General features: G+C 68.2%; 210 protein-coding genes, 4 tRNA genes, 1 other RNA gene, 3 pseudogenes and 1 riboswitch (1 of these 219 cut by a window edge). Of the genes and pseudogenes, 96 read left to right on the top strand and 122 right to left on the bottom strand.

The features are described 5' to 3' along the window. The 11 genes from AC4HOU_RS12790 to ftsH all read right to left on the bottom strand — a co-directional run. Window positions 1-47, bottom strand: the 5' portion of a protein-coding gene (locus tag AC4HOU_RS12790; protein WP_194990197.1) for a type III pantothenate kinase. Its footprint begins 748 nt before the window's first position; 47 of the gene's 795 nt are visible here — the first part of the coding sequence; it begins with the start codon at window positions 45-47; the stop codon falls past the left edge of the window. 28 nt (window positions 48-75) lie between these two features. Further along, complete coding sequence (gene panD / locus AC4HOU_RS12785) at window positions 76-495, bottom strand: aspartate 1-decarboxylase (RefSeq protein WP_195020508.1); 420 nt, start codon at window positions 493-495, stop codon at window positions 76-78. A 13-nt stretch (window positions 496-508) separates the two neighbouring features. Continuing rightward, the gene (panC, locus tag AC4HOU_RS12780) at window positions 509-1,438 is read right to left on the bottom strand and encodes a pantoate--beta-alanine ligase (RefSeq protein ID WP_163813641.1); all 930 of its coding nucleotides are present in this window, start codon (window positions 1,436-1,438) and stop codon (window positions 509-511) included. Continuing rightward, a complete protein-coding gene (locus AC4HOU_RS12775; protein WP_194990196.1) occupies window positions 1,435-2,367 on the bottom strand; it encodes a Rossmann-like and DUF2520 domain-containing protein in 933 nt (310 codons plus the stop codon). Before AC4HOU_RS12775 ends, panC begins: the two co-directional genes overlap by 4 nt. 131 nt (window positions 2,368-2,498) lie before the next feature. Beyond that, entirely contained in the window at window positions 2,499-3,713 is a 1,215-nt protein-coding gene (locus AC4HOU_RS12770) for a DUF6779 domain-containing protein (protein ID WP_195020507.1), read from the bottom strand. A gap of 70 nt (window positions 3,714-3,783) precedes the next feature. Next, complete coding sequence (locus AC4HOU_RS12765) at window positions 3,784-4,254, bottom strand: DUF3180 domain-containing protein (protein WP_163813710.1); 471 nt, start codon at window positions 4,252-4,254, stop codon at window positions 3,784-3,786. Next, window positions 4,251-4,790, bottom strand: a complete 540-nt coding sequence (folK, locus tag AC4HOU_RS12760) for a 2-amino-4-hydroxy-6-hydroxymethyldihydropteridine diphosphokinase (protein ID WP_195020506.1) — start codon at window positions 4,788-4,790, stop codon at window positions 4,251-4,253. Before folK ends, AC4HOU_RS12765 begins: the two co-directional genes overlap by 4 nt. Continuing rightward, entirely contained in the window at window positions 4,787-5,194 is a 408-nt protein-coding gene (folB, locus tag AC4HOU_RS12755; protein WP_195020505.1) for a dihydroneopterin aldolase, read from the bottom strand. The genes folK and folB overlap by 4 nt, the downstream gene beginning before the upstream one ends. Further along, a complete protein-coding gene (gene folP, locus AC4HOU_RS12750) occupies window positions 5,191-6,012 on the bottom strand; it encodes a dihydropteroate synthase (RefSeq protein WP_194992575.1) in 822 nt (273 codons plus the stop codon). Before folP ends, folB begins: the two co-directional genes overlap by 4 nt. Window positions 6,013-6,065: 53 nt before the next feature. Next, window positions 6,066-6,710 (bottom strand): GTP cyclohydrolase I FolE, encoded by a 645-nt coding sequence (gene folE, locus AC4HOU_RS12745; protein WP_280210473.1) that lies wholly within the window; start codon window positions 6,708-6,710, stop codon window positions 6,066-6,068. 111 nt (window positions 6,711-6,821) lie between these two features. Further along, on the bottom strand, window positions 6,822-9,206 hold the full coding sequence (gene ftsH, locus AC4HOU_RS12740) for an ATP-dependent zinc metalloprotease FtsH (RefSeq protein WP_195020504.1): 2,385 nt from the start codon (window positions 9,204-9,206) through the stop codon (window positions 6,822-6,824). A 290-nt stretch (window positions 9,207-9,496) separates the two neighbouring features. On the opposite strand from ftsH, the gene AC4HOU_RS12735 reads away from it, so the two are divergent. Then, window positions 9,497-10,441: a hypothetical protein gene (locus tag AC4HOU_RS12735; protein ID WP_163813647.1), complete on the top strand. Its 945-nt coding sequence runs from the start codon at window positions 9,497-9,499 to the stop codon at window positions 10,439-10,441. 49 nt (window positions 10,442-10,490) lie between these two features. Here AC4HOU_RS12735 and AC4HOU_RS12730 read toward each other — a convergent pair whose 3' ends face one another. Then, window positions 10,491-11,306 (bottom strand): DUF1266 domain-containing protein, encoded by an 816-nt coding sequence (locus tag AC4HOU_RS12730; protein WP_163813648.1) that lies wholly within the window; start codon window positions 11,304-11,306, stop codon window positions 10,491-10,493. 120 nt (window positions 11,307-11,426) lie between these two features. Between AC4HOU_RS12730 and AC4HOU_RS12725 the strand changes: the two genes are divergently transcribed. Next, window positions 11,427-11,687 (top strand): DUF2277 domain-containing protein, encoded by a 261-nt coding sequence (locus tag AC4HOU_RS12725; RefSeq protein ID WP_163813649.1) that lies wholly within the window; start codon window positions 11,427-11,429, stop codon window positions 11,685-11,687. 18 nt (window positions 11,688-11,705) lie between these two features. On the opposite strand, the gene AC4HOU_RS12720 is transcribed toward AC4HOU_RS12725, so the two are convergent. Then, window positions 11,706-13,031 (bottom strand): PucR family transcriptional regulator, encoded by a 1,326-nt coding sequence (locus tag AC4HOU_RS12720; protein ID WP_195006914.1) that lies wholly within the window; start codon window positions 13,029-13,031, stop codon window positions 11,706-11,708. Window positions 13,032-13,195: 164 nt separating this feature from the next. On the opposite strand from AC4HOU_RS12720, the gene AC4HOU_RS12715 reads away from it, so the two are divergent. The 3 genes from AC4HOU_RS12715 to AC4HOU_RS12705 all read left to right on the top strand — a co-directional run bounded on the left by AC4HOU_RS12715 (window position 13,196) and on the right by AC4HOU_RS12705 (window position 16,944). Beyond that, window positions 13,196-14,800 carry an aldehyde dehydrogenase family protein gene (locus tag AC4HOU_RS12715; RefSeq protein ID WP_490724519.1) on the top strand — a complete coding sequence of 535 codons (1,605 nt, stop codon included), beginning with the start codon at window positions 13,196-13,198 and terminating at the stop codon, window positions 14,798-14,800. Further along, window positions 14,801-15,634 carry an SDR family oxidoreductase gene (locus tag AC4HOU_RS12710; RefSeq protein ID WP_490724518.1) on the top strand — a complete coding sequence of 278 codons (834 nt, stop codon included), beginning with the start codon at window positions 14,801-14,803 and terminating at the stop codon, window positions 15,632-15,634. 425 nt (window positions 15,635-16,059) lie between these two features. Then, entirely contained in the window at window positions 16,060-16,944 is an 885-nt protein-coding gene (locus tag AC4HOU_RS12705) for a LysR family transcriptional regulator (protein WP_163813653.1), read from the top strand. Between the two features lie 15 nt (window positions 16,945-16,959). Here AC4HOU_RS12705 and AC4HOU_RS12700 read toward each other — a convergent pair whose 3' ends face one another. Continuing rightward, window positions 16,960-18,363, bottom strand: a complete 1,404-nt coding sequence (locus AC4HOU_RS12700; RefSeq protein ID WP_228806993.1) for an amidase — start codon at window positions 18,361-18,363, stop codon at window positions 16,960-16,962. 226 nt (window positions 18,364-18,589) lie between these two features. On the opposite strand from AC4HOU_RS12700, the gene AC4HOU_RS12695 reads away from it, so the two are divergent. Next, complete coding sequence (locus AC4HOU_RS12695; RefSeq protein ID WP_194992263.1) at window positions 18,590-20,638, top strand: serine/threonine-protein kinase; 2,049 nt, start codon at window positions 18,590-18,592, stop codon at window positions 20,636-20,638. 1 nt (window position 20,639) lies between these two features. On the opposite strand, the gene hpt is transcribed toward AC4HOU_RS12695, so the two are convergent. The 4 genes from hpt to AC4HOU_RS12675 form a co-directional block, all read right to left on the bottom strand. Continuing rightward, entirely contained in the window at window positions 20,640-21,200 is a 561-nt protein-coding gene (gene hpt / locus AC4HOU_RS12690; protein ID WP_194992262.1) for a hypoxanthine phosphoribosyltransferase, read from the bottom strand. Window positions 21,201-21,303: 103 nt separating this feature from the next. Beyond that, window positions 21,304-22,320 (bottom strand): tRNA lysidine(34) synthetase TilS, encoded by a 1,017-nt coding sequence (gene tilS / locus AC4HOU_RS12685; RefSeq protein WP_324197410.1) that lies wholly within the window; start codon window positions 22,318-22,320, stop codon window positions 21,304-21,306. Between the two features lie 134 nt (window positions 22,321-22,454). After that, complete coding sequence (locus AC4HOU_RS12680) at window positions 22,455-23,579, bottom strand: zinc-dependent metalloprotease (RefSeq protein ID WP_228815228.1); 1,125 nt, start codon at window positions 23,577-23,579, stop codon at window positions 22,455-22,457. 14 nt (window positions 23,580-23,593) lie between these two features. Then, window positions 23,594-25,057 (bottom strand): D-alanyl-D-alanine carboxypeptidase/D-alanyl-D-alanine-endopeptidase, encoded by a 1,464-nt coding sequence (locus AC4HOU_RS12675; RefSeq protein WP_228815933.1) that lies wholly within the window; start codon window positions 25,055-25,057, stop codon window positions 23,594-23,596. A 199-nt stretch (window positions 25,058-25,256) separates the two neighbouring features. On the opposite strand from AC4HOU_RS12675, the gene AC4HOU_RS12670 reads away from it, so the two are divergent. Further along, a complete protein-coding gene (locus tag AC4HOU_RS12670; protein ID WP_014348688.1) occupies window positions 25,257-25,748 on the top strand; it encodes an inorganic diphosphatase in 492 nt (163 codons plus the stop codon). A 149-nt stretch (window positions 25,749-25,897) separates the two neighbouring features. Here AC4HOU_RS12670 and AC4HOU_RS12665 read toward each other — a convergent pair whose 3' ends face one another. After that, on the bottom strand, window positions 25,898-26,719 hold the full coding sequence (locus tag AC4HOU_RS12665) for a crotonase/enoyl-CoA hydratase family protein (RefSeq protein ID WP_195020502.1): 822 nt from the start codon (window positions 26,717-26,719) through the stop codon (window positions 25,898-25,900). A gap of 102 nt (window positions 26,720-26,821) precedes the next feature. Between AC4HOU_RS12665 and AC4HOU_RS12660 the strand changes: the two genes are divergently transcribed. Together AC4HOU_RS12660 and AC4HOU_RS12655 are read left to right on the top strand one after the other, a co-directional pair. Next, complete coding sequence (locus tag AC4HOU_RS12660) at window positions 26,822-27,295, top strand: YbaK/EbsC family protein (RefSeq protein WP_163813658.1); 474 nt, start codon at window positions 26,822-26,824, stop codon at window positions 27,293-27,295. Between the two features lie 126 nt (window positions 27,296-27,421). Beyond that, window positions 27,422-27,892, top strand: coding sequence for a flavin reductase family protein (locus AC4HOU_RS12655; protein ID WP_228807083.1), 471 nt, complete (start codon window positions 27,422-27,424; stop codon window positions 27,890-27,892). A 188-nt stretch (window positions 27,893-28,080) separates the two neighbouring features. Here AC4HOU_RS12655 and AC4HOU_RS12650 read toward each other — a convergent pair whose 3' ends face one another. Further along, window positions 28,081-29,400 carry an aminotransferase class V-fold PLP-dependent enzyme gene (locus tag AC4HOU_RS12650; protein WP_195020501.1) on the bottom strand — a complete coding sequence of 440 codons (1,320 nt, stop codon included), beginning with the start codon at window positions 29,398-29,400 and terminating at the stop codon, window positions 28,081-28,083. A gap of 45 nt (window positions 29,401-29,445) precedes the next feature. Beyond that, a riboswitch (SAM riboswitch) is annotated at window positions 29,446-29,559 on the bottom strand. Window positions 29,560-29,762: 203 nt separating this feature from the next. Here AC4HOU_RS12650 and AC4HOU_RS12645 point away from each other — a divergent pair. Further along, the gene (locus AC4HOU_RS12645; RefSeq protein WP_195020500.1) at window positions 29,763-33,689 is read left to right on the top strand and encodes a Pls/PosA family non-ribosomal peptide synthetase; all 3,927 of its coding nucleotides are present in this window, start codon (window positions 29,763-29,765) and stop codon (window positions 33,687-33,689) included. Next, a complete protein-coding gene (locus tag AC4HOU_RS12640) occupies window positions 33,686-35,035 on the top strand; it encodes a M1 family metallopeptidase (protein ID WP_195020499.1) in 1,350 nt (449 codons plus the stop codon). Before AC4HOU_RS12645 ends, AC4HOU_RS12640 begins: the two co-directional genes overlap by 4 nt. Before the next feature lie 7 nt (window positions 35,036-35,042). On the opposite strand, the gene AC4HOU_RS12635 is transcribed toward AC4HOU_RS12640, so the two are convergent. The 3 genes from AC4HOU_RS12635 to AC4HOU_RS12625 all read right to left on the bottom strand — a co-directional run bounded on the left by AC4HOU_RS12635 (window position 35,043) and on the right by AC4HOU_RS12625 (window position 35,947). Next, the gene (locus AC4HOU_RS12635; RefSeq protein ID WP_195020498.1) at window positions 35,043-35,231 is read right to left on the bottom strand and encodes a hypothetical protein; all 189 of its coding nucleotides are present in this window, start codon (window positions 35,229-35,231) and stop codon (window positions 35,043-35,045) included. Between the two features lie 76 nt (window positions 35,232-35,307). After that, window positions 35,308-35,751: a DUF2752 domain-containing protein gene (locus AC4HOU_RS12630; protein ID WP_163813663.1), complete on the bottom strand. Its 444-nt coding sequence runs from the start codon at window positions 35,749-35,751 to the stop codon at window positions 35,308-35,310. A gap of 34 nt (window positions 35,752-35,785) precedes the next feature. Further along, the gene (locus AC4HOU_RS12625; RefSeq protein WP_228806764.1) at window positions 35,786-35,947 is read right to left on the bottom strand and encodes a glyoxalase superfamily protein; all 162 of its coding nucleotides are present in this window, start codon (window positions 35,945-35,947) and stop codon (window positions 35,786-35,788) included. Window positions 35,948-36,296: 349 nt separating this feature from the next. Between AC4HOU_RS12625 and AC4HOU_RS12620 the strand changes: the two genes are divergently transcribed. Both AC4HOU_RS12620 and AC4HOU_RS12615 read left to right on the top strand, forming a co-directional pair. Next, complete coding sequence (locus AC4HOU_RS12620) at window positions 36,297-37,349, top strand: alpha/beta fold hydrolase (RefSeq protein ID WP_163813664.1); 1,053 nt, start codon at window positions 36,297-36,299, stop codon at window positions 37,347-37,349. A gap of 157 nt (window positions 37,350-37,506) precedes the next feature. Next, complete coding sequence (locus tag AC4HOU_RS12615) at window positions 37,507-38,427, top strand: NADP-dependent oxidoreductase (protein ID WP_195020497.1); 921 nt, start codon at window positions 37,507-37,509, stop codon at window positions 38,425-38,427. A 413-nt stretch (window positions 38,428-38,840) separates the two neighbouring features. Here the strand turns inward: AC4HOU_RS12615 and AC4HOU_RS12610 are convergent, their stop codons facing one another. Then, the gene (locus AC4HOU_RS12610; RefSeq protein WP_195020496.1) at window positions 38,841-39,197 is read right to left on the bottom strand and encodes an Rv2640c family ArsR-like transcriptional regulator; all 357 of its coding nucleotides are present in this window, start codon (window positions 39,195-39,197) and stop codon (window positions 38,841-38,843) included. Window positions 39,198-39,296: 99 nt separating this feature from the next. On the opposite strand from AC4HOU_RS12610, the gene AC4HOU_RS12605 reads away from it, so the two are divergent. Further along, window positions 39,297-39,770: an ArsI/CadI family heavy metal resistance metalloenzyme gene (locus AC4HOU_RS12605; RefSeq protein ID WP_195020495.1), complete on the top strand. Its 474-nt coding sequence runs from the start codon at window positions 39,297-39,299 to the stop codon at window positions 39,768-39,770. Between the two features lie 14 nt (window positions 39,771-39,784). Here the strand turns inward: AC4HOU_RS12605 and AC4HOU_RS12600 are convergent, their stop codons facing one another. Continuing rightward, complete coding sequence (locus AC4HOU_RS12600; protein WP_194991578.1) at window positions 39,785-40,312, bottom strand: GNAT family N-acetyltransferase; 528 nt, start codon at window positions 40,310-40,312, stop codon at window positions 39,785-39,787. Between the two features lie 11 nt (window positions 40,313-40,323). After that, window positions 40,324-41,061 (bottom strand): helix-turn-helix domain-containing protein, encoded by a 738-nt coding sequence (locus AC4HOU_RS12595; RefSeq protein WP_228806765.1) that lies wholly within the window; start codon window positions 41,059-41,061, stop codon window positions 40,324-40,326. A 208-nt stretch (window positions 41,062-41,269) separates the two neighbouring features. On the opposite strand from AC4HOU_RS12595, the gene AC4HOU_RS12590 reads away from it, so the two are divergent. After that, a complete protein-coding gene (locus tag AC4HOU_RS12590; RefSeq protein ID WP_195020494.1) occupies window positions 41,270-41,581 on the top strand; it encodes a hypothetical protein in 312 nt (103 codons plus the stop codon). Here AC4HOU_RS12590 and AC4HOU_RS12585 read toward each other — a convergent pair. From AC4HOU_RS12585 to AC4HOU_RS12575, 3 genes are all read right to left on the bottom strand, one after another. Next, window positions 41,565-42,572: an asparagine synthase-related protein gene (locus AC4HOU_RS12585; protein WP_490724517.1), complete on the bottom strand. Its 1,008-nt coding sequence runs from the start codon at window positions 42,570-42,572 to the stop codon at window positions 41,565-41,567. The genes AC4HOU_RS12590 and AC4HOU_RS12585 overlap by 17 nt on opposite strands. A gap of 117 nt (window positions 42,573-42,689) precedes the next feature. Beyond that, a tRNA-Thr gene (locus AC4HOU_RS12580) sits at window positions 42,690-42,765 on the bottom strand. Between the two features lie 142 nt (window positions 42,766-42,907). Beyond that, window positions 42,908-43,300: a winged helix-turn-helix transcriptional regulator gene (locus AC4HOU_RS12575; protein WP_195020492.1), complete on the bottom strand. Its 393-nt coding sequence runs from the start codon at window positions 43,298-43,300 to the stop codon at window positions 42,908-42,910. 100 nt (window positions 43,301-43,400) lie between these two features. Here AC4HOU_RS12575 and AC4HOU_RS12570 point away from each other — a divergent pair, with 100 nt between their 5' ends. Further along, a complete protein-coding gene (locus AC4HOU_RS12570) occupies window positions 43,401-44,300 on the top strand; it encodes an NAD(P)-dependent oxidoreductase (RefSeq protein WP_195020491.1) in 900 nt (299 codons plus the stop codon). Window positions 44,301-44,304: 4 nt separating this feature from the next. On the opposite strand, the gene AC4HOU_RS12565 is transcribed toward AC4HOU_RS12570, so the two are convergent. The 3 genes from AC4HOU_RS12565 to AC4HOU_RS12555 all read right to left on the bottom strand — a co-directional run bounded on the left by AC4HOU_RS12565 (window position 44,305) and on the right by AC4HOU_RS12555 (window position 49,136). Beyond that, window positions 44,305-45,537: a DNA polymerase III subunit delta' gene (locus AC4HOU_RS12565; RefSeq protein ID WP_163813672.1), complete on the bottom strand. Its 1,233-nt coding sequence runs from the start codon at window positions 45,535-45,537 to the stop codon at window positions 44,305-44,307. A gap of 214 nt (window positions 45,538-45,751) precedes the next feature. Beyond that, window positions 45,752-48,634 (bottom strand): type I DNA topoisomerase, encoded by a 2,883-nt coding sequence (gene topA, locus AC4HOU_RS12560; RefSeq protein ID WP_195020490.1) that lies wholly within the window; start codon window positions 48,632-48,634, stop codon window positions 45,752-45,754. Between the two features lie 295 nt (window positions 48,635-48,929). Continuing rightward, window positions 48,930-49,136: a cold-shock protein gene (locus AC4HOU_RS12555; protein ID WP_011206895.1), complete on the bottom strand. Its 207-nt coding sequence runs from the start codon at window positions 49,134-49,136 to the stop codon at window positions 48,930-48,932. A gap of 500 nt (window positions 49,137-49,636) precedes the next feature. Here AC4HOU_RS12555 and AC4HOU_RS12550 point away from each other — a divergent pair, with 500 nt between their 5' ends. Further along, on the top strand, window positions 49,637-51,946 hold the full coding sequence (locus tag AC4HOU_RS12550) for a DEAD/DEAH box helicase (protein WP_195020489.1): 2,310 nt from the start codon (window positions 49,637-49,639) through the stop codon (window positions 51,944-51,946). Window positions 51,947-52,245: 299 nt separating this feature from the next. Here the strand turns inward: AC4HOU_RS12550 and AC4HOU_RS12545 are convergent, their stop codons facing one another. The 7 genes from AC4HOU_RS12545 to ssd form a co-directional block, all read right to left on the bottom strand. Further along, window positions 52,246-52,599 (bottom strand): Rv3654c family TadE-like protein, encoded by a 354-nt coding sequence (locus tag AC4HOU_RS12545; RefSeq protein WP_163813675.1) that lies wholly within the window; start codon window positions 52,597-52,599, stop codon window positions 52,246-52,248. A gap of 293 nt (window positions 52,600-52,892) precedes the next feature. After that, window positions 52,893-53,225 carry a TadE family type IV pilus minor pilin gene (locus tag AC4HOU_RS12540; RefSeq protein WP_163813676.1) on the bottom strand — a complete coding sequence of 111 codons (333 nt, stop codon included), beginning with the start codon at window positions 53,223-53,225 and terminating at the stop codon, window positions 52,893-52,895. A 35-nt stretch (window positions 53,226-53,260) separates the two neighbouring features. After that, window positions 53,261-53,461 carry a DUF4244 domain-containing protein gene (locus AC4HOU_RS12535; protein WP_195020914.1) on the bottom strand — a complete coding sequence of 67 codons (201 nt, stop codon included), beginning with the start codon at window positions 53,459-53,461 and terminating at the stop codon, window positions 53,261-53,263. Between the two features lie 138 nt (window positions 53,462-53,599). Beyond that, a complete protein-coding gene (locus AC4HOU_RS12530; RefSeq protein ID WP_195020488.1) occupies window positions 53,600-54,211 on the bottom strand; it encodes a type II secretion system F family protein in 612 nt (203 codons plus the stop codon). Window positions 54,212-54,247: 36 nt separating this feature from the next. Beyond that, on the bottom strand, window positions 54,248-55,039 hold the full coding sequence (locus tag AC4HOU_RS12525; protein WP_195020487.1) for a hypothetical protein: 792 nt from the start codon (window positions 55,037-55,039) through the stop codon (window positions 54,248-54,250). Next, window positions 55,036-56,223 (bottom strand): TadA family conjugal transfer-associated ATPase, encoded by a 1,188-nt coding sequence (locus tag AC4HOU_RS12520; RefSeq protein ID WP_194990792.1) that lies wholly within the window; start codon window positions 56,221-56,223, stop codon window positions 55,036-55,038. The genes AC4HOU_RS12525 and AC4HOU_RS12520 overlap by 4 nt, the downstream gene beginning before the upstream one ends. Before the next feature lie 85 nt (window positions 56,224-56,308). Beyond that, complete coding sequence (gene ssd / locus AC4HOU_RS12515) at window positions 56,309-57,409, bottom strand: septum site-determining protein Ssd (protein WP_195020486.1); 1,101 nt, start codon at window positions 57,407-57,409, stop codon at window positions 56,309-56,311. A gap of 357 nt (window positions 57,410-57,766) precedes the next feature. Between ssd and AC4HOU_RS12510 the strand changes: the two genes are divergently transcribed. Next, window positions 57,767-58,606: an HAD-IB family hydrolase gene (locus tag AC4HOU_RS12510; protein WP_138447688.1), complete on the top strand. Its 840-nt coding sequence runs from the start codon at window positions 57,767-57,769 to the stop codon at window positions 58,604-58,606. Between the two features lie 528 nt (window positions 58,607-59,134). Here AC4HOU_RS12510 and AC4HOU_RS12505 read toward each other — a convergent pair. From AC4HOU_RS12505 to AC4HOU_RS12485, 5 genes are read right to left on the bottom strand one after another with little or no spacing between them, the layout of a single operon-like run. Beyond that, window positions 59,135-59,881, bottom strand: coding sequence for a Fic family protein (locus AC4HOU_RS12505; protein WP_163813680.1), 747 nt, complete (start codon window positions 59,879-59,881; stop codon window positions 59,135-59,137). A 29-nt stretch (window positions 59,882-59,910) separates the two neighbouring features. Next, entirely contained in the window at window positions 59,911-61,620 is a 1,710-nt protein-coding gene (locus tag AC4HOU_RS12500; RefSeq protein ID WP_194992232.1) for an ABC transporter ATP-binding protein, read from the bottom strand. Continuing rightward, window positions 61,617-62,576 carry an ABC transporter permease gene (locus AC4HOU_RS12495; protein WP_195020485.1) on the bottom strand — a complete coding sequence of 320 codons (960 nt, stop codon included), beginning with the start codon at window positions 62,574-62,576 and terminating at the stop codon, window positions 61,617-61,619. The genes AC4HOU_RS12500 and AC4HOU_RS12495 overlap by 4 nt, the downstream gene beginning before the upstream one ends. 15 nt (window positions 62,577-62,591) lie before the next feature. Beyond that, the gene (locus AC4HOU_RS12490) at window positions 62,592-63,518 is read right to left on the bottom strand and encodes an ABC transporter permease (RefSeq protein ID WP_163813683.1); all 927 of its coding nucleotides are present in this window, start codon (window positions 63,516-63,518) and stop codon (window positions 62,592-62,594) included. 24 nt (window positions 63,519-63,542) lie between these two features. Continuing rightward, on the bottom strand, window positions 63,543-65,147 hold the full coding sequence (locus AC4HOU_RS12485; RefSeq protein ID WP_490724663.1) for a peptide ABC transporter substrate-binding protein: 1,605 nt from the start codon (window positions 65,145-65,147) through the stop codon (window positions 63,543-63,545). Between the two features lie 262 nt (window positions 65,148-65,409). Between AC4HOU_RS12485 and acs the strand changes: the two genes are divergently transcribed. The 4 genes from acs to AC4HOU_RS12465 all read left to right on the top strand — a co-directional run bounded on the left by acs (window position 65,410) and on the right by AC4HOU_RS12465 (window position 70,307). After that, window positions 65,410-67,368, top strand: a complete 1,959-nt coding sequence (acs, locus tag AC4HOU_RS12480; protein WP_490724516.1) for an acetate--CoA ligase — start codon at window positions 65,410-65,412, stop codon at window positions 67,366-67,368. 187 nt (window positions 67,369-67,555) lie between these two features. Continuing rightward, window positions 67,556-68,767, top strand: a complete 1,212-nt coding sequence (nhaA, locus tag AC4HOU_RS12475; protein ID WP_163813685.1) for a Na+/H+ antiporter NhaA — start codon at window positions 67,556-67,558, stop codon at window positions 68,765-68,767. A gap of 28 nt (window positions 68,768-68,795) precedes the next feature. Then, on the top strand, window positions 68,796-69,335 hold the full coding sequence (locus AC4HOU_RS12470; RefSeq protein WP_036532255.1) for a phage holin family protein: 540 nt from the start codon (window positions 68,796-68,798) through the stop codon (window positions 69,333-69,335). A gap of 36 nt (window positions 69,336-69,371) precedes the next feature. After that, entirely contained in the window at window positions 69,372-70,307 is a 936-nt protein-coding gene (locus AC4HOU_RS12465) for an alpha/beta fold hydrolase (protein WP_163813686.1), read from the top strand. A gap of 46 nt (window positions 70,308-70,353) precedes the next feature. On the opposite strand, the gene AC4HOU_RS12460 is transcribed toward AC4HOU_RS12465, so the two are convergent. The 4 genes from AC4HOU_RS12460 to nth are packed head-to-tail and all read right to left on the bottom strand — an operon-like array spanning window position 70,354 to window position 73,734. Beyond that, entirely contained in the window at window positions 70,354-71,547 is a 1,194-nt protein-coding gene (locus AC4HOU_RS12460; RefSeq protein WP_163813687.1) for a MarP family serine protease, read from the bottom strand. Then, the gene (locus AC4HOU_RS12455; protein WP_195020483.1) at window positions 71,544-72,245 is read right to left on the bottom strand and encodes an NUDIX hydrolase; all 702 of its coding nucleotides are present in this window, start codon (window positions 72,243-72,245) and stop codon (window positions 71,544-71,546) included. Before AC4HOU_RS12455 ends, AC4HOU_RS12460 begins: the two co-directional genes overlap by 4 nt. After that, on the bottom strand, window positions 72,242-72,904 hold the full coding sequence (locus tag AC4HOU_RS12450) for a TlpA family protein disulfide reductase (RefSeq protein ID WP_324197379.1): 663 nt from the start codon (window positions 72,902-72,904) through the stop codon (window positions 72,242-72,244). The genes AC4HOU_RS12455 and AC4HOU_RS12450 overlap by 4 nt, the downstream gene beginning before the upstream one ends. After that, the gene (gene nth, locus AC4HOU_RS12445; protein ID WP_194990099.1) at window positions 72,901-73,734 is read right to left on the bottom strand and encodes an endonuclease III; all 834 of its coding nucleotides are present in this window, start codon (window positions 73,732-73,734) and stop codon (window positions 72,901-72,903) included. Before nth ends, AC4HOU_RS12450 begins: the two co-directional genes overlap by 4 nt. A 91-nt stretch (window positions 73,735-73,825) precedes the next feature. On the opposite strand from nth, the gene AC4HOU_RS12440 reads away from it, so the two are divergent. After that, a complete protein-coding gene (locus AC4HOU_RS12440) occupies window positions 73,826-74,068 on the top strand; it encodes a hypothetical protein (RefSeq protein ID WP_036532224.1) in 243 nt (80 codons plus the stop codon). Between the two features lie 144 nt (window positions 74,069-74,212). Then, window positions 74,213-74,887, top strand: coding sequence for a Crp/Fnr family transcriptional regulator (locus tag AC4HOU_RS12435; RefSeq protein WP_014348619.1), 675 nt, complete (start codon window positions 74,213-74,215; stop codon window positions 74,885-74,887). A gap of 82 nt (window positions 74,888-74,969) precedes the next feature. Here the strand turns inward: AC4HOU_RS12435 and AC4HOU_RS12430 are convergent, their stop codons facing one another. From AC4HOU_RS12430 to sp36, 3 genes are read right to left on the bottom strand one after another with little or no spacing between them, the layout of a single operon-like run. Continuing rightward, window positions 74,970-75,761, bottom strand: a complete 792-nt coding sequence (locus AC4HOU_RS12430; protein WP_195020482.1) for an MBL fold metallo-hydrolase — start codon at window positions 75,759-75,761, stop codon at window positions 74,970-74,972. A 14-nt stretch (window positions 75,762-75,775) separates the two neighbouring features. Next, window positions 75,776-76,264 (bottom strand): RidA family protein, encoded by a 489-nt coding sequence (locus tag AC4HOU_RS12425; protein WP_138447699.1) that lies wholly within the window; start codon window positions 76,262-76,264, stop codon window positions 75,776-75,778. Window positions 76,265-76,275: 11 nt separating this feature from the next. Then, window positions 76,276-76,440 (bottom strand): Sp36 family protein, encoded by a 165-nt coding sequence (gene sp36, locus AC4HOU_RS12420; protein WP_014348616.1) that lies wholly within the window; start codon window positions 76,438-76,440, stop codon window positions 76,276-76,278. A gap of 170 nt (window positions 76,441-76,610) precedes the next feature. Between sp36 and bagA the strand changes: the two genes are divergently transcribed. Together bagA and bagB are read left to right on the top strand one after the other, a co-directional pair. After that, window positions 76,611-77,630: an ATPase BagA gene (gene bagA / locus AC4HOU_RS12415; RefSeq protein WP_195020911.1), complete on the top strand. Its 1,020-nt coding sequence runs from the start codon at window positions 76,611-76,613 to the stop codon at window positions 77,628-77,630. Further along, window positions 77,627-78,775 carry an ATPase BagB gene (bagB, locus tag AC4HOU_RS12410; protein WP_163813690.1) on the top strand — a complete coding sequence of 383 codons (1,149 nt, stop codon included), beginning with the start codon at window positions 77,627-77,629 and terminating at the stop codon, window positions 78,773-78,775. The genes bagA and bagB overlap by 4 nt, the downstream gene beginning before the upstream one ends. Here the strand turns inward: bagB and AC4HOU_RS12405 are convergent. Next, window positions 78,768-79,091, bottom strand: a complete 324-nt coding sequence (locus AC4HOU_RS12405) for a WhiB family transcriptional regulator (protein ID WP_011206869.1) — start codon at window positions 79,089-79,091, stop codon at window positions 78,768-78,770. The two genes, bagB and AC4HOU_RS12405, sit on opposite strands and share 8 nt — an antisense overlap. A 439-nt stretch (window positions 79,092-79,530) precedes the next feature. On the opposite strand from AC4HOU_RS12405, the gene AC4HOU_RS12400 reads away from it, so the two are divergent. Further along, window positions 79,531-81,879: a penicillin-binding protein gene (locus AC4HOU_RS12400; protein ID WP_163813725.1), complete on the top strand. Its 2,349-nt coding sequence runs from the start codon at window positions 79,531-79,533 to the stop codon at window positions 81,877-81,879. Window positions 81,880-81,937: 58 nt separating this feature from the next. On the opposite strand, the gene AC4HOU_RS12395 is transcribed toward AC4HOU_RS12400, so the two are convergent. Further along, a complete protein-coding gene (locus AC4HOU_RS12395) occupies window positions 81,938-82,402 on the bottom strand; it encodes a GatB/YqeY domain-containing protein (RefSeq protein WP_163813691.1) in 465 nt (154 codons plus the stop codon). Between the two features lie 115 nt (window positions 82,403-82,517). Here AC4HOU_RS12395 and AC4HOU_RS12390 point away from each other — a divergent pair, with 115 nt between their 5' ends. The 3 genes from AC4HOU_RS12390 (at window position 82,518) to AC4HOU_RS12380 (ending at window position 85,176) form a co-directional block, all read left to right on the top strand. Continuing rightward, entirely contained in the window at window positions 82,518-83,480 is a 963-nt protein-coding gene (locus AC4HOU_RS12390) for a metallophosphoesterase (RefSeq protein ID WP_163813692.1), read from the top strand. Between the two features lie 38 nt (window positions 83,481-83,518). Further along, a complete protein-coding gene (locus tag AC4HOU_RS12385) occupies window positions 83,519-85,042 on the top strand; it encodes a DUF8017 domain-containing protein (protein WP_195020481.1) in 1,524 nt (507 codons plus the stop codon). Between the two features lie 60 nt (window positions 85,043-85,102). After that, window positions 85,103-85,176, top strand: a tRNA-Pro gene (locus AC4HOU_RS12380). A gap of 72 nt (window positions 85,177-85,248) precedes the next feature. On the opposite strand, the gene AC4HOU_RS12375 is transcribed toward AC4HOU_RS12380, so the two are convergent. Further along, entirely contained in the window at window positions 85,249-85,836 is a 588-nt protein-coding gene (locus tag AC4HOU_RS12375) for a TetR/AcrR family transcriptional regulator (RefSeq protein ID WP_195020480.1), read from the bottom strand. A 12-nt stretch (window positions 85,837-85,848) separates the two neighbouring features. After that, complete coding sequence (locus tag AC4HOU_RS12370; protein WP_195020479.1) at window positions 85,849-87,072, bottom strand: cytochrome P450; 1,224 nt, start codon at window positions 87,070-87,072, stop codon at window positions 85,849-85,851. A gap of 171 nt (window positions 87,073-87,243) precedes the next feature. Between AC4HOU_RS12370 and AC4HOU_RS12365 the strand changes: the two genes are divergently transcribed. The 3 genes from AC4HOU_RS12365 (at window position 87,244) to atzF (ending at window position 93,314) form a co-directional block, all read left to right on the top strand. Then, window positions 87,244-87,951, top strand: coding sequence for a GntR family transcriptional regulator (locus AC4HOU_RS12365; protein WP_194991149.1), 708 nt, complete (start codon window positions 87,244-87,246; stop codon window positions 87,949-87,951). An 86-nt stretch (window positions 87,952-88,037) separates the two neighbouring features. Next, on the top strand, window positions 88,038-91,580 hold the full coding sequence (gene uca, locus AC4HOU_RS12360; protein WP_490724662.1) for an urea carboxylase: 3,543 nt from the start codon (window positions 88,038-88,040) through the stop codon (window positions 91,578-91,580). Continuing rightward, window positions 91,581-93,314: an allophanate hydrolase gene (gene atzF, locus AC4HOU_RS12355; protein WP_195020477.1), complete on the top strand. Its 1,734-nt coding sequence runs from the start codon at window positions 91,581-91,583 to the stop codon at window positions 93,312-93,314. A gap of 79 nt (window positions 93,315-93,393) precedes the next feature. Here the strand turns inward: atzF and AC4HOU_RS12350 are convergent, their stop codons facing one another. Then, window positions 93,394-93,972 carry a TetR/AcrR family transcriptional regulator gene (locus tag AC4HOU_RS12350; protein WP_163813698.1) on the bottom strand — a complete coding sequence of 193 codons (579 nt, stop codon included), beginning with the start codon at window positions 93,970-93,972 and terminating at the stop codon, window positions 93,394-93,396. 101 nt (window positions 93,973-94,073) lie between these two features. On the opposite strand from AC4HOU_RS12350, the gene AC4HOU_RS12345 reads away from it, so the two are divergent. Continuing rightward, window positions 94,074-95,330 carry an FAD-dependent monooxygenase gene (locus tag AC4HOU_RS12345; protein WP_195020476.1) on the top strand — a complete coding sequence of 419 codons (1,257 nt, stop codon included), beginning with the start codon at window positions 94,074-94,076 and terminating at the stop codon, window positions 95,328-95,330. A 102-nt stretch (window positions 95,331-95,432) separates the two neighbouring features. Continuing rightward, window positions 95,433-96,452: a tellurite resistance/C4-dicarboxylate transporter family protein gene (locus AC4HOU_RS12340; protein ID WP_228815919.1), complete on the top strand. Its 1,020-nt coding sequence runs from the start codon at window positions 95,433-95,435 to the stop codon at window positions 96,450-96,452. 608 nt (window positions 96,453-97,060) lie between these two features. Here the strand turns inward: AC4HOU_RS12340 and AC4HOU_RS12335 are convergent. The 3 genes and pseudogenes from AC4HOU_RS12335 to AC4HOU_RS12325 all read right to left on the bottom strand — a co-directional run bounded on the left by AC4HOU_RS12335 (window position 97,061) and on the right by AC4HOU_RS12325 (window position 99,881). Then, entirely contained in the window at window positions 97,061-97,555 is a 495-nt protein-coding gene (locus AC4HOU_RS12335) for a hypothetical protein (RefSeq protein WP_036532181.1), read from the bottom strand. 364 nt (window positions 97,556-97,919) lie between these two features. Then, window positions 97,920-99,389 carry a catalase gene (locus tag AC4HOU_RS12330; protein WP_195020474.1) on the bottom strand — a complete coding sequence of 490 codons (1,470 nt, stop codon included), beginning with the start codon at window positions 99,387-99,389 and terminating at the stop codon, window positions 97,920-97,922. 50 nt (window positions 99,390-99,439) lie between these two features. Beyond that, window positions 99,440-99,881, bottom strand: a pseudogene (locus tag AC4HOU_RS12325) (Fur family transcriptional regulator). A 339-nt stretch (window positions 99,882-100,220) separates the two neighbouring features. Here AC4HOU_RS12325 and AC4HOU_RS12320 point away from each other — a divergent pair. Then, the gene (locus tag AC4HOU_RS12320) at window positions 100,221-101,573 is read left to right on the top strand and encodes a serine hydrolase domain-containing protein (RefSeq protein ID WP_163816857.1); all 1,353 of its coding nucleotides are present in this window, start codon (window positions 100,221-100,223) and stop codon (window positions 101,571-101,573) included. Between the two features lie 61 nt (window positions 101,574-101,634). Here the strand turns inward: AC4HOU_RS12320 and AC4HOU_RS12315 are convergent, their stop codons facing one another. From AC4HOU_RS12315 to AC4HOU_RS12300, 4 genes are all read right to left on the bottom strand, one after another. Continuing rightward, a complete protein-coding gene (locus AC4HOU_RS12315) occupies window positions 101,635-102,669 on the bottom strand; it encodes an aspartate-semialdehyde dehydrogenase (RefSeq protein ID WP_195020473.1) in 1,035 nt (344 codons plus the stop codon). Window positions 102,670-102,672: 3 nt separating this feature from the next. Next, a complete protein-coding gene (locus tag AC4HOU_RS12310; protein ID WP_163816853.1) occupies window positions 102,673-103,938 on the bottom strand; it encodes an aspartate kinase in 1,266 nt (421 codons plus the stop codon). A gap of 180 nt (window positions 103,939-104,118) precedes the next feature. After that, window positions 104,119-104,694 (bottom strand): dihydrofolate reductase family protein, encoded by a 576-nt coding sequence (locus tag AC4HOU_RS12305; protein ID WP_195006906.1) that lies wholly within the window; start codon window positions 104,692-104,694, stop codon window positions 104,119-104,121. 31 nt (window positions 104,695-104,725) lie between these two features. Beyond that, window positions 104,726-105,289, bottom strand: a complete 564-nt coding sequence (locus AC4HOU_RS12300) for a dihydrofolate reductase family protein (RefSeq protein WP_194992786.1) — start codon at window positions 105,287-105,289, stop codon at window positions 104,726-104,728. A 72-nt stretch (window positions 105,290-105,361) separates the two neighbouring features. Here AC4HOU_RS12300 and AC4HOU_RS12295 point away from each other — a divergent pair, with 72 nt between their 5' ends. The 4 genes from AC4HOU_RS12295 (at window position 105,362) to AC4HOU_RS12280 (ending at window position 108,038) form a co-directional block, all read left to right on the top strand. Then, on the top strand, window positions 105,362-105,943 hold the full coding sequence (locus tag AC4HOU_RS12295) for a TetR/AcrR family transcriptional regulator (protein WP_195020472.1): 582 nt from the start codon (window positions 105,362-105,364) through the stop codon (window positions 105,941-105,943). A 30-nt stretch (window positions 105,944-105,973) separates the two neighbouring features. After that, on the top strand, window positions 105,974-106,165 hold the full coding sequence (locus AC4HOU_RS12290) for a DUF1918 domain-containing protein (RefSeq protein ID WP_175586006.1): 192 nt from the start codon (window positions 105,974-105,976) through the stop codon (window positions 106,163-106,165). A gap of 147 nt (window positions 106,166-106,312) precedes the next feature. Beyond that, complete coding sequence (locus tag AC4HOU_RS12285; protein ID WP_163816845.1) at window positions 106,313-106,771, top strand: SRPBCC family protein; 459 nt, start codon at window positions 106,313-106,315, stop codon at window positions 106,769-106,771. A 58-nt stretch (window positions 106,772-106,829) separates the two neighbouring features. After that, window positions 106,830-108,038: a low temperature requirement protein A gene (locus AC4HOU_RS12280; protein ID WP_163816843.1), complete on the top strand. Its 1,209-nt coding sequence runs from the start codon at window positions 106,830-106,832 to the stop codon at window positions 108,036-108,038. A gap of 21 nt (window positions 108,039-108,059) precedes the next feature. On the opposite strand, the gene AC4HOU_RS12275 is transcribed toward AC4HOU_RS12280, so the two are convergent. The 3 genes from AC4HOU_RS12275 to AC4HOU_RS12265 form a co-directional block, all read right to left on the bottom strand. After that, on the bottom strand, window positions 108,060-108,896 hold the full coding sequence (locus tag AC4HOU_RS12275) for an ion transporter (protein WP_163816841.1): 837 nt from the start codon (window positions 108,894-108,896) through the stop codon (window positions 108,060-108,062). Between the two features lie 88 nt (window positions 108,897-108,984). Further along, window positions 108,985-110,604, bottom strand: a complete 1,620-nt coding sequence (locus AC4HOU_RS12270) for a GMC oxidoreductase (RefSeq protein ID WP_195020471.1) — start codon at window positions 110,602-110,604, stop codon at window positions 108,985-108,987. 151 nt (window positions 110,605-110,755) lie between these two features. Next, on the bottom strand, window positions 110,756-111,517 hold the full coding sequence (locus tag AC4HOU_RS12265) for a sulfite exporter TauE/SafE family protein (RefSeq protein WP_163816837.1): 762 nt from the start codon (window positions 111,515-111,517) through the stop codon (window positions 110,756-110,758). 241 nt (window positions 111,518-111,758) lie between these two features. On the opposite strand from AC4HOU_RS12265, the gene leuA reads away from it, so the two are divergent. Continuing rightward, window positions 111,759-113,552 carry a 2-isopropylmalate synthase gene (gene leuA, locus AC4HOU_RS12260; RefSeq protein WP_195020470.1) on the top strand — a complete coding sequence of 598 codons (1,794 nt, stop codon included), beginning with the start codon at window positions 111,759-111,761 and terminating at the stop codon, window positions 113,550-113,552. Between the two features lie 166 nt (window positions 113,553-113,718). Beyond that, on the top strand, window positions 113,719-115,896 hold the full coding sequence (locus tag AC4HOU_RS12255; protein WP_324197378.1) for a nucleotide-binding protein: 2,178 nt from the start codon (window positions 113,719-113,721) through the stop codon (window positions 115,894-115,896). 156 nt (window positions 115,897-116,052) lie between these two features. Here AC4HOU_RS12255 and AC4HOU_RS12250 read toward each other — a convergent pair whose 3' ends face one another. After that, window positions 116,053-116,628, bottom strand: a complete 576-nt coding sequence (locus AC4HOU_RS12250) for an LppA family lipoprotein (RefSeq protein WP_490724515.1) — start codon at window positions 116,626-116,628, stop codon at window positions 116,053-116,055. Between the two features lies 1 nt (window position 116,629). After that, complete coding sequence (locus AC4HOU_RS12245; protein ID WP_490724514.1) at window positions 116,630-118,096, bottom strand: alpha/beta hydrolase; 1,467 nt, start codon at window positions 118,094-118,096, stop codon at window positions 116,630-116,632. Between AC4HOU_RS12245 and AC4HOU_RS12240 the strand changes: the two genes are divergently transcribed. The 6 genes from AC4HOU_RS12240 to AC4HOU_RS12215 all read left to right on the top strand — a co-directional run bounded on the left by AC4HOU_RS12240 (window position 118,064) and on the right by AC4HOU_RS12215 (window position 123,451). After that, on the top strand, window positions 118,064-118,315 hold the full coding sequence (locus tag AC4HOU_RS12240; RefSeq protein ID WP_280498886.1) for a hypothetical protein: 252 nt from the start codon (window positions 118,064-118,066) through the stop codon (window positions 118,313-118,315). The genes AC4HOU_RS12245 and AC4HOU_RS12240 overlap by 33 nt on opposite strands. A gap of 97 nt (window positions 118,316-118,412) precedes the next feature. Then, window positions 118,413-118,757: a WXG100 family type VII secretion target gene (locus AC4HOU_RS12235; RefSeq protein WP_194990684.1), complete on the top strand. Its 345-nt coding sequence runs from the start codon at window positions 118,413-118,415 to the stop codon at window positions 118,755-118,757. 338 nt (window positions 118,758-119,095) lie between these two features. Further along, window positions 119,096-120,739: a hydroxysqualene dehydroxylase gene (locus AC4HOU_RS12230; protein WP_490724661.1), complete on the top strand. Its 1,644-nt coding sequence runs from the start codon at window positions 119,096-119,098 to the stop codon at window positions 120,737-120,739. Between the two features lie 75 nt (window positions 120,740-120,814). Next, the gene (locus AC4HOU_RS12225; protein WP_163816827.1) at window positions 120,815-121,459 is read left to right on the top strand and encodes a pyridoxamine 5'-phosphate oxidase family protein; all 645 of its coding nucleotides are present in this window, start codon (window positions 120,815-120,817) and stop codon (window positions 121,457-121,459) included. A 37-nt stretch (window positions 121,460-121,496) separates the two neighbouring features. Then, window positions 121,497-122,729 carry a MurT ligase domain-containing protein gene (locus AC4HOU_RS12220; protein WP_163816826.1) on the top strand — a complete coding sequence of 411 codons (1,233 nt, stop codon included), beginning with the start codon at window positions 121,497-121,499 and terminating at the stop codon, window positions 122,727-122,729. Between the two features lie 11 nt (window positions 122,730-122,740). Next, entirely contained in the window at window positions 122,741-123,451 is a 711-nt protein-coding gene (locus tag AC4HOU_RS12215) for a type 1 glutamine amidotransferase (protein ID WP_490724513.1), read from the top strand. A 1-nt stretch (window position 123,452) separates the two neighbouring features. Here the strand turns inward: AC4HOU_RS12215 and AC4HOU_RS12210 are convergent, their stop codons facing one another. The 3 genes from AC4HOU_RS12210 to AC4HOU_RS12200 form a co-directional block, all read right to left on the bottom strand. Then, a complete protein-coding gene (locus AC4HOU_RS12210) occupies window positions 123,453-123,827 on the bottom strand; it encodes a type II toxin-antitoxin system VapC family toxin (RefSeq protein ID WP_194990681.1) in 375 nt (124 codons plus the stop codon). Next, window positions 123,824-124,081, bottom strand: coding sequence for a type II toxin-antitoxin system Phd/YefM family antitoxin (locus AC4HOU_RS12205; RefSeq protein ID WP_163816819.1), 258 nt, complete (start codon window positions 124,079-124,081; stop codon window positions 123,824-123,826). Before AC4HOU_RS12205 ends, AC4HOU_RS12210 begins: the two co-directional genes overlap by 4 nt. 64 nt (window positions 124,082-124,145) lie before the next feature. Beyond that, complete coding sequence (locus AC4HOU_RS12200; RefSeq protein ID WP_490724512.1) at window positions 124,146-125,090, bottom strand: EamA family transporter; 945 nt, start codon at window positions 125,088-125,090, stop codon at window positions 124,146-124,148. A 94-nt stretch (window positions 125,091-125,184) separates the two neighbouring features. Between AC4HOU_RS12200 and AC4HOU_RS12195 the strand changes: the two genes are divergently transcribed. From AC4HOU_RS12195 to AC4HOU_RS12185, 3 genes are all read left to right on the top strand, one after another. Continuing rightward, window positions 125,185-126,078, top strand: coding sequence for a LysR family transcriptional regulator (locus AC4HOU_RS12195; RefSeq protein WP_280498893.1), 894 nt, complete (start codon window positions 125,185-125,187; stop codon window positions 126,076-126,078). Between the two features lie 128 nt (window positions 126,079-126,206). Continuing rightward, window positions 126,207-126,422, top strand: a complete 216-nt coding sequence (locus tag AC4HOU_RS12190; RefSeq protein ID WP_194990679.1) for a hypothetical protein — start codon at window positions 126,207-126,209, stop codon at window positions 126,420-126,422. Then, entirely contained in the window at window positions 126,419-127,060 is a 642-nt protein-coding gene (locus AC4HOU_RS12185) for a hypothetical protein (RefSeq protein ID WP_194990678.1), read from the top strand. The genes AC4HOU_RS12190 and AC4HOU_RS12185 overlap by 4 nt, the downstream gene beginning before the upstream one ends. Window positions 127,061-127,081: 21 nt before the next feature. Here AC4HOU_RS12185 and recR read toward each other — a convergent pair whose 3' ends face one another. Both recR and AC4HOU_RS12175 read right to left on the bottom strand, forming a co-directional pair. Further along, entirely contained in the window at window positions 127,082-127,690 is a 609-nt protein-coding gene (gene recR / locus AC4HOU_RS12180; protein WP_014348574.1) for a recombination mediator RecR, read from the bottom strand. A gap of 19 nt (window positions 127,691-127,709) precedes the next feature. Continuing rightward, window positions 127,710-128,045: a YbaB/EbfC family nucleoid-associated protein gene (locus AC4HOU_RS12175; protein WP_036532087.1), complete on the bottom strand. Its 336-nt coding sequence runs from the start codon at window positions 128,043-128,045 to the stop codon at window positions 127,710-127,712. Window positions 128,046-128,377: 332 nt separating this feature from the next. Between AC4HOU_RS12175 and AC4HOU_RS12170 the strand changes: the two genes are divergently transcribed. From AC4HOU_RS12170 to AC4HOU_RS12160, 3 genes are all read left to right on the top strand, one after another. After that, entirely contained in the window at window positions 128,378-128,977 is a 600-nt protein-coding gene (locus AC4HOU_RS12170) for a hypothetical protein (protein ID WP_163816811.1), read from the top strand. Between the two features lie 33 nt (window positions 128,978-129,010). Further along, the gene (locus tag AC4HOU_RS12165) at window positions 129,011-129,823 is read left to right on the top strand and encodes a MerR family transcriptional regulator (RefSeq protein WP_195006903.1); all 813 of its coding nucleotides are present in this window, start codon (window positions 129,011-129,013) and stop codon (window positions 129,821-129,823) included. Between the two features lie 61 nt (window positions 129,824-129,884). Then, the gene (locus AC4HOU_RS12160; protein ID WP_163816806.1) at window positions 129,885-130,238 is read left to right on the top strand and encodes a VOC family protein; all 354 of its coding nucleotides are present in this window, start codon (window positions 129,885-129,887) and stop codon (window positions 130,236-130,238) included. 42 nt (window positions 130,239-130,280) lie between these two features. Here AC4HOU_RS12160 and AC4HOU_RS12155 read toward each other — a convergent pair whose 3' ends face one another. Beyond that, window positions 130,281-130,715, bottom strand: coding sequence for an SRPBCC family protein (locus AC4HOU_RS12155; protein WP_163816804.1), 435 nt, complete (start codon window positions 130,713-130,715; stop codon window positions 130,281-130,283). Window positions 130,716-130,931: 216 nt separating this feature from the next. Here AC4HOU_RS12155 and AC4HOU_RS12150 point away from each other — a divergent pair, with 216 nt between their 5' ends. Both AC4HOU_RS12150 and AC4HOU_RS12145 read left to right on the top strand, forming a co-directional pair. Continuing rightward, window positions 130,932-132,362, top strand: coding sequence for an FAD-binding oxidoreductase (locus AC4HOU_RS12150; RefSeq protein ID WP_375139426.1), 1,431 nt, complete (start codon window positions 130,932-130,934; stop codon window positions 132,360-132,362). Next, window positions 132,359-133,675 carry a class I SAM-dependent methyltransferase gene (locus AC4HOU_RS12145; RefSeq protein WP_194991192.1) on the top strand — a complete coding sequence of 439 codons (1,317 nt, stop codon included), beginning with the start codon at window positions 132,359-132,361 and terminating at the stop codon, window positions 133,673-133,675. The genes AC4HOU_RS12150 and AC4HOU_RS12145 overlap by 4 nt, the downstream gene beginning before the upstream one ends. A 12-nt stretch (window positions 133,676-133,687) precedes the next feature. Here AC4HOU_RS12145 and AC4HOU_RS12140 read toward each other — a convergent pair whose 3' ends face one another. The 5 genes from AC4HOU_RS12140 to AC4HOU_RS12120 form a co-directional block, all read right to left on the bottom strand. Then, window positions 133,688-137,410: a protein kinase domain-containing protein gene (locus AC4HOU_RS12140; protein ID WP_490724511.1), complete on the bottom strand. Its 3,723-nt coding sequence runs from the start codon at window positions 137,408-137,410 to the stop codon at window positions 133,688-133,690. 204 nt (window positions 137,411-137,614) lie between these two features. Next, complete coding sequence (locus AC4HOU_RS12135) at window positions 137,615-138,367, bottom strand: maleylpyruvate isomerase family mycothiol-dependent enzyme (RefSeq protein WP_490724510.1); 753 nt, start codon at window positions 138,365-138,367, stop codon at window positions 137,615-137,617. A 163-nt stretch (window positions 138,368-138,530) separates the two neighbouring features. Then, entirely contained in the window at window positions 138,531-140,681 is a 2,151-nt protein-coding gene (locus tag AC4HOU_RS12130) for a 3-hydroxyacyl-CoA dehydrogenase NAD-binding domain-containing protein (RefSeq protein WP_163817893.1), read from the bottom strand. 34 nt (window positions 140,682-140,715) lie between these two features. After that, window positions 140,716-141,927, bottom strand: a complete 1,212-nt coding sequence (locus AC4HOU_RS12125; RefSeq protein WP_138447751.1) for an acetyl-CoA C-acetyltransferase — start codon at window positions 141,925-141,927, stop codon at window positions 140,716-140,718. A gap of 415 nt (window positions 141,928-142,342) precedes the next feature. Then, the gene (locus tag AC4HOU_RS12120) at window positions 142,343-144,799 is read right to left on the bottom strand and encodes a DNA polymerase III subunit gamma and tau (protein ID WP_490724509.1); all 2,457 of its coding nucleotides are present in this window, start codon (window positions 144,797-144,799) and stop codon (window positions 142,343-142,345) included. A 276-nt stretch (window positions 144,800-145,075) separates the two neighbouring features. On the opposite strand from AC4HOU_RS12120, the gene AC4HOU_RS12115 reads away from it, so the two are divergent. The 3 genes from AC4HOU_RS12115 (at window position 145,076) to AC4HOU_RS12105 (ending at window position 148,916) form a co-directional block, all read left to right on the top strand. Beyond that, entirely contained in the window at window positions 145,076-145,882 is an 807-nt protein-coding gene (locus tag AC4HOU_RS12115) for a hypothetical protein (protein ID WP_490724508.1), read from the top strand. Window positions 145,883-145,974: 92 nt separating this feature from the next. Continuing rightward, complete coding sequence (locus AC4HOU_RS12110) at window positions 145,975-148,227, top strand: MMPL family transporter (RefSeq protein ID WP_490724507.1); 2,253 nt, start codon at window positions 145,975-145,977, stop codon at window positions 148,225-148,227. Continuing rightward, window positions 148,224-148,916, top strand: a complete 693-nt coding sequence (locus AC4HOU_RS12105; protein WP_490724506.1) for a TetR/AcrR family transcriptional regulator — start codon at window positions 148,224-148,226, stop codon at window positions 148,914-148,916. Before AC4HOU_RS12110 ends, AC4HOU_RS12105 begins: the two co-directional genes overlap by 4 nt. A 30-nt stretch (window positions 148,917-148,946) precedes the next feature. Here AC4HOU_RS12105 and AC4HOU_RS12100 read toward each other — a convergent pair whose 3' ends face one another. Both AC4HOU_RS12100 and AC4HOU_RS12095 read right to left on the bottom strand, forming a co-directional pair. Continuing rightward, entirely contained in the window at window positions 148,947-149,936 is a 990-nt protein-coding gene (locus AC4HOU_RS12100; RefSeq protein ID WP_490724505.1) for a neutral zinc metallopeptidase, read from the bottom strand. Between the two features lie 508 nt (window positions 149,937-150,444). Continuing rightward, complete coding sequence (locus tag AC4HOU_RS12095) at window positions 150,445-151,359, bottom strand: neutral zinc metallopeptidase (protein ID WP_163817825.1); 915 nt, start codon at window positions 151,357-151,359, stop codon at window positions 150,445-150,447. Window positions 151,360-151,713: 354 nt separating this feature from the next. Between AC4HOU_RS12095 and AC4HOU_RS12090 the strand changes: the two genes are divergently transcribed. Further along, window positions 151,714-153,342, top strand: coding sequence for a DUF2207 family protein (locus AC4HOU_RS12090; protein ID WP_194990179.1), 1,629 nt, complete (start codon window positions 151,714-151,716; stop codon window positions 153,340-153,342). Between the two features lie 79 nt (window positions 153,343-153,421). On the opposite strand, the gene AC4HOU_RS12085 is transcribed toward AC4HOU_RS12090, so the two are convergent. The 4 genes from AC4HOU_RS12085 to AC4HOU_RS12070 form a co-directional block, all read right to left on the bottom strand. Next, complete coding sequence (locus AC4HOU_RS12085; protein ID WP_163813465.1) at window positions 153,422-154,690, bottom strand: ROK family transcriptional regulator; 1,269 nt, start codon at window positions 154,688-154,690, stop codon at window positions 153,422-153,424. Window positions 154,691-155,137: 447 nt separating this feature from the next. Then, entirely contained in the window at window positions 155,138-155,851 is a 714-nt protein-coding gene (locus tag AC4HOU_RS12080; protein ID WP_195006901.1) for a DUF8020 domain-containing protein, read from the bottom strand. 171 nt (window positions 155,852-156,022) lie between these two features. After that, window positions 156,023-156,163: a hypothetical protein gene (locus AC4HOU_RS12075; protein ID WP_194992073.1), complete on the bottom strand. Its 141-nt coding sequence runs from the start codon at window positions 156,161-156,163 to the stop codon at window positions 156,023-156,025. A 114-nt stretch (window positions 156,164-156,277) separates the two neighbouring features. Next, a complete protein-coding gene (locus AC4HOU_RS12070) occupies window positions 156,278-156,850 on the bottom strand; it encodes an HhH-GPD-type base excision DNA repair protein (RefSeq protein WP_194992072.1) in 573 nt (190 codons plus the stop codon). 276 nt (window positions 156,851-157,126) lie between these two features. Between AC4HOU_RS12070 and AC4HOU_RS12065 the strand changes: the two genes are divergently transcribed. After that, window positions 157,127-157,933, top strand: a complete 807-nt coding sequence (locus AC4HOU_RS12065) for a methyltransferase domain-containing protein (protein WP_163813470.1) — start codon at window positions 157,127-157,129, stop codon at window positions 157,931-157,933. Window positions 157,934-158,016: 83 nt separating this feature from the next. Here AC4HOU_RS12065 and AC4HOU_RS12060 read toward each other — a convergent pair whose 3' ends face one another. Both AC4HOU_RS12060 and ffs read right to left on the bottom strand, forming a co-directional pair. Next, a complete protein-coding gene (locus tag AC4HOU_RS12060) occupies window positions 158,017-159,306 on the bottom strand; it encodes an aspartate aminotransferase type Ic (protein ID WP_163813471.1) in 1,290 nt (429 codons plus the stop codon). Window positions 159,307-159,412: 106 nt separating this feature from the next. Further along, window positions 159,413-159,507: signal recognition particle sRNA small type (ffs, locus tag AC4HOU_RS12055), an RNA gene on the bottom strand. Window positions 159,508-159,627: 120 nt separating this feature from the next. Between ffs and AC4HOU_RS12050 the strand changes: the two genes are divergently transcribed. Continuing rightward, window positions 159,628-160,599: a hypothetical protein gene (locus AC4HOU_RS12050; RefSeq protein WP_194992070.1), complete on the top strand. Its 972-nt coding sequence runs from the start codon at window positions 159,628-159,630 to the stop codon at window positions 160,597-160,599. Between the two features lie 87 nt (window positions 160,600-160,686). Then, window positions 160,687-160,771: transfer RNA gene (locus AC4HOU_RS12045), tRNA-Ser, on the top strand. A gap of 49 nt (window positions 160,772-160,820) precedes the next feature. On the opposite strand, the gene AC4HOU_RS12040 is transcribed toward AC4HOU_RS12045, so the two are convergent. Both AC4HOU_RS12040 and AC4HOU_RS12035 read right to left on the bottom strand, forming a co-directional pair. Next, the gene (locus tag AC4HOU_RS12040) at window positions 160,821-161,228 is read right to left on the bottom strand and encodes a winged helix-turn-helix transcriptional regulator (protein WP_490724504.1); all 408 of its coding nucleotides are present in this window, start codon (window positions 161,226-161,228) and stop codon (window positions 160,821-160,823) included. A gap of 22 nt (window positions 161,229-161,250) precedes the next feature. Next, window positions 161,251-161,685, bottom strand: a complete 435-nt coding sequence (locus AC4HOU_RS12035) for a carboxymuconolactone decarboxylase family protein (RefSeq protein ID WP_280498802.1) — start codon at window positions 161,683-161,685, stop codon at window positions 161,251-161,253. Here AC4HOU_RS12035 and AC4HOU_RS12030 point away from each other — a divergent pair. Then, a pseudogene (locus tag AC4HOU_RS12030) lies at window positions 161,573-162,458 on the top strand (LysR family transcriptional regulator). The gene AC4HOU_RS12035 and the pseudogene AC4HOU_RS12030 sit on opposite strands and share 113 nt — an antisense overlap. 57 nt (window positions 162,459-162,515) lie before the next feature. Then, on the top strand, window positions 162,516-163,424 hold the full coding sequence (locus tag AC4HOU_RS12025; RefSeq protein WP_195020454.1) for a SecDF P1 head subdomain-containing protein: 909 nt from the start codon (window positions 162,516-162,518) through the stop codon (window positions 163,422-163,424). On the opposite strand, the gene AC4HOU_RS12020 is transcribed toward AC4HOU_RS12025, so the two are convergent. Next, on the bottom strand, window positions 163,421-164,203 hold the full coding sequence (locus tag AC4HOU_RS12020; RefSeq protein ID WP_195020453.1) for a Mut7-C RNAse domain-containing protein: 783 nt from the start codon (window positions 164,201-164,203) through the stop codon (window positions 163,421-163,423). The two genes, AC4HOU_RS12025 and AC4HOU_RS12020, sit on opposite strands and share 4 nt — an antisense overlap. A gap of 54 nt (window positions 164,204-164,257) precedes the next feature. Continuing rightward, a complete protein-coding gene (locus AC4HOU_RS12015; protein WP_195020452.1) occupies window positions 164,258-164,974 on the bottom strand; it encodes an oxygen-binding di-iron domain-containing protein in 717 nt (238 codons plus the stop codon). Window positions 164,975-165,220: 246 nt separating this feature from the next. Between AC4HOU_RS12015 and AC4HOU_RS12010 the strand changes: the two genes are divergently transcribed. After that, entirely contained in the window at window positions 165,221-165,925 is a 705-nt protein-coding gene (locus AC4HOU_RS12010; protein ID WP_195020451.1) for a DUF8020 domain-containing protein, read from the top strand. Window positions 165,926-165,934: 9 nt separating this feature from the next. Here the strand turns inward: AC4HOU_RS12010 and AC4HOU_RS12005 are convergent, their stop codons facing one another. Then, complete coding sequence (locus tag AC4HOU_RS12005) at window positions 165,935-166,927, bottom strand: phosphatase PAP2 family protein (protein ID WP_195020450.1); 993 nt, start codon at window positions 166,925-166,927, stop codon at window positions 165,935-165,937. A gap of 13 nt (window positions 166,928-166,940) precedes the next feature. Between AC4HOU_RS12005 and AC4HOU_RS12000 the strand changes: the two genes are divergently transcribed. Further along, window positions 166,941-167,462: a DUF6968 family protein gene (locus AC4HOU_RS12000; RefSeq protein ID WP_228815219.1), complete on the top strand. Its 522-nt coding sequence runs from the start codon at window positions 166,941-166,943 to the stop codon at window positions 167,460-167,462. A 7-nt stretch (window positions 167,463-167,469) separates the two neighbouring features. On the opposite strand, the gene AC4HOU_RS11995 is transcribed toward AC4HOU_RS12000, so the two are convergent. Further along, window positions 167,470-168,228 (bottom strand): SDR family oxidoreductase, encoded by a 759-nt coding sequence (locus AC4HOU_RS11995; protein ID WP_490724503.1) that lies wholly within the window; start codon window positions 168,226-168,228, stop codon window positions 167,470-167,472. Window positions 168,229-168,413: 185 nt separating this feature from the next. Here AC4HOU_RS11995 and AC4HOU_RS11990 point away from each other — a divergent pair, with 185 nt between their 5' ends. After that, complete coding sequence (locus AC4HOU_RS11990) at window positions 168,414-168,707, top strand: hypothetical protein (protein ID WP_195020448.1); 294 nt, start codon at window positions 168,414-168,416, stop codon at window positions 168,705-168,707. Here the strand turns inward: AC4HOU_RS11990 and AC4HOU_RS11985 are convergent, their stop codons facing one another. After that, window positions 168,708-170,633 (bottom strand): WS/DGAT domain-containing protein, encoded by a 1,926-nt coding sequence (locus tag AC4HOU_RS11985; protein WP_195020447.1) that lies wholly within the window; start codon window positions 170,631-170,633, stop codon window positions 168,708-168,710. Between the two features lie 127 nt (window positions 170,634-170,760). On the opposite strand from AC4HOU_RS11985, the gene qcrB reads away from it, so the two are divergent. Then, on the top strand, window positions 170,761-172,377 hold the full coding sequence (gene qcrB, locus AC4HOU_RS11980) for a cytochrome bc1 complex cytochrome b subunit (protein ID WP_163813482.1): 1,617 nt from the start codon (window positions 170,761-170,763) through the stop codon (window positions 172,375-172,377). A 69-nt stretch (window positions 172,378-172,446) separates the two neighbouring features. Here the strand turns inward: qcrB and AC4HOU_RS11975 are convergent, their stop codons facing one another. After that, window positions 172,447-172,659, bottom strand: coding sequence for a DUF397 domain-containing protein (locus AC4HOU_RS11975; RefSeq protein ID WP_163813483.1), 213 nt, complete (start codon window positions 172,657-172,659; stop codon window positions 172,447-172,449). A 439-nt stretch (window positions 172,660-173,098) separates the two neighbouring features. Between AC4HOU_RS11975 and AC4HOU_RS11970 the strand changes: the two genes are divergently transcribed. Genes AC4HOU_RS11970 through AC4HOU_RS11960 form a run of 3 tightly spaced genes read left to right on the top strand, consistent with a single transcriptional unit; the run spans window position 173,099 to window position 175,380 of the window. Further along, complete coding sequence (locus AC4HOU_RS11970) at window positions 173,099-173,641, top strand: DUF309 domain-containing protein (protein WP_163813484.1); 543 nt, start codon at window positions 173,099-173,101, stop codon at window positions 173,639-173,641. 25 nt (window positions 173,642-173,666) lie between these two features. Next, window positions 173,667-174,590 carry a tRNA glutamyl-Q(34) synthetase GluQRS gene (gene gluQRS, locus AC4HOU_RS11965; RefSeq protein ID WP_490724502.1) on the top strand — a complete coding sequence of 308 codons (924 nt, stop codon included), beginning with the start codon at window positions 173,667-173,669 and terminating at the stop codon, window positions 174,588-174,590. 40 nt (window positions 174,591-174,630) lie between these two features. Continuing rightward, window positions 174,631-175,380 carry an RDD family protein gene (locus AC4HOU_RS11960; RefSeq protein ID WP_194990496.1) on the top strand — a complete coding sequence of 250 codons (750 nt, stop codon included), beginning with the start codon at window positions 174,631-174,633 and terminating at the stop codon, window positions 175,378-175,380. Between the two features lie 123 nt (window positions 175,381-175,503). On the opposite strand, the gene AC4HOU_RS11955 is transcribed toward AC4HOU_RS11960, so the two are convergent. Next, window positions 175,504-176,094 carry a DUF4190 domain-containing protein gene (locus tag AC4HOU_RS11955; RefSeq protein ID WP_163813487.1) on the bottom strand — a complete coding sequence of 197 codons (591 nt, stop codon included), beginning with the start codon at window positions 176,092-176,094 and terminating at the stop codon, window positions 175,504-175,506. Window positions 176,095-176,122: 28 nt separating this feature from the next. Between AC4HOU_RS11955 and AC4HOU_RS11950 the strand changes: the two genes are divergently transcribed. Together AC4HOU_RS11950 and AC4HOU_RS11945 are read left to right on the top strand one after the other, a co-directional pair. Then, the gene (locus AC4HOU_RS11950; RefSeq protein ID WP_490724501.1) at window positions 176,123-176,905 is read left to right on the top strand and encodes a queuosine precursor transporter; all 783 of its coding nucleotides are present in this window, start codon (window positions 176,123-176,125) and stop codon (window positions 176,903-176,905) included. 63 nt (window positions 176,906-176,968) lie between these two features. Next, a complete protein-coding gene (locus AC4HOU_RS11945) occupies window positions 176,969-177,274 on the top strand; it encodes a chorismate mutase (protein WP_194990497.1) in 306 nt (101 codons plus the stop codon). Here the strand turns inward: AC4HOU_RS11945 and tgt are convergent. The 5 genes from tgt to AC4HOU_RS11920 form a co-directional block, all read right to left on the bottom strand. Beyond that, window positions 177,261-178,514, bottom strand: coding sequence for a tRNA guanosine(34) transglycosylase Tgt (gene tgt / locus AC4HOU_RS11940; protein ID WP_194990498.1), 1,254 nt, complete (start codon window positions 178,512-178,514; stop codon window positions 177,261-177,263). The genes AC4HOU_RS11945 and tgt overlap by 14 nt on opposite strands. Before the next feature lie 67 nt (window positions 178,515-178,581). Beyond that, window positions 178,582-180,492 (bottom strand): ABC transporter ATP-binding protein, encoded by a 1,911-nt coding sequence (locus tag AC4HOU_RS11935; RefSeq protein ID WP_194990499.1) that lies wholly within the window; start codon window positions 180,490-180,492, stop codon window positions 178,582-178,584. Continuing rightward, a complete protein-coding gene (locus AC4HOU_RS11930) occupies window positions 180,489-182,222 on the bottom strand; it encodes an ABC transporter ATP-binding protein (RefSeq protein WP_490724500.1) in 1,734 nt (577 codons plus the stop codon). The genes AC4HOU_RS11935 and AC4HOU_RS11930 overlap by 4 nt, the downstream gene beginning before the upstream one ends. Window positions 182,223-182,315: 93 nt before the next feature. Then, window positions 182,316-182,813, bottom strand: coding sequence for an RrF2 family transcriptional regulator (locus AC4HOU_RS11925; RefSeq protein ID WP_195020442.1), 498 nt, complete (start codon window positions 182,811-182,813; stop codon window positions 182,316-182,318). Between the two features lie 36 nt (window positions 182,814-182,849). After that, on the bottom strand, window positions 182,850-183,443 hold the full coding sequence (locus AC4HOU_RS11920) for a TetR/AcrR family transcriptional regulator (protein ID WP_163813494.1): 594 nt from the start codon (window positions 183,441-183,443) through the stop codon (window positions 182,850-182,852). Window positions 183,444-183,662: 219 nt separating this feature from the next. Between AC4HOU_RS11920 and AC4HOU_RS11915 the strand changes: the two genes are divergently transcribed. Continuing rightward, complete coding sequence (locus AC4HOU_RS11915) at window positions 183,663-186,065, top strand: MMPL family transporter (RefSeq protein ID WP_194990502.1); 2,403 nt, start codon at window positions 183,663-183,665, stop codon at window positions 186,063-186,065. 187 nt (window positions 186,066-186,252) lie between these two features. Here AC4HOU_RS11915 and AC4HOU_RS11910 read toward each other — a convergent pair whose 3' ends face one another. Further along, window positions 186,253-186,417 carry a hypothetical protein gene (locus AC4HOU_RS11910; protein ID WP_306306367.1) on the bottom strand — a complete coding sequence of 55 codons (165 nt, stop codon included), beginning with the start codon at window positions 186,415-186,417 and terminating at the stop codon, window positions 186,253-186,255. A gap of 401 nt (window positions 186,418-186,818) precedes the next feature. Here AC4HOU_RS11910 and AC4HOU_RS11905 point away from each other — a divergent pair, with 401 nt between their 5' ends. Beyond that, window positions 186,819-187,193, top strand: a complete 375-nt coding sequence (locus tag AC4HOU_RS11905; RefSeq protein ID WP_490724499.1) for a VOC family protein — start codon at window positions 186,819-186,821, stop codon at window positions 187,191-187,193. A 59-nt stretch (window positions 187,194-187,252) separates the two neighbouring features. On the opposite strand, the gene AC4HOU_RS11900 is transcribed toward AC4HOU_RS11905, so the two are convergent. Next, window positions 187,253-188,092, bottom strand: a complete 840-nt coding sequence (locus AC4HOU_RS11900) for an oxidoreductase (protein ID WP_195006899.1) — start codon at window positions 188,090-188,092, stop codon at window positions 187,253-187,255. 61 nt (window positions 188,093-188,153) lie between these two features. Here AC4HOU_RS11900 and AC4HOU_RS11895 point away from each other — a divergent pair, with 61 nt between their 5' ends. Continuing rightward, entirely contained in the window at window positions 188,154-189,053 is a 900-nt protein-coding gene (locus AC4HOU_RS11895; RefSeq protein WP_195006898.1) for a LysR family transcriptional regulator, read from the top strand. A gap of 7 nt (window positions 189,054-189,060) precedes the next feature. Here the strand turns inward: AC4HOU_RS11895 and AC4HOU_RS11890 are convergent, their stop codons facing one another. Then, a complete protein-coding gene (locus tag AC4HOU_RS11890; RefSeq protein ID WP_490724498.1) occupies window positions 189,061-189,654 on the bottom strand; it encodes a TetR/AcrR family transcriptional regulator in 594 nt (197 codons plus the stop codon). Window positions 189,655-189,746: 92 nt separating this feature from the next. On the opposite strand from AC4HOU_RS11890, the gene AC4HOU_RS11885 reads away from it, so the two are divergent. The 4 genes from AC4HOU_RS11885 to AC4HOU_RS11870 all read left to right on the top strand — a co-directional run bounded on the left by AC4HOU_RS11885 (window position 189,747) and on the right by AC4HOU_RS11870 (window position 194,117). Continuing rightward, window positions 189,747-190,892, top strand: coding sequence for an FAD-dependent monooxygenase (locus AC4HOU_RS11885; RefSeq protein ID WP_490724497.1), 1,146 nt, complete (start codon window positions 189,747-189,749; stop codon window positions 190,890-190,892). 224 nt (window positions 190,893-191,116) lie between these two features. Further along, the gene (locus AC4HOU_RS11880) at window positions 191,117-191,647 is read left to right on the top strand and encodes a CAP family protein (RefSeq protein WP_163813501.1); all 531 of its coding nucleotides are present in this window, start codon (window positions 191,117-191,119) and stop codon (window positions 191,645-191,647) included. A gap of 173 nt (window positions 191,648-191,820) precedes the next feature. Further along, entirely contained in the window at window positions 191,821-193,026 is a 1,206-nt protein-coding gene (locus tag AC4HOU_RS11875; RefSeq protein ID WP_163813502.1) for a cytochrome P450 family protein, read from the top strand. Window positions 193,027-193,124: 98 nt separating this feature from the next. Continuing rightward, the gene (locus tag AC4HOU_RS11870) at window positions 193,125-194,117 is read left to right on the top strand and encodes an AraC family transcriptional regulator (protein ID WP_163813503.1); all 993 of its coding nucleotides are present in this window, start codon (window positions 193,125-193,127) and stop codon (window positions 194,115-194,117) included. Here the strand turns inward: AC4HOU_RS11870 and AC4HOU_RS11865 are convergent. From AC4HOU_RS11865 to AC4HOU_RS11855, 3 genes are all read right to left on the bottom strand, one after another. After that, window positions 194,096-194,186, bottom strand: a tRNA-Ser gene (locus AC4HOU_RS11865). The two genes, AC4HOU_RS11870 and AC4HOU_RS11865, sit on opposite strands and share 22 nt — an antisense overlap. Before the next feature lie 54 nt (window positions 194,187-194,240). Then, window positions 194,241-194,705, bottom strand: a complete 465-nt coding sequence (locus tag AC4HOU_RS11860; RefSeq protein ID WP_163813504.1) for a nucleoside deaminase — start codon at window positions 194,703-194,705, stop codon at window positions 194,241-194,243. A 1-nt stretch (window position 194,706) separates the two neighbouring features. Then, window positions 194,707-195,246: a tRNA adenosine deaminase-associated protein gene (locus AC4HOU_RS11855; RefSeq protein WP_163813505.1), complete on the bottom strand. Its 540-nt coding sequence runs from the start codon at window positions 195,244-195,246 to the stop codon at window positions 194,707-194,709. Between the two features lie 58 nt (window positions 195,247-195,304). On the opposite strand from AC4HOU_RS11855, the gene AC4HOU_RS11850 reads away from it, so the two are divergent. After that, window positions 195,305-196,255: a prephenate dehydrogenase gene (locus AC4HOU_RS11850; protein ID WP_490724496.1), complete on the top strand. Its 951-nt coding sequence runs from the start codon at window positions 195,305-195,307 to the stop codon at window positions 196,253-196,255. A 45-nt stretch (window positions 196,256-196,300) separates the two neighbouring features. Here AC4HOU_RS11850 and AC4HOU_RS11845 read toward each other — a convergent pair whose 3' ends face one another. The 3 genes from AC4HOU_RS11845 to AC4HOU_RS11835 are packed head-to-tail and all read right to left on the bottom strand — an operon-like array spanning window position 196,301 to window position 200,733. Next, window positions 196,301-196,912 carry a putative glycolipid-binding domain-containing protein gene (locus AC4HOU_RS11845; protein ID WP_081597107.1) on the bottom strand — a complete coding sequence of 204 codons (612 nt, stop codon included), beginning with the start codon at window positions 196,910-196,912 and terminating at the stop codon, window positions 196,301-196,303. Window positions 196,913-196,948: 36 nt separating this feature from the next. Further along, entirely contained in the window at window positions 196,949-198,919 is a 1,971-nt protein-coding gene (locus AC4HOU_RS11840) for an ABC transporter ATP-binding protein (RefSeq protein ID WP_490724495.1), read from the bottom strand. Then, a complete protein-coding gene (locus AC4HOU_RS11835) occupies window positions 198,916-200,733 on the bottom strand; it encodes an ABC transporter ATP-binding protein (protein ID WP_490724494.1) in 1,818 nt (605 codons plus the stop codon). Before AC4HOU_RS11835 ends, AC4HOU_RS11840 begins: the two co-directional genes overlap by 4 nt. A gap of 179 nt (window positions 200,734-200,912) precedes the next feature. On the opposite strand from AC4HOU_RS11835, the gene AC4HOU_RS11830 reads away from it, so the two are divergent. The 3 genes from AC4HOU_RS11830 (at window position 200,913) to AC4HOU_RS11820 (ending at window position 203,188) form a co-directional block, all read left to right on the top strand. Beyond that, entirely contained in the window at window positions 200,913-201,191 is a 279-nt protein-coding gene (locus AC4HOU_RS11830; RefSeq protein ID WP_163813509.1) for a putative quinol monooxygenase, read from the top strand. Window positions 201,192-201,480: 289 nt separating this feature from the next. Beyond that, complete coding sequence (locus tag AC4HOU_RS11825) at window positions 201,481-202,614, top strand: DNA cytosine methyltransferase (RefSeq protein WP_490724493.1); 1,134 nt, start codon at window positions 201,481-201,483, stop codon at window positions 202,612-202,614. 202 nt (window positions 202,615-202,816) lie between these two features. Then, complete coding sequence (locus tag AC4HOU_RS11820) at window positions 202,817-203,188, top strand: very short patch repair endonuclease (protein WP_163813571.1); 372 nt, start codon at window positions 202,817-202,819, stop codon at window positions 203,186-203,188. 161 nt (window positions 203,189-203,349) lie between these two features. On the opposite strand, the gene hutC is transcribed toward AC4HOU_RS11820, so the two are convergent. Together hutC and AC4HOU_RS11810 are read right to left on the bottom strand one after the other, a co-directional pair. Next, window positions 203,350-204,120, bottom strand: coding sequence for a histidine utilization transcriptional repressor HutC (gene hutC, locus AC4HOU_RS11815; protein ID WP_163813572.1), 771 nt, complete (start codon window positions 204,118-204,120; stop codon window positions 203,350-203,352). Window positions 204,121-204,161: 41 nt separating this feature from the next. Next, window positions 204,162-207,524 (bottom strand): NAD-glutamate dehydrogenase domain-containing protein, encoded by a 3,363-nt coding sequence (locus AC4HOU_RS11810; RefSeq protein ID WP_490724492.1) that lies wholly within the window; start codon window positions 207,522-207,524, stop codon window positions 204,162-204,164. 171 nt (window positions 207,525-207,695) lie between these two features. Here AC4HOU_RS11810 and hutU point away from each other — a divergent pair, with 171 nt between their 5' ends. Next, window positions 207,696-209,375, top strand: coding sequence for a urocanate hydratase (gene hutU, locus AC4HOU_RS11805; protein ID WP_490724491.1), 1,680 nt, complete (start codon window positions 207,696-207,698; stop codon window positions 209,373-209,375). 309 nt (window positions 209,376-209,684) lie between these two features. Here hutU and AC4HOU_RS11800 read toward each other — a convergent pair whose 3' ends face one another. Both AC4HOU_RS11800 and AC4HOU_RS11795 read right to left on the bottom strand, forming a co-directional pair. Further along, a complete protein-coding gene (locus tag AC4HOU_RS11800) occupies window positions 209,685-210,812 on the bottom strand; it encodes a toll/interleukin-1 receptor domain-containing protein (RefSeq protein ID WP_280212534.1) in 1,128 nt (375 codons plus the stop codon). A 410-nt stretch (window positions 210,813-211,222) separates the two neighbouring features. After that, window positions 211,223-211,714 (bottom strand): hypothetical protein, encoded by a 492-nt coding sequence (locus AC4HOU_RS11795; protein WP_490724490.1) that lies wholly within the window; start codon window positions 211,712-211,714, stop codon window positions 211,223-211,225. Between the two features lie 71 nt (window positions 211,715-211,785). On the opposite strand from AC4HOU_RS11795, the gene AC4HOU_RS11790 reads away from it, so the two are divergent. Further along, window positions 211,786-212,313 (top strand): NUDIX domain-containing protein, encoded by a 528-nt coding sequence (locus AC4HOU_RS11790; protein WP_490724489.1) that lies wholly within the window; start codon window positions 211,786-211,788, stop codon window positions 212,311-212,313. A 156-nt stretch (window positions 212,314-212,469) separates the two neighbouring features. Here the strand turns inward: AC4HOU_RS11790 and AC4HOU_RS11785 are convergent, their stop codons facing one another. The 4 genes from AC4HOU_RS11785 to AC4HOU_RS11770 all read right to left on the bottom strand — a co-directional run bounded on the left by AC4HOU_RS11785 (window position 212,470) and on the right by AC4HOU_RS11770 (window position 214,780). Beyond that, a complete protein-coding gene (locus tag AC4HOU_RS11785; protein ID WP_490724488.1) occupies window positions 212,470-213,006 on the bottom strand; it encodes a DUF6879 family protein in 537 nt (178 codons plus the stop codon). 206 nt (window positions 213,007-213,212) lie between these two features. Next, window positions 213,213-214,073, bottom strand: coding sequence for a helix-turn-helix domain-containing protein (locus AC4HOU_RS11780; RefSeq protein ID WP_490724487.1), 861 nt, complete (start codon window positions 214,071-214,073; stop codon window positions 213,213-213,215). Then, window positions 214,054-214,572, bottom strand: coding sequence for a DUF6879 family protein (locus AC4HOU_RS11775; protein WP_195020431.1), 519 nt, complete (start codon window positions 214,570-214,572; stop codon window positions 214,054-214,056). Before AC4HOU_RS11775 ends, AC4HOU_RS11780 begins: the two co-directional genes overlap by 20 nt. Then, a complete protein-coding gene (locus AC4HOU_RS11770) occupies window positions 214,556-214,780 on the bottom strand; it encodes a hypothetical protein (RefSeq protein ID WP_490724486.1) in 225 nt (74 codons plus the stop codon). The genes AC4HOU_RS11775 and AC4HOU_RS11770 overlap by 17 nt, the downstream gene beginning before the upstream one ends. Before the next feature lie 225 nt (window positions 214,781-215,005). Here AC4HOU_RS11770 and AC4HOU_RS11765 point away from each other — a divergent pair, with 225 nt between their 5' ends. Continuing rightward, window positions 215,006-215,278: a hypothetical protein gene (locus AC4HOU_RS11765; RefSeq protein ID WP_490724485.1), complete on the top strand. Its 273-nt coding sequence runs from the start codon at window positions 215,006-215,008 to the stop codon at window positions 215,276-215,278. After that, window positions 215,275-215,418 (top strand): hypothetical protein, encoded by a 144-nt coding sequence (locus tag AC4HOU_RS11760; protein ID WP_194991316.1) that lies wholly within the window; start codon window positions 215,275-215,277, stop codon window positions 215,416-215,418. The genes AC4HOU_RS11765 and AC4HOU_RS11760 overlap by 4 nt, the downstream gene beginning before the upstream one ends. Window positions 215,419-215,543: 125 nt before the next feature. Here AC4HOU_RS11760 and hutH read toward each other — a convergent pair whose 3' ends face one another. After that, entirely contained in the window at window positions 215,544-217,124 is a 1,581-nt protein-coding gene (hutH, locus tag AC4HOU_RS11755) for a histidine ammonia-lyase (RefSeq protein WP_195020906.1), read from the bottom strand. A gap of 327 nt (window positions 217,125-217,451) precedes the next feature. Then, window positions 217,452-218,801 (bottom strand): annotated as a pseudogene (locus AC4HOU_RS11750) (amino acid permease); the annotation flags it as partial. 249 nt (window positions 218,802-219,050) lie between these two features. On the opposite strand from AC4HOU_RS11750, the gene AC4HOU_RS11745 reads away from it, so the two are divergent. The 7 genes from AC4HOU_RS11745 to AC4HOU_RS11715 all read left to right on the top strand — a co-directional run bounded on the left by AC4HOU_RS11745 (window position 219,051) and on the right by AC4HOU_RS11715 (window position 226,843). Further along, window positions 219,051-220,214, top strand: a complete 1,164-nt coding sequence (locus tag AC4HOU_RS11745) for an acyl-CoA dehydrogenase family protein (protein ID WP_490724484.1) — start codon at window positions 219,051-219,053, stop codon at window positions 220,212-220,214. Between the two features lie 9 nt (window positions 220,215-220,223). Next, on the top strand, window positions 220,224-221,369 hold the full coding sequence (locus AC4HOU_RS11740) for a CaiB/BaiF CoA transferase family protein (RefSeq protein WP_490724483.1): 1,146 nt from the start codon (window positions 220,224-220,226) through the stop codon (window positions 221,367-221,369). A 30-nt stretch (window positions 221,370-221,399) separates the two neighbouring features. After that, entirely contained in the window at window positions 221,400-222,068 is a 669-nt protein-coding gene (locus tag AC4HOU_RS11735; protein ID WP_163813516.1) for an IclR family transcriptional regulator, read from the top strand. A 171-nt stretch (window positions 222,069-222,239) separates the two neighbouring features. After that, window positions 222,240-223,676, top strand: coding sequence for a purine-cytosine permease family protein (locus AC4HOU_RS11730; protein ID WP_163813517.1), 1,437 nt, complete (start codon window positions 222,240-222,242; stop codon window positions 223,674-223,676). Between the two features lie 9 nt (window positions 223,677-223,685). Continuing rightward, window positions 223,686-224,861: an imidazolonepropionase gene (gene hutI, locus AC4HOU_RS11725; RefSeq protein ID WP_490724482.1), complete on the top strand. Its 1,176-nt coding sequence runs from the start codon at window positions 223,686-223,688 to the stop codon at window positions 224,859-224,861. A 9-nt stretch (window positions 224,862-224,870) separates the two neighbouring features. Next, a complete protein-coding gene (gene hutG / locus AC4HOU_RS11720; protein ID WP_490724481.1) occupies window positions 224,871-225,800 on the top strand; it encodes a formimidoylglutamase in 930 nt (309 codons plus the stop codon). 332 nt (window positions 225,801-226,132) lie between these two features. Then, window positions 226,133-226,843 (top strand): maleylpyruvate isomerase family mycothiol-dependent enzyme, encoded by a 711-nt coding sequence (locus AC4HOU_RS11715; RefSeq protein WP_490724480.1) that lies wholly within the window; start codon window positions 226,133-226,135, stop codon window positions 226,841-226,843. A gap of 61 nt (window positions 226,844-226,904) precedes the next feature. Here AC4HOU_RS11715 and AC4HOU_RS11710 read toward each other — a convergent pair whose 3' ends face one another. Together AC4HOU_RS11710 and AC4HOU_RS11705 are read right to left on the bottom strand one after the other, a co-directional pair. Beyond that, complete coding sequence (locus tag AC4HOU_RS11710; protein WP_163813521.1) at window positions 226,905-227,228, bottom strand: hypothetical protein; 324 nt, start codon at window positions 227,226-227,228, stop codon at window positions 226,905-226,907. 678 nt (window positions 227,229-227,906) lie between these two features. Further along, window positions 227,907-228,068: a hypothetical protein gene (locus AC4HOU_RS11705; protein WP_194989007.1), complete on the bottom strand. Its 162-nt coding sequence runs from the start codon at window positions 228,066-228,068 to the stop codon at window positions 227,907-227,909. Between the last annotated feature and the right edge of the window lie 747 nt (window positions 228,069-228,815).

Below are 228,815 nucleotides of genomic sequence, written 5' to 3'. Positions count from 1 at the left end.
AGCCCGAGTTCGATGCTGGTGGTGCGGACGTCGATGGTCAGCAGCATGTGCCGATCCTCTGCTCCCCCGCGCCCGTCAGACGAACGACAGGTCGCGCGGGGTGAGCAGGCCCGAGCCCTCGGGGGCGTGCGCCGGGTCGGAACCGAGATCGACCGGGCGGTTGCGGTCGTCGACGAAGACCACCTTCGGCGAGTACTCCTTCAGCTCCTGCTCGTCCATCATCCCGTAGGCGATCAGGATGACCAGATCGCCGGGGTGCACGAGATGGGCTGCGGCGCCGTTGATTCCGATGACACCCGAACCGCGCTCACCGGCGATCACATAGGTCTCGAGGCGGGCGCCGTTGTCGATGTCGACGATGCAGACCTGCTCGCCTTCGAGCAGATCGGCGGCGTCGAGCAGATCCTGGTCCACCGTCACCGAGCCGACGTAGTGCAGATCGGCGTGGGTCACCGTGGCGCGGTGGATCTTCGACTTCATCATGCTGCGCAACATCGTCGTCGCCTTCCTATACCGATACCTGGGCGGGCGGGGTGCTTGGATTGGGGTGGCCGTCGATCGTCGCGCCGAGAACCACCGGCATGTTGTCGATGAGCCGGGTGGCGCCGACCTTGGCCGCGATCAGCAACCGGGCATTCCCGGAGGCGGGGGCGACATCGAGGTTCGACGAACGAAGTTCGAGATAGTCCAGGTCGAGGCCGGGCACGGCGTCGAGGACGGCGCGGGCCGCGGCGAGCACCGATTCGGGACCGGCCCCGCCGGCGCGGGCGCCCGCCACCAGGGCAGCCGACAGCGCCGTCGCGGTGTCGCGCTGCTGCGGATCGAGGTAGCGGTTGCGCGAGGACAGCGCCAATCCGTCCGCCTCGCGCACGGTCGGCACGGCGACGATGGAGACATCGAAATTCAGGTCGCGCACCATCTGGCGGATCAGCGTGAGCTGCTGATAATCCTTCTCGCCGAAGAACGCCTCGTTCGGCTTGGCGATCTGCAGCAGCTTGGCCACCACGGTCAGCATGCCGGCGAAATGCGTGGGACGGGTGCCGCCCTCGAGTTCGGCGCCGAGCGGACCGGGATGAACGGTGGTGCGCGGGCCGTCCGGATACATCTCCGCCACACTCGGCGCGAAGACGATGTCGACGCCCTCGGCTCGCAGCAATTCCACGTCGGCGTCGAGGGTGCGCGGGTATTTGTCCAGATCCTCGCCCGCACCGAATTGCAGCGGGTTGACGAAGATCGAGACGATCACGACCGTGTTGGTCCGCTTGGCGCGACGCACCAGCTCGAGATGCCCTTCGTGCAGCGCGCCCATCGTCGGCACGAGACCGACCGTGCGGCCGACGCCACGCAGCGCCTTCGACACCGCCGCGACCACCGACGGGTCGTGCAGCACATTCACTTCGCCGGGCCGATAAGCGTCACGAAGTTTCGGATCCATCATCGACGCTCCTCCAGCAGTTCGATCAGGGCGGCATCGGAATCGACCCGCTCGGCGGTGCGCAACGACAGCGCACGGTAGCTCGCGGCCAGCCGCGGATCGAGCGCGTCGAGCGCTCGCAGGTGCGCGCCGACCGCGTCGGCGTCGCCCCTGGCCACCGGGCCGGTCAGCGCGGACTGGCCGCGGCGCAGGGCATTGTCGAGGGCGGCCGAGGCCAGCGGGGCGAGCAGCCGTTCGGCCAGGCCGCCGGGCGCGTCGTCGACCACCTGCTGGCCGAGCAGACCGGGGCCGTCCAGCGCGGCGCGCAACGCGGCGACCGCGTCGACGATGACCGTGACCAGGTGATTGCTGCCGTGCGCGAGCGCGGCGTGATAGAGCGTGCGGTGTTCCTCGGCGACCCGCACCGGCTCCCCGCCCATCTCGATCACCAATGACTGCGCGATGGCATAACCGATCTCGTCCGCGGCGGTGATGCCGAAACACGCATTGGCCAGCCGGGCCAGATCCTCGTCGTGGCCGGTGAAGGTCATGGCCGGATGAATGGCCAGCGGACGAGCGCCGAGTTCGGTCAGCGGAGCGAGCACGCCGACGCCGTTCGCGCCGGAGGTGTGCGCCACGAGCGTGCCGGGACGCACCACGCCGGCGGAAGCGAGTCCGCGGATCAGGCCGGCGAGTTCGCTGTCGGGCACGGCGAGGATCAGCAGCTCGCTGCTGGCGGCGACCTCTTCCACCGGCAGAATCCTGGATTCGGGCAGCCGGGTGCGCGCACGATGCACCGAGGCGTCGGAGATCGCGGACACACCGAACACCACATGTCCGGCGCGTTCCAACGCGACGCCGAAGGCCGAACCCACGCGTCCCGCCGAGACGATTCCTACCGTCAGTCGTGCGGGCGCGGGATCGGGTCCCGACGCGGCGTTGCCAGAATTCACGCTTGGCGAGGTCAACAGTGTCCTCTCGGATGTCGTTCCAGTCCCGCTCGGCGGGTACCAGACGTTACGTCACGAGAATATGGGCAAGCCCCGCCATGCGCCATGGCCGGTCCCCGTGATCTACACCGCAGTCAGCTCGACCGGTTGCTCTGCTCGGATTGCAGATTCGCCATGATCTCGGCCACCGACAGCCGCTTGGACGACGCGTCGCCCGACTCCGATTCGGCCCGCCTGCGCCGCCGTGAACTGGCCGAACCGAAGGTCGGGCCGGATTGCGCGGTGCGCGTGGGCGCTGCTGCCGGGGTGGCCGAGCCGTTGGTCGGCGCCGGATCGTCCTTCGATGCGGACGTGGCGGCCGTGGAGCTCTCCGCGGCACCGGCGCCCGCGGCCCGCGTGGCGGGATCGGCCGTTTCCGGCTCCGGCGATGTGTCCGATGATGCCGACCATGCCGGAAGCCGCTGGGCGGACGAACCCGAGGTGTCCGGTGCGGGCGGTCCGACGATGTCCTGACCGTGGAACTCGGCGGGAGCGGGCGGTCCCACCAATGTCGACTCGCCGGATGCCTGCGCGGCCGTCCACGGCGCGGCGCTGTCGTCGGGCTCGGCCGGGGTCTCGGCGAACGCATCGGCCCAGCCGGTTGTCGCGCCGAACGGGTCGGCAGCGGTGCCGTTCGCCGTGGTAGCGGGGCCGTCCTCGTGGTCGAGGGTGATGATCGAGGTCTCGGCGGTCACCGGATCGTCGAAAGGGCTGGCGAAGACCGGCGGCTGCGGATGATCGGTGTCGTAGACGGGGGTCACCGAATCGCGGGGCAGCTGCGGCCCGGCCCAGCCGTCGGCATTCGACGAGTTAACGTTCGCCGAACCGGCCGGTCGGCCGGTGAGTTCTTGGACGCGCACGGCGTCGGCGTGCAGCGCGGGGCGATCCATCGGGAGATCACCGTCGAACAGCCGCTGCAGACTCTGCCGCAGCACCGTCAGCTCGGCCCGCAGCGCGGCCATCTCGGCGGCGTCGGCACCCACTTCCTGGCGCACCCGCGCCTCCACGCCGAGCTCGTATTCGCGCCGCGCCGAGATCTCGCGATCGAGCTGCAGTTCATAGACCTTCTGCAGGTCACGGACCTTCGCCTTGTCGACGGTCGACTCCTTGCGGTACTTGGTCGCCGCGAGGGCGCCGAGCACCGCCGCCCAGAGCGCCGCGACCAAGCCGATCCGAATAAATTGCACGCTATCGCTGAAAATCAGGAAAATACTGGCAACCAGGCCGAGCAGAATCAGTGCACCGATGAACAATTTTCCCGCATAGTCCCGCCGTCGGGGGGAGCTGCTGGTACGGGAGGGTGAAACCATGCCCGCCAGGGTAGCTCGGATGACCGCGGCGGCCCAGGTTCCGGGGTGGTGATTCACCCGACCATGTTAGCTAGGTGGTAGCTGGATCGTCGGTCGGATCGTCGGGCGCGCGGCAGCAATATTCGAGCCACAGCGCCGCCGCCACCAACGCCGCCGCCGCACCGAGCCCGATCAACGCCCCCGGCACATCGGCGTCGGCCGCGCGCAGATCGCCGCGCTGCGGAAACACCCAGACGAGGAAGCCCAGCCACACCCCGGCCGCCAGCGAACCCACCTGCGCCGAAGCCTTGGCCAGCGCCACCGCCCGTGCCGCGGTGATCGGATGCAGTTGATGCGGCCCGTCACCGATGCGATGCTCGTTGACCCTGGCGCGGATGATGAACCCGAGCGCCACTTCGATCGCGGCCACCGGATACAACGAGGCTCCGGCGAAGCTGGAGATCGGCGGGAAGCTGCCGTAGGCGATGCGGGTGGCCGCCCAGGCCAGCGCCGCGGCGATCAGCAGGTTCGCGGTGAGATCAAGGGCGCGCGTGGGTTTCAGCTGCTGCACTGGCCTGCTCCCCCGCGCGTCAAGGTCAGGTCGGTGCGGTGCACGCCGTCACGTTCGGCGGCCTCGAGCCCGGCCAGCAGATCGCGCACCCGGCACATCCGGCCGTCCACGTCGAGTTCGGCGTCCGGCTCCACCGCGAGCCACGGCACCAGCACGAACGCCCGGCGGTGAGCCTGCGGATGCGGCAGCGTGAGCTCGGGATCGTCGCTGCGACAGGGGCGCCCGGCTTCGGCGCACCACACCACGTCGACGTCCAGCGTCCGCGCACCCCACCGGATTTCGCGCACGCGATCGGCCGCCTGCTCCAATTCCTGCCCGCGGCGCAACCAATCGACGCAGCCGAAGGCCGGATCCTCCACCACCACAACGGCATTGAGGTAATCGTCTTGTTCGACCCCGCCCCACGGCGCGGTCGAATACACCGGTGACACCGCGACCACCCGGGGACCGAGCCCGTCGATCACGCTGCGCAGATAGCCGAGCCGGTCACCGAGATTGGAACCGATGGACAGAACCGCGCGACTCATCCGGCCGCCCTTTCCCGGCTGGTGACCACCCGGACGTCGGCGAAGGCGTGCGGGATCGGCGCGGACGGTTTGTGCACGACCACTTCGACCGCGTCGATCCGCGGATCGCCCGCCATCACCGCATCGGCGATCTCGGCGACCACGGTCTCGATCAGATCGCGTGGCGGGCCGGCGACGATGCTCACCGCCAGATCGGCCAGCGCGCCGTAGTCGACGGTGTCGACCAGATCATCGGAGGCCGCGGCGGCGGTGAAATCGACCCATACCGTCAGGTCGACCACGAACTCCTGGCCGTCGCGTTTCTCATGGTCGAACACGCCGTGATGGCCGAAGACGCGCAGCCCGCGCAGCTCGATGCGATCACGCGCACGCCGCGACGGCGCCCCGCCTGCGGGCTCGTTCACCGCACCACTCCCGTCGCGGCCGCCGCGCGCTGCCAGGCATCGGTGACCGCGATGGCGTCGAGGGAGGCGCGCACATCGTGCACCCGCACACCCCAGGCGCCGTGCAGGGCGGCCAGCGCCGAGATGGTGGCCGTCGCGGTCTCGCGGCCGTCGGGCGGGCGCGGGCCGGACTCGTCGGCGAGCAGCGAGCCCAGAAAACGCTTACGCGAGGCGCCGATCAGCACGGGGAATCCATCGGCCACGAACTGCGGCAGCGCACCGAGCAGGGCCCAATTGTGTGCGGCGTTCTTGGCGAAACCGAGGCCGGGATCCAGGATCAGCCGGGCGGGATCCACCCCGGCGGCAACGGCGCGGCGCACCTGGGTGTCCAGTTCGGCGCGCACCTCGGCGACCACGTCGTCGTAGTGGTCGGCGGGACCGGTGTGCCGGTAGTCGGCGTCGGCCCGCCAATGCATGAGGATCCACGGAACATCCGCACCCGCCACGACCTTCACCATGTCGGCGTCGGCGCGGCCACCGGAGACATCGTTGACCACCGAGGCCCCCGCCGCGATGGCCGCCTCGGCGACCCGGGCACGCATGGTGTCGACGCTGACCGGCACACCGGCGGCGACGAGGCCGCGGATCACCGGGACCACCCGCCCCGATTCCGTTTCGGCGTCGACCCGGATCGCACCCGGCCTGGTCGACTCGCCACCGACGTCGATGATGTCGGCGCCGGCTTCGAACAGTTCGATACCGTGCCGCACGGCCAGTTCGGGATCGAGGTAGCGGCCGCCGTCGGAGAACGAATCGGCGGTCACGTTCACCACGCCCATCACCACGCAGGAACGTCCGGCGCGCGGCCGGACCCCTGGCTGCGGTGCGTGGCTCACTTGCGCAGAATCAGATCGAGCGCCTCGGCGCGCGAGGCGGCGTTGGTCTGCAACAGCCCGCGCACCGCCGACGTGGTGGTGCTCGCGCCCGGTTTGCGGATGCCGCGCATGGCCATGCACAGATGCTCGGCCTCCACCACCACGATCGCACCGCGCGGATCCAGCTTGCGCATGACGGCGTCGGCGATCTGGCTGGTCAGCCGCTCCTGCACCTGCGGACGCTTGGCGTACAGGTCGACCAGCCGGGCCAGCTTGGACAGGCCGGTCACCCGTCCGTGCGTGCCGGGGATGTAGCCGACGTGCGCCACACCGTGGAACGACACCAGGTGGTGTTCGCAGGTGGAGTACAGCGGAATATCGCGCACCAGCACCAGCTCCTGGTGCTCCTCGTCGAAGGTCGTATTGAGCACGGCGTCCGGCTCGAGGTAGAGCCCGGCGAACATCTCCCGGTACGCCCTGGCCACGCGGGCCGGGGTGTCGATCAGGCCGGGCCGGTCCGGGTCCTCGCCGACGGCGATCAGCAGCTCCCGGATCGCGGCCTCGGCGCGCGGCTGATCGAAGGGCTTGCCCGTGTGCAGCGCGATGAGCTCGGAATCGCTCAATTCCGGGCCCGGGTCATCGAGCACCGGCCGAGCGGACACGGTGGGAGCTTGGCCGTTGCTGTGATCGTTGGCCGACAATCGAGGACACCTCCAAATCTCAGGGTGCGGGCGCAGCGCCCGGCCCCGAGGATCGAGCGTAATCGGCGCTGGTCAACCCCTGCCGTTCGGTCCGTCCCAGTCCCGATTGCCGCCCTCGGGACCGGGGTTGTCGGGGTACGCGCCCCGATCGTCGTAACCGCCGCGGTCGTCGTAACCGCGTTCGGGCTGGTAGCCGTGCCTGGGCCGGCCCTCGCCGGGCTCGGGCCAGGCACCGAAACCAGGGTCGCCGGACTGCTCCTGCGGCTCGTCACGCGGTGGCCAGCCGGGCGCCGACCAGCCGGCGGGAGCGCCGTAATCGGGACGCGAACCATGCGTGGGGCCGGGGCGCTGATAGCCGGGGTGCTGCGGCATCGGATAGCCGGCCGGCGGCTGGGCCGGGCGGCCGTGCTGCGGTTGCGGCTGGTAGCCGCCCGCGGGCGGGTACCCGTTGGCCGGCGCGGGCTCGCGGGCAGCGGTCGCCGCGGCGGGCAGCGACGGCGCCACCGGCTCCGGCGGCCACGGCTCGCCGCGCTCGGCGGCCAGCTCGCCCGGGGTCTTGACCGGCGGCTTGTCCGAGGGCACGCGATCGCCGAAATCGTTGAACGCGGTGATCCGCGGCCGCTTCTCGACCGCGGCGAGGATCTGCTCGAGATCCTTGCGGTGCAGCGTCTCGCGTTCGAGCAGCGCGGTGGCCAGATCGTCGAGGACATCGCGGTAATCGTTGAGGATCGACCACGCCTCGGTGTGCGCGGCCTCGATCAGGTTGCGCACCTCCTCGTCGATGGCGCCCGCGACCTCGTGCGAGTAATCCGAGGCCTGGCCCATCGAGCGGCCGAGGAACGGATCGCCCGCCTCCTGGCCGTAGCGCACCGCGCCGAGGCGCGCGCTCATGCCGTATTCGGTGACCATCGCGCGGGCGATCTTGGTGGCCTGATCGATATCGGAGGACGCGCCCGTGGTCGGCTCGTGGAACACCAGCTCCTCGGCCGCACGGCCGCCCATCGCCATCACCAGGCGGGCGATCATCTCCGAGCGGGTCATCAGGCCCTTGTCGTCCTCCGGCACCGTCATCGCGTGACCGCCGGTGCGGCCGCGGGCCAGGATGGTGACCTTGTAGACCGGCTCGATATCGGGCATCGCCCAGGCCGCGAGGGTATGGCCGCCCTCGTGGTAGGCGGTGATCTTCTTCTCGTGCTCGCTGATGATGCGGCTCTTGCGGCGCGGACCGCCGATCACCCGGTCGACCGATTCCTCGAGCGATTCACCGGTGATCATCGAGCCGTTCTCGCGGGCGGTGAGCAGCGCAGCCTCGTTGATGACGTTGGCCAGATCGGCGCCGGACATACCGACGGTGCGCTTGGCCAGCCCGTCCAGATCGGCGTCCGGGGAGATCGGCTTGCCCTGCGAATGCACCCGCAGGATGGCGCGACGGCCGGCCAGGTCGGGGTTGCCGACCGGGATCTGGCGGTCGAAGCGGCCCGGGCGCAGCAGCGCCGGGTCGAGGATGTCGGGCCGGTTGGTGGCCGCGATCAGGATGATGCCGGTGCGATCGCCGAAGCCGTCCATCTCGACCAGCAGCTGGTTGAGGGTCTGCTCGCGTTCGTCGTGGCCACCGCCGAGGCCCGCGCCGCGCTGACGGCCGACCGCGTCGATCTCGTCGACGAAGATGATGCACGGGCTGTTCTGCTTGGCCTGTTCGAACAGGTCACGCACGCGGGAGGCGCCGACACCGACGAACATCTCGACGAAGTCGGAACCGGAGATGGTGAAGAACGGCACCCCGGCCTCGCCCGCGACCGCGCGCGCCAGCAGCGTCTTACCGGTGCCGGGCGGGCCGTAGAGCAGCACGCCCTTGGGGATCTTCGCGCCGAGCGCCTGGTAGCGCACCGGGTTCTGCAGGAAGTCTTTGATCTCGTAGAGCTCTTCGACGGCCTCGTCGGCGCCGGCCACATCGGCGAAGGTGGTCTTCGGCATGTCCTTGGACAGCTGTTTGGCCTTCGATTTCCCGAAGCCCATCATGCCGCCGCGACCACCGCCCTGCATCCGCGACATCACGAAGATGAACAGGCCGAGCAGGATGATCATCGGCAGCACGAACAGCAGGATCTGGGTGAGCCAGCTGTCCTGTTTGACCACCGTGTTGTACGGGGCGCCGGACTTCTGCACCGCGTCGAAGATCTGCGCGGCGGTCTGGCTGCCACCCGGGTACTTGGCGATGATCTTGGTCTCGCCGCTGGTGGCCTCGTTGCCGTTGTTCAGCTCGATCCGCAGCTGCTGCTCACGGTCGTCGATCTGAACGTTCTTGACGTTGCCCTGTTCCTGGAGCTGGCTCAACGCCACCGAGGTGTCGACGTTCTTCCAGCCGCGCGTGTCGTTGCCGAAATAGCTGAACAGATAGATCACGAGCAGAATGCCCGAGACTATCGCCAGGGTGCGAAACACAGTCTTGCGGTTCATAGAGCGTCGGCCGGGCGGCCAGTCCTTTCCGGTGTCTCCGGTTTTTGCCTAGCGATGCGAACGGATGCGGACATGCCACGTTACCGCGTACGGTCTATCCGATACATCGCGCAGTTCGGCCGGTGATGGGAGTTCAACAGGTAAACGGCCGGACAACGCCCGTGGTTCCCGATCTCTCCGGCCTGGTTTGTGCCGAGTGGTCACAATCATGGCATGTTCGGCCTATCGTGAGCGACGGCACAGTGCGGTGCCCCGCCGAGAGCACCCCAACCACATTGAGCGCAGGGGGTATGGACATAGTCGAGCTACGGACACCCACAGCGATAGTGCGCCACGGCCGGGGGCGGCTGATCGTCCTACGACCCGGCACCGACGGCGAGCGCGTGCTCGACGTCCCGGTGACCGACCTGCTCAAGGTCCGCCTGAACCGGCGCGCCGACGACGCGGTCGTCATCGAGATCTACCTCCGATATCCCACCCCCGTCCTCACCGGTGTGCCCGCGGACCGCACGCCGCTGCCGGTGTTGATCGCCGAGCACGACGTGCCCGCCGCGGTCGAGATCGTCGACCGGATCAACGATCAGATCCTGGATTTCCAGCGCATCGATGTCGCGGCGCCGGATCTGACCCCGCCGGCTCCGGAATGGAATTCCGGCGGCCCCGTCCGCGCCGATGTGGAGCGCGCGGTGCGCCGGATGGCGCCGCGCAAGGAAGCGAAATCCGCGATCAACGCCCTGCACCGGCTGGCCTCGGCCGATGAATACGTGCTGGAAACGGCGCTGGCCGTCGCCCATCCCCCGGCCGGGCACGGTCAGGGGCTACTGGCCGCCACCACCCAGCGATTGCTGTTCATCTCCCTCGGCAACGGCGAGCGGTACGCCCACGAACTGGCCATCGCCGCCATCATGTGGGCGCGCAGCACCGACGGCACGGCGAGCGCGCCGGGCGAGATCGGTACCCTGCGCACCGATACCGGCATCGACGTGCACGACGGCAATCAGACGCTGCATTTCACCGGGCTCGATCGGGCCGACACCCAACGCGTCACCTGCGCGGTGAACTTCGCGATCCGGCTGGAATCGGCCGACGGCGTGGCCGGGCCCGCCGATCCCGGCACCGCCCAGCTGTACGCGGAGTGGGAGCTGCTGGTGGAGCGGCATTCGCTCGGCATGGTCGACGACACGCAATTCCAGCGGTACGGGCGCGGCATCCTGCGGTCGCTGCCCGGGGTGTAGCCAGCCGATCGCACGCGGGCCCGAATGCGATCGGGCCCGCGGCGATGCCTCAGTTCAGGCCGATGCGCCGCCACGGGCTAGTCGGCCGGGTCCACAGGCGCAGCAGCTCCATCCTGCGGTCGACGCCGCCGTCCTTGAGCACGGCCAGATCCTCGGTGGCCTGCCAGTAGGTCCAGCCGGTCAGGTAGGCGTCGCCGAATTGCCGCCAGTTGCGGTAGCGCCGCCGCGCCAGCGGCAGCGCCCGCGCCAGGTAGCTCCAGGCGATATCGGCGTCCAGATAGCCCGCGGTGAACGCCATCCGCGCGACCGCGACCACCCGCGCCAGATCCCAGGCGTAGATATCGCCGGGCAGCGGGCGCGAAAGATGCTCGGTGAAACCGATCTTGATGGCCTGGGACCAGATGTCGTAATCGCGGACCAGCGCCTCCGGATTGTCCATCCCCCGAAACGATCCGACCTGACGCAGGAAAGCGCGGTGCCGGTCGGCGCGCTCCCCGAAACGGTCGCGTTCACTGGCATTGATGGATGCCATCACCAGTGGATGCACCAGCGCGTACAGCGGCGCGTGCATGCCGTCGAGCAGCTGTTCCATCGATGCGCGCGCCTCGGTGCCGTCGGTGATGCCCCAGGCGCCGGTGAGGGTGTCGATGGCCAGTTCGCGGCGATCGCCGAGTGGGTGCTCGCGCTCGGGGCCGAGCAGCAGCTCGTCGTGGAAGGCGTCCCAGCGGGCGGAATAGAACGCACCGAGGGCCAGCGCGCGCAATTGATCGTCGGTGATCTGCGCACCGGACCAGTGGTCGTCCTCGCGCTGATCGAGCTCCTCGTACGGGAATGTTGTCAACGTAGGTAGACCGCGGGCAGGCATAGGGCGAGTCTAGGTGCCCGGGACCTCTCGGTGGCCGGTTCACCGAGCGCGTTCAAAGGTTTTTCACATCTTCGAATTCTTGGCCTGCCGAGCGCGGCGCCGGAGGGCTAATGTGCATTCATGTGTAGAAACATCACCGTCTTGCGTGGTCTGGAGCCTGCCGCTACCGAGCAGGAAATCTATGCCGCCGCATTGCAATACGTGCGCAAGGTCGGTGGCTTGACCGGCCTGAGCTCCACCACCAAACCGGCGGTCGACAAGGCCGTCGCCGCGATCGCCGCCGCGACCACCCAATTACTCGCCGAACTACCCGACCGCCGGGTGCCGCCGAGCACCGAACCGCCGCTGCGCCGCATCGCCGCCCGCGAAGCCCAGGCGTAGTGGTTCAGGCGTAGTGGCTCAGGCGTTGTCGCCGGGTAGTACGTCCTGACCGTAGGCGGCGACGCAGGCGAGGGCGGTCTGCAACGGCAGCGCGCGCTCGTCGATGCGATGGCCGAGTAGTTCCTCGATCCGCTGGATCCGATAGCGGACGGTGTTCTTGTGTACACCGAGTAGTTTCGCCGCGGCCTCCGGGCTGTGCTGGCTGCGCAGGTACGCGCGCAGCGTCTCGCGCAGCCGGGCCGAGCCCGCGTCGCGGCGGGCCAGTGCCCGCAACTCGCGCGCGATCAGCGCGCGCATGGCCGTCTCGTCGACGCCGGCCAGATACGCGATCTCCACCTCGCGGTAGGCCGTGATCCTCGGCCCGTTCGCCGGGCCGCGTTCGGCGACGTGGCGGGCCGCCATCGCCTCTTCATGGCTGCGCCGGAAACCGGCCACTCGCTCGCCCGGGACCCCGAGCGCGATCCGCACCGGCGCCTCGACCAGGTGCGCGAGCCCGTCCACTTCCGTGATCCGGTCCGGCGCACCGTCCAGCCCGATCCAGGCCCACATCCCGCTCGCGCCCGAGGCGACAGTGAGCACGCGGTTGCTGCCGAGCTCGGCGGCCAGCCTGGCACAGACCCGATCGAGCACACCGCTCATCTCGCTGTCGGCGCCGGCTTCGGCGGGCTCGTCGGCCCACAGCACCACACCGAGATGCTGCTGGTTGAGCCGGTAGCCGAGCCGGGTCGAGGCCTGCTCGAGATCGACGTCGTCGCCGGCCAGCAGGGCCCGCACGGTTTCGGTGCGGCGATTGAGGGCAGCGCGCAGGACGCGTTCGCGCTCCTCGAGATAGGTCTCGGTCAGCGTCTCCACCGATGCGCCCACCCATTGCGTGGCCCGCTCGAACATCCGCATCATCACCACGCGTTCGATCGGATAGGGCGTGCGCCGCTGGTCCAGCGCCTCGGTGAAGTAATCGAGCACCGCGGCCAGTCCCGCGTGGTAGGTGCGCAGCAGCATCTTCAGCTCGAATCCGCGGCGGGCGAGCGTTTTGGCGAAGGCGTGCGCCTCGTGCGGCAGCACCGGCTCGATCGTGTCGCTGGTGAGCCCGCTCAGCACCACCCTGGCATGGGCGCGGGTGCTGGCCGCGAGATCGCGGCGCATATCCCGGTCGGCGAGTTCGGGGATGCGGGCGACGATGGCGTTGTCGAGCCGGGCGACCACCTGATCCAGGGTTTCGCTGCGCAACGTCTCGTAGACGAATTCGGCCAGCCAGTACCGGACCTGCTCATTGGTCGGAGCCGGACCACCGGCGGCGGGCTGTTCGAGCGGGACCGGGCCAGCGGGCGGAACCGGGTTCGTCATCGGCCACCTCATGAACTTCGAGTTGTATCGAGAGCACAAAACCCTCTCGCCTCGCTTGACAAACGAAGCCAAGAATGTCGGCGTCGATTGTGCCACGATCATAGTTCGTGAGCTGCTTCACAGCAGCTGAGCACAGCCAGAGCCACGACGTAGTGGGAGAGACCGTGACCGACACCGAATCCGCCCGACCGACGAAACGAACGACGACGCGCAAGAAACCGGCCGCGCCCGGCGTGATCGAGGCGCGCAATCCGGCCACCGGCGAGGTCGTCGGCACAGTGCCCGAGGTCTCGGCCGACGATGTCGCCGCCAAGGTCCGTGAGCTGCGCCTGTACCAGCCGGAGTGGGAGGCCATCGGCCCCGAGGGCCGCAAGGAATGGTTGCTGAAGCTGCAGGACTGGCTCATCGACAACACCGAGCACCTGGCCGACGTACTGCAATCGGAGACCGGCAAGCCGCGGGTGGACGCGCTCATCGACCCCGCCTTCTCGGTCGATCTGACCGGCTACTACGCCCGGCGCGCGGCGAAGTTCCTCGCCGATGAGAACCCGTCACCGCACAGCCCGTTGGCGCGCACCAAGAAACTGACGGTCGCGTTCAAGCCTTATCCGGTGGTCGGCGTGATCACGCCGTGGAACTTCCCGCTGGCCATGCCGGTGGTCGATGTCATCCCCGCGCTCGCCGCCGGCGCCGCGGTGATCCTCAAGCCCTCCGAGGTGACCCCGCTTTCGGCGGTCGAGCTGGCACGCGGCTGGGCCGAGATCGGCGCGCCGCCGGTCTTCGCGGTGGTGACCGGTGCCGGTGCGACCGGTGCCGCGGTGGTGGACAACGCCGACTACATCCAGTTCACCGGTTCCACGGCCACCGGCCGCAAGATCGCCGCGGCCTGCGTCGAGCGGCTGATCCCCTACAGCCTCGAACTCGGCGGGAAGGATCCGGCCATCGTGCTGGCCGACGCCGATATCGATCGGGCCGCGCACGGCATCGCCTTCGGCGGCATGTTCAACGCGGGCCAGGTGTGCATCTCGGTGGAGCGGGTCTACGTCGAGGCGCCGGTCTACGACGAATTCGTCGCCAAACTCACCGCCAATGTCGCCGCGCTGCGCCAGGGCATCGATGGCCGCACGCCGAATCACGACGTGGGCGCGCTGGCCAACGAGAACCAGGTGAACATCGTGCAGCGGCATGTCGACGAGGCCGTCGCGGCCGGCGCGAAGGTGACCACGGGCGGCAAGCGCACCGGGGTCGGCACCTTCTTCGAGCCCACGGTGCTCGTCGACGTCGACCACTCGATGTCGTGCGTCGCCGAGGAGACCTTCGGCCCGACGCTGCCAGTCATGAAGGTGGCCGACGAAGCCGAAGCGATCCGGCTGGCCAACGACTCCATCTACGGCCTGTCCGCCTCGGTGTGGACCGGCGACAAAGATCGTGGTGAGCGGGTGGCGCGGCAGCTGTCGGCAGGCGCAGTGAACATCAACGACGTCTTCTCCAACATGTTCAGCTTCGCGCTGCCGATGGGCGGCTGGGAGAAGTCGGGCGTCGGCGCACGCTGGGGCGGGCCGAACGGTGTGCGCAAATACTGCCGCGCACAGGCGATCACCAAACCGATCCTGCCCACGCAGGAAAAGGAACTGATCTGGTTCCCGTATCAGGTACCCAAGATCCTGTTCGCGCTCGGCGCGATGCGGGCGGCGGGTGCGCGCGGTCTGCGCCGGCTCGATGTGCCGGCGCTGCTGCGACTCAAGGGCGATTCGAAGGGTGCGGAGTAAATGGCAGACGCGATGAAGATTCGCGGCAAGGTCGTCGTCATCACCGGCGGCGCGCGCGGCATCGGGCTGGCGACAGCGACGGCGTTGCAGGCCCTCGGGGCCAAGATCGCCATCGGCGACATCGATGAGGTGACGGTCAAGGAGTCGGGCAGCAGCCGCGACTTCGAGGTGTACGGCCGCTTGGACGTCACCGATCCGGCCTCGTTCGAGGCCTTCCTCGACGAGGTGGAGCGCACCCTCGGCCCGATCGATGTGCTGATCAACAACGCCGGCATCATGCCCACCGGCAAGTTCGCCGAGGAGCCGGATCAGGTGACCCGCCGCATCCTCGACATCAACGTCTACGGCGTGATCCTCGGTTCGAAGCTGGCGCTGGCGCGGATGCTGCCGCGGCGCAGCGGGCACATCATCAATATCGCCTCGCTGGCCGGTGAGACCCACATTCCGGGTCTGGCCACCTACAACGCCAGCAAGCACGCGGTGCTCGGATTCACCGATACGCTGCGCGAGGAGTACCGGGGCACGGGTGTCAGCTTCTCCTCGGTGCTGCCGACGTTGACCAAGACCGAACTCGGCTCCGGGGTCAGCACGCCGAAGATTCTGCGCCCGGCGGAGCCGGAGGAGATCGCCGATGCCATCGCGGAGCTGATCGCTGCGCCGAAGTCGAAGGTCAGGGTGACCGCCGTGGCCGGTGCGATCGCCCAGGTGGTCAATCTGCTGCCGGAATCCTGGGGCGATGGGCTGGCGCGGGCGCTGGGTTCCAACCGCGCCTTCCTCGATGACGTCGATACCGCGCAGCGCAAGGCCTACGAGGAACGCGCGCGCAACGTCTGAGCCGATTGTGGCGCGCGCTACGGCGCCGTGACCGTCCTCGTGACGGGCGCGGCGCCGTAGCGCGTTCTCAGCTGTGGGCGGATTTCGGCGCCCGGCAAACCTGATTGTGAGCAACATCACTGCATGTGCCCTGAGCGCCTCTCCTCGCCACGGGTCGCCGGAGCCGGAGACCCGATCAGGAACACTCGCGTACATGAAACAAGCTCTGACCTCGGCCACATCCGCCCTGGTCATCAGCCCAGGAAGACGACGCTCCAGCGTCCCGGGCCATGCATCCCGGATACTCGCCGAATCCGGTAGTGCGCAACACCATCACAGGCCATATGCTGTGACTAACAAACCTGTTGACCGTTTCGGGCCGAGATTCCGAACTTCCCGGTTTGATTAGGCTGGAAATCCGGCACCAATTCTGATAGCAATAGGCTATGGACCCGCATTTGCGCGACCTGCGGTATTTCGTCGCTGTCGCTGAGGAACTGCATTTCACCAACGCCGCACAGCGGCTGCACATCGCACAACCCACCCTCTCGCGCCAGATCCGCCAGCTGGAACGCCAGCTCGATGTGGTCCTGTTCGATCGCAATCAGCGCAGTGTGGCACTCACCGTCGCGGGCAAGGAACTGCTCGACGGCGCCCGCAAGATCCTCGAGCTCTGGGAAGTCACCAACTCCTCCCTGCAAGAGGCCGGCGAGGTGCTGCGCGTCGGCATCCAATCCACCCTCGGTCGCGGGCTGCTCAACGACCTGGAAAGCGCCAGCGGGCACCGGCTCGCCCTGCACGCCGCCTCCTGGACCGACCCGTCCAGCGGCTTGGCCGGCCGGCAGGCCGATCTGGCGCTGGTCTGGCTACCGCTACCGGATCCGAACCGGTACCGCTGGGAGGTGCTGCGCACCGAGGACCGCTGGGTGCTACTGCCGGAGAACCACCGGCTGGCCGATCAGGACACCATCGACTTCGCCGACCTGATGGACGAGCCGTTCGTGGCGCTGCCGCCCGAGGCGGGCGCGGTCCGCGATTTCTGGCTCGGCAACGACGGTCGCGGCGGGCGTCAGCCCAAGATCGGCGCCGAGGCCGCGACGCCCGAGGACAAGCTGGAGGCCGTCAGCCTCGGCCTCGGCGTATGCCTGCTCGCCGAGAACAACGTGCCGATGTACCGGTGGCCCGGTCTGACCGCCCGCCCCGTCACCGGGCTCGCCCCGTGCGAGCTGGCGGTGGCCTGGCGCGCCGACGACAACCGGCCGACCATCCTGGAATTCGCCGGCCGGGCCGCGCAGGGCGGGTTCGCCGGCAAACCCGCCCTTGCGGTCTGAACCACCGGGACCGAACTAGTCCTGCCCGGACGGCCGATCCGCGGCCGTCCGGGGCCACGGATGCTGCTGCTCCAGCTGAGCCGCCAGCCGCAGCAACGTCGACTCGCTGCCCGGCGGGCCCGCCAGCTGCGCCGCCACCGGCGTCCCGGACTCCGGATGCAGCCCCATCGGCACCGTCATCGCCGGCCACCCGACGAGATTCCACATCGGGGTGAACGGTGAATAGCGCGGGCTGTTGAGGAAATTGGTCAGCCAGCCCTTGGCATGCCAGGCCTTTGCCTGCGGCGGCGGCAGTGCCAGCGCCGGGGTGATCACCACGTCGAAGTTCTCGAAGAACTCGACCAACCTCGCCTCCACCCGTTCGACCTGCGCGGGCCGCACCAGGTTCAGCCGGACGATCAAGCGGCCGAGCGCCAGATGACGACGGGTGCGTTTCTGCAACAGCTGCGGCTGCGGCAGCTCGTCGGCCTCCGGGATCGCCAGCATCGGCCAGCGCAGCATCACCGCGGTCACCGCGTCGCCGTAGGGCAGTTTCACCGAGTCGACCGCGTGCCCGGCCGCGGCCGCCGCCGATCCGGCCGTGCGCGCGGCGGCGGTCCAATGCCGGTCCACCTTGATCAGCGGACTCGGCGCGTTGACGGCGAGCGCGACGCGCAACGGTGCCGCGGCGTCGACGTCGGCCAATTCCGGCCGCCCCGCCATCACCGACAGGGTGAGCGCCGCGTCGGCGACAGTCGTTGCCAGCACACCGTTTTCGGTCATCCCGGCCCACGAGTCCGGCCCGACCTCGGCCGGAACCACCCCGCGCCCCGGCTTGATCCCGACGACGCCGCAGCAGGCCGCCGGAATGCGCACCGAACCAAGACCGTCGTTGCCGTGCGCGACCGGAACCAGCCCGGCCGCCACCGCCGCCGCGGCCCCACCCGAGGATCCGCCGCAGGTGCGCTCGGGATTCCACGGGTTGCGGGTGATGCCGTCGGGACCGTCGGTCATGCCCCACAGGCTCAGTTCCGGCACCGTGGTCAGCCCGACGACCACCGCGCCCGCCTCCCGCAGCCGGGAGACCACGGGATGGTCGGCGGTGGCCGGAGCCGGATCGGTGGCAAGCGATCCGTCCAGCACGGTCTCGCCCGTCACCGCGACATTGTGTTTGATCGCCACCGGCACACCGGCCAGCGGCAGCGCGTCCAGATCACGCTGCTCCAGTTCGGCCGCCTCCGCGCGCGCCCGCTCCGCACGCACCACGTCGAAGGCGTATACCTCGGCATTGCCCTCGTCGATCCGGGTCAGCGCGGCGTCCACCTCCGCTGTCGGCGTCGTCGATCCCTCCCGCACCCGGGCCGCGGTCGTGACGACCGGGCCGGGTGGAGTGATCGTGTCATTGCCCGCATGCGAATTCGCGGGCTCGTGTGCCCCCATCGGTGCCCTCCTGCCGTGGCCTGCCCGTCGTCGGGCCCGGCCGCGCTCATCCAGCTCGTAGCCCGACGCGACGTTGCCGAAACCGGGTGAGACACCGTTCCGGTGGACGTATCATTTCCGATTACCGGTCGCCGTCGATGGCGTCGGGTGTGGCGGAGTTTATCGGCAACCCCGTCGGCCGACCAGTGCATGTTTTACGGCATCCACCCAGCAACCCCTCGGGATCATGAGCGCCGAACCGGAAACCACCCCCGACTCCCCTCCCCCAGCGGAATCCTTTGCGGGAGCAGCCTCGCCGGACGTCGACGGCGAGGCGACGACCCAGGCCGATCAGCCGACCCGCACCACGGCCGCGCCCTTCGACATGGCCACCCAGCTCGACGCCGGGCCCGGCAGTGGTTCGGGCACCGGCCCCGGCACCGACGAGGCGCTGGACCGGATCGAGGTCGGCACCAGCATCGGCGATTTCGATCTGCTCACCGGACTCGGCAGCGGCGCCTTCGCCCGCGTCTTCCTGGCCAGACAGCGTTCGCTGCAAAGGCTGGTGGCGGTGAAGGTCTCCGCCGACCACGGCACCGAACCGCAGACGCTGGCCCAGCTCGACCACGACTACATCGTGCGGGTATTCGACCAGCAACTGCTCGAATCCGGCCGGGCACGCGGCTCCCGTCGGCTGCGGTTTCTCTACATGCAGTTCCTGCCCGGCGGCACGCTGCTCGGGGCGCTGCGCTGGGTGCGCGCCACCCCGCCCGAGGAACGCAACGGCAGGCTGCTGCTGGACGCGGTGGACACCGCGATGGAGGAAAAAGGCGAGATCCGGCCCACCGATTCCAGCGTGCGTGCCGAGATCGCCACCCTGAGCTGGCCGGAAACCGTGGCCTGGCTGGGTAGGCGGCTGGCCGAGGCGCTGGACTACGCCGCCTCGCACGGGGTGCTGCACCGCGACGTCAAACCGGCCAATGTCCTGCTCACCGCCGAGGGCGTGCCCAAGCTCGCCGATTTCAACATCAGCTTCAGCCGCAATGTGGAGGGCACCAGCCCGGTGTCGTACTTCGGCGGCTCCCTGACATACATGTCGCCGGAGCAGCTGGAGGCCTGCCATCCCGGCCGCGTACGCGGTGCGGGCGACCTCGACACCCGCGCCGACATCTACTCCCTCGGCGTGCTGCTGTGGGAGCTGCTGACCGGCGCGAAACCCTTCGACGACACCACCGCGGGCGCGGACGACCAAGGCGACGACACCACCCTCGAAGCCATGCTGGAGCGGCGCAGCACCGGCGTCGACGAGTCCGCCCTGGAGCGGCTGCCACCGGATTGCCCCGCCGCGCTGCGCCGAGTCCTGCTCACCTGCCTCGATCCGGACCGGGACCGGCGCTGGCCCAATGGCGCGACGCTGGCCAGACAGTTCGACACCTGCCTCGATCCGAGGGCCCGCGAACTCGTCGACCCGGCCCCGGACAGCTGGCGGCTGCGGCTGCGGCCGTGGATGGTTCCGGTGCTGCTGCTCGCGCTCGGCGTGCCCAACGCGCTGGCCTCGCTGTACAACATCGAGCACAATCACCAGCTCATCGTCAGCAGGCTCTCGGAAGAGGCGCAGCGCAATTTCGTCATCATCACCGGCATCGTCAATTCGATACTTTTTCCGATGGGCATCGCGGTCGTGCTGTACCTGGCGCGGTATGTGCTGCGGGTGACGCGCGGGCTGCGCAAGGGCAAGCGCTACGACTCGGACACTCTGCGGCGCGCCAGACGCGACACGCTACGACTGGGCGATCAGGCCGTCGCCGTCGCGTTCACGCTGTGGGTGGTCGCCGGGTTCACCTTCCCCATCGCGTTGCGGCTGACCACCGACGATCTGCCCGCGCGCGGGGTGTGGCATTTCCTCGCCTCACAGGCGGTCTGCGGCGCCATCGCGGTCGCCTACCCGTTCTTCCTTGCCACCTTCTACCTGGTGCGTTGCGTCTATCCGATCTTCCTCCGGCACGGCGACGTCAGTTCCGAGGACGCGGGCTGGCTGCGCAACCTGGACAAACGCTGCAACGGCTACCTCGCGGTGGCCGCGTCGGTGCCGTTGCTCGCGGTGGCGGGGGTGACGTTCCTGCCGCCCACCGATATCGCGGAGGTGATCGTCGCGGTCCGGGTGCTGTGCGTGGGCGGCATCATCGCCTTCGTCGGCACCTACGTGGTGTTCCGCGCACTCGAAGCCGATCTGCGCGCCTTGGAGCGCGTGGTGTCACCGGGCGATCCGGTGACCAAACGCCTGGCGGCGGCCTAGCTCAGGATTCGCCGCCGTAGACCCTCGGATGCAGGGTGCCGATGTAGGGCAGGTCGCGGTAGCGCTCGGCGTAGTCGAGGCCGTAGCCGACGACGAATTCGTTCGGGATGTCGAAACCGACGTGTGCGACCTCGACCTGGGTGCGCAGCGCGTCGGGCTTGCGCAGCAGGGTGACCACCTCGAGTGAGGCCGGATTGCGGGTGGACAGGTTGCGCATCAGCCACGACAGGGTGAGACCGGAGTCGATGATGTCCTCGACGATCAGCACATTGCGCCCGGCGATGTCCTTGTCCAGGTCCTTCATGATGCGCACCACGCCGGAGGACGAGGTGGACGAACCGTAGGAGGACACGGCCATGAATTCCAGCTGGGTGGGGATCGGCAGCGCCTTGGCCAGATCGGTCATGAAGAAGATCGCGCCCTTGAGCACGCCGATCAGCAGCAGATCACCCTCGGGGGCGTCGGGCGGATAGCGCTTGGCGATCAGTTCGGCCAGTTCCCTGGTCTTGTCGGCAATCTGTTCCTCGGTGATCAGCACCGACGCGATGTCGTCCCCGTACACGTCCGCTGGTTCCCTTCCCTGCGTTGATCCGCGGTGCTCTTGCGGGCCGTCCGTGGTCACGCCGCACTTTCCGGCCGATCGACCGCTGTCGCCGCGGGGCCCGTCACTCGCGCTCGCCCGGGCGAACCCGATCGGTATGCGCGAGTGTCAGCCTGCCACGTTCACGCCCAGCAACCAACCTCGTGCCCGGTTCGCCGCCGCCGACCGCGACTGCGCCCTGTCCACGCCAGGCGGTGACCAGTTGATCGACCGCGTGTAAATGTTTGCCGGTCAGGGCTTTCGCGCCGCCGTCGAGCAGCCAGAACCGGATGGCTCTGCGGCGCAGGGCCGCGGGGGCAGTGGCGAGCGTCTCGCAGGACAAACTCACGTCATGAATGCCGGCCGGTTGCTCCCCCGCGTGGCTCGCCACCCGCAGCAGGTCGCGGGCCAGCTCGTCGAGCACCGCGTTGTCTTCGCGCAGCTGCTCGGCGGTGCGGCCCAGCGCCTCGGCGACGCCGCCGCCGAGTACCTCCTCCAGCAGCGGCAGCACCTCGCTACGCAGCCGGACCCGGGTGAATTCCGGCGAATCGTTGTGCGGGTCCGCATGCGGGGTGAGCCCGAGGTCGGCACAGCACTGGCGAGTGGAGGCGCGCCGCACACCGAGCAGGGGCCTGCCCCACGGCGGGGCGTACGGCGCCATCCCCTGGATGGACCGTGGGCCCGAACCGCGAGCCAGCCCGAGCAGCACGGTTTCGGCCTGATCGTCGAGGGTATGGCCGAGCAGCACCGGCAGGCCCTCGCGGGCGGCGTCCAGCGCCGCATAACGCGCCCGCCTGGCCGCCGCCTCCATTCCGCCCTCGCGGCCCACCTCGACCGGCAGGACGTGCGCGGATCGGCAGCCCAGCTGCAGCGCGGTGGCCGCGGCCGTGGCGGCGACCGCGGCCGATCCCGGTTGGAGCCGGTGGTCGACGATCAATGCGTCGACGGCGTCGGCCTCGGCCACCAGCGCCGCCGTCAGCGCGAGCGAATCCGGGCCGCCGGACAGCCCCACCGCGACCTCGCGGCCGACGTCGTATCGGGTCAGCCAGCCGCGCACCGCATGCCGGAGTTCGAGCACCGCGGACGTCTCGGGTAGGCGCACCGCACCGGCCCGCTCGTCGGATGCCGCTCGGCCCGGCTGCCGTGCCGCGACTCCGTCCGGCCGATCAGATACCGACTCGCCGGATCGAGCGCGCGACCCGCCGCCCGCACCGGCCCGCACGGGCTCGAACGCGCTCATCCCAGGACGCGGCTGATCCACCGTTGCGGGTCTTCGATCTCGTCCGGACGCGGCAGGGTCTCGGCGTCGGTCCAGACAGCATTGAAGCGTTGCATGCCGACGGCGTCGACGACGTGGTCGACGAAGGCCTTGCCACGCACGTACTGGGCCACCTTCGCGTCGACGCCGAGCAGCGCGCGCAGCAGCCGCTGCACCGGGTTGGTCGGGCGTTTGCGGCGCTGGTCGAAGGCGGCGCGGATCTGTTCGACGGTCGGGATGACCGAGGGGCCGACGGCGTCCATCACATGGTCGGCGTGGCCCTCGAGCAGGGTGCCGAGCATCAGCAGCCGGTCCAGTGCCTCGCGTTGCGGTGCGGGCTGGGTGGCGCGCAGCAGGCCGACCACACCGCGGGCGGCGGGATCCTCGGGTGTGCCGTTGCGGCGGCGGTCGCGCACCTCGGACAGCAGACGGGCGAGCATATCGGCCATCGGTTCGTCGCCGACGTCACCGAGGACGTCGACGTTGGCGCGCATGTAGTCGGCCAGCCAGGGCGCCGAGGAGAACTGCACCCGGTGGGTCACCTCGTGCAGGCACACCCAGAAGCGGAAATCGCTCGGCTGCACCCCGAGGGCGCGCTCCACCGACATGATGTTCGGCGCCACCAGCAGCAGGGTGCCGTCGCGGCCGGTGAACGGATCATATTGACCGAGGATCGCGGTGGACAGGAAGGCCAGCATGGCCCCGGCCTGCACGCCCGCCGGTTTCCCGGTGAATGCCCCGCGGCCCTCGCCGACCCCGGTGCCGGTGAGCTGGGCCATCGAATCGGCCGCCGCGCCGATCCAGCCCGGCCGGTCGACGATGCGCGCCTGCGGGACCGGTTCGTCGTCGAGCAGACCGGTCACCTGACGGACCGGTGCTTCGGCGCGCACCGAGGCGTCGGCGAGTTCGCTGACCACCTGTTCGGCGGAGTACCTGCTGGTCCGCGGCCCGGAAGGGACGAGCGCGGCGCCGGTGCGGGCCGCGATCCGCCAGTCGACGGCACCGGACAACCGGGTGCGCCCGCCGGCCTTGCCCGCCGTGTCGACGGCACCACCGCCCGATTCGACGGCACCGGAATCGCCGGGGCGTTGTTCGGTCGTCATAGGTCACCCACCCGTCAGGAGCATCCGCAATTACGCAGTGTGGCCGCGATGGCATCCAATGCGGGTCTGCTCACCTCCGGCGGCCGATCGCTCGACATCAACGCGAAGGTGAGGACTCGCCCATCACTGTCCAGCACATACCCGACCAACGTGCTGGCCACCGACAGAGTTCCGGTCTTGGCCCGGACCCAGCCCGCGCCATCCCGGTCCCGTACCACATAACGGCTGGTCAGCGAGCCGGTAGCGCCCGCAACGGGTAGATCATCGAGCAGCGGTGCGAGCTGCGCCGAGAGCGAGGGTTCGGTGCCGGAATCCCGGCCGGGGGACGCACCGGGACGCACCAGGCCGCCGGGCCGCAGGCCCGGGTTCGTGCTGGCCGGGGTGTTCGCCTGCTCGGTGATCTCGTCGTCGCGCGCGGCCGTCGCCAGGATCCGGTCCAGCACCTGCGCCGGGATGCGGTCGTCCACCGACAGGCCGCTGGTGTCGTGCATGCTGACGCCGGTCAGATCGAAGCCCGCCTGCTCGAGCGTCTCCTGGACCGCGGCGGCCGCACCGTCGAACGAGGCGGGCCGTCCGGTGGCCGTGGCGATTTCGCGGCCGATGGTTTCAGCGAGCACATTGTCCGAATGCACCATCATCGCGTGCAGCCGCTGCCCCAGCGGCGCCGAGGAGACGCTCGCGATCTGCTTCGAACCCGCGGGTGCGGTGCCGGGACGGACCCGTTCGGCGCTCACACCGAGTTCGGCCGCGAGCCGACGGCCGACATCGAGGCCGGGCGAATCGGAACGGGGCGCGTATTCGACCAGCGGGTCGAGCCGGCCGCCGTCGAGCATCAGCGGCTCGATCGGCGCGATGGAACCGCCCGGGATATCGATCGGATCCCAGCCGCGCGCCATCGCAGGCCCCGAGTACAGCAAGGTGTCGACCACGATGGAGTCGACCGGAATCTGTGCGGCCCGAATCTGGTCGACCAGGTCCGACAGCTTCGGCCCGCCCGGGTAGTAGCCCTTGCCGTCGGGCTGCGCGGTGAGCGTCGGATCACCGCCGCCGACCAGCACGATCTCCCCCGGCGCCGAGCCGGCGACCACGGTGGTGTGTACCCGCTGATCCTCGGGCAAGGTGAGCAACGCGGCCGCGGTGGTCAGGATCTTGGCGGTCGAGGACGGCACCATGGGCTTGGCCGCCTCGGCGCTCCACAGCACCGTGCCGGTGTCGGCATCGGTCACCGAACCGGCGAAACCGCCCAGATCCGGATTCGACACCACCGGGGCCAGCGCCGCGGCCAGGCCCGCCGCACTCGGCGCGGGCGCGTCGTCGGGGGCGGGCGCGACCGCGGGGAACGGCCGCACCGGCACCGGAGGCTCGGCGATGGTGAGCCCACCGTGCCGGAACTCCTCGCTCCACGGCTGCACGGTCACCGCGACGCCGGTGCCCACCGCGAGCAACACCACCAGCGTGGTGATCAGACCGATCCACATCCGGCGCCGTCGCCGCGAGGCAAGCCCGCCGATGTTCTTACCCACCACGTTGTCCGCCGTCTCCTCACGCCCGCCACATCCGCTTGGCCCACACTATCCTCGTTCGGCTACCGTTCCCCCGAACGACCTGGCGCGTCGGCGGCCCGTCGGCCCGCTGAACAGCCGCAGTACACCAGAGGCACCGGAAGAAGGAGTTGGCGTGGAGTTCGACGTCACCATCGAGATCCCCAAGGGTTCGCGCAACAAGTACGAGGTGGACCACGAGACCGGACGGGTCCGGCTCGATCGTTTCCTCTACACCTCCATGGTGTACCCCGCCGACTACGGCTACATCGAGAACACCCTCGGCGAGGACGGCGACCCGCTGGACGCGCTGGTCCTGCTGCCCGATTCGGTGTTCCCCGGCGTCATCGTCGAGGCCCGCCCGGTCGCCATGTACAAGATGACCGACGAGGCAGGCGGCGACGACAAGGTGCTGTGCGTGCCCGCCGGTGACCCGCGCTGGGACCACATCCAGGACCTGAAGGACGTCCCGGAGTTCGAGCTGGCCGCGATCAAGCACTTCTTCGAGCGCTACAAGGACCTCGAGCCCGGCAAGTACGTCAAGGGATCGGAGTGGGTCGGCCGCGCCGAGGCCGAAGCCGAGGTCGAGGCGTCCATCCAGCGCCTGAAGGACCAGGGCGGACACTGAGCGTCGCCGGGGCGGCCCGCTGAGACGTCGAGCGGTCGCACCATAGATCGACAGCGGCACATCACCGAGATAGCGCCCGACCAGGCGTCTCGGTGGTGTGCCGCTCGGCGTTCGGCAATGGAGACGGTCCCCTCACCCGGACTGCTCGCTCAGCGGCCCTTGAACTGCGGGGCGCGCTTCTCGAAGACGGCCTGAATCGCCTCGGTCAGATCCTCCGACGGCAGGAACGCCGCGTTCCACGCCGACACATAGCGCAGCCCTTCGGCCACCTCGGAGGCATTGCGCTGATACAGCACGTCCTTGGCGCCCTGCACCACCAGCGGCGGGTTGGCGGCGATCTCCCGCGCGGTGGCGTGCGCGGCCTCCAGGGTGGCCTGCTGATCGTCGAAGACGTCGTTGACCAGGCCGATCTTCTCCGCCCGCGCGGCGTCGATGTCCTTGCCGGTGTAGGCCAGTTCGCGCAGGTGACCTTCGCCGATGATGGCGGGCAGCCGGTGCAGCGAGCCGATATCGGCGACGATGGCGACCTTGGCCTCACGCAGGCTGAACTTGGCCTCGGCGCTGGCGTAGCGGATGTCGACGGCGGCGATCAGGTCCAGGCCACCGCCGATGCACCAGCCCGAGACCGCGGCGATGACGGGCTTGCGGCAGTCGGCCACCGCCGTCACCGCGGCCTGCATGCGGCGGATCTCGTGCAGGAAGTCGGTGCGCGGGGCGGCCAGCGCCTTGTCGGCGAGCAGCGGGCCGAAGGTGCCGCTCATCGCGGGCAGGTCCAGACCGTAGGAGAAGTGCTTGCCCGAACCGGTCAGCACGATCGCGCGGACCTCGGGGTCGGCGTCGAGGGCGGTGAAGATCTCGGGGAGCTCGCGCCAGAAGTCGGGGCCCATCGCATTGCCCTTACCGGGGCCGGTCAGGGTGACCTGCGCGACGTGGTCGCTGGTTTCGACGGTGAAAGCCTGCCAATCAGTCATCTGTACAGCGTATACACGGCGGTAACGGCGGCGATACCGTGTGGGATGGAACCCGTTATCGCGAACCCGGCAGCCGGAAGCGGTTAGCTCTACCCTGGATTCATGCGCAGGTCACTTCCTCCGGTCGCCTGCCGGGTCGCGGACACCCTGATCGCCCGGGGCCACCACGGCGTCATCGTCACCCACCCGGATCGGCCCACCGCCGCGGCCGACGCCGCCCGCGCCCTCGGCGTCGACATCGGCGCCATCACCCTGGCCCGGCTGTACCTGCTCGACGATGATCCGGTGCTGCTGCTGGTCTCCGGCGGCCACGACGTGGATCTCGCCCACACCGGCGAACGGCTGGAAGGCACCCTCACGCCCGCCCCCGACGAGCTCGTCCTCGAAGTGACCGGCCATCCCGTGGATGCCGTCGCCCCCGTCGGCCATCCGACCAACATTCCCACCTGGGTCGACACCGCCCTGTCCCACCACCGCGAACTGTGGGCGGCCGGCGGTCATCCGGATGCGGTGTTCCGCACGACCTTTCGGGAACTGGTACGCATCACCGCGGGCCTGCCGATCGACGTGGACTGAAACCCGTGTAGCGGCAGGCAGTAGTTTCGTCATGTGACCGACGCGCATGAACCGACCGCCGCGGAAGCCCGGCTGCGGGTGCCCGACGACCTGAGCGGCATCACCGCCGAGCAGTACCGCGCCTCGATGCGGCACTATCCGTCCGGGGTGACGGTGGTGACATTGTCGTCGCCGAACGGCCCGGTCGGGTTCACGGCGACCTCGTTCGCGTCGCTGTCGCTGGAACCGCCGCTGGTGTCGTTCAATATCGCGCACACCTCGTCGAGCCTGGCGGCGATGAGCGAGGCGGATTCGGTGGTGATCCATTTCCTCGGCGAACATCAGCGCCATATCGCGCAGCGGTTCGCGCGCAGCGCCGAGGAACGCTTCACCGACCGGTCGCTGTGGACCACGCTGGACACCGGCGAACCGGTCCTGCACGGTACGCCGATCTGGCTGCGCACCACCGTCGAGCAGCGCATTCCCATCGGCGATCACACCTTCATCGTCGGCCGGGTGACCCGCGTGCACGACGCCACCGAGGAGAAGCCGGCGGCCGCGCCGCTGCTGTATCACAACGGGCGCTACCACCGCCCCACCCCGCTGGACGAGGACTGATTCGGCGCGGTCACCTGCCCGGCCTGCTCTGACCGGCTGCTGGACCACGCACCGGCACCCAGCCGCTCCGCGCAGAGGGTGCCACGGAGTGACGGCAAGCGGCTGCGCCCCGGGGCCGATGCGATGGCGGCAGTGCTCGCACCGGGTCGTCCAGAATCCCGCAACACCTCGGTGGCCGGTGCCGGCGGTCAGCCGATGAGGCAGGGCGCCGCACCCGCATCCTCGGCGCCGGTGAACGACCTGGTTTCCGGGCTCGGATTCCACAGCCCGCTGGTGCAGGTGTAATCCCATGCGGGGCCGTCCTGCACGAGCGCGGCGACCGCCGAGACCAGCCGGTCCACGTCGGCGGAATCGGTGCCGAGGCCGATGCTCGCGCGCAGCGCGCCATCGAGCCCCAGCCTGGCCAGCAGCGGATGCGCGCAGAACCGGCCGTCGCGCACACCGATGCCGTGTTCGGCCGACAGATACGCAGCCACCTGGCCGGGTGCGAAACCGTCGAGTGTGAAGGCGACGATGCCGACGGTGTCGGGGCTGTCGGACCACAGGCGCAGCAGCCGCACACCCGGGATCGCGCACAAGCCCGCGCGCAGCCGCTCGGCGAGCCGCCGTTCGTGCGCGATCACCCGCTCGGCGTCGATCTCGGACAGTGCGTCGCAGGCAGCGGCCAGGGCCGCGACACCGAGCACATTCGGCGAACCGGCCTCGTGCCGTTGCGGCGCGGGTGCCCACTCGGTGCCGTCGACGCGCACCTCACGCACCGCACCACCGCCGGCCAGGTACGGCGGCGCCGCATCGAGCCAATCCCGCTTACCCACCAGCACCCCCGCGCCGAACGGCGCGTACAGCTTGTGACCGGAGAAAGCGAGATAATCGATGCCGCACTCGCGCAGGCTGATTCGCCGATGCGGTGCCAGCTGCGCGGCGTCGACCAGGATGCGGGCGCCGCACTGGTGGGCGATCTCGGCCAGCCGGGCCAGCGGCAGCACTTCCCCGGTCACATTGGAGGCACCGGTAACCGCCAGCAGCGCAGCCGGTTTCGCGCACAACTCGGCGACGAGCCGGCGAATCGTCTCCTCGACGGTATCGGCCGCGGCCACCACGCGCCGCCCACGCCGTTGCCAGGGCAGGAAATTGGCGTGGTGTTCGACATCGAGCACCACCGTGTCGCCGGGCACGCAGGCGGCGAGCAGGTTCAGCGAGTCGGTGGTGTTGCGGGTGAAGACCACCACCTGGTCGTCTGCCGCATCCAGGAACCGGGCCACCGAACCGCGGGCGGCCTCATAGCATTCGGTGGAGATCCGCGAGGCGTAGCCGGCGCCGCGGTGCACGCTGGCGTAGAGCGGCAGCAGCCGCTGCACCCGGTCGGCGACCTGAGCCAGCGCGGGCGCGCTCGCGGCATAGTCGAAATTGGCGTAAGTGCAGGTCCCGCCCTGTACGAGGGGTACCTGGAGGTCGTCTCCGGAGACCCTGGCGAGGGCGGCACAGGTCTGATCGAACACAGCGGTCATCACGTCATCCCATCGGCTTAGGGACCCGCGAAAGAGGATTCGTCGAGTCCGCGCTTGCCGCGCCCGGTCGGGCGTCGGCCCGGTCGTCACCCGGAGCACCCCACCGCGGAGGAGGGTTGCCGGCCAGCAAGCCGGGGCTTGACGCTGGCACTCATGACCTGTGGCGAGATTGGCAGACCGGCCGCGCCGCTGTCAACCCGTCCCGCGCTGCGGGTACCGTTGACTACTGGTCACCGGGGTGTTTTCCGTTTGCCCATTGGTAACCCTCGTATGAAACAACCGTCTTCGAGAATTAGTTGGTGAGGCCGTACCGCCGAACATGGTTACTGCCGGACAGTGCTGAGGAAGGTGGGCCGGACGTGATGCTCCAGCCGCAGATCGACACCGATGGTTCGGTCCAGGAGCTCGATCCGCTGCTACGTTCGACCCTCGCCCCACCTGCGCGAACGCTGGTCGACATCCTCGCCGAGACGGCACGTGCCCATCCGGACGCCCCCGCCATCGACGACGGCGATACCGCCCTCACCTACACCGAGCTCCTCGCCGAGATCGCCGCGACGGTCGAGCGCCTCGGCGCGGCGGGGGTGCGGCGCGGCGACCGCGTCGGGGTGCGGATGCCGTCCGGTACCCGTGAGCTCTACGTCACGATTCTCGCGGTACTGCACGCGGGCGCGGCCTACGTACCCGTGGACGCCGACGATCCCGACGAACGCGCCCGCCTGGTCTTCGGCGAGGCGCGGGTCACCGCGATCGTCACCGCCGCCGGGATCGAAGCGACCGAGCACGCCAGCACGGCAAACGATGGGCAACCCGACGGGCCGCAGCAGCCCTCCCCCGCCGACGACGCCTGGATCATCTTCACCTCCGGCTCCACCGGCACGCCGAAAGGTGTTGCGGTAACCCATCGCAACGCTGCCGCCCTGGTCGACGCCGAGGCCCGGTTGTTCCTCCGCGATGCCCCGATCGGCCCCGGCGACCGGGTGCTGGCCGGACTGTCGGTGGCCTTCGACGCCTCCTGTGAGGAGATGTGGCTGGCCTGGCGGCACGGCGGCTGTCTGGTCCCCGCACCTCGCGCGCTGGTGCGCACCGGCGCCGATCTCGGTCCGTGGCTGGTGCGGCACGAGATCAGCGTCGTCTCCACCGTGCCGACGCTGGCGGCGACCTGGCCCGCCGAAGCGCTGGAACCGGTGCGGCTGCTCATCTTCGGCGGCGAGGCCGTGCCGCCGGAGCTGGCCGAACGTCTGGCGGGCGACCCGGAATCCGAACGCGAGGTGTGGAACACCTACGGCCCCACCGAAACCACCGTCGTCGCGTGCGCGGCGCTGCTGGACGGGAACTGGCCGGTGCGCATCGGTTTGCCGCTGGACGGCTGGGATCTGGCCGTCGTCGACGCCGCCGGTAATCCGGTGGGCGAGGGCGAATCCGGCGAACTGGTGATCGGCGGCGTCGGCCTGGCCCGCTATCTGGATCCGGCCAAGGACGCCGAGAAGTACGCGCCGCTGGCCTCCCTCGGCTGGGAACGCGCCTACCGCAGCGGCGATCTGGTGCGCAACGACAAGGCCGGACTGGTCTTCATCGGCCGCGCCGACGATCAGGTGAAGGTGGGCGGGCGCCGCATCGAACTCGGCGAACTCGACAACGCGCTGCAACATCTGCCCGGGGTGAGCGGTGCGGCCGCCGCCGTCCGCACCACCGCCGCAGGCAATCAGATCCTGGTCGGCTACCTCACCGGTATCCCACCCGATTACGACATCAAGGCCGCCCGCGCGCTGCTCGCCGAGCAATTGCCCGCCCCGCTGGTGCCGCGGCTGGTGGTGGTGCCGGAACTACCCACCCGCACCTCGGGCAAAGTCGACCGCGACGCCCTGCCCTGGCCGGTGGGCGGCAGCGACGAGACCGTCGACCACGGGCTCACCGGCACCGCCGCCTGGGTGGCCGAGCTGTGGAGTTCGATCCTCGGCGCCGAGATCACCGGCGCGGACGCTGATTTCTTCGATCTCGGCGGCGGCTCGCTCTCGGCGGCACAGCTGGTGACCGCACTGCGGCAACGGTATCCGCGCATCGCGGTCGCCGACCTGTACGACCATCCGCGGCTGGGCGCGCTGGCCGAATTCCTCGACGAGACCGCGCCGTCGGACGCCGTCGTCGAACGGACCGTCCGCCCGACGCCGCTGTCCGCACAGTGCGCCCAAGTCCTCGCCACCCTTCCGTTGACCACGCTCACCGGCCTGCAATGGCTCACCTGGTTGGCCATCGCGGGCAATATCGCGAGCTGGGCGGGCGCGCTGCCCTGGCTGCCGCAGCTGTCGTGGTGGTGGACGCTGCTGCTGTTCGTCGTCTTCATCACCCCGCTGGGCCGGATGAGCATCTGTGTCGCAGGCGCCCGGCTGCTGTTGCGCGGGGTCGCACCCGGCAGCTATCCGCGCGGTGGTTCGGTGCATCTGCGGCTGTGGGCGGCGGTGCGGCTCTCGGAGGCCAGTGGTGCCGAGAACCTGTCCGGCGCACCGTGGATGGTGCCGTTCGCGCGGGCATTGGGCGCGAAGATCGGCAAGGGCGTCGACCTGCACACGCTGCCGCCGGTGACCGGAATGCTCGAACTCGGCGACGGATGCAGCGTCGAGCCCGAAGTGGACCTGTCCGGTTACTGGATCGACGGCGACGTCGTGCATATCGGGCCCATCGTGGTCGGCCGCGGCGCGGTGATCGGCGCGCGCTCGATCCTGCTGCCCGGCACCAAGATCGGCCGTGACGCCGAGATCGCGGCCGGTTCGGCGGTCTCCGGGAAGGTCAAGCCGGATCAGGAGTGGGCGGGCTCGCCCGCGGTGAAGGTCGGCAAGGCCAGGCACCGCTGGCCCGCCGAGACGCCGAAACGCGCGATTCACTGGGTGCTCGCGTTCGCCATCAGCTCGATGGGCCTGGCCGCGATGCCCATTCTCGGGCTGGCCGCCGGTGGCGCGCTGATCGTCTGGTGGATCCGCGACACCACCACCATCGCGGGCGCACTCGGACGTGGCCTGCTCATGCTGCCGGTGGCCACCCTGGTGAGCCTGCTCGTCTACGCCGTGGCCACGGTGCTCGCGGTGCGGGTGCTCAGCCTCGGCCTCACCGAGGGCTACCACCCGGTTCGCAGCCGCGTCGGCTGGCAGGTGTGGGCCACCGAACGGCTGCTCGACGGCGCCCGCAACTTCCTGTTCCCGCTCTACGCCAGCCTGCTCACCCCCATCTGGTTGCGGCTGCTCGGCGCCAAGATCGGTAAGCGGGTGGAAGCTTCGACGGTATTGCTGCTGCCGAAGTTCACCACCGTCGCCGATGGCGCGTTCCTGGCCGACGACACCATGATCGCCAGTTACGAACTCGGCGGCGGCTGGCTGCGCATCGGCGAGGCGAAGGTCGGCAAACGCGCCTTCCTCGGCAACTCCGGGATGACCGCGCCCGGGCGCCGGGTGCCGAAGAACGGGCTGGTCGCCGTGCTCTCGGCCGCCCCGAGCAAGGCCAAGGCGGGCTCGTCCTGGCTCGGCAGCCCGCCCGTGCGGCTGCGCCGCGCCGCCGAAACCGCCGATACCGAGCGCACCTTCGATCCGCCGCTGCGGCTGCGAGTCTTCCGCGGCGTGGTGGAAACCTGCCGCCTGCTGCCGGTGCTCGTCACCTTCGCGATCGGCGTCGGCGTGCTGTTCACGCTGGCCTGGCTGGCGCAGAACATCGGCTACCCGGGCGCCGCGCTGCTCTCGGGTGTGGTGCTCATGGTCGCGGGCGCGCTGGCCTGCGCGAGCGCGATCACCGCCAAATGGCTGCTGATCGGCCGGATCCGCGCCGAAGAACATCCGCTGTGGAGTTCGTTCGTATGGCGTAACGAGGTGTCCGACAGCTTCGTGGAAACGGTGGCGGCACCGTGGTTCGCGCGCGCCGCGACGGGTACTCCGGTGCTGAATCTGTGGCTGCGTGGTCTGGGTGCCCGTATCGGTCGCGGTGTGTGGTGCGAGTCCTATTGGCTACCGGAGGCGGATTTGGTGACCCTCGGCGACGGCGCGACCGTGGAACGCGGTTGTGTGGTGCAGACCCATCTGTTCCACGATCGGATCATGTCGATGGACACCGTCACCCTCGGACCGGGCGCCACCCTCGGCCCGCACTGCGTCGCCCTGCCCGCCGCGACCATCGGCGCGGGCGCGACCATCGGCCCGGCCTCGCTGGTCATGCGCGGCGACACGGTGCCGCCGTCGACGCGGTGGTGGGGCAATCCGATCGCGCCATGGGCTGCGGCCGCCGATCCAGGGGCCGCCGGCCGATGAGAGGCAAGTTCTACGACGCCCCCATCGACGAGTACCTGCCGCAGAACGGAAACCGGGGCTATCGGGTCTCACGGTACGAACTCGACCTCACCTACAAGGTCGCCAGCAACCGGCTCGCCGGCCGTGCCGACATCACCGCGGTCACCACCGAGGTCCGCCCGCGCTTCGCCCTCGACCTGTCGCAATCGCTGTCGGTGTCGAAGGTCCTGGTCAACGGCAGCAAGGTCGCGAAGTACACCCATCAGCACGGCAAACTCGTCATCACCCCGCAGCAGCGGATCCCGGCCGGTGGGCTCCTCGCGGTCACGGTGCAGTACGCGGGCACCCCGCGCCCGGTGCGCGGCCCGTGGGGTGAGGTGGGCTGGGAGGAACTCACCGACGGGGCCTTGGTCGCCAGCCAGCCCAATGGCGCCGCGTCCTGGTTCCCCTGCGACGATCATCCGAGTTCCAAGGCCAGCTACCGCATTTCGATCACCACCGACACCCCCTACCACGCCCTCGCCAATGGCACCCTGCTGCGCAAGCAGACCAAGGCCAGCCAGACCACCTGGGTCTACGAGCAGTCCGAACCGATGTCGAGCTATCTGGCGACCATCCAGATCGGCCAGTACCGCAAACACCGGATCGGCCCCGCGCACGGTCCGGTCCCCATGCACGCCCTGGTACCCGCCCGCCTGCGCGCGAACTTCGACCACGATTTCGCCCGGCAGCCGCAGATGCTCGCGGTGTTCATCGACAAGTTCGGGCCGTATCCGTTCGAGGCGTACACGGTGGTCGTCACCGATGACGAGCTGGAGATCCCGATCGAGGCACAGGGCATCTCGATCTTCGGCGCCAACCACTGCGACGGCCGCCGTGGCGCGGAACGACTCGTCGCGCACGAACTCGCCCACCAGTGGTTCGGCAACAGCCTCACCATCCGGCAGTGGCGCGATATCTGGCTGCACGAGGGCTTCGCCTGCTACGCGGAATGGATCTGGTCCGAGGCCTCCGGCGGGCCGAGCGCCGACCAGCAGGCCAGGGCGGCGCGGCACAATCTGGCGCGGCAACCGCAGGACATCGTCGTCGGCGATCCTGGGCCCGCGCACATGTTCGACGATCGGGTCTACAAGCGTGGCGCGCTGTGCCTGCATTCGCTGCGGCTCGAGCTCGGCGATACCGCGTTCTTCGACATGCTGCGGGAATGGACCTCGCGCTATCGGCACGCCTCGGTGACCACCGAGGAGTTCACCGATCTGGCGGGGCACTACAGCTTGGTGCCGCTGCGCCCACTGTGGGACAGCTGGCTGCTGGCCGAGGCATTGCCACAGCTACCGCCCTCGGGTGGGATGTCGACCGGCGCCTGAGCGTTGCTCAGAAGACCAGATAGCGGGTGGCGAGTTCCTCGACAAGCGGATCGTCCTCGGCCACGCTGTCGAGGGCGTCGAGATCGGTCTCCACCGAGATCAGCCGGGGATCGTCCTGCTCGGAGTCCGTCGGTCCGTCCTCGACGAGCTGACGCAGCAGCTTGGCACGTACCCGTGCCTTGAGTGAATCGATCATGCGCTGTGTCCTTTCCGGCCGCTGCCCTATCTCCAGCTTGCCCCGTTTCGCCGGGGAGCGGGGGCGTTCGGGCTGCTCAGACCGGCGTCAACCAGCTACCCCACGGCGTATTGCGTAGCACTGTGTACACCGCGAGGAAGCCGAAGATCGACCACATGGTGAGGGCATTGATGCCGAAGTGCCGCATGGGTTTACCGCGCCACGCCCGGATCGCCCAGTCGCCCACCCATACCGCGAACAGCATCAGCAGCGGCAACGCGATGAGGTTGCTGTGCAGCGAATCGAGCACCTGCCCCTCGGTGAGGTTGTGTACTGCCCGCATACCACCACATCCCGGGCAGTACACCCCCGTCAGCGCATACACCGGGCAGATCCCCCACGATCCCTCCACATGCGGATCCCGCAGATGCACAGCCAGCACCGCGAGCACCCCGGCCCCGGCCACCGCCGCCGGCACCGCCAGGGCGCGCCACCTGGTCTGCGGCCGCCGGGCCACCGGTTCCGACTGCGTGATGTCCACGAATCTCACCGTAGCCGGGGCCGACGTGCCGCCGCTATCGAGACTGCGGCTGCGCGAATCGCAGCGAGTTGCCCGCGGGATCGACCAGGTCGAAGCCCGGCCCGCCGGGGCCGTCGTGCGGACATCCCGGGTCGGCGTACCGGTATTCCTTGGCCGCCAGCTCGGCATGCCAGGCGTGAATATCATCCACAGCCATCCACAACACGCTGCCGGGAGTGCCGTCACCGTGGTGCTCGCTAGGTCTTCGCCACATCGAACATGCGCAGCACGGGTATCGGCGGTGCAAGCCGATCGGATCGGTCGCCATCGCCCCATGATCGCACCGGGCACCGACACCGTTCGGTTCGGTAACGACACGCACACATCAGCAAACAGGAGGCATATTTCGGCCCCATTTCGGGCATTTTCCCGGTAACGGCATTACACACCGGACCGACACCCGGTGTAGCGGACCGTCGCGGTAAGAGTTTCCGGCAAGCGGCGCTTGCACTTGCAAGCACCCCAGCTTGCATTTACCGTGACGGTAGACACAAAGGAGTGCTCTGATGCTGGTGAAGTCGATGAAGACGCTGGCGCAGGTCCGCCACGGCGCCCTGACCGCCCCCTTTCGCGCCGGACTGCGGTCGCGCACATTCCAGACGGCGTCGCTCAACGCGCCCACCGCACCGCACGAGGTCATCCCGGTAACCACCATCGACGGCGCGCGCCTGCGGGTGCACGCCTACGGCCCGGCCGACGGCGATCCGATCGTGCTGGTCCACGGCTGGAGTTGCAGCATCGAGTACTGGAACCCGCAGATCAACGCCTTCGCCGATACGCACCGGGTCATCTGCTACGACCAGCGCGGCCACGGCGAAAGCCAAGCCGGAACGCTGTTCCCCAGCGCCGACACCATGGCCGACGATCTCGCCGCCGTCCTCGACGCCACCCTGCGCCCCGGGCAGCGCGCGGTACTCGTCGGCCACAGCATGGGCGGTATCACCCTGCAAGCATGGGCCGCCCGGCACCCCGACCAGGTCCGCCGCCGCGCAAAGGCCGCCGTCCTGGTGAACACCACCTCGGGCAATATCCGCTACGACACCGACCTGTTGCCGCTGCTCAACAAGCCGCTGATGGTCGCCGAACGTCCGATCACGGTCTTCGGGGCCGGTGTTCGGATGCCCATCATCTTCGCCGAGACGCTGCTCACCGCGCCGGTCCCGTTCCCCGGCGGATGGGCGGCCCGCGCCGTGCTCAAGTCCCGCATCATGTCACCGACCGCCACCCCCGACCAGGTCGAATTCGCTCTCGGTATCGTCCGCTCCTGCCGCCCGCTCGCCCGCGGCAGGCACGCGGCCGCCCTCGCCGACCTCGAACTCGGTGACGCCGCCAGCAACCTCGCCGTCCCGACGACGGTGATCGCGGGCGAGCACGACCGCCTGCTGCCGGAACGGATGTCGCGCATCATCGCCGACGCCCTCGACCGTGCCGGCCACCTCGCCGACTACCACGTCTGGCCCACCGGACACCTCACCAATATCGAAGCGGCCGACCGGTTCAACGCAGAACTGGCTCGGATCATCCGCCGCACCGGCCTGCGCGCGGCAGCCGCGGGCTGAGCGGAGGTTCACCGAGATCCGGTCAACGGTGCCCGGTCTCGGTGAGCTCTGGGTTCCTCCGGCGCCGGCATGTACCGGCGCGGAATCCGCTCGGAATATCGGTGCGGTGCCTCTGTTGCACTCGGAGACCACGGAACCGATATCGAGAGGATGCTTCATGCGCGCCGCAACCTACGACCGGTACAGCTCCGATGTCGCCGACATTCGGGTGCAAGAGCTGCCGAAACCGAAGGTTTTTCCGGGAACGGCGCTGGTCGAGGTGCGAGCCGCGGGGGTGAATCCGGTCGATTGGAAGTTGATGACCGGCGGGCTCGACGGGTTGATCGACGCGATCTTCCCCGTCATCCCGGGCTGGGATGTGGCCGGCGTCGTCGTCGAAACCGGCCCTGACACGCCGGAATTCACCGTCGGCGACGAAGTGCTCGGTTACGCACGCAAGGACACGCTGCACGCGGGTACCTTCGCCGAACTGGTGGCCGTGCCCGCCCCCACCCTTGCCCGCAAGCCTGCGGAACTGTCCTGGGAGCAGGCCGGCGCGCTGCCACTGGCTGGCGGCACCGCACTGCGCACCCTCGACACCCTGCGGGTCGGCGCGGACGACACCGTCCTCATCCATGCCGCGGCCGGTGGTGTCGGCAGCCTCGGCGTGCAGATCGCCACGGCGCGCGGCGCGCGGGTGATCGGCACCGCCTCCGAACGCAACCACGATTTCCTGCGCGAACTCGGCGCCGAACCGGTGAGCTACGGCGACGGCCTCGCCGACCGGGTCCGCGAACTCGCACCCGACGGGGTGGACGCGGTCGCCGATTTCGTCGGCGGCCAACTCGACGTCACCACCCAGGTGCTCGCCACGAACGGCCGCCACGCCTCCATCGCCGATCCCGAGGTGGAAGCGCACGGCGGACATGTGGTGTGGGTACGCCCGGACGGCACCCAGACCCAGCGCCTCGCCGACCTCGCCGCAGCGGGTTCGCTCACCGTGCCGATCGCCCGCACCTACTCGCTCGACGAAGTACCGCAGGCGTTCACCGCTAGCCGAGAGGGACACGTCCGCGGCAAGATCGTCATCGTGCCCTGAGGGAGGTCGGTACCGGTTCGGGGTGGTACCTCGGCCGGGTCGAATGCGGCTCGGTAGGTACCGGGCCAGACCAGCGGCACGGCGGGTTCGACGCCCGGCACGGACGGCTCGACGCCCACACGACCGGCTGGGCATAATGCTGTCGGCTCGACAGGCCCGACACCGACTCGGCCGACCCAACACGGCTCGGCCGGTTCAATGGCAACGCAGCCCGGGCCCGACAGCAGGGTGGTGGGCCCAGCGCCGCACTCGGCCGGCTCAACACCAGCACGACTGCCGAACACCGGCGCCGGCCCAGGTCGATTCCAGCGCGACCAGCTCAACCCCAGCGCGGCTGGCCACGCCACGCACGGTCGGCCCAACACCGCACGGACAGCCCGGAACCGGCACAGCCCAACACCGGTACGGCCGGCTCAGCAGCAATTCGGATCGAGCACCACGCACAGTGCGGACAGCGCCTCGCGGCGCGCCTGGTGGAATACGCTCATCCCGCGCCGCTCGGATCGCACCAGACCAGCCTTCCGGAGCTGGCCGAGGTGATGGCTCACCGTCGATTCGGCGAGTCCGAGCGCGCGGGCCAGCTCGCCCGTGCTCTCCGCGCCATCAGCCGAGGTGAGCAGCAGTGACATCAGTTTGACCCGCGCCGGGTCCGCGATCGCCTTCAGGCGCAGCGCCACCTCGAGGGCGGCGGCATCGTCGACCGGGCCTGCGGCCACCGGAGCGCAACACACCGGCGCCGACATATCCACCAGGGGCAAAGTTTTCGGCACGAAATCCACCTTACGCCGGGTATTGACATATGTCGAAAAGGTGAGCAAGCTGATGCCTGTCAGCTCTTCGATATATGTCTCACAGGTGGAGGTTCTGTCATGTCCCGCATCCAACTCGCCCTCAACGTCGACGACCTCGAGGCGTCGGTGAAGTTCTACTCGACCCTCTTCGGCACCGAGCCGGCCAAACGCAAGCCCGGCTACGCCAACTTCGCGATCACCGAACCACCGTTGAAGCTCGTTCTCATCGAAAACCCGGGCCACGGAGGTTCCGTCAACCACCTCGGCGTCGAAGTGGAATCCACCGACACCGTCCACTCCGAAATCACCCGCCTCGCCGAGGCCGGCCTGTTCACCGAGGAAGAAATGAACACCACCTGCTGCTTCGCCACCCAGGACAAGGTCTGGGTAACCGCACCCGACAAAGAACGCTGGGAGGTCTACACCGTCCTAGCCGACAGCGAAACCTTCGGCAAGGCCCCGGAATTGCTCGCCGACGACGAATCCCGCTGTTGCGGAACCACAACCACCGAAGCCGACGCCGCCTGCTGCTCCACGGCCGCGCGGACGTAGCGGGCCGCCGCACCTCAGACGCGAAGCCGATCGAGCGCGATCCGGTACCGCCGGGCCGGACCGAGCTCGGTCTCCTCAATCGCCTCGAGCACGCCACCGCAGCGCTCGATCGTCTTCGCCGAAGCGACATTTCCGGCCGCGCAGATCACCAGCACCCGCCCCATCCCGAGCCCCCGCGCCTCATCGAGCATCCGGCCAAGAGCCCACGTCGCCAGCCCGCGCCCACGCGCCGAAGGCCGGATGCCATACCCGATGTGCCCCACCCGCAGCACGTCGTCTTCGCCCCCATGCCGTAGTGCGATCCCACCGAGCACCCGATCATCGTCGACGATCCACCGGTAGGTACACCGCGCCGCCGCGGGCATCACCCCACTCGACTCATCCAGCAGTCGCTGCACCCATGCCGCGAATCCGGTTGCCGACTCGACGTCATCGGACGGCCGCAATCCGAACCCGTCCTCATGCACCCCCGGCCCCCACTCGGCATGTGCCTCGAGCCACCCCGAACGCCATCGCACCGCAGGCACAACCAACTCCGGCATATGCCCTCAGCCTATGCCTCGACCGGCCGCTGATACGCGTCAAGAGTCGACTTGCTGGTATTCGACTCTTGGAGAACCAATTCCCATGGACCCGAGTTGATTTCGAAGTCCTTCCCGAATCCGATCCACTTCCCGGCCATCCGGTTGCCGGTCGGGTCGATGAGCAGTTGTACCGCTCCGTGGTAGCGAGCGCCACGGTAGTACCCGTCGACCGCGGTGCGTTCGGACCACGTGCCGGTCGCGACATTGCCGTCCGCGGTGAGGTCCATCTCCGTGACCGACGGCGACGACCCGGGCAAGCTGCGCACGGTGATCTGGGTGTCGTGATGCAAGACCACGGCGTAATGGGCGACAGTGAACGTCGCGTCGCGTCCGGTCGAGTAGTACTCGTATCGGCTCAGCCACACTCCCGAATGATCGCCGCTCACCCGCGCCGCCGCTGCGGGAACGCTGTCGAAGGTGCCGACCGGCGACTCGACATCTCGGCTGTTGTCGTTGAGGCCACCGATTCCGCGCCCCGCCCGCACCGCCCCGAACCCGAGCGATTCGATCGGCAGCTTCATCACCCGTTCGAGCGCCTGAGCGTGACTCGGCCGGGGGTAGGCCGTCGCACCGGACTCCCAGCGCTGCACCAGCCGCTTGGTCGCGCTGACACATCCGGCCTCCCGCAGCGCCCGCGCCAGATCGTCCTGGCTCATCAAACGGGCCGTACGAGCGGCCCGCAGCGCGGTATTGGGTGTCGTTCGCATAGCTGCCACCGTAACCCGAATGACGCCGAAATGTCGCCCTATTTGCTGACCAGAAGACACCCGCCGCGTCGTCGCCAGGACATCCCCGAGCGAGCACTGTCAGCTGCACGCCCCGCCGCCGGGTGTCTGATCTCCGGCGGCGGGAGCGAGCCAACTACGGGACAGAGGGGTCTTGGGAATGGACTGCACGCCGAAGGCAATCGGATTGATGCGGCGCGGAGTACCCGGCGAAGACGGGGCCGATCTCGGTGCGCTCGCCGAACGGTACGGGTATCGGTTGGTTTTCACAGTCGGGCTCGACGTCCGGCCGCTGGTGGCGGCGATGGCGCTCGCGCAGCATTTGGGCGATCACGCGGCGACTGCCGTGGTCGTGCCGACCTTCGAGCACGCCGAGCCGTACCGGATGATCGTCACCGAACTCGCGGTCCTGATCACTCCGGTGCGGGTCTACCGGCGCGGGCACCGCTGGCCGGCCGGTGGCGAGGAGGGCAGGCGGCGAGGGGTTATCCCTTCCCGATGATGGCCAGGTACAGGCGGGTGGCGACGGCTTCGGCGTCCTCGGTCATCGGGTCGGAGTAGGTCTGTGCGCCGGGGAGGTCGGCGGCGTATGCCCTTGCGGCGGAGACGAGGGCGCCCATCAGGCCGGATGAGCGTTGGATCGGTGATTTCGGCGACCAGGCAAGGTGTTTCGATTCCGCGGGCAAGGCAGCGTCGCAGGCCATGCGGAGGGCGAATTTGTCGAATGCGCGGCCGTCGCGGGTGCCGAAGAGGGCGGATGGGGCGAAGGTCTCGGCGAGTGCCCACCAGCGGACCGTCTGGTAGACGTGGATCAAGCGGTCGGCGTATCCGTCCAACAGGGCTGGATAGAAGTGCGGGACGAGCCGGTCGTAGCGGAAGTTCGCCGCGGATTCGGCTCTGATCAGCCGGTCGAGTTCAGCCCGGGCTGCATGGGAGGCGGGCGGATGCGTCAACTGTCGACCGCCGCCGAATATGGCATCGGCGCCGCTTCCGTCCAGGATCGCGCTCAGGTCCGGGATCGTGTCGAAGACCCGGCGGGCCGCGACGAGCGGAATCCCGGCCGTGACCTCCCACAGTTCCGAGGTGCCGAGCCGCCCCATCACATCGCGCGAAAGCTCGATCACATCGGTGCCGCCGAGCCGGATCACGTGATGACGTAGCCCGAGCGCAGCTGCCGCGACCGCCGCGTTCGCCTCATGGTGCTCACCATCGGTGACGACGGTGACCGCCACCGGCTCGGCACCCAACGCAACGGCAACGGCTGCCACGTAGATCGAGTCGACCCCACCGCTGAGCAGCACGGCCGGGATACCGCCGAACCGTTCGAGCACAGCGGCGATGCGCGATCGGGCTTCTTCCGCGATCAGCTCAGCGGCTTCGGCCGGATCGGTGATCGTGCGCGCATCGGGATTCGGTTCGGCGATGCCGTCGACGAGGTCCGAAACGTATTGCAGCGGTTCGGCGGTCTGCTCGGTAGCGGTGCGAATATCCACCGTTCAGTTGTACGGCAGCCGGCGATGTGACAATCCGTGACGAGAACGGTTCCGGGGCCTACCGCACCGGAACCGTCGTCGACATGAAGAATCAGCTGATCAGAGCTGGTCTCCGAGTGGAGCCGCCTGGGGGAATCGAACCCCCGACCTTTTCATTACGAGTGAAGCGCTCTACCGACTGAGCTAAGGCGGCGTGCCTTTCGGCGTCGCGAGTCTATCGTCTCGGCGGGCGGAACGCGAAAACGGGTGCTCGGTGGGCTGGTGGGGCGGGCTGCGAGGCCTGGTTCCGGGCTCGTCCAGGGCGACGAGAGCCGGGTATCGGGCTGTGGGGGAGCTCAGTGGGTCGGCTGAGCAAGCCGGTGGCCGGTGCGTGATGGGTCGGCGGGGCTCGGGTGCGCGGTGCCGCCCATCAGGTGTTCGCGGCCCCATGCCTCCAGGGGGAGCAGTGCGTCGTTGAGCAGTGCGCCGAGCGGGGTGAGCGAGTATTCGACGCGTGGCGGCACCTCGTCGTAGACCTCACGGTGCACGATGCCGTCGGCTTCGAGCTCGCGTAGCTGGGTGGTGAGGACCTTCTCGGTGACGCCGGGCACCGAGCGGCGTAGTTCTCCGAACCGGCGCGGGCGCTCACTCAACGGCCAGAGGATCAGCAGCTTCCATTTACCGTTCAGCACCGACAGCGTGGCATCCAGTCCGCACGTGTAGGCGCCCGGCCTGCGCGTAATCGGCATCGCTACCCCTCTCACCTGCCTGTTCACTTTCCCAGAAGTGCGTGCGCACTTCGATGTGCGTACTTGTCGGGCCTCCGGGACCGGGCAAAGACTATCCGCCATGTCCGACAACAATTCTCAGCAAGCAGTCACCGTCCTCGGTCTCGGCGATATGGGGACGGCACTGGCCCGGGCCTGGCTGTCCGCCGGATTCTCGGTCACGGTGTGGAACCGCAGCGTCCGCCCCGCGCCGGCGGGCGCGGTGGTCGTGGCGGATATCGCGGCCGCTGTCGCGGCGAATCGGCTCGTCGTCGTGTGCCTGCTCGACGACGCGTCGGTCCGCGCGACGCTCGACGGTGTCGACCTGGCCGGTCGTGACGTCGTCAGTCTGACCACCAGCACTCCGGCGGAGGCCCGCACTCTGTCGGAGTGGGTGGCCGCGCGCGGCGGGCGGTTCCTCGACGGCGGCATCATGGCCGTTCCGTCGATGATCGGTGTGCCCGGCTCGGGCGCGTACGTGTACTACAGCGGCTCGCCCGAGCTGCACGAAGCCCATGTCGAGGCGTTGTCGGTGCCCGCCGGGGTCGAGTACGTGGGCGCGGATGCCGGGTTCGCCGCCCTCTACGACATCGCCCTGCTCAGCGGCATGTGGGGCATGTTCGCCGGCGCCGCGCACGCCTTCGCGCTGATCGGGAAGGAGGACATCTCGCCAGTCGAGTTCGCACCGCGCTTGATCGCCTATCAGCAGGCGATGGCCGGCTACTCGTACGGCACCGCGGCCCAGCTCGCGAGCGGCGACTACACCGACGGTGTCGAATCGAATCTGGCGATGATGGTGACGACGAACGCGACACTGTTGCGCACCGCGGCCGAGCAAGGCGTCAGCGCGGAGCTCCTCGCGCCGTTCATGGCATTGATGGATCGGCGAGTCGCCGAGGGCGGAGGCCGGGAGTCCACCACCGGAGTGGTCGATTTGCTGCGTCTACCAGACGTTGCCGCGCAGCACAGCCGCCCCCGGTGACCATCTAGCCGGACTGCGCGGCGATCAGCGCCGCGACCATGGCTGCGAGGGCGAACCGGGGCTTGACGTTGAGGTCGAGCGCTTCGCGGCAGGCCAGCACCGCCTCGAGCGAGCGGAGCAGCCCTTCGGGTGGTACGCGGTCGGCGAGGTCGGTGATCTGGTCGGCCAGGTCGGGGTGGGTGAGCGTGATCCCGTCGGTGCTGGGTTTGCGGCGCGAACGGCCCATACCGGTGCCGGCGGCGAAGCGGACGGCGAGCGCGTCACGGTAGACGCCGGCGACGTCGATCAGGGCGCGGTCGAGGGCGTCGCGGCCGGTGCGGGTGGCGCGGGATTTCTGCCGGCGCTCGAGATCTTTGAGCACGCCCGCTGATCCCCGGGTGGCGCTCGCGGCGCCCTTGCCGGTGCCGCCCGCACCCATGGCGGTGGCGAGTTCTTCGCGTTCGCGCTCGTCGCGGTCGGCACTCATCTGCTTGGCTTCGTCGTCGGCGGCTTTCACCAGGTCGTCGGCGGCGGCGTAGGCGGCGCCGGGCCTGGACACCGCGGAGACCAGGGCGAGGGCGCGTTTGCGGTGCTCGCGTGCTTCGGCGTCGGTGGCGAGGCGGCGAGCGCGCCCCACATGCCCACCGCTGACCGAGGCCGCCCACTCGGCGGTCTCGGCGTCGAGCTGGTCGCGTTCGCGCAGGACCTGAGCGATCGCGGGGACCGAGGGCGTGACGAGATGGACGTGCCTGCATCGCGAGCGCAGCGTGACCGAGATGTCCTCGGGATCCACCGAGGGCGCGCACAGCAGGAACACCGTGCGGTCCGGCGGTTCCTCGACCACCTTGAGCAGCACATTGCCGGCTGCTTCGGTGAGCCGGTCGGCGTCCTCGATCAGCACCACCTGCCAGCGGCCGGTGCTCGGGCGGCGCGCGGCGATCTGGACGATCTCGCGCATCTCCTTGGTGCTGATGCTCAGGCCCTCGGGGATGACCCGGCGGACGTCACCGTGGGTGCCTGCCATGGTGGTGGTGCAGGCATGGCAGTGGCCGCAGCCGGGTGTGCCGGGATCGGTGCACTGCAACGCGGCGGCGAAGCACAGCGCCGCCACCGAACGGCCGGACCCCGGCGGGCCGGTGAACAGCCACGAATGCGTCATCGCGCCCTCGACGGACCCGGCGCGTGCGGCGATCGCGGCAGCAGTCAGCTCCGATTCGACCGCATCCTGGCCGACCAACCGATCGAAGACACCCGCCACGTCGTACACCCTAGCGGCCGGAACCGACACGTCGTTGCGGCGCGATCACCTGCGACGGTGCGCGATCGGTTTCCGGCTCTGCTCGCCGCGCGAACAGTGTCGTCACGCCGTGCCCACTGGAGCGCCGCAGTGCGAACACTGCCGACGCGCCGCACCGACACCTGGTGCCGGTGCGGGCGCGGCCAGGAGCCCGCGCATCGGCCCGCGCCGACCGCTAGTCCGAGCTCGCCTTGGCCGAGGCCTTCTTCGCCGGTGCCTTCTTGGCGGCCGTCTTCTTGGCGGCGGTAGTCTTCTTCGCGGCCGTGGTCTTCGCCGTCGTCTTCTTGGCCGCGGTCTTCTTGGCGGTCTTCTTCGCCGCCTTCTTCACCGGTCCCCGCGCCCGGCGATCGGCCAGCAGCTCCGCCGCCCGCTCGTCGGTGATCGACTCGACCTCGTCACCCTTGCGCAGGCTGGCATTGGTTTCGCCATCGGTGACGTACGGACCGAAGCGACCGTCCTTGATCACCATCGGCTTACCGCTGGCCGGATCGTTGCCGAGTTCGCGCAGCGGGGCGGCGCTGGCGGCCTGCCTGCCACGACGCTTCGGCTCGGCGTAGATCTTCAACGCCTCATCGAGCGTGATGCTGAAGATCTGATCCTCATCGGCCAGCGAACGGGAGTCGGTGCCCTTCTTCAGGTACGGCCCGTAACGCCCGTTCTGCGCGGTGATCTCCTCGCCGGAGGCCGGATCGGTGCCGACCACACGCGGCAGCGACAGCAGTTTCAGCGCGTCGTCGAGGGTGATCGTGGCCAGATCCATGGATTTGAACAGCGATCCGGTCCGCGGTTTCGGCGCAGCGGCCTTCTTCGCGGTCTTCTTCGCCGGAGCCGCCTCTTCCTCCGGTTCGGGCAGGATCTCGGTGACGTAGGGGCCGAATCGTCCTTCCTTGGCGACGATTTCGTGCCCGGAAGCCGGATCCACGCCCAGCGAACGACCCTCCTGCGGCGTCGCGAACAGCTTCTCGGCGACCTCGGGAGTCAGCTCGTCGGGCGGCAGATCGTCGGGCAGATTCGCCCGCTGCGAGATCGAATCACCTTCCGGATCATCCGGATTGGTGACCATCCGCTCCAGGTACGGCCCGTAGCGGCCGACGCGCACCACCACGTCACGGTTTTCGGCGTCGGTGAAGAGCTTGATCGAGTTGACCTCGCGGGCGTCGATATCGTCGAGCCGCTCGCCGACCATCTTCTTCAGCCCGCCCGACCGCGCGACCGAGCCGTCGGCACCGTGATCGCCGCCGAAATAGAAGCTGGACAACCAGTTTCCGCGCTGCTCACGCCCACCGGCGATGGCGTCGAGATCGTCCTCCATGGCCGCGGTGAAGTCGAAATCGACCAGGCGGCCGAAGTGTTCTTCGAGCAGCCCGACCACCGCGAACGCCACCCACGACGGCACCAGCGCGCTACCGCGCTTGTAGACGTAGCCGCGATCCAGGATCGTTTTGATGATCGACGAATACGTGGAGGGGCGGCCGATGCCGAGCTCTTCGAGCGCCTTGATCAGCGAGGCTTCGGTGTAGCGGGCCGGCGGATTGGTGCTGTGCCCGTCCGGGTTCAGCTCCACCGCGGTGACGCCCTGGCCCTCTTCGAGTGCGGGCAGGCGCGATTCTGCGTCGTCGGATTGGCCGCCGGCCTCCTCGTCGACGCTCTCGACGTAGGCCTTGAGGAAGCCGGGGAAGGTGATGGTGCGCCCGGAGGCGGAGAACACGCATTCCTCACCGGTGCCCGCGACGCCGGTGATCCGCAGGGTGAGCGTGGTGCCCCTGGCGTCGGCCATCTGGGAAGCGACCGTGCGCTGCCAGATCAGCTCGTAGAGCCGGAACTCGTCGTTGTCGAGCCGGGCGTGCAGCTCACCGGGGGTGGCGAAGGTATCGCCCGCCGGGCGGATCGCCTCGTGTGCTTCCTGCGCGTTCTTGACCTTGCGGGTGTACTGCCGGGCCGTCGGATGCACATATTCCGAGCCGTAGAGCTGGGTGGCCTGCGACCGGGCGGCATTGATCGCCGACTGCGACAGCGTGGTCGAGTCGGTACGCATGTAGGTGATGTAGCCGTTTTCGTACAGCCGCTGCGCCACCCGCATGGTGCGCTCGGAGGTGAAGCGCAGCTTGCGGCCCGCCTCCTGCTGCAACGTGGAAGTCATGAACGGCGCGTACGGCTTGCGTGAGTAGGGCTTGGCTTCCGCGGAGGAAACGACCAGGTCGGCGCCGTCGAGCGCCTCGGCGAGGCGGCGCGCGTACGCCTCGTCCAGCACGACGACGCCGGAGTCGGCCTTCAACTGACCGTCGGAACCGAAGTCGCGGCCGGAGGCCACGCGCGCACCGTCGACGTTGACCAGACGCGCACCGAACGTGCGCGGATTGCCACCGGCCTCGCCGGTATCTCCCGCGTCGAGCTTGGCGGCGATATCCCAGAACTCGGCCGAACGGAACGCCATCCGCTCGCGTTCACGGCGAACGATCACCCTGGTCGCGACGGACTGCACGCGGCCGGCCGACAACCGCGGCATGACCTTCTTCCACAGCACCGGGCTGACCTCGTAGCCGTACAGGCGGTCCAGGATGCGGCGGGTCTCCTGCGCGTCTACCAGGTCGCTGTCCAGATCACGGGTATCGGCGGCCGCGGCCTGGATGGCGGGCTCGGTGATCTCGTGGAACACCATTCGCCGGACCGGGATCTTCGGCTTGAGGGTTTCCAGCAGGTGCCAGGCGATGGCCTCGCCCTCGCGGTCGGGGTCGGTGGCCAGGTAGAGCTCGTCGGCGTCCTTGAGCAGGCTCTTGAGCTCGGTGACCTTGCCCTTCTTATCCGGGCTCACCACATAGATCGGCTCGAAATCGTGGTCGACGTCGACACCGAGGCGCGCCCAGGGCTGGCCCTTGTATTTGGCGGGTACATCCGCCGCGCCGCGCGGCAGGTCCCGGATATGACCGACGGAGGCCTCCACCGTGTAATTACGGCCCAGATAGGGCGCGATTTTGCGGGCCTTGGTCGGGGACTCGACGATCACGAGACGACGCAGGGGACGGCCCTGGTCGGCTGCACCGCGGTCTCGTGTTGCCACCGGCGAATACACCTTTCCTTCTCGACCCGCGCGCCGCTGTTCGCGTCCGCACGGCTAGGGCAATAGTGGCGATGTCGTATATCGCTACCAGACACGTTTATACCTTGACGCTGCGCGTGGTCGAGTGGTTGCGATCGGAACCACCGAGCGTACGCGCTATCGCGGATCAGTATGCAGTGCCCCGGTCCGGCCGTCCCGCGCGGCGGGGGTGGAGACGGAGGAACCTACCCCAGATATAGCTCGTCCCTCACCGCCGTTACCGGTGGTGAGGGACGAGCTGTGGATGAATGCGAGCTCAGCTGAGCGCGCGAACTCCGGTGGCCTGCGGGCCCTTGGTGCCCTGGCCGACCTCGAACTCGACCTTCTGGTTCTCCTCGAGGGTACGGAAGCCGGACCCCTGAATCTCGGAGTAGTGGACGAAGACGTCAGCGGAGCCGTCCTCGGGCGCGATGAAGCCGAACCCCTTCTCCGCGTTGAACCACTTCACAGTTCCCTGTGCCATTCTGTTCCTCTTCTTTTCTTACCGGAACGGCGGACAACTGGGTTCGTCCACCGGGCCCGTTCCGACCGCTGTACTGTTGGTTCCCCCTGCAAGGAAAGCACCAAGTACATCGTTCGCAACATCGATCCTGCCGACGGTTTGGACTTTGGATCCGTCCCTCGAACACAGAAGCTTGCGACCAGGAACCAGTGAACCATGTCTTTGCGTAATTCAACAGCGGAGTTACCGACAATTTGCAAAAAACTTGATCTTGCGAATGCGCAGGTGAGGGACACATTGGGGGAATCCAGACTTCCGGTACGTTTGCCCCCCGATAACCGAGCGAGCATCTGGCTACCGGGCTGTGACCCAGGTCGCTATTGGGTATCGAATTGGCAGGTGACGCTCCCTGGACGCACACGTTTCACACTTTCCCGACACGCCGGAGGTCCGAACGAGTGAATCCGGCAGACCGGACCAGCCGGACCGCGACCGCGAACGGCGAAAGCTACGGGCGATCGTTGCTGAATCGTGTCCGAACGCCGGGCTCGGACGGGGACTCCCGGCTCACCCACGTGGCCGAACTTCCGGCTCGGGCGGGACGGGTCGGCGAATGGCCGGTATGGGTGCGTCAGGAAGTCATCACCGCATTCGCCGCAATCGGCATCGACGCACCGTGGTCGCACCAGGTCAGCACCGCCGAGACCGCGGCCAGCGGGCAGCACGTGGTGGTCGCGACCGGCACCGCGTCCGGGAAATCGCTGGGATACCAGCTGCCCGTACTCAGCGGTCTACTCGACGATCCCACCGCCACCGCCCTCTATATCGCCCCGACCAAGGCGCTCGGCGCCGATCAGCTACGCATGATCGGCGAACTCACCCATGAGGGCCCGCTGCGCGATATCCACGCCGCGACCTACGACGGCGATACTCCCGGCGAGATCCGGCAGTGGGTGCGGGCGAACGCGCGATGGATCTTCACCAACCCGGACATGCTGCACATTGGCATGCTGCGCTCGCACAAGCGCTGGGCCAGGGTGCTGCGCAGGCTGCGCTATGTGGTGGTGGACGAATGCCACGCCTACCGCGGCGTCTTCGGCTCGCACGTCGCGCTGGTGCTGCGCCGCCTACGCAGGCTGGCCGCCCACTACGGCGCCGACCCGGTGTTCGTGCTGTGTTCGGCCACCACCGCCGACCCCGCCGAGGCAGCATCGCGGCTGGTGGGAGCGCCGTGTGTGGCCGTCACCGAGGACGGCTCACCGCGTGGGGCGCGCACCGTCGCCTTGTGGGAGCCGCCGCTGTCGACCGCCGTGACCGGCGAAAACGGCGCGCCGGTGCGCCGGTCGGCCAACTCGGAGGCCGCTCGGATCATGGCCGACCTGGTGGTCGAGGGCGCGCGCACCTTGACCTTCGTACGATCGCGGCGCGGCGCGGAAACAGCGGCGATGGAGGCCCGCAGGCTGCTGGCCGAGGTGGATCCGCAGCTGGTCGAACGGGTCGCGGCCTACCGCGGCGGCTACCTGCCCGAGGATCGGCGCGAGCTGGAAGCGGCCATCTCCGACGGGCGGCTACTGGCCGCGGCCACCACCAATGCGCTCGAGCTCGGCGTCGATATCGCCGGCCTGGATGCCGTGGTGATGTCCGGTTTCCCGGGCACCGTCGCCTCGTTCTGGCAGCAGGCCGGACGGGCGGGCAGGCGCACCCAGGGCTCGCTCGTCCTGCTCGTGGCCAGGGACGATCCGCTGGACACTTACCTGGTCCACCACCCGGATGCACTGCTCGGCAGGCCGGTCGAGGCCACCATCACCGACCCGGGCAATCCCTATGTGCTCGGACCGCAGTTGCTGTGCGCGGCGCTGGAACTGCCACTGACCGACCGCGAAGCCGAGGCACTGGGTGCGCGCCCGGTGCTGGCCGATCTCGCTGGTCGAGGACTGATCCGCCGCCGGGAGAACGGCAGTCCGGACACCGCGCGCTGGTACGTCACCGCCGATGCGCAGCCGCATGATGCCGTCGATGTCCGTGGCGGCATCGGGGCGCCGGTCGCGATCGTCGACGGCGAGTCCGGCCGGCTGCTCGGCACCGCCGACGCCGGTCGCGCCCTGTCGACCCTGCACACCGGAGCCGTCCACCTGCACCAGGGCGAGACCTATGTGGTGGATGAACTCGACCTCGACGGTGGGGTCGCGTTCGTCCACGAAGGCGATCCGGGCTGGACCACCAGCTCGCGCCAGACCACCTCCCTCACCGTCGACGCATTCCTCGACCGACGCGTCCACGGCGCGGTCACTGCGGCATCGGCGCAGGTCACCGTCACCAGCCAGGTGGTCGGATACCTGCGCACGCTGCCCACCGGCGAGGTGCTCGACCTGGTGGAACTCGATCTGCCGCCGCAGACCCTGCCCACCAAGGCCGTGCTGTACACCGTGACGCCGGACCTGCTGGCACACGCAGGCATCACGGCAGCCCAGATCCCCGGCGCCCTGCATGCCGCCGAGCACGCCGTCATCGGGCTGCTCCCGCTGGTGGCGACCTGCGACCGCTGGGACATCGGTGGCGTCTCCATTGCCGAGCATCCCGACACCGGGCTGCCGACGGTGTTCGTCTACGACGGTCAGCCCGGTGGCGCGGGTTTCGCCGAACGCGGCTACGCCCAGCTCGAGCGCTGGTTGTCGGCGACGTCGGCGGCCATCGACTCGTGCACGTGCACGGCGGGCTGCCCGTCTTGCGTGCAGTCACCCAAGTGCGGCAACGGCAACAGTCCGCTGGACAAGGCCGGTGCGGCCCGGCTGCTGACCGCGGTGCTGGCTGCGCTGCGAGCCGGCAGGTGACAGCCGTCCGCCCAAACGGTGATCTTGCCGCCGCCGTGGCGTGACCGTCCGGTCATCTGCGGCGGCGATGGCCGGGGTGAAGCCCGGTATGTGCGCCGAGTAACCGGGTTCGCCAGCGCTGTCCGAATAAAGAGGACGGTTCTCATGTTAACTGGTGCATAGCCATGACCTCTCACGTATCCATATGCGGATCTGTTCATCCCTTTTCCTCGAGTGCCCGGAGAATTAACAGCAGCGCCGTATTAATTCATCGATAAGAAATGGGAATACTCGCCGTTAACAAAATGCCGGACGTGCCATCACTGCTGTTCTTCGACCGGTCCGGCGCGTGCCATGGCACGTACTGTTCGGTCGCCTAATAGACCCATTGGTACTTTTCCTTCCACGGTCACTACGACATCCCACTCGGCGACCTCGCATCCGCGAATCGTCATCCGCATCCGACGCGCGATCTCACCTCCCTCGGTGCACGCCTGCGCCGCTCCGTGGGCCAGGGCGCCGGCCGCCGCCAAGGCCGCGAGATCAGCGGCTGCCTGCGCCCGATGGCGCGCCACCACCCCGGCGCCCACCTGACCCACCAGCATCGTCAGCACCAGCAGACCGGCCAGTGCCAGCGCGGCGAATACGGTCGCGACGCCCGCCTCACCCCGCATCCGAGTGGACCTGTTCGTATCGTCACCGGCCGCGCCGAGACACCCAGGCCGAGGCATGAGCGCAATGCCACGCCCCGCGGTCCGGGCCGAGCTCCGTTCCGCACCGCGCGGGCCACGACCAGTGCGCGCTCGGCACCGCGCCGGACCAAGCAGCGGGCGTCGTGATACCGACGCGGGCGGCGAGCGATCAAGCCCGACCGGCCGGTCACCCCGTGGCCGCGGGCCGGGCCGCGAGGTCCGCTGCCGGCACGGGCCGCGGCGTAGCATTCGCCCGGCCCGGGGTTGACGATCGCTCACAGTTCCGCACCCGGTTCGGGCGTTGCGACGGCTTCCGCACGCAGTTCCAGGAGCGGCAGTAGTGGCGTCCCGGCGGTGACTGTGGCCAGAATCCGCGTTCCCTCCCGGCGCACCGAGATCTCTGCGCCGGGTGGGGCAATGGCGCGAGCGGCGGGAACGGCGTTGGCGGCGTCACCGCGGGCGGTGAGGCGGGCGGCCTCGCGGGCGGCGTCGACGCAGCGGACCTGGGTCGAGGCTGCCAGTAGCGCACCGATGCACGCGACGACCGCCACGACTATCGCCGCCACAGCGATCGCCGCCTCGACGGTGACGGCGCCGGTGTCGTCCACGAGAAGCGGTGCGCCCCAACGCCGCCCGCCCCGCGCTAGACGTTCGTGTCGAGCGCGCGGTCGATGATCTTGGTCAGCGCGTCCACGATGCTGTCGCCCGTCACCACCGCGTACAGCACGGCTCCGAAGGCCGCGGCGGCGATCGTGCCGATGGCGTATTCCGCGGTACTCATCCCGCTGTCGTCGGCCATCAGGTGCCACAGCCGGGTCCGCACCGACGCGCTCCATGAGCGCATCCGGTGCGTCCCGGTCGAGCACGCGCCGTGCATACCGTGCCGCGCCGCCCTCTCGATGGGCATCTTGTTCCCCTCTCCTGCGAGCCCACGCGGCGAGTCCGCGTGGGAACGTCTCCGTTGCCGAGCCCGCCGGCGCTGTCACAGCAGGCCGCCACCGAGCACCCGGCCGGCGAGCCCGATGATCACCGGGACGATGCCGAGGCAGATGAATGCGGGCAGGAAGCACAGCCCGAGCGGCCCGCCGATCAGCACACCGGCGCGTTCGGCCCGCGCGGCGGCCGCATCCTGGACCGCGCCGCGGCGCTGCTCGGCCAGTTCCCCCACCGCCACCGCGAGCGAGGAACCGGAACGGGCCGACCGCCGCGCGAGTCGCGCCAGAGCTTCGATCTCCCCTGACCCATCGGTCGCCTCCCGCGCCGCTCGCTCCCAGGCAGCGGCCGCATCGGCTCCGAGTGCCAGCAGATCGGCGGCCCGGCGCAGCGGCCCGGCCAGCGCCGGTGGTGCACCCGGAACCACGGCGTAGACCGCCGAGTCGATGGGCATGCCCGCGCGCAGGCAGGCGGCCAAGAGGTCGAAGACCGAGGCGGCCGCCAAAGGGTCGATTCCTCGCCGTCGCCGCGCGCGCGTGAACCCGCGGCCGGCCGAGGGCTTCTCGGCCGAGTTCAGCCGACGCGTCACTACCAACCGCCCCGGTAAGAGCAGCATCGCGACAGCCAGCAGCATCGCGGCGACCGCGGCCGGCGATCCCATCGGTTTCCTCCTGGTACACAGCATGATCCGGATGGTTCACAGCAGCACCCTTCGTGTGATCTCGTCCGACCACAGCAAGCCGGCGCAGGCCAGGGCGGTGCCGAGCGGGAGCAGAATCGCGCCGGCGGGAGCGCTGAACAGCACCTCCAGTGGCGCGGCGCCCATGAGCTGGCCGAGTCCGATGCCGAGCAGCGGCAGCCCGGCCAGGACCGTCGCCGTCGCCCTGGCACCGGCCAGTGCGGCGGTCGTGCGGCCTCGGAAGCGGATACGGCCGATCAGGTCGATGCGTGCGGCGCCGAGCAGCTCTGCCAGGGCGAGACCGTGGTGTTCGGCGACGCGCCAGGCCTCCGCGACGCGGTCGAGCTCGGCCGCGATCACCGATTCCGGTCGGCACAGCCCGTCCGCGCCGGATCCGCCGAGCCTGCTGCGGGCGGCGCCGACCGCGAACACTTGCGCGGCAATGCCTTTCGCATCACCGGCGGCCGTCTCCGCGGCGACGCTCGGATGCGCACCCACTCGCAGCTCGCCGATCACCGACTCCAGTGCGTCGAGCAGATAGCCGCATTCAGCGGCGTGGCGGCGATCTCGCGCGGTCCGCCGCCCACGGAAGATCAGCGTCGCGGCGAGTAGCACCGCCGCTGTCAGCGGACCGATCCCGAGCAGGAAAGCGCACGCGCAAGCCAACGGTGCCGCGAGCCGGACGACGGCGCCGCGATGCCTTTTCGGGCGCTTCCGTCCCGCGCCGAACAGGTCACGGAACCGCCGCTGCGACATCGCTGGCGGCGCCAGCAGCAGCGCGAACACCAGGCACACCAGCGCACCGATCATCGCCCGAGCCGTTCGTTCAGCAGCTGCCGTAGCTGGCCGGCCGCCGGCGTCGGGGCAGTGTCCGCGCGCCAGGACGCACTGATGCGGACATGGCCGGTGTCGTCGCGGTGGACCAGTCCGATTTCCTGGAGGCCGCGGCTGCCGTCTGCTCTGCGGTGCACGTGCAGGATCACCTGGACCGCGGCGGCGAGCTGACTGTGCAGGGCGGCTCGGTCCATACCGCCGAGCGCCGCCAGCGCTTCCAGCCGCGCGGGCACTTCGCCCGGTGCGTTGGCGTGCACAGTGCCGGCTCCACCGTCGTGTCCGGTATTCAGGGCAGTGAGCAGGTCGACGACCTCGGCGCCGCGCACCTCGCCCACCACGATCCGGTCGGGCCGCATGCGCAGGGCTTGGCGCACGAGTTCGCGCACCGTCACCTGGCCGACGCCCTCGACATTGGCGGTGCGGGCCACCAGCCGCACCACATGCGGATGTGGCGGGGCGAGCTCGGCGGCGTCCTCGACGCAGATGATGCGTTCGGCCCTGTCGACCGTGGCCAGCAGTCCGGACAGCAGCGTGGTCTTACCCGCGCCCGTGCCACCGACCACGAGGAACGCCAGCCGGGCCGCGACGATCCGCTCCAACAGCGTCTTCGCCTCACCGGGGACGGCCCCCATCGCGACCAGCGCGTCCAAGCCCTGTGTCGCCGGGCGCAGGACCCGAAGCGACAGGCAGGTGCCACCGTGCGCCACCGGAGCCAGTACCGCATGCAACCGCACCCCGAACGATTCGCCCAGTACCGCGTCTCGGCCGGGCAGGGTGGCATCCACCCACGGTTGGGCATCATCGAGGCGCCGGCCCGCGGCCGAGGCCAGTCGTTGCGCCAGTCTGCGTACCGCGGCCTCGTCGACGAAGCCGATCGACGTCTTCTCGATCCCGCGGCCCCGGTCGATCCAGACCTCGTCGGGCGCGGTGACCAGCACATCGGCGACGTCGCTGTCGTGCAGCAGCGGCTCGAGCACGCCCGCACCGGTCAGTTCGGTCTGTAGCAGTCGCAGCGCACGCAGCAGATCGGTATCGCCGAGCACCCCACCGGCTTCGACCCGGATCGCGGCAGCGACCTCGGCCGGGTCTGGATCTCCGGCCGCTCCCGCCAAACGCTCGCGCACCCGGTCCAGCAGCTCCGCTGTCACCAGCGCTCCCATCGCTCCCCCTTCGACCATTCGAATCGACACCGCAGCGGCGATCGCCGCACGACCCGCCGAGACAGGGAATCGGCGGCCCCACAATTCATGTCGCCGGCTCCCCTGGTACGCCGAGCACCATGAGCACGGCGTCGGCGGCCTCCCGCAGCGGCCCCCGTCCGACCGAGAGCCCGCCCCGCTCGAGTCGCGCGGGCAGCCCGGGCTGAGCGCGTACCGCCGCCAGCAGCGGCAGGTCGAGCACCTCGGCGATCTCCGGTCCACGCAGGCCGCCGGGCGCGGGCCCGCGAACGATGAGGCCACGGTTCGGATTTCGCCGGCCGATGTGCGCCGATACCGCTTCCGCGGCGGCGACCCCGCGCACACCGGCCGTGACGACGAGGACCACCAGATCGGCCGCGTCGAGGACCTGTTCGGCATGTGAGGATCGCTCGGCGGAGAGATCGCAGACGACGAGATCGCCTGCGGCCCGGCCCGCTTCGATGACGGCGTGCATCGCGGCGCTGCCGATCACCGAGCGGGCGCTGCCGCCGCGGCCACAGGACAGCACCGCCAGGCCGGGGGCCGCCGACGGTAGTGCGCCGTGCAGGGCGGCGGCCGATATCCGGCCGTCTTCGACGATGAGGTCGGGCCAGCGCAGTCCAGGAGCTTTCTCGATGCCGAGCAACATGTCGAGTCCGCCGCCGAGCGGTGCGCCGTCGACCAGCAGGGTGTTGCGGCGAAAGCCGGTGCGCGCCGAGCGCAGCGCCAGCGCCGCCGACAGCACCGAGGCACCCGCTCCGCCGCATGCGCCGGTGACGGCGACCACTACCCCGCCGCCGGCGCGGTGTTCTCCGCGTTCGGCGAACGTCTCGATGAGCCCGACCGCGGCGCCAGGTAGCGCGATGACGCGTTCGGCGCCGATGGCTGCCGCCGCTTGCCAGTCGAGGAGCTGCGGCTCACCGTCGGTGACGGTGACGACGCCGCCACGCCGTAGATAGCCGGCTTCCGCGCATGCCACCGCGGCCGGGGTGTCGAGGATCACCAGCGGTGCGCCGGCCCACGCGTGCCTGCCGACCGGCATAGTGCGTTCTTCGACCTGGCGTTCCGCGGCGGCCGCGACGCGCCTGACCTCTTCGCGTAGTCCTGGGGTGCCGATGATCGCCAGCGCCGGTGCCGCCGGCAGCTGATCGGTCGCTTCGAAGTCCATGCAGGTCAGCGTCGCGGACCGGGACGGCGCAGAACAGGGCCGTTTCCCGGAATGTGGATAACTCGCCTGCTGTGGACAACTTCGGAAATCAACTGGTCAGCGCCGTACCGGGCACCATGAGAAATCGACCTGTCCGGAAATAGAGGACGGCCCCAGCCGGGGGGGGAGGAGGCTGGGGCCGTCGGGTTCAGCCCCGGGGGGTCGGGCTGAACGCGCCTGGAACATGTCCAGGTGCCAGCAATACTACACCCAAGGTCCGGCGCAAGCGCAAGTCCAATGTTGAAGAAGTTTCGCCGGGACCCATCGCCCTCCGGCGGGCGCACCGGACCACCCACGGCAGCGCCTATCCTTGACCCCGTGACGGCCAACGGCGAGCAGACCGGACATCCGCACCACGGCAGCGAGCGGGCCGGTCGGGTGGCGGCATTCTTCGACCTCGACAAGACCGTGATCGCGAAGTCGAGCACCTACGTGTTCAGCAAACCGTTCTTCGCGCAGGGCCTGTTGAATCGGCGGGCGGTACTGGAGAGCAGCTACGCGCATTTCATGTTCCTGCTCTCCGGCGCCGACCACGATCAGATGGAGCGGATGCGCGCCCACCTGACCAGCATGTGCGCCGGGTGGGATGTCGAGCAGGTGAAATCCATTGTGGCCGAGACGTTGCACGAGCTGGTCGACCCGCTGGTCTACGCCGAGGCAGCCGATCTGATCGCCGATCACAAGATCCGCGGCCACGATGTGGTGATCGTGTCCGCCTCCGGCGAGGAGATCGTCGCGCCGATCGCCGAAGCACTCGGCGCCGATCACACGGCCGCCACCAGAATGGTCGTGCAGGACGGTAAGTACACCGGCGAGGTGGAGTTCTACTGCTACGGCGAAGGCAAGGTCACCGCGATCGAAAAGCTCGCCGCCGCCGAGGGTTACGACCTGTCGCGGTGTTATGCGTATTCGGATTCGATCACCGATCTGCCGCTGCTCTCGGCGGTCGGCCACCCGACGGCGGTGAACCCCGATCGCGCCCTGCGGCGCGAGGCGGTGGCGAGGAGCTGGCCGATCCTGACCTTCTCCAACCCGGTGTCGCTGTGGTCGCGGTTCCAGGCACCGTCCTCCACCACGGTGGCGGCAACGGCGGCGGTGGGAGTGAGCGCGGTGCTCGCGGGTGCGATCAGTTACCGGCTGCTGCGCCGGCGCCGCTGACGAACCCCTCCCAACCGGGTACACCCGAGCCCCACGGCCGGCGCCGGGCAGGCCGGTCGGTACGCCCGTACAAGATCGCGAACTGTGCCGCGACCAGGGATTCAACCACGAAACACCGGGAGACACGCCGATAATTCGATGTTTTCCGACCCCTTGCTGTGAGTGCGCTCACAGTGTAAAAATGAAGGCACGGAAGGACGGAAGGCCAGGACGGAGTCGGAAGAGAAGGCTCAGCCCCCCATCCCACCCTTCCCAGCACGGACGCCAGGCACCCACGCGGAGCGCGCCGCGACAAGGGCAAAAGCGTTGTGGGCCTGCGACATTCGAGCTGCCGACGGCGAGCGCCTCGCATAATTGCGGGGATGAGCCGCGGTGGATTCGGATCACTCGCCGAGGCCGAAGAACACAACCCACTCAGCACGCTTGGTAACCGGGTTGTCCGTGCTAGCGGGCGGTGAGGTCGGTGACGACAACGCCGCCCGCTTCGATATGTCCGGACCTATCCCTACAGACCCGATATAGCTCCCCCTAACCAGAGGCGGCGTCGGCGATCGACGTCGCCTCTCGTGCGCCATCCTCCAGCGCACCGCAGCACAGGATCACCCAGCTGCCGACTCCCTCGGGAGTGCCCGTCCCGAACGCCGCGGCCGCATCCAGATAGGCCTGCCGCCTGCGCAGCCAGAACACCTCGGGCACCCCGAGGCTGTGCGGGTCCAGGCCGCTCGATACCGCGACGAGCCGAGACGCCGCCCGCGCGACGATCCCGTCGGCGGTGCCGAACGGCTTCAGGGTCAGCAGCTCGCCGTGCACCACGGCCGCGATCACCGGGGCGGGCGCCGACGATCCGAGCACGGTCTGGGCGAGCAGGTCCAGTCGCTGCGCTACCCCGCCGTCACCGCGCGGCCTGCCGAGTTCGGCCTCATCGGCGACCAGATCGGCGGCGGCGAGCAGATGGAGCCGGGCCAGGGCTTGGAGCGGAGCGCGCTGCCAGGTGCCGACGAGATTGCGCAGCGCGTCCCCGTCCAGGGCCTGCCCGACCCGCAGCGAGCCGGCCAGAATCGGATCGCTGACGTTGCCGTCGGCGGGCAGTTCGACGCTTCCACCGTCGATGGCGGCCGACGAACGCGCGGCACGCACCGCCGCCTCGGCCGCCGTCGTCGGCCAGCCGCGACGGTTGCTCTTGTGCCGGTGGACCTCGGCGAGCGCATCGCGGGCCTTGTCGGCGGCGGCGCGCACACCGGGCAGATCGACGAGGGGCTGCAGCGGATCGGTCACGATTGATGAGGCTACTGGCGTGTACTCGGTCAGCTCACCAGTAGGTCCCGCCCCGGAATGGCGTCGAGCAAGCGGCGGGTGTAGTCCTCGCGCGGGTTGTCGAACACCTCGTCGGTCGGCGCGGCCTCGACCACTCGGCCCGCACGCATCACCAGGACCTCGTCGGCGATCTGCCGGACGACGGCCAGATCATGGGTGATGAACAGATACGACAAGCCGAGTTCGGCTTGCAGGTCGCTGAGCAGCTCCAGGATTTGGGCCTGGACCAGCACGTCGAGCGCGGAGACCGCCTCATCGCAGACCAGGAGTTCGGGCGAGAGGGCAAGGGCGCGGGCGATGGCGACGCGCTGGCGTTGACCGCCGGACAGCTCGTTCGGGTATCGCGACAGCACATCCGCCGGTAGCGCCACTTTGTCGAGCAGGTCGCGCACAGTGGCGTCTCGTTCGGCGCGACGACCGATGCCGTGGGTGCGCAGCGGCTCGGTCAGGGTGCGATGGATCGAGTACATGGGGTCGAGCGAGCCATAGGGATTCTGGAAGATCGGCTGCACCCTGCGCCGGAACGCCAAGGGTGATTTCCGGCTCAGCTCGGCCACGTCGGCACCGTCGAAGGTCACCGTTCCCGACGTCGGCTCCAGCAACCCGAGCACCATCTGGGCGACCGTGGACTTGCCCGACCCGGATTCGCCGACGATGGCCGTAGTGGTTCCGCGCCGCATCCGGAAGCCGACGTCGTCGACGGCGAGCAGTTCGGTCGACTTCCACGGCACCGATCCTCTGATCCGGTACCGCTTCGTGAGTCCGTCGACGACCAGGATGTCCTCGGCGGCAACGGTATCCACGTCGCGGGCACCTTCCTCGGCCACCTCGATCGCCTGACGCCGCACCTGTGCGCGTGCTACCCGCACCGAGCGCCGCCGGGCGGCCAGCGACGGCGCCGAGTCGACCAGGCGACGGGTGTACTCGTGCTGTGGATCGCGCAGGATCTCCAGCGCCGGACCGGATTCCACCACCCGGCCGCGATACATCACCACCAGATGTTCGGCCCGTTCGGCGGCAAGGCCGAGGTCGTGGGTGATCAACAGCATCGCAGTGCCCAACTGCGCGGTGAGTTCGCCGATGTGATCGAGGATCTGCCGCTGCACGGTGACGTCCAGGGCGGAGGTCGGTTCGTCGGCGATCAGCAGATCCGGGCGCCCGGACAGCCCGATCGCGATCAAGGCCCGCTGGCGCAGGCCGCCGGACAGCTCGTGCGGGTACTGGTTCATTCGGTGTTCCGGGTCGGGGATGCCCGCCTCACGCAGTAACTCGGCGGCCTGCACACGCGCCTGTTTGCCACGCGCGATCCCATTGGCGGCCAGGGTTTCACCGATCTGGAAGCCGATCTTCCACACCGGGTTCAGATTCGACATCGGGTCCTGCGGAACGAACCCGATACCGTTGCCGCGCACCCCGATCAACTCCGATTCCGGTGCCGCCGCCAGGTCACGGCCGGCGAAGCGGATCTCACCGGACACCACTCGACCGCCGCTGGGCAGCAGCCCGATCACCGCATGGGCGGTGGTCGACTTGCCGGAGCCGGATTCCCCGACGATCGCCACGGTCTGGCCGGGGTAAACCGTCAGATCGACACCACGGACGGCATCGACCCGATCGTCTCCCGAGCCGAAAGCGACGTGCAGATCGCGGATCTCGAGCAGCGGCGCGGCCGGTTCGCCGGTTGCCTGCGCGGCGTTCATGCTCGCCTCCTGCGGGATTTCGGATCGAGGGCATCGCTGAGCGCGTCGCCGAGCATGATGAAGCTGAGCACGGTCAGCGCGAGTGCCGTCGCGGGATAGAACAGGATCAGCGAACCACCGCGCAACTGCTGCTGCCCGGTCGCGATATCGGCGCCCCAGGACACCTCGGTCGGCGGCAGGCCGACCCCGAGGAACGACAGCGTGGCCTCGGTGACGATGAATACGCCCAGCCAGATGGTGGTCACCACGATGACCGGCCCGAGTGAATTCGGCACCACATGCCGCAGCAGGATCCGGAACCGCGACACCCCCAAGGCCCGCGCCGCCAGCACGTATTCGCTGTTCTTGGCCGCGATCACCGCCCCGCGCGCGATCCGCGCCACCTGCGGCCAGGTGAATCCGGCCAGGATGACGACCACCAGCGCGATCGTCCGGCGCTCCGACAGCTGCATGACGACGATGGCGGCGAGCATCAGTGGAACCGCGTACACGATCTCGGCGACCCTGGAGATGATCGAGTCGAGCAGCCCGCCGTAGAAGCCGGCCAGCGCACCGAGCGTCGCCCCGATCGCGACGAACAGCAGCGCCGCGCCGACCCCGGTCAGCACCGATGCGCGCGCCCCGTAGACGGTGCGGGCGTAGATGTCGCAGCCTTGCAGATCGAACCCGAACCAATGCTGTGAACTGGGCGGGAGCAGACTGTTGTCGACTACGCAGTAGCGCGGGTCCTGGTCGGTGAACAGGCCGGGGAACAGGGCAAGCAGCAGCACCAGCACGATCATCGCGACCGATACCAGGAACAGCGGATTGCGGCGCAGCCCGCGCCAGGCTTCACCCCAGAATCCGCGCGGTGTTCCTGCCACCCGCACCCGGTCGACGGCATCGACCTCGATCTCGTCGGCCGGCGCGACCCAGCGCTGCTGTCCGGGGCGGGCCCGAGCACGCTCGTCGGACATGCTCACACTCCCTTCTCACGCATAGCGGATCCGTGGGTCGAGCGCCGCGTACAGCAGGTCGACGATCAGGTTGGCCAGCAGGAACACCACGATCAGCACGGTCACGAAGGAGACCACCGTCGGCGCCTCGCCGCGTACCACCGCCTGGTAGAGGGTGCCGCCGACGCCGGGGATATTGAAGATGCCCTCGGTGACGATGGCCCCGCCCATCAGCGCACCCAGATCGGCACCGATGAAGGTGACCACCGGGATCAGCGAATTGCGCAGGATGTGCACCACCACGACCCGGCGCCGCGGCAATCCCTTCGCGGTGGCGGTTCGCACGTAGTCGGCGTCCCGGTTCTCCACCACCGAGCTGCGGGTCAGGCGCAGTACGTAGGCGAACGACAGTGCGCCGAGCACCATCGCGGGCACGATCAGCCGCGCGAAACTCGCGTCGGCGCCGACGGTCACCGGCGCGATACCCCATTCGATGCCGAACAGATACTGGGCGAGGAACGCGAGCACGAACACCGGCACCGCGATCACGATCAGGCTGGCGACCAGCATCGTCGAATCGAACAGCCTGCCCTTGCGCAGTCCGGCGATGACGCCGAAGAACACGCCGAACACCGTCTCGAACAGCACCGCGAGCAGCGCCAGCCGGAAGGTGATCGGGAAGGCGCGCGCGAGTTCTTCGCGCACCGGGCGGCCGGAGAAGGAGGTGCCGAGGTCGAAGGTGAAGATGCCCTTCAGGTAGTACAGATACTGCACGATGAACGGCCGGTCCAGGTGGTAGCGGGCCTGCAGCTGGGCTTCCAGGGCCGGGGTCAGCGTGCGGTCACCGGCAAGGGCGGCCACAGACCCGCCGGAGACCTTGAAGATCAGGAAGTAGATGAGCAGCGTGGCACCGAAGAACACCGGGATCATCTGCACCAGCCGCCGCACGATGTACCAGGCCATACGCTCTCCTCACTCTCCGGCGGCTCAGCGCAGCTCGATGTTCTCGAAGTCGGCCAGGCCGTTCCAGGCGAAGGCGACATTGCGGACCCGCTCGGAATAGCCCGCGGAGTTGACGTAGTCGAAGACCGGGATGGTCGGCAGGTCACGCAGCAGCACCGTCTGCGCCTCGGCGACCAGTTCCCAGGACCGTTCCTCGGTCGGCGCGGCCTCCGCGGCGGCGATCAACGCGTCGAATTCCGGGTTGCGGTAATCGAAATCGTTGGTGGCCGAGTTGCTCAGGAACCCGGGTTCCAGGAACTGCAACATGGTCGGGTAATCGCCCTGCCAGCCGGACCGGAACGCCTTGCCGACGGTCCGGCTGGTGACCTGATCGCGCAGCTGTTTGAAGGTCGGCAGGGCGGCGCCGACCGCTTCGATGCCGAGGGTGTTCTTGATGCTGTTGGCGACCGCGTCGACCCAGGCCTGATGGCCCCCGTCGGCGTTGTAGGCGATCTCGAAACGTCCACTCCACGGCGAGATCTCGTTCGCTTGCGCCCACAGCTCGCGGGCCCGTTCCGGGTTGTAGTCGAGGACCTCGGAGCCGGGCAGATCCGGGTTGTAGCCCGGCAGCACTCGTGAGGTGTAGTCGCGTGCCGGCGTGCGGGTGCCGCGAAAGATCTTGTCGCCGATGCTTTCCCGCTGGATCGCCATGGAGATGGCGTGCCTGCGCAATCTGCCCTCCTCGCCGTCGAAATGCGGCAGGCCGGGCTGTGTGCCGATCCACTGGTTCTGCGCGGTGGGCGCGGACACGGCGCGCTCGCCCAGATCGTCGTCGGCGACGGTGAGCGCGCTGGGCGGGACGGTGTCGAGCACGTCGAGATTGCCGGCAAGCAGATCCGAATAGGCGGCGTCGAAATTGGAGTAGAACACGAAGGTCAGGCCCTTGTTCTTGGCCGGACGCCCGCCCCGGTAGGTCTCGTTGGGCACCAGGTCCAGCTTCACATCGTGCTGCCAGGCGTCACCGTCGGCGAAGCGATACGGGCCGTTGCCGATCGGGCGCTGACCGAACGCCTCGATATCCTCGAACGCCACCTCGGGCAGCGGATAGAACGGCGCGTACGCCAGGCGGGTACGGAAGTCGATGGTCGGCGCCTTCAGATCGACGGTGAAGGTGAGCTCGTCGAGCACCCGCAACCCCGACATCGTCTGCGCGCGAGGCGGATCAGCCTGCACATCGTCGAAGCCGACGATCGGCTCGTAGGTGTAGCTCTGCAACTGCGCATTGGTGATCAGCGCGCCGAAATTCCACGCGTCGACAAACGAGTGCGCGGTCACCGGCGAGCCGTCGCTGAAGGTCCAGCCTGGTGTCAACCGGATCAGATAGTGCTGCTGGTCGGCGGTCTCGATGGACTGGGCGACCTCGTCGTGTAGGCGGCCGTTCGCGTCGATGCGGCGCAGCCCGGCGAAGAGCCGGTCCACGATCCGGCCGCCGCCGTTCTCGTTGGTATTCGACGGAACCAGCGGATTCTGCGGTTCGCTGCCGTTGACCGCGATGGAATCACCCAGCGCCGGCGTGATGGTGCAGGCGGGCACCGTCGCTGCGCACAGCAGGGCGAGCACCAACGTCGCGAACCAGGCCGGAATCCGCATCTGCACCCCCGGAATCATCGTCGTCTGACGGTTCGGCCGCGGCGGTTTCGGGTCGACGCGGTCGAACCGGCCGTGCGCGGAGCCCCGCCCGCCGATCAGAAGCCGACGATAACCAGCGCGGCACAGATTTGTCAGGCGACCGGGCCGCAATCGTGCCGCCGAATCGGTGCCCACCCGATGGACAGGGTGGCAGCGGCGTGGGTCACAGTTGACTACTGTCGAAACCGGCCGCATGCGCAGGTGATGTGAAGGAAGTGACGAGATGACCGAAACCACCGCCGATCACCAGGACTCGTACCCGCCCAGCGCGGCATTCGCCGCCGCCGCGAACGCCGACGCCGAGATCTACCGCCGCGCCGAAGCCGATCGCGAGGGTTTCTGGGCCGAGCAGGCGCAGCGCCTGCACTGGCATGAGCCGTGGAGCCAGGTACTGGACTGGTCGGACGCTCCGGTCGCGAAATGGTTCGCCGACGGCAAGCTCAATGTCGCCTACAACTGCGTCGACCGGCACGTGCGCGACGGCCACGGCGACCAGATCGCCATCCACTGGGAAGGCGAGCCGGGCGATTCCCGCGCCATCACCTACAACGACCTGCTCGCCGAGGTCAGCCGGGCGGCGAACTACCTGACCGAACTGGGTCTGGAGACCGGCGATCGGGTCGCCATCTATATGCCGATGATCCCCGAGGCCATCGTGTCGATGCTGGCCTGCGCGCGGCTCGGGCTCACCCATTCGGTGGTCTTCGCCGGGTTCTCCCCCTCGGCGCTGCGCCAGCGCGTCGACGACGCGCGCGCCCGGCTGATCATCACCACCGACGGCCAGTGGCGGCGCGGCAAGCCCGCGCCGCTGAAGGAGGCGGTGGACGAGGCGCTCTACGCCAAGGGCGATGTCCCGCACAGCGTCGAACATGTGCTCGTGGTGCGGCGCACCAATGTCGAGGTGCCGTGGACCGAGGGCCGCGATCTGTGGTGGCACGAGACCGTCGCGAACGCCTCCCCCGAACACGAAGCCGAGGCCTTCGACGCCGAACACCCGCTGTTCATCCTCTACACCTCCGGCACCACCGGAAAACCCAAGGGCATCCTGCACACCTCCGGCGGCTACCTCACCCAGACCGCCTACACCCACCACTACGTCTTCGACCACAAACCCGGCGCCGACGTCTACTGGTGCACCGCCGACATCGGCTGGGTCACCGGCCACAGCTACATCGTCTACGGCCCCCTCGCCAACCGCGCCACCCAGGTCGCCTACGAAGGCACACCGAACTTCCCCGATGAGCACCGGCACTGGCAGATCATCGAAAAGTACGGCGTCACCATCTATTACACGGCGCCCACGCTCATCCGCACGTTCATGAAGTGGGGTCGCGAGATCCCCGACGCCCACGATCTGTCCTCGATCCGGGTGCTCGGCTCGGTCGGCGAACCGATCAACCCGGAAGCGTGGCGGTGGTACCGCGACGTCATCGGCTCCGGCAGCGCACCCATCGTGGACACCTGGTGGCAGACCGAGACCGGGTCGATCATGATCTCCCCGCTGCCCGGCGTCACCGCCGCCAAACCCGGTGCCGCCATGACCCCGCTGCCCGGCATCTCGGCGAAAGTCGTCGACGAAGAGGGCAATATCGTCCGCCCGGCCGGCGATTCGGCCGTCGTCGGCTACCTCGTGCTCGACCAGCCGTGGCCGTCCATGCTGCGCGGCATCTGGGGCGATATGGAGCGCTACCAGGCCACCTATTGGCAGCGCTACGCCGAGCAGGGCTGGTATTTCGCCGGTGACGGGGCCAAACTCGACGCCGACGGCGACCTGTGGGTGCTCGGCCGCGTCGACGACGTCATGAACGTCTCCGGCCACCGCATCTCCACCGCCGAGGTGGAATCGGCCCTGGTCGGTCACGCCGGCGTGGCCGAAGCCGCCGTGGTCGGCGCCAGCGACGAGACCACCGGGCAGGGCATCGTGGCGTTCGTCATCCTCACCGCCGAAGCCACCGACACCGGCGCCGAACTGGTGAACGAACTCAAGGCAGAGGTGGCACGGGAGATCAGCCCGATCGCACGGCCACGCGAGATCCATGTGGTGCCGGAGCTGCCCAAGACCCGCAGCGGCAAGATCATGCGCCGACTGCTGCGCGACGTCGCCGAGGGCCGCGAACTCGGCGATACCTCGACGCTCGTCGACCCGAACGTCTTCGAAGCGATCCGGGCCTCGCGCGCCTGAGCCGAACCGGCGGATTTCCGGCAGGGGCGGCAGGTTACGCCCGGTGGATTCGATTGTCACCGGGTGTAACCGTTAGAATTGCGTAAGGTGTGCCGGGAAGTCTGGTCGGCGCGTGGTCGTGTACGTCGAATCCCTCGCGGTTCGCCGCGCGTCTGCGGTCCCTGACCGACCCGACGAGAGGTTTCCCGTGATCACAGCGGCGCGCTCGGAGCTGTCCAGGTATCTGCGCACCGAAACCGTCGGCGGCTCATTGCTTCTCATCGCGGCCGCGGTGGCGTTGCTGTGGGTGAACTCGCCGTGGGGCGCCGGCTACGAAACGATGACCGATGCGGTGCTGCCGATTCCACCGCTGCATCTGGAACTCACGCTGGCCGACTGGACCAAGGACGGGCTGCTCGCGGTCTTCTTCTTCGTCGCGGGGCTCGAGCTCAAACGCGAACTCGTGGTCGGCGAGCTGGCCGACCGCAAGCGGGCCGCACTGCCGATCATCGCCGCCGTCGGCGGCGTGATCACACCGGCGATCATCGCCTACGTCATCGGATACGGCGTACCCGGCATGGACCGCGGCTGGGCCATCCCGGTCGCCACCGATATCGCGTTCGCGCTGGCGGTATTGGCCATGACCGGTTCCCGGATCCCCGCCAGCGCGCGGGTCTTCCTGCTGAGCCTGGCCGTGGTCGACGACCTGCTCGCCATCATCCTGATCGCAGTGCTGTTCACCGCGGGTCTTTCGCTGCTGTGGCTGCTCGCCGCGCTCGCCTGCTTCGCAGGCTGGTGGCTGGCCCAGCACCGGCGCATCCGCACTCCGCTGGTGTATCTGCCGCTTGCTCTCGTGGCCTGGTACGCGCTCCACGAGGCGGGCGTGCATCCGACGCTGGCCGGCGTCGGGATGGGACTGCTGACGCGAGTCCGCAAAGATCCCGGCGAATCCGAAGCGCCTGCCACCCGATGGGAACACCAGGTCCAGCCGATCTCGGCGGGGCTGTGCGTGCCGCTGTTCGCGCTGTTCGCCTCCGGAGTCCCGTTGAATTCCAGCGTGTTCGGGCAATTGTTCACCGACCGCCTACCGCTGGCCATCATCGCCGGTCTGCTGCTGGGTAAGACCATCGGCATCATGGGCTGGAGCTGGGCGGCCATCCGGCTCGGCGTCGCCAAACGCCCCGCGCACCTCGGTTATCGCGATATGTTCGCCCTGTCGGTGCTCGGCGCGATCGGCTTCACCGTTAGCCTGCTCGTGGCGGAACTCGCGCTGGAGGACGAAACCGCCGTGGAATTGGCCAAGGCAGCGATCTTGGTGACCTCTATGGCAGCCTCACTGGCCGGTTCGGCGCTACTGTTGCGGCGTGGGCGTGTCCACCAGGCGCGGCGGGACGCGCGTGCGCTAGAACGAGAACAATGAAGCCTGGACAGGGAGAAGGGTCGACCAAGTGAGTGTCACACAGGGCGGTAACGGACGCGACGCGCATCGAGACGGCTCTCCGCACGACCCAGGACGCACCGTGACCGCGATCCCTCTGTCCGAGGTCGACCCGACCGCCTCGGCCAGTTTCGGCACCCTGGTGCGCGATGCCACCGAGCAGGTCTCCACGCTGGTGCGCGCCGAGGTCGAACTGGCCAAGGCCGAGGTCACCGGCGAGATCAAGAAGGGCCTGCAGGGCAGCGTCTTCTTCATCGTCGCGCTGACCATCCTGCTGTTCAGCAGCTTCTTCTTCTTTTTCGCGGTCGCGGAAACCCTCGACATCTGGCTGTACCGCTGGGCGGCGTTCTGGATCGTGTTCGCGCTGATGGTGATCGCGACGGCCACCTTCGCCTTCCTCGGCTACCGCAAGGTCAAGAAGCTGCGCGCGCCCGAGAAGACCATCGACTCGCTCAAGCAGACCCGTTCGGTGCTGCCCAGCGGGCTCGGCGCGCACGGCAAGCACGAGCTGACCGCCGACAAGATCGCGATGGACAAGCCCGCCCGCTGAGACACGCCCGGCCCTGGCCTACTACGCTCGGTCGGCGTGGCGTCGAACTTCCTGCCGGACCCGTCCAGCGTCCGTTATGAGGGTCCGTGGACCCATCGCGACGTTCACGCCAATGGCATCCGCTTCCACATCGTGGAGGCCGCGCCGGAACGCACGGACGCGCCGCTGGTGGTGCTGCTGCACGGATTCGCCGACTTCTGGTGGTCGTGGCGGCATCAGCTGACCGGGCTGTCGGAGCTCGGCTACCGCGCCGTCGCGGTGGATCTGCGCGGTTACGGCGACAGCGACAAGCCGCCACGCGGCTACGACGGCTGGACGCTGGCCGGCGATATCGCCGGACTCATCCGCGCGCTCGGCCACACCGAGGCCACCCTGGTCGGACACGCCGACGGTGGCCTGGTGTGCTGGGCGACGGCGGTCATGCATCCTCGCCTGGTGCGGGCGATCGCGGTGATCGGATCCCCGCATCCGGCTGCGCTCAAGAGCGCGATTCTGCGGGATCGGGCCCAGCGCTCGACCTGGCTGCCGAACTTTCTGCGCTATCAGCTACCCAGATACCCCGAACACCTGCTGACCAGGGGTGACGGCGCCGAGATCGAGCGCCTGATGCGCGAGCGGGTGGGTGCGTCCTGGTCCGGGAGCAGCGAATTCACCGACACCGCGCGCCGGATGCGCTCGGCCATCCAGATCCCCGGAGCGGCCCACTGCTCGCTGGAGTATCAGCGCTGGGCCTTCCGTAGCCAATGGCGGCCGGATGGCCGCCGGTTCATGGCGATCATGCGCAAACCCATCGACATTCCGGTGTTGTCGATGCGTGGCGAGCAGGACCGCTACGTGCTCACCACGACGATCCATCGCGGCCATCGGCTCTCCCCCCGACGCACCGTCGTCACCATCCCCGGCGCGGGGCATTTCGCGCATCAGGAGAACCCGGAAGCGGTGACCACCGAGTTGGCGAAACTGCTGGGCTGAGGGCGGACGTGCCCGGCAGCACCGTCGCCGCCGGGCACTACGTCGATCAACTCAGCACGCAGGGACCCGTCGCGACCGCCGATTGCGATGCGTCCGCCGCGTCGAGCTGGCGGCGGACCTCCTGCAGGGTGAGCACATAGCCGGTGTCGTCATCGGTGACGGCCGCGCCGAACACCACGCCGAGCACATTGCCCTCGGTATCCACCAGCGGCCCACCGGAATTGCCCGCCCGCACCTGACCGCGCACGGTGTAGACCTCGCGCTCGATGGTGCCGTCGCGGTAGATGGTCGGGCCGGTCAGATCCAGCGTCTCGCGGACGCGGGCCGCGCTCGCGGTGTAGCGCCCGCCGCCCGGATAGCCGAGCACGATTGCGCTGTCGCCCGAGCGGGCCGGAGCCGCGGCCTCCGGGATCTCCGGAGCGGTGAGACCGGGGACCGACAGCACCGCCACGTCGGTGGACGGATCGAACAGCACCACTTCCGCTTCCAGCGGGCCGGTAGCGGTATCCACGGTGACGCTGGTGGTGCCCGCGACGACGTGCGCGTTGGTCATCACCCGCTCCGGCGAGATGACGAAGCCCGAACCCTCCAGCGCCCGCTGGCAACTCGGCGCGACACCGCGGATACGCAGCACGCTCTGCTGCAGCCTGGCGGCCACCGGGCTGCTCAGCACGCTCGGGTCCGGCGGTTCGACGGCGGCGATCGGCGCGCGGCCGAACGGCCCGATGACGTCCGGCAGGCCCGAGGTGTTCAGCAACTTGGAGAACTCGTTGGGCAGCTTGCGCAGCCAGTTCGGCGCCACATCGTTGACGTCGGCCAGCACCCGCGAGCCATTGATCGCGGTCGCGATGGCCGGCTGCGAGGAGGTGGCCAACGGCAAGGCCAGCAGCCACGCCGTCACCAGCACGGCCACCGCCTGCAGCACCGCACCCACGACGCTGTCGACGGTGCGGGTGAAGGTATGGCGCATCCCGCCCCGCGCGGCGCGCCCGAGCACCATGCCCGCGACCTCGCCGACGATCACCAGCACCACGATCAGCAGCACGCCGGCCAGTACCCGGCTGCGGCCCTCACCGATGTGGATCAGGATGTGCGGGGCGATCAAGATGCCCGCGACGGCGCCGAGCACCACGCCGAGGAAGGCCAGCGCCGAGGCGACCGCACCCTGACGCCAGCCCGACGAGGCGGCCAGCAGCGCCAGGATGACGACCGCGATATCGAGCCAGGTCGATGCGCTCACAGCGTCATCCCCACCGCGGCCAGTGAGCTCTCCAGATCACGCACGTCGGTGCGGTCCCATTCCCGTTCCCAGCCGAGCGTGCTGAACAGTCCGGCGAGGATTCCTCCGGTGAAGCCCCACACCAGCATCCCGTCCACCTGGAAGGCCGGGCTCTGGTAGCCGAGGCTGCCACGGACCAGGAACCGGTTCGCCGGATCGAGCAGATCGGACAACGACACGCGCACCACCCGTTCGGTTTCACTCTGGTCGACCACGCGCACCTCGCTCGGCGTGCGCCAATACGCCACCACCGGTGTCACATCGAACCGGGACGGCGGCACGAACAATTTCGGCAGCACCGCGACCGGCTCGACGCCCTCGCGGTCCAGTCCGGTTTCCTCCCAGGCCTCGCGCAGCGCGGTATCGATCGGACCGGTGTCACCGGGATCGACCGCGCCGCCGGGGAAGGCGACCTGCCCTCGATGCTGGCGCATGGTGGAGGCCCGCTGGGTCAGCAGTACCTCGGCGTCGGCCGGTAGGCCACCGGGTGCGTCCGGGTCCGGCGCCGGGGAACCGCCGAACAGCACCAGCACCGCGGCCTGGCGCGGCTCGGACGTCAGCGTCATCACCCGGCGCAGCGCACGCGCCTTGGACAGGGTGTCGGAGAAGTCGGCGTGGGCCTGGGTGGCGCCGGCGAGCCAGGGCGGAATGTCGGTCATGAGGTAACTCCCAGCGCCCCGGAAACGGTGTCGGCGATGTCGTCGACATCGTGGAACGGGCGGGCGACGTACTCGGCGATCGATCCGTCCGGCCGGATCAGCACGGTGATGGGCAGCGCGTTCGGCGCGCCCGCGGCGGCGCGCACGGCGGCGTCCGGGTCCTCGACGCCCGGCATGGTCAGCGGCGCCCGGCCCGCGCCGCGCTGCTCGTCGTTCAATGCGGCGAGCATGGCAAGGGCCTTGTTCTCGGCGGGATCGCTGTGCACGGTCAGCACCGTCACCGCCGGGCCCACCCGGTTCGCGTACTCCTGCAGGACGGGCAGCTCGGTGCGGCACGGCTCGCACCAGTAGGCCCACAGATTCAGTACCGCGGGCTTGCCGGCGAGGGCGGCGGCGAGGTCGACGGGCTTACCGTCGGCCAGGCAGGTCAGCGAGAGCCCGGCGAGTGGGCCCGAACCCACCGCACCGTCGACCGGACGAGGGCATTCGGTGAGCCCGGCGGCCGCGCGCTGCTGCGGATCGACACGTGCTGCCGCGGTGACCCGCTCCCCGCCGGGGGTGGAATCGTCGTCACCGCGCGGCCACAGCGCGACGGCCAACGCGACCGCGACGATCAGGGCCGACAGCACCCAGCGCCAGACGACGGGAACTCGGCTCACCGGCCCACCAGCTCGAGCAGATGCTCCGCTTCCGGCCCCTTCACCAGCTCGGCGGCGGCATCCGGATCGGTGGGCCCGATCCCGAACGAAGGACAATCCTTGGCCAGCAGGCACACTCCGCACGCGGGTTTGCGCGAATGGCAGACCCGGCGTCCGTGGAAGATCACCCGATGGGACAGCAGTGTCCACTCCTTGCGCTCGATCAGCTCGCCGACGGCCTGTTCGACCTTGACCGGATCCTCTTCGGCCGTCCATCCCCAGCGGCGCACCAGCCGGCCGAAGTGGGTGTCGACGGTGATACCCGGCACCCCGAACGCGTTGCCGAGGATGACGTTGGCAGTCTTGCGCCCGATGCCCGGCAACTTGACGAGTTCGTCCATGGTGTGAGGCAACTCACCATCGAAATTTTCCAGCAGGGCTTGCCCGAGGCCGATGAGCGCGTTCGCCTTGTTCCGGTAGAAGCCGGTGGGGCGGATGTATTCCTCGAGTTCGGCGCGATTGGCCTCGGCGTAGGCGCGCGCGTCAGGGTACTTGGCAAAAAGCGCGGGGGTGGTGAGGTTCACTCGCACGTCGGTGCACTGGGCGGACAAGATCGTCGCGACGGCCAATTCCAGCGGCGTGGTGAAATCCAATTCGCAATGCGCGTCCGGAAAAGCCAGCGCCAGTTTCCGGTTCATCCGGCGCGCGCGGCGGACGAGACCCAGCCGGGTTTCCGCCGGTCGAGTGCGGGTTTTCGACTTCGGCGCGCCGTCTGCCGCCGGGACAGGATCAGCCGCCGCGGCGGTGGCCGAAGGCCCGATCCCGGCCGCGGATGAGGGGGAGACACGCACCCGTCCACCATACGGAACCCACCGACATCGTTGCCGTCCCAGATCCGGTGCCGTGTTCCATCTGAGACCTGGACAGTGTTTACTGCTCGGCATGCAAGGACTCGCTGTGGTGCTCTTCCCAGTGGCGTTGATGCTGTTCGCCCTGGGCATGGAGCGGGTCGAGAACCGGCTCCGCAAACTTCTCGAACCCGACGAAGAAGTTCAGCTGTACTTGGACAAGGCGAGCAACGCCGAGGTGAAAGAGCTGACGAAGCTCGGTCTGCCGGCGGCGGTGGCTCGTATGCGCAGGCGCCGCTCCCGCGCCGAGGAAATGGACATCGCCCGGGCCAGCTGAGCCCGCGCGATGCGGAATTCACGCCACGCAATCCGGCCGTAACGTGGTGTCTGTCACTACGCGCCGTGAATGCCGCGTAGACTGCACTGTCGGCCGACCCACTTCGGTCCAGGACTACAGCCATTTCCCATAAGGAGCACATTCGTGGACGAGGCCCTCGCCAGAGCAGGCATCTTCCAAGGCGTAGAGCCCACCGCGGTGGCGGCGCTCGCCAAACAACTGCAGCCCGTGGATTTCCCGCGCGGCCATGTCATCTTCAACGAGGGTGAGCCCGGCGATCGGCTGTACATCATCACGTCCGGCAAGGTGAAGATCGGTCGCCGTTCCCCGGACGGCCGGGAGAACCTGCTGACCATCATGGGCCCGTCGGACATGTTCGGCGAGCTGTCGATCTTCGACCCCGGTCCGCGCACCTCGACCGCGACCACGGTCACCGAGGTCCGCGCGGTCACCATGGATCGCGAGGCGCTCAAGTCCTGGATCGACCAGCGACCCGAGATCGCCGAGCAGTTGCTGCGCGTGCTGGCCCGCCGCCTGCGCCGCACCAACAACAACCTCGCCGATCTCATCTTCACCGACGTCCCGGGTCGAGTCGCGAAGGCGCTGCTGCAGCTCGCCCAGCGTTTCGGCACCCAGGAGGCCGGTGCGCTCCGGGTCACCCACGACCTCACCCAGGAAGAGATCGCCCAGCTGGTCGGCGCCTCGCGCGAGACCGTGAACAAGGCGCTCGCCGACTTCGCGCATCGCGGCTGGCTGCGGCTAGAGGGCAAGAGCGTGCTGATCTCCGACTCCGAGCGCCTGGCCCGGCGCGCGCGCTGATCTCGCGCACAGCTAGCTGATCGTTCGAGGCCCGGCCGCCACTCGCGGACCGGGCCTCGAACGTTGTGCGCCGCAGCTGTCGTCAGGGCTGCGACCGCAGATACTCCAACTGCGCCTGCACCGAACTCCGCGCCGCGAGCCACAGCTTCTTGTCGACGTCGGCGTACACCTTGCGCACCACCGCCATAGGCCCGGCATCGGGCCCGAGCTCGGCCAGCGCCGCCCGCACCTGCTCCAAGCGTTCCTTCCGATGCGCGATGTAGTACCGCGCGACGGGCTCGAGGTCCGGATGATCCGGGCCGTGCGCGGGCAGCAGTGCCTTACCCGCACCCACCTCGACCAGCCGGTCCAGCGAACGCAGGTAATCGCCGAGCGTGCCGTCGGTCGAATCGAGGACGGTGGTGCCGCGACCGAGGATGGTGTCACCGGTCAGCACGGCGTCATCGAGCACGAAGCTCATCGAATCCCCGGTGTGGCCGGGTGTGTGCAGCACGGTGATCCGCAATCCGGCGGCGACGATCACCTCGCCGTCGGTGAGCGGGGCATCGCTGCCGCGCAGATATTCGCGGTCCATCGCCCGCACCGGCGTGCCGGTCAACTTCACCAGCCGGTCGATGCCGCCGGTGTGATCGGCATGCCGGTGTGTGATCAGGGTGAGCGCGATGTCTCCGCCGGTCGCCGCGACGATCGCCTCGATGTGTGCGCGCTGCTTCGGGCCCGGATCCACCACGACACAGCCGCCGCCGTCCGGGCCCCGCAGGATCCAGGTATTGGTCCCGTCCAGCGTCATCTGGCCCGGATTGTCCGCGAGCAGCACGGCCGCGGTCGGCGTGACCTGCCGCAGCTGCCCGTAGGCGGGATGGGTCAGGGTCATGGCCTACCTCCTGATCAACGCACCTCGGCGATGAGTTCCACCTCGACCGGGGTGTTCTTCGGCAGTTCGGAGACCCCGACCGCCGAGCGTGCGTGCGTGCCCGCGGCGCCGAAGACCTCGCCGAGGAATTCCGATGCGCCGTTGACAACCAGCGGCTGGTCGGTGAAGCCCGGCGCCGACGCGACGAAACCGACCACCTTCACGATCCGCACGACCTCGTCGAGCCCGACCAGATCGTGCACCGCGGCCAGCGCGTTCAGCGCGCACAGCCGTGCCGCCTCGGCGGCCTGCTCCAGCGTCACCTCGGCGCCGACCTTGCCCGTCGCCGACAGCTCGCCGGAGACGAACGGCAACTGCCCCGAGGTGTAGACCAGCGAACCGGTGCGCACCGCGGGCAGATAGGCCGCGACCGGCGCGGCGACCTCGGGCAGGCTCAGGCCGAGCCGGGCGAGATTGCGTTGCCAGGGGGTCGCGGGCTCGGCAGCGGGCGATTCGAGTGCCATGGCCGCCCGCCCTACTGCTTCGGCCGCTTCAGGTAGGCCACGTGCTGCTCACCGGTCGGGCCGGGCAGCACGGTCACCAGCTCCCAGCCGTCGGCGCCCCACTGGTCGAGGATCTGCTTGGTCGCATGGGTGAGCAGCGGAACGGTCGCGTACTCCCACAGGGTCACATCGCTCATGGCTGGAGCCTAATGGGTGGGCTCCGGCACGTTCCGACCGCAGCCGGGCCGGTCACCGGTGATACGAGCCGGACGTCACTGTCTGATACACCACACCGCCGGTATCCGGATCCCTAGGGCGCGATCTCAGAACGGGTTATAGGCTCGCGAACGTGGGAGCACCAACAACAGTGCCGGTTTCGGCCGATCCGGGGCTGACGACCGGCTGGCCGGAACGCGCGGCCAAAGCCCGGCTGCACTACGTGTCGGGTAAGGGCGGCACCGGAAAGTCGACGGTCGCCGCGGCCCTGGCACTGGCGCTGGCCGCGGGCGGGCGCCGGGTTCTGCTGGTCGAGGTGGAAAGCCGACAGTCCATCGCCCAGCTGTTCGACCTGCCGCCACTGCCACCCACCGAGACCAGGATCGCCACCGCGGACGGCGGCGGCGAGGTGGTCGCGCTCGCCCTCGATATCGAGCACGCCTTCCTCGAATACCTGGACATGTTCTACAACCTCGGCTTCGCCGGCCGCGCCATGCGCCGGATGGGGGCCATCGAGTTCGTCACCACCATTGCGCCCGGCCTGCGCGATGTGATCCTGACCGGCAAGATCAAGGAGTGCGCGGTCCGCGTCGACAAGGCCGGCAAGCAGGTCTACGACGAGATCGTGGTGGACTCGCCGCCGACCGGCCGGATCGCCAGTTTCCTCGACGTCACCCAGGCGATGGCCGAGGTGGCCAAGGGCGGACCGATCGCCTCGCAGGCCGAGGGCGTGTCGAAGCTGCTGCATTCGGACCAGACCCTGATCCACCTGGTCACCCTGCTCGAGGCGCTTCCGGTACAGGAAACCGCCGACGCCATCGCCGAACTGACCGAGGCCGACCTGCGGATCGGGACGGTGATCGTCAACCGGGCCAGCCAGGACGAGCTGCCCGCCGAACAACGCAATCGCGCCGCCACGGGTGATCTCGACGTCGAGGCGATCCGGGCCGGGCTCGACAGCGCGGGAATCTCGCTACCCGAGGACGACGTCCAGGGCCTGATCACCGAGACCGTCGAGCATTCGGCCACCCTGCGGGCCCAGGACGAAAGCGCCACCGAACTCGCCAAGATCGATATCTCCCGGATCTCCCTGCCCGCTCTCACCGATGGCATGGATCTGGGCGGGCTCTATGAGCTGGCCGAACACCTCACCGCACAGGGAGTCCGATGAGTACGCCGCAGGCAGGCGCCCCCCAGCTGGACATCTCGACGATCATCGGCGATCCGAACGCGCACATCGTGGTGTGCTGCGGTTCCGGCGGAGTCGGTAAGACCACCACCGCCGCCGCCATCGCGCTACGTGCGGCCGAGGCCGGGCGCAAGGTCGTGGTGCTGACCATCGATCCGGCGCGCAGGCTGGCCCAATCGCTCGGCGTCGCCGATCTCGGCAACTCCCCCCAGCGGGTCGAGCTCGGCCCCGAGGTCAAGGGCGAATTGCACGCGATGATGCTCAATATGCGCCGGACTTTCGACGAGATGGTGCTCGAGCACACCAGTCCGGACAAGGCCGAGCAGATCTTCGCCAACCCCTTCTATCAGACCGTGGCCTCGTCCTTCGGTGGGACGCAGGAGTACATGGCGATGGAAAAGCTCGGGCAGCTGGCGAATCGACGCGAGTGGGATCTGATCGTGGTCGACACTCCCCCGTCCCGTAACGCGCTGGACTTCCTGGACGCGCCCAAACGGCTCGGCAATTTCCTCAACGGCCGGATGATCCGGGTGATCATGGCGCCGGGGCGCGGCGTCGGCCGGTTCGTCACCGGCGCCATGAGCCTGGCGGTGCGCGGGGTGTCGACGATCGTCGGCGGCCAGATGCTCAAGGACGCTTCGCTGTTCCTGCAATCGCTGGAATCGCTGTTCGGCGGATTCCAGGACCGGGCCAACCGCACCTACGCGATGCTGTCCAAGCCGGGAACGCACTTCCTGGTGGTCGCGGCCCCCGAACCCGATGCCCTGCGTGAGGCCTCGTTCTTCGTCGACCGGCTCTCCACCGAGAAGATGCCGCTGGCCGGGCTGGTGCTGAACCGCACCCACCCCGTCCGCAGCGCGCTGTCCGCCGATCACGCGTTGACCGCCGCCGACCAGTTGGCCGAATCGAATCCGCTGACGGCGGCGGTGCTGCGAATCCACGCCCACCGGGTGGCCACCGCGAAACGGGAACGGCATCTGCTGCTGCGCTTCACCGGAGCCCACCCTCGGGTGCCGATCGTGCCGGTGACCGCGCTGCCCTTCGAGGTCTCCGATCTCGAAGCGCTACGCGCGGTCGGCGATCAACTCACCCGGACCCCGGCCGGCTCGGCCGTGCCGGTTACATAGCCACCTGATGCTGGCGCTGGGCCTGGAAGAAATCGGCCCATGACGTCACTTCGGGGTGCTGCTTGAGCAGCGCACGCCGCTGCCGTTCGGTCATACCGCCCCACACACCGAATTCGACCCGGTTGTCGAGTGCGTCCGCTCCGCACTGCATCAAGACCGGGCAATGCCTGCAGATCGTTGCCGCTTTGCGCTGCGCCGCGCCACGTACGAACAGCTGATCGGGGTCTACTTCCTTGCATCGGGCCTGGGATACCCAGGCGATCCTCGCTTCGGCCTGCTCTACGTCCAATCGAGCGATGGGGGTTGTCATGTGCATTTGGTGTGCCCCTTTGCAGTCCGAACACCGGTCAACGGCGCTCCGGAATCGCGTGTCAGCCCCGCAGCTACCCGAACCCCGCTGCGAAGTGCACCACATTCCACTTTGAGTGTTAGCTCTATCACACTGGGTTCTCAATCTAGGTAAAGGTATGCCGGGAGCGCAAGACCGAGCTGTGATTTTTTGGTACGTCCGTGCCGCGACCACGCGACACGCCAGTGACCCAATCGCGACACGCCACAGAATCGACCGTTACCGGGCGTTCGAACGAACGCACCGCTCACCTGGCCGCCGTCAAGGCCGGATTTCGGCCGTCGAACCCACCCCGACCTGCAATCGAGCAATTCGGATCAAACACACCCGCGAGAGCCCGCGAGCCACCCCTTAGTCTGGTCCCGTGCCGATCAGACATACGCTCGCGAAGCTGGCCGTTAGCTGCATGCTGGCCGCCGTGCTCGTCGCCGGGCTGTTGTTCCCGCTCGCAGGCGGTTTCGGATTCGTGTCCAACCGCGCCGCCGATGCCGTCGACAACGTCTCCGCCGAGTTGGTCGAGGGCACGGTGCCCGCGGTGTCGACAATGGTCGACGCGGCCGGCAATCCGATCGCCTGGCTCTACGAACAACGCCGTTTCGAGGTGCCGAGCGAGAAGATCTCCAACGACATGAAGCTGGCGATCGTCTCCATCGAGGACCGCCGCTTCGCCGACCACGACGGCGTCGACTGGCAGGGCACGCTGCGCGCGTTCCTCACCAACACCACCAGCGGCGAGGTACAGCAGGGCGCCTCCACCATCGACCAGCAGTACGTGAAGAACTTCCAGCTGCTGGTGGTGGCCAAGACCGACGCCGAACGCCGCGCCGCGATCGAGACCACCCCGGCCCGCAAGATCCGCGAGATCCGGATGGCGCTGACGCTGGACAAGGAACTCACCAAGGACGAGATCCTCACCCGCTACCTGAACCTGGTGCCGTTCGGTAACTCCTCCTACGGCATCCAGGACGCCGCGCAGACCTACTTCGGCATCGACGCCGCCGAACTGAACGTGCCGCAGTCGGCGATGCTGGCGGGCATGGTGCAGAGCAGCTCGAAGCTCAACCCCTACACCAACCCCGAGGGCGTGCTGGCCCGCCGCAACACCGTGCTGGACACCATGATCCAGAACATCCCGAGCCGCGCCGACGAATTCCGCAAGGCCAAGACCGAGCCGCTCGGCGTGCTGCCCGAGCCCAAGGGCCTGCCCCGCGGCTGCATCGCGGCCGGCGACCGCGGCTTCTTCTGCGATTACGCGCTGCAGTACCTGGCCAACGCCGGTATCAGCCGCGAGCAGATCGAGAAGGGCGGCTACCTGATCCGCACCACCCTCGACCCGGCCGTGCAGGATTCGGTCAAACGCGCGGTCTCCGAGGCGGCGCCGCCGAACCTGGAGAACATCGCCGAGGTCATGTCGGTGGTCGCCCCCGGTCAGGAATCGCACCCCGTGCTCGCCATGGCCAGCAGCCGCACCTACGGCCTCAACCGGGAGGCACACGAGACGCTGCTCGCCCAGCCGTACTCGATGGTCGGCGACGGCGCGGGCTCGGTGTTCAAGCTGTTCACCACGGCCGCGGCGATGGAGAAGGGCATGGGCATCAATGCCCAGCTCGATGTGCCCGGCCGGTTCAATGCCCAGGGCATGGGTAACGGCGGCGCCCCGGGCTGCCCGCCTGCGACCTACTGCGTCGAGAACGCCGGCCGCTACAAGTCGCCGATGTCGGTGACCGAGGCGCTGGCGACCTCGCCCAACACCGCGTTCGTCAAACTCATCCAGGCCGTCGGCGTCACCCCGACCGTCGATATGGCGGTACGCCTCGGCATGCGCTCCTACACCGAGCCGGGCAGCTCGGGGCTGGAGAACAATCAGAGCCTCGCCGACATGATCAAGAGCCAGAACCTCGGCTCCTTCACCCTCGGCCCGGTCCCGATCAACCCGCTCGAGCTGTCCAACGTCGCGGCCACGCTGGCCTCCGGCGGCAAGTGGTGCCCGCCCTCGCCGATCAAGGAGGTGATCGACCGCAACGGCAAGCAGGTCCCGCTGACCCAGCAGGCCTGCGAGCAGGTGGTCGAGCCCGGCCTGGCCAACACCCTGGCCAACGCGATGAGCAAGGACGATCAGCCCGGCGGTACCGCCTTCGCCGCGGCGGCGAACGCGGGCTGGACGCTGCCGATGTCGGGTAAGACCGGAACCACCGAAAGCCACCGCTCGTCGGCGTTCGTCGGCTTCACCAACTCGCTGGCCGCGTCGGTCTACGTCTACGGCGACAGCCCCACGCCCGGCGAGATCTGCTCGTTCCCGCTGCGCAACTGCGGCGCCAGCGACGCCAACGGCCTGTTCGGCGGTAACGAACCCGCGCGCACCTGGTACAACGCGATCAAACCCGTGGTCGGGAACTTCCCGCCGCCGGTGCTGCCACCGCTCGACGATAAATACGTGCGCGGCGCCAACAACGCCCAGGTGCCCGACGTGGTCGGGATGAAGCAGGGTGAGGCGACGGCCGCGCTGATCGCGGCCGGATTCAAGGTCACCCCGGTGGAATCGTCCGGGTCGGCGCCGAAGGGCACCGTGACCGGGTCCTCACCGAACGGGTCGGCCATTCCCGGGTCACTGGTGACGATCTACGTCAGCGACGGCACGGTGCGCACACCGCCACCGCCCGGACCGCAGGGACCGCCGCCGGGCGTGCCGGGTCTCCCGCCACCGCCGCGGCTGCCGCCCATTCCGATCCCGATTCCGCTGCCGTTCCCCCGGTAACGACAACGCCGACCCGGTCTGACCGGGTCGGCGTTTCGTTTATCAACTGGGAGAACGGTTACAGCCGGGCCTTCACCGCCGCGGAGATCCGCGCACCGTCGGCCTTGCCCTCGGCCAGCGCGGTCGCGATCTTCATGACCTGACCCATCTGGCGCATACCCGGCCGCTGTCCGGTCTGCTCGGCGATCTGCGCGATGGCGGTATCGGCGACGTCGGCGACCTCGGCGTCGGTCAGCTGGGTGGGCAGGTATTCGTCGATGATCCTGGCCTCCGCGTGCTCGTTGGCCGCCAGCTCGCCGCGCCCGGCCTGGGCATACACCTCGGCGGCCTCGTTGCGCTTCTTGGATTCCTTGGCCAGCACCGCGACGACCTCGGCGTCGGAGAGCTCACGTGCCTCTGGGCCCGCCACCTCGGCGGACTGGATGGCGGCGAGCAGCATCCGCAACGTGGCAAGACGCAGCGTGTCCTTGGATTTCATCGCGGCGGTCATATCCGCGCGCAGCTGCGATTTGAGTTCCGACATGAGCCTCACGGTAGCCGCTGCACCGCACGTGGCCCACCACATTTACCCGGCCGGTCCGCCGATCTGTGCCTGAACACACGCCGCGTTCGAGACCACCGTCACCTATGCTGGGCAAATGCCCGTGATCTCGACCTCCGCTGTCCGTCGAACCGCGCTGGGCGCCGCCGGAGCCGCGGTGGCCGGAGTCGGCTATGCCTCCCTCATCGAACGCAATGCGTTCGTGCTGCGTGAGGCGACGATGCCGGTGCTGCGGCCGGGTTCGGCGACGCTTCGGGTGCTGCACATCAGCGATCTGCACATGATGCCGGGCCAGAAACTCAAGCAGCAGTGGCTGCGCGAGCTGGACCGGCTGGAACCGGACCTGGTGGTCAACACCGGGGACAACCTGTCGCATCAGAAATCGGTGCCCGCCGTGGTTCAGGCACTGGGCGGTTTGCTTTCGCGCCCAGGGCTTTTCATCTTCGGCAGCAACGACTATTTCGCGCCGGTGCCGAAGAACCCGCTCAAGTACTTCAAGTCCGATCACCGCCGCGTGCACGGCGCGCCGCTGCCGTGGAAGGATCTGCGCGCCGCCTTCACCGAACGCGGCTGGCTGGATCTGACCCATGTGCGCCGGGACCTGGAAGTGGCGGGTATCCGCATCGCCAGCGCTGGCGTCGACGATCCGCACTTGCAGCGCGACCGCTACGACACCATCGCGGGCGCACCCAATCCGCTCGCCGATCTGCGCATCGGTCTCACCCACTCGCCCGAACCGCGGGTGCTGGATCGGTTCGCCGAAGACGGCTATGACCTGGTGCTGGCCGGCCACACCCACGGCGGCCAGCTGTGCCTGCCCGGCTACGGGGCGCTGGTCACCAATTGCGATATCGACCGTTCGCGGGTCAAGGGCCCGTCGAAGTGGGGTGCGCACACCCGGCTGCACGTGTCGGCAGGCCTCGGCACGTCGCCGTGGGCGCCCTACCGCTTCTGCTGCCGCCCGGAAGCGACGCTGCTCACCCTGGTCGCCGCGCCCCCGAAGCGTCCGAACTCCGATACCGCGCAGGGCGTTTCGACCTCGGAGACCGTCGCCCGCTAGGGTCGCTTGCCGAGACTTTTGCCGGCAAGAGGACGAACGTGAATACATTCGACCCCAGCAATGGGGCGTACCCGGCGGGGCAGCCGGTGCCCGGCGCGTTTCCCGATCCCGGCGTGCCGCACGGTCCGCTCGGGGGCCAGGAAGCCGCACCGATTCACAGCGTGCCATGGGCACCCACCCAGACCGGGCAATGGACGCCGGGCTCCGGGCACCTGGTCCCCGGCCCCGGGCCGATGCCCGGCCGGCCAGCCGTCGCACCTGAAGCCGCGTCAACACAAACCGAGCAACCCGCCCCTGGTTACGCACCGGTCGCCCCGCAGCTCGGCCCGCCCATCCTCCCCCATGCCGCACCGACGCCGGGCGGGCCGGGGGCGCCGACGCAGACCGGACAACGGGCGCCGGGCTCCGGACACGCGAGCGCCGGCCCCGGACCGATGTCGAGCCAGCCGGTCACCCCGGAGGCAGCGCTGACCCAGACCGGACGGCCGACCTCCTCGGTGCCGCCCACTCCGGAAACCGGTCTGTCCATGGCTCCCGAAGCAGCGGCCACGCAGTCCGGCCAGTGGGCGGGCAGCCCGCAGAACTGGACGAATCCCGCTGCGCCCTGGCAGAACCAGATGAATACGAACGCGCCGTTCGCCGGCCAACTGCCCTTCGACATGGCCGCGCAGGGCAACCCGGCGACAACTGGCGGCGGATACACCGAGTTCGGTCCGGTCGGGCAGCATCCAGGCACTCAGCCCGTCGGGCCGAGCGCTCAGCCCTTCGGGTCCCCTTCACCCGGCCCCAACGTGCCCGGCGGCCCCGGGAAACTCTTCGCCTTCGGCGCCGCCGCGATGGCGGTGGTCGCCGTCGGTGTCGGCGTGGTCGCGGTCACCGTCAGTGGATCCGATGAAGCCTCGGCGTCCGACGGATCCACGCCATCCATGGTCAGCGCGCTCACCACCGGCGAATCAGCGTCGAAGGCACCGCGTTCCACGACGTCACGCTCGCGTCCGGCCGATCCCACCCCTGATGCCGAACTCGGCCCCATCGTGCCGGGGTTCCAGCCGGTCGCCGTGCCCAACCGCAGCGCCGCCTACGACGTACCCGCCGGATGGCGGGTCGCCCCCGAAGGCAGTGTCGGCGGGTTCGGCGAACCGCCGGACGCGGTGGTCGGCACCGGTCTGGCCACCGACGGCGTCGACTACTGCCCGGGCTCCACCCGCACCGTCGCGTTCCTCACCGGCTCCGACACCGCCGACCCCGCGAAGGCCGCCACCGAGCTCGGCACCAGGTCCGCGACCATCGCCTACGCAGGCAGCCGCGACGTCAGGCCCGGCGCCGCACAGCCGCTCGCCTCGGCGGATGGATCACAGCAGGGCATGCTCGTCGAAACGACGGGCAAGCTCGACGCCGCGAAACCCGGCTGCGCCGAGCAGTTCTCCGTCTTCACCTACGCCGTCCCCGCCCGCACCGGAACCATCGTGCTGGTCCTGGCCGCCGACACCGGCGTCCCCGATGCCGTCGACCCCGAGACCGCCAAGCGCGTCCTCACCAGCATTCGCCCCCTGAAAACCTGATTGACCTGCCGGTTTAACGTCCAGCCCCGACCTGTTGTAAGCTACCTCAGGTCCGCTTCACGGGGTGTGGCGCAGCTTGGTAGCGCGCTTCGTTCGGGACGAAGAGGTCGTGGGTTCAAATCCCGCCACCCCGACTCGTGTGGTTGAGACACGATGGAAACCCTGATCAGCACAGCTGGTCAGGGTTTCCTTCTTTTCCGGGTTGTTCAGGTGATCTCGAGGCGGTTGTCGAGCAGGAACGGCAGCAGGAAGTTGCGGAGCAGGGCGCGTTCCTCGTCCTCGCCTGCGCCGGGCAGCGTCAGCAGCGACACCATGGTGCGTACCGTCCACTTGCCGAGGCGCACCGCGGCCTCCTGGGCGAGATCGGCCCGGAAGTTGTGCACGAACGCGGCGGTGAGGGTGTCGATGACGCCCGGAGACTCCGACAGCTGCGCGACGATGCCCGCGTTCTCCGGCTCGAACCACACCGCCAGATGCGGCGTCTTCCGAACCTCGGCCAGCAGCGCGGTGAGCACATCGAGCAGCTGACCCTCGTGATCGGGTCCGTCGAAGCGGTGGGCCCGCCACACCCGCTCCACCAGCAGCCGCGCCTCGCGTGCCGCGAATGCCACGTACAGCGACTGCCGGTTGGCGAAATAGCGGTACAGCGTCGCCCGTGAGCAACCGGCCGCCTCGGCGACCTCGGCCATACCGAGCCCCGTGACACCCTTGTCCATCGACAAGGCGCGTACCGCATCGAGGATCCGCTCGGCCGCCAGTTCGGCCCGGCCACCCGCCAGCCAGTCAGCACTCATCGGCTGATCTTCTCAGCCCGCGCACCGGAACGGCACGGTGGTCGGCCGACGGACATACGGCCCGGGCGCATACTGCACCGCGTCGATGTCGACGCGGTAATTCGGGAACCGCTCCAGCAGCTCCTCCAACGCCACCCGCGCCTGCATCCGGGCGGCCGCCGCGCCGAGACAGTGGTGCGGCCCGTGCCCGAAGGTCATGATGCGCTGAGGATTCCGGTCGATGTCGAGTTCGGCGGCATCGGCACCGAAGGCCTGCTCGTCCCGGTTCGCGGACCCGTACACCAGCAGCACCTTGCGACCAGCCGGAATCGTGGAGCCGGCCAGCTCCACGTCCCGGGTGGTGGTGCGGGCCAGCCCCTGCACGGGCGAGGTCAGCCGCGCGAACTCCTCGACGGCGAGGGTGATGCGATCGGGATCCGCCGCCAGTGCCGCGCGCTGCTCGGGATGCTGCTGCAACAGCTGCACCGCGCCACCGAGCAGACCGGTGGTGGTGTCGTTGCCGCCGGCGACCATGGTCCAGGTGTAGGCGAGGATCTGCACCAGACCGTTGACGTCGGTGTCGTCGGCGGCCATCCCGGCCTGCACCAGCAGCGAGACGGTGTCGTCGCCGGGATCGGTACGCCTGCGTTTGATCAGTTCGGCGAAGTAGCCGAGCATCTCCATCGAGGCCTGCTGCGCGTCTGCGGTGCGCTCGGTGCTGGCCGCGACCACGGCGTCGGTCCAGCCGTCGAACCGGTCCCGGTCCTGCTCTGGCACCCCCAGGTAGTGGGCCACCACCATGCTCGGCAGCGGTTTGAACAGGTCTTTGACGATATCGCCGCCGCCCTGCTCGCCCAGCCGGTCCACCCGTTCGCGCACGAAGCCGCGCACCACCGGCTCGACGTCGGCGACCTGGCGCGGGGTGAATCCGCGCGCGACGAGCTTGCGGAACTCGGTGTGCTGGGGCGGGTCCTGCATGACCATCGGCGGGTTGGCGGTCAACCCGATCTGCTCGAGCTCGCCGTATTCGACGGTGAGCCCGTCACGGGAGGAGAAGGTGTTGGTGTCGCGGGCCGCGGCGTAGACGTGCTCGTGCCGGGTCAGCACCCAGTAGTCGTGTTCGGGTTGCTCCGCGGGCACCACCCGGTGCACCGGATCGTGCTCGCGCAGCGCCGCATACATCGCCCAGGGTGCGCGCCACGTCGGGCCCGAACGCAGTTCGAACTTCGGATCGACACGAGACTCATTAGCCAACATGTTCCGAAGGTAAGACAGAATCGCCAGTTTGTCTACAGTAGATTCCAACAGCGGAGGACCTGGGCAATTCTGGAAACGCGCAACGGCGCGCGCGGTGCCGTGAGCACACGCTTACCTACCGGTTACGCACGGTGATTCCTCGGAAACGCGAGGTCCATAGCGTATACAGGCATGTCGACACGGGTGGCCACACCGGCCGATACCTCGGGAAAACCGTTGCGGGACGTGGTGTACGAAACGCTGCGCGCGGAACTGATGAACGGCGACATCAAGTTCGGCGAACGTCTCACCGAGCCCAAGGTCTCCGCGCGCTTCGGGATATCGCGCACGCCGGTCCGCGAGGCACTCACCGTGCTCTGCTCGGACGGCTTGCTGCAACGCGAGGAGTACGGGTTCTCGCCGGTACGCCCGAGCATTCCGCTGGTGCGTGACCTGTACGAGCTGCGGATCACCCTGGAACTGGGCGGTTTACAGCGCGCGATGCAGAACCCGGACGTCACGCACGACAAGGCACTGCTGACCGCCGAACGCAAGGCCTGGCTGGATTTGCAGGCCGACCCGCCCGAACAGGAGCCGGGTTTCGTGGTCCGCGACGAGGAATTCCACGTCACCTTGCTGACCGCCTCCGGCAACACCGAGATGGTGCGGGCGCTGCGCTCGGTGAACTCCCGCATCCGCCACGTGCGGATGTACGACTTCATGGTCAACAACCGCATCGAAACCACCATCTCCGAGCACCTGGCCATTCTCGATGCCGTTCTCGCCGACGATCTTTCGCTGGCCTACCGGCTGCTGCACACCCATATCGGCGAATCGCTGGACGTCGTGCTCGATCGGGTCACCCGGGCGATCGCGGCCATGTCCTTGGCCACCGACTAGTCCCCAACTGAACACAGGAGCCCGACGTGAGCCTGGATTTCGATACCGTCCTCGTCGCCAATCGGGGCGAGATCGCCTGCCGCATCATGCGCACCGCGCGCATTCTCGGCCTCAAGACCGTCGCGGTCTATTCCGACGCCGACGCCGGCGCGGCCCACGTCGAAATGGCCGATGCGGCAGCCTATCTCGGTCCGAGCGCGGCCGCGGAATCCTACTTGCGCGCCGATCGGGTGATCGAGGCGGCGCTGGCCACCGGCGCCGGCGCGATCCATCCCGGTTACGGGTTCCTTTCTGAGAACGCGGAATTCGCGACCGAAGTGGCAAAGGCCGGCATCGCGTTCGTCGGCCCGACTCCGGAGCAGCTGCGGATCTTCGGCGACAAGCACACCGCCCGTGCCGCCGCCCGCGCGGTCGGCGTGCCGCTGGTCGACGGCTCCGGCCTGCTCGAATCGGCCGATCACGCCGTCGCCGAGGCCGAACGGATCGGCTTCCCGGTCATGCTCAAGGCCGTCGGTGGTGGCGGCGGGATCGGCATGCAGGCCTGCCATGACGCCGATCAGTTGCGCGCCGCCTACCAGCGGGTGCAGCGGCTGGCCGCGACGAATTTTGCTACATCGGGGGTGTTCCTGGAACGTTTCGTGGCGCGGGCCCGCCATGTCGAGGTGCAGGTGTTCGGCGACGGGCGCGGCCGGGTGGTCAGCCTCGGCACCCGTGACTGTTCGCTGCAGCGGCGCAATCAGAAGGTGATCGAGGAAGCGCCGGCCCCGGGGCTCACGGCGGAGTTGTCGCAGCAGCTGCTGGTGGTCTCGCGTGAGCTGGCGCGCTCGGTCGGGTATCGCTCGGCGGGCACTGTGGAGTTCGTCTATGACGCCGATCGCGATGCCGCCTCGTTCCTGGAGATGAATACCCGCCTGCAGGTGGAGCATCCGGTGACCGAGGCGGTGACCGGAGTCGATCTGGTGGAGTGGATGTTGCGGCTGGCGGGCGGCGATACCACCATGCTGGACGAGCTGCCCGAGACGGGTCCGCCGATCGACGGCTGGGCGGTGGAGGCCCGCATCTACGCCGAGGATCCGGGCCAGGACTACCGCCCGAGCGCGGGCTTGATCACCGAGACCACCCTCCCCGAGCAGGCCAGGGTCGACACCTGGATAAGCACCGGCACCGAGGTCAGCCCGTACTACGATCCGTTGCTGGCCAAGGTGATCACCCGAGGTGGCGACCGCGGCGAAGCGTTCACCGTCCTCACCGAGGCCCTGGCAGGCACCCGTATCCACGGCGTACAGACCAACCTGCCGCAGCTGCTCGCCGCCGCGTCCGACCCGACCGTGCGCCGGGCAGGCCACCTCACCGCCACCCTCGCCGATATCCGGCCCATCGCCGCGCGCATCGACGTGGAACGCCCCGGCACCATGACCACGATCCAGGACCATCCGGGCCGGATCGGCCTGTGGGAGGTGGGCATTCCGCCCTCCGGCCCGATGGACGACCTCTCGTTCACTCTCGCCAACACCGCCGTCGGCAACCCGCCGGGCACCCCCGCACTGGAGTGCACGCTGCACGGCCCGCGGCTGCGCTTCTCGGATGCCGCGGTGGTGTGTGTCAGCGGCGCCGACGCGCCGGTCGAGGTGGACGGCGAACCGGTACCGATGTGGGAGCCGATCACGGTGCCCGCGGGCGGTGTGCTCGATGTCGGCGCCCCCGCCGACACCGGCCTGCGCACCTACCTCGCCGTGCGCGGCGGCATCGACGCACCGCTCTATCACCGCAGCGCCGCCACCTTCACCCTCGGCGGCTTCGGCGGTGTCACGGGTAAGGCGCTGGTCAGCGGCGATGTTCTGCATCTGGCCGATGCGGCCGAGGCCGAACCGCGCCCGATCCAGCCGGCGCTTCGGCCGGATTTCGGCCATCACTGGGAGCTCGCCGTCGGCGAGGGCCCGCAGACCGCGCCCGCCTACTTCACCGACGCCGATATGGCGCAGTTCTACACCCACGAGTGGCGCGTCGGCAGCCACGCCAACCGCACCGGCATCCGGCTGGAAGGCCCCAAACCCACCTGGTCGCGCACCGACGGCGGCGAAGCGGGCCTGCACCCGTCGAACCTGCACGACAACCCCTACAGTGTCGGCGCGCTCAATGTCTCCGGCGACACCCCGATCCTGCTCGGCCCGGACGGCCCGAGCCTCGGCGGCTTCGCCTGCCCGCTGACGGTGGTGTCGGCGCACCGCTGGAAACTGGGTCAGCTGCGGCCGGGCGATACGGTCCGCTTCATTCCCGTGGACGACACCACGGCGAGCGAACTGCGCGCCTCGAACAGCTCGCGGGCTCGCGCGACCGTGCCGAAACCACTCGCCGGACTGAGCGATCGCGGCATCCTTGGCGGCGTCGACGGGTCCAGCGACCGCCCCCCGGTCCGCTATCTGCGCGGCGGCGATGACAATGTGCTGGTCGAATACGGCGAGATGGTGCTCGACCTCGGCCTGCGCATGCGGGTGCACGCACTGTCCACCGCGCTCGCCGACGCCGGGCTTCCCGGCATCATCGACGTGACACCCGGCGTGCGCTCGCTGCACATCCATTTCGATCCCGACATCCTGACCCAGCATCGTCTACTCGGGGTACTGGCCGAATTGGAGACCGAACTCCCCGCGACCCAGGACCTGGTGGTGCCCAGCCGCACCATCCGGTTGCCGCTGTCGTTCGACGACCCGTCGATCGCCGAGGCCATCGACCGCTATCGCAGCGGCGTGCGCGACAGCGCACCGTGGCTGCCGTCCAATACCGAATTCATCCGCCGTATCAACGGTCTGGACAGCGTCGACGACGTCCGCGCCACCGTGTTCGCCGCCGAGTACCTCGTGCTCGGCCTCGGCGATGTGTATCTCGGTGCGCCGCTGGCGGTTCCGCTCGACCCACGGCACCGGCTGGTGACCACCAAGTACAACCCGGCGCGCACCTGGACGCCGTCCGATGCCGTCGGTATCGGCGGCAAGTACCTGTGCGTCTACGGCATGGCTTCCCCCGGCGGCTATCAGCTCATCGGCCGGACCGTGCCGATCTGGTCGAGCTACCGCCAGCGCGCCCCGTTCGAATCCGGAACTCCCTGGCTGTTCCGGTTCTTCGACCGCATCGTCTGGGAGCCGGTGAGCGCCGAACAGCTGCTCGACTACCGCGCCGCCGCCACCGCCGGACGGTTCGACGCCGAGGTCAGCGAGGGCAGCTTCGCCCTGGCCGACCATCTACGGCTGCTGCGCGAGGAGGCCGATGCCATCGCGGAATTCGAGACCAGGCAGGCGGCCGCGTTCGAGGCTGAGAAGCAGGCGTGGCAGGCCGCGGGCGAATTCGATCGCGACACCGCCGAGATCGTCAGCGACACCGTCGACGATCCGCTCGCGGGCATGCCCGGCAATGCCACGGTGGTGACCGCACCGATGATCGGCAATGTCTGGCGGGTGGAAGTCGAAGCAGGACAACGGCTCACCGCGGGCTCGACGGTCGCCGTGCTGGAAGCGATGAAGCTGGAATTGCCGGTGCAGTGCCCCGATGCGGGCACGGTGCTGAAGGTCCTGGCCACCCCGGGTGCCAAGGTGGAACCCGGAACCCCTCTCGCAGTGATCGGAGTCGACTAGATGAGTGCCGGCCTCCTCGGCAACGCCCTACCCGGTTCGCCCACCTCGCGCGTTGCCGCCGCTTACCGCCGGATCGCGGAGGTCGACCGGCCGGAGGTGTGGATCACGCTTCGGCCCGAAGCCGACGTCGCGGCCGACGCCGCGGCGGTCGAGCAGCGGCTGTCGGCCGGTGCCGCACTACCGCTCGCGGGTCTGCTGATCGCGGTGAAGGACAACGTCGACGTCGCGGGGCTGCCGACCACGGCCGCCTGCCCGGCCTTCGCCTACACCCCGGACGTCACCGCCGCCGCCGTCGAGCGGCTGATCGCGGCCGGTGCGATCGTGCTCGGCAAGACGAATCTCGATCAGTTCGCCACCGGCCTGGTCGGTACCCGCAGCCCGTACGGGCCGGTGCGCAATGCCTTCGACCCCGAGCTGGTCTCCGGCGGATCCAGTTCGGGTTCGGCCGTGGCGGTCGCGCTCGGCATCGCCGATATCGGTATCGGCACCGATACCGCCGGATCCGGCCGGGTGCCCGCGGCCTTGCAGGGGATCGTCGGGATCAAGGCGACGCTCGGTGTGGTGCCCGCGCACGGCGTGGTGCCTGCCTGTGCGGACTTCGACGCCGTCACCGTTTTCGCCGCCGATCTCGAACGAGCCGTGGCCGCCGCCGCGATCATGGCTGGCCCGGACGCGCGTGATCCGCGCAGCCGGAAACGGCCCGCCGACGTCCTGCTGAGCGCACCGCGGCAGCCGAGACTCGCGGTCCCGCGCACCGAAGACCTGACCGCCCTGAGCGCGCCCTATGCCGCGGCGTTCAGCAGAACCGTTGCCGGACTTGCGGATTCCGGGATCTCCGTCACCGAGATCGACATCTCGGCCCTGCTCGACGCGGCCCTGCTGCTCTACGACGGCGCGATCGTCGCCGAGCGGTACGCCGCGGTCGGCGAGTTCCTCTCCGCCGCACCGCCGGACACGCTCGACCCCACGGTCGCGGCCATCATCCGCGCCGCCGAGCACACCACCGGCCCCGGCTTCGCCACCGATCTGGACACGCTGGCGACCGCCCGTGCGGCCGCGAAAACCCTGCTCGACGGTTACGACGGGCTGCTGCTGCCGACCACGACCGAACACCCGGCCATTGCCGCGGTGCAGGCGGAACCCGTCGCCATCAACCGCAGAATGGGCACCTTCACCAACTTCTGCAACCTGCTCGATATGGCGGCGGTCGCCGTCCCGGGATCGCCCACCGCGGACGGCTCGCCGTTCGGCGTGATGGTGGTGGTGCCCGCGTTCGCCGACCAGGTCGCCATCGATATCGCTGCCCGACTGGTCGGCACCGACTCCACCCCCGCGCTGTTCGGGCACGACGCTGAACTCGCCGTGTTCGGCGCACATCTGCGTGGGCAGCCACTGCATTGGCAGCTGGAACAGATCGGCGCCCGCTTCCTCGGCGAGATCCGCACCACCGACGCCTACCGCCTGACCGCCCTGGACACCACGCCACCCAAGCCCGGCCTGGTGCGGCACGGCCAGGGGCAGGGCGCACCGATCGTCGGTGAACTGTTCGGCCTCTCGGCCGCCGGACTCGGCTCCTTCCTCGCCGCGCTGCCTGCTCCGATGGCGCTGGCGAATATCGAGCTCGAGGACGGCCGCACCGTCGTCGGTTTCGCCTGCACCTACGACGCGGCCGTCGCGGCGACCGACATCACCGAATTCGGCGGGTGGAAGAAGTACCTGGAGCAGCAGAGCTGAGCGGTTCCGCCCGCAGAAGCCGGGAGCCGGGAATCCGTTGCCCCGAGCGAACGGCATGCCGGACAAGAGCGTCGCCTGGTCAACTCCGCGGTGCGAGCGCCGCTATCGCCACAGCCAGCTCATCCCCGCTCGGCAGCTCGCCGTCGGGTTCGGTAATCCATTGCAGCGCCAAGCCGTTCAGCAAGGCGAAGTACAGCCGTGCGACCGCCCGCGCCTGCTCCTCGGTCAATTCCGGATGCGACTGCGCGACCAGATCCGCCATCTCCGCGACGGCCTCGGCCAGCAGCCCGGACATATGCGCCGCCTCGCTCGGCGTGCGATGAATCCGGATCACGTTCTCCACACTCGCCACCAGCATCTGCCGATTACGCGCGAAGACCTCGGCGATGTCGTTCCACACCAGCGGAAAGGCCTGCGCCGGTGAGCGGCCGTCCTTGCTCGCGGCCTTGATCCGCTCGTCGAGCGCGTCACCGATCTCGCGCCCGGATTCCGCGGTGAGCGCCTCGGTGAGCAGCCGCTCCTTCGACCCGAAGTGGTAGCCGATCGCGGCCAGGCTCACCCCCGCCGCATTGGCGATATCGCGTGCCGTCGTTGCGGCGAATCCACGCTCGTACACGCAGGCCCGGGCGGCCGCGAGCAGGTCCTCCTTGTTTCCCATACCCCCACTGTACGTGCGTCTTGAACAGTTGTACTAGACAGACGTGCAAGTCATCTGTTAGACATTTGTCTGAGACGTTCGATCAAACGAAGGACGAGACGATGAGCACCCAGCCCGCCACCCACACCCCGAAGTCCACCGACCGCCCGCGCCTCCTCGTATCCGGCGGCGGCATCGGCGGCAATGCCGTTGCGCTGCAACTACTCCGGTACGGGATCCCGGTCACCGTGATCGAGCGCGCCGCCGCTCCCCGCCCCGGTGGCCAGGCGGTGGACCTGCGCGGGCCCAGCCGCGAGGTGGCCGAGCGGATGGGCCTGATGCCCGGAATCCGCGCACACCAACTCGATGAGCGCGGCATGCTGCACGTCGACGCCGACGGCAAGGAGCTGCTGCGCATGCCCGCCGAGCTGTTCGACGGCAAGGGCGGCGTCGCCGAGATCGAGATCTCCCGCGGCGACCTGAATCAGGTGCTGCTCGACGCCATCGACGCGGCGGGCGGTGTCGACTACCGCTACGGCGAATGGCTCGAAGCGCTCACCCAGGACGACGACGGCGTGCAGGTCACCTTCGCCTCGGGCGGCACCGAACGTTTCGACCTCGTCATCGGCGCCGACGGCCTGCATTCGGCCACCCGGCGCCTGGTCTTCGGCCCGGAGGAACACTTCAGCACCTACCTCGGCGGCTACATGTCCTTCTTCACCATGCCGACCCCCGCGGGCATCGAACCGCACTGGTTCACCATGCATTCGCTGCCGGGCGCGACCGGCCTCGGCATGCGGCCCGACGCCGATCCGGCCACCTCCAAGGCGCTTGTCGTCATCCGCGCCGAGGCCGATCCGGCGCTGCGGCGCAACGTGGCGGCCCAGCAGCGGCTGATCAACGAGCGCCTGGCCGGCGGTGGCTGGACCGCCCCCGCGATCACCGCCGCGATGCCAGAGGCCGACGACTTCTACTTCGACGAGCTGGCCCGCATCGACATGCCGAGCTGGATCGAGGGTCGGGTGGCACTGGTCGGCGATGCCGGCTACTGCGGCTCCCCGCTCACCGGCCAGGGCACCGCGATGGCACTGGTCGGCGCGTACGTGCTGGCCGGCGAAATCGCCACGCACCGTGACGACCCGCGCCGCGCGCTGGAGAACTATCAGCGAGTGCTGCGTCCGTTCGTCGCACTCGCGCAGGAATTGCAGCCCGGCGGTCTGCGCGCGATGACCCCGAAGACCCGGTTCGGGATCCGCGCCGGATTGCTGGTCAGCAAATTGATGACGGCGCGGATCATGAAGCCGCTCATGATGAAGATGCTGTCCAAGACCGAAACCTACGACCTGCCCGAATACCCGGCCACCACGCCCGCGCGATGACCGGGAGACGCCGGCCGCCGAGGTGGCCGGCGTCGGCATGTCGCCGCTCGCAGTTGCCGCCGGATGGTTTGCCGCCGTGCCACACTGACGCAGGTGACGGCCATGGTCGAAGTGCGCACGAGCCCGGTCGAGAACCTGAAGCCCGCCTGGTTCGCGTCGGTGATGGCGACCGGCATCGTCTCCCGCGCCATCGGCTCGGCCGGCCTGGACACCCTGTCGGCGATCATGCTCTACCTGGCGCTCGCGGCTTTCGCGATCCTGATCGTGGCGACGCTCGTCCGGCTGGTGAGATTCCGGGCCGCGGCCGTCGCCGATGCCATGAATCCCGCTACCGGGTTCACCTACCTGACCTTCGTCGCCGCGGCCGCGGTCGTGTCGACCGGGCTCTCGCGCCGAGACCACCTGGTTGCGGCGCTGACCTTGCTCGCGGTGGCCGCGCTGGCCTGGCTGGTCCTCGGCTACGGCATCCCGGCAGTGCTGATGGTGCACCACCGCGGACCCGCGGGCCTGAGTGCCGACGGCACCTGGTTCATCTGGGTGGTCGCGACCCAATCGCTCGCGGTCGCGGCCACCGCGCTCCCGCAACCTTGGGCGGGGCGCTTCGCGGTACCGGCGCTGCTGTGCTGGTCGGTGGGCACCATGCTGTATCTGCTGGTCGCGACGCTGGTGCTGGCCACATTGTTCACCGACACGCTCACCGCCGCGCGCCTGGTGCCCGCCTACTGGGTGTTCATGGGCGCCACCGCGATCAGCGTGCTGGCCGCGGCGCAGCTGCTGCACCTCGACGACATACCTTTGCTGACGTCGATGCGGCCGGTGCTGATCGGGGTGGCGGTCCTACTGTGGGCCTTCGGCAGCTGGCTGATCCCGTTGCTGCTGCTCGCGGGCGTGTGGCGACATTTCGTCCAGCACATCCGCCTGGCCTACGAACCTGGCCTGTGGAGCATCGTGTTCCCGGTCGGCATGTACGGCGTCGGCACCAGGGAACTGGGATCGGCCATCGGCGAGCAGTGGATGGTTACCTTCGGCGGCGGCGAAGCCTGGGTCGCGCTCACCGTATGGATCGTGACCGCAGTAGCTCTGCTGCTCAGCTTCCGGAAGAGCCGTGACGTCTCGCGTTGACCTGCCCGGCCGGACCGATCACCCCGCGAGACCGGTCCGGCCGATACAAAGGCACCCCCTCGGCCCCTCCTGACCGCCCACCCCCGAGGCAGTCAGGAGGCACCGACCCCCGCCGGGCTCATCCATCGAGTCCCCGCACTCGATGGCACCCCTCCCGGCGTCCCCCGATCCCCCCATCGAGGCCCCACCCCGGCATCCGTCCCCGTCAGGTCCTCCCCGGCCTGCTCCGCTCGGATCCCCTCGGGCCCTCCCCGGCCCGGCCCCGTCCGGCACCGGATCTCCCCGGTCCGGTGCCACTGCGGTGGAGATTCCTCCCCAGCGACGTCCACCGCGATGATCGGACCCTCCCCGGCCCAACCACGCCCCCGAGTGACGGCCCCTCCCGGCCCCGCCCCCGCGGCGGTCGCCCCTCCCCAACGACGCCCACCGCGGATAATCGAGCCCTCCCCAGCCCAACCACCCCCGAGTGACGGCCCCTCCCGGCCCCGCCCCCGCGGCGGCCGCCCCTCCCCAGCGACGCCCACCGCGATGATCAGGCCCTCCCCGGCCCGACCCCCAGGTGACGGTCCCTCCCCGGCCCGTCACCTCCCCCGTTTCGGACCTCGCGACTACTGGCAGTAGTCGAAGGTGCCGAGCTCGGTGCGACCGTCCTTGATCAGGTAGCTGGTCGCGTACAGGTCGGTCTTGGCCACCGGGTTCTCACCGTCGGGCGCGAGCCATTCGACCTCCTGGATGACCAGGTAGGCGTTGGGGTCGTTGCGCAGGACGTCGACCTTGGTGTCGTCCATATCGGCGGCCTTGGTGTCGGTGGCCTTGCCGGTCTCCCACTCGCCTGCCACGGCGAGGGTGCCCTGGGCGGCGTCGACGATGACCGTGCGGTAGCGGATCTGCTGGTTTTCACCGGGCAGGTAGCCCGGCTGGGCGTAGACGACCGGCGAATCGATCTCGATCCGGATCTTGTCGTTCTTGTGGGTGCAGGTGGCCTGGCCGGTGACGGCGGCACCCGGGACGCCTTCGGTGGCGGCCGAGGCCGTGCCCGCACCGAGAACGAGGGCGGTGGTCGTGGTGGCGAGAGCGAGGGCGGTGGTCAGCTTGCCGATCATCGTCGTTACGTCCTGTTCGGGGTTTCGGTCTGTGCTTTCCGGTGTGTTCCGGTGTTGATACGAACAATGCCGCCCCCGGCTTGGCGCGCCCTTAAGAAGAACTTGCAGCCCGGCAATCCCCGCTCGAGCGGCCCCGATCGGCGAAACTGGACCAGTTTGCGGCGCGGCTGCTCGATTCGCGCCATGATGGAAGTACGGCAAGAAGATTGGGAGAGCGTCGATGGAAACCGTGGTCGTCTGGATGCTGGCCTGCGTGATCTACTGGTTCGGTCTGCTGTAGGACCTGCGGTACCCGCTGGACAGATAAAATCCGCCCCTGACCGGAATGGTCAGGGGCGGAAAGTTTTTTCGAGGCGCCGACGGGTCAGCCGTTGCCGTTGAGGCCGGCCCGCACGCCCTCCTCGACGCGCTTGCCGAGCTCGCTGTCGACGTTCTTCCAGTACTCGAAGACCCGGCTCAGCACCGGCTCCTGCACACCGCCGAGCACATGGCCGACGATATTGCTCACCAGGCGGTCGCGCTGTTCATCGTTGAGCACCTCGCGCACCAGGATGCCGGGCTGGACGAAATCGCCGTCCTCGGCGTGCTGAATGTAGCCGGCGCGCACGGCCTTGCCGTCGAACTCCCAGGCACCGCCGTCACCGGCCAGTTCCGGATCGGCGTGCGGGCCGCCGTAGGAGTTCGGCGCGTACACCGGCACATCCGGCTCGTTGAAGTGATACCGCATCGCGCCTTCCTTGGAGTAGGTGTTGACCTCCGCGGCGCGCGGCGCGTTCGGCGGCAGCTGCGCGTAGTTGGTGCCGATGCGGTAACGGTGCGCGTCGGCGTAGGCGAAGACGCGGCCGAGCAGCATCTTGTCCGGCGAGAACCCGATGCCGGGCACGATGTTGGACGGCTCGAACGCGGCCTGCTCGATCTCGACGAAGAAGTTGCGCGGGTTACGGTTCAGCGTCCACTTGCCGACCTCGATCAGCGGGTAGTCCTTCTTGGACCAGACCTTGGTGAGGTCGAACGGGTTGAACCGGTAGGTCTCCGCCTCGGCGACCGGCATGATCTGCACGTAGACCGTCCAGCTCGGGAAATCCCCGCGCTCGATGGCGTCCCACAGATCCTTGCGATGCAGGTCGGGGTCGGTGCCCGCGAGCCGGTCGGCCTCGGCCTGGGTGAGGAAGTCCTGGCCCTGATCGGTGCGGAAGTGGTACTTCACCCATACCCGCTCACCTTCGGCGTTGATCCACTGATAGGTGTGCGAGCCGTAGCCGTTCATGTGCCGGTAGCTCTTCGGGATGCCGCGATCGCCCATCAGCCAGGTGACCTGATGCGCCGATTCCGGGCGCAGCGTCCAGAAATCCCACTGCATGTTGTGATCGCGCAGACCCGAACCCGGCAGCCGCTTCTGCGAGCGGATGAAGTCGGGGAACTTGATCGAGTCCTTGATGAAGAAGACCGGGGTGTTGTTGCCGACGAGGTCGTAGTTGCCGTCCTCGGTGTAGAACTTGATCGCGAAACCGCGCGGGTCACGCCAGGTGTCCGGGCTGCCCTGCTCACCGGCGACGGTGGAGAAACGCACCAGCGATTCGGTGCGCGCGCCGGGCTGGAACAGCTTGGCCTTGGTGTACTTCGCGATCTCCGGGTTGGTCACCACCAGTTCGCCGTACGCGCCGGAGCCCTTGGCGTGCACGATGCGTTCCGGCACCCGCTCCCGGTTGAACTGCGCGAGCTTCTCGATCAGGTAGTGGTCGTGCAGCAGAACGGGGCCTTGGGTTCCCGCGGTCAGCGATTCGTTGTCGCTTTCGACGGGAATGCCGGTGTTGGTGGTTGTCGGCTTGGTCATAAAAGCCTCCTCGGCTGTCAACGGACCCGGGATGGGCTGACCCGGGACTGTCAGAGTGTCGGCCGTCGGTCCGGACGGCAGTTCGGGCACAGGCCCCAGAACACGACCTCCGCCTCATCGATGGCGAAACCGTGTTCGTCATCGGGTTGCAGGCAGGGGGCGCTGCCCACGACACAGTCCACGTCCACGACCGTGCCGCAGTTTCTGCACACCAGGTGGTGATGGTTGTCGCCGGTTCTGGCCTCGTAGAGCGCCGCCGACCCGGCCGGCTCGATGCGCCGCAGGATGCCGGCGCGGACGCAGGCATGCAGCACGTCATAGACGGCCTGGGTGGAGGACCGAGCCCAGCTGTTGCCGGACGGTGACAGCGACGGTGTCGGCGTCGGAATGCGGACGAGCCGCGACCGCGTCGAGCACCGCTACCCGCGGGGCGGTGACCCGCAGACCGGCCGCGCGCAACTGCTCGCGGGGATCGGTGCTGTCGGTGTGCATACTTCGAGTCTCCACCTTTTCTGGAATTAGTCAAGAAAATAACTGGCGAGTTGCCGAACTGCGGCGTGTGGCCAAAGTGTAGTGCCGCACGTCACATCTTCGGCCCGGAATAGTCCGCCCGTGCGGCTCGTTGAACCCCGCTGTCGGCATCCGAGCAGCCCCGGGCCTCACCCCATCTGTCGCTTCGAGCGACCACTCGCCGAGAGGCGCTTGCCGGGTGTCGATACCAGTGGTGACGTCGGCGTGGGCGTCCCGCGACTCGGCGCCGCCAGGTCCCCCGACCTGGCGGCGTTTCGCATATACCGGCCCCGCCCGGCCTCCGGCGCTAACCTGATCCGCATGGGGCGTTTCGGTGGACTCCTCGTAGGGGTCACAGCGGTTGCGTTGGTTGCGGGGCACGTCTTCGCCGCGTCCGCGGCAGCGGCGCCACCGCCTGCCCCGGCGGAGTGCTCAGTGCACTCGGGGCGCCAACTCGAGCGAGCCGAACCCGAAGCGGTAGGGCTGGATTCGCAGCGCCTCGCCGAGGCGCTCCAGTTCGCGAGCACCCGGAATCGTTTGAACGTCCAGGTCTTTCGGCACAACTGCCTGATCGGCGAGGGCCCGACGAACGCGCAGACCGGCAACGTGGCCTGGAATGTCTGGAGCGTGACCAAGTCCATCGTGTCCCTGCTCGCCGGAATCGCCTCGGACCAGGGCAAGCTCGATATCTCCTCGCCGATCGGACGGTATCTGCCCGCGGGTCTCGGCGACGAGCAGCGGCGCTCCATCACGGTCGAGGATCTACTGACGGAATCGTCGGGGATGCGCGTCGGCGTGGTCACCGAAGGCATCACCGGAGTGATTCCGCTCGATCCGAACAGCGCGGTGCAGGCCCTCGGGGTGCCGCTGGATCACGAACCGGGCACCGTATTCAGTTACAGCCAGCGCAATGTCGACCTGCTGGCCTATGTGATGGAACTGGCCGTCGGCGAACCGCTGCAGCAGTTCGCCCAGCGCGAGTTGTTCGACCCGCTCGGCATCGCGCGCGGCGACTACTACTGGGCCCGCGACCGAGCAGGCCACACCTACGGTTACGCGCACCTGATGATCCCGCCGAACGATCTGGCCAAGCTCGGGCTGCTCGTCGCCAACGACGGACGCTGGGGCACAACGCAACTCGTCTCACGCGCTTATCTGGACAAGGCCCGCTCCCCGTCGGCGACCAATCACTGCTACGGGTACCTGTTCTGGCTCGGACCCTCCTGCGCGGAGAACGCGAGCTTCCTGCCACCGGACATGTACTCCATGGCGGGTATGGGCATGCAGAACGTCTTCGTCTTCCCCAGCCAGGATCTGACCGTGGTGTGGACCGGGATGTTCGGCAATGTCAGCGCGCACGGCCCATCCGGCGTCATCCAGAACCAGGCCGAACTGCCGCACGAATTCTTCCGCAGGCTGTTCGCCGCCTTCCATGAGCCGCCGGTCGCCGACCCGGGCCCGTACGTCGAACCACCGCTGACCTTGGACCCGAATGCCTTCATCGACAGCGATATCCTGCTGGCCATCGTCGGGGTGGGGCCGTCGGCCTATCCGGGCTGCAACGTCTTCGCCTGCCTGAACCAGCCGCTGCGCCCGCCCTTCAGCGACGCCCCTCCCGGCTGCGCCATCCTGGCCTGCCTCGGCCCCGATCCGCGCACACCGGGCATCCGCTGACCAGACGAGCCCGGCCGCCGCTGTGCAGCGACGGCCGGGCTCGGTCGTGAGAGGTAACCGCTCAGCGGTCGGCGAGCAGGACTTCCGCGATCTGAATGGTGTTGAGCGCGGCGCCCTTACGCAGATTGTCACCGGAGATGAACAGCGCGAGACCGCGGCCGTCGGGCACACCCGGATCCTGCCGGATCCGGCCGACCAGCGACTCGTCGTGCCCGGCCGCCTGCAACGGCGTCGGCACGTCGACCAGCTTCACGCCCGGCGCCTTGGCCAGGATCTCCTTCGCCTGCGCCACCGACAGCGGCTGATCGAACTCGGCGTTCACCGACAGCGAGTGCCCGGTGAACACCGGAACACGCACGCAGGTGCCGCTGACCAGCAGGTCGGGCAGGCCCAGGATCTTGCGGCTCTCGTTGCGCAGCTTCTGATCTTCGTCGGTCTCGCCGGAGCCGTCGTCGACCAGCGAACCGGCCATCGGCAGCACATTGAACGCGATCGGCGCGACGTACTTGTTCGGCGCGGGGAAATCGACCGCGCCACCGTCGTGGGTGAGCTTCTCGGCGTCGTCGATGACCGCGCGCGCCTGCGAGGCCAGCTCTTCCACGCCGGCCAGGCCGCTACCGGACACCGCCTGGTAGCTGGAGACGATGAGCCTGCGCAGCCCGGCGATCTCGTGCAGCGGCTTGAGCACCGGCATCGCGGCCATCGTGGTGCAGTTGGGGTTGGCGATGATGCCCTTGACCAGGTTGCGGGTCTGCTCCGGGTTCACCTCGCTGACCACCAGCGGCACCTCGGGGTCCTTGCGCCATGCCGAGGAGTTGTCGATGACGGTGACGCCGGCAGCGGCGAAACGCGGCGCCTGCACCCGCGACATCGTGGCGCCCGCGGAGAACAGCGCGATATCGAGGCCGGACGGATCGGCGGTCTCGGTGTCTTCCACCACGATCTCACCGCCGCGCCACGGCAGCTTCTTACCCGCGGACCTGGCCGAGGCGAAGAAACGCACCTCGTCGGCCGGGAAGTTGCGCTCCTCGAGCAGCTTGCGCATAACGGCGCCGACCTGACCGGTCGCGCCGACGACTCCAACCCGTACACCCATGATTTATCGCCCCGTTCCGGCGTGGACGACGGCGACCTCGTCACCGCCGAGATCGAAAGCCCGGTGCAGCACCTTGACCGCCTCGTCGAGCTGGGATTCGGCGACCAGCACCGAGATGCGGATCTCCGAGGTCGAGATCAGATCGATGTTGACGCCTGCCTCGGCCAGCGACTCACAGAACGTCGCGGTGACGCCGGGATGGGACTTCATGCCCGCGCCGACGAGAGAGACCTTGCCGATGTTCTCGTCGGAGCGGACCTCCGAGAAACCGATCTCGGCCTTGCGCTCGGTGAGGATCTGCACCGCGCGCACCAGTTCGGTCTTGGGCAGGGTGAAGGTGATGTCGGTCTTGCCGGTCTCCACCTCGGAGACGTTCTGCAACACCATGTCGATATTGATTTCCGCGTCGGCGACCGCCCGGAACACCTTGGCGGCGTAGCCCGGTTCGTCCGGCAGGCCGACGACAGTCACCTTGGCCTCGCTGCGATCGTGCGCAACGCCGGTCAGGATTGCCTGCTCCATCGGGATGTCCTCCATCGATCCGTAAACGGTGGTGCCCACCTTGTCGGTGTACGACGAGCGCACATGCACGGGCACGTTGTAGCGCCGCGCGTATTCGACACAACGCAGCATCAAGACTTTCGAGCCACACGCGGCCATCTCCAGCATCTCCTCATAGGAGACCTGCTCGAGCTTCTGCGCGTCGGACACGATCCGCGGGTCGGCGGTGAAGATGCCGTCGACGTCGGTGTAGATCTCGCAGACATCGGCCTTCAGCGCCGCGGCCAGCGCGACCGCGGTGGTGTCGGAACCGCCACGCCCGAGGGTGGTGACGTCCTTGCTGTCCTGGCTCACCCCCTGGAAACCGGCGACCAGCACGATCAGGCCGTCGTCGAGGGCTTCGCGGAGCCGGCTCGGGGTGACGTCGATGATCTTGGCCTTGCCGTGCGCGCCCGTGGTGATGACGCCGGCCTGCGAGCCGGTGAACGAGCGCGCCTCCTCGCCGAGGGCGTGGATGGCCATCGCGACCAGGGCGTTGGAGATGCGCTCACCCGAGGTGAGCAGCATGTCCATTTCCCGCGCCGGGGGTTCCGGGGAGACCTGCTGGGCGAGATCGAGCAGCTCGTCGGTGGTATCGCCCATGGCGGAGCAGACCACGACCACCTCGTGCCCCTGCTTCTTCGTTTCGACGATCCGTTCAGCGACGCGCCGGATACGCTCGGCCGACGAGACCGAGGATCCTCCGTACTTCTGAACAACGAGAGCCACGACAGGGTCCTCCCAGATCGACGAAAAGCTTATTCCGGTGATTCAGCGTACCGGCCCGCATCCAGCGATTTCGGGCCTACCTCCGAGCCTGTGGAAAAGGACACAACCGTGCCGGATCTCGTTTGAGATCGATGCCGACGGGCTATTGCCGCCGGTGATCGCCCTCGTCGACGGCGAGCGTCAGGCGCGGGTGAGCCAGGTGACCTGGGTGCCGTTGCCGAACTCGCGCCGCCTGGTCGAGGTGAACCGAGTGGGCCGGAACGGGCCGTCGAACGCGCGGACACCCGCGCCTGCCGATACCGGATAGCTCTTGATGACGAGTTCATCGATCTCGTCGATCAGCGCACCGGCGAGTGTGCCGCCGCCGGCCAGCCAGATATCAAGGCCGTCCTCCTGCTTCAACCGCCGCACCAGCCCGACCGGATCCGATTCCACCAGCTGCACACCCGGGTCATCGATCGTGCCGAGCGTGCTGGACACGACGTATTGACGTAGCTGCGGATACGGGCTGGTGATGCCGACGGCCAGCCCTGGTTCGTAGGTGCCGCGCCCCATCACCATGGTGTCGAAATTCTTGCTCGGCGTGCCCTCGGCGACACCGAAATGCGGCCAGACATGGGCAGGCAGGGTTTCGGGATAGTCGGCCGCGATCCATTCGGTGAAGTCGGAGGGAAGCGGGAAGAAATCGATGCCGCCGTCGGGTCCGGCGATATAGCCGTCGATGGACATGCCGACGTAGTAGACGAGCTTTCGCATGGGGTCCTGCTTTCTGTGGTGAGTGAGTCGATCAGGCACGCGCATACCAGGTGACCTGGTTGCCGCTGTCGAATTCCTTGCGCCGGACCGGAGTGAACAGCGTCGGATCGAAGGCGTCGGCGAAGGCGGCAATGCCCGCACCAGCGACGACCGGGTAGCTCTTGATGATCAGCTCGTCGATCTCGCCGACCAGCGCGCCCGCGAGCTTGCCGCCGCCGCAGAGCCAGATATCGAGGCCCTCGCCACGCTTCAACCGCTGGACCAGGGCGAGCGGATCGCCGGGCACCACCTCGATGGCCGGATCGGCTTCCGGCGCGAGAGTCGACGAGAAGACGTATTGCTTCAGATGCGCGAAGGGGTTTGCCGGACCGACGGCGTAGGTACCGCGGCCCATCAGCACCGTGTCCCACTCCCGGTTCGGCGAATCCACCGCCATGCCGATATGCGGCCGGGCCGCGGTCGGGATCGAATCCGGGAACTGCGCGCACATCCATTCGGTGTAGGCGTCGCTGCCCGGATAGAAGTCGAACTGGTTGTCGGGGCCCGCGATGTACCCGTCCAGCGAGACGGCGACGTAGTAGACGAGCTTTCGCATATGAACCACCTGAGATGTTGTACTCTGCTTGTAGTGGTTTCAACGTAGTACTACAACTGGAGTGGTGTCAAGGTGAGAACGAATCCGGAGCGCAGGGCCGCGTTGCTCGACGCGACCATCGAGGTCCTGGCCCGCGAGGGCGCGCGTGGACTGACATTTCGCGCGGTGGACAAGGAAGCCGGCGTGCCCGCGGGCACGGCCTCGAACTATTTCGCCAACCGCGACGACCTGATGACCCAGACCGGCAGCCGCTTCTACGAACGCCTCGAGCCGAGCGCGGCGATGATGGCCAAGCTCGGCGGACCGAAGACGAAAGAGACGATCATCGAGCTGATGACCGACGTGGTGGACCGGCTGGAAACCTTCCGCACCGGTTACCTCGCCCTACTGGAACTGCGCTTGGAGGCGACCCGACGGCCCGAACTGCGCGAAGTACTCACCGAACGAGTCCGCGCCGATATCGAATTCAACGTTCGCAACCACATCGACTCCGGCATGCCGGGCGACGAGGACACGGTGCTGCTGCTGTATCTGGCGCTGAATTGGCTGATCGTCGACCGGCTCACGCTGCCGGGCATCTTCACCGAAGAACAGAGCAGGCATCTGATCGAAACGGCGGTCGCTCGGGCCATAGCAGAACAGGGCGGGTTGTGATGTGCACCACGCTCCCCGATAATGGGAGCCATGATGGCGAACGTCGGAGATCGGCTCCATGTGCACGGTCACATCGTGGGCGACCATGATCATCTCGGCGAGATCGTCGAGGTGCGCGGACCGAACGGGTCGCCCCCGTATATCGTGCGTTTCGAGGACGGACACGAGTCGCTGATCTACCCGGGCCCCGATGCGACAGTGGAGCCGTCGGGGTCGAACTGAAACATCACATTTCGGTCACTTCGCACGCCCGCAGCAACCGTCGACCAACCGTATAGCTACCTACGGAACCGTAGGCTCAGTGTTGACGATCACTGTGCCGCTGGGCACAATCGGCGCGTTGGTAATGCGGGGGTGCGGAGGTAAGACATGCGTACGAAGACCGATATCCGATTCGTCGTCGACACTGACCCCGCACAGGTCATGGACGCATTGGCAGCGGTGGAAATGCTCCCGGATTGGTCGTCGGCCTATACCGATGCCCGCGTCGCCACCCGCGACGAAGAAGGCAGGCCGCGCCGGGTTTTCGTCAAAGCGGAAATGCTCGGCAGCTCCGACCTCCAGGTCCTGGAATACGACTGGGAGGGCAACCGCTCGGCCTGGGAGGTCGTCGACAGCACGCGTGGCGTGAAGGGCGGGGGCTTCTTCGAGCTGAGCGAGTCCGACGAGGGCACCCACGTCTGGTACCACAACGAGTTGTACCTGCCCATTCCCGTTCCCGGCTTCCTGCTCAAGCGCTCCGTGCGCCGCGCGAACGAGGCGATGGTGGAGACGTTCATCGAATTCGCCGAACGATTTCCCGAAACGGAGACGTTTCAAACCGCTTGATGACTGAGCCCGCCCGTCGGGCGGGCATCACAGGCTCCGACCTGCCACGATGTCATCCATGATCGGATCCAAACGAGCCCGGCTGCAGCCGATGGCCGAGGGCTCCTCGGTGACCCAGCTCGAACTCTTCTTCGACCTGGTCCTGGTCTTCGCGTTCACGATGGTCACCGACCTCGCCTCCGAAGAGACCACCGCGAAGAACCTGCTGCGTGCGCTGTTGTGCCTGGCCCTGATGTGGTGGCTGTGGATCTCCTACTCCTGGCTCGGCAATCTCGTCCGCGCCGACGAGGGTATCGCCCGGGTGGGCATGTTCGTGGCCATGGGCGGCGCGTTCATCGCCGCACTCACCATTCCCGAAGCCTTCGACGACCTCGACGGCGGATGGTTCGGGCCGCTGGTGTTCGCCATCGCCTACCTGGTGGTGCGGCTGGTGCATCTGGCCCTGATGTGGCTGGCCGGCGAAGGCGATCCGAAGCTGCGAGCGCAGATCCTGCGCTGGGCACTCGGCTCCATCACCCTCGGCACCACGCTCCTCGTCGTCGCGGCCCTCGTCGACGGCAGACTGCAGATCGCGCTGTGGATCGCCGCGATCGCGGGTGACTGGGTGTGGACCCGGTTCGCTGGCACCGAATGGCGGCTCGCCTCCGCCAGTCATTACGCCGAGCGGTACGGCCTGATCATCATCGTGGCACTCGGCGAATCGATCGTCTCCATCGGCATCGGCGTCGCAGGCCTGCCCATCTCCTGGCCGATCACGCTCGCATCGATGCTCGGCCTGGCCATCTCGGGCCTGCTGTGGTGGGCCTACTTCGACGTCGCCGCGCTGACCGTGGAGCACGCCCTGACCGAGGCCACCGGCGCACGCCAGATCAAGATCGCCCAAATGTGCTACATGTACTGGCATTTCCCGATGATCGCCGGCGTCATCGGGCTGTCGCTGGGGTTGAAGAAGGTCCTGTACTACGTCGGCGACGAATCGGACCACAGCCTCAGCGACGCCCTGTACGGGATCCCGCTCGGCGCGCTCTTCGGCGGCGTCGCCCTGTACCTGGTGGGTCTGGTCGGGTTCAAGCATTACGCCACCGGCAATCTGTCCGTGGCCCGGATCGTCACGGCGATCGTGTTGGTCGCCCTGATCCCGGTGGCCGCCATGCTGCCCGCACTGGTCACCTTGACGATGCTGTTCGTCGCGCTCGGGGCGTTGATCGGCTGGGAAACCATTCGGCACGCCGGAGCGCGCGACCGGATCCGCCACGCCACCGCATGAGCCCGCCCGAAGGGGCGGCGCTCAGCGCGGAAAGTGATGGCGCACGGTGCGTTCCAGCGGAGTGGGGCCATAGGCGGACGGTGGCACCTTCACCCCGTTGCTCAGCGCGTCGCGGATCTGGTCGATGTTCTCCCGCAAAAGATCCGAGACGAGTTCGTCGGTGCGCGGATCGTCGAGGAACTGGAACAGGATCCGGAAGACGGTATCGGCGACCAGCCGGATGATGTCGTCGTGGAACGGCAGGTAGCGGACCCGGCCGGCCTGCGGATCGTTCTTGATCAACTCGACGATCATCTCGTCGAGTTCCTTGCGGTTCTCCTCCAGCGCCGCGGCGATGTTCTGGGTGTAGTGGCCCGCGCGCAGGGCGTGGGCGACCTCGTCCAGCACGGCCATGGTGACCGGCTTCTTGATCGTCTCGACAATCGTGCCGACCGAGCGGTTGACCACCGCGGCGGTCACCCGGTCGCCGAAGACCCGGTCGGCCACCCTGGCCAGCCGCACCAGGATCACCACGATCCGCAGCAACCGGAATCCACGCAGCCACGGGCTGGTCACCGGGATCATGCCGAGCACTTCGTACCAGTAGACGAACGGGAACGTCCACGGCCAGCCCGCGCGATGCCACCGCCAGAGGAACTCGACGGCAAAGATCGCGCAGATGGTGTAGTCGGCGATCACGATGGTCCGGTAGGTCTGCTCGGAGACCTCGAAGAAGGTGATCCAGCCGACCAGCACCACCGAGGCGATGGCCAGCCCGAGCATCAGGAAATCGGTCCACAGGGTGGGCGGTTTGCGCGGGTATTCGCCGGGTTCGGGCACCTCGTCCAGTTCATAGCCGGTGGGCGACGTTACTGCCACGTGAGGATCCCTTCGCTGCCGAACAACCCAGCCGACGGTAATACCGCGCCGCGGCGGCCACGCTGATTTCGCGCTTCGTCGCGGCGCGTCACCGTCCGGCGCGGATGATGGCCTCGATATTGCGTTCGGCCAGCGCGGTAATGGTCAGCGACGGGTTGACCGTCGCGGTGCTGCCGGGGATCGCCGCGCCGTCCATGACGTAGAGCCCGGGATGACCGTGTACCCGGCCGTACCCGTCGGTGGCCCGGCCGAGCACAGCACCGCCCAGTGGGTGCGCGGTGAACAGCGCATTCGCGTCATAGCCGAGAGCGCTGTATTCGACCAGCGCGCCCGCCCGCTCGGCGATCCCGCGGTCGACGGCGCGGGCGGCGGCCACCGTCTCGTCGCGGTTGCGGGTCGACCAGCTCAGCCCGACCGAATCCGTGCCTCTGTCATATCCCATCCGGGTGCGGGTCGGATCGAGCACCATGCCCAGGGAGGCCAGGGCTCCGGTTTCGAACGGGATGCCGGGGATGTACCAGTTCTCCAGGGTGAGTGGTACCGCGGAATCGTCGTAGATCCGGCTGGCGCTCGGCACACCCTGGCCGAAGCCGGCCACCGAGCTGGCGCCACGCGCCAGCACCACATCGCCATTGGTGCCCCAGCCGTCGCCGATGTGCTCGTTGAGGTTGGGCAGCGCGCCGGTGGCCTGGGCGCGGACCAGCAGTTCGGTGCTGCCGATGGAACCGGCGCCGAGGAACAACTGATCGCAGGTCAGGGTGCGGGTGCGCAACACGTCACCGGTCGGGGCCAGTTTCGTCACGGTGACCGAATAGCGTCCGCCGCTCTCCTGCGCGATGGCGTCGACCCGGTGACCGGGGAACACCCCGCAGCGGCCGGTCTGCTCGGCGTAGCGCAGATAGTTCTGGTTGAGATCGAATTTCGCACCGTTGGAATTGCCGAGATTGCTGCGCGCCACCGTCGCCGATGGCCTGCTGCGCCCGGCCAGTTCGTCGCGCAGGATGTTCCAGCTGAAAATCGAATCGTTGGGCACCGGCTGATATCCGGCCTTGCGGACCTGATCGTCCCAGGCACGCGAATGCGTGAACGGCGCCGAGTGGTAGATGTCGGCGGGCATGGCGTCCAGCCGCAGCATCTGCCGCACGCGTGGGTAATAGACGCGCTCGAGTTCGCCGTAATCGACGACGCCGCCGAAGACATGGTCGAACAGGCTGCGTTCGGGCGCGATCATGACACCGCTGAACACGATCGAGCCGCCGCCCACCGCGGCCGCGCGCCACACATCGATTCCCGGGTATTCGGTGACATCGAGGACCCCGCCGAAACTAGCGAACTGCATCGGCACCTTGGTCACCCCGGTGAAGGAGGTGCGGTGCCAGAAGCCGCGGCCGTCGGGCAGGTCGTCGCCGGTGAAGATCTCCCGCCACGGATCATTGGGCCAGCGCGAGCCGCGCTCGAGCACCGTGGTGGCAACGCCGGCCTGCGCCAATCGCAGCGCCGTAGCCGAAGCGCCGAAACCGGAGCCGACGACGATCGCGGGCGAATGGTCGGCCGGATCGGGCAGCGGCGCGAAGATCTCCGGCACCCATTCACGGAACAGTGCATCCCAGATCGGATCGGCATTCGCCGTGACCGCACCGGCCGTCGATCCGAGGACCCCCAGCATTGTCGCCGCACCCACCGCCTCGAGGAAGGCACGCCTATCCACTTCTGCCACCTCCAAATTCACGCGCGCGGCCGGGGGAAGATTACCGGCAATCGCCAATGTTGAACAGCCGCTGTTCACCCGGCCGCACCCGTGATGGAACGATCTTCCTTATAGAGAGATCTGCAGAACAGGCTCTGCCATTACCGATCGGTCATGAAGTGAGCAGCCGGACCACCGCGACGGTGCCGACGACGACGATCACCGCGCGCAGAACCGTGGGTGAGAGCCTGCGTCCGACGCGGGCGCCGAGCTGCCCGCCGATGATGGAACCGGCCGCGATCAGCGCGACGGCTTCCCATGCGATATCGGCCACCACGATGAAGATGGCCGCCGACACCGCGTTCACCAGCAGCGCGAGCGTGTTCTTCACCGCGTTCAGCCGTTGCAGATCGTCGTGCACGAACACACCGAGCAGGCCGATCAGCAGCACGCCCTGGGCCGCGCCGAAATAGCCGCCGTAGATGCCGGTGGCGTAGATCGAGCCGAACAGCACCGGACCGCCGTGCTCGGGGGTGTTGTCGGCGTCGCGGCGGCTCTTCACCCAGGCCGCAAGCCGCGGCTGCACCACCACCAGCACCAGGGCCGCGATGATCAGCACCGGGACGATGGCCTTGAACGCCTGTTCCGGCATGGTCAGCAGGGCCACCGCGCCGGTGATCGCCCCCAACAGCGAGGCGACACCAAGCCGCAGCAGCCGGGCGCGCTGACCGGACAGTTCACGCCGGTACCCGATCACCCCGCTGATCGAGCCGGGCACCAGCCCGACGGTGTTCGATACATTCGCCGTCACCGGCGGGTAGCCGATCGCCAGCAGCACCGGAAAGGTGATGAGGGTGCCGGAGCCGACGATGGTGTTGATTCCGCCCGCGGCCACACCGGCCCCGAAGACGGCCAGCTGTTCGAGCCAAGTCATCCATGTTCCTCACGTCCCGTCGGGCCGGGCAGGCCCGTACAAGCGCATCCGGTCACCGACGCTATCGGTACCGCCCTTCCGTCGCCGAATCCGGGCACGGTAAACTGGCCGGCATCATGCAGCGGGCTCTTCTTCTCGGCCGCCGCGACGGGGTCTGATCGGACCGGCCTCCCGTCGCGGGGTTCTGCCGCGCCGGTCGACCCGCCTTTTCGGGACACCACCCACACCCACGGAGAATCGCATGTCACCCGCTGACGCCTTCGTATCCGGCACGCGCACCATCACCGCGCCCACCAAGCCCGCGCCCGCCGATCAGCCGGCCTGGAACAAGCAGAAGAACTCCTCCATGCCGACCTTCCGGTACCGGCCCTTCGCCGAGGAGGTCGAGCCGATCACACTGCCCGACCGCACCTGGCCGGACAAGGTCATCGATCGCGCGCCCGCCTGGTGTGCGGTGGACCTGCGCGACGGCAACCAGGCCCTGATCGACCCGATGAGCCCGGCCCGCAAGCGCCGCATGTTCGACCTGCTGGTGCGGATGGGCTACAAGGAGATCGAGGTCGGCTTCCCGTCGGCCAGCCAGACCGATTTCGACTTCGTCCGCGAGATCATCACCGACGGCGCCATCCCGGACGACGTCACCATCCAGGTGCTGACCCAGTGCCGCCCGGAACTGATCGAACGCACCTTCGAGGCCTGCTCGGGCGCGCCGAACGTCATCGTGCACTTCTACAACTCCACCTCCATCCTGCAGCGCCGGGTGGTGTTCCGCGCCGACCGCGAGGCCGTCAAGAAGATCGCCACCGACGCGGCGAAGCTGTGCCTGGAGACCGAGCGGAAGCACCCCGACACCAACTGGCGCTACGAATACAGCCCGGAGTCCTACACCGGCACCGAACTGGAATACGCCAAGGAGGTCTGCGACGCGGTCTCCGAGATCATCGCGCCGACCCTCGAGAAGCCGCTGATCATCAACCTGCCCGCGACCGTCGAGATGGCCACGCCGAACGTCTACGCCGATTCCATCGAGTGGATGCACCGCAACCTGGCCCGCCGCGATGCGATCGTGCTGTCGCTGCACCCGCACAATGACCGCGGCACCGCCGTGGCGGCCGCCGAACTGGGCTATCAGGCCGGCGCCGACCGCATCGAGGGCTGCCTGTTCGGCAACGGTGAGCGCACCGGCAACGTCTGCCTGGTCACCCTTGGTATGAACCTGTTCTCCCGTGGCATCGACCCGCAGATCAACTTCTCCGATATCGACGAGATCCGTCGCACGGTCGAATACTGCAACCAGTTGCCCGTGCACGAGCGCCACCCCTACGGCGGCGACCTGGTCTACACCGCGTTCTCCGGCTCCCACCAGGACGCCATCAACAAGGGTCTGGACGCGATGAAGGTGACCGCCGATTCGGCGGGCGCCGACGTCGACGACATCACCTGGGAGGTGCCGTACCTGCCGATCGACCCCAAGGACGTGGGCCGCACCTACGAGGCCGTCATCCGGGTCAATTCGCAGTCCGGCAAGGGCGGGGTCGCCTACATCATGAAGACCGATCACGGGCTGGCGCTGCCGCGACGGCTGCAGATCGAGTTCTCTCAGGCGATCCAGCAGATCACCGACGGTGAGGGCGGCGAGGTGACGCCCAAGGAGATGTGGGACGTCTTCGCCACCGAGTACCTGAACCCGGTGCGCCCGCTGGAGCGGATCAAGCAGAAGGTCACCGCCTCGGAGACCGACGGCGGCACCGACACCATCACCGCCACGGTGAAGGTCGACGGTGTCGAGCAGGAGATCACCGGTACCGGCAACGGCCCGCTCGCGGCGTTCGTCGACGCGATCGCGACGGTCGGGTTCGATGTGCAGGTGCTCGACTACTCCGAGCACGCCATGTCCGCCGGTGACGATGCGCAGGCGGCGGCCTACGTCGAATGCGCGATCGGTGACAAGACGGTCTGGGGTGTCGGCATCGCCACCTCCATCACCACCGCCTCGCTGCGCGCGGTGGTTTCCGCGGTCAACCGGGCGAACTGAGCGCAATCGGCGCGGTCCGGACGGCTCTGTGCCGGTCCGGACCGCGCCGGTGCCGTCTCGGACCTGGTAAGCCACGGCATGCACGGGGCCGAACTCACCTGCTAGCGTTGACCCGCAACTGCGCCACCGAGCTCTCTGCTCGACATCCCGAGCAGATGGGGGAACTGTGACAGACAACGACAACCCGACTTCTCCGCCCTGGCTGCAGAGTCATCCGGCGGACGCCGGAATCGCCACCGAATCCGACACGACGCAGCAGCCGCAGCCCGACTCCGGTGAAGCCGAGCAGTCCGCGGCTGCCGAATCGAGCCCCGCGGGCGAGGCACCGGAGTCCGAATCGGGCAACGGCGCCGGAGCCGCAGACGCGACGTCGGTGTATTCGGTCGACGAATCCTCGTTCGGCGCCGACCAGTTCGCCGCCCCCGGCGCTTCGGCGCCAGGGCAGTTCGAGCCGCACAGCAGTGGCGAGTTCGCGCAGCCAGGACAGCCCCCTTCGCACAGCAGCGGTCAGTTCGCGCAGCCGAGCCAATTCTCCGAACAGGGGCAGCCCGCACCGCATACCAGCGGCCAGTTCGCCCAGCCGGGCCAGTTCCCCGAACCGGCTCCCGGGCAATTCCCGGAGCAGGGTTCCTTCGCGCCCCCTGGACAATTCCCGGAGCAGGGCTCCTTCGCACCTCCCGGGCAATTCCCCGAGCAGGGCACTTTCGCACCTCCCGGGCAATTCCCGGAACAGGGTTCCTTCGCGCCCCCGGGTCAGTTCCCGGAACAGGGTTCCTTCGCGCCGCCGGGTCAGTTCGCGCCCTCGGGTCCGTTCGATCCTTCAGGGCAGGGCCAGTTCTCGCAGGCAGGTCCCGGATCGTTCCCCGAGCAGCCGAACCAGGGCCAGTTCGAGCCCGCCGCGCCCGGCCAGTTCGATCAGCAACCGAGCCAGGGCGGGTTCGAGCCGCAGGCGCAGGGCCAATTCGCGCCGCACAACAGCGGGCAGTTCGAGCAGCAGCCCGCCCCTGGGCAATTCGAGCACCAGGGCGGCCCCGGCCAGTTCTCGCAGCCGCCCGGCCAGCAGTTCGACGCGGGCCAGAGCCAGTTCGCCCCCGGCGGTTTCGCGCCGCAGGGTGAGGAGCAGTTCCAGGCTCCGCCGCCCGCACCCGAACAGAGCAACCACCATCCGATGCCCGAGGGCGGCGATCCGCACGGCGGCGCCATCAACAGCTGGGCCCCGCCGCCGGTCGCGCCGCAGCAGACCTACCAGCCGCCCATGCAGCAGTCCGCGCCGACCGGCATGAGCGGCCCCGCCACCGGCCAGTACCAGACACCGGACTGGCAGGGCGGCCCGCCGCAGACCCAGCAGCCCGGGCAGCCGCAGCAGCAGCCGTTCGTGCCGCAGCACATGCCGCAGCCCGGGCAGCCCGGCCATTCGGTCAACGACCTGAACCTGCTGAAGCGGGCCCGCAAGGCGCCGCGCAGCGGGTGGCGCCGGGCCGTGCACAAGGCCTCCCGCGGCATCATCAACCCCGGTGAATCCGCTGCCGACGTGGTGCACGCCGACCTGGTCGAGCGCGTCAACCAGCCGGTGCGCGGCGACTACCGGATCGCGATCCTTTCGCTGAAGGGCGGTGTCGGCAAGACCACCACCACCGTTGGCATCGGCTCCACCTTCGCCTCGCTGCGCGGTGACCGGGTGATCGCCATCGACGCCAATCCCGACCTCGGCACCCTCGCGCATCGGGTGCCGCGGCAGACCCGCTCCACGGTCCGCAACCTGCTCGAAGACCAGCACATCACCCGGTACTCCGATGTCCGCGCGCACACCTCGCAGGCACCGAGCCGGCTGGAAGTGCTGGCCAGTGAACAGGATCCGGCCGTCTCGGAAGCGTTCAGCGAGGCCGATTACCGCAAGGCCATCGGCATCCTGCAGTCGTTCTACAACATCATCCTGACCGACTGCGGTACCGGCCTGATGCACTCGGCCATGGCAGGCGTGCTCGATATGGCCAGCTCGCTGGTCCTGGTCACCTCCCCCGCCATCGACGGCGCCCGCAGCGCCTCGGCCACCCTCGACTGGCTCGACCACCACGGCTACAGCAAGCTGGTGGAACGAACCGTCGTGGTGGTCAACGCCTCTCGCCGCGGCGCCTCCTCGGTCGATATCGACCAGCTACGCAAGCTATTCCTCGACCGCACCCGCGCGGTGCAGGTGGTGCCGTTCGACGACCACCTCGCCGAAGGCGCGGAAATCGACTTGGAATTGGTGAGCAAGCCGACCCGGCGTGCGCTGTTGGAGTTGGCGGCCATGGTGGCCGACGACTTCGGGTATGCGGCGGGGCAGCAGCCTTACGGGCGGTGAGCCGAGCGGGTGCGGTGGGGCCGTGATCCTCTCAGAGCGCGGGGCTCATCGCACACGTGGCCGGCGTAACAGGCGACCGTCTCCACACAGCGGCAGCAGGTGGAATGGCTTGTAGTGCGCGCTCTCAGCGCGATGAGCGCGGGAGCGCGCCTTCACTCATTTCGAGGTCGGGTTCTCGATGTCTTGGGCTCGCAAACGGCAGCCGGTCAATCCGGTGATGAGCGCAGCTTTCCGTGAGCCGACGCTGATCTCGTTGCCATCGTCGGGCGAGTGCAGCGTGATGTCGTGGTGTCCTGGTTCGTCGGCGCGCACAGTGAGTGCAGTGATGCCGTGTTGTGCAGCGAGATCACGGGTGATTCGAAGGACTTCGGGCCATTCCGCATCAGCGATCGGAACCGGCGAATAGATGCTGTCGGCCGTCATCGATACCCCGTCCGTCTCGCTGTACGGCGAGGGGCATCCGAGGGTTCCCTGTGCGCGGTCGGTCTTCGGCTGCCAGTCGAGTGCCGGTGCAACGGATCTGGTGGCCTCGGCAATTCTCCACATAAGTGCGGACAGCTGTTGTTCGGTCTCCTGAACCGACGGCAGCTGTCGCATCATCGCTTCGGCCTGCGCGATGTCATCGGGCGTGGCCGGATGGTTCGGATCGTCCAGGCGGCTGCCGCAACCGCTGAGCGCGCCGATCAACACGAAAATCGAAACCAGGGTCGGTAGGTAGCGACGGGTGGCCATGTCAGCGCACCACCAGATGCGGCAAACCGGCGACAATGACCGCCATGTTGTAGCCCGCAGTCCGAAGTTCACCATTCGCGCTGGGGCGTGGGTATTCGCTGTGGCCGTTCGAGTCTTCCCGATGGACACCATCACTCGTTGTGGCTTCACGGACCGAGATCTGTTCGAGGTGGGTTGTCACCGGGTCGGGGCCGAACACGCCGAAGCCATCTGCCCAGGTAATCGGATCGTCGGGTGCACGCATCACAAATCCATGGCCGGGACCGAGGTTGAGATCTGCTTCGTCGTCGGCGTTGATTCCCGGCGAGCCGTAGAACACAGCATCGTCGACAGGGTTGTCGGCACCGAGCTGCTGGAGCGCGAGAGCTGTTGTGTAACTGCCGTATGAATGCCCCAAAGCAGTGATATGTGGGTCCGACTTGTTCGAAGCGGCATCCAAGCCTTCGAAGAAGGCGGCCAGCTTTGGTGCTCCGTCCACGGCGCGGCCGGTACTCGCGGCATCGGGCCCGATCTCCGCCGGCGGTTCATATCCGAGCCAGGCGATCGTCGCTACTCGCTCCCCGGCTCGCCCCTCCATGGACAGCTGCTTGTCGGCTTCTCGCTGGACGGCCTCCGCTTCACTCGCCATTCCGCTCAACGACGGTACGGTCGTGGACACACCGGGCACGGTCACTGAGACATGGTCCGCGTTGTCGGGATCCCCGACCGCTATTGCGGCCATCCCCTTGTCACCGGACTGCATATCCAGTAGTAGCAGCCGCGCGCCCGCGTCCGGGTTGTACGGGTCCAGTGGATGGTCGGCCAGCGTCCGTTCCAGCGAATCGAGATCGGTCAGCTTCGCTTCGACTCGCGCCAGCTCAGCCTTCTTATCCGCGTTCGGTATCGGCGCGTTCGGGTTCTTGGGCGGTCCTGGATCGTCTTTCAGTTCCTCCTTCAGCCGGTCACGCTCCTGCGTCAACCGTGCCCGCTCATCATCGATCCGGTTGACATTGGCCTCATGGCGCGCCATGGACGGGATGCCATCGCGGTTTCCGATCCATTCCGGGTGCTGTTCGATGATTTCGCGGCGTTGGCGATCATCGAGGGCGTCCCAGTAGGCGTTGTTCTCGCGCGCAGTCCCGTTCTCCGGTGGAGCGAGGGCGGTGAGTCCGCCTTGGGTGGCGCCGGTGGTGGAGGCGGCGACGACGTCGGTGGCGCCGTTGTCGGTGATTTCGCCGTTGGCGGCCTTGTTGAGCACAGCGGCGGCGTCGGCGGCGATGTCATCGGCCTGGCGCATGACGGCGCGGGCGGCGTCGATCAGTTCGAGCCGGAGCGCTTCCACCGAGGCCGGGTCGGGGGCTCCCGGTTTGTCGGCGATGGTGACGTGGCCGTGGTCCCAGACCTCCAGCCCGGCTTCGGTGGCGCGCTGGTCGATCGTGGCGAGGGTCTGCTTCAGGTGTTTGACGGCCTCGCGGGTCTGGGTGGTCAACGCTCGAACGGCGCCGAGCGCGGCCGCTTCGTCGGTGAGTTGATCAGAGGTGTCGGCGAAGCGTCGACGGGCCGCGTCGGCGGCGTCGCCTTCCCAGCCGGGCAGTCTGCCGATATCGGCGAGCTGTTTGTCGGCGTCTTCGATCGTGGTGATGCGCTGGGAGAGAGACGTTTCCAGCATCTCCAGCGCGAGCTCGTTCCACCAGCGGATATCGGGTAACAACATCGGTCCGGCGCCCCCCAACGGTTACTTGTGCCGTCTGCGTCCGCGGGTATCGTATCGGGGACAGGCGATTTCAGTAGGCCAAGGGGGAAATATGGCTGATCAGGTTTCTGTCGATCCCGAGGTTTTGCGTGCCGCCGCCGGCCGGCTCGACGTGTTGTTCACCGACTCCGGCACGGCATTGCGTGAAACCGATCAGGCGATCGCGGATAGCCACGGGGCGTGGAAGGGGGACGCCGTGGCCGCCTTCGCCCGGTTCACCAGCTACCTCGACGACCGCCGCACCCTGCTGGAGCGGAACCTCGGCGAAATGGCGGAGTCACTGAAAACGGCCGCCGACACTCTCGCCGCCCAAGACCAGGTGACAGCGGACGTGCTGGTCGGACAGTCACCGCAGGTGCCGACGAGCCTGAATCTTCAACCCGACCCCCAGCGGTAGCCGACACTCGGAGCTGGACGCGAGCCGCTCGCCCTGCATTCGAGCCACTGCCTGCCGAGCTTGCGGATCACCCCGGAGATGATGCGGCCCGCGCCACGTCACGGCACCGTTCACCCAGCCCACCGCCACTTTCGGCAACCCGCCCATCCGCCCTGGCGGCGTGCGCTTAAAGTGGTCGGAAATCAGTGAGGTCCCGAGGCTAGGCAGCAGAGCGGCGCATGGCGAAACAACAGTGGACCGTATCGCGGAGGGCGGTGCTTCGCGGAGCGGTCGCGGCGGGGGTCGGTGTGGCGTCGGCGGGGGTGCTCGGGGCGAGATCCGCGGCGGCCGGTCCCGGTATGCGGGTCGCGGTCTTCGGCGGCGGGGTCGCGGGGCTGACGGCGGCGCACGAGCTGGCCGAACGCGGCTTCGAGGTCACCGTCTACGAGCGCAGGGCGCTGGGCGGCAAGGCGCGCAGCATCGGGGTACCGGGGACGGGGACCGATGGCCGCCCCGACCTGCCCGGCGAGCACGGTTTCCGCTTCTTCCCCGGCTTTTACCACCACATTCCCGACACCATGCGTCGAATTCCGTTCGGCGCCAACCCCGATGGTGTGTGGAACAACCTCGTCGCCGCACCGCAGGCCCGTTTCGCGCGACGCGACGGCGACGACTTCCGGCTCCCGCTCGGCGCCGCGCATCTGGCCACCGCGACCCCGCAGGCGTTCCGGGAAACCATGGGTGCCGCCATCGCGACCACGCTGAAGATGCCCCCGGCCGAGGGCGCCTTCTTCGCCAACCGCCTGCTGGTCTTCTTCAGCAGTTGCGACGCCCGCCGGTTCGGCCAGTGGGAACATATGTCGTGGCGCGATTTCGTCCACGGGCACAAGCGATCTCACGAATTCCGGGCGTTGCTGTCACGGACTCTCACCAGCCTGCTGGTCGCAGCAAAAGAGGATATGGCCAGCGCACGCACCATCGGCAATATGGGCGAGCAGTTCCTCGGCAACCCGCTCGAGATCGGCAACGACGGCGATCTGGATCGCGTGCTGAACGGACCGACCAACCACGTGTGGATCGATCCGTGGGTGGCGCGGCTGCGCGAGCTGGGCGTGCGCTTCGAACTCGGCGCCGAGGTGCGCGGGCTCGACGTGCGGGACCGGCGGATCAGCGGCGCGCGCATCGTCGACGGCGCCGGAGCCGCGCGCACCGTCGAGGCCGACCACTATGTGGTCGCGTTGCCGGCCGAACGCGCCCGTGCCCTCTGGTCGCCGGATATCCGCGCCGTCCGCCCGGAACTGGCCGCCATGGACAGCCTGCACACCGACTGGATGAACGGCATCCAGTTCTATCTGCGCACCGCACCCGACATCGTCAGCGGGCACGCGGCCTATATCGATTCACCGTGGGCGATCACCTCGATCAGCCAGAACCAGCTCTGGACCCGCAAGCTTCCGGAATTCGGTGACGGCACCGTGGCCGACTGTCTGTCCGTGGACATCTCCAACTGGAACACCCCCGGCATCCTCTACGGGAAACCGGCCAAGGAATGCACCCATGAGGAGATCGCCCGCGAGACGTGGGCGCAGATCACCACCCACCTCAATGACCGCGGCGAGGTGCTGCGCGACGCCGACCTGCACTCCTGGTTCCTCGATCCCGGCATCACCTGGCAGGCCGAACAGCGCCGCAACGCCAATGCCGACCCGCTGCTCATCAATACCGCCGGGTCCTGGAATTCGCGCCCGCAGTCACACGGCGCGTTGGAAAACCTCTTCCTCGCCGGCGACTATGTACGCACCAACATCGACTTGGCCACGATGGAAGGCGCCAGCGAATCGGCCCGCAGCGCCGTCAACGCGCTGCTCGACGTGACCGGTTCGGCGGCGCCGCGTTGCCGCACCTTCACGCTGTACCGCTCGCCGGAACTGGAGCCGTTGCGGCAGGTGGACGCCGATCGCTACGCCCGCGGCGAGCCGAACCTGTTCGACATCGACATCTGAGGGTGAGATTTCCGACTCCGCTACCCGGACAAAACAGGTTCGCCGCACACCACCGCCGATGTTTGAATCATTGCTATGAGCGACAACGCCCCTGAGATCACCGATCCCGCCGAACTCAGGGAGCTGCTCGGCGCGGTCATGCCGCGCGCGGTCAGCAAGGAGCGCGTCGCCCTGCATCCGCGCGACCGGGAATGGATCGCGCTCACCCCGTTTCTGGTGATGTGCACCAGCGACGCCGACGGCAATTGCGACGCCTCACCGAAGGGCGATCCGGCCGGGTTCGTCAAGGTGCTCGACGACACCACCATCGCCATCCCGGAACGTCCAGGCAACCGGCGCGCCGACGGCTACCTCAATATCCTGTCCAATCCGCACGTCGGACTGATCTTCCTGATCCCGGGCCGCCGCGAGACGCTGCGCATCAACGGGCGGGCGCGGCTGGTTCGCGACGCACCGTACTTCGAGGACATGGTGGTGCGTGGGCACCGTCCGATCCTGGCCGTCGAGGTCGACATCGAGCAGATCTTCTTCCACTGCGCGAAGGCCTTCATGCGCAGCCACCTGTGGGAGCCGGACAACTGGCCCGTCGACACGCTGCCCAGCCCGGCGCGGCTGGTCAAAGAGGTGCAGACCAACGTCACCGAAAGCGTCGACGACCTGGAGGCCTACTATTCGGCGGCCAACTACGAGCGCAAGCTCTACAACGACTCCCCCACCTGACCCGGCCCCCCGCGCGGCGCGAACATAGACTCGCGGCGTGGCAGACATATCGGTGCGCGGGCGGATCGCGCTGCGGGCGGCGGCTGCGGCGTCGTGGGCCTCGCAGAAGGCCGGTCGCGGCAAGGGGTCGATGATCGGCGGGCTGATCGCCCTGAAAATCGATCCGACGATCATGGATCAACTGGGCCGTGGACGGCGAACGGTGCTGGTCACCGGCACCAACGGCAAGTCGACCACCACCAGGATGACGACGGCGGCGTTGAGCACCCTCGGTGACGTCGCCACCCAGGCCGACGGCGCCAATATGGATGCGGGCATCGTCGCCGCGCTCAGCGTCAACCGGACCGCCGGGCTGGCCGCCATCGAGGTCGACGAGCTGCACCTGCCGCACGTCACCGATTCGCTGAATCCGGCCGCGGTGGTGCTGCTGAACCTCAGCCGGGACCAGCTCGACCGGGTCGGCGAGATCAATATGATCGAGCGCAAGCTGCGCGCAGGGCTGGCGCGGCACCCCGACACGGTCGTGATCGCCAACTGCGACGACGTGCTCATCACCTCCATCGCCTACGACCACCCGAACGTGGTGTGGGTGGCCGCGGGCAGCGGCTGGGCGATGGACGCCACCAGCTGCCCACGCAGCGGCGAACCGATCATCTGGGAGGGCGAGCACTGGCGCAGCACCGGCGCCGATTTCCAGCGCCCGCAACCGGATTGGTGGCTGGACGGCGAAAAGCTGCGCGGCCCGGACGAATTCACCGCCGAGCTGCGGCTCGCGCTGCCCGGGCGTGCCAATCGCGGTAACGCCGCGCAGGCCGTGGCCGCCGCGGTCGCGCTCGGCGCCGACCCCGCCCAGGCGACCGCCGCGGCGGGCACGGTGCGCGAGATCGCGGGCCGTTACCGGACCGTGCAGGTCGGGGAGCATTCGGCGCGGCTGCTGCTGGCGAAGAATCCGGCCGGCTGGCAGGAAGCGCTGTCGATGATCGATCACGACGCGGCCGGGTTGGTGATCGCGGTGAACGGTCAGGTGCCCGACGGCGAGGATCTGTCCTGGCTGTGGGATGTGCGATTCGAGCATTTCGAGGGCGTGCAGGTGGTGGCCGCCGGTGAGCGCGCCACCGATCTCGCGGTCCGGCTCACCTATGCCGGTGTCGAGCACACCACGATCGCGGATCCGTTGCGCGCCATCGCTTCCTGCCCCGCCGGACGGGTCGAGGTGCTGGCCAACTACACCGCGTTCCGTGATCTGAACCGCGATCTCGACGCTCGCTGAAAGGCAATCCGATGAGTGAATCGACCGTGCGGATCGGACTGATCCTGCCCGATGTGATGGGCACCTACGGCGACGGTGGCAATGCGCTGGTGCTGCGTCAGCGGTTGCGGATGCGCGGCTACGACGCCGAGATCGTGGAGATCACGCTGTCCGAGCCGGTGCCCGAATCGCTGGACATCTACACCCTCGGCGGCGCCGAGGATTCGGCGCAACGCCTGGCCACCCGCCACCTCCAGCGCTACCCCGGTTTGCAGCAGGCGGCCGCGAAAGGCGCACCGGTGCTGGCGATCTGCGCGGCCATCCAGGTGCTCGGCCAGTGGTACGAGACGTCATCCGGTGAGCGCGTCGAGGGCGTCGCCCTGCTCGACGCCACCACCTCACCCCAGGACAAGCGTGCCATCGGCGAGGTGACCACCACCCCGCTCATCCCCGGCCTGACCGCGCCGCTCACCGGCTTCGAGAACCACCGCGGCGGAACCGCGCTCGGCCCCGGCGCCACCGGCCTCGCCCGGGTGACCCGCGGCGTCGGCAACGGCGTCGGCGACGGCCTGGAGGGCGTCGTCCAGGGCTCGGTCATCGGCACCTACATGCACGGCCCTGCCCTCGCCCGCAATCCGGAACTCGCCGACCTCATCCTCAGCCGAGCCCTCGGCGTGGATGCCCTCGAGCCGCTGGACCTGCCCGAGGTGGAACAGCTGCGCCGCGAACGCCTGCGCGCCTGAATCAGGCGGGCAGGATATCGACGTCGTATTTGTGGCACCACGGATCACGGGTAACCAGACGGAGCCCCTCGCATTGCGCCTGCGCCACGAGTATCCGATCGAACGGGTCCCGGTGGATCAACGGCAATCGGCCGGCGACGATGCCATGCCGATGATCGATCGGTAGGTGGTCGAACCCGCTGTGCCGAAGCTGCTCGGGCAGATCGGGTGGCCCGTCGAGCTTTCCGAGCGCTTGCTTTATCGCGACCTCCCACACAGTCGCCGCACTGAGGTAGACATCGGGCTCGTGGTTGAGCGCATCGACGAGCTCGTCGGACAGGACCGGGTTCCCCTCCAGCCACCACAACGCCACGTGGGTATCCAGCAGCAGGCTCATGTCGTCATGCCGAAGTCGCGGGCGATCTCGGCATTCGTTTCATCGGAGTCCCACTCCGCCGAAAGCCTCAGTTTGCCCCGCAGCGAGCCATGACCCCGCCGATCGACTCGACGTTTCAGCGGGACCACCTTCGCCACCGGATGCCCGGCCCGGCTGATGACGATCTCTTCCCCGCGCTCGACGCGTTCGATGATGCGCGACAGATTCGTCTTCGCTTCGTGAATATTGAACTGCTCGGCTGAGCTGCTCGACATGACCGGCCTCCTTAGCTAAGAGGTTAGTCCACCGAGTCGCGTTTCGGCAGTACGCCGGGCTGATTCAAGCCCGGACCGCGACCTCGGCAGATTCCTGTCCGACCGCACCGCGTGTGGATGCGGTCCGGCCCGGGGCCCGCGTCGTGGTCGCCGCGAACGCGCCCGCGATGACGATGACGCCGCCGATCAGGCTCGCGGGGGTGGGGGTCTCGTCGAGGAAGATCCAGGACGCCCCGATGCCCACCACCGGAACCAACAGGGAGAACGGGGCTACGGCGCCCGCGGGGTAGCGGCTCATGAGGTAGGTCCACAGGCCGGAGCCGACGACGGTGGCGAGCAGCGCGATGTAGGCGAGGGCGGCCAGGGCGGGCCAGCCGGTGGCGGAGAAGGTGGCGGCCAGGTCGTGGAAGCCGGTGGTGGGGCCTTCGAGGGCGGCGGACAGGGCGAACAGCGGCAGCACCGGGACGACCGTGATCCACAGGGTCAGGTGCAGCGGGTTGACCCCGGGCGATTCCTGGCCGGCGCGGCGGGCGCCGATATTGCCCAGCGCCCAGCCGAAACCGCCGGCCAGGGTGAGCAGCACGGGGATCAGGCTCGCGTGCGCGAAGCGGTCCCAGCCGATGATCGCCATGCCGGCGACCGCCGTCAGCAGCCCGGCGACCTGAACCGGGCGGATGCGCTCGGACAGCAGGAGCGCACCGAGTGCGACGGTGAACGGCGCCGACGATTGCAGCACCAGCGAGGCCAGCCCGGTGGGCATCCCGACCCGCATGGCGGTGAACAGGAACGCGAACTGCAACATGCCGAACCCGATCCCGTACAACAGGATCCACCGCCACCGAACCTTCGGGCGCGGAATGAACAGTAGGACCGGGACCGCGATCACCGCGAAACGCAGCGCGGCGAAGAAGAACGGCGGAAGGTGGTCGAGCCCGATGCGGATGGCCAGGAAGTTCAGGCCCCAGAGCAGGACGACGGTCAGGCCGAGGGTGCGGTCGCGGGTGGTCACGCGTTCCAGGATGGGGGTGGACGAATGCTCAGAACAATCGAATTGATCTGCACTATTTGTGTAGTATTGCTTAATGGATTCGGCGGGTGCCCCGATGTCGCTCGAGCGATTGCGAGTGCTGCGTGAATTCGCCGACCGCGGCACCGTCGCCGCCACCGCCACTGCCCTGTCCATGACGCCGTCAGCGGTATCGCAGCAGTTGAAGGTGCTCGCCAGGGAGGCGGGCGTGGCGCTGCTCGAGCCGGACGGGCGTCGTATCCGGCTCACCGACGCCGGTCACGCGCTGGTGGTGCGCGCCGACGAGGTGCTCGCCGCGATGGACCGGGCGGTCGCGGAGATGGCGCACTACCGCGGCTCGCCGCGCGGCCGGGTGCGGGTGGCGGTGTTCCCGTCCGGCGGCGCGCTGCTCCTGCCCAGGGTGCTGCCCGCGCTGGCAGACAGCGGAGTCGAGGTCATCGCCCGCGACGAGGACGTGCCACCGTCGGAAACGCACCGCCTGCTGGCCGATTACGACATCGTTCTCACCCACCGCGACGAACGCGCCGCATCCGTGGCAGGCCCGCGCATCGCCGCGCGGGTGCTCATGCGTGAACCCATCGACGTGGTCGTCGCCCCGACCCACCGGCTGGCCGGCCACTCGTCGGTTACCCCGGAAGAACTGGCCGAGGAGAGCTGGCTGAGCGTGCGCGGCGGTTTCCCGGTGGACGACGTGCTGCGCTCCATCGCCACCGTCACCGGCGTCGAGCCACGAATAACGCAGCGCCTCAACGAGTTCCGCATGATCGAAACCCTGGTGGCGACCGGTTACGGCGTAGCCCTCATGCCCCGCTACGCCGTCACCCACCCGGAACTCTCGGTCCTGCGCCTCTCCGGCGTCCGCGCCGCCCGCCTCTACGAACTCGCCACCCGCCCGCGCGCCGACGACCGCCCCGCCATCGCGGCGGTCCTGGACGCGTTCATCACCGCCGCCGCCGAAATCCCCGCCTGACCGCAGGCGCCGCACCAGGACGGCGGCCAGGCGTGCGCCCGATCACGACACGCACCGGAGTAACCTCCCACTGCCTGGCATACGCCGGTGCTATGCACGAGGTACGGACTCAGACGGTTGGAGGCGATATGCGCGCGACGAACTGTCCGTCCTGTGCGGCGGCGCTGGATCACTGCCATGGCACGTTGGTGCTGCATGCCGGGCGTATCGCGGAATGCACCGACGCCGACTGCTTCGATTTCGACCATGCCAGGCACACCTTCATCGTGGAATGCACCGATCTCGCGGGCGGTTGCCGCTGCGGTTCTCCTTCGTCGGTGCGCACCCGTACGCTGGCCGGGTGAGCTACGACCACATTCTGTTGCCCTCCGGCGCGGCCACGACTCCGGCCGAGGTCGACGCGTATCTGACCACCCAGCAGGGGCAACCGGAAGGTGAGATCGTCGCGGCCATCGCGGCCGAGGTGAACCGGCGCAATGACGAGCTGCCCGAGGCGGACACCTTCCTCAGTTCGGCGCCGGTCGGCGGTGCAGATACCGGGACGGTGCTGCAGATCTCCAGCCCGTACGACGCGATCGGGTTCGTGCGCGAGCTGCTGTTCCAGCTCGCGACACCACAGAACTACGCCGTCTACGATCCGCAGCTCACCTGGCTGATCGATCCTGCCGGGCATGTGCCGGTGGAGGTATCGCACGGTGGGGCGGGCGAGTTCCCGTATCTGACGCGGCCGCTGGCACAGCGCTGGGTGGCCGAGCTGGCCGCCCCGAACCCGTATCTGGTGGTGTCGCGGGGCGAGCAGGAGTACATCCAGACCTATCACCAGGAGCCGGAATACATCCTGGAGTACCGCGACGGGTCGCCGAAGAAGCATTTCACCACCACGCTGGACGACGCGGCCACGGTGTCGGAGCTGATCTGGGCCTGGACCATCGGTGATCGCTCCGCGCTCGACGACGTCGCCTGGACCGCGCTGAAGCTCTGAGGTCGACCGCGCTGCCGCGGCTTACAGCGCGCGCCGCCCCGATAGCGCCCGGCCCAATGTCAGCTCGTCGGCGAACTCCAGATCGCCGCCCATCGGCAGCCCGGAGGCCAGCCGGGTGACGCTGAGCCCGGGGAAATCGCGCAGCATCCGCACCAGGTAGGTGGCGGTGGCTTCGCCCTCGGTATTGGGGTCGGTCGCGATGATCACCTCGGTGACGTCGACGCCGTCCTCCTGATTGCCGATGCGGGCCAGCAGCTCCCGGATCCGCAGCTGGTCGGGGCCGACGCCGCTGAGCGGGTCGAGCGCGCCGCCGAGCACGTGGTAGCGGCCACGGAATTCGCGGGTGCGTTCGATGGCCTGGACGTCTTTGGGTTCCTCGACGACGCAGATCATGGTGCGGTCGCGGCGCGGGTCGGCGCAGATGCGGCACAGTTCGCCGTCGGCGACGGTGCCGCACATGGCGCAGAAGCGCACGCCGTCACGCACCTTCTGCAGCACGGCTTGCAGCCGATCGATTTCCGGCGGCTCCACCTGCAACAGATGGAAGGCGATGCGCTGTGCGCTCTTGGGACCGACGCCTGGCAGTTTGCCCAGCTCGTCGATCAGATCCTGGACCGGGCCCTCGTACACCTGTGCTGACTCCGGTCGGTCACATGCCGGGCAGGCCTGGCAGCCCGCCCGCACCGCCGGCCAGCGGGCCGAGCTTCTCCGAGGCCAGCTGCTGGGCGTTGGCCATGGCGTCGTTGATCGCGCCGATCACCAGATCCTGCAGGGTTTCGACGTCGTCCGGGTCGACGGCCTTGGGATCGATGGTCAGCGACTGCACCTCACCGGTGGCCTTGATGGTGACCTTGACCAGGCCATTGCCGGCTTGGCCCTCGACTTCGGCGGCGGCGATCTCGGCCTGCGCCGCGACCATCATCTCCTGCATCTGCTGGGCCTGGGCGAGTATCTGCTGCATATCGAACTGACCACCGGGCTGCACGCCTGTTACCTCTTCTCCAGCCGATCTGCGGAAAGTGTCATCGCCAGCCTAGTGGACTCGGCGCGGCGCGTCGGCCGCACGCCCGGCATTGCCGGAGCGAACTCCCGGGCGGTCGAGGGACGAGAGCCGAGCCGGAATACCCGCGCGGTCGACGCAGGCCGAAACAACGGCGCTGACCTCCACCGATTCCCTCACGAGACACCTACCCACGGGCATAGGATCGGCCACAGGTCTGCCCCTCGGCGGACCCGCCGAGACACCGCGTGGACACGCGACCACGCAGCGATCATCGACGCCGAACCGCAGGGACAACCCACACCGAGGAGGCTCGGATGGCTCGCGAGACCACGATGAACCCGGCCCGACGCGCTCGGTTGCGCACCCGCAGGCTGGTAACACTGCTGTCCGCGGCAGCGGCAGCCGTGCTGATGGTGGCAGCTCCCGCGAGTGCCGCTCCGGCGCCGGTGGCCACCGATTACGGCGGCGGCTGCGTCATCGACCCCGCCAACGGCGCGGCCACCGTCGACGCGCTGCGCTTCCGGTGCAGCCCCGAACAGCAGGACGCCATCTTCAAGGCCTCGCCGCGCGGCGCGGTGCCCAGCGGCGTGAAGAACGGCTGGGTGACGCGACCGCCTGCGATGCAGGCACTCGCGCCGGCCCTGTGGATCGGCAAGACCTTCTACACGGGCCCGGACGGTGGCTGGCTGATGAACCGGGTCACCCCGGCCGGCATCGAAGCCTGGCGCGCCGACGTCTACACCGCGCCTGCCCTGGTCGACGGTGCGCCCACCTGGGCGCTGAACTATGCCCCCTCGCCGACCCCGCAGGTCTACGACGAGATCCGGGAGGTCAGCCCGGGCGTCTGGTTCGGCTACTCCTGGTGGCGCGGCGCCTTCCAGACCACACTGCTGCTCGCGTTCGTGCTGGCTTGACCCTCCGGTAGCCGGAGGGTGTGTGCTCTGGTCATGACAGCGATCGTCCCGATCGGCGAATTCGCCAGGCTGAGCCACCTGAGCGTGAAAGCCCTGCATCACTATCACGAGATCGAGCTGCTGGTGCCCGCGCGGATCGACGCGAGCACCGGCTATCGGCGATATTCGACCGAGCAGGTCGCCGACGCGCAGCTCATCCGGCGGCTGCGCGAGCTGGACATGCCGCTGCCGGAGATCCGTGCGGTGCTCGCCGCCCAGGATGTGGCCGATCGCGATGCGGCGCTGCGCGCGCATCTGCTGCGTATGGAAAGACAGTTGCAGCGCACCCAGGAGGTGGTCGCCTCGCTGCGCGGGCTGCTCACCACCGCGCCGCCACTGCGGGTGGAGTATCGCCGGATTCCGGAATTCACCGCGCTCACCCGCACCGCCGTTGTCGCGCGCGAGCAGATCGACCGGTGGTGCGCCGAGACGTTTCCGATGCTGGACGCCGCGCTCGCGGCGGCCGGGATCGTGCCGGCGGGTGTGGCCGGAGCCGGCTACGCGCCGGAGTTCTTCACCGCCGATGACGGCGAGGTGACCGGATTCGTGCCCGTCACAGCGGATACGACCGGTGAATTCCCGGACGGGCTGACCCTCACGACGCTGCCTGCCCGCGATTTCGCCGTCGCCGTCCACGACGGTCCCTACAGCGAGATCGACCGCGTCTACGGCGCGCTGGGCACCCACGTCGCCGAACACGACGTCGCGCTGCCCGAACCGATCCGCGAGCTCTACCTGATCGGGCCGGACCGTTCACCCGATCCGGCCGGTTACCGCACCGAATTGTGCTGGCCGATCGCCGCGTGAGCCGCACCGCGCCGGATATCCAGCACCCAACAGCCCCACGCACGCCAGAAGGAGAGCCCCGATGACCCTGTCCATCGCCAACGTCACCATCGACTGCCACGACCCCGGCAAGCTGGCCGATTTCTACGCACAGTTGCTCGGCCATCCCGTGGATCCGGACGCGAGCGAGTTCTACTCGACGGTGGGTCGCAGCTCCGGGATGACGACGCCGCTGATGTTCATCCGGGTTCCGGATAAAACGCCAGGAAAGAATGTCGTGCACCTGGATCTGGCGACCAGGCAGTGGCGCGAGGAGATCGAACGCGCGGTCTCCCTCGGTGCCAGGCATATCGCCGACTACGACGAGTACGGGATCAAGTGGGCCACCCTCGCCGACCCGGAGGGCAATCTGTTCGATATCGGCGACCACGACTGACCGGGTGGTACCGGCCGGGCGACGACCCGGCCGGTACCCGGCTCAGCCCAGTTCGTTCTTCAGGTTGGCCAGCACCTCGGCCTGGATCTTCTTCAGCCCCAACGGCGCGAAGATGCCCTCGAAAATGCCCTTGATGCCGCCCGCGCCCTGCCAGGTAGTGGACAGGGTGACCTGGGAACCGGCGGCGTCGGGGGTCACCGTCCAGGTATTGACCATCGACGAATTGGCGTCGCGCTCGACCACCTCGGACTCCGAGACCGACACGCTGGCACGCACATTGCGCTGCCGGCTCTCGGTGGCCTGCAGGGTCCACTGGGCCACCGTTCCGGCGCCCTGGCCGCCCTCGATCACCTGGTAGTCGCGGTAGTGCGAGGTGAGGATGCGCGGGCGCACATCGACGTAGTCCGCGATCGCCGTCAGTGTGCGCTGCGGATCCGCTCCCACCACGATCGAACTGCTGGCACTGACCTGTCCCACGATGAACTCCTTGTCCGGATGCGGTATCTCGCCCCCATCCTGCCCTGCCGCACTCGCGCCGCGCCCGGCGCCCGGTCGGCGGCCGCTTTACCGAATTCCACTCGCCGCCGGTTCGAACACGGTGCAACATATGCGTGACATTTCATCCGAGTCGGGGACCTCACAGTGGCCGACCATGATCGCGAGTATTAGCGTCGAGGAGTGGCAGTGAGTCTGTTGGGGAAGGCCGGCCACGCTCCGGCCGCATATGAATCCGGGTTCGCAGCGCATCGAGAAGGCGTGCAACGCCTCCTCGCGAGCTATCGCGCCATCCCACGCGATGCCGACGTGCGCCTGGCCAAGAAGACCTCCAACCTGTTCCGGGCCAGAGCGAAGAACACCGCTCCCGGCCTGGACGTCTCCGGGTTGACCAAGGTCATCGCGGTCGATCCGGTCGCGAAGACCGCCGATGTCGCGGGCATGACCACCTATGAGGATCTGGTCGCGGCGACGCTGCCCTACGGACTTGCGCCCCTGGTGGTACCGCAGCTGAAGACCATCACCCTCGGCGGCGCCGTCACCGGGCTCGGTATCGAGTCGACCTCGTTCCGCAACGGGCTCCCGCACGAATCGGTGCTGGAAATGGACGTGCTGACCGGAGCGGGCGAGATCATCACCGCCACCCCCGACGGCCCGAACGCCGATCTGTTCCGCGGCTTCCCCAACTCCTACGGCACCCTCGGCTACTCGACGCGCCTGAAAATCGAACTGGAAACCGTGCAGCCCTATGTGGCGCTGCGCCATCTGCGGTTCCACGATGTGCGCGAACTCGAGGCGACGCTGGCCACGATCGTCGATGAACGCAGCTACGACGGCGAACGGGTCGACTACCTCGACGGCGTGGTGTTCACCGCCGAGGAGAGCTACCTGACCCTCGGCAGGCAGACCGACGAACCCGGCCCGGTCAGCGACTACACCGGCATGGACATCTACTACCGGTCCATCCAGCACGATTCCGGCGCACCCAAACGCGACCGGCTCACCATCCACGACTACCTGTGGCGCTGGGACACCGACTGGTTCTGGTGCTCGCGCGCCTTCGGCACCCAGAACCCGAAGATCCGCCGGTTCTGGCCGAAGAAGTACCGGCGCAGCAGCTTCTACTGGAAGCTGGTCGCCCTCGACCGCCGCTATCACATCGGTGACAAGCTCGAGGCGCGCAAGGGCAACCCGCCGCAGGAGCGGGTGGTGCAGGACATCGAGGTGCCGGTGGAGCGCACCGCCGATTTCGTCGACTGGTTCCTGCGCGAGATCCCGATCGAGCCGATCTGGCTGTGCCCGCTGCGATTGCGCGAGCCGAGGGTGCCGGGAACAACCGCGCGCCCGTGGCCGCTGTATCCGCTGGAGCCGGACCGCACCTACGTCAACGTCGGGTTCTGGTCGGCGGTGCCGACCGTGCCCGGGCAGATCGAAGGTGCGGCCAACCGCGCGATCGAGCAGACCGTCACCGAGTTCGACGGGCACAAATCGCTGTACTCGGATTCGTACTACGACAAGGATGAGTTCGCGGCACTCTACGGCGGCGACGGCTACACCGAACTGAAGAAACGCTACGACCCGGACCAGCGCCTGCTGGATTTGTATTCGAAGGCGGTGCAACGCAAATGACGACGTTCAAGGATCGATCCGATGTTTTCGCGGATCTGGGCACCAAGCTCACGATCGCCGAGATCTTCGAGACCCTGGTCGAGGGCGAGGTCCCCATCCGGTTCACCGCCTACGACGGCAGCGCCACCGGACCGGAGGATTCGCCGTACGCGCTCAATATCGAGACCCCGCGCGGCATCAACTATCTGGCCACCGCTCCCGGCGATCTCGGGATGGCGCGCGCCTACATTTCCGGCGATATGACCGTCACCGGCGTCCATCCCGGCGATCCGTACGAGATCTTGAAGGCGATGGACAGCCTGAAGTTCCGCCGTCCGTCGGCGCTGGCGCTGCTGACCATCGCCCGTTCGCTCGGATGGGAGCGCCTGCGCCCGGTGCCACCGCCGCCGCAGGAGACGGTGCCGCGCTGGCGGCGCATCGCCATGGAGGGCCTGCGCCACTCCAAGACCCGCGACGCCGAGGCCATCCACCACCACTACGACGTCTCCAATGCCTTCTACGAGCATGTGCTCGGCCCGTCCATGACCTACACCTGCGCCTGTTACGGCGAGGAGAACTGGACGCTGGAGCAGGCGCAGGAGAACAAGTACCGGCTGGTGTTCGACAAGCTGCGGCTGAAGGAAGGCGACCGGCTGCTCGATATCGGCTGCGGCTGGGGCGGAATGGTGCGCTATGCCGCCAAGCGCGGCGTCAAGGTGATCGGCGCGACGCTGTCGGCCGAGCAGGCCGAATGGGCGCAGAAGAAGATCGCCGAAGAAGGCCTGTCCGAATTGGCCGAAGTGCGCCATTCCGATTACCGCGATATCGCGGAAACGGGATTCGACGCGCTGTCCTCGATCGGGCTCACCGAACACATCGGCGTGCACAACTACCCGTACTACTTCGGCTTCATCAAGAGCAAGCTGCGCGACGGCGGACTGTTCCTCAACCACTGCATCACCCGCCCGGACAACACCCGCACCACCAAGGCCGGCGATTTCATCGACCGCTACGTCTTCCCCGATGGTGAGCTGATCGGTTCGGGCCGGATCATCTCCGAGATCCAGAACATCGGACTGGAAGTGATGCACGAGGAGAACCTGCGTGAGCATTACGCGCTGACGCTGGCCGAATGGTGCAAGAACCTGGTCGAGAACTGGGACGCCTGCGTCGCCGAGGCCGGTGCGGGCACCGCGAAGGTGTGGGGCCTGTACATGGCGGGCAGCCGGTTGGGCTTCCAGCGCAATGTGGTTCAGCTGCATCAGGTGCTCGGGGTGAAGCTCGGCCCGGACGGCCGCAATACGCTGCCGCTGCGGCCGTGGTGGCAGCCGTAAATCCCTGACAGATCAGGCGAGCAGCTCGTCGACGAACCGGACGGGCAGCTCCGAGGGCAGGTCGTTGCGCAGTACCCGCAGGATCGCGACCACACCCGGCCCCGCGTCGAGCAGGGGCCGGGTCCAGTCGAGCTCGGCGCACGTGGTCACCGCCGGCACCAGCTGCGCCGCGGCCTCGCCGACCCAGCCGGCCGCGGCCAGGCATTCGGCCAGCAGCAGCGAGGTGTCGAGCTGGGCGCGCGGGCGGTGCTGCTCATGGGTGCGCCCGTACAGCGCCCTGGCCCGGCGCACCGCACGGTCCTGATCTTCGATGCCGCCGCCGGCCAGCAGCTCCCGGATGGCGGCGGTTTCCTGCGCCTCCAGCGTCAGCGCCGCGGTGCCGGTGAAGCGGTGTCCGGCGCGGCCGGTATCGCGGAACAGGTCACCGTTCCAGCGCGCGGTCGCCGACTGCGGGCCGGAGGGCTCGGCGGCCGGGCCGAGCCGCACCCGTTCGGCGCGGATCTGCGCGGCCAGCCGCGGCAGGTTCTGGTCGACGGCGATGCGTTCACCTTCGGCGAGCCGATTCGCGGCCGTGCTCATATCGCCGCGCACCGCCTTCACCCGTGCCCCGATGACGAAGGTGGAGATCAGGAAGTCGATCGGGCCCACCCGGGCCACCAGTTGATGGCTCTCGTCCAGCAGCCGGTCGGCGGCGTCGAGCTCACCGCGCCGGTAGTGCAACTCGCCGAGCAATGCCGCCGCCACCCGCACCGCGTGCGAACGTGGACCCGAGCGTGCCCGCGCGATATCGAAGGCCTGCTGGAAACAGCGGGCCGCGGTGGCGATATCGAGCTGTTCGTAGGCGACCGCGCCGCGACTGCACAACCCGAACACGCTGCCCAGCGGGTCCTTGGAGCGTTCGTGGTATTCGGCGGCCCAATCCTGGATGGCGCGGGCGCCGTCGAAATCGAACTCGCACAGCCGCGCGAACGAGGTCAGGTTCGCCGCGGTCGACACCGTCCAGGCCGGGAGTTCGTCGGGATGTTCCAGGCAGTCGGCGATCTGCTCGATCACGCCCTCGGTGTGATCGCGGGCGACCTGATCGGCCGCGGAGAGCACCGCGGCCTGACAGCGCTGCCGGATGACGTCGGCGTCACCGGACGGGCCGCGCGACAACACATTCGACAGCCGGCCCAGCGCGCTGCGCGCCGCACCGGACTGTTGCAAGTTCACATTGGCCCGCGCCACCGCCATCAGCAGCTTCGACCGTGAGGCCACCTGCTGCACCGGCAGTTTCGATACCGTGCCGAGCAGGGTGGCCAGCCGCGATCCGTCGATCAGATCCATGCCGCCGCTCTCCAGCAGATCCAGCGCCATCTTCAGATCGGTCGCCGCCACCGCGTGATCGACGGACTTGCGTAGCAACTGATGTTCGGCGTACCAGCGGGCCGCCTTGCGATGCAGCGCCTTGACCTGCGCCGGATCGCTGCGTTCGAGCCGGGCCCGCAGATGTTCGGCGAACAGCGGCTGCACCCGGAACCACTCCGGATCGTATTCCACTCGCCGGACGAACAATTCGCGCTGTTCGGCCTGTTCCAGCAGGTGCTCGGCCTCGGGATCGTCCGACAGCGCCGCCGCCAGCGAACCGGACACCTTCTCCGCGATCGAGATGGCGGTGAGGAAGTCGACCATGCGCGGCTCCAGCCCGTCGATGACGTTCTCGGCCAGATACTCGCGGATGCCGTGCCCGCCCTCGGCCAGATGCGCGATCAGCGGCGCCGGATCCGGGTTGCCGCGCAGCGCCAGGCTGATCAGCTGCACGGCGGCGGGCCAGCCGTCGGTGGCGCGATGCAGTTCGTCGATCTGGGCGTCGTCGAGGTTGAAGCGGTTGCGCTCCACCAGGATCTGCCTGGTTTCCTCGCGGGTCAGCCGCAGCTGCGCCGATCCGATCTCGACCAGCTCATCGCGCACCCGCATCCGGCTGATCGGCAGCCCGGACTGGTCCCGGCTGGTCACCACGAAGCGCAGATGATGGCAGCCGTTGTCGAGCAGCGAATCCATCACCCGGCGGGTGCCCTGATCGGTGATGCGGTGCCAGTCATCGATCACCACCACGACCGTGGCGCCGCCGGCGTGCACATCGTCGATGAGGGTGGTGATGGCATAGGCGACGGCGTCGGCGGGCTGTTCTTCGAGCACCTGGTCCAGGCCGGTGCCGATATCGGGGCGCACCCGCCGGATCGCTTCGATCAGGTGGGCCAGGAACCAGATCTCGTTGTCGTCGTCGCTGTCGATGCCGATCCAGGCGACCGCGACGCCGTCGGCGGTCAGTTCGCCACGCCACTGCGCGGCCAGGGTGCTCTTGCCGAAGCCGGCGGGCGCGTGGATCACCGCGAGCCTGCGTCGACCGCCCGTGCGCAGGATGTCGAGCAGCCGGGTGCGCGGAATCGGTTCCCGAGCCGGGGTCGGCGGACGGAACTTGGTGGCGGCGGTCGGCGGCAGGGTGGCCGTCGGTGACGGGTCGTAGCCGGGGCGCGGGGTGGGCGGGCTCAGGTTCAGCGGCCAGCTGCGGCGCGCGGTGACCGCGGTGCGGCCGCCCTGCGCGGGCGCGGCGTCGGATTCGTCGGTGGTGTCCAGCAGGGCCATCTCGTCGGCCATCTGCCCGTGCGCGCGCTGGATCGCACGCAGGGTCTCGCCGAACTCGTAGGCCGAGGCGGGGCGATCGTCCGGGTTCTGCGCCATCGCGTGTTCGACGGCCGCGGCCACGTCGGAGGGGATGTCTTGTTCGCGCAGGTCGGGGACGGGCTGGGTGGTGATCCGCAGGAACTGCGCCACCACCTTCTCCCCCGCCTGACGTTCGAACGCCGCGTGGCCGGTGAGCAGCGCGAACAATGTCGCGCCGAGCCCGTAGACGTCTGAGCGGACCGTCGGCTCCTCACCCTTGAGCACCTCGGGCGCGGTGAACGCGGGCGAACCGGTGATCATGCTGCTCGAGGTGCGGAACCCACCGGGCACCCTGGCGATACCGAAATCGGTGAGTTGCGGTTCGCCGTACGAACTGAGCAGCACATTGGCCGGTTTGACGTCGCGGTGCAGAATGCCCGCCCGGTGCGCGCTCTCGATCGCGCCGGCCAGTTTCACCCCGGCGCGCAGGGTGTCCGACCAGGTGAGCGGGCCGTTGTCGCGGACGACGACCTCCAGCGAACCTCGGGTGGCATACGGCATGACGATGAACGGCCTGCCGGTGGCGGTGACGTCGACCTGGAGGATGTCGACGATGTTCGGGTGCCCGGACAGCCTGCCCATCGCGTGTTCCTCGCGCAGGAAGCGTTCGCGGCTCTCGTCGTCGATATCGGAGGACAGCACCTTCACCGCGACGACTCGGTCGAGCGCGCGCTGTACGCACCGGTAGACGACGCCGAAGCCGCCGTGCCCGATCTCGCGCGCGCCCGACAGGCCCATGGCCTCGAGTTCGTCCTCGATGGCGATGGGATTGTTCTCCTGGGTGTCGCGGTCTTCTGGCCGGGTGCCGGTGTCGCCGTTGCCGGAGACGGCAGGCCTGGCGGCGGCGCCGGTTTCGTCGGCAGCACCGGCTACCGGGTCCGCGCCGGCGGCGGCATCGGATTCGGCCGGTTCCGTGTCGGCCTCGGGCTCGGGGCCAGGTGATCGCGTGGCGAGGTCGGGCTGCCAGCGCGCCGTATCGGAGACGACGCTGCCCGACTCGCTCGCGCGGTCCGAACGCGCCCGTGGATCCATCTCACCACCTCGCACTCCCGACGAATCGGCGGCCGACGAGCACATCCTGTTCTCGGGCGGTCGAGCGGATCGCCCGACGGCCGTCGTGCGCTCGGCCTCCGGACCCGGAGTGGCTCCGGTATCCGAATCCTCTGCGCACCTCCAACGTAGCTCGGTGCGCGACGGTGTGGGTGGGTTTCCCGTCCCGCGTGGCGGGCGATCCGATCAGGGTGGGGTGAGGGCGGCGGTCAGTCCCAGATCACCGCGCCGGACGGCCCGGCTCGGGCGCTGCCAGACCGCGCGGTACACCTGGTCGGCGGCGCCGCTCAGCGAGGCGTCCGCGGGGGACGGCGGGCCGCCGAGGCTGACCCGCAGCGGTTCGCTGTCGGTCGAGAGCCGCACGGTCCAGGCGAGATCGGTATCGACCGCGTGCACGAGGACCCTGCCGCCGCGGGGCGGTGGAATGCGGCGCAACTGGCGCGGGATGGTCACCCGCAGCGCCTCATCGATCCCGTCGGCGGCGAAGCGGGTGTCGAAGAGCTCGCCGACAGCGCCTGGGTCGACCGAACCGATCCTGGCATGCCTGGCATCGAGCCGGTGGATGGCGGTCTCGTGGGCCTGCCTGCGCGCCCAGAAACGGGCGGTCGCGGTGTCGGCGCCGGCGAAGACCCAGGTGGGAGCGTCCGGGCCGAGTTCGGTCAATGCGGTGAGCATTGCCGTCAGCCGGGCGTCCCAGTAGTCGATCAGCTCCGGCCACTCGACCGGAGGCTCCTCCGCGCGCGGCGGTTCCGATGCACCGGGCTCGCTGCGCAAGGCCTGTTCGACCCACTGGTACACCCGCGCGAGATGCCGAACCAGTTGCCGCACAGTCCATCCCGGACAGGTGGGCACCGCAGGATCGGGGCCGCAGGCCACCACGTCCGATCGCAGGGCCGCGGCATGCGCCGTGAGCTGCTCGATATGCTCGCCGAATTCCACCCACCCGACGTTAGCCGCCGCCTCACCGCCGGCCCGCGGCCCGGGTGAGCTCGGGTCCGGCACCGCCGATCCGGCCGGAAACCGGCACCGGACGGCGAAGGCCCGCCACCGCGAAACACGGTGACGGGCCTTGCCTTTCGCGATCAGCGACCGCGAGCGATGACTACTTGCGCAGCGAAGCCGGAACCTCGAAACGCGCACCGTAGGTCTTGGCCAGCTCGTCGGCGCGAGCCACGAAGGCCTCCTGGCCGCCCGGGTAGCCGACGATGAACTGGTGCACACCACCGGTCCAGGCCGGGTAGCCGATGCCGAAGATCGAGCCGATGTTGGCGTCGGCGGTCTTCTCCAGCACGCCCTCGTCGAAACACTTCTGGGTCTCGATCGCCTCGATGAACAGCATGCGGTCGATCAGATCCTGGATCGGCACACCGAAGCCGATGTTCGACTTGTAGTGCTCGGCCAGGCCGGACCACAGGCCGATGCGCTTGCCGTTCTCGTCGTAGTCGTAGAAGCCCGCCTTCTCCAGGCGGCCCGGGCGACCCGAGTTCACCATGAACTCGATGACGTCGATGGCCGGGTGACGCTCCTTGCCCATGGTGACCTCACCACGCGCGATGGCCTCTTCGGTCTCCTTGGCGATCTTCAGCATGAGCTTCATGTTCAGCTCATCCGACAGCTGCAGCGGCGCGGCCGGGTAGCCCGCCTGCAGACCCGCCTGCTCGATGGTCGCGGGCGCGATGCCCTCGCCGAGCATGGCGATCGCCTCGTTGACGAAGGTGCCGATGACGCGCGAGGTGAAGAAGCCGCGGCTGTCGTTGACGACGATCGGGGTCTTCTTGATCGCGAGGGTGTAGTCGAACACCCGCGCCAGCGCCTCGGGCGAGGTCTTCTCACCCTTGATGATCTCCACCAGCGGCATCTTGTCGACCGGCGAGAAGAAGTGGATGCCGATGAAGTCCTCCTGGCGCTTCACGCCGGTCGCCAGACCGGTGATCGGCAGGGTGGAGGTGTTGGAGCCGAGCAGGGCGTCCGCGTCGACGATGTCCTCGATCTCCTGGAACACCTTGTGCTTGAGCTCGGTGTTCTCGAAGACGGCCTCGATGACGAAGTCGACACCGGCGAAGTCGGCCGCGTCCGCGGTCGGCTTGATCCGGTCCAGCAGCGCCTTGGACTTCTCCTCGGTGGTCTTACCCCGGGAGAGGGCCTTGGCCTCGATCTTCTCCGAGTAGCCCTTGCCACGCTCGGCGGCCTCGAGGGTGACGTCCTTGAGCACGACCTCGTAGCCGGCCTTGGCCGACACGTAGGCGATACCGGCGCCCATCATGCCCGCGCCGAGCACGCCGACCTTCTTGATCTCACGCTTGGGCACATCGGCCGGACGCGAGCCACCGTTGTTGATCGACTGCAGGTCGAAGAAGAACGCCTGGATCATGTTCTTGGCGACCGGGCCGGTGAGCAGGTGCACGAAGTAGCGCGACTCGATCAGCGAGGCGTTGTCGATGTCGACCTGCGAACCCTCGACCGCGGCGGACATGATCGCGCGCGGGGCGGGCATGTTCGCGCCCTTGATCTGCTTACGCAGGTTGGCCGGGAAGGCCGGCAGGTTCGCCGCGAACGCGGGCGAGGACGGGGTGCCGCCGGGGATCTTGAAGCCCTTCTTGTCCCACGGCTGGACGCCACCCTCGGGGTTGGCCTTGATCCACGCCTTGGCGGCGGGGACCAGTTCCTCGACCGAGCCGACGACCTCGTTGATCAGGCCGATCTCCTTGGCCTTCGCGGGCCGGTACTTCTGGCCCTGCAGCAGCACCTGCATGAGCGCACCCTGCAGGCCGAGCATGCGCACGGTGCGGATGACGCCGCCGCCGGCGGGCAGCAGGCCGAGGGTGACCTCGGGCAGACCGAGCTGCACACCGGGCACATCCGCCGCGATCCGGTAGTGGGTGGCGAGGGTGATCTCCAGGCCACCACCGAGGGCGGCGCCGTTGATGGCGGAGACGACCGGCTTGCCGAGGGTCTCCAGGCGACGCAGGGCGCCCTTGATCTGGCCGAGCTCATCCATGAGGGCCTGAGCGTCGTCCTTGCCGACCTTCATCATGTTCTTCAGGTCGCCACCGGCGAAGAAGGTCTTCTTGGCCGAGGTCAGCACCACACCGGTGATGTTGTCCTTCTCGGCCTCGAGCCGCTCGACCGTCGCGGTCATCGACTTCTTGTACAGGTCGTTCATCGTGTTGGCGCTCTGGTTCGGGTCGTCCATCGTCAGCACGACGATGCCGTCCGAATCCTGCTCCCAACCGATCATGTTGGTCTCGCTCACAGTTTCTTTCTCCTTGTGAAGTATCGGTTGGGGGTCAGACGCGCTCGATGATGGTGGCCACGCCCATGCCGCCGCCGATGCACAGGGTGATCAGCGCGTAGCGGCCGTTGCGGCGCTCCAGCTCGTCGACCATGGTGCCGGTGATCATCGCGCCGGTGGCACCCAGCGGGTGGCCCATGGCGATCGCGCCACCGTTGACGTTCAGCTTCTCGTCCGGAACCTTCAGGTCCTTCTGGAACTTCAGCACCACCGAGGCGAAGGCCTCGTTGATCTCGACCAGGTCCATGTCGTCGATGGTCAGGCCGGCCGTGGCCAGGGCCTTCTTCGCGGCCGGGGTCGGGCCGGTCAGCATGATGGTGGCGTCGGCGCCGCTGGTGGCGGTGGCCACGACGCGAGCGCGCGGGGTCAGGCCGGAGGCCTTACCTGCCTCTTCGGTACCGATCAGCAGCAGCGCGGCGCCATCGACGATGCCGGAGCTGTTACCGCCGTGGTGGACGTGGTTGATCTTCTCCACGAAGTGGAACTTCTGCAGCGCCACCGCGTCGAAGCCGCCCATCTCGCCCAGACCGGCGAAGGAGGGGTTCAGCTTGGCGAGGTCTTCCAGGGTGGTGCCGGGGCGCATGTGCTCGTCGTTGTCGAGCACGACCAGGCCGTTCTGATCCTTCACGGGAACGATCGACTTGGCGAAGTAGCCGCCCGAGGTGGCCTTGGCGGCCAGCTCCTGCGAGCGCACGGCGTAGGCGTCGACATCCTCGCGGGAGAAGCCCTCGATGGTGGCGATCAGGTCGGCGGACACACCCTGCGGCACGAAGTAGGTGTCGTAGGCGGTGGCCGGGTCCATGGCCCACGCGCCGCCGTCGGAGCCCATCGGCACGCGCGACATCGACTCGACGCCACCGGCGATCACCAGATCGTCGAAGCCCGAGCGCACCTTCTGCGCGGCCAGGTTCACGGCCTCGAGGCCGGAGGCACAGAAGCGGTTGAGCTGGAAGCCGCCGACGGTGTCGGGCAGGCCCGCGGTGAGCACGGTGGTGCGGGCGATATCGGCGCCCTGGTCACCGACCGGGGAAACGACACCGAGGATCAGATCCGAGATCCGGTCTTCGTCGAGGTTCGGGAAGCGATTGCGCAGCTCCTGAACCAGACCCGTGGTGAGGTCGATCGGCTTGACCGAGTGCAGCGACCCCTTCTTGTTGCGGCCGCGCGGGGTGCGGATGGCCTCGAAAATGTAGGCCTCTGTGGTCATATCGGAGTGTTTCCTTCCTAGGGTTGCGCCCGGACCGCACTAGGCGGCACCGGCGCGGGTAACCTCGCCGACCGGCCATGAGACCGACCGTGTGTATTCAATTCGCGGTACTCCCGGTGCCAGTCGTGCCACCACGCTCACACCGCCCATGTTCAATTTGCGCTGCTCACGCAACCGCGGTGGTTACTAGAGCTGCCGCCTGCCCAGTCTTCGCCACTACCGCCTAACGCTGTACAAACGAGGACATGGGCCTGCCGACGCAAGACAAGGTCGCCCGTACGCCTGGGCATACGATAGAACCTCGCCTCGCATGAGCTCGCGGCCACCCGCACATACTACCGCCGGATGCGAACTCCGGTTAACTTAACGTCGGGCGGGCAGTGGTTGTCAACCCTCTGGCCGGGTGCGATGCGCCTCACTCCAACCGGACGGCACCCAGCTCGGAGGCGAGCAATTGCAGGGCGACCTCATCCGGGTCCTGCCGGTCTCCCGGCGCCACCGGCCGCGCGGATTCGGCCAGCATCTCCTGCTCTTCCTCCGGCGTCGGCGGCGGGATCGGCGCGCCGCTGTACTCGCCAGGGCCCGGATCGTCGGGCAGATCGGGGTAATCGGGGGGCGGAATGTCGTCGTCGGCTATCGGGGCGGCCTTGGCCTGGCTGGGGCGGGAGAAGCGGGGCGGGGTGCTCGCCGCCTTGGTTGTGGTGGCCCGGGCGGATGCCGAGTCGGCGCCCGGCTCGGCAGGAGTCGACGGCGAGCCCGCCGGGGCGGATGCGCTCGGCCGGGAGAAGCTGCGCGGGGCGGATGGTTCGGACGCTCCCGGCGCCGGCGCGGGATCCTCGGCGGCGCCGTCGCCGGACCGGCGCGATCCGCCGCCACCGGATTCCCGGCCACCACGGCCGCGAGTACCCGCGCCACCGCGCGGTGCGGTCTGTCCGGCGCCTGCCTCGAACCGCACATCGAATTCACGCCCGAGCACCGTCTGCAACGCTGCCCGCAGCGCATCCACACTGCGTTGCTCGGACAGCCGCTTCACGAGTGCGTCATGCGGGTGAACGAAGACGGCGGTGGCGCCGTCGACGCGGGCCGGTGCGGCGGCGGTCAACATCGCGTGCACCGCGACCGCGATCTTGCGCACCTCGGCCTTGATATCGGCCCAGGCGGCTTCGAGTTCGGCCAGCGGATCGCCGGTGGGGGCGGGTGCGGTGACCACTTCCGTCTCGGCACCGGGCGCGCCGACCTCGTCGTCGGCGTCAGGTCCTTGCTCCGGCTCTGCCGCTTCCCCACCCGCGAGGTCATCGACTCGAGGCTCCTCGACGGCCGCGACCACCGGGGTGGCCTCGGCGGCGGGCTCGTCGATCGGCTCGGCGGCGGGTGCAGTGTCGTGATCGCTCCCGGCCGGGGGCTGCTCGGCGGGGGTCGCGTCGCCGGCACTGACGGGGGTTATCTGCGGCTCCGCCGCTGGCGGCTGCTGGGTGTTCGCGGGTATTGCCGCCTCGGGCCGGGCAGCCGCGCCATCCTGCTGGGCCGAGACCTGATCAGTGCTCGGCTGATCAGCGCCGGAGGCCGCCACGGCATCCTGCGGTTCCGACTTCGGCGCGCGCGATTCACGCAGCGCGGCAAGGGCTTCGGCGCCGCGGCGACGATTGGGGTCGGCGGGGGCCGGAGGCGGCGCGGGAACGGCCGGTGGAGCCCCGGCCGCCGCGGAAGGCACGGCACCGGAAGCGAACTGGCGTTCCAGGTGCTCGAGGCGTTGCAACGCCGCCGCGTCCGAGTCGGTGGCGGCGGGCAGCAGCATGCGGGCGCAGATGACCTCGAGCAGCAGGCGCGGGGCGGTGGCGCCGCGCATTTCGCCGAGGCCGGCGTGCAGGAGTTCGGCGTAGCGGGTGAGTGCGGCGGGGCCGATGCTCTCGGCCTGGGCTTGCATGCGTTCGAGCTGATCGCCGGGGGCGGCGACCAGGCCACGTTCGGCGGCGTCGGGCACCGCGCGCAGCAGGATCAGATCGCGCAGGCGTTCGAGCAGGTCGACGGAGAAGCGGCGCGGATCGTGCCCGGCCTCCATCACCCGGTCGATGGTGCCGAACAGCGCCGCGCCGTCGGAGGTGGCCAGCGCACCGACGGCGTCGTCGATCAACGCCACATCGGTGACGCCGAGCAGCGACACCGCCCGCGTATAGGTGACGCCCTCGGGCCCTGCGCCCGCCAGCAACTGGTCCAGCACGCTGAGACTGTCGCGCGGCGAACCGCCGCCCGCCCGGATCACCAGCGGATACACCGCCTCCTCGACGGGCACGTTCTCCTGTTCACAGATGCGGCCGAGCAGGCCGCGCATGGTGGCGGGCGGAAGCAACCGGAACGGGTAGTGGTGGGTGCGCGAACGGATGGTCGGCAACACCTTGTCCGGCTCGGTGGTGGCGAAGATGAAGATCAGATGGGCCGGCGGTTCCTCGACGATCTTGAGCAGCGCGTTGAAACCGGCCGTGGTGACCATGTGCGCCTCGTCGACGATGAACACCCGGTAGCGCGATTCGGCGGGCGCGTAGAAGGCACGGTCGCGCAGCTCACGGGTGTCGTCGACACCGCCGTGGCTGGCGGCGTCGAGCTCGATGACGTCCAGGTTGCCCGGGCCGCCGGGCGCCAACGCCACACACGACGGGCAGACCCCGCAGGGGCGCGAGGTCGGGCCTTCCACACAGTTCAGCGACCGCGCCAGGATCCGCGCGGAGGAGGTCTTACCGCAACCGCGTGGCCCGGAGAACAGGTAGGCATGACTGATCCGCCCGGTGTCGAGCGCGGTGCTCAGCGGGTCGGTGACGTGCTCCTGACCCACTACCTCAGCGAACGAAGCCGGTCGGTACTTCCGGTACAGAGCCACGGCCAGAGGTTACCGGCGGGCACCGACAGGTGAACACCCGCGCTGGTCGCGCCCGCGCCACCAGAATGCCGGGCCACCGCCACCGGAATGTCGGCAGCGACCCAGCGAATAACGAAACCGTCACCTCGCGCATGCCGGCGCAACCAGCTGGCTAACCTGTTGTCGGCAACTTCGGTAGCCAATCTTCATCAGGTTGGTGACCCCGGTCGGATCCACCCCGGCCGGGGCACAACCGAGCTCGACGAATCCACGCCCCCGCACCCGGAGGAACTCGCCGTGTCGTCGTGTGAAGACATTGCCGCCGCCTGGCTTTCCGGCACCGAATTCGCCGGGAACCGCGCCGCCGTGCAGCTGCTCAGCCGCGCGATCAGCCCGGGCGATTTCGCGGTAGAGCGCGAATCGCTACCGGTCAGCGCCGTCGCCGATCCCGTCACCTCGGCCACCATCCTGGAATTGCTCGAGCGCGGCCAGGTACCGACCATGGCCGCCATTCGCACGCTCACCGCGCAGAACGAGATGCGCCGCGAAGCCGAGCGGGTGGCCGATCTCGGCAGGCGCGCACAACGCTGGATCGACGATTTCGGCCGCCTGCTCGCCACCGTCGCCGAGGCGCATTGGCTGGCCAACGGCGTCGGCCCGACCCGCCGCGACGCGCTGGCCTCCGAGCCGGTCGCCCTGCTGATTCAGAGCCGGGTGGGCGAGATCGCGCCGAATGCGCTCAAGCATCTGTGGCTGATCGAGCGCGCGCAGCGGGCGGGCTGGATCGCCTATGACGACGAGCCGGGATCGCTGTGCGCGGCCCGGCGTTTCCACTCCGAGCAGTACGGCGACCAGGTCTCGGCGCAGCCGATCCATCTGATCGGCGCGGCGGTGGCCCGGCACGTCGACCGGGCCTGCGGCCACACCTGGCGGGAACTCGCCGTCCATATGCGGGATCGCTCGGGTGTGCCGATCTTCTTCGACGGCGCCGACGCCCTCGCGCAGCAGCGCTGGCTGACGATCGCGGGCTGGATAACGGTGCACGAGGAGCGGCCGGCCCTCGGTCCGCGCGGCCGACGCGCGCTGGCGCGCGGGCGCCGATAGCGAATCTGCCCCTTCCGCCACCAGGTTAACCGCGTTACGCTAACGCCACTAACTTACTGGAGGGGGCTCCTGTGCTGATCCGAATAGCGCGCTTGACCACACGCTTCCCGCGCATCGTGCTCGCGGTGGCGTTCGCACTCGCCGTGCTCTTCGGCATCGTCGGGGCCACCGCGTCGGCGCATATGAAATCCGGTGGATTCACCACCGACGACGCCGAATCCACCCGCGCCGCCGAATTGCTGGCGGAGAACTTCCCCGGCGCCTCCCCGAATTTCGTGCTGCTGGTCAGCTCCGAGGCCGGGCTGCGCGATCCGGCCACCAGCGCCCGCGCCACCGAACTCGTCGACGCCCTGCGCGCCCGCGACGACATCAGCGGAATCCAATCCTTCTGGACCAGCCCGCCGGCCATGGCCGCGGCGCTGGGCAGCACCGACGGCGACAGCGGCCTGATCATCGCCGAGATCGAGGGCGACGAGAACCGGATTCAGCAGGTCGCCGGCGAGCTCACCGAGCAACTCACCGGCACCAGCGGCGGCGTGACCGTGCGCCAGGGCGGCGTCGCGGCGGTGTATCACGACGTCACCGAGCAGATCACCCATGATCTGGCGGTGGCCGAAGCGGTCGCGGTGCCGTTGTCGCTGATCGTGCTGATCCTGGTGTTCGGCAGCCTGATCGCCGCCTCGCTGCCGGTGATGGTCGGGCTGTTCGCGATCGCCGCGACGCTGGCCATCCTGCGGGTGGTCACGCTGTTCACCGACGTCTCGATCTACGCGCTGAACATGACCACGGCCATGGGCCTGGCGCTGGCCATCGACTACAGCCTGTTCATCGTCAGCCGGTACCGCGAGGAACTGGCGGCGGGCCTGGAGCCGGTAGCGGCCACCACCCGCGCCGTGCAGACGGCCGGACGCACCGTGCTCTACTCCGCGGTGACGGTCGCGCTCTCGCTGGCGGTGCTGAGCGTGTTCGACCTGTACTTCCTCAAATCGTTCGCCTACGCCGGCGTGGCTGTGGTGATCGCCGCCGCCGCGGCCGCGCTGTTCGTGCTGCCCGCCGCGCTGGTGCTGATCGGGCATCGGGTCAACGCCCTCGATCTCCGCGCTCCGCTGCGGCGGCTGTTCGGCCGCGATCCGCATCCGAGCGGACCGATGATTCCCGAGCACACCCTCTGGTACCGCACCACCAAACAGGTCATGCGGTTCGCGGTGCCGGTCGCGGTGGTGATCATCGCGCTGCTGCTGGCGCTCGGCTCGCCGTTCCTCGGCGTGAAATTCGGCTACCCGGACGATCGGGTGATGCCCGACAGCGCCAACAGCCGTCAGGTGGGCGACGCATTGCGCGAGGAGTTCCCGCGCGCCGATTCCGGGGCCAGCGGCACCATCGTGCTCGACGACTTCCACGATCAGAACGCCGTCGCCGACTACGCCGCCCGCCTGTCCACGGTCGACGACGTTCCGGCCGTACTGTCCAGCGCCGGAGTGTATGTCTCGGGGCGGCGGATGGCGCCGGGGCAACCCGAGATGGCCAACGAGACCGGCACCTACCTCACCGTGGCGACCGACCTGGACCCGTTCTCCCCCGAGGGCTCCGAACAGCTCGAACAGCTGCGCGCGGTGCCCGCCCCCGCGCCCACGCTGTTCACCGGCGCGGCCGCGGTCAACGCCGATTCCCTGGACGCGCTCGGCTCCAAGCTCCTGTTGGCCGGGCTACTCATCGCGCTGGCGACGTTCGTGGTGTTGTTCCTGTTCACCGGCAGTGTGGTGCTGCCATTGAAGGCGATCCTGCTGAACACGCTCTCGCTGACGGCGGCCTTCGGCGCAATGGTGTGGATCTTCCAGGAAGGCCACTTCTCCGGCCTGATCGGTTTCACGCCCGTGGGCTATCTGGTGCCGACCATGCCGATCCTGATGTTCTGCGTCGCGTTCGGGCTGTCCATGGACTACGAGGTGTTCCTGCTGTCGCGGATCCGTGAGGAATGGGTCGCCAGGCGGGCCGAGCGCACCGGCGACGAACTCGCGGCCGAGGACAACACCGAGGCCGTCGCGATCGGTGTGGCCCGCACCGGCCGGATCTTCACCGCCGCAGCGGTATTGATGGCCATCGTGATCGGCGCGATGGTCACCTCGAAGGTCTCGTTCATCCAGCTCATGGGCCTGGGCCTGACGTTGACCGTGCTCGCCGACGCCACCATCATCCGTGCGCTGCTCGCCCCCGCGCTGATGCGGCTGCTCGGCCCGGCGAACTGGTGGGCGCCGAAACCGCTGGCCCGGCTGCACGCCAAGATCGGGCTCAGCGAGGAACCCGAACCCGTCGCCCGTGTCCCCGAACCGGCAGGGCATCGATGATCGCTGCCCGCAGACCACGCTCACCGCGCGGCACCGGTTCCCAGCTGCGCAGTGAGATCCTCGCCGCCACCGCCGATCTGCTCAACCGCACCGGTAATGCCGAGGCCGTCTCGATCCGCGCGGTCGGCAAGCTGGTCGGGGTGAGCGCACCGTCGATCTACCGGCATTTCGCCGATAAGGACGAGCTCATCGACGCGGTGGTGGCGCAGGTGTTCGAGGATCTGGACACGGCCATGCGCGCCGCCGTCGACGCCGACCCCGCCGCGAATCCCATCGTCCGCCTGCACCATCTCGGCATGGCGTACGTCCGCTTCGCACTCGACCACCCCGAGCAGTACCGGCTGGCCACCGCCCCCGCCGAAACCCGCGGCGCCGTCGACCAGGTCCTCACCAGCAGCGCATTCCAATACATGGCCGACACCGTCAAGGCCGCGATGGACGACGGCCTGATCGATCCCGGCGACCCCACCCCCGTCGTGCTGGAACTGTGGTCGGCCGCGCACGGCATCGCCTCCCTGCTGCTGGCGAAACCCTATCTGCCCTGGGGCGATCCGATGGCCGCCGCCGAACGCGTGCTCGCGGCAGCCTGCGCCGGGCACATCGTCATGAACCTCATCGGCGAGCAGGCGACGCCGGAGGAAGCGGCGGGGTGGTTCGCGCGGTTACGGGAGGAGAAGCGGGGAGCGTAGTCCGCCATGCCCGGCGGGCGCGCCGATGCCTCAGGACACCGAATCCGACGACGCAGCCCAGGTATTGCACATTTGGACCCGGTTGTTGCGATACCCGTGCTCGTACCAGCCACCGTAATTCTGCGGGGATCCGTGGTCACGCATATCGCCCGGGAAATCACCGCGGTTGTAGTTGTCGCGCACGGTCTCCATCGCGTCATCGGCGGTAATCGTGCCGACGAAGGTCGATGAGCCGATGAACATGCCACCGAAGCACTGGGCGGCCAGTTCCAGCCGCCGCGAGTGCTCGAGGCCGAGCGCGGTGGTGGGGCCCGCATCGTAGGACTCCTGATGCGACTGTTTCAGAATGCCGGTCAGGTTTTCCACATGATGTCCGTATTCGTGCGCGAAGACCGCCATGAAGACCACGGTGTCGTAGGGGTCCTCGTTCTTCATGAAACTGTCCAGCGACATGTAGATCGTCTTGTTCGCACCGCAATAGAACGCGGCGAAATTGCTGCTCCCCCCGGTGCACGGCGAAGTCGCTTCTGCGGCAGTCGCGGTCACGCTCAAGCCGGGTGGCGAGAACGGCAGGTTCTCGTATTCGAGCAGCGCACTCCACATCTGGCCGAGGCAAGCCGATTGCGCCTCGAAGAACGCACGCGCCGCCGACACCGTCGGCGACCAGGCGGGATACGAGCAATTGATGTTGTTGAGTCCGGTATCCGCGTGGGTGAACAGCGGGTTGGTGGCCAGCGCGGCAACGGGTTTCGGTCCCGCGGAGGTACTGCTGGTTGTGGTGGTTCGGCGGCTGGTGGTGGAGCTCGACCGCGTGGTGGTCGGACTGGCCGAATACGTCGTCGTCGGTTCGGGCGACGAGCTGTATGTGTAGCTCGGGGTGCTCGTCGGGGTGTAGGCGGTTGTCGAACCATCCGACGAGCTTGCCGCGAATCCCGCCGCGACCAGCAGGCCGACGACGATGAAGACGCCGAGGATCGTGAAGACGGCCGCTACTCCACCGCCGGAACGCGGTGGAGGCATCGGGCGGCCGTACGGCATGGGTGGGCCGTACGGCCGCATCCCCGGAGGTGGGCCGTACGGCATCGGCGGAGGTAGGGGCGCGCCATACGACGGAGGCGCACCGTACGGAGGCGGCGGTGGGTACGGTGCGCCGTAGGCGGGAGGCGCGCCGTACGGCGGCGGTGCGGCATACGGTGGACGAGGGCCAGGTGGTGGAGGCGGGACGCTTCTCGGCGGGCGGCCATGCGGCGGCGGGCCGTAACCCGGTGGTGGGCCGTAAGGCGGCTGGGTCATGCTGTTGTTCCTCCCCGATCACACTCTGCCGTCCGGCATCCACGGCCGTGACCCGCAGCGAATGACGACCGTATGGCTTCGGCAGGCCCGCGTCCAGTCGAGTCACCGGCAGACCGGCTACGGCCGACCGGCCCGCACCGCCACTGACCGTAGGCATTCGGAACCGTCTGCGCGCCTCCACCACACATCGAAGCGGCCCCCGTATCTGGCGGCGCGCATCGGTCGGACCGTGGCATCAACTCACCGCGGACGCCGGCGCGGCGAACGTATTGCATTGACTGGTGCGGTTGTCGTCGACGCCGGTGTTGAACCAGCGGCTGCCGTTGGCGGTGCTGCCGTGGTCGCGCATGTCGCCGGGCTGGTCGCCGCGGTGCTCGGCGTCTTCGCGGGCCATGCTCATCTGCGCGGACGTCAGCGAGCCGCCCTGCGCGGACGACGACAGGTACATGCCGTCGAAGCAGTTGGCCTGCAACTCGACTCGGCGGGAGAGCTCCAATCCGCGGGTGCTGCGCACACCGGAATCGACGCGTTCGCTGTTGGCGGCGCGGAGAATGCCGGACATGTTCTGGATGTGGTGGCCGTATTCATGCGCGAACACCGACAGGTACACCACCCAGTTGTCGCCGAACAGATCGGTCTGCAACTGGCTGATCGGCATGTAGATGGATTTGTTGGCCGGGCAGTAGAAGGCGGCGAAGTTGCTGGTCGTGCCCGTGCACGGGGTCGTGATGCCCTCGGTGGTGGCGGAAACGTTCACCGTGGGCGCCTGGAACGGCAGTCCGGCCTTCTCCAGCACGGGCTTCCACGCGGCCTCCAGGCAGTTCTCGGCGCTGTCGAAGAATGCACGCGCGGTTTCGACTCCGGTACCCCACGGCGCGTAATCGCAGTTCGCCGGGATCAGTGTCGCGGTGGGGTCGGTGACCAGCGGGTTGTCGGCGGTCTTGGCGGGACCGGTTTCGCCGTTGTCGTAGGTCATTCCGGGGCGCGGACCGGAGGCGTCCTCACGAATACCGGTCTTGACCCCGGCACGCACCAGACCGCCGACAACCACCAGCACCAGCACAACGAGCACCGCGACCACTTTGCCGCCACCGCCGGAACGGCGCGGCGGCGGACCGGGTGGACGGCCGTAGGGAACCGGCGGCGGCATCGGCCTGGCGTAGCCGGGCGGCGGAAACGGTGGGCGCTGAGCGTATCCCGGCGGCGGGCCGTACCCGGGCGGAGCGTAGCCGGGCGGGACGTAGCCGGGCGAAGGCGGGGGCCGGTGACCAGGAGGTGCGGCGTAACCGGGCGGCGGTCCCGGCGGAGGCCGGTGACCAGGCGGCGGATGGTATCCCGGCGGCGGGCCGTAGGGGGGCGGGCGATGCCCGGGCGGGATCGGGTGTCCACCGGGCGGGACCGGCCCATAGCCGTACGGTGGTTGACTCACTCCCCCGTACCCCCTCGTCTCATGTTCACCGACAGCCGCTGACGCAGAATAGCAAGCTGTTTAGAGTAGGCACTCATGCTGACTCTTCGGGGGGGCGCCGTCGGCGCGCTGCTTATCACCATCGTCGGATTGCTCGCGATGGGAACGCCCGCGACCGCACCGGTAGCCCATGCGCAGGAAGCTGTCGCCGATGGCATCACCATCGTCGCCGATCTCAAACTCAGCCGGGAGGGCGTGCTCGAGGTCAAAGAGCAGATCACCGTCCCCGAGGGTGACAAGTTCACCATGACGGTGCCGCTGCGGGTGCCCGCGGGCGAGGGCGCCGAACGGGTCTTCGAGGTCACCGACATCACCGCGGAGGGCGCGGGCACGGCGAAGGTCGAAGGCGATCTGTTCACCGTGCGCGCCGATCCCGGCCAATCGAGTTTCAGCTACTCGGTGAACAACACCGTCAGCGAGCAGGAGGGCACCCAGCTCTTCCATTGGGTGGGCGTGATGAACGCCGATATCGCCTCCATCACCGCCTCGCTGATCAGCCCGAGCTTCGAAATGGGCATCGTGGACTGCACACTCGGTCCGCCGAACGCGAGCAAGCCGTGCGCGGACGTGCACATCGAGGCCGACGGCGTGCTCTACCTGGAGCAGACCGACCTCAACAAGGGCGACGCCATCGACCTGACCTTGCAGATCCCGCCGGGCACCGTGCCCGCCAACGCCGAGATCCGCGAAACCGGTTCGACCGCCTTCGATATCACCGCGCCGGTGCTCGCCGCGTTCGGTGCGCTGCTGCTGGCCCTTGCGGCCGCGGCGGCGTATGTGTTCCGCGCGCGACGTCAGCAGGCCGATGCGGGAACCGGCACCATCGACCCGGTGCTGCGCGAGAACGGCAAGGCGCAGTTCACCTCCCCCGACGGCATCCTGCCCGGCGAGGCCGGTGTGCTGCTCGACGAGAACGCCGACCCGACCGATATCGCGGCCACCGTCGTCGATCTCGCGGTACGGCGCTATCTGTGGATCGCGCCGATCAGCGATTCGGATTGGCGGATCACCCGGGTGAACCCCGCCGACGATCAGCTGCGGCCGTACGAGCGGGCCGTGTACGAGGCGCTGCTGCCCGGCGGCGCGGAGGCCGTCACCGTGAGCGAATTGCGTGCGCCCGGGCGGGTGCAGGCCGGCCCGGTGCGCGAAGCGATGCTGGCGGATGCGGTCGAGCGCGGCGCGCTCATCGACCAGACCCGGCGCAAGCTGCCGATCTGGTTGGGCATCGGCCTGCTCGTGGTCGGTGTCGGCGCGACCATCGGCCTGGCCCTCACCTCCGGCCACGCCCTCGTCGGCGTCGCCATCGCGCTCGCCGGTGTGGCCGCGCTGCTGCTGCCGCGTTTCCTGCCCACCCGCACCGCCCACGGCCGCACCCTCACCGGCCAGGTCCGCGCCCTGCAACGCGGCCTCGACGCCCTGCGCCGCGATTCCATTCCCCCCGCCGACCAGGAGCTGGTTTTCTCCCGCGCACTCCCGTTCACCGTCATCACCGGTCGCGCCGACAACTGGATCCGCACCTTCCGCGACCTCAATCCCAGCGCCGACCGCCAACCCGGCCTCTACTGGTTCGGCGGCTTCGACCGCGACCCCAACCTCCACCGCTTCGCCGGGCATTTCCCGTATTTCATCACCGCGGTGGAAGGCCTGTTCCCCGCGGGGAACTGACTCCCCCATTGCGAGCCGGTGAGTGGTACATGACGCAGGCGACACGCCGCGAGTGCCTACGTCATGTACCGCTCGGCGGCTAGGTGAGGGTTGCCCGGCGAAGGGCGGAGAGGGGGTCGGTGTAGAGGGGGGTCAGGGAGGTTACTACGGCGGCGAACTCTTGGACTTTGGGGGCGAAGCCGGTGATGCGGATGTCGGTGGGAGGGAGGGCTGTCGACTGGTTGAAGGCTCGGGAAACGTGGGACAGGGCGGGGCGGTAGGCCGTGAAGGCTTGGCCGCCCAGGACTACTCGGTCGGGGTTGAGGAGGTCGCGGATGAGGGCGACGGTCTGGCCCAGCGTTGTCGCGCGTTCGGCCAGGAGGTCGCGGGCTGGCTGGGAGCCCTCGGCGGCGGCGCGGTAGAGGTCGGCGATGGTGGTGCCCGCGGTGCCGTTGTGGGCGGGGATGATGCCGCGGCCGACGGCGCGGGCGTGCAGGGCACGGTCGCCGACGGTCACCTCGAAGCAACCCGTACGGCCGCAGGTGCATTCGACGTCCGAGCCGGTGGGAAGGTGCGCGATGGAGCCGGGGCCATTGCTGGGGGTGTGCACACGGCCGTCCAAAGTGACGGCCACACCGGCGGTTTCGCGAACATAGAAGTAGAGGCTGCTGCCCTTGGCGAGCCCGGTGACGTCACGATCACCGGTGGGCAGCAGCAGTTCCGATGCGGCCATGGCCTCGACGTGCGGCGCCACCGACACCGGAAGTTCGAGTACCTCGGCGAGCACCGCGCCCAGCGGTGCCGCGCGCCAGCCGAGCTTGGGATGGTCGACCACACCGGTCTGTGTGTCGACACGGCCGCCGATGGCGACCCCGGCCCACAACGGTTTACGCCGATGCCAGCGCTGCAGGAACGCGCGGGCGCTGCGGGCAACGGTGGTGACGGCGAATTCCTGGCCGGTCTGCGGCGTGGCGATGGCCAGCCCGCCGAGGATGCGTCCGCGCAGGTCGGCGGCGACGATCTTGGTGGCGGCGGCACCGATGTGCACGCTGATCGTCAGATACGAGTCGTGGTCGATCTCGAAGGGCACGCGGGGCCTGCCGACGGCACCGGAGGCGGTGAGGTCGGGGCGTTCGCGCAGCAGCCCGGCGGTCAGCAGTGCCGAGACCTGACGGTTCACCGTCGCGATACTCAAACCTGTTGCGCGAGCGGCATTGTCGCGCGAGACGGGTCCGCCGGTGGCGGCTCGCAGCACCGCGGCCGCCGGGTTGTCGGAGATCCGCAGTTCCGGCGCGACGACGACCGGGCGAGTGTTGCGGACACGGGCAGTGGACCGAGAAACGCTACGTTCCAGGGTAGGAAGGGACATCTGTGGATTCCTTGCTGAAGTCCCGTCAACGGGACGTGCCTACACGTGTGGCGTGGCGGCGACGCGCGAGCGGAAGAACTCGCTCAGCCGCGACAGCAGGGACAACACAGTTCCCGCGTGAGCGGGAGCCGCAGACCAAGACCAGCGGTCACATAGGTGACGCGCTGAGCGGTGATACGGCCGGTGAACATGCGATCGAAGGTAACACCGATTCGGGCGACGCACCAAGCCCCGGCACGCCGATGTGCGCCCGGACACAACTGTTTCCGCAGGTGAAGCCGTTGCCTGACGAATCATGAACAATCGACGGCCGAACCGGACGGCGCGGCGGTGCACACGCGGAAACCCCGCCGAGCATTGCTCGGCGGGGTTTCCGCGCAGACCGCACCGCGGCCTACCGTTTACCCGCGGATCGGACCAGATGGGCGGACAACCATCGGTCCGCAGCTACTTCGCCGGTGCCGGCGCCGGGAACGGCTGATTGATCGTCGAGAAGTACTGGATCGCGGCCCCGATCGCGACGGGCGCGGTCACCAGCAACTGCCCGGCCACCGTGCCGAGCGCACCGACGGCGAGGACACCACCGATGCAGCCGATGGCGGCGGCGGGGATGAACGGACCGAACAGGCCGATGATGGTGGCCGAGGCGACGGTGGCGCCCGCGATGCCGCCGAGCACGCAGCCCACGGCCGCGCCGCCGAGCCCGCCGACGAGTGTGCCGATCGTCGCCCCCATCGCGATGGTGCTCGTCAGCCTGGTCCAGGCATCCTTTTCCCGATCGTATTCAGACTTGAACGGCGCCTTGTCCTCGAAGGGCAGCGCGACCGGCTTGTAGACCGCATGCGCGAGATCGAATTGCGGCGTCAACGTCGCGGTGCGATCCGAAATCTGCGCGGCGATCGGGAATTCGAATTCATCCACCCGGAAACGCAACGGTGTTCCGGCGAGCACCGTTCCGTCCGCGGCCTTGACCTTGAATGTGTCGTCCTCTACCACCAGCGATCCGGCATCGGTGGTGATGATCGACTGTGTTTCCGTCGCGTGCGCGGTGAAACCGACGGCTCCGGTGTCCTTTTCCGGCGCCGCACCCGATGTTCCGGCAGCTACGCCGGTCGCGACGGTCACCAATACCGCGATAACGGCCAGCTTCCTCATCCTCATGAAACGCAATCCCTCATCTCAATGAAACTTCCGGGGAACAGCATCGACGGAATTGCGACCGCTGCCGAGATTAAAATGCGGCCAGATTTCAATGAGTCGTGCGCGGGCGCGTCACTGCCCGCGAGCCGCCGTTACCCCGGCGGCTCGCGGTGGGGACCAGCCACGCGTTCCTTACACCGGCGCGTAGGACGCGTAGATCACTTCATTGCGAAAAGTCTTGGCGTCCAGCAATTTCAGATCGGGAATCTGGTGGCCCCTGCCTGCGATGGCACCGTCCACCGTGATGTTCTCTGTGATCACCAACGAACGCACGATCAACCTCCTCGGTGTCGTCCTCCACCAATGGAGACGAGCCGGGATCCGGCGATTCATCGCCGTGGCCACGGGGGTGCGTCGTCCGCTCGCTCACCGGTGAGCCCGGCGCGCTCAGCTCTTCTTGGCGGCGGCCTTCATCTGCTTCTTGAAGGCGCGGACCTCCAGCAGGGATTCCGCGTCGACGATATCGGCGGCCGAGCGGCGCGAACCGGGTTCGGCGTAGGCGCCGGCCGCGTCCTCCCAGCCCTTGGGCCGGATGCCGAGTTGTTTGCCGAGCAGGGCGAGGAAGATGCGGGCCTTCTGGTCGCCGTAGCCGGGCAGGTCCTTGAGGCGGCGCAGCACCTCTTTGCCGTCCGGATCGCCCTGGGTCCAGATGGCCTCGACGTCACCGTTGTAGTGCTCGATGATGTAGCGCGCGAGGTCCTGGGTGCGCCGGGCCATCGAGCGCCCGTAGCGGTGGATGGCGGGCGGGGTCGCGCACAATTCCTCGAACTCGGCGGTGTCGGCCTCGGCGATCCGGTAAATATCGAGCCCGCCCATCCGGTCGGCGATCTTCTTCGGCCCACGGAAGGCGTGCTCCAGCGGATACTGCTGGTCCAGCAACATGCCGATGACCAGGGCAAGCGAGCTCTCCGACAGCAGCTCGTCGGCCTCCGGTTCCTGCGCGAGAGTCAACTTGGCCATGCTGCGCTCCTCCTAGCGGTCCGGATGTCCCCCGATCATCCCACCCCGCCCAGGTCCCGTGCACGAGCCCGTCGCGGCCGACGCGCGGAAAGGAGCGGAACCGAACGCGGTGTTTCGTAACGTCTGCCGGACCTGCGCGAACTCCACCGCGAGGTTACCCAGCGGTAGTGATACCTGTCACAGACCTGCGTCGCGAGCACTGATCCGCCCACGTAGGCTCGGCGCATGCCACAAACGGCGATACCCACATCCGCAACACCCACGATGGATGCACCAATGAACAGCTTCGGGTTACGTCCCGACCGCTTCGACTCGGCGGGCCAGGAACAACTGATCGATGTGCGCGACCTGGAGGCCGCGCTGCCCGGATTGTCGCGGTTGCGCGATTGGGCCCATCAGGCGCTCGCACTGGGGCCCGGTGAAACCGCCGTCGACATCGGCTCGGGCACCGGCTCGGAGGTCATCACCTTCGCCGAGGCCGTCGGCCCCACCGGCACTGCCATCGGCGTCGAACCCGACCCGCATCTGCTGGCCGCGGCCGAACGCAACGCCGCCCAGCTCGGCTCCCGGGCGAAATTCCATTCCGGCGACGCCTACGGCATCCCGTTCGGCGCCGACACCTTCGACGCGGTGCTGTGTGAGCGCGTCTTCCAGCACCTCACCGCCCCCGATCGCGCCGCCCGTGAAATCGCGCGGGTGGTGAAACCCGGCGGACGGGTCGTGGTGGTGGACGCCGATTGGGGCACCGCGATCGTGCACCCCGGCGACCACCGGGTGGTCCGCGGCGTCGTCGACACCCTCATCTCGGCGACCACCAATCCGTTCTCCGGCCGTCGCCTGCCCGGCCAGCTCACCAAGGCCGGGCTGGTCGTCGACGATATCGGCTCGCACGCCCTGGTCCAGCAGCGTTCGGCCGGTGCGGGCGCGCTGGTCTCGCGGATCTCGGCGATGGCGGTGGCGCGCGGTTCGATCACCGAAGCCGAGCGCGACCAGCTGCTGGCCGATCTGGCCGCGGGCGCGGCGAGCGGCGACATCCACCTGTCGGTGACGATGTTCGCGGTGCTCGCCCACAAACCCGCCTGAAACCGGCCGATCGAGACGACGAACCCGCGGCGCGAGGTACCCGCCGCGGGTTCGCTACCGGGGCATCCCCGGCCTTCAAGCCCTTATTTATCGAGCATCTTCTCGGTGGCCGCCAGCAGCACGCAGGTGGCAAGGCCGTCCATCGCCTTGGCCAGTTCGTCCAGCGACGGGAAGCTGGGCGCGATGCGAATGTTCTTGTCTTCCGGATCCTTCCGGTACGGGAAGGCCGAACCGGCGGCGGTCAGCGCGATTCCGGCGTCCTTGGCCAGGCTGATCACCCGGGCGGCGGTGCCCTCCATGACGTCGAGGCTGATGAAATAGCCGCCCTTGGGTTCGGTCCAGGACGCCACCTTCGACGGTCCGAGCCGATCCTCGAGGATCTTCAACACCAGCGCGAACTTCGGCTCGAGCAGCGCGCGATGCTTCTGCATATGCGCGCGCACCCCAGCCGCGTCGGTGAAGAACCGCAGATGGCGCAGCTGGTTGATCTTGTCCGGGCCGATGCTCTTCTTGCCCGCGTGGCTCAGATACCAGTCCAGGTTGGCGGTGGAGGCGCCGATGAAGCTCACACCCGCGCCGGCGAAGGTGATCTTGGAGGTCGAGGCGAACACCAAGGGGCGGTTCGGGTTTCCCGCTGACTCGGCCATGCCGAGCACATCGAGCACCGGGGCGGCGGTGTCGGTGAGCGGGTGCACCGCGTAGGCGTTATCCCAGAACAGGCGGTAGTCGGGGGCGGCGGCGGGCATCGAAACCAGTTCGCGCACCACATCTTCGGAGAAGACCACGCCGGTGGGATTGGAGTAGTTCGGCACCGCCCACAGACCCTTGATCTGCGGATCCTCGGCCAGCAGCGCGGCGATGGCCTGGGTGTCGGGGCCATTGTGACGCATCGGGATCGGGATCATCTCGAAGCCGAGCGCCTCGGTGATCGCGAAGTGCCGGTCGTAGCCGGGGCTCGGGCACAGGAACTTCACCGTCGGCTCGTCGGCCCAGCGGCGCGGCGAATCGGGGGTGCCGTAGAGGGTGGCGAAGGTGATGACGTCGTGCATCAGCTCGAGGCTGGCGTTGTTGCCCGCGAGCAGGTTCGAGACCGGGATGCCGAGCAGCTCGCCGAAGATGGCACGCAGTTCGGGCAGGCCGTGCAGGCCGCCGTAGTTGCGGCAGTCGGTGCCGGTGCCGTCACGGAAATCGCCGTCGCCGGGCAGTGCGAGCAGGGCGGCGGACAGATCGAGTTGTTCCGGTGAGGGTTTACCCCTGGTGAGATCCAGCGTGAGCTTCTCGGTCTTGAGCGTCGCGTAATTCGCGGTCTGGGTCTCGTGTTCGGACACGAGCTCCGCATGGCTCATCAAACCGATCTGCGTTTGCCGGGGCATCCTTGGCAGCCTTTCCAAGCAGCGTGGGGTAAGGGGAACGGGGGCCGATCACTCGGCACACCCCGGTCAACGTTACCCGGCGATTGCTGCGAATTGGGGGCAATAAAAAAGGGGACCCCGCGCACCCGGCAGAGCCCGTTGACCCTTGCTGCCTTCCGGCCCTGGGGGAGTTCACAGGATGCGCGCCGCGCGGGATCCGTCGGCCAGTGTAGCGGTCCCTCGCGAGCCGTGCAGACAGGGGGCGCGCGCGACAAGATCGCTGGCTACGATCCTTGGGAACAACGGGAGGGGCTTTGCCCTCACGCACGAGGGGATCGACAGATGACCAACCAGAATCCGCCCGGCAGCGGCGGCCCGGAACCGCAGTGGTGGGAGACACCGAACACCGGGCAGGGGGCCGACCCGTCCAGGGCGGATCCGACGATCCTGCGATCCGACCTGAACCAGCCGGTGGCCGATCCGACCATCCTGCGCTCGGACCTGAATCCGCCCGGCGATCCGTACTCGAGCGGCGCGAACCCCTACGCCAGCGGCGTCGCACCGTATCCGGGGGCCAACCCCTATCCGAGCGGAGCCACCCCGTACCCGCCCGGTGGACAGCAGCAATGGGCACCGGGCCAGCCGGTGCCGCCGGCCGGCTTCATGCCTCCGCCACCGCGGCCGAGCAACAAAACGCCCTGGATCATCGGCGGTTCGATCGCCGCGGTGGTGCTGCTCGTGGTCATCGTCGGTGTGATCGCCATCGCCTCGAGCGTGTCCGATTCCAGCGACAAGCCCTGGGACGGTGAGTACGCCTTCAAGGAGGGCAACGCCTGCGAGCTGGTCGACCTCAGCGTCCTCGACCAGTGGGCGGTCAACCGCGAGGAGACCACCCACAAAGAGGACGGCCCGATGGACAGCATCGGCGGCGGCGACCTCAGCTGCCGGGCCAAGAACACCAACCCCGGCGAGGACGGCGGCGATGCGTCGCTGTCGCTCGAGGTCGCCTTCGACACCAAGTACCAGGACGAACCCCGGTTCGACATGTGGAAGCAGTTCGACACCGGAACCACCGGCACCGGCTACGACCACGGCAACGTGAGCGATATCGGCGAGCGCGGCTACTACGCCACCCAGGAACACACCTACAACTACATCCCCAGCACGCTCGACCACATCGTCGCCGTGAACGACAGCAATATCTCGGTCAAGGTCGAGATCAGCGTCTCGTCCATGAGCAGCTTCGACCGCGACGGCATCGACGCCGCGGCCCGCGCGCAGGTCAAGAAGGTGCTCGACGCCCTGCGCAAATAGCCGGCGCGACGCCGCGCACCAGCGCGGATGAGCGCCGCGACCGGCCCGTTTGGCATCGGCCGGGGTCCAGCCGGTATGCTGCACCACGGAGGATTCGCCTAGTGGCCTATGGCGCTCGCCTGGAACGCGGGTTGGGTTAACGCCCTCAGGGGTTCAAATCCCCTATCCTCCGCAGAGAACAACAGGCCGGGACACTTCTCAGTGTCCCGGCCTGTTGTGCGTCACGCCACCGAACCCGCTGCATCGAGGATCGCCGCATCCCAGCGGCTGCGCGAGGCGAGCACCTCGCTTCGGTATCGGGCAGACCAGGCCGCGACCGCCTCCAATACCGAGAGCAGGCTGCGGCCCATCGGCGTCAACGCGTATTCGACTTGGACCGGAACCGTCGGATACACCGTTCGCGCGATCAGGCCGTCGCGTTCGAGCTTGCGCAGTGTCACCGTCAGCATGCGCTGTGAGATTCCCGGCACCCGCCGATGCAGTTGCAGGAACCGGCGGGTGTCGACGGTGAGCTCGGCGATCACCAGCACGGTCCATTTGTCGCCGATGCCGCTGAGGACATCACGAACGTCGCAGGCCACTTGGTATCCGGTCACCATCCGCGGCGCATCGGGTGCTTGTCGGAGCATCGTTTCCATTCCTGTCGAGCAGTCACATTCGCCGGTCCGCCCCGCACGGCGGTGCGGTCCTGGTGGCGAGGCACATCCGATCCCGCGCGTTCGCGAGGGCGATGATCATGATCAGATTGCCGAGGTTGTACGGCCCGAGCAGGCGTTCGGCCGCACCGAAGGTGTCATCGGGCACTTCGAATCCGGGCAGCACGGTCAGCGTTTCCGCGAGCGCGAGCGCGGCACGTTCGGTGTCGGAGTACAGCTGTGCATCGCGCCAGCCCGCCAGTTGGTTGAGCCGCTGCTGGGTTTCCCCGCCGGCCAGCGCAGCACGGGTGTGCACATCGAGGTGATAGGCGCAGGCGTTGAGCTGTGAAATCCGGATCCGGACCAGTTCCTCGAGCCGAGCGTCCGCCCAGCCCTCGCATTGCAGCACGAGTTCGAGCTCGGCGATCAGCTCGAAGGCGCGCGGTGACACGGCTGTCAGATCGCTGTCGGATGAACTCCATTTCGGTCGGACCGCCGAGCGGCTGTTCGTGTCGAGGGCTCGGATAAGCCAACTGATCAAAGCCTTGGAACGGCGGGTGGGCGCGCCGCTGTTCGAGCGGACCAGTCGCAGCGTGGTGCTCACCCCGATCGGTCACCAGCTGCGCGAGGATCTCACCCCGCACTTCGCCGGCGTCCAACGATCCATCGACCGGGCCGCCGATGCCGCTCGCGGCGGCATACTGCGCCTCGGATTCTCCAGCCCGAGGGCCAGCGAGCTGGTCGCGAAAATCATGGCCGAGTTCCGGACTCGGCATACCGACTGTGCTGTCGAGATCCGTGAAGTGCACCTATCCGATCGCTTCGGGTCGCTGCGCCGCGGCGAACTCGACGTGCAGCTCATCGAATTCCCCGTCGACGAACCCGATCTCGTGTCCGGGCCGGTCCTGTTCAGTGACGAACGGGTGGTGGCCGTGTCCGATTCGCAGCGGCCGGCCGATCCACCGCAGGCCGGCCACGGCCTACTGGCAGGAGCTGCTCACGCTGGTGGCCGCGGGCCACGGCGTCACCATATGCGCGGCACAGGGTGCGCGTTACTACGCGCGCCCCGACCTGGTGTACCGCCCGCTGGCCGATGCCGCGCCGCTGGAATACGGATTGGTGTGGTCGGCCGTGGGAATCGGGCCGATGGGCCGGGAATTCGCACGGCTGGGGATCGAGAAGTTCGCGGCACCGGCGACCGGCACGCCGAGGCCGACGCGCTGACGCGTGCGGGCGCGGTCGATTAGGCTCACCGGCACATGGCGAGATCGGGGGGTTCCGATGAAGAGCAAGTACACCAGCTCCTGGCGAGTACGCGGTGCGGTGATCGCGCTCGCCGCGGGTTCTGCGCTGCTCACCGGATGCGATGTTTCCGGGCAGGCGGTACCGGAGTCGACCTCGACGGCGCCGCCGTCGACGACGCAAGCGCCGCCCGGCATACCGGTGGTCCTGACCGCACAGACCGCCGACGGCACACCGCCGACACCGGAAACCATGAGTGCCGCCAGGCAGATCATTCTGTGGCGCGCCGAGGGCATGCGGCTGCCGGGCACGACCGTCACGATCAAAGATGACACCCTGGTGGTCACCGTCCCCGACGACGACGGCGCGGCAGCGCGCAGGCTCGCACACACCGGCAAGCTGACGGTGCGGCCGGTCCTCACCGCGGTGCCGACGGCCGGCTCCGGCAGCGCCCCGGCCCCACCGGCAACCGACCCGATCACCGCCAAGATCACCAGGCAGAGCAGTGATCCCGCGATTCAGCAGCAGGCGATCGCCGCGCTCGACTGCGGCGCGGCCGATCCGCTGCGCAGCGCGGACGACCCGGCGCTACCACTGGTGACCTGTGCCGCCGACGGCACCGAAGTGCTGCTGCTCGGCCCCTCGGTGCTCGACAATCGCGGCATCTCGGATGCGAAGACCCGCCCCGAACCCGGATCGGACCGGCACTCGATCGAGGTGACGTTCACCAGGGATGCCACCGAGGTGTTCGCGGATTTCACCACCGAAAACATCAACAGGCGAGCGGCTTTCGTCGTCGACACCGAGGTCATCAGCGCCCCGATGATCATGTCGCCCTCGCCCGGCGGATCCACGCTGATCTCCGGGAACTTCACCGCCGAATCGGCCGAGGAGCTGGCCAACTCGCTGCGCTTCGGTGACCTCCCGGTGCCCTTCACCGAACGCTAGGTCTGTTCACCGGTCCCGGCCCGCCCGCGCTCCGCGATGCCCGCACGAATCCGCGCGATGAGGTCGTCGAGGCGATCCTGATGGGCGCCGGCCCAGTAGACGCGCCCGCAGCCGCGGCACTGCCGGAAGGTGTCGTAGTAGCGCAGGGTGAGCGGGGGCAGCCGATCGGCGACGTCGCGTTTGTCGACATCGTCGAGCAGGTCGCCGCAGCGCACACACCGGGTGAGCGGAGCGAGGCGGTCGGCGAGATCGAGCCGGGTGATCACTTCGAGGATCTGGTCCACCGGCCGGTCCGCGCGCACGAACACCCCATGGGTGACGATGCGCCGCGCGAGCAGTCCCCTGTCGCGGGTGAGCAGGATGCGGTGCTCGGCGGCCGAGATCTGGGCCAGCTCGGCATCGTCGGCGTCGAATTCGCAGCGGATGTCGAGCCCCATCAACCGCATCAGCCGGGCCAGGCCGCCGAGGTTGACGTCGACGAGGAAGCGCGGTTCACGCAGCGGTCGGGGCCGCACCCGGGTCAGCGATCCGATATCGAGGGTCTCGAACATCGGATACACCGCCAGCCGGTCACCCGGACGCGGGCGATGCCCGAAATCGACCGATTCGCCGTTGACCAGCAGCAGATCGATCTCGGTATGCGGCACACCCGCCGCTTCCACCACATCCTTGACCGTCTGATGCGGGCGCACCGGCCGCCACAGCATCCGGTGCCGCGCCGGTGCCGGCAGGAAGTCGTTCAGCTCGGCGTATACGCGCAGTTCGACACCTGCGGTCATGGATCCGAGGTCACCGTCCGGAGCACGAGGATGCTTCCGGCGTGGGTTCCCGGTTCAGGCGGCCAGCCGCTGCTCATATTCATCCGCGAGCGCGAGCAGAGCGGTCGCCCCGTCGCCGACGAAGCTCGATCCGTGCATGATCGCCAACGTGGTCGGCCGCAGTTGCGCGAGTTTACGGAGCGCGGCGGGCACGGCCGGGCCCAGCGAGGTGGCATGGAAGACGTCTTCGGCGACGGCAGCGGGCTCGACCAGATCCGCGGCCGTCAGGGCCGGACCGTTGCCCAATTGACTCATCAGATCGCCGCAGAAAAGCACTCCGGTGTCCTGCTCGTAGAGGACTCGGGCTTCCCAATTGTGGGGAGCATGAGGGGTGTCGAAGTGCTGAATGTGGCGGCCGCCGATGTCGAGGACTTCGCCGTCGACCATCGGGCGCGGCGGCCGGTCGGCCATGTCCTCGATAGACACCGAACAGCCCAGCGCACCGTGCGCGACCTGGGCATTCGGTGCGGCGGCGAGAAACAGGTTCATGGCGCCGCACTCGTCGGCCTCGACGTGACCGAAGGTGATCCAGCGCAGCTGTTCGACCGGCCTTATTCGCTCGATCTGCGCCGTGACCAGGGGAAACAGGCCACGCATTCCGGTGTGGAACAGCAACGGTTCCTCGGCATCGACGAAGAATTGGTTGAAGGTGAACCCGGCCGGGCCGAGCTCCGGGATGAAAGTCGAGATGCGATAGATGCCGTCCGCGATCTCGTCGGTATGGGTATCCATTGCGAATCCCCTGGTAGTACGGCCCCCCACGACAAAACATGCGCGTCGAACACCGGTCTTGAAGTCTACTCGCGAACGCCGGACGCCGGAATCGCACGGGAGCAAACACCCGGCTTTCGCGTTCTCCCCGAGGGGGCGGCGAGAGACGCTGAAGACGGGTTCAGGCTTCTTCAGCCAGGCTTCAGCTGCATCTGCGACTGTTATCGTCGCTTCGAATCAGCCGTCCCCACTGGAGGTTTCGCCCCGATGTTCCTGCGCAAGATCGCTGCCGTATCCACTCTGGCCGTCGCAGCAACCGTCCTAACCATCGGGCCTGCCGGTGCGGACCCGCACACCGCGGACGCGGTGAACTACACCGCCACCACCACCCCGACCAACACCGTCGTCACCATCGATTCCGGCTCGTTCACCACCGAGGGCGGAATCTTCGCCATCAAGGCCGAGGACGGCACCGTGCTGGCGGGTACACCACTGCAGTTCCGAGTCGACGATTTCCTCTTCCCGATCGCCGCCGAAATCAACGACAAGACCGCGACCCTCACCCCGCGCTTCGACCTCGAGCACGCGGTCTACCAGCCGGTGGCGCTGCCGTTCGAAGATCAGGCGAACTGGAAGACCCCCTACGACCGCGAGGTGGCGGCCTTCACCCGGCTGAAGGACACGATCGCCACCGGCGCCTCGATCGGCACCATGGTCGGCGGCATCGGTGGTGGCGTCGTCGGCTGCATCCTCGGCGGTATCGCGGGGGCGACGGTAGCGGCGGCGACGATCGTCGGCATGTTCGGCCCGTTCATCCCGGCCGCCGCCGTCGGCTGCCTCGGCGGCATCATCGCGATCGGCGCGCTGGGCACCCTCGCGGGCCAGCTGCTGGTGACCGCGCCGGTGGCCATCGCGGCGCTGGCCCAGTACTTCACCACGATCAACCAGCCGTTCACCCCGCGCACGAAGTAGACGACCGGTTCAGGGCTCGCGAACGCCGTCGGTTGCCGACTCCACATCGGCCGCCGGCGGCTCACGCGGTTCATCCGGGGGCGGCGGCCGGTGCCGTTCCCATGCCCGCGCGAGCAGGATCGTCACCCCGACATACGCCCAGCCGAGCAGCACGTCGATGGTGTAGTGCTCGCCGCCGTAGATCAGCGTGAACGCCATCGCAGGCGGGTACAGCGCCAGGATCACCCGGAACCATCTCGGGGCGTACGGCCACAGCGCCACCGTCACCATCAGCGAGAACGCGGCATGCAGCGAAGGCAGCGCGGCGACCAGATTGCCCTGCGCTTCCAGCCAATCGGCGCTCGTATCGAACGAGACCATGCCGAAGCCGAAGCCGCTGACCCGGCCGACCTCCTCGTCGATCACGCCCTCGCGCGAGGCGTACCAGGGCGGCGCGGCGGGCACCAGGATGTAGGTGAGCAGGCCGAGATACGACAGCAGCACGATGCGGCGCATGTACTTCGACCAGCGCCCGCGCGACTGCACATAGAAGATGGCGGCCACCAGCCACGGGACGATGAAATGGCTGGTGTAGACGATGCCGGTGAGAATCGACCACCACGGCCGCTGGTCGCCGGTCATCAGCTGCTGCTGCAGCCAGACCGTCGGTATCGTGCCGCCGAACAGCCAGCTCTCGGCCGAGACCAGCTCCTCGACCCGCACCGGCATGCCGAGTTTGTCGGCGATGCCGCGGGTGTGGTCGTACACCACGAGCGCCGCGATCAACGGTACCCAGTCGATCAGGATCCGCAGATGCTCGCGCCACGGCCGATAGGGGTTGAAGGCCGCGATGCCGACCATGATCCACGCGGCCTGATAGATGCGATCGGTGGGTATGCCGAAGACGATGCTCACGACGGCCAAGGCCGCCAGGTACCCGCACCAGACCCCACTACGAAACAGTCGCCGCGCCGGTCGCTGCTGTTGTTGCGAGACCGGAGCGTCCGCCGTTGGCACGCCCATCTATCCAGTTTCCATGCACGACGCGGTTACCCGGACGAGATCCGGCACGAGTCCGGCAGATGACACCCGAGTTAACTCGTTTGCTGAAGTGTTGCTGATTTCTTCGCCAGCCGATACGGTCATGCCCGACGGGAGCAGCACGACTCCCATACCGTTCGCCTGGGACCGGGAGATTTCGATGGGAAACACCGCCAATAGCTGCCACCGTGCCCGTGCCGGACGTGGCGGCATGATCGCGGCCGACACCTCAGCGGTCGATTTGCTGGCCACCAAGCAGTTCACCGTCGACGGCGCGGCGGTGCGCGTGATGATCGGACGTCCCGAGCCGTACGCCACCGGCCGCGGCTGGCGCTGCCGCATCCGCGTCGAACGCGGCACCTCCCGACTGGAACAGTCCCAAGTGGTGGCGCCCGATGAGATGTCGGTGGTGCGGCTGGCTTTGGAACTGGTCACCTCACGCCTCGGCATGAGCGAAACCCAGTTCTTCGAAGGCGCCACCGTCGGCCCCGGCGCGGTCGAGGCCACCGCCCGCTGATCGCGCCTCATCCGGCGTGCTCGGCCAGGAAGTCGGCCCAGGTGCGCTTGCCCACGTCACAGCCGAAGACGAGATTGTCACCTGCCCGGTAGGCGCGCCCCATCGCGCCCGGCAGTCGAACCGGCAGCAGCAGCCGCCGTTTTCCGGTGACGCGCAGATACGCACGGGTGAGTTCGGACAGTTCGAGTACCTCGGGCCCGACCAGATCGCGCACCAGCCCCGCCGGCTCACCGAGAGTGAGTTCGACCAGCCGTTGCGCGACCTCGGCCGTCTCCACCGGCTGTGCCCGCAGCCCGCCGGGCGCGGGAATCACCGGTGATTTCGCCATCGCACGGACCACACCGAACAGCAGGTCGTGGAATTGCGCCGCCCGCAATGTCGTCCACGGGACACCCGAGCGCACCACGATCTGCTCGGCCGCCGCCTTCTGCCGGTAGTACCGCACCGGCAGCGAATCCGGCGCGGTGACCGAGATGTAGACGACGTGCCGCACGCCGGCACCGGCCGCCGCGGTCATCAGGTTACGGGTGCTGTCGGCATCGGTCTTGGCGTCACCGGCCAGATGCAGGATGGTGTCGGCGCCGGACACCGCGGCATCGACACCCACGTTCTTCAGCAGATCGCCGGTGACGTATTCGATGCCGTCGCGGATGCCGGGAGCGCGCCTGCTCAGCACCCGAAAGGGCACGCCTGCCTGACGCAGCAGCGGCGTCACCTGACGTCCGAGGGTGCCGGTACCGCCGGTGAGCAAAATGTTCGAGGGCATCGCCGTACTCCGTTCCGTCGCGTCACCGGGCGAATGCCTACGGTGATCGGCAGTTCTTCGGTCTCTGTCTGGAGACGAGGGCGGGCGGCCGAATGTGACGGCCCGGCCGAACAGTGACCACCATCTCACCGAGGGTGCGAAAATCTCGGTAGGAAGTTCGCGCCCTATCGAGGGAGGTGGCGGCCATGCGCTTCGACCCGGGTCGCGAAGTCGCGTCCACCGCAGCCACCGGCCCGAGCCACATGGAGGTCGCCTACCGCACCGAACCCGAGTCGGGCGGCCTCGCCGTCGGCAGCTATCACACGGTGGTCGCCCGACCCGCCCGCGACGGCGGTAGCGCCCTGCACGGCATCTGGGACAACACCGCGATCAGCGGCTCGGCGCGGTTCGGGTTGCTGATGATGCGGGCGGTGGGCCGCCCGTTCTTCACCAGGTACTACCGGCAGGTCTTCGATCAGCTCGCGGCGGGGAAGCTCTGATCAGTCGGCAGCCGGGCGGATACCGCCCACCTCGGCGAGGGCCGAGCGGAGCACATCGGTGTAGAGGTCGAGGTCGGGCATCGTTTCCGGGTCGGCGTGGAGGGAGATGGTGACAGTGTCGCCGAGGCCGTGGACGCCGTGGGTCAGGTGCATGACCGAGCCGAGCGCGGGAAAGCCAGCGGTGAACAGGACGGGAGCCGCGCCGAAGGTGAGATCTGCCGGGCCGCGGTGGACGCTGGAGACGACGGTATGGCCGGCAATCGATTCCGGCACGATGTCGATCGGATAGCGGTCGACGTCGCGGCGCAGGATCGGGGCGGGCAGCGCGGCGGTGACCCGGTCCTGGGCAGCCAGCAGCGGATGCGACGCGCGGGTGCGGCGGGCGGCGAGATCGGCGGCGATCAGTTCGGCCCGGCGGCGCGGATCGGACTCACCGGAAAATAGTTCGACGCCGAGGCTGCGGTAATTGTTGCGCGGCGCCGCTCCCGCGACCCGGTCACGGACCAGAGCGGCCGCGCTTCGCAGCCGACCGGCATCGCGTGAGACCACCTGATCCGGTGCGGGCAAGGCCATCGGCACCTGCGCACCCAGCCGGTCCACCGGCTCGCCGCGCTGGTCCAGATACCGCTCCAGCGCGATCGACACCGCCGTCAGCGCAAGCACCGTCACGCTGAAACCCGGTGCCCGCAGCCACGCCACCGGACACACGATCATCCGCACCGCATGGCCTCCGACCTCGCCGGGGCCATTCAGAACGCTCGCCGCGAACCCACCGCCCGCCTCGGGCAACTCCCCTGCCGCTGTCGCCTCCGCCAGCTCCCGCTGGGCACGAAACGCGCCGATGCCGCCGACCACGGTGCGTGCCATGCGGACCGGGATGCCGGCGACAGCCGCACCGAGCCGGACGGCTTCGACAGCCGCACCGAACCGGATCGCTTTGGCGGCCGCACCGACCCGAATCGTTTTGACCGCCGCACCGAACCGGATCGCTGCTGCGGCGGCGGTGCGGACGATCTCACGTCCGGTGGCGGCGGCGCGTCCCGCCCGGTGGCGCGCAGCGCCGGACGGAGTGCCGATGTCGGGTACGCGCTCCCGCGAGTCCGCTCGGTCACGCCGTGACCGCGCGGCCGAGACCTGCGGCGACGAATCGGCAGGTTCCGCCGCGAGCAATTCGTTTTCCCGCTGATCACGCGATGCCGCTGGAGATCGTCGCGAGCCGCGGACCGGCGGGGCGAACAGGGCGCGCGCCAGCTCGGCCGCACGTCTTCCATCGGCGAGCGCATGCGACATCTGCAACACCGCGACGGTGACCCGGGGCGCCGCCCTGGATCCGGACGGATCGGCGGTGACGTCCACCGCGCGCCGGAGCTCGGTCAGTCCAGTCGTTCCGGAGGCGCGGCCCGGGCCGGTCGGAGGCCCGCTCACATCGACCTCGCCCGGTGCGGCGCCCGTGGCCCGGTGGGCCGCGACGGATCCGGACGGGCCTGCGAGGGCCTCGGCGGCAGCCGGGATCGAGCCGGATTCGACCTCACCGAGGGCGCTCTCCCCCCGCGACGGCAGCGGCGCCCCGGTGATTCCCCGGAACACATGTAGCCGCCAAGGATGCACGGCTGCGTCGACGCCCGTTGCGAGTACCTCGCCGAGTGCCTGCTCCAGGTGCGCCCAATCAGCTTGCGGCAGCCGATATTCGACGAACTGCCCGGTGTCGAACGCGCACGGCACCCAGGTCGGGTACGCGAGATCGCGGGGCGCCGGACGCAGGCGCACGCAGAGGTCGGGGATGCGCGCGCTGCGGCGGGCGATGATCGCGCGCAGCTGGTCGGTGCTCAGCTCGGATTCGGCGAAACAGTAGAGCAGGAACAGGTCGTTGCGGGTGCGGCCGGACAGCCAGTACATCGTCGCGTCCTGCGGCTGCACCGTACTCATGCGGCGACGATAACGACCCGGTGGCGAGACCGCTGAGGTGGGCAGAAAACCATCGACTGGACACCGCGCGCGGTGCTACCGTCTGTAGTAGAACCCAATTCACTCTCCTCAGGGTCGGGTGTCGACTATGGCTGCACTGGAACGCACACTGAGTTCGCAGGCCAACGCGGTGGACGATCGATATCGCGCCGCGGCATTCGTGAAGCGCTCGATCAACAAGGTCTTCCCGACGCACTGGTCGTTCCTGCTGGGTGAGATCGCGTTGTACTCGTTCATCATCCTGCTGCTGTCGGGTGTGTACCTGACGCTGTACTTCGACCCGTCGATGGCCCACGTCGTCTACGACGGCGCCTACCAGCCGCTGCGTGGTGTGGGCATGTCGCGGGCGTACGAGACGGCGCTGAACATCTCCTTCGAGGTGCGCGGTGGCCTGTTCGTGCGCCAGGTGCATCACTGGGCGGCGCTGCTGTTCGCGGCCTCGATCATCGTGCACCTGCTGCGCATCTTCTTCACCGGCGCGTTCCGCAAGCCGCGTGAGGCGAACTGGGTGATCGGTTCGCTGCTGCTGATCATGGCGATGTTCGAAGGCTTCTTCGGCTACTCGCTGCCCGACGACCTGCTCTCCGGCACCGGACTGCGGGCGGCGTTCTCCGGCATCACCATCGGGCTGCCCGTCGTCGGCACCTGGCTGCACTGGCTGATGTTCGGCGGCGACTTCCCCGGCGACATCATCATCCCGCGCCTCTACATCGCCCATGTGCTGCTGTTCCCCGGCATCATGCTGGCCCTGATCGCGGCCCATATCGCGATCGTCTGGTATCAGAAGCACACCCAGTTCCCGGGTCCGGGCCGCAGCGAGCGGAACGTGGTGGGCGCCCGCATCGTGCCGGTGTTCGCCGCCGATCAGGGCGCGTTCTTCGCGTTCACCCTCGGTGTGGTCGGACTGATGGGCGGGCTCCTGCAGATCAACCCGATCTGGAACCTGGGACCGTACAACCCCTCCCAGGTCTCGGCCGGCTCCCAGCCCGACTTCTACATGATGTGGACCGACGGCCTCGCCCGGTTGATGCCACCATGGGAGCTCTACCTGGGCCGCTACACCGTGCCTGCGGTGACCTGGGTGGCACTGACCATGGGCCTGGTGTTCGTGCTGCTGATCGCCTACCCGTGGATCGAGAAACGTCTCACCGGCGACAGAGCCCACCACAACCTGCTGCAACGTCCGCGCGACGTCCCGGTACGCACGGCCATCGGCGCCATGGCCATCACCTTCTACGTGGTGCTGACGCTGGCCTGCGTCAACGACATCATCGCCTACAAGTTCAACATCTCGTTGAACGCCACCACCTGGGCCGGACGCATCGGCCTGCTGCTCGGCCCGCCGTTCGCCTACTTCCTGGCCTACCGGTTCTGCCTCGGCTTGCAGCGCAGCGACCGCGCGGTGCTCGAGCACGGCATCGAGACCGGTGTGATCAAGCGGCTGCCGCATGGTGAGTACATCGAGGTGCACCAGCCGCTGGGCCCGGTGGACGAGCACGGCCATCCGCTCCCGCTGGAATACCAGGGCGCCCCGGTGCCCAAGAAGATGAACAAGCTGGGCCTGGCCGGCAAACCCGGCACCGGCAGTTTGCTGCGCGCCGATCCGCGCGAGGAATCCGCACGCAATCTGGCGATCGAAGAGGAAGAGGAACACCGGCAGCTCGCGGTGCTGCGCAACCAGCAGGACCTGGAATCCGGGCACTGACCACTGCGAAGGCCCCGAGTCCGAATCGACCCGGGGCCCGTGATGCTGTGTTGCGGCTGCGGCCCGACGCTACTGTCGGCGCCCGAACTGGCCACTGGCCAGGCCGGATAGGAATGCGTCCCACTCGCCGGGGGCGAAGGCCAGCACCGGTCCGTTCCCGCTGTCCTTGGTGTCCCGGACCGCCACGTTGCCGTCGACGAGATGCGCGACTTCCACGCAGTTCCCGTCCGGGCCACTGTGCCGGCTCTTCCGCCACACAGCGCCCGTCAAATCAACCTCCACGGCACCGACTCCTTTGCTGCGTCACGATATTTTGTTCTGACTTCTGACTTGCTCCGATCAACCGGCATCCGACACCGAACGACGAACGCCGTGGTGCGCCTGGTGATAGCGCGCAACTTCCCCTGTACGCCTGTCTGCACTCGCATTTCCGAGAACGCACGGGCGGCGAGGCGAAAACACCCACGTGGGCGGGCCTCGCGCAGTGAACCCTAGCAGGTTCATCCATAGTTTGCCGGTCTCTTGCCCACTACCACAACACTTTTGCCAAGCTTGCGAAGTTTTGTCGTTGCGGAAACATTGCCAGCATCCGGCTTTCTTTCTGGGACGGTTTCGGTAGTTGAAGTATTCATCGGATGTGATTGGACTGTGATCGGTCATAAATGCCCGATCCGATACTCCGCGCGAGCACAACGCCGGACCGGCGTGGATCATGGAGAACATGGTCGAACGCGATCGCGACGCCACAGGTCGCGCCCTCAACGCCCGTCCCCGAGACCGGCTCGGGCGCCCGCTGCCACCGGGTAGCCAGGGTGTTCCCCGAATTCCGGATGACTTGAATCTGCCACCCCAGCAAACTCTCACCTACGCTCAGCAACTACTCGACGACGGCTTGGCATTCAACGCACACGAGGTTTTGGAGGCGGCCTGGAAGAACGGCCCGTTCGCCGAACGGATGCTGTGGCAGGGGCTGGCGCAGTATGCCGTGGGGCTCACCCACATTCAGCGCGGCAACACGAAGGGCGCGCATACCCTACTGGCCCGAGCGATAAACCGGCTTTCGACGTTCGAGGCCGATTTCGAGAGTGATTCCGATTACACCGAAGCCGGTGCGGAAAGTCCCCGATCCTTTCCCTACGGCATCGACGGCGCCGGTTTGATCGCCCACGCACAGAGCCTGCTCGCCGACCTGGAGTCCGGCATGCCGATACCCCAGGACAGGCTGGAGCCGCGCCTGTGCGTCGCGACCTCCCGGCCCGGCTGACCCTGCCGCATCTACCATGACCGGAATGCCGACCGACCTCGCTCCCGCGGGCCGATACGCACCGAGCCCGTCCGGTGACCTGCACCTCGGTAATCTGCGCACGGCCCTGCTGGCCTGGCTCTTCGCCCGCAGCACCGGGCGCAGATTCGTGCTGCGCATCGACGATCTGGATCGGGTGCGCGCGGGCGCCGAAGCCAGGCAACTGGCCGATCTCGCCGCGATCGGCCTGGACTGGGACCCGCCGGTGGTCCGCCAATCCGACCGGCTGCCGCACTACACCGCGGCCATCGACCACCTCACCGCCGCCGGTCTGACATATGAATGCTTCTGTACCAGAAGGGAAATCCAGCAGGCGGCGACCGCACCGCACGGACCGATGGGCGCCTATCCCGGCACCTGCCGCGACCTGACTGAGGCCGAACGCGCGGCCAAACGCGCCGAGGGCAGGCCCGCCGCACTGCGCCTGCGGGCCGCGGTGACCGAGTTCGAGGTGATCGATCAACTGCACGGCCGTTATCGCGGGCCGGTCGACGATGTCGTGCTGCGGCGCGGCGACGGCGTCCCGGCCTACAACCTCGCGGTCGTGGTCGACGATGCCGAACAGGGCGTCGACCAGGTGGTGCGCGGTGACGACCTGCTGCCGTCCACGCCACGCCAGGCCTATCTGGCCACGCTGCTCGACCTGCCGGTGCCGCAGTACGCACATGTTCCGTTGGTACTCAACGACTCCGGGAAGCGATTGGCCAAACGCGACGGCGCGGTGACCCTGGCCGACCGGCACGCCCTCGGCGAGAGCACCGGACAGGTGGTCGCCGCGCTGGCGCGTTCCCTCGGCTTCACCGCGGGCACCGCAGCGGAGTTGCTGACCGAATTCGACCCGCTCGAGCTGCCCTCGAAGCCCTGGACGCTCGACCCGGACGGGTTGTTGCTACCCGATCGATGTCCGTAACGTACCCACCGACCGATCTGTCGACGGACGAGGATTACTTATGACAAGCGGTGGGTACGACCCCAACCAGTATCCGCAGGGCGGGCAGCCGTACGGGCAGCAGCAATTCGGGCAGCAGCCACAGTACGGCGAGCAGCCGAAGTACGACCAGCAGCCGCCGCAGCAGCCGTACGGCCAGCCGCAGTTCGGTCAGCAGCAGCCGTACGGCCAGCAGCCGCAGGACCCCTACGCCCAGCAGGGACAGTACGGGCAGCAACCGCAGTACGGGCAGCAGCCGTACGGCCAGCAGGATCCGTACCCGCAGCAGCAGTACGGGCAGCAGGGCTACGGACAGTACGGCCAGCAGCCGGGATTCGGTGGGCAGCCGGGTGATCTGCTGACCCGGTTCGGTGCGCGATTCATCGACGCGTTGATCACGATCATCCCGGCATGGTTCGTGAACTTCGTCGTCACACTCGTGATGACGAACTGGTTCGGGATCATTCTCGGTTATCTGCTGTTCGTAGGAATTCCGTCGGCCTACTTCGTACTGTGTGAGATGAACATGGGCACGACGCTGGGCAAGAAGATCCTCGGCCTGCGCGTCATCGCCCCCGGCGGTGCGCCCAAGATCAGCCCCGAGGTGTCGATCAAGCGCAACATCTACCTGATCGTCAACATCATCCCGTGCCTGGGCCAGCTGGCCAGCCTGGGCCTGGCCATCTACATGGCGATCACCATCGAGCAGGACCCGAACAAGCAGGGTTGGCACGACAAGTTCGCCGGCGGGACGCAGGTCGTCAAGGGCTGAGCTGCGGCTACCGGGGCGACTCCCGGTGCCGGACGCAGATGAAGGGGCGCACCGAAACCGGTGCACCCCTTCATTGTTGCTGTGGTCGGGCGGGCCCGAGTTGTCCGCGGGCCACCGCCGCGACTACGGACCCGCGACGATTCCGATGATATTGAGGATCCACACGATCACACCGAGACCGATGCTCACCGCGCCGACCCAGATCGCGGCCTGGGCGAACCCACGACCCTCCTGGCCGGTCTGGTCGATCTGCTTCTGCGCAACCACACCCAGAATCAGTCCGACCGTCGAGACCACGAACAAACCGCAGCACAGCAGGCCGATGCACGAGGTGATCAGCGCGCCGATCGCCATACCGTTGGTACCCTGCGGCGGCATGCCGTAGCCGGGGTACCCGGCCTGATACGGGGCTCCGTAGCCCGGCTGCGGATACGGCTGCTGCGCATACGGATCCGGCGCGGGCTGCTGATACGCCGGGTATTGCGGGGCGGCCGGGTATTGAGGCTGCGAACCCGAGGGGTACTGCGGTGGCGCGCCCGCGGCCGGCTGGGAGGGATACTGCGGCGCGGCCGGATACTGCTGCTGCCCCGACGGATATCCGGGCTGCTCGGCTGCGGGGTACTGCGGGACCGAACCGGCACCACCTGACTCCGACGACACGCCTTGGCCGCCGTACTGCTTCCACCACTCGTCGGAATCGCCGGGATTGGTCATGGCTACACCATATGGCAAACCTGGTTGGATGAGTCGGGTGAGTGATTCGAACAAACCCGCCGATCACGAGGGGTCTGGGCGCCCCGCGTCGAACCATGCGGCATTCGCCCAGGTCGCGCGGGGCTACTACACCCCCATCGTGGCGCTGTTCACGGCCACGCTGATCATTTCCAACGTCTGCGCGACCAAGGGCGTGCAGTTCTTCTCCGACAAGTCGGTGACGCTCGGGCCGCTCGAGGTGCTGCCCATCTCCACCGACGGCGCGTTCTTCCTCTTCCCGCTGGCCTACATCCTCGGCGACGTACTGAGCGAGGTCTACGGTTTCCGCGCCACCCGACGCGCCATCTACTACGGCTTCGCCGCGCTCCTGCTGATGGTGGTGTGCTTCGCGATCGCGATCCAACTGCCGCCCGCGGTCTTCTACGGGAACCAGGAGGCCTTCCGCACCGTCCTCGGCACCACGCCGCAGCTGGTGGCCGCCGGGCTGGCCGGGTATTTCGTGGGCCAGCTGCTGAACTCGGCGACGCTGGTGCTGATCAAGGAGCGGACCAAGGAAAAGCACCTGTGGGCCCGGCTGATCGGCTCGACCGTGGTCGGCGAGTTCGCCGATACCCTGATCTTCTGCTCGATCGCCGCCACCGCCATCGGCATCGACAGCTGGCAGCAGTTCATCAACTACCTGATCGTCGGATTCCTCTGGAAGACGCTGATCGAGGTGCTGCTCCTGCCGATCACCTACCGCATCATCGCGGTGCTCAAGAAGCACGAACCCAGCTATGCCCCTGCGGGATCCGACCCACTGCACGGCTGACGCACCCGGCCCGCGCCCTCGCCCGAGAGCGGGGGCGCGCCGGCGCCGGTAGGGTCGCCGATCATGTCCGATCCGCATACGCTCGACGAAGTCCGCACTCGTATCGACGCCATCGATGGCGAGCTGGTCCGACTGCTCGCCGACCGGCAGGCGCTGGTCCGCGTCGCCGCCACCTTCAAGTCCGATCATCGGGCGGTACGCGCGCCGGAGCGGGTGGAACGTGTGGTGGCACTGGCTCGTGAGCGCGCCGCGGCGGCCGGACTCGCGCCCGAGGTGGCCGAAGCGGTGTGGCGAGCGATGATCGGGGCGTTCATCGAGCTAGAACTGACCGAGCACGCCGAACTGCACCCGACTACTACGGCGCCTTGATCCGGCCCTGCCAGGTACCCAGGGTCTCGGCCTGGAACTCCTCGAAATACCCGCCCTCGATGCTCTCGCGGATCCGGTCGACCAACCGGATCGTGAAGCGCTCGTTGTGGATCGTGCAGAGGGTGGCGGCCAGCATCTCCTTGGCCTTGAACAGGTGATGCAGGTAGGCGCGGGTGTAGTTGGCGCAGGTGTAGCAGTCGCAGTTCTCGTCGATCGGGGTGAAGTCGCGACGGAACCGGCTGGTGTTGATGTTGAACCGGCCCGCGTCGACGTAGATCGCGGCATTGCGCGCCACCCGCGACGGATTCACGCAGTCGAAGGTGTCGGCGCCGTTGGCGACCGCGGTGAACACGTCCTCCGGTTCGCTGATGCCGAGCATGTGGCGCGGCTTGTGCTCGGGAAGTTCCGCGCTGCACCAGCCGACGATGGTGCCGAGATTGTGCTTCTCCAGTGCGCCGCCGATGCCGTAGCCGTCGAACTCGGTGCCGTCCTGGCCGCGGATGGCTTCGAGTTCGCGGCAGGCCTTGCGGCGCAGATCCTCGTATTGCGCGCCCTGGATCACCGCGAACAGCGCCTGGTACGGGCGGTGGGCGCGGGCGTGCGTGAGCCGTTCGTGCTCGTCGATGCAGCGCTGCGCCCACTCGTGCGTGCGTCGCAGGGATTTCTCCTGGTAGGCCCTGGTATTGAGCAGGGTGGTCAGCTCGTCGAAGGCAAACATGATGTCGGCGCCGAGCTGATGCTGGATGCCCATCGACACCTCGGGGGTGAAGCGGTGCTTCGAGCCGTCCAGGTGCGAGCGGAAGGTGACGCCGTCGTCGTCGACGGTGGCCAGGCGCTCCTTGCCCTTGGCGATGACGTCGTCGCTTCGCACGTCCACCGCCTCCATGGCCAGCACCTTCTTGAAGCCGACGCCGAGCGACATCACCTGGAAGCCGCCGCTGTCGGTGAAGGTCGGGCCCGGCCAGTTCATGAACCGGCCGAGCCCGCCGGCCTCGTCGACGATGTCGGCGCCGGGCTGCAGGTACAGGTGGTAGGCGTTGGCCAGCAGCGCCTGCGCGCCGATCTCACGCATCGTCTCCGGCAGCACGGCCTTGACCGTGGCCTTGGTGCCCACCGGGATGAACGCGGGGGTGGCGATATCGCCGTGCGGTGTGCTGATCACCCCGGTCCGCCCGTACTGCCCGTCGAGACGGGTACCGACGGTGAACGAGAAAGCTGCGCGATCGGACACGCAGCCCATCTTCGCAGCAGGCGCCGCCCATCCCGGCAGGTGGGCGGTGTACTCGGCCCGACCCGATCGCGAATCGCTACGCGTCTGCCGCCGCGGCAGCGAACTGCGCGTTGTACAGCCGGAAGTACGCCCCGCGGTTCTCCAGCAGCCGTTCATGATTGCCGAGCTCCACGATCTGTCCCTTCTCCATCACCACGATGACGTCGGCGTCGCGGATGGTGGAGAGGCGATGCGCGATGACGAAGCTGGTGCGGTCGCGGCGCAGTGCGGCCGTCGCGTGCTGCACCAGCAGTTCGGTGCGGGTGTCGACAGAGCTGGTGGCCTCGTCCAGGATCAGGATCGACGGCTTGGCCAGGAATGCCCTGGCGATGGTGATGAGCTGCTTCTCACCGGCGCTGACCCCGGTGCCCTCCTCGTCGATGACGGTGTCGTAGCCCTCGGGCAGCGCGTGCACGAACCGGTCCACATAGGCGGCGCGGGCGGCGGCGATGATGTCGTATTCGCTGGCATTCGGATTGCCGTAGGCGATGTTCTCCCGGATCGTGCCCTTGAACAGCCAGGTGTCCTGCAACACCATGCCGATCCGCGAGCGCAGATGATCGCGGGTGATGTCGGTGATGTCGACGCCGTCGATGGTGATGGTGCCGGCGTCGAGTTCGTAGAAGCGCATGAGCAGATTCACCAGCGTGGTCTTGCCCGCGCCGGTCGGGCCGACGATGGCGACCACATGGCCTGGTTCGGCGACCAGCGACAGTCGTTCGATCACCGGCTTGCCCGGCTCGTACCCGAACGACACCGCCTCGAACTCGACCCGCCCGCGATCGACCGGGCGCACGTCCTCCATCACCGGGTCCGGGCTCTGTTCCTCGGCGTCGAGGATCTCGAAGATGCGTTCGGCCGAGGCCACGCCCGACTGCAGCAGGTTCGCCATCGCGCCGATCTGGGTCAGCGGCTGACTGAACTGCCTCGAGTACTGGATGAACGCCTGCACCTCGCCGAGGGAGAGCTGGCCTGTCGCCACCCGCAGCCCGCCGACCAGCGCCACCAGCACGTAGTTCACGTTTCCGAGGAACATGATCGCGGGCATGATCAGGCCGGAGATGAACTGCGCCTTGAAGCTGGACTGGTAGAGCTGCTCGTTGCGCTTGTCGAACTCCTCGGCGACCTCACGGTTGCGGCCGAACGCGGTGACGATCTCGTGACCGGTGTATGCCTCCTCGACCTGCGCGTTCACCAGGCCGGTGTACTTCCACTGGTCGACGAAATGCGGTTTCGAGCGTTTGGCGATCTGGGTGGTGACGACGATCGCGGCGGGCACCGTCAGCAGGGCGATCAGCGCGAGCAGCGGCGAGATCCAGAACATCATCACCAGGATGCCGAGCACCGAGAACACCGAGTTCAGCAGCTGACTCATGGTCTGCTGCAAGCTCTGCGAGACATTGTCGACGTCATTGGTGACCCGGCTGAGCACATCGCCGCGCGGCGCGGAATCGAAGTAGCGCAGCGGCAGCCGGTGGATCTTGTCCTCGACATCGCTGCGCAAGCGCTTGACCGTGCGGTTGATGACGTTGTTGAGCAGGTAGCCCTGCAACCAGCTGAACAGCGACGCACCGATATAGAGCACCAACACCAGCATCAGCACCCGGCCGACCGCGTCGAAATCGACACCGACACCGGGCACCACATCCATGCCGGCGAGCATGTCGGCGAGGGTGTTGTCGCCCTGGGCGCGCAGGCCCTCGATGGCCTGCTCTTTGCTGATGCCCTCGGGCAACTGCTTGCCGACGACGCCGTCGAAGACCAGGTTGGTGGCCTGGCCGAGGATGTAGGGGCCGAGGGTGTTGAGCACCACCGACACGATCACCAGCGTCACGATCGCGATGACGTTCGCCCGCTCCGGAGCGAGCCTGCGCAGCAACCGCTTCAGTGACGGCCCGAAGGATTTCGGCTTGCTGTCCGGCGCGCCCGGAACCGCCCCCGGCCTCATCGGGCCTCCTCCACGCTCAGCTGCGATTCGACGATTTCCTGGTATTCCGAGCAGTCGCGCAGCAATTGCTCATGCGTGCCGATGCCCGCCATGGCGCCGTCTTCGAGGACGACGATCTGGTCGGCATCGCGGATGGTGGCGATGCGCTGAGCCACGATGATCACCGAGGCGTCGCGGGTCTCCGGGCGCAGCGCCTCCCGCAGCCTGGCGTCGGTGGCGACGTCGAGCGCGGAGAACGAATCGTCGAACAGGTAGATGCGCGGCTTGCGGACCAGGGCGCGGGCGATGGCCAGGCGCTGGCGTTGCCCACCGGAGACGGTGGTTCCGCCCTGCGCGACCGGGGTTTCCAGGCCCTGGGGCATCTCCCGGACGAAGTCGGCGGCCTGGGCGATCTCCAGACAGCGCCACAGCTCGTCGTCGGAGGCGTCGGGATTGCCGTAGCGCAGATTGCCGGCGATGGTGCCGGAGAACAGGTACGCCTTCTGCGGCACCAGGCCGATCTGGCCGCGCAGTAGTTCCAGATCGAGATGGCGCACATCGGTGCCGCCGACGTACACCGCGCCATCGGTGACGTCGATCAGGCGCGGGATCAGGTTGATCAGGGTGGTCTTGCCCGCACCGGTGGAGCCGACGATGGCGGTGGTCTGGCCCGGGCCCACCCGGAAGCGGATTCCGTGCAGCACCGGTTTCTCCGCGCCGGGATAGCTGAACTCGGCGAATTGGACGTCGACCTCGGCCGGATCACCGCGGAACGGTTGCGGGTTCGCCGGTGGGTGCACCGAGGAGCGGGTCTGCAGGACCTCGCCGATGCGGTCGGCGGAGACGGCGGCGCGCGGGGCCATCATGGCCAGGAACGAGGCCATCATCACCGCCATCAGGATCTGCATGATGTAGGCGAGCAACGCCGTGAGCGAGCCGATCTGCATTTCGCCCGAATCGACCAGGTGCCCGCCGAACCAGATGACGGCGACGGCGGTGAGGTTGCTGATCAGCATGACCGTCGGGAACATCAGCGCCATCAGCCGGCCCACCCGCAGCGAGGTGTCGGTGAGTTCGGTGTTGGCCACCCCGAACCGCCAGGTCTCCTGGCGTTCCCGGACGAAGGCGCGCACCACCCGGATGCCGGTGATCTGCTCGCGCAGCACCCGGTTCACCCCGTCGATCCTGGCCTGCATCTCCCGGAAGCCGGGCACCATCCTGGCGATGATCAGCGCCATGCTCAGCCCGAGCGCTGGCACCGCGATCAGCAGCACCCAGGACAGTTTCAGGTCTTCGCGCAGCGCCATGATGATGCCGCCGATACACATGATCGGGGCCATGACCAGGATCGTCGCCGCCATCACGATCAGCAGCTGCACCTGCTGGACGTCGTTGGTATTGCGGGTGATCAGCGACGGTGCGCCGAAGCCGCCGACCTCGCGCGCGGAAAAGGTGCCGACCCGATGCAGCAGCGCACCGCGCAGGTCGCGTCCGCCGCCCATCGCGGCCTGTGCGGCCAGATAGACCGAGGAGGCCGAGGCCACGATCTGCACGCCGGTGACCACGAGCATCCACAGTCCGGTGCGCCAGATGAAGCCGATATCGCCCTTGGTGACGCCCTCATCGATGATGTCGGCGTTCAGGCTCGGCAGGTAGAGCATCGCGATGACCGAGATCAACTGCAACGCGACCACTCCGGCGAGCTGCGCTCGATAAGGAGCCAGGTAGGTGCGAAGCAGTGAGATCAACATGATGACTGGAGGCTACCGGCATTTCCGCGGGCGTGACGAGCACATTTGTTTCGGACTGGTCGAGTGTCCGAACTGTCCGGAAACGGTGCGGGATCAGGCGCGGCCGAGCAGTTCCTGATCGTCACGGGGCTCGCGGCGAACCCAGGCGCCGGGGTCGGCGGTGAGCGCGTCGATGAATCCGGGCAGCCGGTTCTCGGCGATATCGGCGATCGAGACGTCCTCGAGGACGGCACGGATATTGACTCGCAGCGCGATCCACACCCGCTGCAGGGGTTCGGCCGCGCCCGGATAACGCACGTCCTCTGGCCGCTCACCGCGTACCGACGCCAGCGGGCCTTCGATGCCGCGGATGACATCGGCGATGGAGATCGCGGCGGCCGGGCGCGCCAGCCGGTAGCCGCCGTCCGGGCCGCGCCTGCTGGTCACCAGGCCTGCCCGGCGCAACTCGGCCAGCACCCCTTCGAGCACCTTCGGGGCGATGCGCTGCGCCGAGGCGATGGCCTCGGCCTTCACCGCCGCGCCGGTGCCCGCCGCGTCGGCGATCTCGAGCAGCGTTCGCACCGCGTGATCGACCTTCGCGGTGATGTGCACTCCTGCTCCTGACGTATCCGATTGACGGCGTCGAATCTACGCGGTCCGGTGCGCGATCAGGACGCAGGTGGCGGCATCCAGGAGTGTCTTTTCCACCAGCTCGTCCGGCGCGTCCGGCACCACCTCGGTGGACAGCAGCGCCACGCCGAGGATCTCCAGCGCGGCGCTGGCCCGCAGCAGCGCCTCGTCGGTGGGATCGGGCCCGGCCAGCCAGTGCCGCAGCTGCCTGGTGCTCTCGGCGACGTCGGGGTAGCGGTCGGCCATCGCGTTCACGATCGCGACGGTGTCCCGCATGCACATGGCGCCGGCGTCACGGTGGCGGACCATGCCGCGGACGTAGGTGCGCAGCACGGCGCGGATGCCTTCGGGGTTGTAGGGGACGGCGTCGATGTCTTCGACCACCGACCGCATGTGGTCGATCACCGGATCGATGATCGCAAGCAGCAGATCGAGCTTGGAAGCGTAGTGATAGTAGAGCGAGGCCTTTGTGATTCCCACCGCATCCGCGACTTCGCGCAGGCTCGTCTGCTCGAAACCTTTATGGGTGAACAGTTCGACGGCGGCGTCTCGGATGGCCTGTTTAGTGCCTCCACCTGCGACAACGGCGTCCGTCGACTCACGGATGGTCATGGGATGATCCTCTCATCACTGTTCTGCCCGGCTCCGGGTGCCCGAGATATTGAGGTTGTGCCTCCGGTTAGTTCCTACGGTAGTCTACCTACCGCACGGTAGGCAGAGCGCGTCAATTGGAGGCGGGGACGGCAAGCACCCGCGGCAGAGGTGCTGTCTACACGCTCCAGCAATTGAATCGATCCCAAGCAAGCCCAGCGATAGCTAGGAGAGACCCCCGTGTCCGTTTATCTATACCGATGGGGAAAGTTCGCTTTCCGCCGGAAATGGATAGTGCTGCCCGTCTGGCTGCTCCTGTTGGTGCTGCTCGGCGGGGCCGCGGCCAGCCTGGCGAAGCCGTTCCAGGACAAGTTCGACATGCCCGGCCTGCCGTCCGAGCGCGCCACCGAGATCCTCGAAGAGCACATGCCGCAATACGCGGAGGGCTTCAGCATCGACGCGATCACCGCGACCTACGTGATCGCCGCCAAGGACGGCAAGCTCTCCGATCCCAACAACATGGCCGCCCTCGACGCGATGGTGCAGAAGTTCAACGCGCCGAAGCTTGGTGACCAGGAGATCGTCGATCACAGCCAGCCGATCGTGAACCCGGTCACGGCCACGCAGATGATGCCTGCCAGCCCGGAGGCCGCCAAGCAGCAGGCCGAGGCCATGGCCGCGCTGGAACCCGGCCAGACCCCGCCGATCCCCTCGCCCAACTGCCTCGACAATCCGGAGGCGCCCGATTTCCAGGGCATGTGCTCCGGTGCGCCGCTGAATGTGCTCAACGAGCAGAAGCCGGGCACCGTCGCCGTCATCACCGTGCCGTTCACGATGGCGGAGTTCTCCGACGTCAAGCCCGAGCACCGCGAGGCCGCCGAGGCCGTGGCCGAGCAGGCCCGTGAGGCCGGCCTGACCGTCGAGATGACCGGTGTGCTCGCCCAGGAACAGCCCGAACAGGGCACCGCCGAGATGATCGGCATCGGCGTCGCGCTGATCGTGATGATCATCGCCTTCGGCGCGCTGATCGCGGCATTCGTCCCGATCATCACCGGCATCGTCGGCGTCGGCGCGGCCGGCCTGGTGATCGTGATGGGCACCTCGCTCACCGCGGTCCCGACCTTCACGCCGATCCTGGCGTCCATGATCGGTCTGGCGTTGTCGATCGACTACGCGCTGTTCATCGTCTCCCGGTACAAGCACGAACTCGTCGTGCAGGATTCGCCGGAAGAGGCCGCCGGTGTCGCGGTCGGCACCGCGGGTTCGGCGGTCGTGTTCGCCGGCCTGACCGTACTCATCGCCCTGCTCGGCCTGAGCATCGTCGGCGTCAGCTTCCTGACCGCCATGGGTATCGGTGGCGCGATCGCCGCCGCGTTCGCCGTCGTCACCGCGATCACCCTGCTGCCGGCGCTGATGGGCGCGTTCGGCCGGTTCCTGTTCAAGCCGAAGGTTCCGTTCGTTGCCAAGCACGATCCCGAGGACGACACCTCGGTCACCAACGGCATGCGCTTCGCCAAGCTCATCGCCAAGGCACCGGCCGTCACGCTGGCCTTGTGCGTGGTGGTGCTCGGTGCGCTCGCCGCGCCGGCGCTGAACCTGAACCTCGGCCTGCCCGGCGGAGACAGCGCGCCGAAGGACTCGTCGATGCGCAAGGCCTACGAGCTGCAGACCGAAGGCTTCGGCGAAGGCAAGAACGGCATGCTCGTGGTGGCCGTCGACCTGTCCGAGGTGCCGCAGGAGCAGCGCGACCCCGCGCTGACCGAGCTGCGCGACCGGCTCGCCGGTTACGAGGACATGGACTACCTGACCAATGCTCAGCCGAGCGAGGACGGGCAGGCGGCGCTGTTCATGGCGGTGCCGAAGTCCGGTCCCAACAGTGCGGCCACCCAGGATCTGGTCGCCCAGGTGCGCGATGCCGAGGGTGAGTTCACCTCGAAGTACGGCATGGAATACGGCATCACCGGCGAAACCGCGATCTACGCCGACGTCAACCACGTGCTGCTCGCCAGCATCGTGCCCTACCTGGCGATCGTGGCCGGCGCGGCGTTCCTGCTGCTGGTGCTGGTGTTCCGGTCGATCCTGGTGCCGCTGACCGCCGCGCTCGGGTTCCTGTTGTCGATGGCGGCCACCTTCGGTGTCACCGTGCTGTTCTTCCAGGAGGGCGCGCTCGGGCTCATCGAGGACACCCATCCGATCATCAGCTTCCTGCCCATCATGTTGATCGGCATCGTGTTCGGTCTCGCGATGGACTACCAGGTGTTCCTGGTGACGCGTATGCGTGAGGAGTTCGTGCGCGGCAAGTCGCCGAAGGACGCGATGATCGACGGCTACCACCACGGTGCGCGCGTGGTCACCTCGGCCGCGGTCATCATGATCTCGGTGTTCGCCGGGTTCATGCTGTCGCCGGACATCACCTCGAAGTCCATGGGCTTCGCGATGGCGGCGGGCGTGTTCTTCGACGCCTTCCTGGTGCGGATGGTGTTGATCCCGTCGCTGCTGGTGCTGATGGGCAAGTGGGCCTGGTGGCTGCCCGCCTGGCTGGAGCGCATCCTGCCCGACATCGACGTGGAGGGCACCAAGCTGCGCGAACTGCAGCAGCGCGATGCCGACGCGGCGAAGAAGCCGGTGCAAGCCGGAGTCTGATCACGCGGCACAACACATCACGACGAACCCCGTCCGGCCCACCAGCCGGGCGGGGTTCGCCCGTCTTTGCTCTGACGCCGACCCGACCGACGGCACCTCGCGCGGGACGGCGAAGAAGCCGGAGACGCCCGGTCTCCGTCGACTCATGCCCGCGGACCGGAGGGACGCGGCCGGACGGCCGGCCGAGCTACTGGCTCGGTTCGGGCAATGTGCAGTGCTCGACCCTCGGATTGAGACCCGCGTAGTTGAGCGGACCCGAGACGACGGTCAGCGCGATGGTGGCGAAATCGCGGCATTGGGCCGGAGCGGCGGTGAAATAGTCGCGCTGAAATGCGGCGACGAATCCGATCACCAACCACAGCGTAAACAACAAACTCAGCAAACTCGCACCGAAACCACGAGACGATCGGGCGCGAATGGAGGGCTCGCGCATGGCAATCGTTCCTTCCATCTCCGAGTACCCAGGGAGTACCCGGTGCGGTGCCCGGCTATCACCGTGCTGCCGGACGGGCGGTTGTCACCACTGCGGCCGAACGCACTACCGCGATTTCCTGGCGGCCGGATCGTCCCGGCCGATCGACTGTTCGGCAGCGTGCTCGCGCCCCTGTTCAGCGAAGGCGCTGCCTCCAGTATTCAGCCCGAGGGGGCTGCGGCCAAGGTCTCGAGCCCGGCGACGGCCGCGGCGACAGCGGTTACCGGTGGTCCGAACGGGTAGCCCTTCGGTGATCACCCGCCTCGGAGAAGGAGACGAGCATGGCAGCGACGGGCGTCGTCGGCTTACGCACGGTGGTGCTGGATTGCCCCGAACCACGTGAACTGGCCGAGTTCTATTTGCGCCTACTCGGTGGGGAAATCATCGAACCGGAAAGCGACGGCACCTGGGTGGCGATGGTCGAACCGCAGGGCCGCCGCCTGGCCTTCCAGCTCGCGCCCGAATATGAGCCGCCACATTTCCCCGACCCGAAGGCCTCCCAACAGTTCCACCTCGACATCCTGGTCACCGATATCGATGTCGCCGAGCCGGCCGTGCTGGCCGCGGGCGCGAAATTCGTGCAGGCGGCCGAGAATTTCCGGGTGTACACCGACCCGGTGGGACATACGTTCTGCCTGGTGTGGTTGCCGGAATGATGTCCGGGACCGCAGGCTCGGGCTGATCTCGAGTCGGCGATCCCGGCGCATGCCGTCCGCTACTCGTCGAACGCGGTATCGCGGGCGAGCTTTTCCCACTGGTCCAGTTCGGCGCGTACACCGTCGAGGTGGCCGACGATGGCGTCGACGGCGTCGCTGCCCAGCGGCAGGCGCAGCGGGGTCTGTTCGGAGTTCAGCGCGGTGATGATCGCAGCGGCCGCCTTCGCTGGATCCCCGGCCTGCGCACCGTCGCCGCTGTGCACGAATTCCTTTGTCGCGCCGACAGTATCGGCGTAGGCCGGGTGGTCGGCGCTGAAGTAGGCGGCGTTCTTACCGAACAGGTTGGTGCGGAACGAGCCCGGCTCCACGACGAGCACCTTGATGCCGAAGCCCTTCACTTCGTCGGCGAGCGCTTCCGAGAGCCCTTCCAGCGCGAATTTCGTTGCGCTGTAGGCACCGAACCCGGCGAACGACATCTGCCCGCCCATGCTGCTCAGATTCACGATGGCGCCGCTGCGACGTTCCCGCATGGACGGCAGCACCGCGCGGGTGAGCGCGGCCGGGCCGAAGAAGTGCACGTCGAACAGGTCGCGCAATTCGGCGTCGGTGGTCGCCTCTACGGCGCCGACCTGCGTGCGGCCGGCATTGTTGACCAGCACGTCGATGCGGCCGTGCCGGGCCAGGACGTCGGCGATCACGTCCTGCGCGCGAGCGGCATCGGTGACGTCGAGCCGGACCGGATCGACCTGATCGGGGTGCGCGGCCACCAGCGCGTCGAGAGCTTCGGGGCGGCGCACGGCCGCGACGACGGTATCGCCCGCCGCGATCGCCGCTTCGGTGAGCGCGCGGCCGAATCCGCTTGTCGCGCCGGTGATCAGCCAAACCTTGGGTTCGTTCATGGATCCATCCTGGCCCGGTGCCGCACCACCCGTCCAAGACCCGTTGTGATAACCATTGGTTATGGACGTCCACGGCCGGGACCTCGGCTACTTCGTCGCGGTCGCCGAGGAACTGCACTTCGGCCGCGCCGCCGAACGGCTGTTCATCTCTCAGCCAGCACTGAGTAAGCAGATCCGCGCCCTCGAACGTCAGCTGGGCGCCCCGCTGTTCGATCGCGACCGGCGAACCGTCACGCTGACACCGGTCGGCCTGGCTCTACTCCCCCATGCCCGCACCATCCTCGCCGAATGGACCACCGCCCGCGCCGCCGTCGACGCCGCGAAAACCACCCAGGCGGCGACGCTTGTCATCGGCATGAGCACCAGCCCAGGCCGCGGCCTGCTGCCCGCCATCCGCTCCCGCGTGACCGAGCGCTTCCCGCAGATCAGCATCACCTTGCGGCAGATCGCATGGGGCGATCCCACCGCCGGGCTCGGCGACGGCAGCACGGACGTGGCGTTCGTCTGGTTGCCGCTGCCGGAGCAGCACCGCTTCGACACCGTGGTCGTGGCCCGCGAGCCGCGCACTATCGCACTGCCCGCCTCGCATCGGCTGGCCGAGCGGGAGTTCATCGACTTCGCCGACGTCATCGACGAACCCTTCCTCGCGCTGCCACCGGAAGCGGGCGCGCTGCGCGACTACTGGCTGGCCATGGATTCCCGTGCCGGGCGCCCGCCCACGATCGGCGCGGAGATCACGAGTGCCGAGGAAACCTACGAGGCGGTCGCGGCGGGACTCGGCCTGGTGCTGCTCGCCGCAGGCAATGCCCCGTTGATCGCCCGCGACGACGTGGTGGTGCGCCCCATCCACGGCGTGACGCCTGCCGAACTCGCCGTCGCGCATCGCCGGGACGACCACCGTCCGCTGGTACTCGGGTACATGGCGGCGGCGCGCCGGGCCACCGAGGGCCGAGCGTCGTAGCCGGCCACTATTCGCCGGCGGCGAGCCGCTCGATGTCGGCGGCGTCGAGATCAGGTGTTCCGGCGAGATAGCGCTGAAGCGTGGGCCCGATCCACGCGATGATCTCCTGCCTGGTCATCGCCGCCAATGGCGGGAACGCCAGCACGAAACGGCCGAGTGCCATCCCGAGGATCTGCGAGGCCGCCAGCCCGGCGCGCAGCGGCACCTGCCGCGGGTCGTCGACGGCGCGGGCGATCACGGGGGCCAGCTGGGCGGCGAAGATCGAGCGCATCCGCTCGGCCGCGGATTCATTGGTCACCCCGGCGCGCAGCAGGATCAGCAGGGCTTCATCGCGCTCCCAGCGTTCCAGGAAGTGCGCGACGACGGTGGCGCCGAGCCGTTCCCGCGGCACCGCCGACAGGTCGGGTAGTTCGAGATCGAATTCCACGGCTGCCGCGAACAGCCGTTCCTTGTTGCCGTAGTAGCGCATGACCATCGCCGGATCGATGCCCGCGTCGGCGGCGATGGCGCGGATGGTCGCGCGGTCGTATCCGTCGGCGGCGAACCGTTCCCTGGCCACCGCGAGGATGACGGCCTTCGTTTCCTCCGCTGATCGTCTCATGTCAACGAGTGTAGGCCAACAACTGTTGACATAGCGAATTCATGCCTCTACCTTGAATGCCAACAGTTGTTGACTTTCTCAGGAGGACCGCAATGACGAACTCCACCGCCGACGTTCTGATCGTCGGAGCCGGACCGGCAGGGCTCACCGCCGCAGTCGTTCTCGAACAGCTCGGCCACCATGTGGTGATCGTCGACAGCCAGAGCGAAGGCGCGAACACCTCGCGCGCCGCCGTCGTACACCCGCGCACGCTCGAACTGCTCGAGCCCTACGGCGTGACATCCGCCCTCGTCGCCCGCGGCCTGCACACCCCGACCTTCACCATCCGCGACCGCGATCAGCTGCTGATCGCCGTCCCGTTCAGCGACCTCCCCACCGCCTACCCGTACACCCTGATGATTTCCCAGGCCGATACCGAAAAGTTCCTGCTGAAGCGGCTTTCCGAACTCGGCGGCACGGTGCTTCGGCCCGCCACCGTCACCGATATCGCCCAGGATGCCGACGGCGTCACCGCGATCCTGGACGACGGCAAGCAGATCCGCGCCCGCTACCTGATCGGCGCCGACGGCATGCACAGCCTGGTGCGCGAACAGGCGGGAATCGGTTTCGACGGCGGCACCTACGCCGAATCGTTCACCCTCGCCGACGTCCGCCTGTCCGGCGGCGTCCCGCGCGACGAGGTGATCCTGTACTTCTCCCCCGCCGGCCTGGTCGTCGTCGCGCCGCTGCCCGACAACATGTTCCGCATCGTCGCCACCGTCGACGAAGCACCCCACGACCCCGATATCGCCTTCGTGCAGCGCCTGCTGGACGAACGCGGCCCGCGAGCCCACCGCGCAGTGGTCGAGGAAGTGCTCTGGGGCTCCCGTTTCCGGGTCCACCACCGCATCGCCGATACCTTCCGGCACGGACGAATCCTGCTGGCGGGCGACGCGGGGCATGTGCACTCACCGGCCGGCGGACAAGGCATGAACCTCGGTATCGAGGACGCGATCACCTCCGCCGAGGCGCTGTCGCAGGTGCTGGGCGGCGCCCCCGACGCCATCCTCGACGAACTCGCGACCGGCCGCCGAAGCACGGCCGAAGCAGTGGTTTCCATCGCGAGCCGTCTCACCGACGTCGCCACCGTTTCCGCGAAGCTGCGCCCCTTCCGCAACGCGGCGATGCGCCTCGCGGGCAAACTCCCCGCCGTCCGCCACCGCCTGGCCTGGCAGCTGTCCGGCCTGAACCGCCGCTGACGACGTCACCGGAACCCGAGGGCGTCCGTCCCGGTCACGCTCCTGGCTGTCGGCGCATCGAGACAGGCGCACGAGTCATCGAGACAGGCTCAGGAGGCAGATTCCGGTCTGCGCGGCACGGGACAACGGTATGCTCAGCGCGGACCGAATCGCTTCGGGCCGTTCATGTTCCAGTGTTCTCTGGTCGTTTCTCATCGAGCTCTGCTCTACACCGGGAGGTTGTCGTGCGTGCTGGACGGTTGTGGTCGGCTGTCGCCGCTGGTGTGCTCACCGTGCTGGTCACCGGCACGGGACCGGCTGTCGGACAAGAGCAGTACGCACAGGCGGGCCTCGATGCGCACAACAGATACCGGGCCAGGCACGGCTCGCCGCCCATGACGCTGGTCCAGGATCTGGTCGGCAAGGCGGGGCAGTGCGCCGTGTACTACGTCGACAAGGGCCAGATAGACCACTCGTGTCCGTACAAGAGCGGTGCCGGGGAGAACCTCTACATGGCCTACGGTGGCACGGCGGACGGGGTTCAGCACGTCCGGACCGCTGTCCAGATGTGGTACGACGAGGTCAAGGATTATGACTACGCGAAGCCGGGTTTCGCCATGAACACCGGCCATTTCACGCAGGTCGTGTGGAAGGCGAGCACCCGCCTCGGCATCGGGTTCGCCACCAAGAACAACAAGCACATCGTCGTCGCCCTCTACCTCGAGCCCGGCAACGTCTCCGGACAGTTCGAGCAGAACGTGCCGCGCCCGCGCTGAGAGCTGCCGAGGCTGGCCGGGCTACGGCGCCGGATTTTCGATTCGCGACAGCGGATTTCGCTGCGGGGCAGAGAATCCCGATCGAGTGGTTGCGCGGCCTGATTGCGGCCCACACTCGTCGAGCGCCCATCGACGCGCGCAGTCAGAGGCCGATCACAGCACCGGAGAACCGCATGACCGAGTCCCTCATCCAACTGCCCACTGCGGGCGAACCAGTAATCGACACCTTCGACCGGATGATCCGAACGGGGCCGATCGTGCCCTACGAACTGCCGGGCGGCGTTCGGGCGTGGATGGCGGTCAGCCATCAGGCGGTGACCGAGGTCCTGGCCGGTGACGGCACGGTGTTCAGCAAGAGCACGAAGAACTGCCCCGCGATGCACGACGGTACGGTTCCCGCCGACTGGCCGCTGCGGGTACTGACCGACGCCGACCACCTGCTCAACAAGGACGGCGCCGACCATCTGCGGATGCGCCGGGCCATCGCCCGCGCCTTCACCCCGGCCCGGGTCGCTCAGCTCGAACCCCGAATCCGGCAGCTCACCAACGACCTGATCGACAACTTCGCCGACCAGCCGGAGGTCGACCTCGTCGACAGCTTCACGATGCCGTTGCCGGTCGGGGTGATCTGCGAACTGTTCGGCGTCCCCGCCGGCGATCGGCCGAAGTTCCGCGGCTGGACCGCCACCCTCATCTCGCACACCAGCACCGGCGAGCAGACCCAGGCGGCCATGCAGGAAATGGTGGGATACCTGACCGGGTTGATCGCGGACAAGCACAACGACCCGGGTGACGATCTCACCTCGGATCTGGTGCGGGCCCAACCCGAACACGGACTCGCCGACGCCGAGCTGGTGGAGATGCTGTGGATCATCATCGTCGCCGGACACGAGACCACGATGCATCTGCTCGGCAACGCGGTGGTGGCGCTGCACACCTTCCCCGAACAGCTCGCGGCGGCCCGCGCCGGTGATCGGTGGGCCGATGTGGTCGAGGAGACCCTGCGCTACCGGAACGCGGCGTGCGCCATGTTCAATCGCTATGCCCTGCACGATGTTCGGATCGCCGGGGTCGACATCCCCGCCGGTGCGATCGTCGGCTGGTACGCCGGTGTGGGCCGCGATCGGCAGAAGTACCCGGACGCCGACGTCTTCGACATCGATCGCGACCACTCGGATCAGCTCGGCTTCGGGCGCGGCCCGCACTTCTGCCTCGGCGCCCACCTGGCCAGGCTGGAGTCGCGCATCGCGCTGGCCACGTTGTTCGACCGGTTCCCGCAGCTGCGCCTGGCCTGCGCGCCGGCCGAGATCCCGTATGCGCCGCAGTTCATGACCAATGGTCCGCTCTGCGTTCCGGTTCAGCTCCGATCCGTTGACTGAGCGGGCGACGTCCCGCGGGCGGGGAGATGCGAGAATTTTGTCCGACCACCGCTGAGCGGACACGTGGAGATCATTATCAGAGCGACCGAGTTTCCGGCATGCGGTATTCCGAGCTGACCGTGGCGAGCACGGCGGTGTGGACCGAGGTCACCGACCATTTCCTCACCGCCGAGCACCGGTACCGCGACCCGGCCAACTGGTGGGCGCGGATCACGGTGCAAGAAACCTCGGGCTACACCCTGCTGCGCGCACAACAGCGCGGCGACCATCTGATGAACCGCAGCCGCTCCCATATCCGGCGCGGCCCGGCCGATCACTGCTGGATCGTGTTCCCGGAGCAGGGTGAATACGTCATCCAACAGCCCGAGCGGCTGGTCCGGGTGCCGCCGCGGCACGGCTTCGTCCTCGAGCTGGACCTGGCCTGCCGCGTCCTGTTACCCGTCTCGACGGCGTACGCGCTGCTGCTGCCACGCGCGCAACTCCAACAGCGGTTGTCCGCCTGCGGTGACTCCGGCACGGTGCTCGATATGTCGACCGCGCTCGGCCAGGTGGTGCTGAGCATGCTCAGCAGCACCCTCGCCGGTCGATCGAACCTGACGGCATTGGAATTCGACGCCGTCTGCGATCGGGTCACCGAGCTGCTCGGTCTGATGCTCGTCGGCGACGTCGGGCCGCAGCAGGCCAACGCGGCCGAAATGATCGATGCCATCCGCGCTTTCGTGCGAAAGAACCTCGGTTCCGGTGATGTCCGGCTGCCCGCTGTCGCCCATGCGCTCGGCTGGTCGCCGAGGCAACTGCGGTCGGTGCTGCATCACACCGGTATCACCTACCGGGATCTGCGGCGCACCGAAGCCCTGCGCGCGGCCCGTGATCTGCTGGCGCGTCCCGGGCCGCTGTCCATCGGCGAGGTCGCCGCGCGCTGCGGGTTCACCAGCGCCGGTTTCTCGACGGCGTTCAAATCCGAATACGGCGAAACGCCACGGAACTTTCGCCGGCGGCGGTTGTCCGAGCAACTCGCGATGCACCTCGGACCAGAAAAAGCCCCTCACCGAACAGGTGAGGGGCTTTATGGCGGTGGCGGAGGGATTTGAACCCTCGGAGGGGGGTTACCCCTCACACGCTTTCGAGGCGTGCTCCTTAGGCCGCTCGGACACGCCACCGCCGACTAGGCTACCGGATGCCTCGCGGATCGCTAAATCGGCAGGTCAGCAAGGTCAGCGTTGGGCGTGGAAGAACTCGTCGAGGAGGGCGGCGCATTCGGGTTCCAGGATGCCGCCACGAACTTCGGGGCGGTGGTTGAGGCGGCGGTCGCGGACCACGTCCCAGAGGGAGCCGACGGCGCCGGTTTTGGGTTCCCAGGCGCCGAAGACGAGGCGGCCGACACGGGCCAGCACCAGGGCACCCGCGCACATGGTGCACGGCTCGAGGGTGACGGCGAGGGTGGCGCCTTCCAGCCGCCAGCCATCACCGTGCACGGCGGCGGCCCGGCGTAGGGCCAGGATCTCGGCGTGCGCGGTGGGGTCGCCGAGGGCTTCCCTGGCATTGGCGGCGCGGGCCAGCTCGCGGCCGTCGGCGTCGAAGACGACCGCGCCGACCGGGACGTCTCGTGGGTCGGCGGCGCGGGCGGCCTCGATCGCGGCGCGGATCATGTCGGCCTCGGCGGGCCGGGCCACGCTCATCTCAGCGCGGCAGTTTGTCCAGCACCGCCGACAGTTCGTTGGCGAAGCCGAGGCGCTGGGCGATCATGCCGAGCTGCTCGTCGGGGTAGAGGTCGGTTTCGGCGAGGATGACGCTGAGCACCGGTTCGGGCAGGCCGAGGTCGGCCAGCACACCGAGATCGCCCTCCTCCCACGGTTCGACATCGTCCAATTCGTCCGGATCGATATCGGGGATCTCGACGTTCAGCGATTCGAGGACGTCGGCGGCGATGTCGTAGTCGATCGCGGCGGTGGCGTCCGAGACCAGCAGGCGGGTTCCGCTGGGGGCGGGGCGCACCACCACGAAGAATTCGTCGTCGACGTCGAGCAATCCGAACACCGCGCCCGAGCTGCGCAGTGCCTTGAGTTCGTCTTCGGCTGCGGCCAGGCTGGTGAGCGCGGCCGAGCTCAGCGGACTACACCGCCAGGTGCCGTCTTCACGGACAACGGCTACCGCGAAACCTTCCACGTCGTCGAAATCGTCCGACGCCGCCCTGTTCCCGCCCGAGCGCTGTGCTGCCATGGGCGCAACGGTAGTCGGCTCGAGGTCAAATGTTGAAGTCGTATGCGAATCTGTTCCGGTGACTGGTGATCAGCAAGCCCCCGTCTGCGTTCTCGGGACCGGATTGATCGGCGGATCGCTGCTGCGCGCGGCGGTCGGCGCCGGATTCCGGGCGTGGGGATACAACCGGTCGGCGGTGGGCGCCGAGGCGGCGCGCGCGGACGGCTTCGACGTCATCGGCGACCTGCCCGTGGTACTGCGCCGGGCGGCCGAGACCGATGCACTGATCGTGGTCGCGGTGCCGATGCCAGCGGTCGACCAGATTCTGTCCGCTGTCTCCACCTTCGCCCCGGACTGTGCGGTGACCGATGTGGTGAGCGTGAAAGCGCCGGTCGCGGCGGCCGCGCGGCGACATGGGCTGGGTGCGCGGTTCGTCGGCGGGCATCCGATGGCGGGGACCTCGCAGTCCGGCTGGGCGGCAACCGATCCGGCCCTTTTCCGAGGCGCTGCCTGGGCGGTCGGGGTCGACCCGGGCACCCATCCACAGCCCTGGACGCGGGTGGTGCGGCTGGCGCTCGCGTGCGGGTCGGTGGTTGTCCCGGTCGTCGCCGAGGAGCACGACCGGGCGGTGGCCCGCATCTCGCATCTGCCGCATGTCCTGGCCGAGGCCCTGGCGGTCGCGGGCGCGGGCGGCGGTGAGCTGGCACTCGGACTGGCCGCGGGCTCGTTCCGGGATGGCACCCGCGTCGCGGCCACCGCCCCCGACCTGGTGCGCGCGATCTGCGAGCCGAATGCGGCGGCCCTGCTCGAGGTGCTCGACGAAACCCTGACGGTGCTGAACGCGGCCCGCGACCGGCTCGAAGAGGACGGTTCACTCGCCGATCTCACCGAGGCAGGGCATGACGCGCGGCAACGGTACGAAACGACCGAACGCTGGGAGATCACCGATATCCGGCCCGGCGATCAGGACTGGCTGGAGCGTCTGCGGGAGGCCGGGCAACGCGGGGGCGTCATCACCCGCCTCGACTGATCGGCGAGCCCGACCCACCCATCCGGCAGGCGCTCAGCCGGCTGTTCAGATGCGTTCGGCCAGGCCCGGGTAGTCGAGGAGGAAGCCGTCCTGGTCGACGGTGACGGTCGCGCTCGACACCGGGGAGAGCACGCTGATGCCGTCGCTGGCGCTGCTGTAGACGAGGCTGGCTTCCTGGACGGTGAGCTCGGGCAGGCGCACATAGACGACCGGGACCTGCACATCCTCGACCGCGTGCTGGAGGCTGAAGCGGCGGATGGGCAGGGTGTTGAAGAACGGGCTGAGCACCACGTCCACATCGAGGGCGCCGCCGAAGGTGGAGCGGATGTGGGTGCCGGTGGCGTCGATCAGCCAGTAGTTCTCCTCATCGCGGGAGATGGAGGCGTGCCGCTCCCCCGCGGCCGTGGTGCTGCGCAGCGAGAGGCGTTTGGTGGCGCCGTTCTCGTCGGTGACCAGATCGTAGGAGGCGCTGAACGCCGGATGCTCGGCGCCTGCGCCGCCGATGATGCGGCCGGTGGCCCGGATGCGGTTGCCATTGACGGTCACGCGGACCGATTCCATCCGCGTCGCGTCGTGTGCGCGCCAGGTGAGGACCGCGGGCCACCGTGAGGGCGACGGGCTCTCGTTGCCTGATGCTGCGTCGGTCGCGTGCGTCACGTATCTACCGTAAGCGACAACGGCGTCATGGCCGCATCACACCAGCGACTCGCGCCACGCCGCGTGCAAACCCGCGAAACGGCCGTTGCCCGCGATCAGCTCCTGCGGTGTGCCGTCTTCCACGATGCGGCCCGCTTCCAGCACCAGTACCCGATCCGCGATGGCCACGGTGGACAGCCGGTGCGCGATGATGACCGCGGTCCGATCCCGCAGCACCGTCTCCAGGGCGTCCTGCACCAGGCGTTCGCTGGGAATGTCGAGGCTCGAGGTGGCCTCATCCAGCACGATCACCGCCGGGTCGGCGAGGAACACCCGGGCGAAGGCCACCAGCTGCCGTTGCCCGGCGGAGAGCCTGCCGCCGCGTTTGCGCACATCGGTGTCGAAACCCTCGGGCAGGGCCTGCACGAAGTCGTACAAACCGACCGCCCGCGCGGCCTCGTGCACCTCTGCGTCGGTGGCGTCGGGCCGTCCGAGCCGGATGTTGTCGGCGACCGAACCGGAGAACAGGTACGCCTCCTGGGTGACCATGCAGACGTGCCGGCGCAGATCCGCGTCGCTGATCCGGCGCAGGTCGATACCGTCCAGGGTGACGACGCCGCCGGACGGATCGTAGAAGCGGGTCAGCAGCTTGGCCAGGGTGGATTTGCCCGCACCGGTGGGCCCGACGAGCGCCACCACCTGGCCGGCCGGGATATCGAGGGTCATCTCGGGTAAAACCGGGCCGCGCGGTTCCTGAGCTCCGGCCGCAGTGGCGGGGGTGCCCGGTTCGGCGGTGCTCGTTCCCGCGGCGGCGGCATCGGCCCCGGCGCGGACGCGGGCGGCGTAGTCGAACCACACGCGGTCCAATCGCATCCCACCGGCGACCTTGCCGAGCGGAACCGGATCACTGGGCTCGGCTACCGCAGGCCGCTCCTCCAGTACACCCGAGATCTTCTCCAGCGCGGCCGCGGCCGATTGGTAGGAATTGAATACCTGCGCCAGCTCGTCGAGCGGGCCGTAGAAGTTCTTCAGGTACAGCAGGTAGGCCGCCAGCACGCCGACGGCGAGGTGGCCGTCGATCACCTGCCAGGCGCCGACGATGATCACGACGACGGTGGTGAGGTTGCCGAGCAGCCGGGTGAGTCCCGCGTATTCGCCCATGCCGCGCACCGCGGTGACGTTGGCTTCGCGATACGCGCCGTCTTCGACGGCGAGCACCGATTCGTTGCGCTCTTCCCTGCGGAAGGCCTGCACCGCGCGCATCCCGCCCATCGACTCCACGAACTGCACCACGACCTTGGCGATGGCCCCGCGGGTGCGGCGGTATCCGGCGCGCTGCCTGCGCTGGGCCCAGCGGGTGACCAGGAACAGCGGCACGAAACCGGCGAAGACGACCGCGGCCAGCGTCAGGTCGAGGTAGACCAGCAGCACCGCGATGGTGAGGACCGACAGGATCGCGCTCAACGCTTCGTTCAGCGCGCCTTCCAGTAGTTCCTGGAGGGTTTCGATATCACCGGTGAGGCGGGCGACGACCTTGCCGGAGGTGTATTTCTCGTGGAACTCGACGTCGAGTTGCTGCACATGGGCGAACGCGCGCACCCGCAGGTCGAACAGCACGTTCTGGCTGAGCCTGCCGGCGACGCGCACGAAGCAGAACGTGGTGAGCCCACCGATCAGGGCCGCGCCCAGGTAGCCGCCTGTGGCCCACAGCAGCGGCGTCCAATCGCCTGCTCGGCCCGCGCTGATGCCGCGGTCGAGCCCGTAGGCGACGAACAGTGGGCCGACCACCGTCGCGGCGTTGTCGACCACGATGATGGCGAGCGCCAGCGCGGCCAGCTTGCGGTACGGGCGTACCAGCTCGGCCAGCAGCCGCCGTGAGCGCGCCGCGAGCACGAGGTTTCCGGTCTCGGTGACCTCCTTGTCCTCGCTGGCGATACCCCGCCAATCGGCGATCTCTTCCGCGCGTTCGAGCACGGCGGCGCCGGAGCCGGATTCCCGCGTCGTCGCGGATCCGTCGGTGCTGCTCATCGTTCACCTCCCATCAGTTCGCGGTAGCGGCTGCTGGTGCGCAGCAGGTGGTCGTGAGTGCCTTCGGCGACGATGCGGCCGTCGGCCAGCAGGGCGACCCGATCGGCGAGGGCGGCCGTGGAGGGCCGATGCGCGACCAGCAGCGTGGTGGCGCCGGCCAGTGCGGTGCGCAGACGTTCCTGCACCTTCTCCTCGGTCTGCACATCGAGAGCCGACAGCGGGTCGTCCAGCACGACGATGCGCGCGCGACGTTCCTGACCGGCCCGGGTGAGCACCGCCCGGGCCAGCGCCAGCCGCTGCCGCTGCCCACCGGACAGGCTCAACCCCTGCTCGCCGATCCTGGTGTCCAGCCCCCATGGCAGATTCGACACGAAGTCGATGGCCTGCGCGATCTCCAGGGCGCGCCGCACATCGTCGTCGGAGGCGTCTGGATCGCCGAGCGCGACGTTCTCGCGCACGCTCGCCGAGAACAGCACCGGATCCTCGAACGCCACCGACACCAGCGAACGCAGATCACGCACCCGCAGGGTGGAGATATCGATGCCGTCGATGGTGATGACGCCACCGGTGACGTCGTAGAGCCGGGGAATCAGGTTGAGCAGGGCCGTCTTTCCGCTGCCCGTCGCACCCACCAGCGCCACCGTCTCACCAGGACGGACCACCAGCGAAATATCGCGCAACACCTCGCTTTCGGCCTCGGGGAAGCCGAAACGCACACCGTCCAGCCGGAGTTCACCGACGATCCGTTCCGGTAGATCCACCGGGGCGTCGGGATCGGTGATCTCGACCGGGGTGTCGATGATCTCCCAGTACCGGTCGGCCGCGGTGCCCGCATCGTTCAGTTCGGCGAGCAGGAAGCCCGTCCAGATGATCGGCCATTGTAAGAAGGTGGCCAGGGTGATGGCGCCGACCGCGGCACCGAGCGACATCGTGCCACCGACCACCGCGTACGCGCCGAATCCGAGCGCGAACACCAGGATCGCTTCCGAGAGCACCACCAGCGACGCCCAGAGCGTGGCGTCCAGGCGCACCTTGTACATCTCGGTGCGCTGGAGTTCGCGGGCCTGCGCGGTGAAATGGGCGCCGAAGAAGGTGCCGCGACCGAAGGCCTTGAGCACCCGGATGCCCTGCGCGGATTCCTCCGCGGTGGTGGCCAGATCACCGGATTGATCCTGGGAGCGGCGCGACGCACCGGCATAGCGACGTTCGAATCGGAGGCAGATGATCGTGATCGGCACCGCGGCGACGGCGAAGATCACGCCGATCTGCCAGCTCATCGCCACCAGCACGGCCAGGCCGACCGGGATGACGACGGCGTGGATCACCAGCACCGGGCCGGCGAATCCGATGAACCGGCGCAAGGTGGCCAGATCGTCGACCGCGCGCGAGAGCAGCTGGCCCGACTCCCAGGAATCGTGCCTGCCGATGGACAGTGCCTGGAGTTCTCGAAAGATCTTGGCCCGCATGGTGATCTCGAACTGGGTGGCCGGCTCGGCGAGCAGCCAGCGGCGGCCCCACACGCCGATCGCTTCGATCACTCCGAGCACCAGCACCAGCAGCACCGGCGCGATGACGCCGCCGAAATCGCCACGTGCGATCGGGCCGTCCACGATCCGCGCGATCACCAGCGGGGTGAGCACCGCCGTCAACATGGCGACCGCCGACAGCACGGTGGCGGCGATCAGCTGGTTTCGATACGGCCGCAGATACGGCCAGAACCTGAGCAGCGAGGCGCGCCGCCCCGTGGCGCGCGCGGGCAGCGGCTGTCTATCGGCCTCCGTGTCAGTGGAAGGCGCGTCCAGCGTGACGGACAAATCTCCCCCTTCGGTTCATCGATGTCTCCGGCGATCCGCACCCCGACACCGGCGACGCCCTCGATCATCGCAGTGGGGTATGACAACAAACGGGCCCATCCAGACTGGCACCGCGATCACGAACAGCCAACCGATTTTCTTCCCGCCCATCCGGGCAGGTCCGGACTTACACTCCGGGTGTGCTGATCGTCGCCGGATACCTGAGAGTCACCGATCGGGACCGCTACCTCGAGGCCTGCCGCGAGGTGGTCGAGCAGGCGCGGGAAGCGCCGGGCTGTCTGGATTTCACCCTCGGTGCGGATCTGGTGGAGCCCGACCGCGTCAACGTCTACGAGCGCTGGACCAACCGCGCGGCGGTCGAGGTGTTCCGCGGTGAGGGCACCTCGGGCGAGCTCGACGTCCAGATCACCGCCGCCGACGTGCGCGAGTTCGACTGCACCAACGAAGTGGCGTTGTGAGCGTTTCCACACCCCGCACACCGGAGGCATCGCGGGCGCACTCGACGCCCGGATCACCGATATGCGCGCATTGAACCGCACCGGCGAAGTGGCGCTCTGAGCGTTCGACACCCCCGAATACAATGGCCGGTCACACCCGTTTTCGAGCGAAACGAGACCGAGCATGAAAGTTCGCGGCGCGTCTCGTGTCTCCGCTGCCGCGACGCAAACCGAAGGCGAGCAGCGGAGTCACGAGACACCACGGGGCCGCGAACACGCGACGCCGCAGGCGCCGAAAAAACACAGCACGATGGTCGGGCTGTTCGCGGGGATCGGCGGGCTCGAGCTCGGGCTGGCCGAGAACGGCTGGCAGACCGAGCTGCTGTGCGAGATCGATCCGGGCGCGCAAGGGGTGCTGGCAGCGCGTTTCCCGGATGTGCCGCTGCACGCCGACATCACCCGGCTGCGCGCGATCCCGGCCGGGACGGAATTGGTCGCGGCCGGTTTTCCCTGCCAGGACCTCTCGCAGGCGGGCCGGACCGCGGGCATCACCGGCGACCGTTCGGGCCTGGTGGATGAGGTTTTCCGGCTGGTCCGGCGCAAACGCGGGCCGCGCTGGCTGTTGATCGAGAACGTGCCGTTCATGCTGCAACTCGGGCGCGGCGCGGCCATGCGCCACATCACCGCCGCGTTGGAGGAACTGGGGTACACCTGGGCGTATCGGGTGGTGGACGCGCGTGCCTTCGGCCTGCCGCAGCGCCGCAACCGGGTACTCATGCTGGCCTCGCGCACCGAAGATCCGCGCGGGGTGCTCTTCGGCGAGGATGCCGGCCCGCGCACGGTGGGCGATGCGGACAGCGATCCGTGCGGTTTCTATTGGACCGAAGGCGTGCGCGGGCTCGGCTGGGCGGTCAACGCGGTGCCGACACTCAAGGGTGGTTCCGGCCTTGGTATCGCCAGCCCGCCCGCCGTCCGGTTACCGTCCGGGGAGATCGTGACGCCGGGAATCATCGACGGGGAGATGCTGCAGGGTTTCGATCCCGACTGGACCGCGCCCGCCACCGATGTGCCGGGTATCCGGCAAGGCCATCGCTGGAAGCTGGTCGGCAATGCGGTGAGTGTGCGGATGGCGTCGTGGGTGGGCGCCCGGCTGGCGGCGCCACTCGAACCACTGCCCGGTGATCGCCCGTTGCCGCCGGGCAAACCCTGGCCGGTGGCTGCGTGGGGCCGCAATGGCAGCGCGTTCGAGGTGCCGGTGTCCACCTGGCCGGTGCACGAGCCGTATGAGGATCTGAAGAACTTCCTGATCGACTCCCGCCTTCTGTCGGCGCGCGCCACCGCCGGTTTCCTGCGCCGCACCGCGATGGGCAGCCTGCGGTTCCCGCCGGGGTTCCTGGACGATGTGGAAGCCCATCTCGACCGCATGGGCGGCTGGGCGGCATGAACCCGGACCGGTGGATGCGCGGGCTGCCCAGCACGGCGCCGGCCCATGTCACCGCGCCGAGACGCGTCGAGCGGCACGACACTTCGGCCGCGCACGCGCACTCGCCGGCGGTGTCCGCGGCGTGGACGGATCTCCGACAGGGCTCGCGGACCGAACCGTGACCGCTCGACGTCCGCCCACCGATCCCGCGACCAGTGCCCGCATGTCCCGGCAGCGCCGCGCGGGCACCGAGCCCGAACTCGCCCTGCGCCGTGAATTGCATCGGCGCGGCCTGCGCTACTTCGTCGACCGGGCACCGGTGCGCGGCCAGCGCCGCCGCGCCGACGTGGTCTTTCCGCGGCTCAAGGTGGCCGTCTACGTCGACGGTTGCTTCTGGCACAGCTGCCCGCAGCACGCCACCTACCCGAAGAACAACGCCGAATGGTGGGCCGAGAAGCTGGCCGCCAACGTGGCCCGCGATCGTGCCACCGATGCCGCCCTCGCCGCGGCGGGCTGGCACGTCATCCGGATCTGGGAGCACGAAGATCCCGTCGCCGCCGCGGACCGGATAGCCGACGCGCTGCGCCGCGACTGACCTCTGGCGCGGGCCTCAGCCGAGCACCACGATCAGGTCGTCACCGCGCCGGCGGGCAGCGCCTGCCATCCAAGGTTCGATGCTTCGAGTCTCGTGCACTTGGGGAGACGTTCCGCGAGATTCGGCTCTGCCGAATGAGACGCTGCGAAAAGGGATTCGGCTCAGCCCTGTCCGCTGCCGAACGCCCCTTCCAACCGGCTGCGCGACCCGGGATGGATCAACCGCGCCGCGCTCACCAGACCGCTGCGCGACCAGGTGCGGCGGCGGATCAGCAGGCACGGCTCCGAGCGCGCGATGCCGAGCAGCCGGCATTCCTCGGCGCTGGCCAGCACCGCCTCGACGACGTGTTCGCCGCGTTCGAGCGGGGCCACCTCACTGAGATAGGTGTTCGGGGTCTGCGCGGTGAAATCCTGTTCGAGGTACCGCGGTGCCTCCGCCGGATTCACGTAGCGGTCCTCCAGCTGAATCGGCACATCGTCTTCGAAATGCACGATCAGCGAATGAAAGACCTTCCCGCTCAGATCGTTACCGAGCAGCGGATGGCCCGCGTCGGCGTCTTCAGCGCGGACGAACACGATCTCGGTGCGATGCCGGTGCCCGCGTTCGGAGATCTCGTCGGCGATGTTCTTGACCTCGAACAACGGCGAGGCGGCCTTGGTCGGCGCGACGAAGGTGCCAACGCCCATCACCCGGTTGAGCACGCCCTCGGCGGTGAGATCGCGCAGCGCGCGGTTGATCGTCATTCTGGACAGGCCCAGCGCATTGACCAGCTGGTTCTCCGACGGGATCTGATCGCCCTCGCGCCACCTGCCGACTTTGATCTGCGACACGATCAGCTGCTTGACGCGCTCGTAGGCGGCGAACTCGGTCCCGAGCCCGCCGTAGAGCTCCGCGAGCTCCGCATCGACTACTTCGATCGCCACCACCGACATCCGTTCCCTTGCCTCACGGGTTTTCGTACCGGCCCGCGTGCTCATCGCGCCAGCGCCCGTAGCTGCCTGGTCGCGACCGACAGCGCCGCCAGATCCTGTTCGCCCGATTCCGAGATTGCCCCGAGGATACGTTGCGTGCGGTCGAGCCGGGCCGCGCTGCGCTGCTCCCATCCACCGATGACGTCTTCGGCGGGCTCGCCCGGGTCGCCGTCGGCCAGGACGTCCTGGCAGAGTGCGCGGATCGTGGCGTACAACTCGTCGCGCAACGCCACGCGCGCAAGTGCGTTCCATTTCGTGCCGCGTTCCAGCCGGGATACCGCCACCAGTTGCGGCACCACGCCGAGCCGTTGCCCGAGTAGGTAGTAGACCTCGGCCACCGCGGCGGGCGGGCGGCCGGAGATCTCGGCGATCTCGATGATGTCGAGCAGCGCGAACTGATCCAGCAGCAGCGACACGCGCGCGGCCAGATCCTCCGGAACGCCCCGATCGACCAGCGCGGCGGTGCGCTTGCCCAGATCGGCCGCGTCGCTGCCGGACAACCAGCCCGCCACCCCCGGTGTCAGTTCGGCGATGCGATCGCGGAAGCGCCGGATCTCGGCGCCGACGGCCAGCGGTTGCGGGCGCTGGGTGAGCATCCAGCGCGAGGCCCGGTCGAGCAGTCTGCGGCTGAGCACGATCAACTCGTCGGTGAGCTCGGCACTCAACCCGCTGCCACGAATGTCACGCCACAGGGCCGGCAGGTCGAAGACGGCCGCGACCACGGCGAACGCGCGCACCGCGTCGGCATTGCTGGCACCGGATTCCTCCGAGAGCCGATAGGCGTAGGTGATGCCGCCGTTGTCGACGACGGTGTTGGTCAGCACCGTCGCCACGATCTCGCGGCGCAGCGGATGCTCGGCGATCACGTCGGCGTACCGCTCGCGCAGTGGGCGCGGGAAGTAGCGGGCGAGATCGTCGGCGAAGGCCGGGCTGTCGGGCAGATCGCCGGCCAGCAGGTCGGCCTGCAGCCCGAGCTTGACGTGCGCGAGCAGGGTGGCGAGCTCGGGTGAGGTGAGCCCCTGTCCCGCCCGCTGCCGCGCGGCGATCTCCTTCTTGCTCGGCAGCACGTCCAGTTCGCGATCCAGGCCGGTGGTGGCCTCGAGATGGTCGATGAGCCTGCCGTGCACCGCGATCGAGGCCGCTGCCCTGGCCCGGCTGGTGCCCATGAGCTGGTTCTGCGAGGCATTGTCGGCCAGCACCAGCCGCGATACCTCGGAGGCCATCTCACCCAGTAGCGCGTTGCGTTCGCCGGTGGTGAGCCTGCCCGCTCCGACCAGGCCGTCGAGCAGAATCTTGATATTCACCTCGTGGTCGGAGCAGTCGACGCCCGCCGAATTGTCCAGGGCGTCGGTATTGATCCGCCCGCCCGCGCGGGCGTATTCGATGCGGCCGCGCTGGGTGCAGCCGAGATTGCCGCCCTCGCCGACGATCCTGGCACGGACCTCGGCGCCGTCGATGCGGACGGCGTCGTTGTTCTTGTCTCCGACGTCCAGATGGGTCTCGGTGCTCGCCTTGACATAGGTGCCGATGCCGCCGTTCCAGAGCAGATCCACCGGTGCGCGCAGGATCGCGCGCACGAGTTCCGGCGGTGTCATCGCGGTGACATCGTCGGCCAGGCCGAGCGCGGCGCGCGCCTGGGCGCTGATCGGCACGGATTTGCTCGTGCGTTCCCACACCCCGCCACCCGCGCTGATCAGTTCGGGCGCGTAATCGGCCCAGGATGAGCGTGGTTTCGCGAACAGCCGGGAGCGTTCGGCGTAGGACGTCGCCGCGTCGGGATCGGGATCGAGGAAGATGTGGCGGTGGTCGAACGCCGCGACCAGCCGGATATGCCTGGACGCGAGCATGCCGTTGCCGAAGACGTCGCCGCTCATATCGCCGATGCCGACCGCGGTGAAATCCTGCGACCGCGGATCCACGCCCAACTCGCGGAAATGCCGTTTCACACTCTCCCACGCCCCGCGGGCGGTGATGCCGAGCGCCTTGTGGTCGTAGCCGACCGAGCCGCCGGAGGCGAAGGCGTCGCCGAGCCAGTAGCCGTGGTTCGCGGCCACATCGTTGGCGATATCGGAGAAGGTGGCGGTGCCCTTGTCGGCGGCGACCACGAGGTAGGTGTCGTCGCCGTCGCGGCGGCGCACGCCGGGCGGGGCGATCACGGCGCCGGTGGTGAGGTCGAGATTGTCGGTGAGGTCGAGCAGCCCGCCGATGAATGTGCGGTAGCAGCGAATTCCCTCGGACCGCAGCGCCTCCCGGTCAGCGGCGGGATCGCCGGTGGGTGCGGGCGGACGCTTGACCACGAAGCCGCCCTTGGCGCCCGCGGGCACGATGACGGCATTCTTCACCGCTTGCGCCTTGGCCAGCCCGAGCACCTCGGTGCGGAAATCCTCCTTGCGATCCGACCAGCGCAGCCCACCGCGCGCCACCATCCCGAACCGCATGTGCACGCCCTCCACGCGCGGGGAATAGACGTAGATCTCGAAATGCGGCCGCGGCGAAGGGAGTTCGGCAATCCGGCGGGGATCGAGTTTGACGGCCAGGCAGGTGTCGTCGCCGGGTTCGCCGTGGACGTAGTGGTTGGTGCGCAGAGTCGCGTCGATAACGCTGAGGTAGGCGCGCAGAATACGGTCGGCATCCAAGCCGGGGACGGCGGCAATGCCTTCCTCGAGCGTCTCCAGCAGTGATTCGGTATCGGACTCCGGTGCGGCCGGATCGAATCGGGCCTCGAACAGACTCACCAGGCCGCGCGTGATCCCGGGATGCTCACCCAGGACGTTCGCGATATGGGCTCGGCTGTACGGGAATTCGCCTTGGCGCAGATAGTTCGCGTAGGCGCGCAGCACGATGACCTGGCGGTGGTCCAGTCCCGCGCGCGGTACCAGTTCATTGAAACGATCCGCCTCCGCCCGGCCGTGCCAGATGGCGGCGCAGGTGGCGGTGAAACGGCGGGCGAAATCGGCGTCGTCCAGATGCGGTGGTAGCAGGCGTTCGGGATAGCGCAGCGAGAAGCGGTAGATGCGGCAGGCGAGGCCGCCGGTATTCGCGATGACGTACGGCCGCTCGTCGAGCACCTCCACGCCGAGGCTCTGCACGATCGGCAATACCTCGCTCAACGATGCCGGCCGTCCACCGAGGTAGAGGGTGAGCACCCAATCCTCGCTCGATTCCGGGATCCGGTGCAGCGCCAGCTCGACGTCGCCGGGGCCGAGGTATTCCAGGTGGGCGAGGTCGTTCGGGGCGCTACCCGGATCGACGTCCTGCTTATAGCCTTCTGATATAGCCGATACGTAGTGGTCGGCGAGGTGGGGCGCGATCGGAGTGGCCCGCAAGCGCTCATCCCAGCCGCCTCCGGGTCGCTCGTATCGCACATCCGTATTCGAATCTCGCACCGGAGCCGTCGACGTTGCCTTCATGTCACTACCTTCCGAACGGAAGTCTCACCGCTTCCGCTGAGGACGCTTGACAGGTGGTTGTATATACAGGACTATACACCTAACCAGTGATTCGGCACACATTCGTTTTTCTGAGGAGAGAACCCCATGACCGACGCTTCCACCCGGCCGCAGTCCGGCCCGCGTCCCGTCCGCGCCGACCGTGGCAGCGAGCTGAGCACCCTCGGCTGGCAGCAAGAAGGCGCGCTGCGGATGTTGATGAACAACCTCGACCCCGAGGTCGCCGAACGCCCCGACGATCTCGTCGTCTACGGCGGCACCGGCCGCGCCGCCCGCAGCTGGGAGGCCTTCGACGCCATCGTGCGCACGCTGAAGACGCTGAAATCCGATGAAACGCTGCTGGTGCAGTCCGGCAAGCCGGTCGGCGTGTTCCGCACCAACGAGTGGGCGCCGCGCGTGCTGCTGGCCAACTCCAACCTGGTCGGCGACTGGGCCAACTGGGAGGAGTTCCGCAAGCTCGAACAGCTCGGCCTGATCATGTACGGGCAGATGACCGCCGGCTCCTGGATCTACATCGGCAGCCAGGGCATCTTGCAGGGCACCTACGAAACCTTCGGCGCCGTCGCGCGCAAGCGCTTCGGCGGCACGCTCGCGGGCACCATCACCCTCACCGCCGGTATGGGCGGTATGGGCGGTGCGCAGCCGCTGGCCGTCACCATGAACGAGGGCGTCGCGATCTGCGTCGACTGCGACCCGGCCCGCATCGACCGCCGCATCGCCCACGGCTACCTCGACACCAAGGTCGACACCGTGCAGGACGCGCTAGACCTGGCCATCAAGATGCGCGACGAACGCAAGCCGCTGTCCATCGGCCTGGTCGGCAATGCCGCCGAGGTGTTCCCGCAGCTGCTGGAGATGGACGCGCCCATCGACATCGTCACCGACCAGACCTCGGCCCACGACCCGCTGTCCTACCTGCCGATCGGCGTGGCTCTGGAGGACTGGCACAAGCTCGCCGACAAGGATCCGGGCTGGTTCACTACCGAAGCGCAGGCCTCGATGGCCAAGCACGTCGAAGCCATGGTCGGGTTCATGGACAAGGGCGCCGAGGTGTTCGACTACGGCAACTCCATCCGCGACGAAGCCCGCAAGGGCGGGTACGCCCGCGCCTTCGAATTCCCCGGATTCGTCCCCGCCTACATCCGGCCGCTCTTCGAAGAGGGCCTCGGCCCCTTCCGCTGGGCCGCGCTCTCCGGTGACCCCAAGGACATCGCCGCCACCGACAAGGCGATCCTCGAACTGTTCCCGGAGAACGAGCACCTCAAGCGCTGGATCACCATGGCAGGCGAAAAGGTGCACTTCGAAGGCCTGCCCGCGCGAATCTGCTGGCTCGGCTACGGCGAACGGCACCGCGCGGGCCTGAAATTCAACGAAATGGTCGCCTCCGGCGAACTCTCCGCCCCCGTAGCCATCGGCCGCGACCACCTCGACTCCGGCTCGGTGGCTTCCCCCTACCGCGAAACCGAAGCCATGGCAGACGGTTCCGACGCCATCGCCGACTGGCCGCTGCTCAACGCCCTGCTGAACACGGCGTCCGGTGCTTCGTGGGTGTCCATCCACCACGGTGGTGGGGTCGGCATGGGCCGCTCCATCCACGCCGGCCAGGTCTGCATCGCCGACGGCACCGAGCTCGCCGCGCAGAAGCTGGAGCGGGTGCTGACCAATGATCCCGGTATGGGTGTGATCCGGCATGTGGATGCGGGGTACGAGCACGCCGCCGATGTCGCGCGCGAGCGCGGGGTTCGGATTCCTATGCAGGAGAGCTGAACCCAGCCCTTCGAGTGCCGAGACGACCTCGGAGCTGCGTGAGGGGCAGTTCCGGGGTCGTCGTGTGTTCAGGAAAGCGTCGCGTCGATGGCAATTCCACCGTGAATCAGTGACGATCACATCGGGCGCATCCAATGTATTTCGTTTCTTCCATACGTCGCAACAATCTTGCCTCCTATTCGCAATCCAGGGTTGACAGATAGGCGCGTGTCGCGTCGATCACAAAGCCTCTCGATGACTTGAACGAATAACCTGCCAGATACGCGATAAATCTATCCAATCGAAGCGAGAGAATAGCTTCGCCCGAAGTTATTCCCCTGGAATCTCGTTCCAAGCTGCCAGAATATCGAGAACTGTCCGCAGCGAATTTGCCCCAACCAACGCTGGACGTATGGCGCGCCGAAGGTTGACATTAAACATTCCCGCAGTTTGAAATGCATCGGAGGCGGTCACCATTTGATCACGAATCTCTTGCACCCCCTCCAGCCCACTGAAACCGTTGATCAGCACCGATCCCATCGCCCGACCGCCTTGAGACTCCATTTCCGAGAATTCTTGCAGCATCATGCGCAGCTGCGCATCCACTGCGGAGACACTACGTTCCAGCGACCCCGCGGACTCTTTGAATGCGATGCTCGGTCCCTCGATATCTCTTGCTAGGCGCAATAGGATCGCAGTTTGACGCTGCCGGGGGAGATTAAAGAATGCGCTATCCATCGTACCCATCAGCTTCTCGGCAAGGTCTGCGAAATCCTTGCCTACCTCCGGTAGCTGATCTTTGAGTTCATCAATCTTGGACTGCAACTCGAGGAGGTCCGCCCCTACCTCCGCAGACTCTTCCTCACTTCCCTGCAAGGAATGCGTGGCTTGCACATTATCCGTTACGACCGTAAACCCCTCCCGTGCCGCAAGATTAGCCTCCGCACGAGAGAGCGCTTCCTCCAATCCCTGGACCATAGCATGGATCTTCCGGTTCCAGGACGGGGATTCAAAGCCATCCAAGAACTCATTATCTATGCGCACGCACTGGAGTCCCATCGCTACCGCCGCCGGTTCAGGTTCCTCAGCGCGCTCGAGCTGGGCCATGCCAGACAGAATGATCGGCATAATAAGTTCCGTGACCCCTAGTTCGTTCGCATTCTCGTGGAAGGCGAGGAACTCCTCCCGACAGGCCGGACTATCAAAATATCTAGCCGTCAATATCGGAATAAAGAATGTCGCTTGGCGAATACTACTATTGATCTTCTCACGCCAATCTTCTCCCCAGCCGATATTGTCGCGATCTAGGAAAATTTCCAGTTTGCGGCCTGTCGCAGCTTCGAAGCGACCAGATAGATCCGACTTAATGCGATCCACGACACCGAGGAACGCCGTGTTGTCGACCCGTCGGTAACTGATAAAGCACCGGACAGGAGGCTGTTCGTAGGAGTTACTCATGTTTGGGCAGGATACATCGTTCGCCGATTGGATCGCGACTTTCCGGCGATACTCAAATCATACTGACCGGCCCGTTTATTGACATCACCCGACCACGGTACGCCGATTTCCTTTCCTCGTCACCCACCGGCCATACCGAACAATCCACGATAGAGGACGCCGCCTAGGACATCCCACGATCGCAACTGGCGCTGGCGAAGTCGGTTGGTGTGGAATTTGTCGCCCGGCGTTAGTGGCAGAGCCGTCACGTAGGCTACTGCCCGCGGAACACCCATGCTGAACCTAGTCGTGGATCCAACAACTTATACCTTCGACGCCTGGATAGTGGAAGATTCTCTGCGAGCTCCGGGTAGACGAGAACCGGCATATCTCTGCGATTGAGATCGAGCGGGGAGACGAGCGACGTCTACTCAGTAGCGCATTGCGCCCTCGGGGCCAGATGATCTCGACGGGAACGCCTGCATTGCGGGCGAGTTCGACAACAGTTCCGGTGCCACCGCGTTCGCTGACCTGCCGTCCCACACTGCTATCAGCCGATCGGCGCCGAGCAACAGTTGGGCGTTGGCGGCTTCGTAGGCGTCCCGGCCGGCATCATCGAAGTCCATGACGTGGACGGACGCGGCACTGGCCAGCAGGCGGTCGAACAACTCGGCATGGTCAGGCTTCACCCTGCGCTTCCGATAGTTGCGCGAAGGCGACACCACCTCCAGCGGCCCGCCACAATCCAGCACCGCCTGCGCGAACACCGCGTCCGCACCCCGCGCAATACAGCTGACGACGACCAGGTCCTCGAGCCCGTCCAACTCCTGCACGATCCGGTCGTAGACCAGCTTCGCCGTGTCCGGAGTGATTTTCATGTGGCCGGTGACAGCGACGCAGCGTTTCCTACCGCCACGTGCCACTCGCGCGACCTGTTCAAATGCGTTGGTCCCTGAGTCTGGCTTCGGGTGAGATCCACCGATACCGTCGAGGCGTGACCCAGTGGAAGATTCTCGGCGAGCGCCGGGTAGGCGAGAACCGGCATATCCAGCTTTCCACCGTCGATATCGAACTACCGGATGGCGTGCGGTTCACGCAGTACGTGGCGCGAATGGCGCGCTGCGCCATGACTTTGGTGCTCAATGACGACCGTGAGGTACTGCTCATGTACCGGCACCGGTTCATCATCGACCGCTGGGTGTGGGAGCTTCCCGGGGGCTACGTCGACCACACCGAGGACGTCGCGGCAGCTGCGGCACGGGAGGTCGAGGAAGAGACCGGCTGGCGGCCGCGCTCGATGGAGCATCTCGTCACCTATCAACCTGCGATCGGCACCTTGGACCAGCCACAAGAGGTGTACCTGGCACGAGGCGCCGACCTCACCACAACCGAGCCCGACATCAACGAGGCGGAGAAGGTGGCGTGGATCCCTCTGTCCGAAGCAGTCGACATGATCGCCCGGGGCGAGATCGTGGGCGCGGCGACCGTCGTCGGTGTCTACCGGGCGTTGTCACTCAGTTGACCCGCTCGAGCATCACCCTGTCACGGAATGCTGCGACGTCGGGCAACCCGGCGTAGCGAGTCAGCCGCGCCCGCGACTGCGATCGTGCGGGCTCCTCAGTTGCCGATGATCTGTACGCACCAGCAGGCAATTCGCGCGCCTCCTGTATCGAGCCGGTCACCGTCCGGTGCTGACCGCAGCGACGTAATCGGCGTATGGCGTGGCCAGCCGCCAGAGCCGTTCCTTCACCTCACGGCAGCGTGCTACCACCGCTGGGTCGACCGTCAACGCCGTTGCCCCGGCGGCGCGACCCTCCTCGTCCACGAGATTGAATACTGCCCGGGCATCGTCGAACAACCAGAAATCGTCTAGCGGAATGGAATTCGCGTCCACCAAATGGCGGGGCAAGTACCGGATATCCTCGCCGGCTGCAACGTTGAGCGCGGACAAGGCAAGTAACCATCGCTGGTAGTCGGCGTGCGGAACGGTGACAACTCGCACTCTGGTCACCTTCACCCCGCGCGCTGTCGTCTCCCGCACCAGGCGTGCCCACGGCTCGAACCACTCGTTATCGTCGGGTTCGCCGTCGAGAAACCGGCGGAACGGCTCGGATTCCTTCGCAACCGCGTACGAGTCGCGGACCTCCAGGTGGAATGCTTCCCGCCGACATTGCCCGAACAGTTCAGGCCATGGGTTGCCGTTCAGCAGTTGCACCGTAGAACGTCCTCTCCCGTCGTGGTACTTCGATCGCGGTCTCATCCTCGGCCAACGTGAGCTGCTCGAGAATTTCCGGTTCGCTCACCGCCCGACCCGACAGTGTGAGCGTCCCACGGCCGGTATCGGTAAGCGACGAGCTCGGACACGTGCTGTAGGCCGAACCGTGCGATTCCTGCGATCGCAGCCCTCGCGACAGGCAGGCTCTACTGGTCGAGCTCTTCGAGTACGTTCACGATCAGCTGCCGGGCTTCCCGGCCGTAGACAGCAGACCGTTTCAGCTCTTCGAACATGCGGGCGTACAGGCTCACCTCGGCCGGCTGCGTGACCTGCATACTCGCGGATGGGGTTTCGAGCGCGACCAGTTCGTCATCGAAGATCCAGAAACCGGTCGAGCCCACACCGCCACGCTCGCGCATCAGCGGAATGATGCCGAGGGAAACCTGCGGCAGGGACATCACCTCCAAGAGGCGGCCCAATTGACCTGCCTGGACCTCGGCGGTCCCGAACCAAGTGCGCAGGGCTTGCTCCTCCAAGACGATGACAAATCTGCGCCCGCCACGCTGCACGATCTGCTGGCGCTCCATCCGGACAGCCACGGCCTCGTCGATATCGTTCGGTGTGTTCAGGAACCGGACCCAGAATCGCAGCATCGCCCGCGCGTATTCCGGCGTCTGGAACAAGCCGGGAATCACGTTGTGTTCGTATATGCGAAAGACCCGGGTTGCCCGATATCGCTGCGGTGTATGTGCGCCCAGAACCCGCTTCATCCCGGCCCGAGACTCCCGCCGATGCTCGATGTAGGCCGAGTCGACCGCCCTGAGGGTGGCGAGTAGATCCTGTTCGTGGTCGGTGGCGCCGGTGAGGCGGCACCACTCGGAGATATCGCGGGCTGTCGGGAGCTGTCGGCCGTTCTCGATCTTCGAGATCCGTGTGTAGTGCTTGCCGCCGGACAATCCGGCAGACAGCTCACGGATCGTCAGGCCCGACCTGGTACGCAGGTCGCGCAATCGGAGACCGAGTGCGCGCCTGGCATCCTGGGCAGAACTAGACGGGCTGGTAGTCACGATGCGGGATTGCCCACTGCCACACCGCTTCGAACGCGGTGCGGCACAAGTCGATATCCCCAGGCTCGGTCGACGTCACCTTCTCGGTGCTGAGTCCGTCGCCCGAATAGTGCAGGAAGATCACCAGCTCATTGTCGATCAGATAGAAATCGTTGCCGGGAATGGCAACCGAGTCGAGTCGGCGCCTCGGCACCCAACGGATGTCCTCGCCCGCGTCGACCATCGGCTGCGCGATCGAGTGCGACCACCGCTGATACGTGGACAGCGGCTCGGAAACTATCCTGGCCCTCCGGATGCTGCGGCCGGCGGCTGCATGACGGCGAAGGTTCTCGCACCAGTCGCCGAGCCAAACGAGATCGTCGGGTTCACCAGCAGTCCACTTCGCCATGTGTGGCAGCTCGATTTCCGTACCGTACGCATCGCGCGTTTCCAGATGCACCGCACTCTGCGCAAATTCGGTCAGCAGCCGGTCGAATTCGCCGTCACTGATTATTGCCACTCGCAGCCTCGGCTTCGCGGAAAAAGTAGGGGACCAGGCGGTCGGGGATCTCGACGCACGATTCGCCCTCTGGGATATCCATCTGGGCGAGGATGTCGGGATCGGAGACCTTCCAGCCCTGGACGATCCATCCGGTCGAAGTTTTGTACAACGTGGGCGATCCACTGGGGTTCGATCCTGGATCCTTGGCGACGAACTCGAGACTCACGATACTCCCCTGTCTATCGTGTTGCGCGATGTTGCGCTACGGGATCCGTAGTGACTGTGCGGCTATGGCGAGGTCAAGACTCAATCTACGCGCAACATTTCGCAACATGCTTCCGAGCTGTTCGCGGGCTCACTTAGCGTCGAAGCCAGCCCCCGGCGCCGGGTGCGTGCCCCTCATTCCCCGGCGCCGGGTGGTCCCCAAAAACCAACAATCGCAGGGGGTTCAATGGCGGATTACATCGCCGCGTTCGCCGTGGCCGGCTCGATCGCCGTATTACTGCTGGGCCTGATCTACGTACTGCCCTACACCTTCGGTGAGGATGACCCGCCGATCACGGAGCGCGCTCCTCGGATGTCGGCGCGGATGGCGCATGGGGTGATGCAGGCGCATCGCAGGTGCAGTATCGAATCCTGCCCGCATAAGCGGGATGCGTATCGGACTCTTGTTGCGGTGGGGGCGATTACCCCGGATCAGCGGGCCGAGCGGTACATGCGGTGACGGATCCTGACGAAGAGCGGCGGGGGTGGGTGCAGTGGGATGACGGGACCTGGTCGGAGCTGGACGGGTATGGGATGGCGAGTGAGCGGCGGACGCTCGAGGAGATGGTGGAGGCGCTGGGGCGGGCGGAGGATGAGTGACGGGGCACGGCCGGCCACACCGATCGGCGTAGATCAGGTGGCGGTCGCCGGCTTCGCGGGGTCCCGGCACACCGCTGCCCCTGTCGTCAGCGACAGGGGCAGCGGAAACCATCCGTGCGTGAGGCTCAGTCCAGCGGACCGATCACCGACTCCGCTCCGGCGACGAGCGCACCGGAAGCCGCGAGTTCCACCGCCTTCTCGATCTCGGGTGAGAGATGACGGTCGGTGCCGGGGCCTTCGATGTGCTCGCGGAGCACGGCGCGCACGGCGGACGTCGCGGGGGACGGCTCGAGCGGGGCGCGCAGGTCGAGGGCGCGGGCGGCGGTCAATGCCTCGATGGCGAGGACGCGGGTCAGGCCGTCGAGTGCCCGGCGCAGCTTGCGGGCGGCGGACCAACCCATGGACACGTGGTCTTCCTGCATGGCCGAGGACGGGATCGAATCGACGCTGGCGGGAGCCGCCAGGCGCTTGAGCTCGGAAACTATTGCCGCCTGGGTGTATTGGGCGATCATGTGTCCGCTGTCCACGCCCGGATCGTCGGCCAGGAACGGCGGCAGCCCGTGGTTGCGGGCTTTGTCGAGGAAGCGGTCGGTGCGGCGTTCGCTGATGCTGGCCACGTCGGCGACGACGATGGCGAGGAAGTCGAGCACGTAGGCGACGGGCGCGCCGTGGAAGTTGCCGTTGGATTCGACGCGGCCGTCGAGGGTGACGACCGGGTTGTCGACGGCGCTGGCCAGCTCGCAGGCCGCTACCCGCTCGGCGTGGGCGAGGGTGTCGCGGGCGCCGCCGGCCACCTGGGGGGCGCACCGTAGGGAGTAGGCGTCCTGGACGACGGTGCAGTCGGGGTTGGCGTGGCTGGCGACGATGGGCGAATCCTTCAGCAGCCGAGTCATATTCGCCGCCGCGACGGCCTGGCCGGGCTGGGGGCGCAGGGCTTGCAGATCGGCGGCGAAGACCTTGTCGGTGCCGAGCAGTCCCTCCACGCTCATCGACGCCGTCACGTCGGCGAGTTGGAGCAGCTTACGCAGATCATGGCAGGCCAGCACCAGCATGCCGAGCATGCCGTCGGTGCCGTTGATCAGGGCCAGGCCTTCCTTCTCCTCGAGTTCGACCGGCTCGATACCGGCGGCGGCGAGGGCCTGGCCGGCGGGCATCAGCTCGCCGGCGGCATCGCGCACGGTGCCCTCACCGAGCACGGCCAGCGCCACGTGCGCGAGCGGTGCGAGGTCGCCCGAGCAGCCGAGGCTGCCGTACTCGTGCACGACGGGCGTGATGCCTGCCGACAGCAGCGCGGCATAAACCTGCGCGACCTGCGGACGGACCCCGGTGCGGCCGGTGGCCAGCGTGGACAGCCGCAGCAGCATCAGCGCGCGCACCACCTCACGCTCCACCTCGGGCCCCGACCCGGCCGCATGCGAGCGCACCAGGCTGCGCTGCAACTGCTTGCGCAGCTCCAGCGGGATATGCCGGACCGCGAGGGCGCCGAACCCGGTGGACACGCCGTAGACGGGCTTCGGGTCGGCGGCCAGCGCCTCGATCCGCTTGCGGCTTTCCGCCAGCGCGGCCAGCGCATCGTCCGACAGCTGGACCGGGGCGTCGTACCTGGCCACCCGCACGACGTCTTCAGGCGCCACGGGACCGGTCCCGACGATCACCGGATCGGTATTGCCCGCCACTGCTCGCTCCGCGCGCGGCAAGGTCTCCATACTCACGATTGTTCTCCGTTTCGAAATAGGTAGTAGGACGAAACTCCGGGGATCCGGAGGGTGCGGACACGCCATCGGTCACCGCAGCGACGACGGTCCCCCTGGCGCCCGAGTCGAAGCCGACGCGGCATCGGTCACCTGTGCCGTATCGCCGGTAGCACCGACCGCCGCACCATCGGCCGCCCGAGCCGCACCCGCGGGTTCGGCCACACGAGCTGCGACGGGCCCAGTACCTGCCGCGACGGCCACACCGCTCTCCTGAACCTCCGCTGCCGCACCCGCGGGCATCGGCCCCGCCACCGGCGCGGCTCCCGGTTCAGCAGACTCCGGCCGCACCCACCGCCGATAGGCGAGGAACAGCAGCGCCAGCCACACCACGCCGACCACCAGCGCGACCCGGCTGTCGTCGTCGAAGGCGATCACGCCGATTACGAACACCAGGAACCCGATGGTGATCAGCTGCCCGTACGGCCAGAACGGCACCGGGAACTTCAACGCGGCCGCCTCCTGGGCGCTCATCCGGCGACGCGAGCGGTAGTGCGCGAGCAGGATCATCAACCAGACGAAGATGGTCGCGAAGGTGGCGATCGAGGCGATCACCAGGAACACCTTGTCCGGGATGAGGTAGTTGAGCAGCACGCCGACCAGCAGCGTGATCGTCATGATGACCACCGTCATCCAGGGCACGCCGTTGCGGGAGACCTGCTTCATCACCGCGGGCGCCTGGCCGCGCTGGGCCATCCCGTACATCATCCGGCCCGCGCCGAAGATATCGCTGTTGATGGCCGACAGCGCCGCGGTGATCACCACGATATTGAGCACCGTCGCCGCGGGGCCGATGCCGAGGCCGGAGAAGATCTGCACGAACGGGCTGCCCTCGGAACCGATGGTCTGCCACGGGTTGATCGCCATGATGACGGCCAGCGTCAGCACGTAGAACAGCATGATCCGCACCGGGACGGTGTTGATCGCACGCGGGATCGTGCGCTCCGGATTCTCGGCTTCACCGGCGGTGATGCCGATGATCTCGGTGCCACCGAAGGCGAACATCACGATCGCGAAGCAGGCGACGAATCCGCCGAACCCTTCGGGGAAGAATCCGCCGTCGGCCCACAGGTGGCTCACGCCGCTGCTGGTGTCGTGCACGCCGAATCCGAAGATGAGGATGGCGATGCCGCCGGCGATCATCGCAAGGATCGCGACGATCTTGACCAGGCTGAACCAGAACTCGACCTCGCCGAACACCTTCACGTGCAGCAGGTTGATCGCGCCGATGAAGAAGATGATCGCCAGCACCCAGATCCAGCGCGGGACATCGGGGAACCAGAAGCCCATGTACACGCCGAACGCGGTGACGTCGGCGAGGCAGACGATGATCATCTCGAAGGTGTAGGTCCAGCCGGTCATGAACCCGGCCAGCGGTCCGAGGTGTTTGCTGGCGTACTCGCCGAACGACCCCGAGACCGGGTTGCTCACCGCCATCTCCCCCAGCGCCCGCAGCACGATGTAGATCGCGGCGCCGCCGATCAGGTACGCCAGCAGCACCGAGGGCCCGGCGCGTTTGATGGCCTCGGCCGACCCGTAGAACAGGCCGGTCCCGATCGCCGATCCGAGCGCGATGAATCGGATGTGGCGGGCGGTGAGGCCGCGCGTCAGCGCTTCGGCGGTTGTCTTCACACCAAACTCCCGGGTTCGAAATGGGGCAGCAGTCGAGCAATGCGGTTCGAGCATCGATGTGCGTGGGGTCACATCGGCCCTACATGTATAAGCCTGTCTATACAGGAATGTCAACGTCCCCCGGCTCGCCACTCTCGCGGCTCGATTCGCTCTGGACAAATTCTGCGATCCAGGTCATAGTCGATTCATGCCGCCTAGTGGCATTCGACTTTCATCAGATGAAATTTCTAGCCCGTCGAGGAGACCCTCGTGACCGTTGACCTACTCGATCGTTCGCTCGATTCGACCGACCTACGCCGCACCGTGCGCGCCTTCGCGAATGCCGAGATCCTGCCGGGCGCCGCCGCCCGCGACGAGTCCAGGCAATTCCCTGCCGAACTGATCCGCCGACTCGCCGAACAGGACCTCATGGGCATTTCGGTGCCCGAGGAGCTGGGCGGGCTCGGCCTCTCGACGCGCGCCCAGCTCGTCGCCATCGAAGAGGTGGCCCGCGCCGACGCCGCGCTCGCCTCGATCTACACCGCCCACTACCTCGGTCTCGAGCCGATCCTGGTCGGCGGAACCCTCGAACAGCAGCGACGCTGGCTGCCCGCGCTCGCCTCGGGTCAGCAGCTGGCCGGATTCGCCCTCACCGAACCCGATGCGGGCTCGGACATCGCCTCCATGCGCACGGTGGCGCGCCGCGATGACGACGGCTGGCACCTCAACGGGGCCAAGACCTTCATCTCCAATGCCCGCGAGGCCGACCTGCTCGTGCTCTTCGCCAAGACCGACCCGAATGCCGGATTCCGCGGCATCACCGCGTTCGCGGTACCGAAGGGCACGCCCGGCATCTCGTTCTCGGAGCCGCAGGACAAGCTGGGCATCCGCTCGGCGCCCACCTACACCGTGTACCTCGACGACGTCGTCCTGCCGCACGATGCGGTGATCGGCACCGAGGGCCGCGGCGGCAATATCGCGCTCACCGCGCTCAACCGCGCCCGCATCGACGTCGCCGCGATGGCCGATGGAATCGCCCTGCGCGCATGGGAACTCGGCCGCGAGTACGCCGCCGAACGCAAGCAGTTCGGCCATCCGATCGCCGAATTCCAGGCCATCCAACTACTTCTCGGCGCTTGCGATGCCGAGCTGGTGGCGGCCAGGGTGACCGCGGATTGGGCCGCCGATGCGAAGGACGCCGGTCAGGACCTGCGCCGGGCCGCCTCGATCGCGAAGTACACCGCGACCGAAGCCTGCTTCCGGATCGTCGACCGGGTGGTGCAGATCCACGGCGGCGCGGGCTTCATGCGCGAATCCGAAATCGAGCGGCTCTACCGCGACTGCCGCATCCTGCGCATCTTCGAGGGCACCTCGCAGATCCAGCTGCTGACCATCGCGGGCAACGCGCCCTCGACCCGAACCCTCGACTACTGAGAGGCCAACATGAACGCACTACCCCCGCTCGACGGCGTCCGCGTCATCGATCTGTCCCGGGTGCTGGCCGGGCCGTACTGCACCGCACTGCTCGCCGACGCCGGCGCCGACGTGGTGAAGGTGGAGGCCCGCACCGGGGAGGACGCCCGCCACCTCGGCCCGTTCCGCGACGGCGAGAGCATCTACTTCACGCTGCTCAACCGCGGCAAACGCTCGATCGCACTCGACCTGAAGTCCCCGGAAGGTCGCGATGCGGTGCTGCGGCTGATCGAGGACGCCGACGTGGTGGTCGAGAACTTCCGTCCCGGTGTCGCCACCCGCCTCGGCATCGACTACGCGGCGGCTCGTGCGCGCAATCCGCGCATCGTCTACGCCTCCATCTCCGGCTTCGGCCAGCACGGCCCGATGTCCGGGGCCGCCGCCTACGACCTGGTCGTACAGGCCCTGTCCGGCATCATGAGCATCACCGGTTCGCCCGAATCCGGCCCGACCCGGCTCGGCGAATCCTTCGGCGACCTGATCGCGGGCCTGTTCGCGGCGTGGGGCATCAGCACCGCACTGCTCGCCGCCAGGGCCACCGGCGCCGGCCAGCACCTCGACATCGCGATGTTCGACAGCATGCTCGCCATGCTCCCGACGGCACACAGCCAACTCCAGGCCACCGGAACCGCTCCGGAGCGAGTGGGCAACCGGCATCCCATCTCGACTCCATTCGACACCTACCGGGCCGATGACGGCCTGTTCGTCCTCGCCGTCGCCAGCCAGTCCGGTTTCGAGAAGCTGGCCAGAACGATGCAACGCGAAGACCTGATCGCCGATCCTCGCTTCGCCGACGACACCGCGCGCACCCGCAACGAGCCCGCGCTGCGCAAGGAGATCGAGAACTGGGCCGCCGGACGCACCGTCGCCGAGATCGTGGACATCCTCGGCACCGCCGGACTGGCGAGCTCGCCGGTGTGGGACGTAGCGGAAGCGCTCGGTTCCGAGCTGGCACGCAGCCGCGGTGTGGTCGAGTCCTTCGAGCATCCGGCGGCGGGCACCGTAAGCTACGTGCGGCAACCCGTCGTCTTCGGCGGCAGCGCACGGCCGCCGGTACGGCGAAGCCCGCTGCTGAACGAGCATCACGACGAAGTGCTCGCAGAGCTGCGGCGATAGCCCGGCACCCGGCGCATGGAGGAAACGCGAATGGCTCCCGGCGAGGTCACCCGCAGCGTGAGCCGGACCTTCGAGTTGCTCGGCGCCATCATCGAGCACGGCGGCCTGAGCCTCGCCGACGCCGCCAAGGCCACCGACCTGGCCACCAGTACCGCGCTGCGGCTGATCCGCAGCCTGGAGCAGACCGAGTTCGTGCTGCGCGGCGAGGACAACGTCTACCGGGTGGGCCCGCGCCTGTTGCAGATCGGGGCGCGCGCCATCGCCGACAACCAGTTGGTGTTGCGGGCCCGGCCGGCGATGATCGAGATCGCCGAGACCACCAGGGAATCGACCTACCTGTCCGCGCCGGGACCGCACGGCACCGCGCTCTACATCGCGCAGATCGAGGGCACCTACGCCATCCGGCATATGGGCTGGGTCGGGCAGACGGTGCCGCTGATCGGCACCGCGGTGGGCGCGGCCTTGCGTGGTGAGGTCGGCGCCGAGGGCTACGCCATCGCCCATGACACCCTCGAGGAACATTCGACCGGCGTCGCAGCGCCGATCCACGACGCCACCGGACGGATCGCCGGGGCGCTGAGCATCATCGGCCCCACCTTCCGCCTCGACGATCAGACCTGCGCCGAACACGGCCGGGTACTGGTCGACCACTGCGCTCGGCTCTCGGCCGAGCTCGGTCGCAGCACCACCTCGCACTGATCCATCGCCGATCACACACCACGTCGGATTCCAGCCTCTTGACAGCCTGTCTATACAGGCATATACATATCCGGTGTGGCGTGATCCAACACACAGCATCGAACCGTTGTGAAGGGCGCCGCAAGCCGAGTCGCCCCGCAGTGATTTCGCCGCAGAAAGTCAGGCACCGCCATGAAGAACGACGGCACCCAAGAGGACCTGCTCACCCTCGAACGTCGCACCATCGACGTCGTCCCCGACAACGAGCGCCACGGCACCCCGCGCAGTCAGTTCACGCTCTGGTTCGGGGCGAATATGCAGATCACCGCCATAGTCGACGGCGCGTTGGCCGTCGTCTTCGGCGCCGACGCCATCTGGGCCATCATCGGTCTGCTCATCGGCAACGTCTTCGGCGGGGCGGTGATGGCACTGCATTCGGCGCAGGGCCCGCGCATGGGGCTACCGCAGATGATCTCCAGTCGCGCCCAGTTCGGCGTCAAGGGTGCGGTGGTGCCTCTGGTGCTGGTGATCCTGATGTACCTGGGCTTCGCCGCGACCGGCACCGTGCTCGCCGGGCAAGCCGTGAACAAGGTGCTCGGCATCGACAACCCGACGATCGGCATCCTGATCTTCGGCGGGCTCACCGCGTTCGTCGCGATCACCGGATATCGGCTGATCCACATGGTCGGGCGGGTCGCCACCGTCATCGGCATCATCGGGTTCAGCTACCTGGCGGTCCGGTTGTTCACCGAATACAACGTCGGCGATTACCTCGGCATCGTCGGATTCGATGCGGTGACCTTCCTGCTCGCCATCTCCCTCGGCGCGGGCTGGCAGCTCACCTTCGGCCCCTACGTCGCCGACTACTCCCGCTACCTGCCGCGCAGCACCAGCGAACGCACCACGTTCTGGTCCACCTTCCTGGGCAGCGTCATCGGTTCGCAGTGGTCGATGACCTTCGGCGCGCTGGTCGCGGCCGTCGCCGGGGACGCCTTCCTCGGCAATCAGGTCGGCTTCATGGGTGAGCTGGCCGGCCCGGCCGCCATCGCGTTCCTGATCTACCTGGTGATCGTGGTCGGCAAGCTGACGGTCAATGTGCTCAACGCCTACGGCGGGTTCATGTCGATCCTCACCACCGTCACCGCGTTCAACGGCCGCTCGCACATCTCCACTACCGCCCGCACCCTCTACATCCTCGGATTCGTCGGGGTGTCGATGCTGATCGCGATCGCCGCGAGCGCGGACTTCCTGGAGAACTTCAAGAATTTCGTGCTCGTGCTGCTGATGGTGTTCACCCCGTGGAGCGCGATCAACCTGATCGACTACTACCTGATCTCCAAGGAACGCATCGATCTGCCCGCGCTCTACGACCCCAAGGGCCGCTACGGGTCATGGAATGTGCCTGCGCTGATCTGCTACGCGCTGGGTGTCGTCGCCCAGATCCCGTTCCTGGCGCAGAAGATGTACACCGGGCCCGTCACCGAGATGCTCGGCGGCGCCGATATCTCGTGGATCGTCGGCATCGTGTTCACCGGCGCCATCTACTACCCGGTCGCCAAACGCACCAACAACCCGCCCGCGCAGATGATCTACCCCTCGCACACCGCGATGGTCGACACCCGGATCTAGGAGTCATCCATGGCAACAACGGCACTGACCGGCATCGGACTGCTCGTCACCAACGATCCCGCGCTCGGCGACGGACCGCTGGGCCTGCGGCGCGACGCCGCGATCGTCTTCGACGACGGCGTGGTGGCGTGGGTCGGTGATTCCGCCGCCGCACCCGCCGCCGATACCGGGCATGAGCTGGACGGGCGCGCGGTCCTGCCCGGTTTCGTCGAATCGCATTCCCACCTGGTGTTCGCCGGTGACCGGGCCGAGGAGTTCGCGGCCAGGATGTCGGGCCAGAAGTACGCGGCAGGCGGCATCCGCACCACCATCGAGGCCACCCGCGCGGCCACCGACGAGCAGCTCGGCGCGAATGTGCGGCGGTTGATGGACGAATCGCTGCGTGCCGGAAGCACCACCGTGGAATGCAAATCCGGGTACGGGCAGTCGGTGGCCGATGAGCTGCGCAGCGTGCAGGTCGCCGGCCGCTACACCGACGAGGTGACGTTGCTGGCCGCGCATGTGGCGCCGCCGGAGTATGCCGGGCGGATCGACGAATACGTCGCGATGGCCGTCGCGGAGATGATCCCGAAGTGCGCGCCGCACGCGAAATGGATCGACGTGTTCTGTGAGCACGGCGCCTTCGACCGCGATCAAGCGCATGCCGTGCTGAGCACGGGTATCGCGCACGGTCTGATCCCGCGCGTACACGGCAACCAGCTGCGCCAGGGGCCGGGAGTGCAACTCGCGGTGGAGTTGGGCGCGGCCTCGGTCGACCACGTGACGCATGTGAACGCCGCCGATATCGACGCCCTCGCGCACAGCGACACCGTGGCCACCCTGCTTCCCGGCGCCGACTTCTGCACGCGCAGTAGCTATCCCGACGCGCGGGCGTTGCTCGACGCCGGAGTGACGGTCGCGCTCGGGGCCGACTGCAATCCGGGCACGAGCTACACCACCAGCCTCCCGTTCTGCATCGCGATCGCGGTCCGCGATATGCATATGACGCCCGACGAGGCGGTCTGGGCGGCAACCGCCGGGGGCGCCCGCGCGCTGCGCCGCACCGACGTCGGCACGCTCACCCCCGGCACCCGCGCCGACGCGATCGCCCTCGACGCGCCCACCCATCTGCACCTGGCCTATCGGCCCGGTGTGCCGCTGATCAGCCACGTGTGGCGCAACGGCACGCTCGCCTACTCGAACTGAGGAGATTCGATGCTACCCCGCTGGACCGGACGCACCGACGGCACCACGCCCGAGCATCTGCGCTGGCATCAGGTCGTCGAACCGTATGGCGCCGGGGTCGAGCCCGACGCGTGCGTCTTCGTCGGATTCGCCAGCGACGAGGGCGTGCGACGGAACAAGGGCCGCGTTGGCGCGGCGGCGGGGCCGGATGCGTTGCGCCAGGCGCTGTCCCCGATGGCCTTGGCGTCCCCGCACCGGGCCTACGACGCGGGAACGGTGACGGTGTCGGACGCACGACTGGAGGAGGGGCAGCGCGCGCTCGGCGCCGAAGTGAGCACACTGCTCGACGCCGGCCACTTCCCCGTCGTGCTCGGTGGCGGCCACGAGATCGCCTACGGTACCTACCTCGGCGTCGCGGGTTCCGCGCTCGGCCGAGCCGCCGGGCGGATCGGAATCCTCAATCTCGACGCCCATTTCGATCTGCGGGCCGACTCCGTCCCCAGCTCCGGCACCCCGTTCCGGCAGATCCTCGAGGCCGACGCCGGCGTGCGCTACGCCGTCCTCGGCATCAGCCAGCCGAGCAATACCGCCGCGCTGTTCGACACCGCGGCGAAGTACGACGTGCGCTATCTGCTCGACGACGATTGCGATCAGGAGTCCGCGCTCGGTTTCGTCGACGCCTTCATGGCCGACATCGACCTGCTCTACTTGACCATCGACCTCGACGTTCTACCCGCGGCGGTCGCACCGGGTGTCAGCGCCCCGGCGGCCTTCGGCATTCCGCTCGCGACGATTCAGGCCGTCTGCGATCGCGTCACCGCCAGCGGGAAGCTGGCCGTCGTGGATGTGGCGGAGCTGAATCCCGGTCTGGATATCGACAACCGGACCGCGCGGACAGCGGCGCGCTTGATCCACCGGATCGCCACCCGGCACGTGCCCTATCGCGCGAACCCGAGCTGAACGGGCTACCGGTGTGACGGCTCCCCGGGCGGGGGGCGACCGGTGTGAGGGCTCCTCGTGCGAGCGGACGACCGGTGTGAGGGCTCCTCGTGCGAGCGGACGACCGGTGTGAGGGCTCCTCGTGCGAGCGGACGACCGGTGTGAGGGCTCCCCGTGCGAGCGGATGACCGGGTGAGTGCTCGCCCGGACGGGGCGGGCAAGCCGCCGGGCGCCCCGACCGCCCCGTCCGCCGGCTGTGGCACCGATCGCATACCGGTGGCTTGTCGGCCGCTCCCATGCCGGGGCAGTCGAGCCAGGCGGCTCCCCGATCACCGCCCGTTAATCTCGAACGCGTGACCAGCGAATCTCACGAGGCAGCCCTGGAGCTGCTCGACACCGTCACCGAATCGACCCGGCGTCTGCTCGCCACCATCGACTCCCTGGACGACGCCGCCCTGAGGGAGCCGTCGCTGCTGCCCGGGTGGACCCGCGGCCACGTGCTCGCCCATCTGTGCCGCAACGCCGACAGCCTGGTCAACCTGTTCCTCTGGGCCCGCACCGGAATCGAAACCCCGCAGTACGCAAGCACTTTCCTGCGTGATCACGATATCGAGGAAGGCGCGCCGCGACCGCTCGCCGAGCAGCGCACCGATTTCGTGGAGTCGGCCGCGCGATTCGAAGGCATGGCCCGGATCCTCACGCCCGAACAGTGGCAGGCCGAGGTCCGCACCCGCCAGGGCCGCCCCATTCCGGCCACCGAGGTGGTGTGGATGCGCTGGCAGGAGGTCGAGGTCCATCACGTGGACCTGGCATCCGGCTACACCCATGCCGAGTGGCCAGCCGAGTTCGTCGACCGGCTGCTGCCCGAGGCGGCGACCGCTCTGAGCGCATCGGCCACTGAGCCGTTCGAGATCGTCACGCCCGGATACAGCGCCACGATCGGCGCGGGGACCCCCACGGCAACGGTCACCGCGCCCGCCGCCGACGTCCTCGTCTGGCTGCTGGGCCGCACCACGCCCGATTCGCTCACTGAGCCGCTCCCCCCTGTGCCCGACTGGAAGTAGAACGGGCGGTACCCGGCCGCGCCAAGTGTGCGCAGCCGGGTACCACTTCGCGGGTCGGTCGTCAGGCGGCCTTGCCGGACCAGCCGTGATGGGTGAGGCGGCTGTGCGGGGCGACGGTCGCGACGGGGACGCCGGTGCAGTTGTCGGAGGCGAAGAGCAGGAAGGGACGGTCGCTGCGGTTGTCGACCTCGATCTCCCGCGGGAACCCGCTGGCCCAGCACTGGTCGAGGTTGCTCAGCTCCATCGTGCCGTCGATGAGCACCACTTGCCTGCCATCACCGCCGCCGCCGAACGAACCGGTCGGGAAGGCCGAGGCGGCCGGCGCCACCACAGCCGCCGCAGCGACGGTGAGAGCGCCCATGCACGAAAGCAATCCAAGTTTCACGACGGCGAGCCTACGGGTCGGGCACCGGTGTTCCCCACCGTTGGCGAGCCGCGCAGGCCCGCTCGAGGGGTCAGGGGCGACGCCGATCCCTGCACATTTGCCGATCCCCGCACATTGCCGAGTGCGGCGCCGGGCGGGCGCCGATCGGGCGCGAAAATGGTACGAAAGTATCCCCCCGAGACCAAGGAAGGCCCCTCCCGAGCTGGGGAGGGGCCTTCTGAAGTGCGCCCGAAGGGATTCGAACCCCTAACCTTCTGATCGATTCGCGCGTACGCCACTGTCTGCATCAGTCCGCGATAGGTGTTGCATTGCAATCGCTTTCGGAACCTTCGAGGGAAGACTGTGCGCCTGAATACGGGTCAGTATGCCCACGTTTGTGCGCCCAAAGTAATACCTCATCGCATCTCGGCCCCGGTTTGGCCTTGGTGGTTGGTGGGCTGCGCATGTCGGGGGCTGGCTTCACCGCCTGCCCCGTAGGGCCTGCCTTTCGCGCGTAGAGGCTCCGGGGTCAAGGGTGGGCTTGCCCATCACGCAGTGACGCGCAGCGCCCTTGACGCTGGAGGGGCGCGGGAACACAATGCAGGCCACCAACCACCAGGGCCACGCGGCCGAAGGACGCGCCGTAGTTCGGCAACCCGCCTCGGACAGGGTGAGAGGGGGCCGAAGCCCCCTTTCGGGTTAGTCGTCGTCGCGGGCGGTGAGGGCTTCGAGGTAGGCGGCGTGGCAGGCGGGGCAGGCGTGGTCGTGTTCGTCGCCGGGCACGTAGTACGGGAGGGTGGTGGTGGCGGGGTTGGTGCAGCCGGGGGTGGTGCAGGCGGTGGGGTGGATGGTGGCGTTCATGGTGAGGGTTCCTCTCTGTCCGGGTCGGTGGAATCTGGGCTCCGCCCGGACCAGGCCGGACCCGCCCTCGCAATGGCTCGGCGGCCGGGGGCCGCGCGGCACCCTTGCCCTCTTGAAGGTCACCGCCGGGTTCGGCTGGGGCTGTGCCGCGTGGCCCCCGGCCGTCGACACCGCTTGGCCGTTGCGAGGGTGGGGCCGGTCTGGTACGCCATCGGCAGATTCCTCCGGCCCGGACAGAGAGGAACACGGTGAACGCCACCAGCCGCCCTGTCGGGTACCGGCCTCGGCTGCACCAACCCCGCCTGGTGACCAACGAACTATGTGCCCGGCGACGAACACGACCACGCCTGCACCGCAACGCAACCCGAAGCGAGTCCCCACGGCACCCCACCGCGGCTTCCTCGGCAAGTCCCCGTCTCGGACCGGACCACAGCCAGGCCCCACGAACGAGGCCGGCCGATCCGTGGGCGAGCTGCGGGAGAGCAAGCCCGGTAGGGCACACGACGTGCCCAGCACTGCCCGGTCGAATGAGAGTGCGGCAGAGCTGGCAGTCTCCGTGCTACCACGTCGCCAAAGTGGATCCGTGATCGCCGGACAGGACCCGATGCACCTGGGCCAGCGCGTCGCGCCGCCGACGTGCCGACGCGCCGGGACTGCGAGGTACGAGCAAGACCCGCTGCGCGTCGTAGCGCGGCGGAGGCGCGAAGCGCCGCCGCAGGCGCTCTTGATTCTGTATGGAGGAACTCG

Source organism: Nocardia sp. JCM 38205, from assembly GCF_058222935.1.
Note: the sequence above shows the minus strand (reverse complement) of the source record. Positions and strands in the feature narration are given on the sequence as shown.

Coding starts and splice junctions, on each gene's coding strand:
- hutC (WP_163813572.1), bottom strand. CDS start 204,120: ATGTCGGTGGTGGCGATCGAAGTAGTCGATGCGGAGCTCGCGGAGCTC.
- AC4HOU_RS12405 (WP_011206869.1), bottom strand. CDS start 79,091: ATGCACATGACAACCCCCATCGCTCGATTGGACGTAGAGCAGGCCGAA.
- AC4HOU_RS12400 (WP_163813725.1), top strand. CDS start 79,531: ATGCTGGCCGCCGTGCTCGTCGCCGGGCTGTTGTTCCCGCTCGCAGGC.
- AC4HOU_RS12165 (WP_195006903.1), top strand. CDS start 129,011: ATGACAGCGATCGTCCCGATCGGCGAATTCGCCAGGCTGAGCCACCTG.
- AC4HOU_RS11920 (WP_163813494.1), bottom strand. CDS start 183,443: ATGACCATCCGTGAGTCGACGGACGCCGTTGTCGCAGGTGGAGGCACT.
- AC4HOU_RS12305 (WP_195006906.1), bottom strand. CDS start 104,694: ATGCGAAAGCTCGTCTACTACGTCGGCATGTCCATCGACGGCTATATC.
- AC4HOU_RS11800 (WP_280212534.1), bottom strand. CDS start 210,812: ATGAGTAACTCCTACGAACAGCCTCCTGTCCGGTGCTTTATCAGTTAC.
- hutH (WP_195020906.1), bottom strand. CDS start 217,124: ATGGAGACCTTGCCGCGCGCGGAGCGAGCAGTGGCGGGCAATACCGAT.
- AC4HOU_RS12650 (WP_195020501.1), bottom strand. CDS start 29,400: ATGACCGCTGTGTTCGATCAGACCTGTGCCGCCCTCGCCAGGGTCTCC.
- AC4HOU_RS12000 (WP_228815219.1), top strand. CDS start 166,941: ATGCACGACGCGGTTACCCGGACGAGATCCGGCACGAGTCCGGCAGAT.
- AC4HOU_RS11895 (WP_195006898.1), top strand. CDS start 188,154: ATGGACGTCCACGGCCGGGACCTCGGCTACTTCGTCGCGGTCGCCGAG.
- AC4HOU_RS12070 (WP_194992072.1), bottom strand. CDS start 156,850: ATGGCCAAGTTGACTCTCGCGCAGGAACCGGAGGCCGACGAGCTGCTG.
- AC4HOU_RS12595 (WP_228806765.1), bottom strand. CDS start 41,061: ATGCGAACGACACCCAATACCGCGCTGCGGGCCGCTCGTACGGCCCGT.
- AC4HOU_RS12430 (WP_195020482.1), bottom strand. CDS start 75,761: ATGACCCTGACCCATCCCGCCTACGGGCAGCTGCGGCAGGTCACGCCG.
- AC4HOU_RS12495 (WP_195020485.1), bottom strand. CDS start 62,576: ATGTCCGACGAGCGTGCTCGGGCCCGCCCCGGACAGCAGCGCTGGGTC.
- AC4HOU_RS11990 (WP_195020448.1), top strand. CDS start 168,414: ATGCGCTTCGACCCGGGTCGCGAAGTCGCGTCCACCGCAGCCACCGGC.
- AC4HOU_RS12645 (WP_195020500.1), top strand. CDS start 29,763: ATGCTCCAGCCGCAGATCGACACCGATGGTTCGGTCCAGGAGCTCGAT.
- AC4HOU_RS12600 (WP_194991578.1), bottom strand. CDS start 40,312: ATGCCGGAGTTGGTTGTGCCTGCGGTGCGATGGCGTTCGGGGTGGCTC.
- AC4HOU_RS12660 (WP_163813658.1), top strand. CDS start 26,822: ATGCGCAGGTCACTTCCTCCGGTCGCCTGCCGGGTCGCGGACACCCTG.
- gluQRS (WP_490724502.1), top strand. CDS start 173,667: ATGCCGACCGACCTCGCTCCCGCGGGCCGATACGCACCGAGCCCGTCC.
- AC4HOU_RS12040 (WP_490724504.1), bottom strand. CDS start 161,228: ATGCTCCGACAAGCACCCGATGCGCCGCGGATGGTGACCGGATACCAA.
- AC4HOU_RS12615 (WP_195020497.1), top strand. CDS start 37,507: ATGCGCGCCGCAACCTACGACCGGTACAGCTCCGATGTCGCCGACATT.
- AC4HOU_RS12125 (WP_138447751.1), bottom strand. CDS start 141,927: ATGACCACAGAGGCCTACATTTTCGAGGCCATCCGCACCCCGCGCGGC.
- AC4HOU_RS11860 (WP_163813504.1), bottom strand. CDS start 194,705: ATGAGCGTGGCCCGGCCCGCCGAGGCCGACATGATCCGCGCCGCGATC.
- AC4HOU_RS12620 (WP_163813664.1), top strand. CDS start 36,297: ATGCTGGTGAAGTCGATGAAGACGCTGGCGCAGGTCCGCCACGGCGCC.
- AC4HOU_RS12375 (WP_195020480.1), bottom strand. CDS start 85,836: ATGAGTGCTGACTGGCTGGCGGGTGGCCGGGCCGAACTGGCGGCCGAG.
- acs (WP_490724516.1), top strand. CDS start 65,410: ATGACCGAAACCACCGCCGATCACCAGGACTCGTACCCGCCCAGCGCG.
- AC4HOU_RS11885 (WP_490724497.1), top strand. CDS start 189,747: ATGACGAACTCCACCGCCGACGTTCTGATCGTCGGAGCCGGACCGGCA.
- AC4HOU_RS12680 (WP_228815228.1), bottom strand. CDS start 23,579: ATGACGACCGAACAACGCCCCGGCGATTCCGGTGCCGTCGAATCGGGC.
- AC4HOU_RS12350 (WP_163813698.1), bottom strand. CDS start 93,972: ATGGGAAACAAGGAGGACCTGCTCGCGGCCGCCCGGGCCTGCGTGTAC.
- AC4HOU_RS12675 (WP_228815933.1), bottom strand. CDS start 25,057: ATGTGGATCGGTCTGATCACCACGCTGGTGGTGTTGCTCGCGGTGGGC.
- AC4HOU_RS12500 (WP_194992232.1), bottom strand. CDS start 61,620: ATGAACGCCGCGCAGGCAACCGGCGAACCGGCCGCGCCGCTGCTCGAG.
- AC4HOU_RS12425 (WP_138447699.1), bottom strand. CDS start 76,264: ATGGCACTCGAATCGCCCGCTGCCGAGCCCGCGACCCCCTGGCAACGC.
- AC4HOU_RS11960 (WP_194990496.1), top strand. CDS start 174,631: ATGACAAGCGGTGGGTACGACCCCAACCAGTATCCGCAGGGCGGGCAG.
- AC4HOU_RS12235 (WP_194990684.1), top strand. CDS start 118,413: ATGGCTGATCAGGTTTCTGTCGATCCCGAGGTTTTGCGTGCCGCCGCC.
- AC4HOU_RS12060 (WP_163813471.1), bottom strand. CDS start 159,306: ATGCCCCGGCAAACGCAGATCGGTTTGATGAGCCATGCGGAGCTCGTG.
- AC4HOU_RS12735 (WP_163813647.1), top strand. CDS start 9,497: ATGGACATAGTCGAGCTACGGACACCCACAGCGATAGTGCGCCACGGC.
- AC4HOU_RS12605 (WP_195020495.1), top strand. CDS start 39,297: ATGTCCCGCATCCAACTCGCCCTCAACGTCGACGACCTCGAGGCGTCG.
- AC4HOU_RS11765 (WP_490724485.1), top strand. CDS start 215,006: ATGGCGGATTACATCGCCGCGTTCGCCGTGGCCGGCTCGATCGCCGTA.
- AC4HOU_RS12250 (WP_490724515.1), bottom strand. CDS start 116,628: ATGGCCACCCGTCGCTACCTACCGACCCTGGTTTCGATTTTCGTGTTG.
- AC4HOU_RS12005 (WP_195020450.1), bottom strand. CDS start 166,927: ATGGGCGTGCCAACGGCGGACGCTCCGGTCTCGCAACAACAGCAGCGA.
- AC4HOU_RS11740 (WP_490724483.1), top strand. CDS start 220,224: ATGAACGCACTACCCCCGCTCGACGGCGTCCGCGTCATCGATCTGTCC.
- AC4HOU_RS12370 (WP_195020479.1), bottom strand. CDS start 87,072: ATGTTGGCTAATGAGTCTCGTGTCGATCCGAAGTTCGAACTGCGTTCG.
- hutG (WP_490724481.1), top strand. CDS start 224,871: ATGCTACCCCGCTGGACCGGACGCACCGACGGCACCACGCCCGAGCAT.
- AC4HOU_RS12490 (WP_163813683.1), bottom strand. CDS start 63,518: ATGGCCTGGTACATCGTGCGGCGGCTGGTGCAGATGATCCCGGTGTTC.
- AC4HOU_RS11930 (WP_490724500.1), bottom strand. CDS start 182,222: ATGTTGATCTCACTGCTTCGCACCTACCTGGCTCCTTATCGAGCGCAG.
- AC4HOU_RS12335 (WP_036532181.1), bottom strand. CDS start 97,555: ATGATCGGCAAGCTGACCACCGCCCTCGCTCTCGCCACCACGACCACC.
- AC4HOU_RS12230 (WP_490724661.1), top strand. CDS start 119,096: ATGCGGGTCGCGGTCTTCGGCGGCGGGGTCGCGGGGCTGACGGCGGCG.
- AC4HOU_RS12160 (WP_163816806.1), top strand. CDS start 129,885: ATGACCCTGTCCATCGCCAACGTCACCATCGACTGCCACGACCCCGGC.
- sp36 (WP_014348616.1), bottom strand. CDS start 76,440: ATGAGCGATGTGACCCTGTGGGAGTACGCGACCGTTCCGCTGCTCACC.
- AC4HOU_RS12710 (WP_490724518.1), top strand. CDS start 14,801: ATGGCAGACGCGATGAAGATTCGCGGCAAGGTCGTCGTCATCACCGGC.
- AC4HOU_RS11945 (WP_194990497.1), top strand. CDS start 176,969: ATGTCCGATCCGCATACGCTCGACGAAGTCCGCACTCGTATCGACGCC.
- AC4HOU_RS12730 (WP_163813648.1), bottom strand. CDS start 11,306: ATGCCTGCCCGCGGTCTACCTACGTTGACAACATTCCCGTACGAGGAG.
- ftsH (WP_195020504.1), bottom strand. CDS start 9,206: ATGAACCGCAAGACTGTGTTTCGCACCCTGGCGATAGTCTCGGGCATT.
- AC4HOU_RS12205 (WP_163816819.1), bottom strand. CDS start 124,081: ATGTCGAGCAGCTCAGCCGAGCAGTTCAATATTCACGAAGCGAAGACG.
- AC4HOU_RS12345 (WP_195020476.1), top strand. CDS start 94,074: ATGAGCACCCAGCCCGCCACCCACACCCCGAAGTCCACCGACCGCCCG.
- AC4HOU_RS12100 (WP_490724505.1), bottom strand. CDS start 149,936: ATGCCTCCACCGCGTTCCGGCGGTGGAGTAGCGGCCGTCTTCACGATC.
- bagB (WP_163813690.1), top strand. CDS start 77,627: ATGAGTACGCCGCAGGCAGGCGCCCCCCAGCTGGACATCTCGACGATC.
- AC4HOU_RS12090 (WP_194990179.1), top strand. CDS start 151,714: ATGCTGACTCTTCGGGGGGGCGCCGTCGGCGCGCTGCTTATCACCATC.
- AC4HOU_RS12725 (WP_163813649.1), top strand. CDS start 11,427: ATGTGTAGAAACATCACCGTCTTGCGTGGTCTGGAGCCTGCCGCTACC.
- AC4HOU_RS12535 (WP_195020914.1), bottom strand. CDS start 53,461: ATGCGCTCATGGAGCGCGTCGGTGCGGACCCGGCTGTGGCACCTGATG.
- AC4HOU_RS11705 (WP_194989007.1), bottom strand. CDS start 228,068: ATGAACGCCACCATCCACCCCACCGCCTGCACCACCCCCGGCTGCACC.
- AC4HOU_RS11985 (WP_195020447.1), bottom strand. CDS start 170,633: ATGAGTACGGTGCAGCCGCAGGACGCGACGATGTACTGGCTGTCCGGC.
- AC4HOU_RS12570 (WP_195020491.1), top strand. CDS start 43,401: ATGTCCGACAACAATTCTCAGCAAGCAGTCACCGTCCTCGGTCTCGGC.
- AC4HOU_RS12390 (WP_163813692.1), top strand. CDS start 82,518: ATGCCCGTGATCTCGACCTCCGCTGTCCGTCGAACCGCGCTGGGCGCC.
- AC4HOU_RS12625 (WP_228806764.1), bottom strand. CDS start 35,947: ATGGCTGTGGATGATATTCACGCCTGGCATGCCGAGCTGGCGGCCAAG.
- AC4HOU_RS12065 (WP_163813470.1), top strand. CDS start 157,127: ATGAACAGCTTCGGGTTACGTCCCGACCGCTTCGACTCGGCGGGCCAG.
- qcrB (WP_163813482.1), top strand. CDS start 170,761: ATGGCTGCACTGGAACGCACACTGAGTTCGCAGGCCAACGCGGTGGAC.
- AC4HOU_RS12280 (WP_163816843.1), top strand. CDS start 106,830: ATGATCGGATCCAAACGAGCCCGGCTGCAGCCGATGGCCGAGGGCTCC.
- hutU (WP_490724491.1), top strand. CDS start 207,696: ATGACCGACGCTTCCACCCGGCCGCAGTCCGGCCCGCGTCCCGTCCGC.
- AC4HOU_RS12555 (WP_011206895.1), bottom strand. CDS start 49,136: ATGGCACAGGGAACTGTGAAGTGGTTCAACGCGGAGAAGGGGTTCGGC.
- AC4HOU_RS12655 (WP_228807083.1), top strand. CDS start 27,422: ATGCGGCACTATCCGTCCGGGGTGACGGTGGTGACATTGTCGTCGCCG.
- AC4HOU_RS11820 (WP_163813571.1), top strand. CDS start 202,817: ATGTCCCGGCAGCGCCGCGCGGGCACCGAGCCCGAACTCGCCCTGCGC.
- AC4HOU_RS12365 (WP_194991149.1), top strand. CDS start 87,244: ATGTCGACACGGGTGGCCACACCGGCCGATACCTCGGGAAAACCGTTG.
- ssd (WP_195020486.1), bottom strand. CDS start 57,409: ATGGACTTCGAAGCGACCGATCAGCTGCCGGCGGCACCGGCGCTGGCG.
- AC4HOU_RS11855 (WP_163813505.1), bottom strand. CDS start 195,246: ATGGCAGCACAGCGCTCGGGCGGGAACAGGGCGGCGTCGGACGATTTC.
- AC4HOU_RS12545 (WP_163813675.1), bottom strand. CDS start 52,599: ATGCGGGGTGAGGCGGGCGTCGCGACCGTATTCGCCGCGCTGGCACTG.
- AC4HOU_RS12170 (WP_163816811.1), top strand. CDS start 128,378: ATGGCTCGCGAGACCACGATGAACCCGGCCCGACGCGCTCGGTTGCGC.
- AC4HOU_RS12265 (WP_163816837.1), bottom strand. CDS start 111,517: ATGACTTGGCTCGAACAGCTGGCCGTCTTCGGGGCCGGTGTGGCCGCG.
- AC4HOU_RS12770 (WP_195020507.1), bottom strand. CDS start 3,713: ATGGTTTCACCCTCCCGTACCAGCAGCTCCCCCCGACGGCGGGACTAT.
- AC4HOU_RS11950 (WP_490724501.1), top strand. CDS start 176,123: ATGAGTCGGGTGAGTGATTCGAACAAACCCGCCGATCACGAGGGGTCT.
- AC4HOU_RS11735 (WP_163813516.1), top strand. CDS start 221,400: ATGGCTCCCGGCGAGGTCACCCGCAGCGTGAGCCGGACCTTCGAGTTG.
- AC4HOU_RS12635 (WP_195020498.1), bottom strand. CDS start 35,231: ATGATCGATTCACTCAAGGCACGGGTACGTGCCAAGCTGCTGCGTCAG.
- AC4HOU_RS12085 (WP_163813465.1), bottom strand. CDS start 154,690: ATGTCCCTTCCTACCCTGGAACGTAGCGTTTCTCGGTCCACTGCCCGT.
- AC4HOU_RS12025 (WP_195020454.1), top strand. CDS start 162,516: ATGAAGAGCAAGTACACCAGCTCCTGGCGAGTACGCGGTGCGGTGATC.
- hutI (WP_490724482.1), top strand. CDS start 223,686: ATGGCAACAACGGCACTGACCGGCATCGGACTGCTCGTCACCAACGAT.
- AC4HOU_RS12530 (WP_195020488.1), bottom strand. CDS start 54,211: ATGGGATCGCCGGCCGCGGTCGCCGCGATGCTGCTGGCTGTCGCGATG.
- AC4HOU_RS12080 (WP_195006901.1), bottom strand. CDS start 155,851: ATGAGGATGAGGAAGCTGGCCGTTATCGCGGTATTGGTGACCGTCGCG.
- AC4HOU_RS12705 (WP_163813653.1), top strand. CDS start 16,060: ATGGACCCGCATTTGCGCGACCTGCGGTATTTCGTCGCTGTCGCTGAG.
- tgt (WP_194990498.1), bottom strand. CDS start 178,514: ATGGGCTGCGTGTCCGATCGCGCAGCTTTCTCGTTCACCGTCGGTACC.
- panD (WP_195020508.1), bottom strand. CDS start 495: ATGTTGCGCAGCATGATGAAGTCGAAGATCCACCGCGCCACGGTGACC.
- AC4HOU_RS12665 (WP_195020502.1), bottom strand. CDS start 26,719: ATGACTGATTGGCAGGCTTTCACCGTCGAAACCAGCGACCACGTCGCG.
- AC4HOU_RS12300 (WP_194992786.1), bottom strand. CDS start 105,289: ATGCGAAAGCTCGTCTACTACGTCGCCGTCTCGCTGGACGGGTACATC.
- AC4HOU_RS11995 (WP_490724503.1), bottom strand. CDS start 168,228: ATGCCCTCGAACATTTTGCTCACCGGCGGTACCGGCACCCTCGGACGT.
- AC4HOU_RS12095 (WP_163817825.1), bottom strand. CDS start 151,359: ATGCCGCCGCCGGTTCCCTACGGCCGTCCACCCGGTCCGCCGCCGCGC.
- AC4HOU_RS12210 (WP_194990681.1), bottom strand. CDS start 123,827: ATGAGCCTGCTGCTGGATACCCACGTGGCGTTGTGGTGGCTGGAGGGG.
- AC4HOU_RS12340 (WP_228815919.1), top strand. CDS start 95,433: ATGGTCGAAGTGCGCACGAGCCCGGTCGAGAACCTGAAGCCCGCCTGG.
- AC4HOU_RS12290 (WP_175586006.1), top strand. CDS start 105,974: ATGATGGCGAACGTCGGAGATCGGCTCCATGTGCACGGTCACATCGTG.
- AC4HOU_RS11825 (WP_490724493.1), top strand. CDS start 201,481: ATGGTCGGGCTGTTCGCGGGGATCGGCGGGCTCGAGCTCGGGCTGGCC.
- AC4HOU_RS12320 (WP_163816857.1), top strand. CDS start 100,221: ATGGGGCGTTTCGGTGGACTCCTCGTAGGGGTCACAGCGGTTGCGTTG.
- AC4HOU_RS12010 (WP_195020451.1), top strand. CDS start 165,221: ATGTTCCTGCGCAAGATCGCTGCCGTATCCACTCTGGCCGTCGCAGCA.
- AC4HOU_RS12455 (WP_195020483.1), bottom strand. CDS start 72,245: ATGACCGACATTCCGCCCTGGCTCGCCGGCGCCACCCAGGCCCACGCC.
- AC4HOU_RS12145 (WP_194991192.1), top strand. CDS start 132,359: ATGACGACGTTCAAGGATCGATCCGATGTTTTCGCGGATCTGGGCACC.
- AC4HOU_RS12215 (WP_490724513.1), top strand. CDS start 122,741: ATGAGTGAATCGACCGTGCGGATCGGACTGATCCTGCCCGATGTGATG.
- AC4HOU_RS12520 (WP_194990792.1), bottom strand. CDS start 56,223: ATGGGAGCGCTGGTGACAGCGGAGCTGCTGGACCGGGTGCGCGAGCGT.
- AC4HOU_RS12485 (WP_490724663.1), bottom strand. CDS start 65,147: ATGCGGATTCCGGCCTGGTTCGCGACGTTGGTGCTCGCCCTGCTGTGC.
- panC (WP_163813641.1), bottom strand. CDS start 1,438: ATGATGGATCCGAAACTTCGTGACGCTTATCGGCCCGGCGAAGTGAAT.
- AC4HOU_RS12695 (WP_194992263.1), top strand. CDS start 18,590: ATGAGCGCCGAACCGGAAACCACCCCCGACTCCCCTCCCCCAGCGGAA.
- AC4HOU_RS12285 (WP_163816845.1), top strand. CDS start 106,313: ATGCGTACGAAGACCGATATCCGATTCGTCGTCGACACTGACCCCGCA.
- AC4HOU_RS12190 (WP_194990679.1), top strand. CDS start 126,207: ATGCGCGCGACGAACTGTCCGTCCTGTGCGGCGGCGCTGGATCACTGC.
- AC4HOU_RS12225 (WP_163816827.1), top strand. CDS start 120,815: ATGAGCGACAACGCCCCTGAGATCACCGATCCCGCCGAACTCAGGGAG.
- folP (WP_194992575.1), bottom strand. CDS start 6,012: ATGGGCGTGGTGAACGTGACCGCCGATTCGTTCTCCGACGGCGGCCGC.
- AC4HOU_RS12140 (WP_490724511.1), bottom strand. CDS start 137,410: ATGGATCCACGGGCGCGTTCGGACCGCGCGAGCGAGTCGGGCAGCGTC.
- AC4HOU_RS11905 (WP_490724499.1), top strand. CDS start 186,819: ATGGCAGCGACGGGCGTCGTCGGCTTACGCACGGTGGTGCTGGATTGC.
- AC4HOU_RS12590 (WP_195020494.1), top strand. CDS start 41,270: ATGCGGCGCGGAGTACCCGGCGAAGACGGGGCCGATCTCGGTGCGCTC.
- leuA (WP_195020470.1), top strand. CDS start 111,759: ATGTCACCCGCTGACGCCTTCGTATCCGGCACGCGCACCATCACCGCG.
- AC4HOU_RS11730 (WP_163813517.1), top strand. CDS start 222,240: ATGAAGAACGACGGCACCCAAGAGGACCTGCTCACCCTCGAACGTCGC.
- AC4HOU_RS11840 (WP_490724495.1), bottom strand. CDS start 198,919: ATGAGCAGCACCGACGGATCCGCGACGACGCGGGAATCCGGCTCCGGC.
- uca (WP_490724662.1), top strand. CDS start 88,038: ATGCGCACCGCGCGCATTCTCGGCCTCAAGACCGTCGCGGTCTATTCC.
- AC4HOU_RS12195 (WP_280498893.1), top strand. CDS start 125,185: ATGTCGCTCGAGCGATTGCGAGTGCTGCGTGAATTCGCCGACCGCGGC.
- AC4HOU_RS12575 (WP_195020492.1), bottom strand. CDS start 43,300: ATGCCGATTACGCGCAGGCCGGGCGCCTACACGTGCGGACTGGATGCC.
- AC4HOU_RS12330 (WP_195020474.1), bottom strand. CDS start 99,389: ATGACCAAGCCGACAACCACCAACACCGGCATTCCCGTCGAAAGCGAC.
- AC4HOU_RS12640 (WP_195020499.1), top strand. CDS start 33,686: ATGAGAGGCAAGTTCTACGACGCCCCCATCGACGAGTACCTGCCGCAG.
- AC4HOU_RS11900 (WP_195006899.1), bottom strand. CDS start 188,092: ATGAACGAACCCAAGGTTTGGCTGATCACCGGCGCGACAAGCGGATTC.
- AC4HOU_RS12440 (WP_036532224.1), top strand. CDS start 73,826: ATGCAAGGACTCGCTGTGGTGCTCTTCCCAGTGGCGTTGATGCTGTTC.
- AC4HOU_RS12015 (WP_195020452.1), bottom strand. CDS start 164,974: ATGGATACCCATACCGACGAGATCGCGGACGGCATCTATCGCATCTCG.
- AC4HOU_RS12315 (WP_195020473.1), bottom strand. CDS start 102,669: ATGGGTGTACGGGTTGGAGTCGTCGGCGCGACCGGTCAGGTCGGCGCC.
- AC4HOU_RS11955 (WP_163813487.1), bottom strand. CDS start 176,094: ATGACCAATCCCGGCGATTCCGACGAGTGGTGGAAGCAGTACGGCGGC.
- AC4HOU_RS12395 (WP_163813691.1), bottom strand. CDS start 82,402: ATGTCGGAACTCAAATCGCAGCTGCGCGCGGATATGACCGCCGCGATG.
- AC4HOU_RS12105 (WP_490724506.1), top strand. CDS start 148,224: ATGATCGCTGCCCGCAGACCACGCTCACCGCGCGGCACCGGTTCCCAG.
- AC4HOU_RS12720 (WP_195006914.1), bottom strand. CDS start 13,031: ATGACGAACCCGGTTCCGCCCGCTGGCCCGGTCCCGCTCGAACAGCCC.
- AC4HOU_RS12020 (WP_195020453.1), bottom strand. CDS start 164,203: ATGACCGCAGGTGTCGAACTGCGCGTATACGCCGAGCTGAACGACTTC.
- AC4HOU_RS12050 (WP_194992070.1), top strand. CDS start 159,628: ATGACCAACCAGAATCCGCCCGGCAGCGGCGGCCCGGAACCGCAGTGG.
- AC4HOU_RS11890 (WP_490724498.1), bottom strand. CDS start 189,654: ATGAGACGATCAGCGGAGGAAACGAAGGCCGTCATCCTCGCGGTGGCC.
- AC4HOU_RS11935 (WP_194990499.1), bottom strand. CDS start 180,492: ATGAGGCCGGGGGCGGTTCCGGGCGCGCCGGACAGCAAGCCGAAATCC.
- AC4HOU_RS11970 (WP_163813484.1), top strand. CDS start 173,099: ATGGTCGAACGCGATCGCGACGCCACAGGTCGCGCCCTCAACGCCCGT.
- AC4HOU_RS12700 (WP_228806993.1), bottom strand. CDS start 18,363: ATGGGGGCACACGAGCCCGCGAATTCGCATGCGGGCAATGACACGATC.
- AC4HOU_RS11875 (WP_163813502.1), top strand. CDS start 191,821: ATGACCGAGTCCCTCATCCAACTGCCCACTGCGGGCGAACCAGTAATC.
- AC4HOU_RS11870 (WP_163813503.1), top strand. CDS start 193,125: ATGCGGTATTCCGAGCTGACCGTGGCGAGCACGGCGGTGTGGACCGAG.
- AC4HOU_RS12525 (WP_195020487.1), bottom strand. CDS start 55,039: ATGATCGGTGCGCTGGTGTGCCTGGTGTTCGCGCTGCTGCTGGCGCCG.
- atzF (WP_195020477.1), top strand. CDS start 91,581: ATGAGTGCCGGCCTCCTCGGCAACGCCCTACCCGGTTCGCCCACCTCG.
- folK (WP_195020506.1), bottom strand. CDS start 4,790: ATGAGTCGCGCGGTTCTGTCCATCGGTTCCAATCTCGGTGACCGGCTC.